We start from the raw sequence: 229,192 nt of genomic DNA, 5'->3' as shown, positions 1-229,192 counted from the left end.
AACGCCCTATCCCCAGCCCCAGGGTCGCACTGCCCCTTGGGAAGGATGAAGGGGGTGCTTCCTGAAAAACCGCTTGGCTCTCGGGGCTTAGACGTATAGACCGTGCGGCCCTTGAACCGCTCCTTGCCGGGTCCGCCATGTCAGTTTCCAATGATCTTTCTATCGGTATCGATTTCGGAACCAGCAATACGGTGGTGGCGGTTGCCGATTCGCACGGCAATGTGGAGGCGCTGACCTTTGACCATGGTGGCGAAAAGCTGAAGGTCTACGTGACGGCCCTCTGCTTCTGGGATGAGCGCCATGGCAATGGCCTGCGTACGCAGGTCGAAGGCGGACCATGGGCCATCGAGCAGTTTCTCGAAGGCCTGGATCCTCACCGTTTCATCCAGTCCTTCAAGACCTTCGCCGCGAGCGCGACATTTCAGGAGACCCGCATCTTCCGCGATCGCTATCGCTTCGAGGATCTTCTGAGCTCCTTCCTGCGCACCCTTGTGCGTCATGGCGGATCGCAGCTCAATTGGGGCGTTCCCAATGTCGTGATCGGAAGGCCGGTGCAATTTGCCGGGTACAACCCGGACGAAGATCTGGCCATGCAGCGTTATCGCGCAGCGTTCGGAGCGCTTGGTGCCGATCACGCCCGCTACGTCTATGAGCCTGTCGGTGCGGCCTTCTTCTATGCGCGCCAGCTCAACCGTGATTCCACGGTGCTGGTGGCGGATTTCGGCGGCGGCACCAGCGACTTTTCCGTCATGCGCTTTTCGCGCAAGAGCGGCGTTCTCCGCGCAGAACCGTTGGGGCATTCGGGCATCGGCATTGCGGGAGATGCCTTCGACTACCGTATCGTCGATCAGGTCGTTTCGCCCCGGCTCGGCAAGGGCGGCTCATACCGCTCCATGGGCAAGACCCTGTCGATTCCCAATCATTATTACGCCAATTTCGCGCGCTGGAACCAGCTCGCCATGATGAAGAGCAGCGGCGATCTGAAGGAGCTCCGTGAGCTTGCCAAAGTGGCGCTCGAGCCGGAGCCCTTGGAAAAGTTCATCGACATCATCGAATACGATCTGGGCTTTGCGCTCTATCGCGCGGTATCCTCTGCCAAAGTGGCGCTGTCGAGCCAGGAGGAGACGGAATTCCGGTTTAAAGGCGAGAGCGTCGACATCAAGGCGCTTATCAAGCGCGCTGATTTCGAAGACTGGATTGCGGAGGATGTGCGCCGCATCGCGGCGACAGTCGATGAGGCGCTGGTCAAATCCAGGGTGCCGTCCACAGAGATCGACAAAGTCTTCCTGACGGGCGGCACATCCTTCGTTCCCGCCATCCGAAACCTCTTTGTGGAGCGTTTCGGTGAGGAAAAGCTGACATCGGCCGATCAATTCGAGTCCATTGCCTATGGTCTGGCGCTGATCGGCCAGACCGAGGATCCCGAACGCTGGGCCGTCTAGGGCAGTAGGGTTGTTGGGAAATAAAATTATCCTTGTGATCGGGGGAGGGAGGGGCTTTATTTCGCGGTGCAGCATAAAGCCTGAACCGGGAGCCCTCCATGTCCCTTATCAACCCAGACATCACGCCGGAAAAGGACTTCCCGCTCCGTGACGACATCCGTCTATTGGGCCGGCTTCTTGGCGATACGATTAGGGAACAGGAAGGTGAGGCGGTTTTCGAGATCGTAGAGCGCATCCGCCAAACCTCGATCCGGTTTCACCGGGATGAGGACGCGGCGGCCCGCAAGGAACTTGAGACGATCCTGAACAGCCTTTCCCGTGGGCGCAGCAATCAGATCATCCGCGCTTATAGCTACTTCTCGCATCTGGCGAATATCGCGGAAGACCAGCACCATGTGCGGCGATCCCGCGCCCATGCCATGGCGGGCGCGCACGCGATGACGGCACCCGAACCCCGTGAAGGCACGCTTGCGCGGGCCTTGAAGCTCGCACACGAGGCGGGCATCAGCCAAGAGGCGCTGCAGGCCTTCTTCGCCTCCGCCCTGGTGTCTCCGGTGCTGACGGCGCATCCGACCGAAGTGCGCCGCAAGAGCACGATCGACCGCGAGATGGAAATCTCTCAAGTTCTGGCGCAGCGTGATCGTCATCAGCTGACGCCGGAAGAGGGGGCAGCCTCGGAGGAGGCCATCCGCCGCGCCATTCTCACCCTGTGGCAGACGAGCATCCTGCGCCGCAACCGCCTGAAGGTGATCGACGAGGTCGTGAACGGCCTGTCCTATTACGACTACACCTTCTTCAAGGAATTGCCCCGCGTCTATGCCTCTCTGGAGGATCAACTCGCAGCCACGGATCCGGTCTGGCAGAGCGTGGAAATTCCCTCTTTCCTGCGCATGGGAAGCTGGATCGGCGGAGACCGCGACGGCAATCCGTTCGTGACGGCGGATGCGCTCAGGCAGGCGTTGCTTCTGCAAAGCAGGCATGCGCTCGGCTTCTATCTGGAAGAGCTGCATTGCCTGGGCGGCGAGCTTTCTCTCGACGAACGCTATGTGAATGCGTCCGAGCAGGTTCATGAATTGGCGAAGGCGTCGCCCGATGCTTCTCCGCACCGGCAGAGCGAGCCTTACCGCCGCGCTATCACAGGCATGTATGCGCGCCTCGCAGCGACAGCCGCGAGCTTCGGCCACGACGATGTGGCTCGCCATGCCGTGGGCGAGGCGCCGGCCTATGCCAGCGTCGAGGAACTCCTGGGCGACCTTTCCATTCTGCATCGCTCTCTCGTCACCAACGGCTCGGCTGCTCTCGCACGTGGGCGCCTGCGCCGCCTGCGCCGTGCGGTCGATGTATTCGGCTTCCATCTCGCGAGCCTCGATCTGCGCCAGAATTCCGACGTGCATGAGCGTGTGGTGGCGGAATTGTTCGAGAAGGCTGCTCCAGGCACGGCTTACGAGACGCTTTCCGAAGAGCGGCGCGTCGAGCTTCTGCTGGAAGAACTCAGGACGCCGCGCCTTTTAACCTCACCTTACCTGGAATATTCCGAGGAGACGGCGAAGGAACTTGCCATTGTGCATGAGGCGGCCGCAGCGCATGGGCGCTACGGGCAGGCGGCAGTGCCGAATTACGTGATCTCCAAGGCAAGTGATCCTTCCGATATTCTCGAGGTTGCTCTACTCCTGAAGGAAGCAGGACTCCTGCGGCCGCGCGAAGGCGAAATGGCGGTCAACATCATCCCGCTTTTCGAGACCATCGCCGATCTGCGCAACTGCAGCCGCGTCATGGACGATCTCTTCACGCAATCCGACTACATGCGCCTCTTGCGCAGTCGTGGACAAGCGCAGGAGGTGATGCTCGGCTATTCCGACAGCAACAAGGATGGCGGCTATCTCACCTCCGGCTGGGAACTCTACAAGGCGGAGACTGAGCTCGTCGACGTGTTCAAGCACCATGGCGTTGCGCTTCGCCTTTTCCATGGTCGCGGCGGCTCCGTCGGTCGTGGCGGCGGGCCGAGCTATCAGGCCATTCTCGCGCAGCCTGAGGGGGCCGTGCAGGGCGCGATCCGCATCACCGAGCAGGGTGAGGTCATCGCAGGCAAGTATTCGAATCCGGATCTGGGGCGGCGCAATCTCGAAATCCTGGCAGCGGCCACCTTGGAAGCGTCCCTTCTGCATTCGGAACAATCCGCGCCGCGAGATGAGTATCTCAAAGCAATGGAGGAGCTCTCAGAGAGCGCCTACCAGGCCTATCGCGCCCTCGTCTACGAGACCGAAGGCTTCGAGCGTTATTTCTGGGAATCGACGGTGATCGGCGAGATCGCCAATCTCAACATCGGCAGCCGCCCGGCCTCGCGCACGAATTCGCGCCGCATTGAGGACCTGCGTGCGATCCCATGGGTGTTCGGTTGGGCTCAATGCCGCCTCATGCTACCAGGCTGGTATGGTTTCGGCTCCGCCGTCAGGGCGTTTCTGGAAAGGCGCCCGGACAACGGACTTGCGCTGTTGCAGGAAATGTATCGCGAGTGGCCGTTCTTCCAGGCTTTGTTGTCGAACATGGACATGGTGCTCGCCAAGAGCAACATCGCCATCGCATCGCGCTATTCCAAGCTGGTGGAGGATGAAGCCTTGCGCGAAGCGATCTTCCCCCGCGTGCGGCACGAGTGGGAGGATACCATCAAGATCCTGCTTTCAATCATGAAGCAGGAGACGCTGCTCGACAAAAATCCACTTCTCGCGCGCTCCATCCGCAACCGTTTCCCCTATCTCGATCCGCTGAACCATTTGCAGATCGAGCTTTTGAAGCGTCACCGTTCGGGCGATGCGGACGAGCAGGTGGTGCAGGGCATCCATCTCTCCATCAACGGCATCGCGGCGGGCCTGCGCAACAGCGGCTGACGGGCGCACCCCGGAACCCTCCCGTCAGGCTTCTGGTTGAAACGGCGGAGCGTTTCCGGCTCTTGATGAGCCGGAAACGCTTGCGGTTATAAACCAAGGAGAGAAGCATGGCTCGCGGTGACAAGTCGTCTTATACCGACAAACAAAAGCGCAAGGCCGAGCATATCGAGGAAGGTTACGAGAACCGTGGCGTTTCCGAGAAAGAAGCCGAGCGGCGCGCCTGGGCCACTGTCAACAAGCAGGATGGCGGCGGCAAGAAAGGCGGTCACAAGTAAGTGGATCCTATCTGTTGACTGAAAGCTCCAACCCATTGGTCATGCCGGGCGATCATGCTTTAACCATGACGTTGTTTCAAAAGCCCGGCATGACGAATGATCCGCCGACTGAAAATCGTTGAGAGCTTGAAGGAACGCCTGTTTTATGGCGCTGCCGCTCTTGCCGCTATCATGACTGGCAGTATATGGCGACTGGTGCCGCTTGGTTTGCCTTACTTCGCCGTCAAATATGGCGGATCTACAATCTGGGGCGCGATGGTCTATGCGATGGTTGCGTTCTGCATCCCATTCAGCCGTGTTCGCACAATTATCTTGATTGCGTTGATCCTGGCGATCCTGTCCGAATTCTTCCGCTTTTATCAAACACCTGAGCTCGATGCGTTCCGTCGAACTCTCGCGGGTCAACTGCTTCTCGGACGAATCTTCTCAGTCTGGAACATCGTCGCCTACGCAGCCGGGATTTTTCTGGCTGCTGCGGGAGACAAGGTTTTCAGACGCGCGCGGGCTCTGGCTGTGAGGCAGGCTGCGCTTTCTTCTCAATCGTGAAGGGTTGCGGCCGGTTGAGGGCTGCGATCATCACATAGGAAATGATCATCAAAAGGAACCATGCGCCGAGTTTGGTGAAGGGCACCATCGACCATCCCTTCAGCTGATGCGGATAAAGCCATGCCCCCGTGATGGTGCCGATATTCTCCGCGAACCAGATGAACAGCGACACGAGCAGGAAGCCGAGGAGCAGAGGCATCCGGCGATGAACGCGCCACACTTTGAAATAAACATTCGTGCGTCCGAACAGTAGTGCGGTGAAGCAAAACAGCACGAGACGGAAATCCGTGGTGTAATGGTGCGTGAAGAAATTGACGTAGATGCCGACCGATAGGAGAATCGCGGCCCAAACGGGCGGGTGGTGTGTGAAGCGGAAATCGAAGAGCCGCCATACGCGGGCGAGATAACTGCCCACGGCCGCATACATGAAGCCCGCAAACAGCGGCGCTCCTCCGATCCGGAACAGGCTGGCCTCAGGATAGGCCCATGAGCCGACGGAAGTCTTGAAGATCTCCATGAGAGTGCCGACCACATGGAAGAGCAGGATCACTTTTGCTTCTTCCAGGGTTTCCAGGCGCGTGACGATCAGGCCCCCCTGAATCAGGATGGCTGCGATAAACAGGAAATCGTAGCGCTCAAGGGAAGCACTTGCCGGATACCAGAGCTTGGTGGCGATCAAGAGCGCGACCATGAGGCCGCCGAACAGGCATGCCCACCCCTGCTTGATGCCAAAGCGCAGAAACTCATAGAGACCAGAAACCCACGGGCCCTTGGTCTCGACGGAGCGAGCAAGTCCTTCTTCGGCGGCGATGAACCGTGCGGTGAAAGGCCAGAGCTTGGCAGAGCTACGCTGAGAGAGGTTGAGGTCTCGAAACAACATTTCACATCTATCGCATGGAGCTAAATGCCTGCCAAGCTCCCATGCCGGATTGCCCTTGGAGAAGCCCCCTGAGGGCGTGTAAGGAAAGGGCCTTATATCCAGACAGGGAGGAAGCCTTGCTCACGAGTTCTGCCGCCGGCGTCTATGTCATCTGCCCCACGCCTTTCGAGAGTGACGGGCGGCTCGATATGGCCTCCACAGACCGGATGGTCGAGGCCTATCTCAAAGCCGGTGCAACGGGATTGACGATCCTCGGTATCATGGGCGAGGCACCTAAGCTGACAGCCGACGAGTCGCAGGCTTTCGTTCGCCAGGTCATGAAGGCGGTGGCAGGGCGCGTTCCGGTGATCGTGGGCGTCTCGGCTGCAGGCTTTGCCGCCATGTCGGCGCTCTCCGCAAAGGCGATGGATGCAGGTGCGGCAGGTGTGATGATCGCACCGCCCTCGACGCTCAAGACAGACGATCAAATCGTCACCTATTATGCCGATGCGGTCGAGGCTATCGGAACGGATGTACCTTTCGTCATCCAGGATTATCCGCTCACGACGAATGTGGTCATGACACCCAAGGTGATCATGCGCATCATCGAGCAGAATCCATCCTGCGTCATGCTTAAGCACGAGGATTGGCCAGGTCTCGACAAGATCACGACCCTGCGTCGTGCGAGCGACAAGGGCGAGGTGCGCCGCGTTTCCATTCTCTGCGGCAATGGGGGCCTGTTCCTTCCGTTCGAGATGGAGCGCGGGGCCGACGGTGCGATGACGGGCTATGCCTATCCTGAGATGCTGGTGGGTGTCGTCAATCTCATCAATCAGGGCAAGCGCAAGGAAGCGCATGATCTGTTCGATCGCCACCTGCCGCTGGTGCGCTATGAGACGCAGCCGGGCGTGGGATTGGCCGTTCGCAAATACGTGCTGAAGAAGCGCGGCATCATTGCTCATGACACGCTGCGCAAGCCCGGGCCTAAGCTGAGCCCGGAAACCATCTCGGATATCGACTGGCTGATGCAACGCATCGAGCGTTCGGAATAAAGGAGCCTGACAGGATGAAGACAGGATTGGAAGGAAAGCGTGCGCTGGTTCTCGGCGCGAGCAAGGGACTGGGCTTCGGGATCGCGCAGGGGCTCGCGGAAGAGGGCGCACGCGTCGCCATTGCAAGCCGCACCATGGAAGGCTCGAAGGCTGCCGCCGACAGGATCGGCCGCAATGTGCTGCCCTTCATCTGCGATACCGGCAAGGTGGATCAGGTCGACGCGCTCGCCAAGGATGTGACGGCGGCGTTCGGCGGGGTCGACATTCTCGTGCTCAACAGCGGCGGCCCGCCGCCCGGCAAGGCCCAAGGCGTAGCGTCCGATCAATGGCGTCAGTCCTTCGATGCCATGTTCGTCAATTTGGTGCGCATTGCGGACCAGCTTCTGCCCGGCATGATTGAGCGCAAGTTCGGCCGCATCATATCCGTGATCTCCTCGGGCGTGATCCAGCCGATTCCGAATCTCGCCATATCGAACGCGATCCGCCCCGCGCTTGTCGGCTGGGGCAAGACGCTTGCCAGCGAAGTGGCATCCTCCGGCGTGACCGTGAACGCCATCGCGCCGGGCCGCATCGCGACGGATCGGTTGAAGCAGCTCGATGCCGCCAATGCCGAGCGCACAGGACGCTCCGTCGAAGATGTGGCAGCGGCTGCGCGCGCCGGCATTCCGGCTGGCCGCTATGGCGAGATCGAGGAATTCGCCGCCGCCGCCGTGTTTCTCGCCAGCGAGAAAGCTTCGTTCATGACGGGCTCTATCCTTCGCGTCGACGGCGGGCAGATTTCTTCGGTGACCTGAAAATAAAGGAGAGAGGCAAGCCTTTGCCTCTCTCCTTTCCGAGCCTCTCGATCAGGAGAGCATTCCACTGGCGTACAGGACAATTCCCGCTGCGGATGTCGCGGTCAGTGTAGCCAGCATACCGAGCTTGAATCGGAACATCGCGACGATAGCTGCCGCTGACAGAAGAAGCGCCCAGAGATTGACGCTTCCCCAGACCGGAGCGCTCACGTTGACCGGCCCCCAGGTGACCGCATGAACCTCACGAAAGATCGTGTGGATGCTGAACCAGATCGCCAGATTGAGGATAACGCCGACAACGGCTGCCGTGATGGCAGAGAGCGCGCCGCTCAATGCCCTGTTGCCGCGCAGCACTTCGATATAAGGCGCGCCGAGAAAGATCCACAGGAAGCATGGAGCGAAGGTCACCCAGGTGGCGAGGAGGCCGCCCAACGTTCCGGCAGCAAGAGGGTGAAGCATGCCCGGATCGCGGAACGCCGCCATGAAGCCCACGAATTGCAGCACCATGATCAGTGGTCCAGGAGTGGTCTCGGCCATGCCGAGCCCATCCAGCATCTCGCCAGGCTTCAGCCAGCCGTAGGTCTCGACCGCCTGCTGCGCCACATAAGCCAGCACCGCATAAGCGCCGCCGAACGTGACCATGGCCATCTTGGAGAAGAACAGCGCGATCTGCGAGAATACGTTGCCTGCACCGAGCGTGATCACAAGCGCAAGAACAGGCGTAAGCCACAGAACCAGCCATACGCATGCGACACGCAGGCTTCGCCCGCGCCTGGGATGGGCATGCGAGGGTAGTTCGTTTCCAAGCAGGTCGCCGGATTGCTCGCTGGCCTTGGAGTCGCTGCCCGCCATGGCGAACTGAGGCATGCCAGCTCTTGCGCCAATAAAGCCAATGAAAGCTGCTGCGAAGATGATGGCTGGAAACGGAATCCCGAGAAAGAAGATCGCCACGAAAGCGGCCGCCGCAATGCCGGTCATCACCGCATTCTTCAATGCGCGCCGACCTATGCGGACCACGGCTTCCAGAACGATGGCAAGAACGGCTGCTTTCAATCCGAAGAACAGAGCCGCGACGAAGCCGATGTTGCCGTAGAGCGCATAGATCCAACTGAGCCCCATGATCGCGACGATGCCGGGCAGGATAAATAATCCGCCAGCCATGAGGCCGCCCATGGTGCGGTGCAAGAGCCACCCGATATAGGTTGCAAGCTGCTGCGCCTCAGGTCCGGGCAGGAGCATGCAATAGTTCAAAGCATGCAGAAAGCGCTCTTCGGAGATCCAGCGTTTCTCCTCGACGAGAATGCGGTGCATCACCGCAATCTGACCCGCGGGGCCGCCGAAGCTCAGGGCGGCAACACGGAGCCATACGAAGAACGCTTCTCTCAAGGAGACACCGTGATGACGCTCTCTCCGAATTGTATCGGGGCTTTCCAGCATCGTGCTCATCTCAAGGTCCTGCTTTTTGAGAAGGCCAGTTATGCGTCTCCTCCGTTGCATCTCGGCACCAACGATAGAAAGCATCATACAACAAGAGACCTGCCTCAAGTTGAGCGAGGTCGTCAGCAAACATGCGTGAAAGACCAAGCGATACGGCAAGTAAGCCTGGTGCCTCAGGAGCGAGGTCAAGGCGTGCCGTATCGGCACCTCTAACAATCGTGGCAAGTCGCTGTAGAGGTTCGGTTTTCAGGCCGAGTTCCTCGATCATCACGTCAAAGGTACAGAGCTCTCCACGGTGACTCCAGAATACGTCCTCACCTTCAATATCGAAGGGTGTTGCATTGAAGCGCTCACTAACGGCTTTGACTTCCGATGGAGAAACGAACAGGAACACGGCACTAGGATCGACAAAGCGACGGATCAACCAGGGACAGGCAATGCGATCTATCTTGGGGCGCGAGCGTGTCACCCAAAGAGTACGGCCTTGTGAATCGCGCGGCGGCAACTTTGCTTTTGGAATAAGAGGTAATCCTGCCTGCGACCAAGCGAGAATACCACCTTCAAGAGCGTCTGCGGCGGCTCCTGCATGCCGAAGCCAGGCTGCCGCGCCCTGACTGAGCTTGAGGCCCTTTTGACAAATTGTGATGACGGACCGGCCGGTGAATTCAGACGCCCAGTCTGACGCTGTTTCATACGGGCGCCGTATGGTGCCTGGCACGATGCACGGATTGGCGGCGAAGTCCTCCTCCGTGGAGACGTCAATGAGAATGGGGCACTTGGGAGTGCCAATGAGCCGGGCAAGTTTCTCAATGGAGATGGTGTTGAATGACGACATGATGCATCCGTAAGAAGCTAGAGCGGATGCGATGCTTGGGCATGTCGCCTCGTGGGGAGATCGCGATCCCCATGCGGCATATTACATATGAAGGGCTTTCCATTGTCAATTCACTCGGCAGGCACGACAAGTCCATTCTCGACAAGCGTGGCCCAGGTTTCCTCCGCCGTTTCCGCGAAGTGAACGAGCTTGCGGTCGTGCTCGCTGACCATACCATGTTCGAGCAGCGCATCGAACTTGATCACGGATTGCCAATATTCCTTGTCGAACAGGATGATCGGCAGCGGCGGGGCTTTGCCGGTCTGGCGAAGAGTCAGCATTTCGAACAACTCGTCCAGAGTGCCGAACCCGCCCGGGAAGACCACGAGCGCATTGGCGCGCATCGCCAGATGCATCTTGCGCATGGCGAAGTAGTGAAAGCGGAAGGTGAGATCGGGTGTCGAGTAGGAATTGGGTTCCTGCTCGTGCGGCAGAGTGATGTTGAAGCCGATGGACGGCGCGCCCACGTCGAAAGCTCCGCGATTGGCGGCTTCCATGATGCCCGGTCCTCCACCGGTGGCAATCACGTTGTCCCGAAGGCCGCTCGTGGCGGTCAAGGCGCCGCCGTGTTTCGAGGCAATGGCCCCGAAAGAACGCGCTTCTTCATACCAGAAGGCATGACGCCCCGGGCCGTTCTCGCGAACGCGAGCGCTTCCGAACACGACGATGGTGGACCGCACGCCCCAGAGTCGGAGTTTCTCCTCAGCCTTGGCATATTCCAGCTGAAAACGGACGCCCCGCATGGAATCGCCGAGCAGGAAGTCCTGGTCCATGGCGGCCAAGCGGTAGGAGGGGGCGGCGAGGTGGGCCGCGTTAGAGGGCTTTCCGTTGTCCATGGGCAGGGGCTCCTGTGTCATGGCCTGCAGAAAGCATATCTCGCTGCCGCGGTTAAGAGCCTAATGGTCCAGTCGGGATTTCTTGGGGACCGGATGGAGGAATACCGGAAGGCTCGCTCGGGCTGGGGGCTTCGCTAGGCGTTGCCGGTGGAACGCCCAAGGGTTCACCGGGCTCCGGAAGGCCGGCAGGGCCGGGGTCTGGGTGAACGGGCTGGGGTGCCGGGTTCGGCACGTCAGGCTGCGGCGGTGTTGGATTGGGCGTGTCGGACATGTCTGGGCTTCCTCCAGGATGAAAAGGCTCCGGTTCGGAACGGAGCACAAACGGCCTTTGTTCCGGTCATCTGTCATGCTGAATGACGTTCGCCTTTTTGCTGCTGGGCTCCAGCGCCAAGCTCGCTATATTGACGCCCAAGAAGGGCGAGAGGCCCTTTATGAGCCTAAAGGGAGTGCTTGCCCGTGAAACGCCTGTCCTCACTGAATGCTGCCGAGATCCTGCCTGCTGACGGCTATGGAGGAGCCCTCGCCGGACGCATCTGGCGCCCAAGCATCGGGCCTTGTGTGGTGGCCATCCGAGAAGAAGGCGTATTCGATATCTCCGCTGCCTACGCCACCATGAGCGAATTATCCGCAACGGAGAACCCGGCACAGGCATTGAAGGCGGCGCGTGGCGAAAGAGTTGCCGCGCTCGATGAGTTGGTGGCCAACACGCCGTCCGACAATCGCGATCCTTCCAGGCCCTGGCTTCTTGCACCCATCGATCTGCAGGTGGTCAAGGCGGCAGGCGTCACATTCGCCGTGTCCATGCTGGAGCGTGTCATCGAGGAGCGGGCACGTGGTGATGCAAGCGCTGCCGCCGCCATCCGTGCGGAAGTCCTGCGTCTCGTCGGTGACGATCTCAGCCGCTTGAAGCCGGGATCGTCGGAGGCCATGGCTTTGAAGAATGTGCTCGTCGCACAGGGGGCATGGAGCCAGTATCTTGAGGTCGGCATCGGACCAGACGCGGAGGTTTTCACCAAGGCGCCGACCTTATCGGCTGTTGGTGCTTTCATGGATGCGGGCCTTCACCCCAAATCCACCTGGAACAACCCCGAGCCGGAGGTGGTGATCATCGTAACCGCTGATGGCAGGATCGTGGGAGCGAGCCTCGGCAACGATGTGAACTTGCGCGATTTCGAAGGCCGTTCCGCGCTCCTGCTCTCAAAGGCCAAGGATAACAATGCCTCCTGCGCATTGGGCCCGTTCGTGCGCTTCTTCGACGAGAGCTTTTCGCTGGATGATGTTCGCAGCACTACCGTTACATTGACTGTGGAGGGTGAAGACGGTTTTAGCCTCGAAGGCTCCTCATCGATCACCAAGATCAGCCGCGATCCCGAAGACCTAGTTGCGCAGACGCTCGGCCCGCACCATCAGTACCCAGATGGGTTTGCCTTGTTCCTCGGTACCATGTTCGCGCCGACGAAGGATCGAGACGAAGCCGGTATGGGATTTACCCACAAGACTGGCGATATTGTCACGATCGCTGCGCCAAAACTCGGAAAGCTCGTGAACCGCATGAAACCGAGCTCGGATTGCGAGCCATGGACCTTCGGTCTTGGTGCATTCATGAAAAATCTTGCCGGGCGCGGCTTATTGAAAGCTCGCTAAGATTGATGAGGCGCACATGTGCAATGTGTGCGCCTCAACCGACATCAACTCCCATTCCATGCATTTTGGCGATCACCCGCCCAACGAATTAACCCCGTTTGAAAATCCCAGAAAGCTTCCTGGGTATTCCATTGAAGTTTGCCTTCCGAAAGCCATCATAAGTGACCACAAAGTGGTTGCCCTGAAGAGGTTTTGTTAGCGTCAAGCCGGAATGTCGTTCCATGTCGAGATATGCTTGTTCAGCATGCTCGGTATGAGTTGAAACTTCATTCTGTTGAATATTGACGTCCTGAGTTCTAAGGGCAGCAAGAATTTTCGCGCATTGTATCAGAGAGCTCAAAATGGTTGCTTACAGACGTTATCTTATTGCCTCGTCTCTTGCGCGTTTGATCAGGAAGGAAAGAGGCGGCAACCGCATCGCCGAAGGTCATTTTCCGAACCAAGCCGACCGGAGCTCCTTCGTCATTGTTGACGGAGACAAGGGCAGCCTCGTTCTTTTGCATGGAGGCCCTAATGGGCCGGTTGAGGAGAGGACCGAAGTGCCGCGCGCTCATGCGGAAGCGCTGCTCGATGTGACGCCGGGAAAGATCGATTATCTGCTGACCCACCTGACAGTCGGCACGCGCGATGTGCAGCTCGCGCGCTTCGTCACCCCAGGCCCACTCGACATGGTTTCAGTATCCTTCGAGAGTGAGGAAGAGGCCCGGGACTTTCGCCCTCTCTCCTGGTTCGGCGCCGATGTGACATCGGATTCCGGCTATCAGAACCGCGCGATTGCGCTTAACGGCCCGCCGCAGGTGCCGGAGGTTCCGCTCACGAACGCAGCGCTCAACAGTCTCCTCGACACGCTCGAGAACCGTTACAGCACCGGACGAGCCTATGCGCCGCAGCAGACGAGAGGCGGTGCCGATGCCGAACTCGTCCAAAGCGGTGCCGCGCCGGTGGCAAAAAATGAGAGAACAAAATCTGCTGCGCAGACCCGCCCGTCGTCACAGCCGACGCCGCCAGTATCGACGGATGTCGAGATTGCCGAGGACGAGAACAATGATCTCAATCTCAGCATCGAGGACAACGTGATCCGGGAACTCGCACGTTCCCTCAGACCGCAGCGGCGATAAGAGATGAGAGGCCCGGATTGAGCGATCCGGGCCTTTTTCGATCAACTCGGCAGAACGATGCAGCTTCCGCCGAAGGAGCGGATCTTGCGGCAGAGCACTTCTGCATCTTGACGGGTGTCCGCAGGTGCTCGGACCCGATAGAAGGTTCGTGTCCCGCGATAGCGCAGTCTCGTTCCGATAATCATGGGGTGCAAATCCTTCAATACGGATGCATAGGCCATGCTGGCTCGTCTGTACGAGGAGAGGGCCTGGGCCTTTGAGAAATTGCCGGACAATTGGACGCCCCAAGGCGCGAATGGAGCTTCGATCACATCGCCCCCTCCTGGATGCCGCAGGCTTGCCACGATCTGATGGCAGCTGTCCGGTTTAGCCTTTGCTTCATCTTGCTTCGGTTGATCCGCGGACTTTTTCAATTCGTCTGCCCATTCCTCGACCTCTCGCCCTGTAATCACAGCGACATAGTTCCGCGTCTCAAACGGCAAGCTCCCGCGCCCCTCCAGCCATGACGACACGCGCGCCGGGCCACCGTTATAGGCTGCTGCGGCAAGGCCCAGATTGCCGAAGCGCACGGACAGATCGGCGATCAGCTCGGCTGCTTTCGGAATGGCCTGCTCCGGGTCGAACGGGTCGGCAAGTCCGCGCTCCTGCGCGGTTCCAGGCATGAACTGCGCTACGCCCTGTGCGCCCGCCGGGCTGACCGCGCCTGGACGAAAGGAGCTTTCCTGCCAGATGAGCTTCGTGAGAAAATCGCGCGGAATATTCCGCTGTTCAGCCGCCCCTTCAATGAGACGGCACAGCGCCTGCTCAACCGTCTCGCTGGAACCGCCGGGGGCAGCCCAAGAAGTTCCGCAGACAGCCAAGAAACCGCAGAGAGGCGCTAGCCAGACGCGCATGCCACATCCTGTCAGAACTGCCTGTGCCGTGAGAAGAGTAGAAGCCTACAGATAGGCGATCATTCGTCCAGCCAAGAGGGCAGCGATCCAGGCGATCAAGGACACAAAAGCATAAGCCCTTGCTTCGGGAGGCAGCCTGCCCGCACGCAGCGCACCATTGAAGCGGGCATGAAACAGGACGACGTTGATGAGCCCAACGGCGATGAAAACCAACTTCGCATAAAAGGCCGGATTGATGCCGAGTGCCCGTGCTTCGACTGCGAGCAAAAGAATTCCTGTTGGAATTTGCAGCGCCAGCCCTGTGGCCGCAAGCGGAATGGCATAGCGGCTCACTTGCTGCGCGTTCTTTCCGTGCTCGGCCAGAACCTTCAGATCGAAGACCGCGATGCCGCCGACGACGAAGGCCGCTCCGAGCACATGAAGAAGATTGGCGGTGGTATAGAGCCACGCTGAATGGCGGCCGACATGCCCCAGCCAGGATGCTTCCAAAGCGGCGAGCATGTCGAGATACATGGCCTCAACGCAACTCGAAAGACTTGCCGCCGACGATGATGCGTTCCGCTCTCATCTCGTTCCCGACGCGGGTAGACGGGTAGCCCTCAACGGTAACCTGCGTGCCGGGCTTGAGCATGTCGGGTTCAAGCCCGCGCGCGCTCATGCGGAAAGGGGGTGCCAGAACCGCCTCCCAGCTCTTGTTGTCATACATGACGGCGATCATCACGTGAGGATTTTGCCAGTCGGACTTCTGAATAGCGCTGCTGATGGAGATCTGCTTGGAGGGGTCGTAGCTGCCCCAGCCATGGTGAGCATATGCGATGCCACCGGTCAGCAATGCGCCGGACAAAGAGAGGACGAACAGAGGATGCTTCATGGGAGGCCCCTGCGCATGATCAAGACTGTCAGGGTTTACGGGAAGCGCGGGGACGTCAAGACATGCCGTCGGGTTTTCTGCTGAAGATCAGAGACTTGTGATCAAACGCAACAGGGTTGACCCTACGAGCGGGACCAGGGATATGCTGGGCTTCAGCGAATCATAACTTTATTCAGGTGCGCCATGGTGTCGTTTCTCGGCAATCTTTGGACCCGCCTCACAGGGCAGGGAGAGCGTGGCGATAGCGGGAAAACCGCTGCGGAGGCCATCGAGTATAAGGGCTTCCGCATCCGTCCGAACCCTTATCCTTCCAAGGGGCAGTATCAGACGGCCGGCACCATCGAAAAGGATTTCGAGACTGGCGTCAAAGAGCATCATTTCGTGCGCGCTGAGACGCATGCGAGCAAGGATGATGCAGCAGCATTTGCCATCGTCAAAGGCAGGCAGATCATCGACGAGCAAGGCGAACGTATTTTCGATTGATAGAGAGGTTGTTGCGCATCGCTCTCCCTATTTCCTTTCCAATCTCCTGCATCAGGTATCCTTTCGCATGAAGCTGCGAACCAGCTGTGGCGCTGAGTGTCGGCTCGGAGTCAGGGATCGTTCGCATCGGAAAGGGAGCACCAGATGGCTAACAACTCCAAAGATTCAAAATCCGGTAAGTCGCCGGCATCCGAAGCTTCGGATCAGGTTCTGACGAACCGGCAGGGCCACCCTATCGCCAATAATCAATCGCAGCGTACGGTCGGTGCGCGCGGCCCGGCGACATTGGAGAACTATCAGTTTCTCGAAAAAATCACCCATTTCGACCGCGAGCGGATTCCCGAGCGGGTGGTTCATGCGCGCGGCTTTGCATGCTTCGGCGAGTTCGAAGCGACCGGCAAGATCGGCGACGAGCCTGCCGCCAAATATACCCGCGCCAAGCTGTTCCAAGCCGCCGGCAAGAAAACGCCGCTCGCCATCCGCTTCTCGACCGTGATCGGCGGGCGCGATTCCTCGGAAGTGGCGCGCGATCCGCGCGGATTTGCCGTGAAATTCTACACGGAAGACGGTAACTGGGATCTCGTCGGCAACAACTTGGCCGTTTTCTTCATCCGCGACGCCATCAAGTTTCCGGATGTGATTCATTCCCTCAAGCCTGACCCGGTCACGTTCCGCCAGGAGCCGAACCGCATCTTCGACTTTATGAGTCAGACGCCGGAATCGATGCATATGCTGACTCATCTGTTCAGCCCGCGCGGCATCCCGGCAAGCTACCGGCACATGGAAGGATTCGGCGTCAACACCTACAAGATGGTCAACGCTCAAGGCGATACGGTGCTGGTGAAATATCATTTTCACCCGCGGTGTGGCCTGGCTAGCCTGACAGCCGAGGAAGCCGCCAAGGTGCAGGGGCAGGATCTCGGCTCCGCGTCCAAGGACCTCTTCGAGGCCATCGAGCGGGGTGAGTACCCGCAATGGGATCTGTACGTCCAGATCATGGAGGACCACGATCATCCGGAACTCGATTGGGATCCGCTTGATGACACCAAGATCTGGCCGGAGAAGGATTTTCCGCTACGCCATATTGGCGTGATGACGCTGAACCGCAACGTTCAGGATCATTTCAACGAGAATGAGCAGATCGCCATGGGCACGGGCGTGCTGGTGGATGGTCTCGACTTCTCGGATGACAAGATGCTGGTCGGTAGAACTTTCTCCTACTCGGATACCCAGCGCTATCGCGTCGGCACCAATTATCTCCAACTGCCCGTGAACCAGGCGAAGAATGCCAAGGTTGCAACAAACCTGAACGGCGGGCAGATGTCGTACCGGCGCGATCTCGCGCCGGGGCAGAATCCGCACGTGAATTACGAGCCCTCGATGCATGACGGATTGCACGAGTCGCCTCATGAGGAGCCGAACAACCCGCCTGAAATCCGTGGACGTCTGACCCGTAGCGTCATCGAGCGCCGCAACGACTATATTCATGCGCGTGGGCGCTATTGCACCATGATGGATTGGGAGCGAGACGATCTCGTTCAGAATTTGGGTACGCTGTTGGGGCAGTGCGAGCGCGACGTTCAGGAGCGCATGGTCTGGCACTTGTTCATGGTCCACGACGACTACGGGAAACGGGTCGGCGAGATGATCGGCATCACGGCGGATGAGGTACGAAACCTGCCGCCGCTGTCCAAGCAAATTCTGACGGACGATGAGAAGCGCCGCCTGCAGAATCTCGGCAAGAATGGCGACAAGATCGACCCGACCGTCTGGGGCCAGTGGACGAGTTCCGTGAAGAACTACAAAGCCTCAGCTGAGGAGGTTCTGGGCGGAATGCGCAATGTGCCGACGACACCCGCAACCCGTCAGGCCGCGGAATAAAGCAGAATAAAAGTACAGCTTAGGATGAAGGCGAGCCGGCTCAGCCGGCTCGTTCCTTATGGGCTGTGGGCTTTCGCGCTTCTCTGGCTTCCACGGCTCTCGGCATAGGCTTTCGTGAACTCCGCGCCGAACAGCAGGATCAAGGATGAATAATAGATCCAAAGCAGGATCGTGATAACGGATGCCGCTGCGCCATAGGTTGAGGCAATGGCGCTCTTGCCGAGATAGTACCCGATCATGAATTTGCCGAGCGTGAAGAGGAGGGCGGTCACCAGAGAGCCGGTCCAGACATCGCTCCACGTAATATCTACATTCGGCAGAAGCTTGAAGATCATGGCGAACAGCAGAACGGCGATCACGAAGGCAACCAGACTATTGAGGAAACGCAGGATCACGGTCGCACCGGAAAAGCTGGGTTCGATATAGTCGCTGACGGCGGAGAGACCCGCATCGATGATCAGCGAGACGAGGAGCAGGAAGCCGATCCCTAAGACCAGGGTGAAGCCGATCAGCCGAGTTCGAAGGAAATTGATGATGCCGGAACTCTCCGGCGGCTTCGCTTTCCAGATGATGTTCAGGTTGTCCTGAAGCTCGATGACTGCGCCTGTGACAAGAAGCAGGAAAGTAACGATGCCGATTGTCGTGCCGACGATGCCCGATCCCACATTGCTGGCGCTGGCAATCATGTCTTGCAGGGTGGACGCTTCCTTTGTGCCGATCAAGCCGCCGAGTTCGGCAACAATGGCTCCCTGCGCCGCGTCCCTCCCGAAGGCGAGGCCCGCGACGGCAATGGCTGCGAGCAGCATGGGTGCCAGGGAGAAGACGGTGAAGAACGCGATCGATGCGCCAAGGCTCATGGCGCGATCATTCCACCATCCCTGAAGCGCAGCCTTGAGAAGTCTCCCAGTTTCGGAAACCATACCTGCGCCGTTTCTTGCCGCCATGTTAGGCGGATGTGCGTTGGGTGCCTTGGCTTTCATCCGAGGCCGCTATGCGGCCGCGTCCTGTTTCAGCGAGGCCATGTCGATCACGAAGCGATATTTGACATCGCTCTTGAGCATCCTCTCATAGGCTTCGTTGATCTTCTGGATCGGGATCATCTCGATCTCAGAGGTAATTCCATGCTCAGCGCAGAAATCGAGCATTTCCTGCGTCTCGGCGATGCCGCCAATCAGGGAGCCGGCAAGCTGGCGCCGCTTCATGATGAGGTTAAATACGGTCGTAGCCGGATGCGGCTCGGCCGGCGCGCCGACCAACACCATGATGCCGTCGCGAGCGAGGAGCACGAGATAGGAATCGAGGTCGTGCGGAGCAGCCACGGTATCAAGAATGAAGTTGAAGCTGTTGCGGTGGGCCGCCATGGCTTCCGGGTCCTTTGAGACCACCACCTCGTGCGCCCCAAGGGCCAGAGCATCTTCCCGCTTGTTGGGCGAGGTGGTGAACAGCACAACATGGGCGCCCATGGCGCGGGCGAGCTTGACGGCCATATGGCCAAGACCACCCAGGCCGACGACGCCGACCTTCTGGCCTGGCTGAACGCGCCACCGGCGTAAGGGGGAATAGGTCGTGATGCCCGCGCACAGCAGCGGAGCTGCGGCGGCAGGGTCAAGATTGCCGGGAATGCGCAGGACGAAGCTCTCATCGACCACGATGCTGTCGGAATAGCCGCCATAGGTGTTCGCGCCGGTACCCTGTTCCGGGCCGTTATAGGTGCCTGTGAACCCAACCTCACAATACTGCTCCAGCCCTTCCCGGCAGCTGTTGCAGGTCCGGCAGGAATCCACCATGCAACCGACACCGACGAGATCGCCGGCTTTGAATTTTTGGACGCCGCTTCCAACCTGCGTGACCCTGCCCACGATTTCGTGACCGGGAAGGCTAGGATAAAGCGTGCCGCCCCATTCGCCGCGGACGGTATGAAGATCGGAGTGGCAGACCCCACAATAGAGAATCTCGATCTGAACATCACGCTCGCGCGGTTCACGACGTTCGAAACTGAACGGAGCAAGCGGAGTGGTCGGGTCCTGGGCGGCATAGCCGAATGCTTTGGTCACGGGATTCTCCTGCAGGGATGAAGCCGGCGTCTGCCAACTTTCCGCTGGAGCAGACGATAGGTTAGACATGCCCGGCGTCAATGCGTCAGCCGCAAACGGAGAGCTTTAAATGAAGGAATAAGGCCATCCGGATAATATAACAGTATATCATCAAAATTTAGCCCTCCTCCTAGTTTTCGCTGCCTGACGAACTACCTCATCAAGAGAGGGCTACGACGTGTTGCGAAGTGGGCATGGATTTGAAGTGGCGGCAAAGCAGCACATCGGAGTTGAATGCTCGAAAGAAATTTTAACTTGTCGTGCCAGCAGCAATCCGTGAGGCTAGGTAGGAAAGACGGCTCGCGATCGACATGGATGCTCCTTCAGATCCGGGCGTCCCACCGCATCGCACAAGTCGCGCTGGGGAAGAGGGGAAGCTGCCATAGGCACGTTCTGACGCATCTTCGCACCGCATGGTCTGGGCAACCTTAGCGGTGCAGAATCGTTATCTCCGAGAGGGATCTGATTGCGGTGGCGCCATGCATCATTCCGACGACCTGTTCTCGAGTTTCCTGAAGTCCTATGAGAATCGCCGAGAGACGGAACTGACTCTTGCGGAATACCTGGAAGGGTGCCGCGATAATCCCATGATGTATGCCAGCGCTCCAGAGCGCATCCTGGCGGCAATCGGCGAGCCGGAACTTGTCGATACGTCGAAGGATGCGCGCTTCGGACGCATCTTCATGAACCGCACGATCCGCGTCTATCCGGCCTTCTCCGAATTCTACGGTATGGAAGAAACGATCGAGATGATCGTGAGCTTCTTCCGCCATGCGGCGCAGGGCTTGGAGGAGCGCAAGCAAATCCTCTACCTTCTCGGCCCGGTCGGCGGTGGCAAATCCTCTCTTGCCGAGCGTCTCAAGGCACTCATGGAAGTTCATCCCATTTATGTGCTCAAGGCGGGAGACGAGATCAGTCCCGTTTTCGAAAGCCCTTTGGGTCTGTTCGATCCGGAGCAAATGGGACCCGTATTGGAGGAAAGATACGGAATTCCGAGCCGCCGCCTGACCAACCTTCTCAGCCCCTGGGCCATCAAGCGGCTCGACGAGTTCCACGGCGATATTTCCAAGTTCCGCGTGGTGAAGATCAATCCGTCCCGGTTGCGGCAAATCGCAATCGCCAAGACGGAGCCTGGCGACGAGAACAACCAGGATATTTCTTCCCTGGTCGGCAAGGTCGATATCCGCAAGCTCGAGACCCTTTCCCAGGCCGACCCTGACGCTTACAGTTATTCTGGTGGTCTCAACCGGGCCAACCAGGGCATTCTCGAATTCGTCGAGATGTTCAAAGCGCCAATCAAGATGCTTCATCCTCTCCTGACGGCGACGCAGGAAGGAAACTATGTCGGTACGGAGAATATCGGCTCCATCCCCTTTACCGGCATTATCCTAGCGCATTCCAACGAAGCCGAGTGGCAGAGCTTCAAGGCGAATAAGAACAACGAGGCATTCATTGATCGCATTTATGTGATCAAGGTCCCCTACTGCCTGCGAGTCACGGAAGAGCAGAAGATTTACGAGAAGCTGATCCGTGGTTCGGAACTTGCAGCGGCCCCATGCGCTCCCGCCACGCTGGAGATGCTGGCGCGCTTCTCTGTTCTGTCGCGCTTGCGCCCTCACGAGAACTCGAACTTCTATTCGAAGATGCGGGTCTATGACGGCGAGAGCCTCCGCGAGGTCGACCCTCGCGCGCGCAGCCTGCAGGAGTACAAGGATGCAGCCGGCGTCGACGAGGGCATGGACGGGATCTCGACCCGCTTTGCCTTCAAGGTTCTTGCGGCCACGTTCAACCATGACACCATCGAGGTTGCGGCTGACCCCGTTCACCTCATGTATGTGCTTGAACAATCGCTCCGGCGTGAACAGTTGCAGCAGGACGTGGAAAGACGCTACCTTGAATTCATAAAGGGTGAACTCGCGCCTCGATATGCCGACTTCATCGGTCATGAAATCCAGAAAGCCTATCTCGAATCCTATCACGATTACGGCCAGAATCTCTTCGACCGCTATGTATCCTATGCGGATGCCTGGATCGAAGATCAGGACTTCAAGGATCCGGATACCGGCCAGCTGCTCAATAGGGAGCTGTTGAATCAGGAGCTCACGAAGATTGAGAAGCCGGCAGGCATCGCGAATCCGAAAGACTTCCGTAACGAAGTGGTGAAATTCTCTTTGCGAGCCCGGGCCGGCAACAACGGACGCAATCCTTCCTGGACGAGCTATGAGAAAATACGCGACGTCATCGAGCGCCGCATGTTCTCGCAGGTTGAAGAATTGCTCCCCGTTATCAGCTTTGGTTCGAAGAAGGACAGCGAGACCGAGAAAAAGCACGGCGAGTTCGTGCAGCGGATGATGGAGCGAGGTTATACCGAGCGGCAAGTGCGACGCTTGGTGGAATGGTACATGCGTGTGAAGCAGGCGGGCTGACAGAAAACGGAGGCGGAGCAGGCGTTCCTATGTACATCATCGACAGACGCCTCAACCCTGGTGGCAAGAGCCTTGCCAACCGCCAACGCTTTCTTCGTCGTGCTAAAGCGCAGATTCAGCGAGCCGTGCGACAGACGGCTGGAGAACGCGACATCACCGATCTCGAAAGAGGAGGGGAGGTCTCGATTCCAGCCGATGGTGTGCGGGAGCCAAGCTTCCGCCGCTCAGGCGAGGGCGGAGTCAACGATCACATTCTTCCGGGAAACAAGCGTTTCGTTGAGGGAGACACGGTTGATCGTCCGCCAGGCGGAGGCGGTGGAGGCTCCTCTGCCGGCAACAGCGGCGAGGGTGAGGATGATTTCCGCTTTGCTTTGAGCCGGGAGGAGTTCCTTGAGCTTTTCCTTGAGGATCTGGAACTCCCCGACCTCGCCAAGCGCCGCCTTGCAACGGTCGAGGTACAAGGGATGCGGCGAGCCGGCTATTCCGTGACCGGATCGCCCGTCAATCTCGCCTTGCTGCGCTCCATGCGAAATGCGCTGTCGCGACGGATCGCCATGAGACGACCGAAGTCCAGCGAGTTGCTGGAGCTGGAAGAGGAGATCGCGCTTCTCGAAAAGGAAGGCGAGAGCGACAAGCTCATGGAGCTGCGGGAGAGGCTGGAGAAGCTGCAGCAACGGGCTAGGCGCTTTCCTTATATCGACCCGTTCGACCTGCGATACCGCCGCTTCGAACCGATCTCGCGGCCTGTGGCTCAGGCAGTCATGTTCTGTCTCATGGATGTGTCCGGATCCATGACGGAGCACATGAAGGACCTCGCTAAGCGCTTCTACATGCTGCTCTATATTTTCCTGACCCGGCGCTACAAGCATGTGGAGATCGTCTTCATTCGTCACACCCATGAGGCAAAGGAAGTGGATGAAGAGACGTTCTTTCACTCTCCAGAGACGGGCGGCACCGTCGTCTCATCGGCCTTGCGCGAAATGGAGCGGATTGTGACGGAGCGGTATCCGCCCGAGAGCTGGAACATTTATGCCGCGCAGGCTTCCGATGGCGATAACTCGCCCAATGACGGCGCCACCAGTGCTACTTTGTTGAGAGATGTGATCCTGCCGGCCTGCCAGTACTATGCTTATCTCGAAGTCGGTAGCGATCATGATCGGATGCAGGCAGGGTTCATCAATCACAAGACGGCTCTGTGGCAAACTTACGAGGCGTTGCAGGATGAAGGCTCCAACATCGCCATGCGCAAGGTCAATCATCGCCGAGAAATCTACCCCGTCTTCCGCGAGCTGTTCAGACGCCGCGATGCTGTCGAGGCAAAGGCGCCATGAGCCGGACCAAGGAAGATACTCTCCTGTTTCATGGCGCAGATTGGGATTTTGGTGCGATCCAGCGAGTCTATGATGCGATTGAGAAGATCGCCCTCGGCGAATTGGGGCTCGATGTCTATCCCAATCAGATTGAAGTGATTACGGCTGAGCAGATGTTGGATGCCTATGCCTCTATCGGCATGCCTCTGTTCTACAAGCATTGGTCGTTCGGTAAGCACTTCGCCACTCATGAGGCGGGTTACAGGCAAGGTCTCATGGGCCTGGCTTATGAAATCGTCATTAATTCGAATCCTTGCATCTCCTACATCATGGAGGAGAACACGGCGACGATGCAGACGTTGGTGATCGCGCATGCAGCCTTTGGCCATAACCATTTCTTCAAGAACAACTATCTTTTCAAGGAATGGACGGATGCGGACGGCATCCTCGATTACTTGGAGTTTGCCAAGAGCTACATTGCTCGTTGCGAGGAGCGTCACGGGCAAAATGCGGTAGAGAAGATTCTCGATGCTGCCCACGCTCTCATGTCTCATGGCGTCCATCGCTATCCCCGCAAGAAGCGGCCGGACCTGCGCTCAGAGGAGCGTCGTGAGCGTGAACGGCAGATCCACCGGGAGCAGACCTTCAACGACCTGTGGCGCACCGTTCCTTCCAAGGGCAACGCTCCCAAGTCGGCTTTGAGTGATGATCGACGACGCGCTCTTCTGGAGTTGCCGCAGGAGAACATCCTCTATTTTCTCGAAAAATCCGCTCCGCGTCTCCAGCCTTGGCAGCGTGAGATCCTGCGTATCGTCCGCCAGATCGCCCAGTATTTTTATCCTCAGCGCCAGACAAAGGTGATGAACGAGGGGTGCGCGACCTATTGCCATTACCGCATCATGACCCGGCTTCATGAGACGCGGCAGATCAGCGACGGCGCATTTCTGGAATTCCTGCAATCCCACACCAATGTCACTCGCCAACCGGAATATGACGATCCGCATTTCGGCGGCATCAATCCTTACGCTCTCGGCTTCGGAATGATGCAGGATATCGAACGTATCTGCACGCAGCCGGCGGCAGAGGATCGTGAGTGGTTCCCGGATATCGCAGGTTGCGACGATGCCATGGGAGTTCTGCGCGATATATGGGCAAATTATCGCGATGAGAGTTTCATCTCCCAATTCTTGAGCCCGAATCTCATGCGGCAATGGCGCATGTTCCACTTGATGGACGATCCGGACCGTCCGGAACTGCTCATTGAGGCCATTCATGATGAGCGGGGTTATCGCCGCTTGCGTCGTGCACTCTCACGCCATTATGACGTGGGCTGGAGCGATCCGGACATTCAGGTGGTGGATGTGGACCTTGCCGGTGACCGGCGCCTTATCCTCCATCATCAGGTTCTCAACCGCACGCTTCTGCACAAGGATGACGCACAGCGTGTCCTGCAGATGGTCGCCAACCTTTGGGGTTATGACGTTGTGCTGAAAGAGGTAGAAGCTGCGACCGGGGCCATCTTCCACGAGCATGTCGCTCACCCTCACGAGACCCTCTTTTGATCCTCGTTGACGTAAAAAAGCCTATGACTCGTTCCATCATCACCTTCCCAGGGCTCGGCCTTGGCTTCAGGGCCGGCTCCCATTGCGGAGAATACCGATGGAACATAAGCCTGTAGAGACACTGCGTGGCGTTGCTGAGGTAGTTGAGTTCAAGCAAGGTTTCCTGTCCCGGCGTGAGCGTCTTGATCGTTGGGCGGAATTGTTGGAGCGCCAGCCGAAACGGCGATTGCGCTCGCTGGGCGAGATCGAGTTCACTCCGGAAGAGAAAAGGCCCGAGCTAAGGTCGGACGAGTCTCCCATCACTGTCGCCTTTGAAGACCCGGTTCTGCGTGCAGACGGTTTGAAAGGCGACAAGTTGGGCGACGCCATGGAATATTTCGATCTTTCCGAACGTTCAGCCCATCGGCTTCTCTGTTCCTGCATGAACGGCTGGAGCATGGAAGCGGGGGTCACAGCTCGCAAGGTGCGTCGTATTGCCAATCCTGATCATCGTCTTGTACTGTTTACTTCCGCGAGCCTTCTGGCAGCAGTCCCTGCGGTTCTCTACCTTTTGAGCTGAAATACAGGATGACATCGAGCCCTTCGAGCAGCGCAAGGGCTCGATGTCACTATCTTTGGAAGAATGTGTGTGTCGGAGACGAAGCGAAAAATCGCTCTGCCGTGGTATAGGCGAGAAGACTATCCTGACATCCGTAGCATGATGATCGACCGCCATAATCTTGCTCCGTCCTATGAGCAATGGCTTGCTGCGGCAGAAAATAACGAGAGCGTCGGGATGCAGGCAGGTCTGGAAATTGAGCGGGTCCTGATCGAGCCTTCAGCGTTTGCCCGTTGGTGCGCTGCTAATGATGTCGAGCCGGACAGCGCTGCACGCATGCGCTATGTCGCGGAGTCTCAGGCCGCAGAATAATCTGAGGCCGCTTAAAGGACTTCGCGTTGACCACGTTACAAACATCATCTTTGATGAAGGGGTGTATCAAGTCTTCGCCACGCCCACAGTATCGGCCATCTTTGCACCACGTACACCCATGGGCTGGTGAGCGCCTTCCGTGGTGTCATGGACCGTTTGGTGCTCCATCTCGGCATTGATCTCGGCGCCGAGCAGAATGATGATGCTTGAAAGCCAGATCCAAGTCATGAAGCCGATGACGGCGCCGAGAGAGCCGTAAGTTTCATTGTAGCTGCCGAAGCTCGAGACGTACCAAGAGAAGAGCATCGAGACGGCAATCCACAACACGGCCGCGACAATGCCTCCCGGAGTCACCCAGCGCCATTCGGCTTTGTCCCGGCTCGGTCCGAAACGATAGATCAAGGACAGTCCAAGTGTCACTCCGATGAGGAGAATGGGCCAGCGCATGAGCGAGACCAGCCACTCTGTGCCTTCTCCAAGGCCGACGAAGTTTAGAACGATCGGCAGAACGACAATACCCGCAAGCGCAACGAGGATGAACAGAATGGCGCAGAGGGTGAAGGTAAGAGAGGTCATATTCAGCCGAATGAAGCTGCGCTTTTCCTCCTCGTCATTGACGATGTTCAAGGCGTCGAATACGGCCTTCATACCGGCATTGGCGCTCCAGAGAGAGATGGCAAGGCCAAAGATAAAGCCAAAGCCCAATGCTCCTCCTCCCTTGGATGCGATGCGTTTAACCTGATCGCCAATAATTTCCATCGCGCCACCGGGCATAATACCAGACATGGCGTTGAGATGATCCTGAATCGAGGCAGGATCAGCAAAGAGGCCATAAATCGAAACCAGCGCGGCGATGGCAGGAAAGACCGCGAGAAGGGCATAATAGGTTACACCCGCTGCGACCGATGTGATCCGGTCCTTGCCGAACTCCTCATAAGTGCGCCAAAGAATATCCTTCCAGCCTTTGGCCGGAATCTGCGTAGGCGTTTCCGCCTCGCGTCCACGCCCTCTTTCTTGTGCCGCGGCATGAGGATCGGCATGCTCCTTCTCGGTAAATCCCGTGTCTCGTTGCGGACCAGTTTGAGGGGCCCGTCTGTTTGAGGTATGCCCTGGAACGGCAACGCGCTGGCGTTCCCCTCCGGCGACAAGGCGGATCAGCGCCCAGCCTGCCACGACTGCCGCCATTGTTGCGAGCGCTGATGGAGATCGGGGCGAACCAGATTGCTGAACTGCCGGATTGTTTGCCATCGGCGACGGAACCTCTTTTACCACGCGCCAGCCGGACAGGCTTGGCATATGCTTAAACCTCCTTATGGAGTTGCCGGTTCCCCGGCATTCTTCCTCATGGGTGAAGCTGGGCCGTAAAATTATGCTGACCGATGATCCAAGTCCCGGTTCGCTGCAACGGGGCAGAGGCGCTGCCGATGGCGTTGAATGGGAGGCCTTACATCTCTTCGAAGTGGGCGAGCATACGCTCAGCGTCCGGCTCGAGACCCGTGAAGAGACGAAATGCGCCGACCGCTTGAAAGACCGCCATGCCGCCGCCGGACATGGTACGGCAGCCGCAGGCACGGGCCTCACGCAACAGTTCCGTTTCCAGGGGAAAATAGACGATGTCGGCGACCCACAAATCAGGCCGCAGCAATTCCGGCGGCAAGGCCATGCCAGGATACTTCGCCATGCCAAGCGGCGTTGTATTCACTATGCCATCGGCACTTTCCAGGGGGGAGATGCAGTGCGCACTTGCGGATACCTGCGCAGAAGCGAACCGCTCTCTTAAGGATTCTGCGAGCTGATGGGCGCGCTCTTCATGAGTGTCGATGATCGTGACTTCGCCGACGCCTGACGCCAACAGGGCATGGGCGACTGCCGCTCCGCCACCGCCTGCGCCGAACTGGACCACACGATCCTTTCGGACGTCGGGAAGTTCGCGCCTGAAGCTCTCCGCAAATCCCCACCAATCGGTGTTGTGGCCGACGCGCTTGCCTTCCTTTAGGACGACAGTATTTACTGCTCCAAGCGCAGCAGCATCTGGCGAAAGCTCATCGAGAAGCGGGATCACGGCCTGCTTGCAGGGATGAGTGATGTTGAGGCCGGCGAAGCCGAGGTGCTGCGCCGCTGTCAGAATATCGGCAAGAGCACTCGCATCGAGATCCAGAGCTTCCAAGTCGATCAACTTGTAGACATAGCGCAATCCCTGTCGTGCACCTTCGCGCTCGTGAAGCCGCGGCGTACGCGATGCCTGGATGCCAGATCCGACCAGTCCAACCAAGACGGATGGCCAATCTGATGGATCCTGAGTTCGATCTCCGTCGACCGGTGATGACTCTATCGCCATGGGATTCAGGTGCCAGCGGGCAGAGTTGCGGTCATTGTGAGCATAGCCTTGACTGCGGTCCGATAGCCATCCGTGCCAAGGCCCGCGATGACGGCTGTTGCAATCGGAGAGACATAGGATTTGTGGTAGATCGGCTCGCGCTTGTGAATATTGGAGATGTGCAGTTCGATGATTGGTCCGGGAAACATCTTCAATGCATCCATGATCGCCATGGAGGTGAAGGTGAATGCCGCAGGGTTGATGATGATCCCGCTGCCCTCATCAATGGCTTCGTGTACCCAATCGATGATCTCGTATTCGCGGTTGGATTGCCGGAAAACGATTGTGAGGCCTGCCGCAGCCTCTCGGCACATGGCTTCGACCTCTGCCAAGGTCGTGCGCCCGTAGATCTCAGGTTCCCGAGTTCCGAGGCGATTCAGGTTCGGGCCGTTGAGGATATAGATGGGTTTGCTCATCAATATGCATCTCTGAAGATGAGGTGGTCATCCCTGATACCCGAACATCCTGGGCAGCCAGAGGACGGTTTCTGGAACGAAGGTCAGGATGGCGAGGGCAACGATCATCGCAAAGAGGAACGGCAGCGTATCGCGGACGATGTCGCGCAGCGGCTCGCCCGATATGTTTGCCATGATGAACAGGAGCAGCCCGTAAGGCGGCGTGATCAACCCAATCATGATGTTGACGACCACAACGACGCCGAAATGAACAAGGTCGATGCCGAGCGCCTGAGCCGTTGGAATGAAAACCGGCACGACAATGAGAAGGATCGCCGTTCCCTCGAGCACGCAGCCCAGAAGAAGAAGCAAGACGTTGACGAGGATCAAGAAGCCGATGGGCGACAGGTCCCAGGCTGACAGAAGCGATTTCACACCTTCCGGAATGTTCTCGACCGTAATGACGTAGTTGAACACGAGGGAGCCTGCAATCAGCATGCCAATCGAGGACGTTGTCCTGGCGCTAACGGCAAGCGACTTGTAGAAGTCGCGCCAGCTCACGCTGCGATAGAGGCCGGCTGAGATGATCAGGGCGTAGGCTGCCGCGACGGCGGCGGCTTCGGTCGGCGTCATGACGCCGCTATAGATGCCGCCGAGAAGAACGACGGGCATCATCAGCGAGGGGAAGGCCTCCCACGTGATCCGTGGGATTTTGCGCAAAGGGATTGGTTTCTCGACCGGAAAGTTTTTGCGCTTGGCGGTGATGGCCACGATGACCATCTGGCTCAATGCCATCAGCAATCCTGGAATGACGCCGCCGAGAAACAGGAAACCGATGGAGGCATCGGAAACCAGCGCATAGAGCACCATGGGAATGGAAGGTGGAATGATCGGCCCAATCACCGAGGATACTGCCGTCAGCGCCGCGGCATAGCTCGGCGGATAACGTCCGTCGCGGGTCATCATCACCTGCATCATGCGGCCGGTACCGGCGGCATCCGCGATGGCGGAGCCGGACATGCCGGCGAAGATGATGCTCTGCAGGATGTTGACATGCGCAAGTCCGCCGCGGAAACGCCCGACGAGAGCGTTGCAGAACGTCATGAGCCTGTCGGTCATGCTGCCGATGTTCATGAACTCGGCGGCGAGGATAAAGAGCGGAACGGAGAGAATGACGTAGTTCGAGTACATTCCGTTCAAGAGTTGCTCGGCGGCGGTGCCCATATCCTGTCCTGCGAGGAGAAGATAGAGGATCGATCCGGCGATCATCGAATGGCCGATGGGCAGCCCGAGGAAAGCAAGAGCGGTGATTGCGACAAGCGCGAGCGAGAAGGGGCTGGCAAGGTTCATACGCCGGAACTCGCTTTGGTGGGGTCGAACTCATCCGGCGCAACACCGCGCATCGCCTGCCAAGCGAGCCAGATGTAGCGAATGATTGTGGCGATCACGAAGAAAATGTAGATCGAGAACAGGTAATCGAACCGGATCTTCAGATAGGCGGTCTTCTCGACCTTCATGAAGCTGACGTAATCGAGAACGGCTGGGAACGAGATGGCGTAGAGCGCGATCAACACGGCGGCCGTGATGATGCACATGATCCGGCGTGCGCCCGGGCCGACCGCGCCGTAAATGATGTCGAAGCGGATCTCTTCGCGTTCGCTCAGAACGAAGGCCGCGCCCCATAACACGAGCCAAACCCAAAGGATGACGCTCACCTCATGGGTCCAGCCGATGGGCAGGCCGAAGACATAGCGAAACACGATCTGAAGAATGAAGGCCAAAAACATGGCAGCCAGCATTGCGGCGATCACGTTCTCGGCGCGACGCGCAAACCATTGGCCGATGACTCGTATAGAGGCAGGCATGGCAAGGGCTCCCTTGCAGGTGCGCCGATCCGCCCTGCATCGGTTTGACTTGAGCAAAGAAGCCGCCGGAGTGCGGTTCTCCGGCGGCTCATGGCTTGGTTACATGGCGTTGATCTTGTCCAGCATGCCCGGCTGCCAGCTCTTGGCGAGGTCGGAGGCCAGATATTTCTTCTGCGCATAGTCGCGGAAGGCTTTCTGGTCGGGAGTGTAGATCTCAAGGCCCTTGCTCTTGAAGAAAGTGGCAAGCTCGGCCTCCTTCTTCAGGTGCTCCTGCGTGCTCCACTCGATCGCCTTGTCAGCAGCAGCCTGGAAAGCGGCCTGCTTCTCGGGGGACATGGCATTCCAGACCTTGTTCGACACAGCCAGAACATCGAAGCCGACCAGATGCGACGTCAGGGCGATCTGTGACATCACCTCATAGAACTTCATGTTCTCCACGTTGGGGAGAGGGTTGTCCTGCCCGTCGATGGCGCCCGTCTGGAGGCCCGTATAGACCTCGGCATAGGCCATGGGCGTGGGGTTCGCGCCAAGCGATTGTCCGAGGAACTGCCAGGCATCGCCGCCGGGCATGCGCAGCTTGACGCCGGCGAGATCCGCAGGGGTGTTGATCTTCTTGTTCGGTTTCAGGCCGACATGCCGGGCTCCAAAATAGGTCGGCCCGAGAATGTGAATGCCCAATTGATCGGAGGCCATTTTCTTGAGCTGCTGGCCGACATCGCTGGCAAAGACCTTCTTCATGTGCTCGGCATCGCGAAAGAGATAGGCGGATGTCACGATAGACCAGGCCGGAATCTGATTGGAGATGTCCTGTGGCGCGATATTGCCCATTTCCAGGTTGCCGCGCTGCATGGCGACAAGTTCGGTGCCCTGCTTGAACAGAGTGCCGCCATAGTAAGGCTGAAGGGTAAAGCCTTGGCCTGTAACCTCTTCCCCGAAGCGCTTCATCATCTGAGCGCGGATGTCCTGCTCCGAAAACACTGCTGAGAAGCGCAGGTTCTGGGGCGACTGGGCCATGACGGGACCAGCGATGCTACAGGCCAGCACGGCCGCGCCTGCGGCCATCAATAAGCGGCGGTTGATACCAAGTGACATGTGTTCCTCTCCTGATGTCTGCGCGCATTTTTCTGCGTCTTTTCCAAATTATCTGCTCGGATAATTGCAAAATCAATGGGTTTTATTAAAATCATCTGATATTTTGAGTTTGGTCCTATCTTGCAGGGGCAGGAAGATACAAAGGGAGGCTTTGGAAGTGTTCGCAAGCGTGGCGGCATGAGCATGGAACTATTGGCGACGTCCATTGCGGATCGGGCCTATGCCCACATCCGGGCCGATATCGTGTTCGGCCGCCTTGAGCCGGGCGGCAAGCTCCGCCTTGACCGTCTGGCGAAGGAATATGGTGCGAGCGTCAGCACCGTCCGGGAAATTCTAAGCCGTCTTTCATCCGAAGGACTGGTGATTGCCGAGGAGCAAAGAGGTTTCCGCGTCACTCCAGTCTCACCCGAAGGATTGCAAGATGTGGCGGCGATGCGGCTGCTTCTTGAGAGCTACGCGTTGCCCCTCTCCTTTGCAGCCGGTGATCTGGAATGGGAGAGCCGGGTCGTCGCTGCCCATTACAAGCTTGCCGCCATGGAGCGTCGGATGCTGTCGGGCGAGACAGAAGATGTGGAACTCTGGAAACGATATGATCGGGAGTTCCATCAGACGCTGATCGAGGCCTGTGGTTCACAGACCCTTCTCGATCTCTATGTCGGCGTCTTCGATCAGTATCTCCGCTATCAGATGGTTGCAGTCGTCTTTCGCGGAGAAATTGCCGCCGAAGAGCATCGGCTCCTCTTGGATTGCGCCCTGACGCGAGATGCCGCGCGCGCCTGCGAAATTCTTGGCCGCCACGTGAACGGATGCGTGGCCTACACCTTGGGCAGTGGGGCGTTGCGATGAACGATATGCCCATCAATGCACAGCTTCAAGGCATCGGAGAAAGCGCTTATCGCAAGATCCGGGCGGACATTGTCTTCGGTCGCTTGGCGCCCGGCAGAAAGCTGAAGCTCGAGCAGTTGAAATCCGATTACGGAGCAAGCGTCAGCACGCTTCGCGAGATCCTCAATCGTCTTTCATCCGAAAGGCTTGTCGTTGCAGAGGGACAGAAAGGCTTCGAGGTTACGCCTGTCTCTATCGCGAATCTGCGGGAGATTGCAGCTCTTCGGCAATTGCTGGAATGCCGCGCCATGGAGCAGTCCTTCCGCGCCGGTGACATGGAGTGGGAAGGGCGTGTCGTTGCCGCGCATCATCGGCTGGCCCGCATGGAAGAGCGCATGGCCAAAGGAGATCGCAGCCATACCGAGGAATGGAAGCAGTATGATTGGCAGTTCCATCAGGCCCTGATCTCTGCCTGCGGGTCGAGAATGCTGATCGACACTCATGCGGCCGTCTTTGACAAATACCTTCGCTACCAGATGATCGCCTTGAGCTATCGCGGAGACATAGCCTCCGAGGAGCATAAGCTTCTTCTGGAGTGTGCGTTGCAGCGAGATTCTGCACGGGCGTGTGAGGTCCTCAGTCGGCACGTCGCAGGTGGCGTCGAGCATGCGCTCGCTACTGGAACGATCACATGAAAAAGAAAGAGCGAGCCGACAGGCCGACGCTCTCCTGAAACTTCGAGGGAACTGGATTCAAGAGCATGCGCACCGCCATCGCCACCGTTTGTTTGAGCGGAACTCTCACCGAGAAGATCGAGGCTATCGCAGCCGCTCAATTCAAGGGAGTGGAGATTTTCGAGAATGATCTTCTCTCCTTCAATGGAACACCGGCCGATGCCAGGCGCATGATCGAGGATCTCGGGCTCAAGACCATTACCTTCCAGCCGTTTCGCGATTTTGAGGGTATGCCCGAGCCCCAGCGCTCCAAGGTCTTCGCCCGTGCCGAGCGCAAATTCGACGTCATGGAGGAACTGGGTTGCGATCTCCTGATGATCTGCAGCAACGTTTCGCCGGATTCTCTCGGCGGCATCGAACGGGCTGCTGCCGACTTTTATGAACTCGGCGAGCGTGCCGCGAAGCGAGGCATGAGGGTTGCCTTCGAGGCCCTCTCATGGGGACGGCACATTCACGACTATCGGGATTCCTGGGAGGTGGTGCGCCGGGCCAACCATCCGTCCGTCGGTCTGGTGCTCGACTCTTTTCATATTCTCGCGCGAGGAACCGACCTGTCGGCAATCCGCTCCATCCCTCCCGAAAAAATCTTCCTGGTGCAGATGGCGGACGCGCCGAGGCTCGACATGGATTACCTGTCCTGGAGTCGGCACTATCGCTGCTTTCCGGGACAGGGCGATCTCCCGGTCGACGATTTCATGCTCGCCCTGCATGCGACCGGGTTTGACGGGCTCTTGTCTCTGGAAATTTTCAACGACCGCTTCAGGGCAGGTTCCGCACGCAGCGTCGCCATCGATGGGCATCGCTCTCTCATCGGCATGCTGGATGAATTGCGCCGGCGTACGGGATCACCCATTGCCGATCTGCCGGACATTCCATCCAAGGCCGTCTGCTCGGGTGTCGAATTCATCGAGTTCGCCGTCGATGAACGCAATGCCGTGGGGTTCGAAAAGACTTTGAGAGGCCTCGGCTTCCGCAAGGCCGGCAATCATCGCTCCAAAGCCGTGACACGCTGGCAGCAGGGAGACATCAACATTGTGGTGAACGCCGACAAAGAAGGCTTCGCCCATTCCTTCAATATTACGCATGGAACCTCTGTGTGTGCCTTGGCGCTTCGCACCACTGATGCATCCGCGACCGTGAACAGAGCCGTTACCCTGCTCGACCAGCCGTTTCAGCAACCGGTCGGGCCTGGTGAAATGAATATTCCGGCGGTCCGTGGGCTCGGTGGGAGCCTGCTGTATTTTGTGGATCGCATGAATGGTCTCGACCGTTTGTGGGATATCGATTTCGAGGCCCTCGAGCTGGATCAAGGACAGGAAGCAGGGCTGACCGTTGTCGATCACATCTCCCAATCCATGCATTACGAGGAAATGCTGACCTGGCTTCTGTTTTACACCTCGCTCCTGGATGTGCAGAAAACACCCGTTCAGACCGTGATCGATCCCGGCGGGGTGGTGCAGAGCCAGGCAATGGAAACCAAGGACGGCTCTCTGCGCCTGATCCTCAACGCCTCGCAAAGCCAGCGCACGCTGTCGTCACGGTTTTTGAATGAGCTGTTCGGATCAGGGGTGCAGCATATCGCCCTTGCAACCTCCGACATCTTCGCAACGGTTGCGCGGCTGAAAGAGAACGGCGTAGAGCTTCTGCCAATCCCGGAGAACTACTACGACGACCTCGAGGTCAGGACGGATCTTTCCGCTGATGATGTCGAGCGGCTGCGGTCTGGCAACATTCTCTATGACAGGGAAGGTGCGGGCGAGTTTTTTCAGGTCTATACGAGAACCATGGAAGGCGGATTTTTCTTCGAGATCGTGGAACGACGCGAGTATAAAGGTTATGGAGCCGTCAATGCGCCGATCCGCTTGGCCTCCCAGACGCGGCTCGCCTCTGTTGATGTGCCGCCGGGGCTCTGAGCGGCATATCAGAAAGCGGTTTCCGTAAAGATGAGAATGCTCCCGAGCAGGATCATGGCCAAGGCGGGCCAATGCGTCCTGATGCTGAATGATTTCGGGCTTTGCCTCGGCTCCAGGCTATCTCCCGCCCGCATCGGCCTGTCGCGTCTCGCATCGCTGAGTCGGCCTCCCCAAAGAGCGAGAGCTGCCCCATAGACCACGCCGCAAAGGATGAGCAATGCGCCGATCCAGATGAGGACAATGCTCGAACCCATGAAGGTCTCTCCGTCTTCGGGATCATCGATAACAGATGGTTCGGAATTCAACCTCCAGGCGCGAAGAACGAGAGACGCGACAGAAGGGTATGATCCGCCTCGAAAACCATGATGGCGACAAATACCAGAAGGGCGCTCATGGGGACGAGAATGGCATAGATCAGAGACAAGCGCTCCCAGGCCATATGCATGAAGACGGCGACGATGAGGCCCGCCTTCAGCATCATGAACAGGAGGATGAGGGAGTACCTGAGGCCGCCTTGAAGCTGGAAATAGTCCACCAGATAGGAGCCGGTGCTCAAGATGAACAGCCACGCCCAGACAACGAGGTAGAGTTTGATGGGATGCTGTCCCTGTTCATGGGTGGATGACTGCGTCGCTGTCTGTGCCATGACACTCACCATAGATAGAAGAAGGCAAAGATGAAGACCCACACCAGATCGACGAAGTGCCAATAAAGCCCCATGATCTCGACAGCTTCGTAGTTTCCTCTTCGACTGGTGAAGAAGCCGCGCCGCTCATGATCGAAGTCCCCGCGCCAGACTTTGCGCGCGACAATGAGCAGGAAGATGACGCCGAAGGTCACGTGAGTGCCGTGAAAGCCGGTGATCATGAAGAACGTGGAGCCGAACTGGGCTGCCCCCCAGGGATTGGCCCAAGGTCGCACGCCTTCATGTATCAGCTTGGTCCACTCGAAAGCCTGCATGCCGACGAAAGTAGCGCCGAGGAGCGCTGTCACGAGCATCAGAGCAGCGGTTTTCCGGCGGTCGCGGCGATAGGCTAAGTTCACCGCCATGGCCATCGTTCCGCTGCTGCTGATCAGAACGAAGGTCATGATGGCAATCAGGATCAGCGGCAGCGTCACGCCTCCGATAGTCAGAGCGAAGACTTCGCTGGAGTTGGGCCACGGTACCGTCGTGGACATTCTGGCGGTCATGTAGGCGATCAGGAAACTGCTGAACACGAAAGTGTCGCTGAGCAGGAAGATCCACATCATCGCCTTGCCCCACGACACATTCCTGAAGGCGGTTCTGTCGGAGGAGAAGTCGGCAGCGATGCTGCGCAACCCGGGAGCCTCAGAACGGGCTGGCTCGACATTGGAAAAAGCCTGTTCCGTCATACCCATCCTCCTCAACTCAGCAATTGCCGACATATGTCGATCACGTTTTCCGCCCAGCCCGTCAGCACGCTCAAAAGAACGAACCAGATGAAGAGCAGGAAGTGCCAATAGATGGCACAGAGATCGACGCTCAGCTGCAGTCGCTCCAATCCGGTACCTTGCCATGCTCTTGCTGTCGTTCGGCCAAGAGCTGCCAATCCGCCGAGGATATGCAGGCCATGAATTCCGGTCAGCACATAAAAGAATGCATTGGCTGAGTTCGATGCCAGGAGGTACCCCTCCGCTGTGAGTTGTCGCCATGCTAGAAGTTGCCCTGAAAGGAAGGCCAACGTTGCCACGGTCGCTGCGAGTAGGCCGAACTTCAACTCGTCTTCCTTTCCCAGACGAGCGGACTTTCGTGCCCCTTGCAACGCGAGGCTGCCCAAGATCAGCATCCCTGTGTTCAGCCATAGAATTCTGGGCAACGGCAGACTGCGCCAATCCGGCAGCTGCATGCGGATGGCATAGGCGCTGATGAAAAGGGCAAAGAGGGAGCCGACCACAGCAAGAAAGACACGAAGTCCCATTCTTGCCGTCGCCGGTGACGTGTTTTCTGCCGGTGGCCAGTTAGTCGCAACGCCCTGTTCAAGCCAGGGCTTCGACATGAGGCCTTGCTTTGAAAGCCACCAAGCACCGATGATGAGCAATGCGCTCAGGAAAATGAGAATGCTACCCATGGGCAGACCCTGATGCTGCTTGAGCATTCGGTTGATTTTGAGGAATGAAGTCTTCCGCTGCGCCTGGAACGCTGTAATCGTAGGCCCACCGATAGACCGTCGGCACGTTCTTGCCCCAGTTGCCGTGCGGTGGTGGTGTCTCGGGTGTCTGCCATTCCAGCGTGGTGGCGCGCCATGGATTGCCTCCGGCGGGTCTCCCGTGACGCAGGCTCCAGAACAGATTGAAGACGAAGGCCAGCTGCGTTGCGCCGACAATCAGCGCCACGATGGTGATAAAGGCATTCAGTGTATGAGCAGACGGCGGAACGAAGGCCATGTCCCCGATCTCGTAGTAACGGCGCGGGACGCCCATGAGGCCGAGATAATGCATGGGAAAGAAAATCGCGTAAGCCCCGAGGAACGTGATCCAAAAATGGAGTTTCCCGAGTGTGTCGTTCAGCATCCGCCCCGTCACTTTCGGATACCAGTGATAGATTGCGCCGAAGATCACGAGGATGGGTGCGACACCCATGACCATGTGGAAATGCGCAACGACGAACATCGTATCTGAGAGTGGGACGTCCACGACGACGTTGCCGAGGAAGAGGCCCGTGAGGCCTCCGTTCACGAAGGTGACGATGAACGCGAGCGCAAAAAGCATCGGGACATTAAGGTGAATGTCACCGCGCCAGAGGGTGAGAACCCAATTGTAGACCTTGATCGCCGTCGGAATGGCGATGATGAGTGTGGTCGTGGCGAAGAAGAATCCGAAATATGGATTCATGCCGCTCACATACATATGGTGCGCCCAGACCACGAAGCTGAGGGCGCCGATGGCGAGAAGCGCCCAGACCATCATGCGGTAGCCGAAGATGTTGCGCCGCGCATGGGTGCTGATGAGATCGGAGACGATGCCGAATGCGGGCAGGGCGACGATGTATACCTCCGGGTGACCAAAGAACCAGAAAAGGTGCTGGAAGAGGAGGGGGCTTCCGCCGTTCCGATCCAAGGGTTGTCCCATCTCGACGATGGCAGGCATGAAAAAGCTGGTGCCGAGAGCCCGATCGAACAGCATCATCACGGCGCCGACGAACAGCGCAGGGAAAGCCAAAAGCGCCATGAAACTTGCGGTGAAGATGCCCCATACCGTCAAGGGCATCCGCATCAACGTCATGCCGCGCGCCCGCCCCTGGAGAACCGTCACCACATAGTTCAGGCCGCCCATGGTAAAGCCGATGATGAAAACCATCAGTGAGACGAGCATCAGGATGATGCCCCAATCCTGTCCTCCCGGCGTGCCGGATGTAATCGCTTGTGGCGGATACAACGTCCAGCCGGCGCCCGTGGGGCCGCCCGGCGCAAAGAAACTCGCAACGAGGATGAGAACGGCAAGTAGATAGATCCAGAAGCTCAGCATGTTGACATAAGGAAACACCATATCGCGTGCGCCGACCATCAAAGGGATAAGGTAATTGCCGAAACCACCGAGAAAGAGAGCCGTCAGAACATACACCACCATCATCATCCCGTGCATGGTGATGAACTGGTAATAGGCATTGGCGTCTATGAACGAGAACACACCCGGGAAGCCGAGCTGCAGGCGCATCAGCCATGACAGGACGAGGGCGATCAGGCCGACGCTCAAAGCGACAAAGGAATATTGGATAGCGATGATCTTCGCATCCTGACTGAAGACATACTTCGTTACCCAGCTATGCGGATGGTAGAGCTCGACATCGTCGATGACAGGCGCATGCGCCGCTCCGATTGGGTCGAGGGGAACATCAGTCATCAGAGCCCTCTCTGGACGTTACAATTGCCCCTTCTCATACGCCGTCGGCGGTCTGCTTATTGGGCTTGGGGCATAAGACGCGCAAAACTGCGCGACATCTGCTCCTGAAGCCATGCCTGATAGTCTTTCTGCTCCTGAACGATGACTGTCCCACGCATCTGGGGATGGCCGAGTCCGCAGAGTTCCGCGCACAGAATCTCGAAGGTTCCGGTCCTGGTGGGCGTGAACCAGATGTAGGAGATCTGGCCTGGAACGAGATCCATCTTGGCCCGCATCTCCGGCACATAGAAATTATGAATGACGTCGACGGAACGCAGGAGCGCCTTCACGGGCTTGCCGATCGGCAGGCGGAGCTCGCCGCCTTCAACGATCACATCGTCCTGCCCGCTCGGGTCATCCCGGCTTATGCCCAGAGGATTCTCGGGACTAATGAGTCGAATGTCCGAAGTCCCCAGCTTGCCGTCCGGGCCAGGCAATCGGAAGCTCCATTGCCATTGCTGCCCCAGAACCTCGATGTCGGTTGCGTCTTCGGGAACGGTGATAAAAGCTCTCCAGACAAACAGGCCGGGGGTCAGCATGGCTGCGACGCCAACGCCGGTGATCACGGTCAGCCATAATTCCAGGCGCTTGCTTTCCGGCTCGTAATGCGCCCGCTGGCCCTGCCGATGGCGAAAGCGAAAGATGCAATAGGCCATGAAGAGCACGACCGCGACGAAGACCGCCCCGGTGATCCAGAACGTCATGACGAGTGTGGAGTCGATGTAGCTCCAGTTCGAGGCAATGGGCGTCCACCACCACGGGCTCCAAAGATGGAATGCCACCGAGCCTACCGCGATCAGAACCAGTATCAGCGCTACGGCCATCTTTGTTCGCCCTTGCCCAGAGAGGCTGCCGGCATGAAACAGAAGGCAATAATTTCACCTCTGAAGAATATCCCATGAAAGCGAAGAGATTCTTCAGTGGGCACGACCCAAGGTCGCGAAACGCTTAGTCCTGCAGGATGATCTTCATGGTGATGGGAATATGAAGCTCATCCATCAACTTATATCAAAACTAAACCTAACGGCTGAGTTGGTCAATGAGCCCTCCGGTCAAGCTGTCTGCTTGAGCTGCTTCAGTCCGTGCCGTGCTGACAATGACATGAGAAACAAGCCGCCGGCTCAAGAGTATAATTGACATTTGAAATATGCTAGTTTGCCTTATTCTATAAGGCGATTGCAGACGGAACGTACCGTGATTGACGTAGCAAGGTGGCTCGTCGAACAGGGGCTTGAACAATACGCCGAGGTGTTCGCTGCGAATGCCGTCGAGGGCGAAGTCCTGTTCAGTCTTACGGAGGCCGACCTCAAAGATTTGGGCATCTCGGCACTCGGGCATAGGAAGAAACTGCTGCACTCGATCGCGGCTCTTCGAGCGCAAGAGGATCGGGCAATATCACAACGGTCTGATGAGGTTCCGAATGCCTCCACGGGCGTCGCCGAACGGCGTCAGCTGACCGTGCTTTTCTGCGATCTGGTGGGATCGACCGAGTTGTCAGCTCGGCTCGACCCCGAGGATCTGCGTGAGGTCATCAGCGCGTATCAGAGTGCCTGCACGGAGGTAGCGGCCCGGTACGAAGCTTATGTTGCAAGGTTCCTTGGTGATGGCGTCCTTATCTATTTCGGTTGGCCTCAAGCCCATGAAGACGATGCCGAGCGGGCGGTCTCGACGGGCCTTGCATTAATTGATGCGATCATGCAGCTAAGCCCTCCCGGAAACACGCGATTGCAGGCTCGCATCGGCATCGCGACAGGCCCGGTGGTCATAGGGGATCTGGCCGGGCGAGAAGCTGCCGACACTGTGATTGGAGAGACGCCAAACCTTGCCGCGAGGCTTCAGTCCATCGCCGAGCCAGGTGCCGTCCTCATCAGTCCGACGACACGCCGGCTCGTGAATGGGCTGTTCGAGCTGGAGGGGCTGGGCCCGCAGAGTCTCAAAGGTTTTGCGAATGCGCTGACAGTATGGCGGGTCAAGCGCGAGATCCAGACCATAGATCGCTTCGAGGCTAAGCATCCCGTCGGCTATACGCCTCTGGTCGGGCGCGAGGAAGAACTCTCATTGCTTTTGCGTTGCTGGGATCAGGCGAAGGGCGGTGCAGGTCAAGTGATCATTTTGTCGGGGCCGCCAGGAATGGGCAAGTCTCGCCTCGTGATCGAGTTGCGCGAGCGGCTGAAAAGCGAGACCTATGTCGCGCCTCGCCTGCAAGGCTCGCCTTATCACACATCCACGCCGCTTCACCCCGTGATACAGCACTTCGAGCACGCGGCCGGACTGGAACGCGACGACCCGCCTATGGTGAAGCTCGACAAGCTTCAGGCCCTGATCGCACGTAACACAACAGAGCTCGATCTGGCCGTTCCGCTGATGGCGACCGTCCTCGGCATTCCCGCAGCTTCACGATATTCTCTTCCTGACCTGACGCCACAGCGCCAGAAGCAACTCACTCTGGAGATCGCTGTCGATCAGCTTGAAGGACTTTCCGCCGGACAGCCGGTTCTTTTCATATGCGAGGATGTGCAGTGGTTCGACCCGACAACGCTTGAACTTCTGGGGCTCGTGATCGAGCGCATTGAACATTTAAACGTGATGCTGGTCATTACCGCGCGGCCTGAATTCGTTTCTCCCTGGGACGGTCGCGGGCATGTCACGGTGCTGTCTCTCAATGGGCTTGAAAGAGGACATGGCAGCATCGTTGTCGAGCAGATCGCAGAAGGGAAGCATCTGCCGGATAAATTACTCGATGAGATCCTAGAAAGAACGGACGGTGTCCCCCTTTTTATAGAAGAGCTGACCAAAGAGGTGATCGAGTCTGGACTTCTGATCGATGCGGGATCCAGCTATACACTGGCAGGTCCTCTGCTTCCCCTTGTCATCCCGGCAACGCTGCACGACTCGCTTCTCGCGCGCCTGGATCGCCTCGGAACTGCAAAGGAAATTGCACAGATCGGGGCTGCCATAGGCCGCGACTTTTCCTATTCGATGATCGCAGCCGTATCAGACCGCCCTGAAAAAGAGCTGCTGAAAATGGTAGAGCAGCTCGTCACATCCGGTTTAGTTCAACACAGCGGATCTCAAGCCGCCGAGGTTTACAGCTTCAAGCATGCTCTGGTGCGGGATACGGCCTACGAAAGTCTTCTGAGGAGCAGGCGTCGTCAGATCCATGCAAGGATTGCGGCTGCTCTTGAGACTCAGAGGCCGGAAATCAGGGATGTACAGCCTGAGCTTCTGGCGCATCATTATGCCGGGGCCGGGCTTGCGCAACAGGCTGCTGACTATTGGCGAAAGGCGGCCGATTGGACGATCCAGCGGTTTGCCAATAGTGAGGCGATCTCCCATTGCGACAAGGCTATCATGCAGCTTCACACCTTGCCGGCAACGTCTGAGCGAATGCGAGCCGAGCTTGACGTGCAGCTCATCAAAGGAGTCGCGGTACGCGCCGCCAGAGGATACAGCGTTCCCGAGTCGGAGCATGTTTTTTTACGGGCTTGCGAGCTTTGCGAAAGTCTGGGAGACCGCGTGAATCTGATCCACGCACTTCGCGGTCTGTTCGGAGCCTATTACGTGGCCGCACGATGGTCCGATGCCGCCCAGGTGGTTGATCGCGTTCGCACCGCCACTGACGGCATGGATGATCGGGTATTGCTGTGCATTCGATGGACAATCGATGGCGCCGCGCGTCTCTTCAGGGGTGGGCCGGATGACGCCCGTACTTGTTTGCAAAAGGCTCTCGCGTTCTACAATGACAATGACCGTGAGACGCATATCCGGCTGACAGGTCATGAAATGGCTTCCCTGATCCGATTTCACCTTGCCATCGCAGAGTGGTTGAGCGGGCACCCGGAGAGCGCTATTCGCACCTCAGAGAAGGCAATTGAAATCGCTCGGGCCGCAAAGCAGCCTTTCTCTCTCGCCCAGGCACTGGGTAACGGCGCGTTGCTTCAGATGCTCGCCAGAAATCCCGATGCCGCCGAGGCGCTTGTCCGCGAGACGATCGAGATCAGCGTCCAGCATGAAATTCCCGATTATATCCTGTTCGGAAACATGTTGGCCGGTGTTCTGAGTGCCATGAAGGGAGATAGCGTGAAGGGCGAAAGACTTGCTCGTAAGAGCATGGTTGGGCTTCAGCAAGCAGGATGGCGATGCTTCATCCCGATCCTCCTGCTTTATCTCTCCGTAGTGGGAGAGCCAGAGATGGCTCTTGAGACGGTTCATGAGGCGCGCCTCATGATAGAGCAAAGCGGCGAGGCGATCTGGGAGGCGGAGGCCATGCGCGTCGAAGCTCTCAGGAAATTGTCCAATGGTGCTGATGTGGTCGAGGTGGAAGGCATCCTACATGCTGCAATTGACATTGCGCGCCAACAAGGGACCACGGCCTTCGAGCTGCGTTCGGCTGTTTCCCTTGCTCAGTTATGGGTGATGCGAGGAAAGGGAGATGAGAGCAGAAGTCTGCTCCATCCGATCTATGCGAGTTTTACCAAGGGGTTTACTATGCCAGATCTCCTGGAGGCGCGAGATCTGATCGGCGGAATTTCGTAATCCCCCTGTTCCAGCGAGGTAGTTCCGTCGCGCGGTTCCAGCTTTGGTTCAAGCAGGCCGCTGAATTTTTACGAGAGCATCTGGTTTATCTCCAAAGATGGGTTCTATCTCACGCTCAGCGCATGAGGTGCTTGGGAATGCCTCGAAATTTCCATCGCTGCCAGCCTCCATGAGGAGCGATCCAAACTAGTCACTCTCCCGCCGCCACGGTACAGTTTGCACTGGCGTTCCACGGAGAGTGCCATGGCAACAGAGCTGCGTGAATTTCTGGCGGATTTGGCAACAGACCCTAAGAGTCTCGCCAACTTCATTGCCGATGCGGATGCCGCAATGGAGCGGGCCGAGCTTTCGGATGAGGATCGCAAGCTCCTGCAGAGCGGCAACCTTGCTGCCATTCAGGCGCGACTGGCTGGTTATGACCCTGGCGCTGCGGCAACGCCGCAGATCGTTGTAGTTGCCGGGCTTGAGCAACTTCGCAAAATGTATGCCGATCACATGCGCACGATGTCCCCGCCCGGCGCTGAGGTGACGCAGTTCGGAACACACCAGCAAATGCCCGCAGGCGCCGTGGCACCTCAGTTCGGAGTATGGCAGCAGATGCCCGCGGGAGCTGTCGCGCCTCAATTTGGCGTGTGGCAGCAAATGCCTGCTGGAGCCGTGATGCCGCAGGTTGCTCCATGGCAGCAGATACCCGCAGGGGCTATCGCGCCGCAGGTTTCCCCATGGCAACAACCTCCTCCGGGGGCATTCTCACCTCAAGTTGCTCCGTGGCAGCAAGTGCCTGCAGGGGCGGTCACGCCACAGATTGCATTTTGGCAGCAGACACCTGCTGGTGCCGTCGCTCCGCAAATCGCGCTATGGCAGCAGGCTCCTCCAGGAGCAATGGTCCCGCAATTTGCCTTCGGACAGCAGGTGGCGCCAGGGGCTGTGACTTCTCAGATGGCGATGTCGCCCCAGGTGGCGCCTGGTGCGGTGACGCCACAATTCGTTTTCCCGTTAGTTATGTTTCCGTTTTGGTGGCGGTAGACCAACGCTCAGAACGGTACAAGGCTAACTATCGATCAAGCGCATGGTCTGCACAAAACAAGAGAGGCAACGTGTACGACGATCACCTTGTTGTCGTTGGAACGGGAATCCGGACAACCGGCCAACTGACCGTTGAGACGATTGCCTGCATGCAATGTGCGGATCGGCTCTTCTACATCGTTGCCGATCCAGTCGCTGAGGAGGTGATCCGCCGCCTTTGCCCCGATGGGGCCGAGACGCTTTATGACCTCTACGGTGAAGGCAAGCCGCGAATGCAGACTTACCAGGAGATGGTCGATCGTATCCTCACGAGCGTTCGCGCGGGAGAACGCACTGTCGCTGCTTTCTATGGACATCCTGGCGTCTATGCCTATTCCTCGCATGAGTCCATTCGGCGGGCTCGGGCGGAAGGGTATCGCGCTAGAATGCTGCCTGGAATCTCCGCAGAGGATTGTCTCTTCGCCGATCTCGGCATCGATCCTTCGTCAAATGGATGCCAGTCTTACGAAGCCACTGATTTCCTTCTCAACTCACGCTCTGTCGACAATTCCGCTCAACTCATTCTCTGGCAGGCAGGGCTTGTAGGTGATCTGACTTTTCGCCGTTATGCCTACGACATTTCCGCAATGCCGCTCTTGCTCGAGAAGTTGCAGCTCTTCTATCCGCGGACACATCCGGTCTATCTTTACGAGGCTCCCTCGGTGCCTGGGTGCGAACCTGTGATCCGCCCGATCATGTTGGAGCAACTTCTGACCTCAAGCATTACCGCGACAACAACGCTTTATCTGCCACCGGCACGAGCCACAATGTCTGATCCTGCCTATCTCAGCCGAGTACGCCTGCCTCAGGGGGCATGAAGCGCCCCGAGCTAATCGTCGCCACTTTCCCGTTTTTCTTGCATTCTCATTATCTGATCGAGAATAGACATGGTTTTCGGATCGCTCGACTGCGCGACATTAAAGCGAATGAAGGACGTCGCAGTCTGTGAGACGCTGAACACATTGCCTGGAGCGAGCACGACATTATCCTCCAAAGCCAGACGGGCAAGCGCCGCAGCGTCCTGGTTGTCGGGCAGACGGCACCAGAGGTAAAAACCACCACGCGGTGTGACCCAAGGCTTGATGCCAAGATTCTGCAGCCTGATAGCCGTCTCTTGTCTCGCCCGTGTAAGGCGCTGACGCAACTCGTCCATATGTTTGCGATAGCTGCCCCCCGCCAGGACATGGGCGACCAGCTCGGTTGCAACGGGGCTGGGTCCACCAAAACAGGTGGCAACCTGTAGATCGACTAGGCCTTCGATCCAATCCGCCCGAGCGGCGATGTAGCCGCAGCGGATCGAAGCAGACAGCGTCTTCGAAAAACTTCCGATCCGAATGACGCGATTGAGACCGTCGAGTACGGCAAGACGCGGTGAAGGATCCGGTTCGAAATCCGCGAAGATGTCGTCTTCGACAATGATCACGTCGCGAGCGGAAGCTGCACTCAGCAGCCTATAAGCCGTCTGCGGTGAGAGGGTAGACCCGGTAGGATTGTGGAGCGCGGAGTTGGTGATGTAGAGGCGCGGGTTCTCTGTATCCAGGATGGCTTCGAAAGCAGCAATATCAGGGCCGGAAGGGGTATACGGCACGCCAACGATTTTGACTTGATGCGCTCGAAGCAGAGCCTGAAAGTTAAAATAGCACGGGTCGTCCACCACCACCGTATCGCCGGGCTTCAACAGAAAGCGGCAGATCAGGTCGATGGCTTGCGTGCCCGAACCGGTGAGCATGATCTGGTCGGTGGAGGCCTCAAGGCCTTCTTCCGCAAACCGGCCGAGCAGTAATCGGCGCAGGCGCGGGGAGCCGCGCGTACTCCCATAATCGACAAGCGCCGCATCATCAGCGCGTGCAAGGCTCCGCATGGCGCGGCGAAGCGCGGTGTGCGGCATCCAATCCGCAGGTAACCAGCCGCAACCGGGCTTTGACGCCGTAGGGTCAGCATCGAGTGACTGCCGCGAAACCCAGAATGGATCGATGGCGCGGTCGCGGCGCGGTTCTGCTTTCGCCAGTGTCAGTGCCGGCAGGGTATTGCCTGCGACGTAGAAGCCTGAGCCGCGCCGGGCGCGGATGAGGCCCTCAGCGGCAAGGCGATCATAGGCCTCGACAACCGTCGATGGCGATACGCCCATAGTCGCGGCAAAGCTCCTGATGGAGGGAAGCCGGTCACCGGAGGCGAGTGCGCCGTTGGAGACCTTCGCGCGGATCGCTGCCATCACTTCGCCGGTTCGGGTTTGCCCTTCGTCCTTCATGGAAGCTCCACTGATTGTATTACTGCTCATATCAATACAGTTTGGTGAAATTGTACTGTATTGTCGCTGTCGCGGCCAGCGGTGACATCCTAGAGTCGCTCCTGAGAAAGAGAGGCGACATGGATCGGACGACGGATGCGTGGGGCAGCGGCCTTCTGGGCGTCATCATTTTCAGCGGGTCGCTCCCGGCGACCCGAATTGCCGTTGGCGATTTCTCTCCCCTGTTCCTGACATCTGCCCGTGCGGTGATCGCTGCGCTGCTTGGGGCAGCTTTTCTTGCCGTCCTGCGGCAGGCCAAACCTCAGCGCGGAGACCTCGGCTCGCTGCTTGTCGTCGCGCTCGGTGTCGTTGTTGGTTTTCCACTGCTGACGGCGCTCGCGCTCCAGCACATCACCGCGGCGCGTTCCATAGTTTTCATCGGCCTTCTTCCGCTCGCGACCGCCATCTTTGGCGTCTTGCGCGGCGGGGAGAGGCCGAAACCTGTCTTCTGGCTGTTCTCAGGCTTTGGTGCCGCAACGGTCGCCAGCTTTGCCCTGTTCAACAGCGACGCAGGTTCCCTCACGGGCGATCTGCTGATGGTGGCAGCAATTGTTCTGTGCGGCCTCGGCTATGCCGAGGGAGCCGCTTTGTCGCGGCGGCTTGGGGGCTGGCAGGTCATCTCATGGGCCCTGCTTCTCTCGCTTCCGATGATGGCCGTGATTGCGGTGCAGACCATGCCGCAAGTTTGGAGCGTGATCGGTGGTCCTGCCTGGATCGGGCTCGCCTATGTTTCGATCTTCAGCATGCTGATCGGGTTCGTCTTCTGGTATCGCGGCCTTGCGCTCGGAGGCATTGCGGGCGTGGGGCAGTTGCAACTGCTCCAACCTTTCTTCGGTCTTGCTCTGGCAGGGCTCCTGCTGCAGGAGCCTGTCGCGTGGACGATGATCGCAGCGACAGGGCTTGTCGTCCTTTGCGTGGCTGGTGCCAAGCGCTTCGCTTGAAGCTTTCGCGGGGCCTCGGCGCGCGGCAGGTATGCCGGGCCTCGGTGAGGTTCTGCCGCAGTGGAGGATGGCGCTCGCGACATTCCAATGTGGGCCGAACCGAGCGCTTGAGGAACGGCGACAGCTTCCTGGTTCCCTCGAACGCGATTTATGGAGCCATTGCCATCGAAGCTGGGACTCGTCTGGATGCCTTCGCGCCAATGCGCGAGGATTTTATAGGGGCATAGGCAAAAGCGCGACCCTAGCATCTAATTCGCAAAGCCTTCGAGGAACGGTGGGCAGAGTAAGCCTGCGCCTGCTGCCCACAGGCCCCTTCGTGTCGACCTAACGCGACCGTGAGGGAACGAAGCTGCGCTGAACCGATTGTGTCAACAGCGAAGCTTCGATCAGGCAGAAAACCTGACGCAACGATGGGTGCGCGACGCAGGCAATGGCGCAGCTTTTCACACCGGGCGCGACCACTCTGTTCCGGGTGGTCATTGTGCTTTCTGGCGCAACAGTGATTGCTGCGAGCGCGCTGGCCTATGTCTGGGCTCGCTTGGACAGCACCTGGAACGTTGGAAAGCCGGCGCCCCAACCTGTCCCATTCCGGCATGATCTTCATAGCGGATCCTTGAAGATCGATTGCCGCTATTGCCATTCTACCGTTGAACGCGCTGCCGATGCCGGCATGCCGTCCGCTCAGACCTGCATGACCTGCCATTCGCAAGTATGGGTAGGGGCGAGCGTTCTCGATCCCGTCCGCTCCAGCTTCACGCTCGGACAGCCGATCGAATGGACCTCTGTGCACCGCCTGCCGGACTACGCTTACTTCAATCACGCCATACACGTCACCAAAGGGGTAGCGTGCGAGACTTGCCACGGCCGTGTTGATCAGATGCCAAAGACCGTGAAGACGCAAACTCTTTCCATGGGATGGTGCCTGGACTGCCATCGCAATCCTGCTCCGAATCTTCGGCCGCAAGAAGCTGTGTTCACCATGGGTTATGAGGCGCACGGCAAGGACATGCCGGATGATATTCGCGAGTTTTACCGAGAGGCTTCCCGGCGTCTCACCAGCTGCAACACGTGCCACCGGTAGAAGCGATGGGTGAGAAAGCGCCATTCGATCTCGATGCCTTAAGAGCCCGGCTCGCAACGGAGGACGGACCGAGGCTCTGGCGAAGCCTTGAGGAACTGGCGGATCTGCCGGAGGTGCGCAGGTATGTGGAAGCCGAGTTCCCGGATGTTGTCCAAGCCTCTTCCGTCGACCGCCGGACGCTTCTGAAACTGATGAGTGCCTCGCTTGCTCTTGGAGGATTGGCTGCTTGCAGCGACAAGAATGCGAGCAAGAATGCGCCGCTATTATCACAAAGCCGGAACATGCCGGGCTACACGCCGGGTGTTCCGCTTACTGTTGCGACATCCCTTCCCTTGGACGGCCTTGGAAGAGGCGTTCTCGTAAAGGTGCAGGAAGGTCGGCCCGTCAAGATCGAAGGGAATCCGCTTCACCCGGCGAGCCTTGGAGCAGCAGACATATTCGCTCAGGCGGAGATCCTGTCACTCTACGATCCTGATAGATCCGACACTCCGTTGCAGGGAGGGCTTCCAAAAACTTGGGAGGAATTCACGGCCTTTATTCGTCCCGTGCGGAACGAACTCGTCGTGGGTGAAGGGCGAGGGCTGCATGTCCTGATGCCGCCAACCTCATCCCCAACACTTCACAGGCTTATATCGCTAGTGAGGCAGGTCTTTCCCCATTCACAATGGCATGAGTTCTCGCCGCTCGACGATGACAGCAGGCGAGGCGTCGCCATGGACGTGTTTGGCCAGGATCTAGACTTCGTGTACGACCTGACGCAGGCGGATGTCATCGTGACGCTCGGGAGCGACCTGTTCTCAGAAGAGGCAGGGCATCTACGGTATGCTGCCGACTACCAGAAGCGGCGGCGTATGAAGGACAAAGCGCTTCCCCGTCTTTTCTCGGCAGAGGCCCGACCGAGCCTTATCGGAGCGCGCGCAGACGAGCGCATAATCCTTCGACCTCGAGAGTTCGATGCGTTCGTGCAAACACTTGCATCATTTCTCGAAGTAGGAGAGACGCCGCCATCCGAAGTGCATCCCTCCGCTTCTCGGATGGCGGAAGATCTGCGCAGCGCTGGATCTCGCGGTCTTGTCGTCGCGGGACGAGGAATGTCGGCCCGTGTGCATGCTCTCGCGCTTGCGATCAATGCAAAGCTCGGCGCTTTTGGTACGACGATCCGTGCGATAGAGCCTGTGCGCCCCAGGATAGATGGCGTGCGAACGCTTCAAGATCTGGCGCAATCCATAGAGAACGATCAAGTGTCCCACCTGATCGTTCTCGGCGGTAATCCGGTATATGCGGCGCCAGCCGATATCGATCTCGCCGCGCTCATTCGGCAGGTTCCTCTGTCGCTTCATCTCGGACAGCATCGTGATGAGACGGCCTCAGCTTGCCGCTGGCATATTCCCGAAGCCCATCCCTTGGAGAGCTGGGGAGATCTGCGGGCCTTCGATGGAACGGTGGGATTAAGACAGCCTGCGACGATGCCGTTGAAGTCGACCCTGAGTGCCGAGGAATTTCTCGGCCTTGTGGCAGGGCAAAATGTTGATGGCCGTGGCCTGGTTCAAGGGACTTGGCGGGAAGCCTGGGGAGATGAATTCGAAGCACGCTGGGCGCACTCGCTTGAAGATGGTGTGATCGAGGGGTCCGCATCTCCTGCCGTCGATGTATCAATACGATTCGATTGGCGGCCCAGCCCTACCGCTCCAATTCCGCTTGGCGGAGTCGACGTGATCTTCGCGCCAGATCCGTCGATGTGGGACGGTTCATACGCCAACAATGGCTGGTTGCAGGAACTGCCGAAGCCTTTGACGAAACAGGTCTGGGGCAATGCGGCTCTGATAGCAGCCGAGACCGCAGATATATTCGGCTTGTCCTCAGGCGAAACTCTTGATCTGACCGTCGAAGGCCGTGTCGTGCGCGCTCCCGTTTGGGTTATGCCCGGGCATGCGCCTGGAGCTGTGACCCTCACACTCGGCTACGGACGTCGGCAGGCGGGACGCATCGGAAACGACATTGGCTTCAATGCCTACGCAATCCGTCCGTCGCATCAGCCTTGGATCGCCACCGGCGAGATCAGGGCCGCCAGCGAGCGAGGGCGGGTCATTTCCACGCAGCAGCATCACTCGCTTCAAGGGCGCGACATCGTGCGCGTCGTGGCGCCTGATCAGGCAGCTCTTTCGGAAGCGAAAAAGCTGCCATCTTTGCATCCGGACTGGACCTACGAAGAGCATGCCTGGGGCATGGCAATCGATCTTGACGCTTGTATCGGCTGCAATGCCTGCGTCATCGCCTGCCAAGCCGAAAACAACGTTGCCGTCGTTGGCCCTGAGGAGGTGGCGAAGGGGCGTGAAATGCATTGGCTGCGCGTAGATCGGTATTATAGCGGGGAACCTGACGCTCCAAGAACCTACTTTCAGCCCATGCCATGCATGCAGTGTGAGAAGGCGCCTTGCGAGGTGGTGTGCCCCGTGAATGCGACGGTGCATTCCTCCGAGGGTCTCAACGACATGGTTTACAATCGTTGCATCGGCACGAGAACCTGCTCGAACAATTGCCCTTACAAAGTGCGGCGCTTCAACTTCCTGGACTATCAGGGGACGGATTACACCGCTTCGCCCGACGCCATGAACCCGCAGGTCACGGTCCGGGATCGCGGTGTGATGGAGAAATGCACCTATTGCGTTCAACGCATCGGCGCGGCCCGTGCCGATGCCCGGATCGAAGATAGGCGCGTGCGCGATGGGGAGATCGTGACGGCTTGCCAACAAGCCTGTCCGACACAGGCCATCGTTTTCGGCGACATCAATGATCCCGAGAGCGCCGTGAGCAAGCTCAAAAAAGATCCACGTAATTATGCCCTTCTCGGTCATCTGAACACAAAGCCGCGAACTACGTATCTCGCCCGCGTCGAAGCGCCCGCGGAAAAAGGATAGCCGATGAGCAGCAATGCACAGTCCAGCACGAGCCGGGTTGCTGATGTCGCGCTCTTCCGCCGTTTCGGCTTGGTTTGGTGGATTGCGCTGGCCATCTCCGGCGCTCTCGTTCTTTTGCTCGTTTATGCGCTGGTTTCAGTCGCGCTCCTGGGCGTCGGCATCTGGGGCGTGAATATTCCCTTCGTCTGGGGTTTCGACCTGATCAACTATGCCTGGTGGATCGGCATTGCCAATGGTGCGAGTCTGTTCGCCGCTATTCTCGTTCTGCGTCGGCACGATCTGCGGACGGCGGTCAACCGCTTTGCCGAAGGTGTTGCGTTCTTCGCCGTTCTCTGCGCGGGCATTTTTCCAATCTTTCACCTCGGGCGTCCATGGCTGTTTTATTGGACGTTTCCATACCCCGCGACTTTCGAGGTATGGCCGCAATTCCGCAGCACATTGACGTGGGATTTCTGGGCAATCAGCACCCATGTCATCGTTACAAGCCTGCTTTGGTATGTAGGCCTCATTCCCGATCTCGCGACCTTGCGGGATCGCGCGCGGCATAAGACGGTGCAAAAGATCTACGGAATCTTCGCGCTCGGCTGGCGCGGGTCAGTGCGTCATTGGGCTTATCACCAGCGCGCCTATCGTCTTGTCGCCATCCTCGTGCTGCCCCTGATCCTCATTATGCAGAGCACAGTGGCTTTCGAGTTTGCCGTTACGCTGGTGCCCGACTGGCACGAAACACGCCAGCCGCTCCACTTCGTAGCTACGGGGCTATCGCAGGGACTATCTATTGTTCTCCTCGTCGCCGTGCTCCTACGCTGGGGGCTGCAGCTTGGACGTTACATCGATGAGGTAGACATCGATCTTCTCGGCAAATTCGTCCTCACGAGCGCCCTCGTGTCGGGTTATCTTTATCTGGATGAGATCATCTCCGCACTTCTGGCGGATAGCTTGGCACAAGAGGCGACTTTCAACCGCATGATCGGAGATTATGCCGGCCTTTACTGGACAGCTATTGCCTACGGCGTTCTCTTTCCACAACTGCTCTGGTTCAAAGCCGCGCGTCAAAGCACCGTCGCCGGTGTCTTTGTCGGATTTTCCATCGGCATCGCCATATGGTTCGACCGGTTCTCGATTATCGTCGCAGGCCTTGAGACGGATCACCTGCCGTCGATCGGGCGATCTTATAGCCCGACGCTTCCTGAGGTCGCGCTGTTCTTAGGGTCTCTCGGATTGTTCGTCGCTCTTTTGCTCCTCTTCGTGCGGTTCTTGCCCGTGGTCTCGATGTTCGAAATCCGGCATGATGAGCATCTGGAGAAGTCTGCATGACGCAGGACATCTACGGTATCATAGCTGAGTTCGAGACACCGGATGCCTTGGCGGATGCCGTCAGAAGGGCAAAGCGCGCAGGTTTCACGCAGATCGATGCATTTAGCCCATTTCCTCTCACAGACCTTGCTCGGGAGATGGGCACACGCACAACTGCCATTCCCTGGATCGCGCTTGTTGCCGGGCTGATCGGCGCAGGTCTGCAATATGGTGCGCAATATTGGATGAACGCTATTGATTACCCGCTGAATGTCGGAGGGCGGCCGCTCAATTCGTGGCCCACTTTCATTCCCTCCACGTTGATCGTTGCCATTCTCTGGGCGGGAACTGCAACCTTACTCGGCCTGCTTCTCATCCTTCGGTTGCCGCGTCTGCATCACCCGGTCTTTTCGGTGCACGACTTCAAGCGCGCTTCGGAAGACCGGTTTTTTCTCTGCATCCTAGGCAGCGACCCGCTCTTCGAGCCCGATGGGGTCCGGTGCTTTCTCGAAGCGCAGCTGCCGACGTCGGTGCGGGAGGTGCCGGCATGCGACTAGCTGTTGCTATTATCTGTTTCGTGTTGCTGGCGGCCTGCGATTCCGGCACGGAGCAGCGGGATGCCGTTGCCTCGACCCGCACCGTCCAGCGGCCATTTGTTCCCGTTCCTCCAGGTGTCATTGTGAAGGGAACCGCTGCGCAGAACGCGGCGCTCGCGCCGCCGGGTCCGCAGGTGACCCCAGCTCTTCTTGTGAAAGGCGAAGATCGCTTCCGCGCCTTCTGCTCGCCATGCCATGGCTTGAGCGGCCGAGGAGATGGAACGGTGGTCTCGCGAGGGTTTTTGCCTCCACCCTCCTATCATGAGGAGCGCGTGAGAACTCTCTCTCCCGAGCAGATCGTCACGGTGATCACTCAAGGCAAGGGGCGGATGTTCTCTTATGCAGATCGCCTCCTGCCAGAGGAGCGCTGGGCCATCGCTCATTATATCAAGAAGCTTCAAGCGGAGAGTGGCGCACCGATACGCCAGGGAGCGGTATCTCCATGAATGTCACGGAGGCTCTCTACGTCGCTTTCGTTGGGCTTGCCGGAATCTCGATGGGCAGCCTCGTTGTTCTGATGCTCGGCCACCTCATGAATGAGCATTGGTTCGCTCCGATCCGAGCGGAGGTCGAAGCGGCAGCGTTGATGATTCCTTTGGTCCTCATTCTGGGCATTCCAGTTGCTATTGGGATCGAGCAACTCTTCCCCTGGGTCAGTGAAAGGAGCGGCTTGCCGCCAGCACGAGCCCTATTCTTAAGCCCAGGCTTTTTCCTGATGAGGAGCGCGCTCTACCTGCTGGTCTGCTTCGGCATGGCATTTTGGCTGATCCGCACCCGGCATGTGCGCCGGGCAAGCGCTGTCGGGCTCGGCCTGCTGACGCCCATCATGAGTTTCGCAGCTTACGATTGGGTGCTGTCGCGCGAGCCGCATTGGTGGTCGAGCTTGTTCGGATTTGCCTTTGGTCTCGCTCAGGTCCTTGCCGCACTGGCCGGTGCCATCCTCGTGAATTTTCTGAAACCAGACCCGGCTTCGCCACGGCGGATGGCCAGTCTCGAGCGCGCGTTGCTGACACTGGCGCTTCTGACTGTCTGGACGTGGTTCGCGCAGTTCATCATCGTCTGGCTCGCCAATCTGCCGCAGGGAGCAGAATGGTACTTGAGGCGCTCCGATCCTTGGGATTTGAGGCTTCTCACCGTTTCCTCTCTGTTGATTCTGGGTGCCATCGTGGTTCTGGTTCCGTCCGGCGTCAGCCGGGCTGCGATGATTGGGGGAAGCGCTCTCGTGCTTCTGTATCATGGCATCCATACGCTCTGGATTCTGCAGCCAATGGTGACTTTCTCTTGGCTGGGTATCGGCCTCATTGTCGGCATGATCTGTCTCTGGATTGCAGGCTTCATCCTGGTGATGAAAAGGCGCCCGAGTTATGCCGAGGAGGCAGCGGCTGAGCCCTGATCGCATCGCTTAAAAAAACAGAAAGCTAGTTATCGAAACCTGGGCCTGCATTGTGCTTCGGAACGATGCGGCGCGTGCGTGAGTCCGTCTCAGAAGGCAGTATCGTTGAACCAGGAACCTCGACTGCTCTCTCGCCGGAGCCGCGAAGCGGGAGAGGAGGACCGTTCGGGTAAACCTGCACCCCATCGCTGCCCAATGAGTAGAGATAGGCAGCGATGTGTCGAGCCTCCGTCTCCGTCACGCCTTGCGATGGCATTCCGGTTTGGGGCTTCAGCGAAACCGGATCCATCAGCCAGGCAATCAGATTACGCGGCGTGTTCGGCATAAAGCCAGCGAGGAGGTGCTGCTGCGCATAGTCTTCGAGCGGCGGCCCGACTTTGCCTCGCGCGCCACGGATGCCGTCGATCGTGTGGCAGGCGCCGCAACCATAGGACTGGATGAAGGCACGTCCCTGCTCAGGCTCCCCGTCGGCAATTTGCACAATGGCAGCTTGCTCCTGCTGATCGCTGCAGGCCGCCAGCCCTATGAGGGCCGGAAGAATCAGCAAACGGGTGAGGGGGCGCTTGATCATGAAATTTTGCTTCGCGGAGCTTCGATGAAGCAACCGGCAGGCTCCATTTCCGTTCCCGAGCGTCCGGATCGCCCCACATAACCTTGAACTTACATCATGAACCGAGCGGGTAGGCGGCAATGATAAGCCAAGAACGTTTTCGTGAACCCAAAGCTGGATGTTTCAAGGGAACCAAGCTTCACGGCCAAGCTTTGTCGTTCAACGCATAAAGACCCATTGAGGGCGAATGGACCTTGAAGCGAGACGGAATAGCCTTCATGGACAGTTGCGCACCTCTGCGAAGGGCGCGACAGCCCTTTTGTGCGTGCTTCCCCTCATAGGATGCAGTGGGATGCAATCGGCCCTCGACCCGGCCGGAGGCGACGCATCTAGGATTTACTGGCTCACGATCATCATGACGGTGGGCGGCACCCTTATCTTCCTGGTGGTTACGACGCTCCTGCTCTACGCGATCTTTGCTCCGCACGACCGACGCAGATGGCTCGGCGGCCGCCAGACGATCCTTTACGGCGGACTTGTCTTTCCGATTGTGACGTTGTCCGCACTTCTGCCTTATGGGCTCGTCGTCATGCGTGACACCGATGTTCCACAAGCGGGTGCGCTCCCCATCGAGGTGGTCGGGGAGCAATATTGGTGGAGAGTCCGCTATCCGGCGGATGGCGAGCAGCCGGAGGTCTCGACAGCGAATGAAATCGTTGTTCCAATTGGCCGCTCCATCGCCGTGTCGGTCGCGAGCGCCGATGTGATTCATAGCTTCTGGATCCCGAATTTCGGAGGCAAGATCGACATGATCCCGGGTCGCATCAATCGCCTCAATTTCACAGCGGAGAGGCCTGGGGTCTATCGCGGTGTCTGTGCAGAATTCTGCGGCGACCAACATGCCCGCATGGCGTTCGATGTGATCGCACTGGAGCCTGCGGCTTTCGATGCGTGGCGGGCAGAGCAGGAAAAGCTCGCGCGGGAGCCTGAGTTTCCGTTGCTTGCACGTGGCCGGGACTTGTTCCGCGCCGGTGGATGCGGTTCCTGCCATACGGTGCGCGGGACCGGCGCCAATGGACAGTTCGGTCCAGACCTGACCCATGTGGGAAGCCGCAGAACCATCGGCGCAGGTCAATTCCCGAACAATGTCGGCACGCTGGCAGGCTGGATCGCCAACACGCAGCATATCAAGCCGGGTGCGCGGATGCCCTCTTACGGTTCCTTGAGCGGAGAGGATCTTCGCGCCCTAGCCGGGTACATGGAAAGCCTGAAATGAACGCACCCGAGAACCCGCGATCCTTCGAGCGCGGCGAGCCCGAATTTCCCAATCCGCTGCCGCGTCCGCAGGGGGAATTCGAGGCGCTGAAAAAGGCATGGAAGGCCCCGCAAGGCTTGAGCTTCATCACGGCCGTCAACAACACATATGTGGGCCTGTGGTATGTCGGCACAGCCTTCCTGTTCTTCATTCTGGCAGGTATTCTTTCGCTGATCATGCGCACGCAGCTTGCGCTGCCGGAGAGCGATTTCGTCGGACACGATCTCTACAATCAGCTCTTCACCATGCATGGCACGGTGATGATGTTTCTCTTCGCTGTTCCGGCCGTGGAGGCGGCCAGCGTTTATCTGTTGCCGAACATGCAGGCCGCGCGCGACCTGCCGTTTCCGCGCCTCTCGGCTTATGCCTTTTGGGCGTATTTCGTCGGTGGGCTCGTGTTCTTCGGAACGATCTTCTTCGGCCTCGCGCCCAATGGCGGGTGGTTCATGTATCCACCGCTCACCGGCACCAAATATTCACCCGCCGACAACGCGGATTGGTGGTTGCTCGGCATCGGTTTCATTGAGATTTCGGCCATTGCAGGGGCCATCGAAATCATAGTCGGCGTGATGAAGACCCGCGCGGTCGGCATGAGCCTCGACAAATTGCCTATTTATTCATGGGCAATGCTCGTCTTCGCAGTCATGATCGTCATCGGCTTTCCTGCGGTCATTCTCGCGACGCTGCTGCTCGAGATGGAGCGTGCTTTCGACTGGCCGTTCTTCATCGCGGAAAGGGGCGGCGATCCTCTGCTGTGGCAGCACCTGTTCTGGTTTTTCGGCCATCCGGAGGTCTACATCATCTTTCTTCCCGCCACTGGCATGGTCTCGATGATCGTGCCGACAATGGCCCAGACCCCGATCGTCGGCTACCGCCTAATCGTACTGGCCCTCCTCGCCACGGGATTCCTCTCCTTCGGCCTGTGGGTGCACCACATGTTTGCAACCGGCCTGCCGAAGATGTCCTTGAGTTTTTTCTCGGCTGCCAGCACGGCCGTTGCGGTGCCAAGCGGCATTCAGGTATTCGCCTGGATCGCCACCATCGCCTCCGGCCGCATGAAGCTGACGACGCCGTCGCTTTTCGTGATCGGGTTTCTCTTCATCTTCACGCTTGGCGGGCTTACCGGCGTGATGGTGGCGATGGCTCCCTTCGACTGGCAGGCGCATGACAGCTACTTCGTCGTCGCGCATCTGCATTACGTGCTGATCGGCGGCATGGTCTTTCCGCTGTTCGCCGCCTTTTATTATTGGGTTCCGGTGGCCAGCAAGAGGGCTCTGTCGGAGCGACTGGGGCGCTGGGTCTTCGGTCTCATGTTCCTCGGCGTGAATGTGACCTTCCTGCCAATGCACATCACCGGCCTCATTGGCATGCCGCGCCGGGTCTATACCTATCCGGTTGGAATGGGGTGGGATGCTCTCAATTTCATCTCCACCGTCGGCGCCTTTATGATAGCCGCCGGTGTCGCGATCTTTATCTTCGACTTTGCCCGCAAATTCCGTTTCGCATCTGAGGACAATGCCGGCAACGTCTGGAACGCCGGTACTCTGGAATGGCTCCCGAACGGCAATTACGCGACGCGAAGCATCCCTTCCGTCGCCAGTCGCGATCCTCTGTGGGACCAGCCGAGTTTGCCGAAGGACGTAGAGGACGGCCGCTATTACCTTCCCGGAACGGCCACCGGCGGTCGTGAGGCATTGGTGACGAGCCCGTTCGATGCGCGACCGCAATATATCCTGCAAATCCCAGGGCCAGGCTGGCAACCGGTCTTGGCTGCCGTGTTCACCGCTGCCTTCTTTCTGCTCCTGACGGTGAAGTTCGTTCTCACATCGGCTGTCTGCGGCGTGATCGCCGTGGGCTGCGTGATCTGGTGGCTCTGGGAAACGGATCCAGGTCCGGTTCGTCCGCCCGCGGATATCGGCGGCGGCATCGTGGTGCCTGTCTATGTTACGGGACCGACGAGCCATTCCTGGTGGGCAATGATCGTTCTCATGGTCGTCTCGGGAATGGTTTTCACCTGTCTGATCTTCTCCTATCTGTTTCTCTGGCTCGTGAACCCAAATGCCTGGCCACCGCAGGATGTCCGAATCCCCGATTGGATCTGGCCGGTTCTTTCGGCGCTCCTCTATGGCATCAGCGCTATCCTGATCGCAGTCGCCAGCCGGCAACTGCGTGGTGATGACCGGCGAAGCCCGCGCTCAGTCCCGGCTCTGATCGGTGCGGCGCTTCTGTTCCTGTGCGGCGCTATCTCCATCGATCTCTGGGCCCAGTGGCAAACGGAGTTGAGTCCATCGGCCCACGCCTACGGCGCGGCGGTCTACGCCATCATATCCCTGCAGATCTTCTTCGTCCTGACGACATTCATCATGGCCATCTACACCATCGCCCGCTGGCTGGCGGGACGGCTCGACAGCGTGCGCCGGACGACCTTCGATAACACCATGCTGTTCTGGTACTACACGATAGGGCAGGGCCTCGCCGCTGTCCTCGTCGTCCACGGCTTCCCGCGCCTGACGGGAGGGATCTGATGATCGGAGGGCGGACGGGGCAGGTTCTCCTGATGCTGGCCGGCCTCATCGCCTGGGCCGTTCAATTCACCGTCATTTATGGGGTGACATCGACCCTGTGCGGACGCGGATGGGCGGATGCGAGGATTTTCGGTTTTGAGGTTATCCCTGCAACAATTCTATCAGCGACGCTCGTCACATTCGCCGCGACAGCCATCACAACCATATGGTCTGCCAAGGAGCATCGGCAGAACGCGAAGCAGTCGGCTACCATGACGGATAGCTTCATGGGCCATGTCGCAATTCTCATCAACGGCTTCTCGCTCGTCGTAATCCTGTGGCATGGGATCGCTGCCTTCATTCTCCCCGCCTGCGCCTAGGCATGTGAGGCAGGATTGCGGCGCACAGATCATTGAGCCAGCAAGACACATCTGGTATCGGGCATCCGCAAGAGAAGCCGATACCCCGGCAGCTTCCTTGGGTTATCATTCCTTTTGCTTCGGCTAAGCCCCAGTTTGCTCTGGTGCTGTTCGCAGCAACCCACCTCTGGCCCGTGGCGTAAGATGCGTGAAGTGTCGATGAATAACTGGACCCGCGTTCTTCCCGGATTAGTCCTCTGCACGGCGATCTCAGGCATCGCCATGGGACTCCAGACGATGGAGGAGCATTGGACTGGGCGCCCCTGGCTAGAGGCCCTGGTCATTGCCATCCTGCTTGGGACGATTGTGCGGACGGCATGGACACCTAGCCCCCGCTGGGTGCCGGGCATCGGATTTTCCGCCAAAACCCTTCTCGAGATTGCTGTCGTGCTTTTGGGCGCTTCCATCAGCTTCCAGTCCGTGATGCAGGCAGGCCTCGGTCTGATCGTCGGCATTGCCGTCGTCGTGGCCGTCACAATCGGTGCAAGCTACGGCCTTTGTCGATTGCTGGGTCTGCCGAAACGCATGGCGATCCTTGTTGCCTGCGGCAACTCGATCTGCGGTAACTCAGCCATTGCTGCGGTCGCACCCGTGATCGGTGCGAAACCCGAGGATGTGGCGTCCTCCATCGCATTCACAGCCATTCTCGGCGTGATCGTCGTGCTCACCCTGCCGCTCCTGGTGCCGTTGCTCGATCTCTCGCTCACTCAATATGGTGTACTTGCAGGGCTTACAGTTTATGCGGTGCCGCAGGTTTTGGCGGCGACGGTGCCTTTAGGCCTCGTCAGCACGCAAATCGGCACCCTCGTCAAGCTCGTGCGTGTGCTGATGCTCGGCCCCGTCGTCATCGTGTTGTCGATTCTGGCCGGGCGTGAATCGTCTGCCTCCAAGGCGAGCTTTTCCCTGAAGAAGCTCGTGCCCTGGTTCATCGTCGGCTTCTTAGGCCTGGCAGCGCTGCGGTCCTTTGGCGTTATTCCAGAAACCATCCTGCATGCGATTCTTCCGACGGCCACCATGTTGACCGTCATCTCCATGGCGGCTCTGGGCTTGGGTGTCGATCTGAAGGTGCTCGGGCGCGTCGGCGGACGTGTGACGCTCGCAGTCACACTTTCTCTTCTCGTGCTGGTTTTCATCAGCCTGAGCCTGATCTGGCTGCTTGGATTGGCATAGGCAAGAACGCTCTGTAACGGGCGTTCCACCATAGAAGCACTACAGCCTCACCGCTCTAGGATCGGCCTGATCTCCTGAAGATTCTCGATCGTGTGCTCCAGGTGACTGCGCAGTGCCTGCGAAGCCTTCTCGTTCTTCCCGCGTTCCAACAGGTCCAGAATCTGGAGATGCTCTTCGCATTGCTGGCGATAGCGCTTGCGGTCGATCATCGAGCGGTATGACAACAAGCGGCGAACGCGGTTGATGCGTCGAACAGCTTCAAGGAAGAACGGGTTGCCGGATGCACCGATGATGGCCTCGTGGAACCGCACGCCGCGCTCGTGAAGCGCATCTGCGCTGTCCGTTTCGATGGCTCCTGCCAGAAGACGTAGTTCCGCCTCGCGGCATCGCGCGGCTGTCTCGAGATCGAGGTGGTAGGTTGGTTCCAGCAGCGCGGCGGGTTCGAGAGCTAACCGGACGCGATAGGTTTGCTCCAGACTTTCCGGTGTAGTGAGCATGGGCGAGAAGGACCAGCCATAGCCCTGGCGGCGCTCGGCCCAGCCTTCCTGGGCGATGCGGCTCAGGACGGCGTTCAATTGGGCCTTGGTGACCCCATAGGCCTCCTTGAGATAGGCTTCGGAGGCAGGATCGGGCAGGCGGTCGTGAAGATGATCCTCGGCGATTCTGAAATAGATTTCCGAGGTGTCGTCTCTCGCAACGAGGCCGAGGGCCGCCGGTGATGCATCCTTGGCTTCCGCCACGAAGTAGCCGCGGTTGCGTTCATGGGTCAGGACGCCTTTGGTGGCGAGCAATTGCAGGGCCTGGCCAACAGGGAAGCGGGAGACGCTGAAGCGTTCGGCCAGTTCCTGAGCCGTGATGTGTGCTCCGACATCTAATCTCGATCCGCGAATATGTTCCAGGATCTGCGCAGCAAGCCCTTCGGTCATTTCCCGTTTGCTGCCGGATGCACGTTCGCTGACAGGGACACTCATCGAAAACCTGACCTCTCCCTAGGAAACGCACTCGTTATCGATGCGATTCCCGTCAGGTATAGCACGCAGTTTGAATTTCGCAGGAACCGGCTGGGAGATCGCCGCCAACCTCCCAGCCGAATGCCATCAGGACTTCACGAGGCCGACCGATCGCAGCACGTCCCCGACGCGGACCTGCTCTTCCTTGAGGAAGGCGGTGAAGGGGTCGCCGGCGAGATAGAAGTCTTCCCAACCCCGCTGCTTCAGGATCTCGGCCCATTCCTTGGACTTGACCAGCTTGTCCATGATGTCGGTGATCGCCTTTTTCTGGTCAGCCGTGATGCCGGGGGGCGCCATGATGGCGCGCCAGTTCACCACTTCGACATCCATGCCTTGCTCTTTGAGGGTGGGAACATCCGCATTCGCCAGACGCTTGCCGGATGAGATCGCGAGCGCACGGAGCTTTCCGGCCTTGATCTGGCTTTCGAACTCGCCGTAACCGGAAATGCCCGCCGTCACGCGACCGCCGAGCATGGCTGCAAGCGCCTCTCCCCCACCGGAGAATGCGATGTAGTTGACCTTCGCCGGATCGGAGCCGGCGGCTTTCGCGAAGAGGGCTGCGAGGATATGGTCGGCGCCGCCTGCGGAGCCACCGGCCCAGGTGACTTTTGCCGGGTCAGCCTTCACGGCGTCGGCCAGTTCCTTCACCGATTTGATGGGTGAGTTGGCAGGAACCACGATCACGAGCGGATCGCCGGTGAGACGCGCAATGGGCGTCGCCTGATCCAGGGTGACCGGCGACTTGTTGGTGAGGATTGCGCCCACCATGGTGATGCCGTTGACCATGAGTTGGTTCGGATCACCCTTTGCCTGATTGACGAATTGCGCGAGGCCGACGGTGCCGCCGGCGCCCGTGACATTGGTCACCTGCACGCTCTTCGCGAGACCGGTTTGCGTGAGCACTTGCTGAATGGAGCGGGCCGCCGAATCCCAGCCGCCGCCAGGGCCTGCCGGGGCCATGATCTTGAGTTCCTGCTGCGCGAAAGCCGAAGAGGCGACGAGCGTCAGAGCGGCAACGGCAACGCCGCGGATTGTCTTGGTAAGGTGGCTCACGATTTCCTCCCTTTAAGGTTGCGTGAGATGGTGAACGCGAAGCGGACGTTGCCGCTTCAGCGCCTGTTGCCCGGCGAGGACTCCCGCCGTGTGCTTTCACCGTTTCCGGTGAATTCCAGTGCAAACGTCTCGCGGCTTGTGGCCTCCGCGTTGGTGACGCGTTGCAGGATGAGGGGAATGATGCCGCCGCTCATCAGGATCTCGACCTCAAGGCCCGTTTCGATGGCGGCGGTAGCGGCGAATGTCTCGGTTGCGCCCGATGCACGATGGATCGTGACGGAGACCGGACACCGTGGGCTGATTCGATGGGGATCGGCTTCGATGAAGATCTGATCGCCGGGACGCAGCTGCAGTGTGTCGGGATGGCGATCTCCGGGAAGTCGCAGGGGCAGAATGCCCATGCCGATCAGGTTCGAGCGATGGATGCGCTCGAAGCTCGAAGCCAGCACCGCACGTGCGCCGAGAAGCGCCACGCCCTTGGCGGCCCAATCTCGGGATGAGCCCATGCCATAGCGCTCGCCCGCCACGATGACGACGGAGGCGCCTTCCTGCGCGTAACGCTCTGCGGCGCGGAACAGCGGCAAGTGTTCACCCGATCCCACATGAATCGTGAAGCCCGGAGCGATCTGCGGGTCGAGCAGATTGCGCACCGACTTGTTGGTGAAGAGACCGCGAACCATCGCCTCCCAATTGCCGCGCCGGGACGCAAAGACATTCAGATCGCGGCGATTGTCGCCGCGTTCGACGAGATGTTCCGCTGTCTCGCCCGTTTGCGGAATTTGTCCGGCTGGCGAGATATGATCGGTGGTGATGTCGTCGCCGAGCACGAGCAGCGGATGCGCCGCGTAGGAACCAAGAAGCGTGCCCTTGCCGAACCCCGCGAATGGCGGACGGCGGATATAGGTCGAGTCCTCATCCCAGGGGAAGAGAGTGGTGGCGGGCGCGTCCAGCGCGCGCCATGTCTCGCTCGCCTCCGCCTTCGCGTAAGCAGTCTCGTAATCACCGGCATTTATCGCCAGTCCAAGTGCAGCATCGATCTCATCGCCGCTCGGCCAGAGATCCGCGAGCGTGATCTCTTCGCCCGAAGCTGCGCGGCCGATCGGATCGACGAGGATATTGCGATTCACATCGCCCGCGAGCGCGAAGGCAACGACGAGCGGAGGCGAGGCGAGGAAGCCTGCCTCCAGTTGCGGATGAACGCGGCCTGGAAAGTTGCGGTTGCCGGAGAGAACGGCGACGGGAACGATGCCGCGCTCATGCATCGCCTGCTCGATGACGGCGGGAAGCGGACCTGAATTGCCGATGCAGGTGGTGCAGCCATAGCCGACGATGCCGAAGCCCACCGCTTCCAGATCGTCCAGCAATCCAGCGCGGCTTAAGTAACGCTCGGCGGTCGGCGATCCCGGCGCCAGCGATGTCTTCACCCATGCAGGTGGCCTGAGACCGAAGCTGCGCGCCTTGCGGGCAACGAGGCCTGCGGCGATCAGCAATCTTGGGTCTGACGTATTGGTGCAGCTCGTAATCGCCGCGATGGCGACCGCGCCATGAGCAGGCTCTCCAGGGCTAGCCGGACGGTCCGTAAGCATAGATGCGAGCGCTTCGATTGTTGCACCTGCTGGAATGCGATCCTGCGGGCGGCGCGGTCCTGCGAGGCTGACCTCGACTTCATCGAGATTGATTTCAATCGTGTCTGTAAAACGCGGCGATGCTTCCGGGTCGAACCAGAGGCCCTGCCGCTTGGCATATTGCTCGACGAGGCGGACGTGCTCCACAGAGCGGCCCGTTTCGCGCAAGTAGCGCAAAGTCTGATCGTCGATGGGAAAGAAGCCGGAATTGGCACCGAATTCCGGGGTCATGTTGGCGATGACGGCGCGGTCGCCTGCGGAGAGCGTCGAAACTCCCTCGCCATAGAACTCAACGAAGCGATCTGCCAGATCAATGCGCCTCAGACGCTCCGTGATCGTCAAAGCAAGATCGGTCGCGAGCACGCCCTGCTTCAAGCGACCTGTCAGGCGCACGCCGATAATGTCCGGAACGCGGATCATCACGGGCATGCCGAAGAAAACGCTCTCCGCCTCAAGACCTCCGACGCCCCAGCCGAGCACGCCGATGCCGTTGATCATCGGCGTGTGGCTGTCTGTGCCAATCAACGTATCGGGCACGGCCCACGACACGCCATCGTGCTCAGCAGTTGTCACGATAGTTGCCAAGCGCTCGAGATTGAGCGTGTGCATGATGCCGGTGCCGGGCGGGTGAACGCGGACGCCATTCAGCGTGCGCGTGGCCCATTTCATGAAGCGGTAGCGCTCAGAGTTGCGCTCGAACTCGCGCTCCATGTTTCGCAAAAGCGCGTCGCGCGTGCCGAAGACGTCGACCCCCAGGGAGTGATCCGTCGAGACATCGACGGGCAGGACGGGATTGAGCAAGCTCGGATCGTGCCCCGCTTCCGCAAGCGACGCGCGCATTCCGGCAATATCGACCAGAGCCGGCCCGCAGGTGGTGTCATGCATCAGAACGCGGCCGGGCAGGAAGGGGATTTCTTCCTCGCTACTGCCCCTGTTCAACCAGTTCAGAATCGCGGCTTTGGCTCTGGGAGCATCGTCCTCCGCATTGCGTAGGACGTTTTCGAGCATGACCCGCAGGATATGCGGCAACCGCTCAAGGCTGGCTCCGGCAGCCTTAGGAAGATCGGCGATCAGATACAGCAATCCATCGATAGTGATGGCATCAACCGGCTGGGCGCACGTATCATCCGCTTCATGGGTCATAGTCCAATATTGCATAATAAATATATTAAATGCAAATATTTTGCATTTCATGTTTTATATATGACAAATGACCGCATAGTACGGCTTGCAATGGAGAGCGGGTAAGGAGCCGCACAAACCGCCTCGTGACATGTCTAAGCCGCTATAAATGTTGGGTATTATTTGATTCTCTGCATCGCTTCAGAGTCTTGGGGGGTGGATAGATTCCTGATGCCTATAGCAATGCGGGTTGCATGTGACGAACGGCCTGACAGCGAACCCTTAAGCTAAAAATGACATGTCTTGCCGACCGAAGAGCTAGTTATGAAGTTGCCGCAAATGCAGGCGAGCCCATTCGAAATCGTGGCAAAATTGCGACATCCTGTCCTGGAATTGCCTTGGGCACAGCCAGTCCTCAAGACTAAATTGGCTTGCCGACGAGGCTTATGGCTATGAATTTCAAGGTTAATCCCGCTTCTGGGATGTCGGTTGCTTTCAGCTAACTCAAGGAAGGGTGTCCTGGCAGATGGGACGACATGCCTTGACGTTACGTAATGCGCATGCTGACCATGCCCTCCAAAGCTCTGACCGCACTGAGCATAAGCCTCACGTGTCCATTGAAGGTGTCAGGAGCGGCACAAATGGGGGCAGCCATGACGGCGAGTATCTTCTGGGGCGGAGTTCCCTGTTTCTTGCTCGACAAGATCGCTGAGATCATAGCTCCGGCACCATAGTCAGATCAGGGCGGCGTCCCGGTCGGAATCTCGTGCGAGCGGCTTCGTCCATTCAAGCGGCACTGAGCTGGGTGACAATCGGAGCATTGCTCTTCCGTGCTCCCGCCATGGGAAGGCCTTCGGAAAGCTGCCGCCCTGCCGCTGAATCTGCCAATCGTCATGGTGTTCGGCAGGCACCTCCTAAAAATCCGAATATCCATCGAGCGCCCGGCAGGCGCTCCAGCCGACCCATATCCTTCATGAAGAGAAGCACGTCATGATCAACCCGATCACCCATAAATTCGGTGCGACCTACTATCTGAACAACAGTGGCACCAACACTATTGATGGGTTCACGATCACGTCTGACTCTTCCATCACCGGCTCCAGTGATAACTCCAATCCGAATGGAAACTCCATTTATATCGATGGCTACCACTCGGGGACTTACGAGGGGCAGCCGGAGGTATTCGGCACCATCACCTGGACGGCGGACGGCATTGATGTCCTCACGTTCGATCTCGACAGCTTCGTTGTCGGCCCTCTTTACGGATCATATGCGATCCAGATTACCTCGTCCTCATCTTCCGGCATCATTTCGACCGCCTGGTTCCACACCGCCACGGCCTCCGCACAAAAGGAGACGATCGACGTCGATGAGGAACTGTTCAACGACATCACATCCTTCACCGTAAAGATCTTCTCTAGGGATGGTCTCATGAGAACCGATGGCCTCGACATGTTCGAGATGACTATCGGAGACATTAAAGCCGCACCACCCCCCAACCCGATCCCTGTGGTGGATGCCAACGGCGCTGTAGCGGGGGCAGCAAATCTGGCTCACTTCACTGAGGGCAGCAATGGTCCCAGCGCCGCCGTCAGCATTACGAGCAGCACTGCAACCATAACGGATGATGACACCATCACCGGCATGACCCTTGTGCTGTCTGCCACTCCTGACGGCTCCGATGAAGCCATTCTGTACAGCCCTGCCTTGAACATGGGCCATCAGCTGTCGTCTTTCGGCCTGACGGGCAGCTATAACGAGACGACGAGAACATACACCATCTCGGGTACCGCGTCCGCAGCCGTTTATCAGGACGTGTTGCGGGCCATGCTCTACAGCAATGGCAGCGACGCACCCAGCACGGTAACGCGCACCATCACCATCTCGGTGACGGACGCGGAAGGCGCAACCGGACGGACGACCTCTGCCATCACGATCACGCCCGGGAACGATAAGCCGAGCGCCACGAACTTGACGCAGAGCAAGTCCGTGACCGAGGGAGGGGGTGCAATCAACCTCGACGGCATCGTCGTGACCGATCCGGATGGACAGGGCGAAATCATCACGGCCACCCTGACGCTGAGCAATCCTGCCGCAGGAACGCTTTCCGTTGGGACCTACGGCGCCGCAACATCGGTCTATGACGCTACAACCGGCGTGTGGTCGGTCACCGGTTCGGTTGTCAATGTGAATCAGGCTCTGGCCGCCGTTCAGTTGACGCCGTCGGCCAACAACGACCAGAACTTCACGATCACGACCCGCATCAGGGATGCCGCCAACGCAGGCCCAGCTGACGGCAGCATCTCGGTCACGGTGACGCCGGTCAATGATACTCCAGTCGTCACCGTAGCATCCAACAACATTGCACTTACGGAGGATGCGCCGATTGCCCTGACGGGTATGAGCTTCTCCGACGTCGACGCCGGTTCTGGCGCGGTCCTGGTCACTCTCATGGTGCCGGTCGGCGCGCTGTCGGCTGTCGGTGGCGCCGGCGTGGCGGTTTACGGAACTCCGGCGGAGTTGCTGCTGAGGGGCACGATTGCCGACATCAACGCCTTCATTGCCGCCGGTAAGGTCATTTATACCTCTGCTGCCAATGACACCGGCACGCGAGTGCTGACCGTTTCGATCAACGATGGCGGCAACACGGGCACGGGCGGGCAGCGGGTGGACACCAAATGGGTCAACCTGAATATCGCTTCTGTGAACGATGCTCCCGTTGTCACTGTGCCGTCCGACGCAGTCCCGATGCAGGAGAACACAGCCACGGCTTTGACGGGGATAAGCTTCTCCGACACCGATGCCGGATCAGGTAATGTAACGGTGACGTTCAGCGTGCCGGCAGGCACGCTCACGGCAGCGAGCGGTGCGGGGGTGGTCATCGGCGGCACCTCCTTGGCCCTGACCCTGACGGGCACGATTGCCAACATCAATGCCTTCATCGCGGCGAGCAATATCACCTACACCCCGGCTCTGAACGATCTTGGCACGCGGGTGCTGACCGCGTCGATCAACGACGGCGGCAATGCGGGCGCAGGCGGCAGCTTGACCGATACCAAGACCTTCTCACTGACCATCGTAGCTGCCAATGCTGCTCCCGTTGTCACTGTACCATCCGCCGGCATCCAGGTGACGGAGGATATGACGACTACTCTGGCGGGCATCAGCTTCTCGGACACCGATGCCGGATCGGGTAACGTGACGGTGACGCTCAGCGTGCCGGCTGGCATGATCGCTGCGTCCGCCGCTGCAGGCGTCACGGTTGGCGGAACCAGTATAGCTCGAACGTTGACTGGCACGATTGCCGACATCAACGCCTTCATTGCTGCTGGCAATGTCACCTACACGCCTGTTGCGAACGAAAATGGCGTGCGTGTTCTGACCGTCACGATCAACGATCTGGGCAACAATGGCATGGGAGGGCCCAAGACGGACACAAAGACTGTCAATCTGACGGTTTCAGGTGTCAATGATGCTCCCACGATTATCTCGGGCGCAGATTACGGCCTGCCAGGCATGAACGAGGATGCAGCGTCCATCGGCGTGACGGTATCTAGCATCTTAGCTGGCGCGGGCTATGGCGATGTCGATGCTGGTGCTTTATCGGGGGTTGCTGTCACGGGCGCGTCCGGCAATGGCACATGGGAGTATTCTACCGACGGACTTTCGTGGACCAGCTTCGGTGCCGTTTCAAACTCTTCCGCATTGCTGCTGACATCCGCCACACAGGTGCGTTACGTGGCGGATGGGAATAACGGCGAAACACCCGTCTTCACCTTCCGTGCTTGGGACCGGACCAGTGGAGCAGCCTCGTCCAACAACGTACTTTCCAAGGCAGATACCACGACAAACGGCGGTACGACGGCCTTCTCGTCTCAGACTGCGACAGTTTCCATCGCTGTTGCCAGCATTAATGATGCACCCGTTGCGACAGTTGTCGGAAGCATTCCGGTTGTCGAGGATACGGCGACTGCTCTGACGGGCATCAGCTTCACGGACGTTGATGCAGGCTCTGCCTCAGTGACAGTGACACTCAGCGTGCAAGCCGGAACCTTGATGGCAATGAGCAGTGGGGGCGTAGTTGTCGGCGGGACAAATACTGCGCTCACTCTGATTGGCACGATTGCGAACATCAATGCGTTCATTGCCGCCAGCCACGTCATCTACACGCCTGCTGCCGACGACACCGGGGCGCAGGTTCTGACCGTTTCGATCAACGATGGCGGCAACACGGGCGGCGGCCACGCGCTGAGTCATACCACGACGGTCAATCTGAATGTCGCCGCCGTCAACGATGTCGCTACGTTCACGGGAACGGATTGGGGTGCGGTGGCCGAGAATGGCACCCAGATGGCGACCGGCGTATTGGTAGTCGCGGACCTCGATACGGGTGAGGCCGGATTCAGAGCTCAAAGCGATGTCCGGGGCACCTACGGCACGTTCTCCTTCGATGCCGTTCACGGCATCTGGACCTATGTGCTCGACAGCGGTGCCGCTGCGACCAAGGCTTTGCGCTCCGGCGAAGTCAAGACTGAGACCTTCACGGTTAAAGCCATCGACGGCACAGTGAAGACGGTGAGCGTGCAGGTTTCCGGTTATGGCGAACTCATCGATGGGGTAGAGGTCACAACCGAGACCATTATTTATCCGGATGGCAGCTCAGGCCGCATCCTCACCATTCCAGTGGTGACCTCAGACCGCGCCAACACGGATGGCGGCGCTAGCGTCGCCGACATCCCACTTGTGACGTCCGGAGGACGCAATGTCCTTACGGCGCAGGTGCCGGTCGGGTTCGGCCTGCAGGTCTCCGGTCCGTCCGCTCCCAGGTCGACAGGCGACTCGCTCGCAGATCTCATCCGCGAGATTCAGTCCCGCACCGCGACCGACTCGGTTGATCAAGACCAGATCACGGGCGGAGGCTCCGATTTCCTTGGCGGTTTGGCTCCCGACGTTCCGATGCTTGTGCAAACGATCACGCCCAGCATTCTCTCCGGGACAAGCCCCACGCAGCCCCTGGGGATCACGGGCGATTCCAGTAGCGGTGTCGTGACGGCGCTGATCATCGATACGAGCAGCTCCGGCGGGGCGGCGCACCTCCTGCTCAATAATGTGGACTTCGCTGCCATCGTTGGCTCCGCGACAATTACGGGCGGAGCCGGCAGCCAGACGGTCTTTGCCGACAGCGCCAGCCAGCACATCGTGCTGGGCGCTGACGACGACACTATCCATGGCGGCGGCGGCAACGACTATGTCGGCTCGCTCGGCGGCAACGACCATCTCTACGGCGACGATGGCAACGACACCGTTTCCGGCGGCATCGGCAATGATCGCCTCTGGGGCGGCAACGGTCACGATCGCTTGCTCGGCGGATCAGGCAACGACAGGCTCGACGGCGGCAATGGCCATGACACTTTGGAAGGTGGAGCCGGCGCGGATCGCCTGACCGGCGGTGCGGGCAGCGATCGTGTCTATGGCGGGGCAGGCAACGACTATCTGGACGGAGGCTCCGGCACAGACTTCCTGTGGGGCGGCGCCGGGAACGATCGGCTCTATGGCGGCGCGGGCAATGACGTGCTGCGCGGGGAAGCCGGCAATGACTGGATTGTCGGTGGCCTGGGCCGCGACAAGCTGTGGGGCGGTGCCGGTTCGGATACGTTTGCTTTCCATTCCATCCAGGAAAGCCGGGTCGGCTCTCAGCGCGACGTCATCTACGACTTCCAATCCGGAATAGATCGCATCGATCTGCGCAAGATCGATGCGGACATGACCCAGAAGGGCAATCAGTCCTTCATTTGGGTTGGCGCCGAGGTTCCCTTCCTGGCTCCGCACGAAGCCACCGGCTTCCTGTCGGCGGGCTTCACCGGCCGGGCAGGGGAGTTGCAATACACGAACGGAATTCTGATGGGCGACGTCGATGGTGACGGGAAAGCCAACTTTGAGATCCGGATCGTCGGCTTCTTCGCCAGCTCCGACGTGCTGCTGTAACCGGCCTCTGGCCGGCCTTGCGTTGACGCTTGCCTGATTTTTGGAGATTTGCATGAAGATACTTCTTCTGTCCGCCTCGGCGCTGGTGGCCCTGACCAGCTTGGCCAGCGCTGCCGACCTGCCGAGCCGCGCCGCCATTGCGGTGCCGGCAACTGCTCCCGCATTCAGCTGGAGCGGGTTTTATGCGGGTGTCCATGGCGCCTGGGTTCGCGACGACAGTGAGGCCGAGCGCGCTGGCCTGTCGGGGGTTGCGTCCGCTTTGATCCCCATTCGCGCGGGTTTGAGCGATTCCAGCCTCGGGGGCGGCGCCCAGATCGGGTATCTGTGGCAGACAGGCAGTCTCGTGGTGGGCGTGGAGGCGGATCTGACCGCCATGAACCTCGCGCGCACGCGCACTTTCGAGACGACCAACGGCGCCATCACGCTGCGCACGGATCTGGGTTCGCAGATGAACCTGTTCGGGACGGTCAAGGGGAGGGCAGGCGTTGCGCTGCCGAGCCTGCTGCCGGTGTTCCAGCAGTCGTTGGTCTACGTCACGGGCGGCCTGGCCTATGCACAGATCGAGCGGCAGGGACGGATCACGGTCGCGCCGACGGGCCTTGGGCCGGAGGCGCGCCAAGAGGATTGGACGTTGGGCTTTGTGATCGGGGCCGGAACGGAGCATACCCTGACGCAGAACGTATCGCTCAAGACCGAGGCGTTGTACTACAGCATGGCCGACGAGAGCCTGACGTTGGCGCGAGAGGGCGACGAGGCGGTGTATCGCTTCAAGAACAACGGCTGGATCAGCCGCATCGGCCTCAATATCCGGTTCTGAGCGGGCAGGGCTGCGCCAACGCATTCAGCTTAGAGCGTTCCGATCGGCGGGAAGAGGGCGATCCATCCAGAATGGAACGCCGTACCATTGTCGCGCCATGGATGCACTCGAGAGTTCCATTGCCTCTCCGCCGTCATAATGCTGCATAATATGGATGTGCGAGCTGAGCGGATATCAGCCGCCGCAGAGGGCCAATAGCAATAATGGGCTTGTAATGCTGGATCGATAATGCCGATCAGGAGGTTCGCATGCGTCGTCTGCGGTCTATCCTCGTTTGTGGCGTCATTCATGGCTGGCTTCTCGCTAACGGCACGGCTCTCGCTCAAGGGGGGCTGGCGCAAGCGCCGCCCGTGACCGTCGCGAAACCTGTGGTCAAGGACATCATCGAACAAACCGATTTCATCGGCCGCTTCGAAGCCATCGATCAGGTCGACATACGTTCGCGCGTCTCAGGCTATCTCGATAAGGTGCATTTTCAGGACGGGACCAACGTCAAGGCCGGAGACCTCCTCTTCACCATCGATCAGCGCCCTTATCGAAACGCCCTCGAGCAGGCACAGGCCGCGGTGACCTCCTCCCAGGTCCGCATGGAGTTCGCGCAGAGCGATCTCGAACGGGCCGAGCAATTGCGCCGCACCGGCAACATCACCGACCAGCTCTATGACCAGAGACGGCAATCGTTCCTGACCGGAAAGGCGGAACTCGATCGGGCACAGGCGGCCCTGCGGCAGGCTCGGCTCGATCTGGAGTTCACCGAGATCAAATCTCCCCTGTCTGGAAAAATCTCCCGCAAGCTCGTCTCTGAGGGTAATCTCGTCAATGCAAACGAGACGGTGCTGACGAATGTTCTCTCGCTGGATCCTATCCACTTCTACTTCGACGTCGACGAACGTTCCTTCCTGGCCTTGTCGCGCCAAACCCAAGGAGGGACGAGGACGACGGCCCAGGGAGAATACAACGAAGTTCTGCTGACTCTGACGGACGAGCGCCTAGGACAGCGGAAAGGGCAGCTCGACTTCGTCGATAACCGGCTGGATGCCGCCAGCGGCACGATGCGCTCCCGTGCGATCTTCGAGAACAAGGACCATTTTCTGACACCTGGCCTGTTCGGCCGCGTCACAGTCGGCGCTTCGGATCCGTACAAGGGTATTCTTCTGCCGGATGAGGCGATCGGCAGCGATCAGGATCGGCGCGTGGTTTATGTTGTTGGCGACAACAATATCGTCAATCTCAAGCCTGTCCGCATCGGCCCCAGAATCGACGGCTACAGGGTCATTCGAGATGGTCTGACAGGCAATGAGACAATCGTCGTGAACGGCCTCGTGCGAGTGCGGCCTGGAGCGCCCATTACCCCGCAGATGACGACGCTCCCTCCGACACGAGAGAGAAACGGCATCTGATCTCACGCGATGGGAAAAATCCATGCGCTTCGCACATTTTTTCGTCGACCGGCCCATTTTCGCAACCGTCCTGTCGGTTCTCTTCCTTATCGTCGGCGGAATCGCCTACGCCGTTCTGCCGGTTGCGCAATATCCGGATATCACGCCGCCGACAGTCGTTGTCAGAGCCAGCTATCCAGGAGCGGATGCTCAAACGGTCGCCGCCACCGTCGCTACGCCGCTGGAGCAGCAGATCAACGGTGTCGAGGACATGCTCTACATGTCCTCCTATTCCACCGGCGACGGCTCCATGGCTTTGACGATCACCTTCAAGCTCGGGACCGATCTCGACAACGCCCAGGTGCTTGTCCAGAACCGGGTCGCCATCGCCACGCCACGCCTGCCGGAAGAAGTGCGGCGCCTTGGAGTGACCACGCTCAAGAGCTCTCCCGACCTGATGATGGTCGTGCACATGCTCTCGCCGGATAATTCCTACGACCAGCTCTACATCTCGAACTATGCCCGCAATTATGTCCGCGACATTCTCCTGCGTCTTGACGGCGTAGGCGATATCATCATCTTCGGCGAGCGACTATATTCCCTCAGGATTTGGCTCGATCCCGAAAAGCTCGCGGCTTATGGGCTTACATCCAGCGACGTGGTTCGCGCCATTCAGGAGCAGAACGTGCAGGTCTCGGGCGGGGCGCTGGGGCAGGAGCCGACACCGACGGACGCTGCGTTCCAGCTAACCGTCACAACGCAGGGACGGTTCGAGGATCCGCGCCAGTTTCGTCCGATCATCGTGCAGGCCACTCCTGACGGGCGCTTGGTGCGGCTGCAGGATGTCGCCCGCATCGAGCTCGGTGCTCAGGAGTACGTGACGAATTCCTACCTCGACGGAAAGCCTGCCGTCGCGCTCGGTATCTTTCAGCGTCCCGGCACGAACGCGCTTGCCGCCTCGGACCAGATCCTTCGGACCATGGAACAGCTGAAGGCCGGGTTCCCTCCTGGAATCGCATACCAGATCATCTACAATCCGACTGAGTTCATCGCGGCCAGCGTCGATGAAGTCTATAAAACCCTGTTCGAGGCAACAGCTCTCGTCGTTCTCGTCGTGATCGTCTTTCTGCAGAGTTGGCGCACGGCCCTCATCCCCATCGTTGCGATTCCCGTATCATTGGTCGGGACATTCGCGGCCATGGCTGCTCTTGGGTTCTCCCTGAACACTCTGACTCTGTTCGGCATGGTGCTCGCAATCGGCATCGTGGTCGACGACGCCATCGTCGTGGTCGAGAATGTGGAGCGCAACATCGCCCTCGGCCTCTCGCCAAGGGATGCGGCCCATACGACCATGGACGAGGTCGGAACCGCTCTTGTCGCCATTGCGCTGGTTCTGGTGGCTGTGTTCGTGCCGACTGCCTTCATTCCCGGAATCTCGGGTCAATTCTACCGTCAGTTCGCGTTGACCATCGCCGTCTCGACGGTGATCTCGGCTTTCAACTCCCTGACCCTGTCTCCAGCCCTTGCCGCGTGGCTTCTGAAGCCGCACAGTCATGAGCCTCCGAGGAATCCGCTTGTTCGATCCGGGAAGGCTTTGACGGGGGGATTCAACCGTGCCTTCGACGCGACCTCCCAGGGATATGCCAGGGCGGTCGGATCGGTCGTGCGTCACAAGCTGATCGTGCTTCCCATTTATGCGGGGTTGCTGGCCGGCACCGTGTGGATCGCCAATCATGTGCCGCGCGGATTCATTCCGGCACTGGATCAAGGTTATGCCATCGTGGTCGTTCAGTTGCCGGATGGCTCCGCATTGTCTCGCACCAATGCCGTCGTGGAAAGGGCATCGAGGATCATTCAGGAAACACCGGGCGTCCAGCATGCGGTGGCCTTCGCGGGGTTCTCCGGTGCGACCTTTACCAATGCAACCAATGCTGCCGCCATCTTCGCCCCGTTCAAGCCGTTTCCCGAGCGGATCGAATCCGGAGATTCAGGGACCAAGATCATTAGCGATCTCTTCTCTCGCTTGCAGCAGATTGAAGAGGCTTTCATCATCGCCATTCCTCCGCCACCCGTGCGAGGGCTCGGGAATTCGGGAGGCTTCAAGGTCCAGCTCCAGAACAGAACCGGTGATAATGTTCGCGGGATTCTCGCAGTTGCCTATCAGCTCATGGGGCAGGCTCGCCAGAACCCGAACCTTGTCGGCGTCTTCACGACGTTCTCGGCCAACTCACCTCAGGTCTATCTGGAAATCGACCGCCAGAAGGCGGGCCTTCTGAATGTGCCGATTCCCAGTATTTTCGAAACGCTGCGGATCAATCTCGGAACGGCCTACGTGAATGACTTCAACGCGTTCGGCCGTGTCTATCAAGTCCGCGCCCAGGCCGACCAACGATTCAGGATCGACCAGGAAGACATTAATCGGCTGCGCGTCCGCTCGTCCGCAGGAGCTCTCGTTCCCTTGGGCACTCTTGTCGAGATGCGTGAGGTGTCGGGCCCCGATCTGATTCAGCGCTACAACATGTTCACTTCGGTCGCGTTGCAGGGCAATGCGGCTCCGGGTGTCTCCTCGGGCGATGCGCTCAACATCATGGAGGAAATGGTTCGACAGAACCTTTCGCCCAGCATGGGGTTCGAGTGGACGGAGCTTGCCTTCCAGGAACGGCAGACCGGCAATACGGCGATATTCATCTTCGCTCTCTCGGTACTCTTCGTGTTTCTCGTGCTTGCGGCTCAGTATGAAAGCTGGTCCTTGCCACTTGCCATCATCCTCATCGTTCCAATGAGCGTCCTCTCCGCGCTGGTCGGCGTGATGCTGCGAGGGCAGGACAACAATATCCTGACGCAGATCGGCCTTGTGGTCCTCGTCGGATTGGCTGCTAAGAACGCCATCCTCATCGTGGAATTCGCGAGACAGGCGGAGTTCGAGGGAAAGACCCCGGCGGAGGCAGTTATCGAGGCATGTCGATTGAGGCTGCGACCTATCCTGATGACGGCCTTTGCCTTCATCCTTGGCGTGCTGCCGCTCGTGATCGCAACCGGGCCAGGCGCCGAGATGCGGCAGGCGCTTGGAACAGCGGTGTTCTTCGGAATGATCGGTGTGACGCTGTTCGGGCTATTCCTCACGCCTGTGTTCTATGTCACCTTGCGGCTCCTGGTGCTGCGCCTGTCCAAATTACGCGCTCAAGGTAAACCGGGCGCGACGGAGGCGAAGGCCTCTCTTGCTGAATAGGCGCGTCGGCTTTTGATCGAGCCGGAAACGGAGAATCTTCGTGGATACGGAACAGCTGGCAAATCTGACGCGATGGGTGACCGAGGCAGGGCTGAATGGCATGACGGAGGCGGACATCCTTCACGGGTTCTGCCGCAGGATGCTCGAGGCGGGTTTGCCGATCAATCGCGTGAACATGATCATCGACACTCTGCATCCCATTTATGAGGGTCGCGCCTTTCGCTGGCGAAAGGATCAAGCGGATATCGAGCCCGTCGTCGAGTATGGCCGCACGAATGAGGGCGAGGCTGCCGAAAGCTGGCGCCGCAGTACATATTATCACCTCTTCCATACGGGAGACGATCTACTCCGGCGCCGGATCGGTCCACGTCATCCAGCCGATTTCGTTATCCTGGACGAACTGCGCGAAGAAGGGCAGACCGATTACCTGGCTCTCGCGCATCGCTTTGCAGCCGAGGGCACGATCGGCGAGGTCGATTGTTTCTATTCGTCATGGACGACCGATGCGGTCTCAGGCTTTGCAGATGAGGAAATAACTATTCTGCGCGATCTCGCGGCGCCTCTCGCGCTTGCCATGAAATGCGCTTCTCTCGTGCGCATTACCGAAACCCTTGTAACGACTTATCTCGGAAGGGACGCGGGCCGCAGGGTTCTGAGCGGCAGGATCGCCCGTGGAGTCACGGATAGAATTCAGGCGGTCCTATGGTTCAGTGATCTGCGCGGTTTCACCAGCGTCACTGAAACCGCGGAGCCAGAGCAGATCATTCCTTTTCTCAATGATTATGCAGAAACAATCGTGTCGTCGATCCATGATGCGGGCGGCGACGTGCTGAAGCTGATCGGGGACGGCACCCTCGCGATCTTTACAGCGGAGAATGCGGCACAGGCCTGTCGATGCGCACTTGAGGCTGAGAGGCGGATGCGTGCCGGCATCCATTCGCTCAACAAGGAACGGGCAGCAGCCGACCTGCCTGTGACCGATGCTTATCTCGCTCTTCATATCGGCGAGGTCTTCTACGGCAATATCGGAAGCCAGGATCGATTGGACTTTACCGTCGTTGGCCCCGCGGTGAATGAAGCCAGCCGGATTGCCGCCCTGTGCCGCTCGGTCGAAAGAGATATTCTGGTCTCCTCTGCATTTTATTCGGCAGCTTCAGAGAAGGATCAGGAGAATTTCGTATCGGTTGGACGCTATGCCTTGCGAGGCGTGAAGCGTCCACAGGAGCTTTTTACTCTTGAGCCGGAATTCATGACAGAAACCCTGGGCGATCCTTCGTAACGACGACCGGCGTTTTTAGGCGGTTATGAAGAGATTCTCGCCGTGCCTTGGGCCTTAACGATACCTGCGTGGCGGTCCCAAGGACCAGATCTGAGGCAGATTATCCGGATGGAGGACTTTCGGCTGAGCTCCGTTCCCATAAGATGAAACTGTTGAGATGGACATCTCGGTATGATCGGATCGTCCGGCGGTCTGGAAATGGACAGGCTGCCTGTCGGTTTTCTGAACCGAGAGAGAGCGTCGTGACGCAATGGCAGATCTCGCTGGGGAGGCGGAGTGTGGGATTTCTTCTTTTGAGCATTCTGATCGGTATGGTCGCGGGTTCGCGTACCATGATGGCTCCGGCGGCTGTGAGTTGGGCGACAGCCCTCGGTTTCCTTGATCTCAATGGAAGCTGGCTGGCGTTTCTAGGCTATCGCTTCACTCCATGGATCCTGACTCTGTTCGCGCTGGCTGAACTCGTTGCCGATCAGCTCCCCTCCACACCCAGCCGCAAGGTGCCGGTTCAGTTCGGCGCACGGATCGTCACGGGTTCTGTGTCGGGTGCAGCCATCGGTACAGCCGGTGGTATTCCGATCGCAGGCCTTGTTGCCGGAGCGCTTGGGGCTGTCATCGGGACACTGGGAGGCGCGGCCATTCGTGCCCGACTTGCCAAGCGGTTCGGAAAGGATCGCCCTGCCGCTCTGATTGAGGATGCCATTGCGATCCTCGCATCGGCGCTCGTGATTGGCGCGATATCCTGACTGAAGCCTTCGATGGCATCAGTCTCGGACAGGCGGTTCCGCTGCCCCGTCATGTCTCTCGACAGCGCCAGTGTAATTCAAGGGATGCTTGTCAGGGCATGACGGTGGAACCAGTCACCTGCGATCTGTCTCCAAGTGCATTCTCGTTGCGGGCCGGCCGGACCGGACCACACGGGTGTGCGTGCGGCACCATTCTCACTCGCGCTGTGTCGATGTCGGATCGTCCAGGCGCTCCGCCGATGAAGCTCCAGTGGCGGAATCCCGGCGGACGGTCGGGTGTGTCGGACGCATCGCTTTACCGTGATAGAATTGGGCTGGATCAGCCTTGGGAGGGATGGTCATGCCTAAGATGAAAGTCGCCGTCTTTGTCGAGCCTGGACGCATCGTCCTCGACGAAAAGTCTATCCCAGATGTTGGGCCGCTCGACGGCTTCCTGGCGGGTCTGAGCGATCACACCATCCGGACGACACTCTGCCCGGGTGGAAAGGAGCGCATGCGGCGGCTCATGGGCGCCCTTTGAAAGCGCGACCTTTCCCGGCGCGCGGAAGTGGCTACAGTCACGGACAGGCTGGATTGAAGCGGGCACTGCGAATGGATCCAATGATGCCCGGTAACGAGAACCCCTCCCTGTCAGCCTATCGTCTGCTCCGGCTTTCCCGTCCCGTGTTGGTCATCGTACCGGCCATGGGATTGGTCCTCGGTTTTGGGTTGCATGTTGCGGGCGACGATCACTGGCCCGGGGTGATATGGGCTGCAGCGACTCTTCCGATTCTTGGCGTCCTGATCATCGAGATCATCGGCAGCCTGCGGCACGGAGATGTCGGGTTGGACATCGTTGCCGCCCTCTCCATGACCGGTGCGCTCGTGTTTGGAGAGCATCTCGCCGCGGTGGTCGTGGCTCTGATGTACGCAGGCGGGCAGTATCTCGAAAGCTTTGCCGAGCGCCGCGCCAAACGCGAGATGACTGCGCTCCTGACCCGCGTGCCGCGGATGGCCATCCGCCATCGGGGAAGTCGGCTCGAGGAGGTCACACTCGACCTCATCGCCCCACAGGACCGCTTGCTCATCCGCCAAGGCGATGTGGTTCCCGTCGACGGGCTTGTTGCCAAGGGAGTCGCCGTCCTGGATCAGTCGGCGCTGACGGGCGAGGCGGTCCCCGCCCGTAAAAGAGCGGGCGAGCCTGTCATGAGCGGCGTCACAAATGTCGGTGATGCCTTCGATCTCTTGGCGACGCACCGAGCGGTCGAGAGCACTTATGCAGGCATCGTTCGTCTGATCGAAGTTGCCCAGCGCTCCAAAGCGCCTTTGGCACGGCTCGCGGATCGTTTCGCTTTAGCATTCCTGGCGCTGACGATTGTCCTCGCCGGTGGCGCATGGCTGTGGAGCGGCGACCCAATCCGAGCGCTGGCGGTGCTCGTCATCGCAACCCCGTGCCCGCTCATCCTGGCCGTTCCCGTGGCCATTGTTGCCGGGATGTCGCGTGCCGCGAAAGCCGGTGTGCTGGTGAAGGGCGGGAGGGCCTTGGAGACGCTTTCGCATGTGAAGACGCTGGTCATCGACAAGACCGGAACGCTCACTCATGGGCAAGCCCGGATCGTCGAAATCCTCCCCATGGCCGGGTTGTCGTCCGACAGGCTGCTCCAACTTGCGGCATCCCTCGATCAAGCATCGAAGCATGTCATTGCGCGCGCGCTCGTCTCGGAGGCGCAGGACAGAGGGATAGATCTCCTGCTCCCAATCAAGGTCGAGGAGACCCCGGGCGAAGGCCTGGAAGGTTACGTCGATAATCAACGCGTCGTCGTAGGTGGAATCCGGTTCGTCTCCCGACATGTGCCGCGCATGGAAGCAGGCGCCGCTGGCCAGCATCCCGCAGGGTCCGTCATGGTCGCCATAGCAGTCGATGACGAGCCGGCCGGGCTGCTGATCTTAGCAGACCCATTGCGAACGGAAGCCGCTCATGTGATCGAAAGTCTCCGTCGGCTGGGGATTGCCCGGGTCATCCTGGCAACGGGAGACCGCCGTGAGGTGGCGCAAGCCGTGACCGTCGGCCTGCATTTCGACGCGGTGCATGCCGACCTCACGCCAGACAGGAAGATCGCCATCGTTCAGGCCGAGAAACGGCGCGGCCCCGTCATGATGATAGGCGACGGCGTCAACGACGCACCGGCCCTCGCGGCCGCTGATCTCGGTGTCGCCATGGGTGCGAGAGGTGCCGCCGCCTCGGCCGAAGCGGCCGACGTGGTCCTTCTGGTCGATCGCCTCGACAGGATCCCCGGCGCCATTCTGATGGCGCGTCGCTCCAGGCGCATTGCGCTTCAGAGTGTTTATGTCGGAATTGGCCTCTCGATACTTGGAATGATCGCCGCGGGTTTGGGATACCTGACGCCGGTGCAGGGCGCGCTCATCCAGGAAGCCATCGATGTCGCCGTGATCCTGAATGCCCTGCGGGCCTTGTGGGGATCGGAAACATCCTGATTCGCAGCTCCTGGATTCCCGCGAGCCTCTTCCATTGTCGCGAGGTCACATGGTCGATCTTCTCCTGAGGGCGCCGAAGCTCGAGCTCCGCTTTGAGGTCGATCTGACAGTCGTTGAAACAGTGCAGCCTGTCCTTCGCCTCCTGCCGGATTCTGTGCGCTAGGGACGGATGCAACCGATCGATGAGGATCAACTCTTTCGGAGAGTAGGTCTTGCCCGTGATGAGGCAGATGCCGTTGGATGACGTGGCCTGTGAGGTTATGGTCGTCTGTTCCATGGGTTTGGCATGAATCAAACCTGGCGGCTCGACGACAATGTACGAAGGTGCGATTCTTTTGCAGCCTCAGCTTCTGTGTAACCAGGAGGTCCTCGTGTCGCTTCGTCTCTCCTTTTACGGCGCCGCCCGAACCGTGACGGGTTCCTGCTTCATGCTCGAAACGGAAGCAGCCCGCGTTCTGATCGATTGCGGCATGTTTCAGGGATCGAAGGAGGAGAGGGAACTTAATTACCAGCACTTTCCGTTTCGCGCCGCAGGGGCCGATGCTCTGTGTCTTACTCATGCTCATATCGACCATTCCGGGCTCGTGCCGAAGCTCGTGAAGGCAGGCTTTGACGGCCCGATCTACGCGACGACCGGGACGGCCGATCTTGCGTCCATCATGCTCCCGGACTCCGGCTACATCCAGGAGATGGAAGTCAATCAGCTCAACCGACGCAACAGCCGTCGGGGTCTGGAGACGGTCTCTCCCATCTACACGCAAGAGGATGCCGTCGCCTCCCTCAAACAATTCCGGCGCGTTGCTTATGGCCAATGGCAGGATGTCGCTCCGGGCTTCCGCGCCAGATACTGGAATGCAGGTCATCTTTTGGGCTCGGCCTCCATTGAGATGGAGGTGAAGCATGGTGCCGATGAGAAGACGACGCGCCTTCTGTTTTCGGGCGATATCGGACCCGACCACAAGCTCCTGCAACCGGACCCGGATGGACCCCGCGATCTTGATTATGCCCTCCTTGAGGCGACCTATGGCGATACGGACCGGGCCGGTACGACCATCGAGCGCCGCCGCCGGATGCTGCGCGACGAGGTCCGCACGGCGATGCATCCGAGTGGGGCGTTGCTCATTCCATCATTTGCGGTCGAGAGGACACAGGAACTTCTCGTCGATCTCATGGAGCTGATGGAAGCAGGCGAACTGCCCGACATCCCCATCTTCATCGACTCCCCACTTGCCTCGAGGGCCAGTGCGATCTTCAGGCAGCATGCCGGAGAACTCAGAAACGGATCCGATCTCGTCCAAGCGCTCGAGTCCCGGTGGGTCCGCTTCACGGAGACGGTTGAACAGAGCAAGGCGATCGACCGCATACACAGCTTCCACATCATCATCGCGGCCAGCGGCATGTGCGAGGCGGGCCGCATCCGGCATCACCTGAAGGCATGGCTCTGGCGGGACGAGGCCACCGTTCTCTTCGTCGGCTTTCAGGCCCAGGGAACGCTTGGTCGGATCCTTCAGGATGGCGCGTCGAAGGTTCGGATCCAAGGTGAAGAGGTGAAGGTCCGTGCCCGTATGCGGACGCTCGACCTCTATTCAGGACATGCGGACGGACCGGAGTTAAAGGCCTGGCTTGCGAAGCGCCTTCCGGTCCGGCGCGGAATCTTTCTGGTCCATGGGGAGGATGCGCCGCTCAAGGCGCTGCAAGCGTCCCTTGCAGATCTTGACCGAGCACCCACCGCAATCATTCCAGAGATCGACGACATCTATGATCTGGCGGGCGATGCAGCGACCCGGGTTGAACGTCCTGAGGAGCGCGTGCGGCCCGCGAGCGCCGGACACCGCGACTGGCACAACGAGTACGCTGAACTGCTGATCGACATCAACGATGCCATTGCGGCGGCAGCTGACAGGAAAGCGAAAGGCGTCATCATCCGCCGCATCAAGAATGCCCTGAGAGATCGTGCCCGCAATTAGTGCCTGCAGCAGAGTGCTTTTCGGCCAGTTTGCTTCTCCTGTTCAATAGGAGAGAAACAGAGGCACCGGCGCGTTCTTGAGGAGGGATTGGGTCGTGCCGCCGAGTATTCTTTCGCGCAGGCGCGAATGGACATAGGCTCCCATCACGATCATGTTGGCACGTGTCAGGTGGGCGTGGTTGCGCAAGGTTTCTGCGACATCGCCATCTATGGCCGGCAAGGCCAGGGTAGTGACCGTCACGCCATGGCGACTGAGATGCGGCGCAATCTCCGCGCCGGGCACGGTGTGAGCCAGATCTTTCTCGCCCGAGACGCTGACCAGCTCGACCTGGTCGGCCGCCCGCAGGAACGGCAGGGCATCATTGAGGGCACGCGCCGCCTTGGCGCTGCCATCCCATGCTATGACGATCCTGTTTCCGACAAAAGTCTCTCGACCCTGTGGCACGACGATGAGAGGCCGGCCACTGCCCATGAGCACGGCCTCGATCAATCCCCGATCGATAGCGAGGGAAATCGGTTCCGAGTCCAGGATCGTGAAATCATGGGTGCGCGCAAGAGATGCAAAGCTCTTGATAAGTTCAGGATAGGCAAGATGCGGGGCCTGCACGGTGCATGCCAGGCCGGATGCCGCTGCGGCGCGTTGGGACGAGTCGGCTACTGAACGGGCCAGCACATCCAGCCGGTGGTTCTCGGCTGCCACGAGGCCTTCGGCAAAGGCGCTGATAAAGGCATGCGTCACAGTCAGTTTCAGCGAGGCCGCCTGGACGGTGACATGGGCGCTCGCCTGCCTGGCGAGTGAGAGCCCGTAGGTCAGGGCAGACGAATGTTCCTCCGCATCGCCTTCCTCCGTGATCCCAATCAGGATGCTGTGAATGTTTTCGAGCATGATTTCCTCCCGCTGAGTTCGGTTTCTCAATGCAACAACTTCTGTTCCTGCCTTGCCTTAGGGGACCAGGACCGCAGCTCCCTGGAGCCGACCTGATCGAAGGTCATCCAAGGCTTCGTTGGCGGCCTCCAATGGATAGTGCTTCGTCTGAGTTCTGATCTGGGCCTCAGGAACAATGGCCAGGAAATCAAAAGCATCCTGACGGGTTAGGTTGGCGACGGAGACGATCTGCCGCTCCTCCCAGAGAAGCTGATATGGAAAGCCCGGAATGTCGCTCATATGGATGCCTCCGCAGACGACACGGCCGCCCTTGCGTACGGCCCGTAAGGCGACAGGAACGAGGTCGCCCACGGGCGCGAAGATGATCGCCGCGTCGAGGCGCTTAGGCGGTGTCTCGTCCGAGCCTCCTGCCCAGACGGCTCCAAGGGAGCGGGCGAATTCCTGAGCCGCACCATCGCCCGGCCGAGTGAACGCGAAGATGAGCCGTCCCTGCCGGATGCAGACTTGCGCGATGATGTGAGCCGCAGCACCGAAGCCATAGATACCGATTCTCATGCCGGAGCCCGCAGCCACCAGCGAGCGCCAGCCGATCACTCCTGCGCAGAGCAGAGGAGCCAGTGAAACAGGATCGCCGTCATCCGGCATGCTGAAACAATAGGCCGCGTCGGCGATCACGTGCGAGGCAAAGCCGCCATCACGAGTGTAGCCGGTAAACAACGGCTCATCGCAGAGGTTCTCGCGTCCCGAAACGCAATACGGGCAGCGCCCGCATGTATGGCCGAGCCAGGGGATGCCCACGCGCTCGCCGAGCTCTCGGCCGCGGACACCTGATCCGAGTGCGTCCACCCGCCCCACGATCTCATGGCCCGGGATGACGGGAAGCCTGGGATGCGGCAGATCTCCGTCGACAACGTGGAGGTCGGTCCGGCATACGGCGCAGGCTTCCACGGCAACCCTCATCTCGCCTGCGCCAGGCATTGGCAGGGGGCGTCGCTCAAAGATCAAAGGCGTACGCACGTTATGGAGGACCATGGCCTTCATGGCACCGCCTCAGCCAAACGCGGCATCCATCCGCGCCCTTAGTGCTTCAATTTCCAGGATGTAGGGCAAACACCGCTCGCGATGGGATTGCCGGAGATCGGCGATCACTCGCTGCTTGCTGGCAATGTCCGTCTGCCGGCCTTCAATCGTCGAAACATTGCTCGCATGGACAACATCCAGATCGGCCAAGGTCGCGAGCAGTGACTGAAGTCGCGGAAGGATGTCCGGCTCGTAGATCCGATATCCGCTCCGCTCACTTGAAAAAAGCAAACGCTCATCACTGATGGTCATGGAGCCCTCCGCCATTGGTCGGCTCGTGAAAAGCTCGCTTGCCTCTCATAATACGCGAAAATGGGACGAAATGCTGTTAGAATGTGCGGCGGTCCGACAAGACAGCCGAGAACGGGTTCAGCGAGCCTGGCCAAATGATGATTGGCTCATTCATACGCCGCATTGATTCAAATCAAGATCCTCGGGCCTGTAAGGATTCAGCATCGGTCGACAAGTCTGCCCGCAATGAGGACTATGCGGAGAATATAAGCACAGTTGGAGTTGGTAAGCCTCTGATTGGGCGCGAGGGTGTGTCTGACAGAGATGCTTCTTGTTGAAGAGCGGAGATCACTGAAGGCTGTGAGAGAGAGAATCTATCTATTGTAGAGATAACGGATTGCCGATGCGATACACCACATGGCGAACCAAAGGGTGGCTTTGAGGGAAGAGAAAGTGATCGAAATCATCCGCAGGATCCCGCGTCATGCCGACCTTTTCCATCACTCGCCGTGAGGCTTCGTTGGCGACTGTCGTGTAAGCCACGACCTCAGGCACATCCAGACGCTCGAACGCATCTTGAATCGCGGCCTGTGCCCCTTCCGGCGCGTAGCCCCGGCCCCAGAATCGTTTGTCGATGCGCCATCCAATTTCGATGGCCGGTGCGAAGTGTAATTGCGGCCTCGTGGGCCAGCATCCGATGAAGCCGATAAATGCTGCTTCACCCGGAACCTCCACTGCCCATGGGCCAATGCCCGCGCTCTGCGTAAAAGCGGTCAATCTGCGAACGAGATCATCGCTTTCTTCCGGTGTCGGACATGTCGGAAAGTAGCGTGCGACTTCCGGATCGGTGTTGATCGCGCGAAACGCATCCATATCGCCATCGCGCCAGCGGCGCAGAACGAGGCGCTTGGTGCGAAGGCTGTCAGGTTGTGGCTTCATGATCGGTCCTTGCCGTTCTTCAAGATAGAAAGTGTCAAAGGGAAGCGGATTTCAGGCGGCTGTCGTTCTCTCAGTGTCGTGCTGATCAGAGAACGGATTCTCCACGAGAGGCCAGAGGGGCCGTGTTATATGCTGATACGGCAGCTTCCGCACATCGCGCACCAGCGTACCCTCAGCGTCGAGATAAAGCACCTCCTTCGCGATAGGCGCGAAAGCCGCATAAAAGTGCTGGGTCGATTTCAATAGAACGATCTTTTTCGCGAGGATATCGATCCCGAGCTGGGTGAACACATCCGGGCCATAAACTTGTGTTCGGACAGTGTTGAGCACAATGTCGATACCGCCCTCAGCCTCGACGCGCACGGCTTGTCCCACATGCGCACGCAGCCCATCCAATCCCGTCTGCCAAAGGCTGGGAATGCAAGCCTTGACGGTAACCCGCAAATCAATGGGATCTCCAGACATGGGACTGCACTTGCCTCCGAACCGGAGATCGAGCACGGATCCTGGGCCGGCTTCCATGCAGATCCTAACGGCCCCGATATCCCAGTAGCAACCAGCCGCCACATCGGTGATCCCGCGGTCGAGGATACGTTGCAGGACGAAGGTGCTGTCGCTGGGGGCGCCGCCACCTGCATTGTCCGCGGTATCGGCAAGCACATAGGGGCCCTCTGTGCCAGCCTGTGCGCGGTCGAGTGCATCGTCGATGCTGCAGTATTCCTCTCCAATACGGTTGCGCATGTTCCAGACGGCCCGACCGAGTTCCTGCGCAAGGTTGCGCGCGAGGATCGGGTCGCCATCCGTGACCGCCAGCGTCTTTGCGCCGATCCGGTCCGTGTCGCCATAAGGAAAGCCGTGAGCGAAGGAGACGGACAGCACGCCCGGCTGCCGTTCCATCTCGACCATGCGCTCGACGAGCTGTCTGACATGCGGCTGGCTCGTCCGCCAGAAACCGATCATCCGGCAATCATGAAGCGCCATGGTTGGACGGACGAGACCGCGTTTCGTGTCGCGACAGATCCGGTAAAGCTCCCTGGCCCGCTCGGCCACATCCGTATGCGGATATTCCTTGAACAGAACGATGGCGTCGGCGAACGCGAGCGGCCGCTCAGACAGATGGCAATGCAGATCGATCTCGGCGCCGATTACTGCCTCGTGACCTGCCACCTCGCGGACACGCTCCAGAATGTCGCTTTCGCAATCATCGTAGCCATCCGCCATCATCGCCCCATGGAGGAACAGCAGAACGAGGTCAACCTGCCCGGCAGCCTTTAGGTCACGCAAGATCTCGTCACGCAGCGCCTCATAGACGTTGCGGACCGTCCGCCCGCCCGGCTGTGCAAAAGCGATCAGGCTTTGGACGACTTCGTGGCCATCGGCCTCGGCGAGGGCCAGCCATGTTTTGTTCGCGATGTTGATAAAGGTCTCAGGCTCGCTTCTCACATCCCCACGAAGCAGAGCTGTCTCCTCAAAGGCTCGCAGGCCCGTGGGAAGGGGCGAGAACGAATTGGTCTCGGTTCCTAGGGTCGCAACGAAGATTTTCATATGTGCCGTCCTCGCTCCCGTATTTGCCAATCTGACATCTTTTTTCTGACTGGCAACTTTTTTCTTGTTGGAGAATAGATTTGATGTCAGCATGTCTCGGCAAGAAGGAGTTCTCAGTGTCTGAGCAGAAACCCAAACTGAGTGAAATCCTGCGCTACCTTCGCCAGCAGCGCGGCTGGACCCTGCAACAGGTGAGCGAGCGCTCCGGGGTGCCTGTCTCTACGCTGTCCAAGGTGGAAAACGACCAGCTTACCTTGAGCTACGATAAGCTGATGACCCTTGCCGATGGTCTCGATGTCGATGTTGCCGAGCTCTTCTCTCATCAGGCACGCGATGCCACGCCGTCGTTTCTTTCCGGACGCCCGACAGGGCGACGCAGCCTGACGATGCCAGGCGAAGGCCGGGCTTTCGAGAGCGACAATTACATCGACCACTATCTTTGTGCAGATCTGCGATCGAAGCTGATGACGCCTGCGCTCTCACGCATCAAGGCGCGCAGCATCGAGGAGTTCGGTCCCCTGGTTCGCCACCAGAGCGAAGAATTTGTCTACGTGATTTCGGGTGTCGTGGAAGTTCACACGGAATTCTATGAGCCCTTCCTGATGCCTCAAGGCGCGTCCGCCTATCTCGATAGCACCATGGGCCACGCATATGTTTCGGTCGGGGACGAGGATGCGTGGGTTATCGTCGTAGTCTGCAATACGCATCCCGGCGTGCCGGAAGGGCGTCCCGAAACCGCAGCATCTTCTCTTGAGGAGACATCATCGTGAATTCTTTGTCTTCGATCTCCCAACCCGCAGAGCCGCTAAGCGAAGCCGAGGAATGGGAACTGCGCTGCGATCTGGCGGCGACATTCCGTATCTTCGCGCGCAATAACTGGAATGAGCAGATTGGCAATCATCACAGCATGATGCTGCCTGGAACGAATCAGTTCCTCATCAATCCGCGCGGCATGCTTTATCGGGAGATTCGTGCGAGCGACCTGATCGTCTGCGATCTGGCGGGAAATAAGGTGCGTGGCAAGGGAGAGGTGCGGCGGATCGCTTTCAATATTCACGCGGAAGTCCACAAGCTGCATCCACAAGCGGCGTGCGTTCTGCATGTTCATCCGCCCTATCTTACTGCCTTTTCCCTGATCAAGGGCGGGCGCTTTGCCTTGGCGCATCAGAACAATCTCTTCCTGAATGGACGCACTGCGTATGACGATGGCCATCATGGCATCCATTTCGGTCCGGCCGAAGGACAGCGCATCGCCGAAGCTCTTGGAAACAAGAGCATCCTCATCATGGCCGGGCACGGCGTCACGATTGTTGGTCCCCGGATCAGCGATGCCTTCGATGAACTCTACATGGCCGAGCGGACCTGCATGTACCAGATGCTCGCCATGCAGACGGGACAACCGCTTCTGCAGCAGGCCGATGACATGCAGCTGAACTGGCCAGGGTCTTTCGGCGATTACCTCGACTCGCGGATGCATCTCGATGCATGGCGCCGCGTGCTCGACCGCGAAGAGCCCGATTATAAGAGCTGAAGACCGTAGGGGCCACTGGGGCTAATCAAAAAAAGAAACGGGCGATCCAACCCGACCGCGCAAGAGTCGGGCCTTCAACAAAGGACGAAGCAGAAAAAACATCAGAGGGACCACATGAGCATGCGATTGGATTTCGGCTTTTCTCGGCGGGCACTCGCCGCCGCCACGATAGGGTTTGGGCTTGGCATCGCAGGGCCAAGCCTGGCCGCGGATGAAGCGACCCTGAAGGCGGTGATGTTCACCGACCTTGCCATCACCGATCCCACCTTCACGGCATCGACCATCACGAGCAATTTCGGCTTCATGGTCTATGACACGCTCTTTGGTATTGACAGCAAGGGCGAGCCCAAGCCGCAGATGGTCGATCGGTATGAGAAAAGCGCCGATGGCCTCACCTGGACCTTCACCTTGCGCGACGGTCTCAAATGGCATGATGGAACTCCTGTGACTGCCGATGATGCGGTTGCCTCGATCAAGCGCTGGGCCAAGGTCGACTCGCTGGGCAAGGCTCTCATGGGTGCGGCGACCAGCTTCGAGCCGGTCGATCAGAAGACGTTCAAGCTCGTCCTCAGTAAGCCATTCCCCCTCGTTCTCGACGCCTTCGCTAAGACCTCAGCCTATACACCCTTCATCTATCAGAAAGCCTTTGCTGAAACCGCGCCTTCGCAGGCTAAGGGAAAGGTCGTCGGGTCAGGTCCTTTCATCTTTGTCGATGAGGAATGGCGGCCGGGCAACAAAGTCGTATTCCGCAAGAACCCGAATTATGTGCCGCGCTCCGACCCGCAGGATGGTCTTGCAGGCGCGAAGGTTCCGAAGGTCGACAAAGTCGAGTGGATCACGATTTCCGATCCAAACACCGCCATCGCAGCCCTTCAGAACGGAGAGATCCATTATCTCGACAATCCGCTGATGGATCTCGTTCCCATGCTCGAGAAGGAGCCCGATCTGACGGTGCTTCGAATCGATCCGCTCGGGCAAAGCGGCATGATCCGTCCCAACCACGTGCAGAAGCCTTTCAACGATCCCAAAGCTCGCCTCGGCCTCGCGAAGCTGGTCGATCAAGCGGTGCTCGGCGCGGCAGGAGGCGTTCCGCAGAACTATTTCACTGCATGCTACTCGTTCCTCGGCTGCGGCACCCCTCTTTCGACAGAACGCGGTGCTGAGGCCTTCAAGAAGCAGAACGTGGCGGAAGCCAAGGAGCTTTTTGCAAGCGCAGGGTACAAAGGCGAGAAGATAGTCGTCTTGCAGCCCACCGACGTTCCGGTTTTGAGCAATCCCACCGAGGCATTGGTTCAGGCACTTCGTTCGGCCGGACTCAATGTCGAAGCTCAAGCCATGGACTGGGGAACCTTGACGTCCCGCCGCACCAACAAGGGGCCTACTGAGGAGGGAGGTTGGAGCCTTTTCCTGACGACCGGCTTTACGAGCGGTTTCGGCTCGCCGCTGACCCATACCTATCTGCAATCTTCCTGCGAGGTGGGAACGGCAGCGGGCTGGCCCTGCGATAAGGAACTGCAGGGCCTGATCGATCAGTTCCAGTCGGCCGGCACGCGCGACGATCAGAAGCGCTTGGCCGATAAGCTGAACGAGGTTGCATATAAGGTCCTGCCTTATGTGCCCTACGGCCAGATGCCTGTTCTTGCCGCCTACCGCAATGAGCTCAAGGGCGTTCAACCGTCCGGCATCGGTGTGTTCTACGGCATCTCCATCGCCAAAGAGTAAGTCGCGCGCGACGGGGAGGGCAGAAGCTCTCCCCGTTGTCCAGAGAGTCAGGAATCTTCCATGCTTGGCTATGTCGTCACCCGTACTCTGTCGGCTGTTCCTGTCATGGCAGTCGTGGCAACGATCGTCTTTCTTCTGCTGCACCTGACGCCGGGAGATCCTGCAACGATCATTGCGGGTGAGCAGGCGACAGCCGCCGAGATCGAACGAATCCGCACGACCCTCGGTCTCGACCAGCCGCTGCTGAAGCAATTCGTAACCTGGCTTCTCAATATTCTTAGCGGGGATCTCGGCCATTCGATCTATTCAGGTAAGCCCGTTACGGAATTGATCGTGCAACGCCTCGAGCCGACCGTCTCGCTCGCTCTCCTCACATTATCGATTGCAATCGTCATCGCAGTGCCGACAGGCGTCATCGCGGCCTGGAAGGAAGGTACCTGGGTCGATTGGACATTGATGTTCCTTGCGATCCTGTTCTTCTCGATGCCGATCTTCATCACCGGCTATATTCTTATCTACAATTTCTCAGTCCAGTGGCGCCTTCTGCCCGTTCAGGGTTTTCGCAGCATTTCGGACGGCATCGGGCCCTTTCTCTCCCACATGATCTTGCCGGCGATCAGCCTCGGTATGGTCTATGCTTCTCTTCTTGCCCGCATGAGCCGATCCGCCATGCTGGAGGTATTGCATCAGGACTACATCCGTACAGCTCGCGCCAAGGGACTCGGCACGGGCAAAGTTCTGTTTCTTCATGCTTTGAAGAACGCCGCCGTGCCCATCATCACGACCATCGGCATCGGCCTCATTCTGCTCATCAGCGGTGTTGTGGTCGTCGAGAGCGTCTTTGCCATTCCCGGAATCGGGCGCCTGACCGTCGACGCAATCCTGAGACGCGACTATCCCATCATTCAGGGAGTCATTCTCTTTTTCTCATTCGTATACGTGATCATCAATCTTCTCATCGATCTCACATATCGTCTGGTCGATCCGCGGATCAAATATTGAACGTGGTGGATGCATCTTCATGAAGCTTGGGCGGAACGATTAAGATGAGCAGCACAAAAATTCTGATCTCAAGCGATCCCGCCGAAGCAGTTCCATCAGGGGCGGCATCGTCCCGAAAGAGGATTGGCCGTTGGCTGCAGCGTCATCCTCGTATCGCCTTTGGCGCGGCGCTCTTTTCCATCATCCTTGTCCTGACCGTGTTCGCGCCCGTGCTGACATCGCACGACCCGTTGCAGATGAATCCCCTGAACCGTCTGAAGCCGCCATCGAGCGAACACTTCCTCGGCACCGACGCCCTCGGCCGAGACGTATTTACCCGGACTCTCTATGGCGGGCGTGCATCGTTGATGGTCGGCTTCAGCGTAGCCATTGCCGCTACTCTCGTCGGGCTCGCAATCGGCTTGGTAAGTGGCTATTTCCGCGCCGTGGACAATGTTCTGATGCTCATCATGACCGGGTTGATGTCGATCCCGGGCATTCTCCTCGCAATCGCCATGACGACACTCTCGAAAGCGAGCCTCGCGACGGTCATTGTGGCCATCGTGATCCCGGAAGTGCCACGAACGGCGCGCCTCGTCAGATCCATCGTTCTCATGATCAGGGAGCAACCTTATGTGGATGCTGCTATCGTCACGGGAACGCCGGTTTGGCGTATCCTGATCCGTCACATTCTGCCGAACACGGCGGCTCCGCTCACCGTGCAGGCAACCTTCATTTGCGCCTCCGCCATCATCGTTGAGGCTTACTTGAGCTTTCTGGGGGCAGGCACGCCGCCGGAAATTCCAAGCTGGGGCAACCTCATCGCGGAAGCCCGTAACTACATTCGTCTGGCCTTTTGGATCCTCCTCTATCCCGGCCTCCTGCTCGGACTCACCGTGCTTTCCGTCAATCTTCTCGGTGACGGTCTGCGAGATCTTCTCGATCCGCGCCTCGCCCGCCAGATGAAGGGGCGCTCATGAACCCGTCAGTTCTCACGCCGGCCTTGCCGGAAACGGTGCTCGAAGTCAGTGACCTTCAGGTCCAGTTCGAAACCATTGACGGCATCGCTCCCGTCCTGGACGGGCTCTCCTACACGCTGAAATCGGGAGAAACCCTCGCCATCGTCGGAGAAAGCGGATGTGGCAAGACAATCGGCGCCCTCTCTCTCCTGCGCCTCGCGCCGAGCCCGCCTGCTCGGATCACCGGTGGATCGATCCGCTTGAGCGGCCGCGATATCCTGACATTGACCGAAGACGAGATGCGAGGGATTCGCGGCAATGACATCGCCATGATCTTCCAGGAGCCGATGACGGCCCTGAACCCGGTTCTGACGATTGGTCACCAGATTGTCGAGCCATTGATGTTGCATAAGCGGCTCAATCGCTCAGCTGCCTGGGAGCGTGCGGTCGAGCTGCTACGGCTGGTCGAGATTCCCGAGCCCGAGCGGCGCGCGAGTGAATATCCGCATCAGCTTTCCGGCGGCATGCGGCAGCGTGCGATGATCGCCATGGCGCTCGCATGCGGACCAAAAATTCTCGTAGCCGACGAGCCGACAACCGCTCTTGACGTGACCATCCAGGCACAGATCCTGAAGCTGATGGCGGACCTCAAGCATCGCGTCGGAACGGCTATCTTGCTGATCACACATGACTTGGCTGTCGTTGCTCAAACAGCCGACCGCGTCGTCGTCATGTATGCCGGACGTGTCGTGGAGGATGCCTCCGTCTACGAGCTTTTCGAAAATCCGCGCCATCCTTATACGCGTGGCTTGCTCGCTTCCATTCCGAAGCTTTCCATCGATGACGAGCGGCAGAAGCTGGAGGGTATTCCGGGATCGGTTCCGCCTGTAGGGGGCCGGCCGTCGGGATGCACCTTTGCGCCGAGATGCACGTTGGCACGCGACGAATGCCGTCAGTCGGTTCCTGTGCTCGAGACTGTCAGCCCAACCCATAAGGTGGCATGCTGGGCTGTGATTGATGCGACATCAAAACAGGAAAAGGAGCAGGCCATTGTCTGAAGCCTTGTCATCGCCGCCGCTCCTGCAGGTCGACGACCTGATCGTGCGCTACCCCGTCAAGAAAAGTCTGTTCAAGGCCAGGCAGCATGTGCATGCGGTCAACGGCGTGTCCTTTCATGTTCGGCGCGGTGAAACACTTGCGCTTGTTGGCGAAAGCGGCTGCGGGAAGACCACCGTCGGCCGCTCGATCATGCGGCTGGTGAGGCCCAGCTCTGGCTCGATCCGCGTCGATGGCATCGACATTGCCTCTCTTTCTCGGCGAGAGCTCAAGCCCTACCGGCGCAAAATCCAGATGGTGTTTCAGGACCCTTATGCTTCCTTGAATCCGCGCATGACAGCGGGTCAGATTATCGGCGAGCCACTCGGAAATTTCGACATAGTCCATGGAGCCGACCGGGAGAACAGGATCATTGCACTTCTCGAAAAAGTCGGGTTAAGCCGCACGCATCTTCACCGCTATCCGCATGAATTTTCTGGTGGGCAACGGCAGCGCCTCGGCATCGCTCGCGCGTTGGCCGTCGAACCGTCTCTCATCGTCGGTGATGAACCGCTCTCCGCTCTCGATGTTTCAGTGCAGGCTCAGATCGTCAACCTGCTAGATCATCTGCAGCAGGAATACGGACTGTCCTACTTGTTTATCGCTCACGATCTCGCGGTCGTGCAGCAGATCAGCCACCGCGTCGCCGTCATGTATCTCGGGCGCATCGTCGAGATCGGAGAAACGGCGGATATCTTCCGTTCCCCGATCCACCCGTATACGCAGGCGCTGCTAGCAGCCGTACCTCTGCCTGATCCGAGAAAGCGACGGATCATCGAGCCCCTGCGTGGTGAGGTTCCGAGCCCTATCGCGCCCCCCTCGGGCTGCGCTTTCCATCCAAGATGTGCTCTTGCTGAAGACCGATGCCGGCGCGAGGCTCCGCAAGTTCAGGAATTTCGCTCCGGGCATTTCGCGGCATGCCACGTCATGGCCCGCAATAACGAATATGCCGCGCGTCCCTCATCTCGGGAGCACGGATTTGCTCGTTCCGGCAAAATTGCCAATTCGTGAATGACGACAATCGAAACTTGATGAAAAGCATGCCCCATTCTCGGTATCAGAACGTGAAGGAATTTCATGGTGGAGAGGTTCCGGACCAGGTTCGCGTCAGCGAGCCTACGGTTTGGTTCAATCCCCACTTGCTCCCGGCATTACGGGCTCTCGAAGGAAACGAGCTTCAAGTCTCCGAGGTCATGGAAGCCGCCGATCGCTGGCGCCGCTTCGCTCCCTTGCTGTCTCGGCTCTTTCCGGATGTCGGCGAAGTCGAGGGGCGCATCGACTCGCCTCTGCTGCCCTTATCGTCCGAGTTGTCCATGCGCGTCACGGAGAACTTGCCGCAGACCGTGCTTGTGAAGGCAGATCATGCTCTGCCCCTGACAGGGACCATCAAGGCGCGTGGCGGCGTCTATGAGGTGCTCGTCTATGCGGAAGAGCTGGCGCTTCGGGAGAGGATCGTTGGCCCCGGAATCGGCTACAGTATTCTGGCGGACGAAGCGGCAAGATCGCTGTTCGCACAGCACACGCTCTTGGTCGGGAGCACCGGAAATCTCGGTTTCAGCGTCGGCATGATCGGCCGTGCTCTCGGCTTCAATGTCGAAGTGCATATGTCGAGCGATGCAAAGGAATGGAAGAAAGAGCGACTGCGCAGGATCGGTGTTCAAGTCGTTGAGCACGAGGCCGATTATTCGGTAGCCGTGGCCGGAGCGCGTCACTCTGCTTCGAAGCGTGGCTTCTGCCATTTCATCGACGATGAGAACTCACGCCTCCTGTTCTTCGGCTACTCGGCCGCAGCGCTCGATCTCGCCTCTCAGATCAAGAATGCAGGCATCGAGGTCTCAGAGAGGAGCCCATTCGCCGTTTTTCTCCCCTGCGGCGTGGGAGGAGCACCGGGTGGGGTGGCATTCGGGCTCAAGGCGATTTTCGGCGATGCTGTTCAATGTGTCTTCGTCGAACCTGTCGCCTCTCCCTGCATGCTCGTGCAACTCGCCTCAGGGATCGAGCGCTCGGTCAGCGTCTACGATTTCGGCCTTGACAATAAAACCGCCGCTGACGGACTTGCCGTTCCTCAGGCTTCCATGTTGGTTGCCCGCGCCATGCAGCCTCTGGTCCATGCGGTAGCGACTGTCTCCGACGACAGCTTGTTCTTCTGGGTTAAAACTTTGTTCGAAGAAGCAGGAATGAAGCTGGAGCCTTCCGCTGCTTCCGGGTTTGCGTCTGTCGCTTCCTATCTCAGAGGACTGAAAGCGCAGGGGGCTCAGCTTCCCTCGGCCTGCATCGTGTGGACGACGGGTGGCTCTTTGCTTCCAGTAAAAGAATTCGAGAAAATCCTAGCACGAGCCGGGATGTAATAATCAATCTGTGATGAAACGGTCTATGGCATCGGTATTAGAATCCAAGCTCGAATAACAGGGATCATATCTGCGCAAGCGGAGAATCCTCGAACGCGGAAGAGGGCGTGTGATTTGAAAACTCAAGCCCATATGTCTGGGGTAACTGGCCGCTGTTTATGGACTTAGTGCTGATGGTGTTGACACTTCTCGTGGTCGGCCAGCACTTCGATGATCCGGCACTCCGAGATCCTACGATGATCGCAGGCGACCATGGTCTCAAGTTCGTCGCGTAGTGCCGTGAGGCGGGCAATCTTGTCGTTGACCTCGTCGAGGTGTGCTTTGGTGATTTCGTGAACTTCGCCGCAGGCCCGACCTGGATCGCCGGTCAGGTTGAGCAACTGCCGGATCGCCTCGACTTCGAAGCCCAGTTCCCTGGCATGGCGGATGAAATTGAGCCGGCGGACATCGCTCGACCCATACCGCCGCTGTTGCCCTTCTGTCCGAGTCGGCGCGGCCAGAAGGCCGATCTGCTCATAGTAGCGGATGGTGGGTACCTTCACCCCCGTTTGCCGGGACAGTTCGCCAATCGCGAGTTCCATCGCAAAAACCTCTTGAACCTCTAGCCGCTAGAGCATGTAAGGTCTGCGCGAATCGATGTGAAGAGGTTTTGCGATGCGTAGCGCTTGCGATCTGCCCAGTGGCTCCGAGGATCAACCCACAGCCGAGCTTTCAAAGGGACAGCGCACCCGCTACCGGGTGTCCGGCATGGATTGCGCCTCGTGCGCGACCAAGATCGACAATGCCCTGCGGCGTGTGCCGGGGGTGGCGGAGGTGAACGTTTCGGTTTCGGCCGGAACGGTAACCGTCGCTCATGACGACACGGTGATCACGACCGCGCTTGCCAAGCAGATCGGTACGCTCGGTTTCAAGGTGACAGGCCAAGGACCGGCGGATGCATCGGCTTCCCAACTTGGGGCGCACCAGCATGATCATGGCGAGCACGCTCACGAAGACGAGGCGACCGCCAGCCTGCATGGCCATCTGCACGATCATGGTCCGAGCGAAGGCCCCTGGTGGAAGAGTTCGCGCGGGATTCTCACGGTTTCCTGCGGCCTGGCTTTGGTCGCAGCCTATGTCATTGGGCAGATCGCGCCCGAAACGGAGCGCTGGGCCTTCATCGCCGCCATGGGCGTGGGCCTCGTGCCGATTGCCCGACGCGCCATTGTGGCGGCGCGCTTCGGCACGCCGTTCTCCATCGAGATGCTGATGACGATTGCCGCTGTCGGCGCGGTGATCATCGGCGCGACCGAGGAGGCGGCAGCGGTCGTCTTCCTGTTCCTCGTCGGCGAGCTTCTGGAAGGTGTCGCCGCAGGCCGTGCGCGGGCCAGCATCCAGAACCTGACCAAGCTGGTGCCCAAAACCGCTTTGCTTGAGCGGGACGGCAAGACCGAGGAGGTCCAGGCCGAGAGCCTCACGGTGGGCTCCATTATCCTCGTGCGGCCCGGTGATCGCATTCCCGCCGATGGTGTTATCGTCGAGGGTGAGAGCGCTATCGACGAGGCTCCAGTGACGGGCGAGAGCACGCCCAAGCGCAAGGAACCGGAGGACACCGTCTTCGCCGGCACGATCAACGCCGACGGAGCGCTGCGCATACGCGTCACGGCGGCGGCGCAGGACAACACCATCGCGCGCATCGTGCGCCTCGTCGAGGAAGCGCAGGAGAGCAAGGCGCCGACCGAGCGCTTCATCGACCGCTTTTCGCGCTATTACACGCCTGCCGTCCTCGTCGTCGGCGCGCTGACCGCCATCGTGCCGCCGCTGCTTCTGGGCGAACTCTGGGGTGAATGGATCTACAAGGGTCTGGCGATCCTGTTGATCGGTTGCCCCTGCGCGCTCGTCATCTCGACGCCTGCCGCCATTGCCGCCGGCCTGTCGGCGGGTGCGCGGCGTGGCCTGCTGATGAAGGGCGGTGCTGTGCTGGAGAACCTCGGCAAGATTACGGTAGCGGCCCTCGACAAGACCGGGACGCTCACTGAGGGCAAGCCGAAGGTGACGGACGTGATTTCGGTTGCACGCTCCGAGCGCGAGGTGCTGTCGCTGGCAGCCGCACTCGAGACCGGATCGAGCCATCCGCTTGCCGCCGCCATCCTGGCCAAGGCTGCGGAAGCGAATGTTCCTGTCCCGCCTGCTGCGGATGCAGGCGCAGTCGGTGGCAAAGGCGTGAGAGGCCGAGTCGGTGGTGTGGCGCTCTTTCTCGGCTCGCCCAAGGCTGTTGCTGATTGGGTGGCGCTGACCGCGGAACAGACGGCGCGCATCACCGCGTTGAACGACGAAGGCAAGACGGTTTCCGTGCTGCTGGCAGGCGATCAGGTCGCCGGCTTGATCGCCATGCGCGACGAGCCGCGCGACGATGCCAAGGAAGGTCTCGACGCGCTGAAGCAGGCAGGTGTTGGCGCCGTGATGCTGACCGGCGACAACAGCCGCACGGCCGCCGCCATCGCTGCCGGGCTCGGCATTGAGCCGCATGCCGAGCTGTTGCCACAAGACAAGCAAAAGATCGTGCGCGAACTTCAGGCCAAGGGCGAGAAGGTCGCCAAGGTGGGCGACGGCATCAACGATGCGCCTGCGCTTGCCGCAGCCGATATCGGCATTGCCATGGGCGGCGGTACGGACGTGGCGCTTGAGACTGCCGATGCCGCCGTGCTGCACGGACGCGTGCTCGACATCGCCCGCATGATCCGCCTGTCGCGCGATACCATGGCCAATATCCGCCAGAACATCACCATCGCGCTCGGTCTCAAGGCCGTATTCCTGGTCACGACCATTCTCGGCATCACGGGCCTCTGGCCCGCGATCCTGGCCGATACGGGTGCCACAGTGCTGGTCACGGCCAATGCCATGCGCCTGCTCGCAGCAGGCGGGCGGACGTGATGACATTGGTGAGAAGGATCCGCCGTCTCCTTGCCGTAACGCTGCCCGTCGTGCTGCTCGATCAGGCCACCAAAGCTCTTGCCCGGTCATTCTTGGTGCCGGGCGAGGTTTATGACATCCTACCGTTCGCCAACTTAAGGCTCGGCTTCAACCGAGGCATTAGCTTCGGTCTCTTGCCGGCTGACGAGACATGGGGCGTATTCGTGTTGATCGGCGTGAGCGCAATCATCTCCATTGGCGTGGCGGTGTGGAGCCTCACGACACGGAGCCGGAGTGAGAGTGCGGCACTTGCGCTCATTCTGGCCGGCGCGCTCGGCAATCTGATTGATCGCGTCAAGGACGGTATGGTGACGGATTTCATCGACCTTCATGCGGCCGGATACCACTGGCCCGCCTTCAACGGAGCCGATATCGCCATCACGTTCGGCGCGCTTTGGCTCGTGGCCGGCAGCTTCGCCATCGGAGCGTGGCGACGCTCTGAGGCAGCATGATGCCACCCGCCATTCTTCCCGTTTTGCAGCTCGTTACTCTTGGTGTGATCTTCGCGCTGCTGACACGCCGGGTCGAGAAGCATCTCGCACATTCGCCGAACAAGTTCGGCGCAAGCGACAGTGCCCACGATTTCGTGGGACGGGTTTATCGTGTCGGCGGCGCGATCCTGTTTATCTTCCTTCTCGTGCGGATGGCATGGCCCGAGGCCGACAGAATGGTGGGTGAAATTTCAGTCTTGGTCCAACCCGCCGTCGGCTGGGGTGGGTTGATCATCATGGCAGCGGGCAGCATCGTGATCGTCGCCGCTCAAGTGCGGATGGGTCTTGCATGGCGTATCGGTCTCGACGCGGAACAGACCGGGCTCGTCACGACGGGCCTGTTCGCATGGTCGCGAAACCCGACATTCCTCGGCATGATGGCGGTCATCCTCGGTGCGTTCCTCACAGCTCCAACGGCTGTCACGGCGGCACTCCTCGCTACGGCCTGGATCGCATTCTCAGTGCAGATCCGCATGGAGGAAGAACATCTGCTGCGTATGCACGGCGCGGACTATGGTCGATATCGCAGCACGGTGCCGCGCTGGCTCATCTTCTAGCGGGAACGCATGGCGCGCCGTTCGTGCCGACGCTTACTGGTTCGCCGTCATGGTCGGCGACACCTGACCGCCGAGGGAGGCCCATGTAGCACCATCGTCGCCTTCACGCTTGATGTAAGTGTAGCCTGTCTTGTGCCAGGGCAGAATGATGTTTCTCTTGTTGTCGAGAATGAAGTCGCCGCGGTTGGTGCGCACCATCATGACCGCGTGGCCTGCGCCTTCCTCGTCGATCACGACGGTCATCCGCAAGGCGCGACGGGGAAAGCCCGCCTCGACCAGCTTCCTGCGTTTCAGGAGCTGGTAATCCTCGCAATCGCCGTAGCCGTCCTCGGCGAAATCCCAGCGATCCTCGACGCCCCAATGGTCTTTATCCGTCTTGGCTTTGACGCCGGCGTTCACCTGACGGTTGACGCGCTGGAGCGTTTGCCAGTCTTTCGCGGTCAGTTGGATGCTGGCGGGCTCGGAAGTATCGACACTGCACTCGGCTGGATTCTGCTCGCAGAAGCGAACCCAACCCATGATCGGCTTGGCGACGCCGACTTGGGCGACAGGATTCGAGAGACCGGGAAGGGCAGCGACGGTTTGGGCCTGAACGCTGGGGCTTGCAGCGAGTGCGAGAACGGCAAGGCTGAAACAGCCGACGACCTTGGAAAAAGGCCGAACGTTCAGAAGCCCGAAGAAAGGATGCCGCATTGCCCCCACCGCGATGTCGTTAAGGATTTGTTCATCAAACCTGACATGGCGGATTGGGCAATCTCAAGGCGAAAGTTAAACGAGAGTTAACAAGTCGCACCCCGGTTCGTTCCAGGATTTGCCTGCCTTGTTGCTTGCACGGAATGTCGCAGCTATCAGCGAGCGTCATTTCGATCCGCCCTGCGAGCATGCCGCGCTTTCTATCCCATCGTGAAGCAGATCATGGCGGGCTACCCGAATGAGGTACGTCTCGTCGTGAGATATTCGCCTTTCCACAAGGGATCGGACACCGCCGTTCGGATCCTTGAGACGGCACACGTGCAAGGGGACTTGAGCGTCTCCATCCCATGCTCTCTCTCTGAACAAGAGCATTGTTCACGCGCAAAACCTGGGCCGCTTATACGCACGATACTTTAGGTCCACGCGAAATGGAGCAGCACCGCTTACCTCTGCGTATCTGGCCACGAATATCGTTGAATACGTGCGCCCGGTCGGCAGTGAAATAACCAAGCTCAAGCTCGGTGACATAGTGGACATCGGCTGCGTGGGTGAGAGCTGCCAATGCTGCATCTCCTGTGAAGATGGCAAGGAGCAGCGCCGCGCACATCATTTCACAGATTTGGACGACTTCCCGATGTCAGATATTCCAAGCCCTAAACTCGGGGGCTACTCGCAGCTGATCGGTGTCAGGGACAGGCTTGTTCTAAAGGTGCAACCCGGCCGAACAACGCGTGGCGGTTGTGCCTCTGCCCTGCGAACACGCCGGCATTTCGTGCGCTCGCGGGCTTGGCGCGAAATCTGAAACTGATCGTTCGCGATGGATTAGATAATGGCGGTGGAGGTAGTCACCTGCGAACCTGTCTCCAGTCGCGTTCCCTGTTCTCAGCCAAAATACTGGGAAGTTCGTTCATTTGGCTCAGACTCTACCAAGCATTGCTTTGGAATTGCATAACAAGATTAGTATCTTGGCTTGTCAAAGCTATGCAAGATAACAGGGAAAGAGTTTAGCTAAACAGGGAAGTCAGATGGGTGGAGCAGGGTTCTGAGGTTGAGCCCCTCGCACGTTATGCAGGATGGAAGCGCCACTCTTTCCGATATCTGTCGCCTGTGAGATCCGAGTGAGAAATCTCTGGAGCCCTGCCGGAGATCAGGTCGGCGAGCAGGCGGCCGGAGCCGCAGGCCATTGTCCATCCTAATGTGCCGTGACCAGTATTCGTATAGAGGTTCCCGTAACGCGTTGAGCCCACCACTGGCGTACCGTCCGGCGTCATCGGCCTTAGGCCCGTCCAAAAACTGGCCTGCCTGACGTCGCCACCTTGCGGGAACAGGTCGGTGACGGAGTGCTCCAGCGTCGCTCTCCGCGGCGTCCTGAGGCGCTGGCTGAAGCCGGCCAGCTCTGCTGTGCCGCCGATGCGGATACGGTCGCCCAGGCGCGTGATTCCGACCTTGTAGGTCTCGTCCATCACCGTCGAGACGGGTGCCGCATCGGGGTTCACGATGGGCATCGTCAGGGAATAGCCCTTTACCGGATAGACCGGCAGATGGATCCCCAGTGGCTTGAGCAGTTGGGGAGTGTAGCTGCCCATGGCCGCCACATAGGTATCGGCCCTGAGGACCTCTCCACCGTTCACCAGCACGCCGGAGATCCGCTCGCCTTCGATGAGCAGCTTCTGGATGGTTGTTCCATAGCGGAATCGCACTCCCATCCGCTCAGCGATCACGGCCAGTCGCTGCGTGAACAGGTAGGCGTCCCCGGTCTCGTCACCGAGAAGACGCAAGCCGCCTGCCACCTTGCTCTGGACGAGATTCAGAGCCGGTTCCACGCTCACGCATCCGGCTGGATCCAGGATCTCGTAGGGAACGCCATAGGCATCGAGAACGGTCGTGTCTTCGCCGATCCCATCAAGTTGCTTTTGTGTGCGGAAGAGTTGAAGGAGTCCCTTCTCCCGGTGGTCGTAGGTGATACCCGTCTCCTGTCGCAGCTCGCGCAGGCAATCCCGGCTGTACTCGGCGAGAGCGACCATTCGGCTCTTGTTGCGCCGATAAGCATCCTCGGTGCAGTTGGCCAGCATATGAGCAAGCCATCCCCAAAGGCGCATCTCGGGACGCGGCCAGAGCACCAGCGGGCGATGCTTCATCATCAGCCATTTCATGGCCTTGATCGGAATTCCTGGTGCGGCCCATGGAGCGGAGTAGCCCGGCGAGATCTGTCCTGCGTTGGCAAAGCTCGTCTCCATGCCGGCGGCAGGTTGCCGGTCCACCACCGTGACCTCATGACCTTGCTTGGCGAGATAATAGGCCGACGTGACGCCGACGACGCCGCTGCCGAGAACGAGAATACGCATGATTTGTGCCCCTCAAGAACGGATGCATTAATGGTGGTAGCCGCGGCCTAACTAGTGAGGTCGACGAAATGCTTCCATCTCGGGAAAATCCCGAAGGAATGGGGCATTCCACCAAACGCTTCGTTGGCAACAGAATGAGAGGCTAATGATCAGCCGTTTCTGGATCCCGACAGAAGACTGGAAAAGAAGGCTTGGACGGCCGGGTGCATCTGAGAGCCTACATGCATCACGCCGGGCACGACATCGAAGCGCACGGCAATGCCGTGTGTCAGGAAGTTGCTCTCCAGCCGACGCAACCGCTCGATGCGGTTCGCACCACTGTCGTTTATGCCTTCCATCCAGCTGCTCGAATTTTCAGCGACAATGATATCCCAAGTCTCAATGTCGTCACCGCCGATCACCATCTGCACCGGCACGCGGCGCATGGCGTCGATGTTCGGTGCGTGGCCGAACATTTCCTCCATTCCACCGGTACCCACCCACCAGGGCTTATTGTCGTCCAGGAGCGTTACGCTCCCTGGTGCGCCGATTGACACGCCAGCAAGCCGTTCTGGGTGAAGGTAGAAAAAGCGGTGCGCGAATTGCCCGCCGCCGGAAAATCCGTGCAGCAGAAACTTGTCGCCGCGGATTCGATAAAGCGCGGAGATCTCTTCGACCATTGACAGCAGGATCAGATCGTAGCGGATGCCCTCGAAAAGGATGCGCTTGTAGTTGTGCATGTCGCCCGGGATCACGATCCCGCAGGGGAACAACGGGGCCAGAACGATGGTCTGATGCGTCTCGGCGAACTCGCGGAACTGGTGACGAAGCATGTCGACGTTGCGGGTGCTGCCATGCACCAAAACCGTCAACGGATAGTCGTTCGTTCCATCCTCATCATAGCTTTCAGGCACGTAACAGCCGTAACTGAAGCGCTGATCTTTCTGCGAGGCGAAAATTGCCGTCATGCCCTGCTGATAATAGGAAAGCTTCTTGCCGTGTCCCCTGCGCGCCATGTCCCGCTCCTCACGCCTGACTGATCGTCTTGGTGGTCAGATAGGCCTCCAACCCTTCGATCCCACCTTCGCGGCCGTCGCCGCTTTCCTTGATTCCACCGAAGGGCGTCTCGGCTTGCGAAATCTCAAAGCGGTTGATCCCGACCATGCCCGCTTCCAGCGCGGAGCCAAGCTTGTTGACGGTGGCAGCGTCTCGGCTGAAACCAAAAGCAGACAGTCCGACCTCCAATGCGTTCGCGCGAACGATCACCTCATCAAGATCGGTGAAGGGCGTGATTGGCGCAACCGGACCGAACGGCTCCTGGGTCATGATTGCGGCGCATTCAGGCACATGACTCAAAACGGTTGGCGGGTAGAAATACCCTGGGCCATCAACAGCCTTGCCGCCGCAAAGCAACCGCGCTCCCTTAGCCTGCGCATCCGCAACGAGCTCTGTGATCGCCGACAGCCTGCGTGCATTGGCCAGCGGTCCCATCACCGTGCCCGATTCCAATCCATGGCCTAGAGTGATCTCTTTTGCGGTTCGGGCAAACTCCGCAGCAAAAGGCTCAATAATATCGGCATGGACATAGAAGCGCGTCGGAGAAACGCAGACTTGCCCCGCGTTGCGGAATTTGCGCTTGGCGCTGAGGCGCGCGACCGCTTCGACATCGACATCGGCGCAAACGATGACCGGAGCATGCCCGCCGAGTTCCAGTGTCGCCCGCTTAGGCGCCCGCGCCGCAAGCGCCGCGACGGCGCGGCCTCCGAGAGTCGAGCCGGTAAAGGATATCTTGCGGATCACCTGCGAGGGGATCAGATGGGCTGAGACGGTCGCAGGTTCGCCCAGCACCATGTTCACCGCACCTTCGGGAACGCCCGCTTCTACACATGCCTCTATAAGTGCAAGGCAGGTCGCTGGGGTTTCCTCGGAAGGTTTGATGATGATCGAGCAGCCCGCAGCAAGAGCACCGGCAATCTTGCGTGCCGGCGTCAGCGCGGGAAAGTTCCAGGGCGTGAAGGCAGCGACGGGGCCGACGGGCTCTCGCACGACCAGCATCCGCCCGGTCGACGTGCGGTCGGGGATGATCCTGCCATAGGCACGGCGTCCCTCTTCAGCAAACCATTCGAACACTTCTGCCGAGGCATTGATCTCGCCGCGTGCCTCGGAAAGGCTTTTGCCTTGTTCAAGCACCAGCACTGCAGCCAGGCTCTCTACTCTCTCCCGCAGCAACGCCGCAGCGCGGCGCAGAATGGCGCAACGCTGATGCACTGCAACGGCGCGCCAAAGGCCGAAGCCTTTCTCGGCGGCAGCCAGCGCTCGGTCGAGATCGGCTGCCGAGGCACCCGATACCTGTCCGATCACCTTTTCGGTCGCCGGATCGATGACGTCGATCCGCGCACCGGAGCCTTTCAGCCTCTTCCCACCGATATGCAGGCTGAGTTCTGGATACGTCACGCTCATGATCAGGCTACCTTGTCCAGAGACTTACGGATTGAGTCGAAGATGCGATCGATCTCTGTCTTCTCGATCGTCAGCGGCGGCGAGAGAACGATCAGATCGGCTCCTGGACGAACGAGAACGCCTTGCTGATAGCAAAGCTCGGCGCATTCGCTGGCCCGCACCCCGGCCGCACCCGGACGGGGCGAGAATTCCACCGCAGCGACAAGACCGTAATTGCGCACGTCGATGACGTGCGGAGCGCCCTTCAACGAATGCGCAGCCTCTTCCCAGTGCTTGGCGATTTCCGCCGCGCGCTGGAACAAACCTTCTTCTTCATAGACGGCCAAGGTCGCAAGACCTGCAGCGCAGGCCAAGGGATGGGCCGAATAGGTGTAGCCATGGAACAGCTCGATTCCAGTATCAGGCCCATCCATGAAGGCATTGTAGATCTGCGGGCTGACGATCGTAGCACCCATCGGCACGGCGCCGTTGGTCAATCCTTTGGCGGTTGTGATCATGTCGGGCAACACGCCGAAGGCCTCAGCCGCGCAGGAGGCGCCCATTCTTCCGAAGCCTGAGATCACCTCGTCGAAGATCAGAAGAATACCGTGCCGGGTGCAGATTTCGCGCAGCCGCTGCAGATAGCCCTGCGGCGGCGGCAGAACGCCGGTCGAGCCCGCCACCGGCTCGACGATCACCGCAGCGATGGTAGAGGCGTCATGGATCTGCACCAACCGCTCCAGCTCATCGGCCAGATGCGCGCCCCAAGCCGGCTGCCCGCGCGAGAAGGCGTTCTGCTCAATGTTGAGAGTATGCGGCAGATGCATGGTGCCGCCCATCAGCGGGCCGAAATCACGGCGGTGACGGCTGATGCCCGAGACTGACAATCCGCCAAAGCCCATGCCGTGATAGCCGCGTGCCCGGCCAACGAGCTTGGTGCGGGTGGCCTCGCCACGCTGACGATGATAGGCGAGCGCGATCTTCAGCGCGGTATCGACGGATTCCGAACCAGAATTCGTGAAGAAAACGTGATCCAATCCTGCGGGCAGGATCTCTGTAATCCTCGCGGCCAGCTGGAAGGCTAGCGGATGGCCCATATTGAAACTCGACACGAAATCCAGCCCGTCCGCCTGAGCTTTGATCGCCTCCTGAATCCGGGGATGGCCATGTCCCGCGTTCACACACCAGAGGCCTGCCATTCCGTCCAGGATACGCGTGCCGTCGCTGGTCAGATAGTAGTTTCCCTCTGCCCCAGTGAACAGACGCGGGTTGTCCTTGAACCGGCGATTGGCAGTGAAAGGCATCCAGAAAGCATCTGGCTTGTTCGTCACGGTCGAGAGGGAAGAGGACATGGAGAGGGTTCCTGTGTATTTCTTATGATCGTATTTTTGTTGGAAAAAAAACTTTGTCAAGAAAAAGCTGCCTTTCCTCATCGGTCTGGCAACAAATATTCCTTGCTGTGGGAGGGTGCCGTTCAGGCGTCGATATTGCGCGCCAGGTGTTGGCGCATCAGTTCGGCCGCGAGCTGATTTTCGCCGCGCTCGAGTAAATCCAGTATCTGCAAGTGCTCTTGGCATGAGCGCCGCAACGTATCCCGGTCGAGATCCGCATATTCGGCATATTCGCTCAGTCGACGCAGCGCATTCTGGGCCTCGACAGCTTGGACTACGAAACGATTATGCGAGCATAGCGCCAGCACGAGATGGAACTGCGAATTGATCTCGAAGAAGCGGTGAGGGGATGCACCTCTTTCGACCTCGGACAGAAAGGCCGCATGATCCGCACGGCATTGCGAGATCTTCTCCGGTATCAACCGGAAGCCAGGTTCGATGAGCGCCATGGCTTCGACCATCATTCGAAAGCGGTAGCTTTCATAGCGCGCTTCCTGCGAGCCTAGGGAAGGCACGAAACTCCAGCCATGGCCGGGCCGTCTCTTGATGAGGCCCTCTTCGGCAATGCTGCGGAGAATACGGGTCAATGCGCTTCGCCTGACATTGTAAAGCCGCAGCAAGTCGGTTTCGATCAGGTTCTGGGGTAACTTACCGCTCGCATGATCACGCAACAATGCGTCGCGAATCTCGTCATCGCGTGCTCCAGGCAGTTTGAGGGTAGCCTCCTGTTCGAGCTGCTTCTTCAAGAAGAAGCCTTGATTGGGGCGTGAATCGACGACGCCGCGATCAGCGAGCAATTGTAACGCCACTCTAACCGGGGTTCTAGAGACGCCGAATTCCTCAGCAATGGCCGATTCCCGTAGATGATGACCAATGGGCCATTCACGTTCACACGCGAGGGCAGCAATTCGCTTGGCCAAGTCAAGCTGCAGCTTCGTCGGGCGTCGGGCGGTCTCTACCATTCGAAAATCGCTTTTGTACTCACTTGGGAAAATACACTAACCATCGTCTGGTTTTCAACGCGCTGACATGCATGCGGTCAGATTAGCCCGCTCGACCGTTTGAGGGCCCGGTCGAGCAGTTGCGATCTCTAGCTCATTGCAGCCGAAGATATCGGCGACGTCATCTGCCTTACGTTTTGGAGGCGCCTGGGTTCACAGCCTGTTGAAAGCCTGCAACCAAGCCGGAATACATTGCCGATTGCTGCTCCATGACAACCTGCACGGATGCGCCATATTCGGTTGCAAAAGCCTGCTCCGAAAGGCTCCAAGCCGGCATGAGCCAAGGCTTTCCGGCGCTCCGGCAGCTCCGCGCAATATGGGCAATATCCTTGCGATCCTCATCGGTGAACCGATACCGACCTCGCCCACTCGTCAGGGACAGGTCCGACGGGCCCACGAAAACGCCGTCCACTGACGGGAGTGAGAGAATGGCCTCGACATCCGCGAGGGCTTCCGCCGTCTCGATCATCGGGAAGCATTTTGTCGCCAGGTTGTCATCCGCGAAGTAGCTGTCCGTCGGCGCTCCATATCGCACGGTCCGCGCTCCGGCATAGCTGCGCGTGCCGAGCAGGGGATATTTCGCGGCTGCGCAAATCATACGGGCATGCTCGACCCCGGCGATGTGAGGAATGACCACGCCATTGGCCCCGAAGTCGAGAGCCTGCTGGATCGGCTCAGCGTGCGGACCCTCTACTTTGACGAGAACATCCATCCCAAGCGCTCGCGCGAAGGGGATCAGGCGATCGAGGTCCTTCAGGTCGAGAGTTCCATGCTCAACATCGAGCACGAGAGTCCCGTATCCAACCTGGGCCGCGATCTCAATGAAGACGATGTCAGGTGTCGCCAGCCAGCAGCCGAGATCCTTGCGAAGCGTTTTCGGGTTGTTTGTCATTAGGGTCGTGCCTTGTCTCGAATTGAAATTATGGCTGAAGAAGCGTCTTTGCGGCCTTGAGATGCCGCTCCATCAATGTTGCCGCCCAGTTGCGGTCACCCGCTTCGAGAGCGTCGATGATGGCCAGATGCTCGAGGCATGACTGGCGCATTCTCTCCCGATCCACTTGTGTCGAGTACTCCACGATTCTGCGCAGCTGGTTCTGACGTCCGATGGCCTCGACGAAGAACTCGTTTCCTGACATCTCCACCAGCATCAGGTGAAAGTCGGCATTGGCCTCGAACAGAACCCGTGCAGATGCCGATGCCAATCCGCCTGCGAGGAGATTATCATGGCGCTCACGCAGATCGGCCAGGCGCTCCCGGTCGATGGAGAAGGTCTCGGCAAGGATCGCCGCCGGTTCTATCGCAATCCGCAGGTCGTAAGAGGCGATGCGCGACCGCTGGTCGTCAAGCATGGGCAGGAAGCGCCAGCCATAACCTCGGCTTCGCTCGATCATCCCATCCCGTACGAGGCCCGCAAGGGCGCGTTGAAGCTCTCCGCGCGTCGTGTCGTAGCGCTTAATCAATTCTGTTTCGGAAATGGCTTGCGGCAACATTCCCAGGAAGCGGTCGCGGCAAAGGCGAAAGCCCAGATCCGCCTCTGGATCTCGCGCGGGCCCGTCGCGACCTTCCATGCCGCGTGACATGATGGCCCAGCCCCGGCGACCGTCCAGCATGACGTTGCCCGTCTCGGCCAAGTCTTGGAGGGCCGAGCGGAGCGGGGTGCGGGATACGCCGAAACGCGCTGCCAGACTGCGCTCACTATGATGAGATCCGATCGGCAACTCCGGAGTGCCGATCAGTCGCAACAATTCCTGGGAAAGCTCTTTTTGAGTCGGACGTGACATGGCTACCTTCTAGTGCGCAATCAAGCCGTCGCCAAATCAGGATCCCATCCGACGATGGTTCTGAAGAGTGACGGGTCGAGAGCGCCTTCGCTGCCGGACAACAGCACACGACTATCAGGGGTCAATCCAAGTCCCGATGCGAGTTCTGGGTGGCCTGCCGCAACGACAAGAGCCGCTAGGCCTGCCGCACCGGATTCGCCTGCGATGACTGGCGTGCGCTCCACGCCGTCTCCTGCCAGCAGTCTCATTGCCTGGGCGGCTGCCATGTCGTCGATGCGGATAGCGTCGGTAGCGCCGGCAGACAAGACCTCCCATGCCCGCGAAGACATCTCACCACAGGCAAGGCAAACCATCATCGTCGCAAGCTCCCCCTCGATCTTGACCGAGCTACCCTGCTCGACGCTCTGGAAGAAGCAGTCGGCTGCCGCAGGCTCGACGCAAACGAACCGCACGCCCGTATTTGCCCAGCGCCGCCACAAACCTTGAAGCACAGCAGCGGCGAGGCCGCCTACGCCCACCTGAACGAAGACATGTGTCGGAGGCTCGTCTCCCCACTGCGTGATGGCTTCCTCGATCATGACGCCGTAGCCGTGCATTACGAGCGACGGGATATCCTCGTAGCCCTGGCGACTGGTATCGGAGACGACGGTCCATCCGTTCTCTGCCGCGAGTCGGAAGGCTTCATCTACGCTGTCGTCATAGGTGCCAGGCACTTCCCGGATTTCCGCTCCATAAGCCGCGATCGCATCGCGCCTGTCCAGACTGACACCCGGGTGGACAAGAATGATGCACCGACAGCCTACGCGTTGCGCGCCCCAGGCTACGGAGCGACCATGATTGCCAGCTGTTGCGCTGATCACCGTGAAATTCTGGGGATCGCTCTCCGTTCCCAGATTATCTCTCTCTAGCACGCGGGAAACCGCATAGGCGCCGCCTAGAGCCTTGAAGCTGCCCAAGCCAAACCGGCTAGCCTCGTCCTTGTAGCCTATGCGTGCGATTCCCAACCTCCGGCTGATATCGGGGAGGTCGATCAAAGGCGTCTCAGCATAGCCGGTCCAGGATGTCAGCGTACGGATCGCGAAAGTCATCGCGTCTTCGGGAAAGACGCGATCGACGGCCCGCTGGATGCGATGCGGGTCCAGCGTATCGTTGACCTTACGATGAAAGCGCGTGCTGCAATGTGTCATGACAGCCTTGTTTGGAAGGGGACGCGCCGATGCTGTGCCAGCGGAATGCGACGGCGTGAAGCGGCGACGGCCTCCATGTCGAGACGCGCGGCAACGATACCTTCGCCGATTCCCAGTCGGGCCGTGACGGTTCCCCAAGGCTCCACGATCATCGAGTGGCCGTAGTTCGCCAGGGTCAAGCCATCCTCCTCATAGGGTCCTTCCTGCCCCGGTGCCAAGATGTAGCATTGGGTTTCGATGGCGCGTGCGCGCAGCAGGGGCTCCCAATGTTCCTTGCCGGTCTGCAGGGTAAACGCCGCAGGAACCGCAATGACCTGCGCGCCGGCATCGACGAGCGCGCGGAAGAGTTCCGGAAAGCGCAGATCGTAGCATATCGTGCATCCGACCGTCACGCCGTCGAGATCGTAGGTCACAATATCGGTGCCGGCCTCGTAGATCTTACCCTCGTCATAAGAAACGCCATCCGGGGTTGTGATAGCGAACATGTGGATCTTGCGATAGCGCGCTACTTCCCGACCCGATCGGTCGAACACGAGCGTGGTATTGCGCACCCGATCTCCTTCGCGCTCACTCACGGAGCCGCCATGGATAAACGTACGGTATTTTGCGGCAAGCCCCTGCATCATTGCATAGGCTTCGCCACCGGGGCACGGCTCCGCGGCAGCGACCTGCTTTTGCGCGTCGCCGCCGTAGAAGGTGAAGCATTCTGGCAGAACAACGAGGTCCGGGCGTTCCTCTTCGCAGGCACGTTCGATGAGTTGAGCAGTCTTTGCGATATTGGCGATCCGGTCCTGGCCGGCGTTCATTTGGATGAGTGCAACCTTCATGTCTTTCAAGCCTCGTTTCGTGTCACTGCAACAAGATGCCCGTCGGTTGCGGGCATGAGATCGTATGAACCGGCGCCGTCATAGAAACTTTGCCCCGGAGGTGGAGCGGCTTCTTGCGGCGAACGGCGGCGGATCGTGAAGGATCCATCCGTCTGCTGCTGAATCTCGGCCGATGCGGCGAGAAGACGGCGGGTGTAAGGATGCTGGGGATGATCGAACAGTTGATCGCGCGATCCCATCTCGACGATCCGGCCGCGATACATCACGACGACACGATCCGAAACCTGCTCGACCACGCCAAGGTCATGGGACACGAACAGGTAGGCGAACCCGTACCTGCGCTGGAGTTCGTCGAGCAGATCGAGAACCTGTGCCTGGATCGTCACGTCGAGAGCCGAGACCGGCTCGTCGAGCACGATCAACTCCGGTCTCATCACGATCGCTCGTGCAATGGCGACCCGTTGCCGCTGACCGCCTGAAAGCTCATGGGGAAAACGATTGAGAAAATTTTCGTCAAGCCCGACATCGGCGACGCTTGTCAGGACGCGCGCGAGCTTTTCCTTTGCGTCGAGCCCCTCAACATGCCTGAGGCCTTCGGCGACGAGGTCCTTCACGCGCATCCGCGGATCCAGGCTCGATCCAGGATCCTGAAATACCACCTGAAGAGAGCGACGCATCTGTCGCATCGAGACACGGTCGTTCGGGTCGACGGGTTTGCCCCTGAACCGAACCTGTCCCTCCGTCGCTGCACGCAGACCAAGGATGACGCGTCCCAGGCTCGTTTTGCCTGAGCCAGACTCACCCACCACCGAGACCGTCTCACCGGGCCGAACGTCGAATGAGACGTCGGAAACCGCGCGGACTCCGGTTGATGCCGAAAAAGGCCAACGCTTCTTACCAGCATAGAGCAGCGTGACCTTATCGATCTCCAAGACAGGTGTGCTTTGTTCCCGGATCGATCGAGGGCGCCGTTTCGGGCAGGCTGTCAGTAGGTTTCGGGTATATTCCTCGCGAGGGCGGCTGATGACGTCGGAAACATGTCCCTGCTCAACCACCTCACCCTTGCGCATGACGGAAACCGTGTTGGCATATTGCCCAACGAGTCCCAGATCGTGCGTGATCAGGAGGAGGGCCGTCCCCAGATCGCGTGTCAACTCAACCATGATGTCGAGAACGTCGCGCTGGATGACGGCATCGAGCGCCGTCGTCGGCTCATCGGCGATGAGCAGCTTCGGCTCCAGCATCAGAACCGAGGCAAGCATGATCCGCTGGCGCATGCCCCCAGAGAATTCGTGCGGGTAAGCTTCGAGCGCTGCCTCCGGATCCTTCAGGCGCACACGATGCAGCATGGCCAGGGATCGTTCCCGGATCTCTTCTTTAGAGAGGTTCAGGTGCAGACGCAGTCCCTCTGCCATCTGGTCTCCGATCCGGAGGGCGGGGTTGAGAGAAAGCATCGGTTCCTGGAATACGAAGCCGATGCCCCGGCCGCGAATCGAGCGCATCGTCGTCTCGTTCGCCGCGGTTAGATCGCTTCCTGCAAATTCAATGCGGCCGTCTGTGATCTCCATTCCCGGCGGTAGGAGTTTCACCAGCGAACGGGCCAGCATGGTCTTGCCCGATCCGGATTCTCCAACGATTGCGCGGATCTCGCCCGAATGAACCGAGACATCGACCGCGTTCACGATCGAACGGGTTTCGCCGAACCGATTCCGCAAGCTGATGGACAAGGCATCAACGCCGATAATGGGACGGGCTTTCTCGGCCGGGTCCGGTCTCGCGACTCTCAAGCTCATCGGCATCATTGTCCGTTCATCCTTGGATCGAGGTGGTCGCGGAGCGCATCACCGAAAAGGTTTGTGCCAAGAAGGGTCAGAGAGATCGCAACGCCGGGGAAGATGGCGATCCAAATTGCGGTGGAAGCGAATTGCTTCGACTCCGCCAGCATTCCTCCCCAGGTGGGATTGGGTGGCGGAACACCAAGACCAAGGAAGGCCAGCGCGCTCTCGGAAAGAAGCGCCGTCGCGAAGAGCGACGTACCCATGACGATTACCGGCGTCATGCAATTGGGCACTACATGCCGCAGAAGCGTGAAAGTATCGCTGTTGCCGAGGGCTCGAGAGGCGTCGATGAACTCACGCTCACGCAGCGAAAGCACAGTCGAGCGGACGACGCGCGTAATGCCAGGGGTATAGGCAAGGCCGAGAGCGGTTACCACGCCCCATTTTCCCGGTCCCGCCACTGCGATGATGCCGAGTGCAAGAAGGAGGCCAGGGAAGGCCATGACCGCATCGAGGACTGCCATCGTCCCCCTGTCGAAAGAACCGCCGCGGTAACCCGAAGCAGCCCCGATAGTCACGCCGAGCCCAAGGGCGCACAGCACGGACATGAAGCTGATCGTCAGGCTTTCACGCGCGCCGACAAGGAGGCGGGAGAGGATGTCACGTCCGAATTGATCCGTTCCGAACCAATGCTCGCTGCTTGGTGGCTTGAGGCGGGCGCGGATATCCATCAGGACCGGATCGTAAGGTGTTGCGATTGTCCCGATCAGTGCCGCGATAATGAAAAAGGACAAGAGAAGCGCGCCGATCTTGGCGTTGATGCGCTTACGGAAAAAACGTTGGAAGATCATAGCTTAACTCTCGGGTCGAAGGCCGGATAGAGCAGATCAACGGCGAGATTGATGACGACGTAGAGCATGACGATAAAGAGAAGCACGCCCTGCACCACGGGATAGTCACGGGCGAAGATGGCCCCGATCATCAGCCGCCCCATTCCGGGCAAGCTGAACATGGTTTCAAGAACTACGACGCCACCGAGGAGATGCCCGAGGAGAAGACCGAGCACGGTCAGAGTCGGGGCGAATGCATTCGGGAAGGCGTGTTTCCAGAGAACCGTACGCTCCCCCAATCCCTTGGCGCGTGCGTGCGTGATGTAGTCCAGGCGCAGCACATCGATCGTGCTCGCCCTGGACATGCGTGTCAGTGTCGCGAGTTCCGTGAACAGCAGCGCCGTGACCGGCATGATCAAGTAGAGCGCGCCTTCTAGCAGGTTCTCCGTCATGGAGACATAGCCTACGGTCGGTAACCAGCCCAGATTCACGCCGAACATGGTGAGCAGGATCACAGCCATCCAGAAGCTCGGAATCGAGAGGCAGAAGGTCGTGAAACCGACAATTCCGACGTCGAGACTTGAGTTCTGCTTCCAGGCCGCAATCATGCCGAGAGGAATGGCGATGATCGACGACAGGAAAGTGGCGATCAGAACGATCTGTGCCGTCACAGGAAAGCTCTCGGCGATTTCAGTGGCAACCGGGCTGCCTGTTTTGACAGAAGTTCCCAGATCGCCGCTGAGGATACTGCCGGACCACAGGAGGAACTGTTCGATCAGCGAGCGGTCAAGTCCGAGCTCGGCTCGCTTTCTGATCACCGCTTCGGGATCGTCGACATCGCCGACGAACATGAGAGCAGGATCGCCCGGAACGAGCCGCATCAGAGCGAAGACCAGAATACCCGCTAAGAGGAGCGTAGGGAGGGCAAGAGCCAGCCGACGCAGAGAATAGGACAACATCGCTTTGCCTTGATCGATCAAAATGATTTTGGGAGGCGCAGGCCGCCCTATGAACTGGTTCGCACGGTGACGGGATGCCGTCACCGTGCGATGCGAGTTCGCTTACTTCGCGACTTCGACGCCCCAGAAACGGGACTTGCCGAGAGACCAGACCTCAAAGCCCTTCACCCGTTCCGGGCGGAAGGCGTCAGCTTCGACGAAGTTGAACAGGCCCATAACAGAGCTGTCGTCGATCATGCGCTGGTGGATCTGCGCAAAAATCTGTCGCCTTTTCTCAGGATCTGCCGTTGTCGAGGATTGCGCCAGAGCTTCGAGCGCCTTCTCGTCGGCATAGTAGACATTCTTGCGCTTGTTCCGGTCGCCCATGAACACGTCATACATCAGCGTCGGATCAGGTCGCGCAGAGAAGCCCATCACCATTAGCTGCGTGCGGCCTTCATTGTAGTTCTTGAACTGGGTCGCCCAGTCGAGAACCTCAAGTTCCACATTGATCCCGACACGCTGGAGCATGCTCTGAATTGCAATCGCCGACTTGTTGTCGAACGGATACTGGGCATTGCTGGTAAGCTTGATCGTCTCGCCTTTATAGCCGGCCTCCTTCAGGAGTTGGCGAGCCTTATCGGGCGAGTAGGAAAGCCCCTGCTGAAAATCTTTTCCGAAGAAGGAGCTTTTCTCAGCGACGGCCGAGGGGTTCGGCTTGCCGAGCCCTGCCGTCGCGGCCAGGACGATTTCATCGCGATTGATGGCATGGGCGATGGCCTGGCGGATGCGCTTGTCCTTCAGCAGAGGATCCTGATCCTGCATCAGCATCACTTCCCAGCCGGGCGTAATGTTGAGGCCGACGCGGATGCCTTTCGCATTCTTCACCTCCTCGACCGCGTCCAGATCGAGATTGGTCAGCACATCGATGTCGCCTGCGAGCAAGGCCGCCTTGGCCGCCGCGGGGTCGGCAATCACGAGGAAGCGGATACGATCAACCCTGGGCTCGCGATTGCCCGCGTAGCCGTCCGCCTTTTCTTTTAGGGGGACATACCGGTCGAACTTCGCCAGTTCGATGAACTGGTTCTTGCGCCATTCCTTGATCGTGAACGGCCCCGTGCCGATGGGATTGTTCCAGGATCCGTCTGCACCGACCGTATCCTTGTGAATGATGCCGGACAGGCAGACCATATGCGCCATGCGCGACAGGAACAGCGCATTGGGCTCCTGCAACGTGAAGCGAACGCGCTTGTCATCGAGCGTCTCGATGGAAGTGATCTTGATGCCGGTGCCGCCCGTGCCGTCGAACCAGTTGCGGCAGACAAACTTGGTTTCGGGGTTGAGGAGCCGCTCCCAAGACCACTTGACGTCGGAGGCCGTTACAGGTTGCCCGTTGTGGAAGAGCGCTCCGTCCCGAAGCGTGAAAGTATAGGCTGTTCCATCCGGTGAAACCTCCCAGCTCTTGGCCAGGAGCGGGCCAACCGAAAGATCGTCCCGATAAGCGACTAATCCTTCGATGACGTGATGAAGGACGGTGTCCGTCGTGCCGTCTCGGTTCACTCCGAACTGTGTCGATCGGATATCGCTGTTGACGGAAACCCTCAGGCTCGTTTCCGCGACGGCTGGCGACGCAAGCGTTATGCCCGCCGATACGGCGAGGCAGCTCAACAATGATCTTTTCATCCTACTTCCCTCTTTTTTATTAGGATTTACGCAGCGTACAGATCTAGTTCTACGAAACTCCCGTTTTCGTATGGCTTGAGTGCAACCCAAGCCTTGCCCTTCTGTGGGGTCATAATCAGTGTGTAGACTGTCGCGGACGTAAGGCCTCCTGGGCGTGGCGCAGGATGGCGCAGCACTCCGTATGGATGGCCCCAATCGTCAGCGAATGCCGCCTTCACATCATCGACGGTGATGCGACCGCAGGCGGCATGCAGTGATCCACGGAGACGCATATCCCGGGTCAGCGAGTCGGGGCACCGAACCAGATTGGCTTCGCGCACCTTTACGAGTGCGGCGGGCGCTTTGAAATGGTTCGTGTGAACAAGGATGCCATCCTCTGGCTCGATCCAGAATGCATCGTCAGGCGTTGTCTCAAGACACAGGGCCTCGCCCGATCCGTGGCTGAGGATGAGGGCATGCGAGAATGATGTGCCACCCTGCAGAACGCGGCCGATTGCTTCTGCCAGCGTTTGGCTTTCCAGAACCTTGCGGCGAATGAACGGGCTTGGCACGCCAAGCCGGCCATAATCCTTGTCGGAGTGGAGCCCCATGGCGGTGACGGTGATGCCGGCGCCATTGAAGCCGTGACGCGCCAACTGCCCGGCCTCCACAAAGTGAAGAGCATCAGGATTGTTCTGCCCTCTCACGCGCATCGCGAGCGTGTGATCGGCGACACCAGGCATCCAATCCCAATTCTGGGCATGGATGAGCACACCATCGCGGGTGGCGGCAGGAAGAGCGACAGCCGACGAACATTCTTCCGCCGTGCCCGATTGAGCTTTGCCGCGCTCCTTCTCATGCCAAAACAGAACCTCGGTTCTAGCATTGAGAAGCATGATCGCTTCCGCAGATTGTCCGCTCCCGCGGGCAATTCCCTCGAGTTCCGTCGCTAGATCAGGGTCGTAGTTCTGGACAATGTCGATGAACCTCTTGGCGATATTCAGAGCCTCGCTCCAAATAACTCCTTTCACGGCAAAATCGCGTTGGTAATGCGCGACCGCTTTCCCGATCAGATCCTCGGCCTGGTGGCCATAGGAGAGTCCCCTTTCGATGGGAGTCCCTTGAATCGTGATGCATCTGATCTGAGTCATGCGAAGGCGCCTGCTGTCGGATGGGCGTGTTGCGCCAGTAGGGGCGCCAAGAATTCGAAGACGGCCGGCAGCACTGCGAAGCCGTTATGAGCAACCTCGGGGACAAGATCGAAACGGACGTTGAGCCCGGCACCGCGAAGGTTGGCCTCAAGTGCGCGCAGACGCGTCACCCGATCGGAGCCCGTGTCGTTGATGCCGGGGATATTGTGGGGAGAGCCGGGGCGGGACACGACTTCGGAAGGATCGAGATCCTGTTCACCGACCACCATATGGACAGCGACCTGACGCATAGCGGCAAGATCAGGGGCTTTGCCAAGGAACGCTTCCATTCCACCGATACCGACGAACCAGCCCTTTGATGGATCAAGCAGCGTTACGTTCCCAGGGGCTCCAATCGAGACGCTGAGAAGTCTGTCGGGGTGACCATAAAAGAATCTGTTCGCGAACTGACCACCGCCGGAATACCCGGCGAGGTGGAAGCGACGGCCATCGCAACCGAACCTTTCCGATGCTTCGCTAACCATCGACAGGAGGACCTGATCGTAGCGTACACCGCGTCCGCCATAGGCAGGCACATGGTCGGAATAAACGAATTTATAGCTCTCCGTGTCCTCTGGCTCGACAATGCCGCAAGGAAAGAGCGGGCAAAGAACCACGCAGCCATTGTCCTCGGCAAATTTCGCAAAACGGTCGCGGTAGGCTTCAGGAACCCGATAGGAGCCGTGCACCACCACAATCAGCGGCAGCGGGCGACTCGGACGTGCGCCTTCAGGTACGTAAAGGCAATAGGAGAACCGGGGATCCGCTTGGCAGACCCAGAAAGGAGTAGCGCCCGTTCTATATGCTCGCTTCAATATTGCTTCCATTCATAAGTTCAGGAGGCGCATCTCGGAATGCCTCGTCATTAATTGGTACATTATGCATATAAAAAACCAATTACAAGCGGAAGCGATCATTCATTATCCTTTAGTCCGCGGGCGAGGGCTCCATAAAATGATTAGGCGGGCCGTCTATCTATTCCCGGACGGTCGTCAGTTAAGTAAGAGAGCCGTTCCTGGATCATCCAGGAATGATGAAGGCCGGGTCCACGCGAGAAACGCGGCGGCTCTAGGGGGATAGGAACTATCTAAGACTACTTGAGGTTGCGCTTTCTAGAGGCGCGGTGATCTCGACCGTAGCTGGAGCAACTATGGCCCTACCGCATCGTCTCTGATGGTCTCCCAACATCGTCATAAGGTTCTCCCGCTCTCTCACGGTATGACCTTGTCGGCATCGTTGAGTTCGCCCTTGCTTAGGCGCCTGTGGCGAAGATTCCATTCGAGGGCAGTAGGGATTTTTCGATGAGTAAAAGCCCGAGCATGAAGTCGTGATTCATCTTCGCCACTTCAGTTCATTCACTAGGTCAGTATGAATGTTGGATCGGCTTCTTGAGAAGTAAATCAGGTTCGCTTCCGGCAAGCTGCAACACAAGCTGCTGTAACCTTTCAGAATGATGTTCACTGGCACTTTCTCGCTGATCGAGATCTTGCGACGGACCTAACAATCCTTAAGGGGTTTGCATCCCATGCCCGGCAGATCATGTGCCCGACGGCATTCAATGCATCTCTAGGAAGCCTGCTTGTTGAGCAGGCGCCGCGTTCGCAAGCCGCAGATATTCGAGAGATTACGGCCCTCACGTGCTCCAAAGGGCGCTATGTTGCAAATCTCGACCGACTTGCAAAAACCACCTCCTCTCTCCCGAACATGTCCACTCCATGAGTTCCTGGGAGCAGGTGCAGTTGTTGCTGCACATCATCAATAACGAAGGCCTTATCAAAGATTCGGATGACCGCTTTGTGCACCTCCATCGCATTCCACTCTTCGCTGTTTGGTCCCAACATCGTGCGACGCCTTGGCCGGAGCTGCTGACCTTCTGGGGAGCAGGCAATCTACAAGTCATCAACCGGACCAAGCATGTCGAGAAATGTGCCAAGGAAGCGGCACAACGCTCAAAGCGGCGGATCGCGGTGCTCTCCTCTCCGAGAGCGATAGAGGAAACGTCATGCTAGCGGTTGGCTCTCTTCGATCGCATCTATCGCCGACCGAACCTTGGCCAAAATTTCGCGCTCGGGTTGACCACTAGCATTGGCTACTCGATCGCGACTGATATTGCGTGCTACGCCACAACCGGACTGGTTGGTTTTCAGGCGGAGAACGGGGGCACAGTTGGAGGCAGAAGGCCGCTGATTGGTCGCAAGAGAGAACTCGTCAGAGAATGGTTGTGCTGAAATTGGCACAAAAGTTCGGACACTTAGGGGAAGGTTCCTGGAAGCAGAAAGCTTAGCGATAGAGGAAGCTTAGTTAATGGCGGAGGGAGCGGGATTCGAACCCGCGATACGGTTTCCCGTATACACACTTTCCAGGCGTGCGCCTTCAACCACTCGGCCACCCCTCCAGCAGGAATCTTCGGCTTTGCAACCTTGTTCGCGGCTTCGCGCGAACTAGATGAGATCCCCCGCATCTCTGCGGAGCGCTCCTGTAGCTCTAAAAAGGTGCAAAAGGCAAGTCCGAACTGAGGAAAGTTTGAGGAGGGTGACTTTGCGGCAGTCCCAAAACGCACTAGATACTCCCTCTCTGTTTAGAGAGGTATCTCCCTTGAAATTCCTGGCGCGTAGTTTGGGGCTTCTGCTGGTTGCGGCCGGCTTCATCGGTCTTGTGATCGATGGAACGCGCTCCATCGTCAATCATGCGGTTTCGTTCGTTTCGATCTCCGACGCTGCCGGCACCTTGGTTCAGGGTGGCCCGATGGGCTTCGAGAGACTGGTTGCCGCGCGTGTCTATCCCTGGCTGTGGGATCCCTTCGTGAGCCAGCTGCTCCTTCTCCCGGCTTCCATCACAGGCTTCATCCTCGGCGCGCTTCTGCTGTGGGCTGGCCAGAAGCCTCTTGAGCCAATCGGCTATCTCGCCGGGCGCTAGAGCATTCTTCGGTGAAGTGGAAGCAGCTCTAAAGGCTTTCACGGCAAGGTGAGAGGCTGTCCCTCCTGCCGGTGCCGTGGAATGCCTACATAAGGCAGGTCACGAGAGAGGCCTCCATGTTCAGCTTCCGCAAACCGCTCACCATTCCCACCCCCGATCAGGCTTTGCCTGGCCGCGCAACGGCGCTTCCCACGGCAGAAACCCACTTCGTCAATGGCCACCCCCTCAAGCCACCCTATCCGGACGGCATGGAGAAGGCGCTGTTTGGGCTCGGCTGCTTCTGGGGCGCCGAGCGCAAGTTCTGGCAGATGGGCGATGGCGTATGGGTGACGGCTGCGGGTTATTCCGCCGGCATCACGCCCAATCCGACCTATGAAGAGGTGTGTTCTGGGATGACGGGGCACAACGAGGTCGTGCTCGTCGTCTACGACCCCAGGAAGACGTCCTACGAGGCTCTGTTAAAGACCTTCTGGGAGAACCACGATCCCACTCAGGGCATGCGCCAGGGCAACGATGTCGGCACGCAGTACCGCTCCGGGATCTACGTGTTCAACGAGGCCCAGCGTAAAGCAGCGGAGGCTTCGAAGGCAGCTTATGCCCAGGCTCTCGCGGAGCGAGGTTTAGACCCCATCACCACTGAGATCCTGGACGCAGGCCCGTTCTATTTCGCTGAAGATTATCACCAGCAATACTTGGCGAAGAATCCGAATGGCTATTGCGGGCTTGGCGGCACGGGCGTGGCCTGCCAGATCGGCACCGGCATCGCAGCCGAGTAGGGCAGAGTGCAGGCGGCGGAAGCCGTCTGCATCACTCAGACACGAGAACGCGTCGGCATTCCTCCGGCAACTGCGCCAGGGTCAGAGGCGGGCGCGGCTTGCCGGGCTTCGGGTGCAGCATCTCCGGTGTAAACCAATGCGCGAGCTCCGCGCCGCATCCATCGCCGCCTGGAGGCGGATCCTGATCGCTGCAGGACGAGTCTCCTGCGGGGCAGGCGAGGCGGATATGGAAATGGTAGTTGTGACCCCATGTGGGACGCACCTTGCTCAACCATCCCCGGTCCTGCCCGGCATCGCGGCAGAGCGCCTTCTTGATCGCTGGATTAACAAAGATGCGTGCAACGCCTTTTTCGGATGCGGCGGCGCGAATGAGGGCCATATGCTGCGGCGTCCAAGTGCCAGGATCCACATCGAGCCAATCGCTGCGCACCATGTTGACGGCGGACATCTCCTCGCGCTCGAGCCGCGACAGGCGGCGGCCGGGCATGGGCGTCAGCCATACATCCGCATCGAGGCCGATCTGGTGCGAGGCATGACCAGTAATCATCGGCCCGCCGCGCGGCTGCGAGATGTCGCCGATGAGCAGGCCGGGCCATCCGTTGACGTCCGGCATGCGAGCGGAAAGCCGCTGCAGCAGCGCGATCAGCTGCGGGTGCCCCCAGTTGCGATTGCGTGACAGGCGCATTACCTGCCAGTTGTCTCCGTCGATGGGGATCGCCGTCGCGCCGGCCACGCAGCCGCGTGCATAGCCGCCGATGGAACGCGCGCGCAGCGAAGCCGGCGCGGTGCTGCGGCCGAAGAGCTCTTTCGCGGCAAGCTTCGGATCGCCGGGGTTCGCCAAAGGCGGCAGGGGCTTTGGGTTCAGCGATCCTTTGTCCTGCGCGATGGCAGGCCCGCAGATGGCGAGAGCCGCGATAAGGATGAGAGAGCGAATCGGCTTCATGTAGGAAGGCTAGCCTGTGTGCGCGAAGTTCGGAACGGCCCGCATGCTGTCATCTTGTCGCCTGGAGGGCCGGATGCGGACCGCATCCGGCCCTCGCAAGCATCAGTGACGCGGCTGTGGACGGCCTTCGTTCTTGCCGCGCTGGCTCATGTGGCCCGGGCCCATGACGCGCTTGTCGTGCCCGTTGCCGGTGCGGCGCATGGCGGGCTGATAGCGCGGCATCGGCCGTTTCGGGCGGCGCGGCCCACGCATGTTGGAGGCGAAGGGGGCCAGCAGCAGGCTTGCCACCGCAGCGCCGATGCCAGCTAGGACGGCAGCCGTCGCGAAGGGATGGAGCTGCGCTTCGAGCAGCAGGCTCGTCTTGCGCGGCTCGCCCGGCAGCGACGAGTACATGTCCCCATCCTCGCGGGCGCGATAGAGATTGTCGCGCATCTGCTTGCGCTCCGGATGATCGGTCGTCTGCGAGCCGTAGCCCGTCCATTCCATCGCCTTGTCCAGCATGCGCGGCGCGACCTTGCCCATGGCGCCGATCACCCATCCGCCGAAGCCGATGGTGAGTTCGCGCCGGTGATGCTCGGCGGCGAACACGATTGCCCTGGCGACCAGGTGCGGGTCGTAGGACGGCGGCGGAACGGCGGTTTCCTTGTCGAGGTAATTGCGGGCATGCTCGACGTAAGGCGTGTCGATGGAGGAGGGCTTGATCAGCGTCACCGAGACGGGTGCGCCCTGTTCCTCCAGCTCCATGCGCAGGCCGTCCGTGAAGCCCTTCACCGCATGCTTGGAGGCTGAGTATTGCGTCTGCAGGATCATGGTGCGCTCTGACAGAACGCTGCCCACATTGATGATGGTGCCGCCCCGATGGCGCAGATGCTCCGCCGCAATGAGCGAGCCGTTGACCACCCCCCAGTAATTCACCTCGAAGAGCTGACGCTGATCCTCCAGGGGGATCTTGTCGAGGCTTCCGTAGAGGGCGACCGCAGCGTCGTTCACCCATGTGTCGAAGCCGCCGAAGGTGTCGATGGCGGTCCGGGCGATCCGCTCCAGATCCTCGCGCTTGCTCACATCCGCCGCGATCGCGATGGCACGGGTGCCGCCCCTGCTGAGCTCGTCGGCGACCTTGCGCAGGGCGTCCTCGTTGCGGGCGGCCAGAACAAGGCCCTTGGCTCCGCGTGACGCGAACATATGCGCTGTCGCGAGGCCGATGCCGCTGGATGCGCCCGTGATGACGACGATCTGCTCTTCGACCGGCTTCTGGCGAACAGGCATGGCGATCTCCTTCGTTGTCTTGGGATCAAAAGAAAGGCTGAGGTCAAAAACGAGGGTCAACGTGACGGTGAACAGCCGGGTTCCTATGGCAGCGCTTGATGCCGCAGGCTGGAGGGAAGGGCCGCAAGTCCTTTGCTGGCTTCAAAAGGCGCAATGCCTTGGCCGGAACGGCTTCTGGAGCCCAGCGTTGCCTTAGACCTTGAAGGTGAAGGGAGTGAAAGAATGGAGACGAGTGTACAGAGCACCGATGTGCGTGAGACCCACAGCCTGATTGCCAGCGACAAGGTGGAAGGAACGCCGGTCCGCCGTTCGGACGGCGAGAAGATCGGAACCATTGAGCGCGTGATGATCGAGAAACGGTCCGGCAAGGTCGCTTATGCGGTCATGAGCTTCGGCGGCTTCATGGGCCTGGGCGAGGAATACTACACGCTTCCCTGGAGTGTCCTGAAGTACAATGTCGAGCTTGATGCCTATGAGCTCAACCTGTCGGAAGATCAGCTCCGTGGCGCGCCCCGCCGCACGGCCGAAGGGCATGATGCCTCATATGATCGCGAGTGGGAGGAGCATGTCCACCGCTACTACAACGCCACCCCCTATTGGGGCGACAGCGATCCTATGAGCACCGGCCGCTGATCTTAGTGCCCCTGATTTCAGGGCCATGCCCAAAAAGAAAATCGCCCGGTTTTCACCGGGCGATTTTTTATGCCCATGCGCCGGTCAGAGAGTGAACCTCTCCCGGCGCATGGGGCATGCTTGGCTTAGCGCTTGCGAGCCTTCGAGGGGCTCTTGCGAGCCGTCGAACGCTTTGCGACCTTGCCGGACTTCTTCGTAGCCGAAGTGCGGCTGGAAGCGGCAGCAGCGCGCTTCGTCGTGGTCTTCTTGGCAGCCGTCTTGCGGGCCGAAGCCTTCACTGCACCGCGGCTTGCGCTGCGAGCGGAGGTCTTGCGAGCCGTGGCCTTGCGGGCCGTCGACGTACGAGCCGTGGACTTGCGAGCTGTCGACTTACGGGCGGTCGACTTTGCTGCCGACTTGGCAGCGGTCTTGCGAGCCGTGGTCTTCTTCGCAGCGGTCTTACGAGCCGTGGTCTTCTTGGCGGCAGACTTCTTGGCCGAGGACTTCACAGCCGACTTGGCGGTGGTCTTCTTGGCAGCGGTCTTGCGAGCCGTGGTCTTCTTCGCAGCCGACTTCACAGCCTTCTTAGCCGTGGTCTTCTTGGCAGCGGTCTTCTTGGCAGTGGTCTTCTTGGCAGCGGTCTTCGTGCCGGCCTTCTTCGTGCTCTTGCGAGCCGAGGAAGTGCTGGCCTTCTTCGCGCTGGTCTTGGAGCTCTTCTTCTTGGCTCCGGTCTTCTTGGTGCGGGTCGCACCGGTGTCACCCGTGAACAGTGCTGTCAGCGGGTTCTTGGTATCTGTCGGCATAGCCGCCTCCTTCAAGGGCCTTCGCGTGCAACCGTCACGCTTGGAAGGCAACGTCGTTATACCAAGCGGGTTCCGATTAACGGAAAGTGTAGAAAGTAGAACTCGCACTTTTTCTGTGGATACTTTCAGCGGAAGAGGCGCCTGAACTTGCACTTTCAGTGCTCGATAGAAGGCGTCTGATGCGACTCGCAGAGTCTCTTCTTCGGACTCTTCAGCATCACTTCGGATCTATCTGAGTAAATTTCAGCGCTACTTGAAAGCCATTTTTCATCAATGACTTACGGGAAGGCTGATGTTGGTCGGCATTCAGTTTCGACTCTGAGGCGCGCGCTGAAAACCCCTTCTTGAAGAGAGGGTTGGATGTGGTTTTGAAGATGCCGTCGAGGCCGCTTTCGAGGGGTGAAATTTTTTTTCGCGCTCAACGCGAAAAAATGCGGCTCGGAGGTGCTCAAGATGCACATCGACATGTCGAGTGACTCAAGAATCACTTCACGTGCGCCCTGACGTAGCGACAAGAGTTAGCCGAGAGCGGAGTCTGAATCGACTCCATCTGCTCATATCCGATGGATGCGCGGCAACCTGCCTCTCGCTCGACTCTTCACGCGGTGCACGATGCGGGTTAAGCGAGGGGATCGAACATTTCCCCGTGGTCCATCTTGCCTCATCGCAATCTCCTCGCCGTCGTCGCCTGGATGAGCGGCGCGCTCCTTGCCTTCTCGGCGACCGCCGTCGCCGTGCGCGCGCTCGCGCCCACCTTCTCGGTGTTTGAAATGCTGGCGGTGCGCAATCTTGCCGGCGTTGCGATCCTGCTTGCCCTGGCGGGGATCAAGCCTGAGCTGCGACCCGGTTTGAAGCCGCGGCGTTTCACGCTGCATCTGACCCGCAACGTTCTGCATTTCGCAGGCACGGATGGCTGGGCCTTCGGCCTCACGCTGCTGCCGCTCGCCACCGTTTTCGCGCTTGAGTTCACGACGCCCGCATGGGTCGCGCTGCTTGCGATTCCGCTGCTTCAGGAGCGGATGACATGGGGGCGTTTCGTCGCCGTCGTGCTGGGTTTCGCAGGGGTTCTCATCATTCTTCGCCCCGGCCTGGAAACCTTGCAGCCAGCCAGTTTCCTAATGTTGGGCGTGGCCTTCGCCTTTGCTCTCGTCGCCATCATGACGAAGAGCCTGACCAAGACCGAGAGCACCTTCTCGATCCTCTTTTTCATGAACCTGCTGCAGCTGCCGATGAACCTCGCCGGTGTCAGCCGAGCGTTCTGGCTCGCCATCGAGCCGCAGCATGTCCTGCCGTTCATCGGCATCTGCGCTGGCGGTCTGCTCGCGCATTATTGCCTGACCAACGCCTATCGTCGCGGAGACGCCACCATGGTCGTGCCGCTCGACTTCATGCGCATCCCGCTGATCGCCATCGTCGGCTGGCAGTTCTATGGTGAGTCGCTCGATCCTTATGTCTTCATCGGCAGCGCCTGCATCGTCGTCGGCCTGCTCTACAGCCTGAACCGCGAGGCGAAAGCATCATGACCTGGTCGCCGCAGCAGGACGCCGCTCTGAAGGCCGTGGCCGATTGGCTTCGGCGCGGGGATCGTCCCGTCTTTCGTCTCTTCGGTTATGCCGGCACCGGCAAGACGACGCTTGCGCGTCACATCGCCGAAGGCGTCGACGGCGAGGTGGCTTTCGGCGCCTATACCGGCAAGGCGGCGCTCGTGTTGCGCAACAAGGGATGCTCGGATGCATCCACCATCCATTCCATGATCTACCGGTCGCGGGAGGGGGATGAGAACGGTCCGCAATTCGTCATCAACCGGCAGAGCCAGGCCGCCAAATCCGACCTCATCGTGATCGACGAATGCTCCATGGTGGACGAGGAACTCGGACGCGATCTCCTGTCCTTCGGCAAGCCGGTTCTCGTGCTCGGCGATCCCGCGCAATTACCGCCCGTGAAAGGCGGCGGCTTCTTCACGGAGGCCGAACCCGACGTGATGCTGACCGAGGTGCACCGGCAGGCCAGGGACAACCCGATCGTCCATCTCTCCCTGATGGTGCGGGAAGGCGGCAGGCTCGAAGTCGGGACCTATGGCGAGAGCCGCATCATCCGCCGCCGCGAGATCGATGCCGCCACCGTGATGGCGGCCGATCAGGTGCTCGTCGGATTGAACAAGACGCGCCGTCTCTACAACACGCGCCTGCGCGAATTGAACGGCTACCGCGACCCGATGCCGGCGGCCGGCGAGAAGCTCGTGTGCCTGCGCAACGACAAGACCAAGGGCCTGCTCAACGGCGGGACCTGGAGCATCCAGGCGCTGCGCGGCATCCGCAATGACTTCCTCCGCATGGATGTGGTGCCCGACGACGATGCGCGCCGCAGATCCGTGGAGGTCGCGGTCCACAAGACTTTCTTCTTGGGCACGGAAGAAGAAGTCGCCTTTGCCCTGCGGCGCGAATCCGACGAGTTCACTTACGGCTATGCGCTGACCGTGCACAAAGCCCAGGGCTCGCAATGGGACGACCTCGTGCTCTTCGACGAGTCTTATGCCTTCCGCGAGCACCGCAGCCGCTGGCTCTATACGGGTCTGACCCGCGCCGCCGACAAGGTCACCGTCGTCATGTGAGGGGAACCTCAGCTTAAGCTCGGCACTTATACGTCAAGCTGAACCGTACTCGACGAGGCTTGTACATGCTGAAATGGGCGCTGATCTTTCTCGTGGTGTCGTTGGTCGCGGGAGCCTTGGGCTTCACGGGCGTTGCTTCCGGCGCCAAGACGATCGCCAAGATCCTATTCGGCCTTTTCCTCCTCGCCTTCATCCTCCTCATTCTTCTGGCCTGGAGCGCAGGCCAGCTCATCTTCTGAACTCCGGCGATAGGCACTGGATAAGGCGAAGCATGCACCCGACGCATGCTTCGCCTGCTTCCGGGGCTCTGCCTCAAACGGCAAAGTTCCTTATGAGAGGCGTTCCTCTTTTTGCGTTTCGATGCGTCTAGTTGAAACTTTGTGTCTCACGAGCGCGTTGAAACCTTCGTTCGTGAGAGAAACGCCATGAAACGCCGCGCCTTCCTCAAGGCTGCCGCCCTGGGTGCAGCAGCAGGAACCATCGCCAAGCCCGCTATCGCCCAATCGAATCCCGAGATCCGCTGGCGTTTGACCTCCGCCTTCCCGAAGTCCCTCGATACGCTCTATGGCGGTGGCGAGACTTTCGCGAAGCTCGTGTCGGAGGCTACCGACGGCAAGTTTCTGATCCAGCCCTTCGCACCGGGCGAGATCGTCGGCACGCCGCAGGCGGCTGATGCGATTGCAGCGGGCACCGTCGAGATGGGCCACACCTGCTCCTACTATTATGTCGGTAAGGATCCGACCTTCGCCATCGGCACCAATCTGCCCTTCGGTATGAACTCACGTCAGACCAATGCCTGGCTCTATCACGGCGGCGGCAACGAGCTGCTCAACGAGTTCTATGCCAAGCACAACATCTACGCGCTTCCCGCCGGAAACACGGGCGCGCAGATGGGCGGCTGGTTCCGCAAAGAGATCAAGACGGTTGACGACCTGAAGGGTCTCAAGATGCGCATCGCGGGTCTCGCCGGTCAGATCGTTGCGAAGCTCGGCGTCATTCCGCAGCAGATCGCGGGCGGCGATCTCTATCCGTCCCTCGAGCGCGGCACCATCGACGCCGCCGAGTGGGTGGCGCCTTACGACGACAACAAGCTCGGTCTGAACAAGGTCGCGCCGTACTACTACTATCCGGGCTTCTGGGAAGGTGGCCCGGCGATCCATATGTTCATCAACCTGCAGAAGTGGAACGAGCTGCCGAAGCCTTATCAGGCGGCCATCCAGGCGGCAGCGGGCTATGTGAATGTGGATACGCAGGCCAAGTACGACGCCAAGAATCCGGCGGGCCTGCGCAGTCTGATCGGCAACGGTGCGCAGCTGCGTCCCTTCTCGCAGGAGATCATGGAAGCCGCCTACAAGGCCGCCAACGAGATCTATGACGACATCTCGTCCAAGAACCCTGACTTCAAGAAAATCTACGACAGCTACAAGGCGTTCCGCGGCGAGGAATATCTCTGGTTCCAGGTGGCTGAATACGCCTACGACAGCTTCATGATCCGCGCCCGCGCTCGCGGCTGATCGAACGCGAAGGATGCATTGAAAAGGGCGGCCTCGGTGCCGCCCTTTTTGCATGGTGTCATTGGCTCGCGAAGGACGATGTGTCGCCGCCGGCGAGCTTGGTGGCGTAGAACGCGATTGTGCGCGCATAGACCTGTGACTTGTTCCAGCCGCGGATGGCTTCGAAATTCGCCGTGCCCGGCTCCCAGCTTCCGCCGCGCGACCAGCCGTGGCCCTTGAGGTAGTTCGCGGTCGATGCCAGCACGTCGGCAGGGCTGTGGAGCAGATCGGCGCGTCCGTCGCCGTCGAAGTCCACGGCGTATTTCACGTAGCTCGATGGCATGAACTGGGTTTGCCCCATTTCGCCAGCCCAGGCGCCGCGCATTTCGCCGGGTGTCAGGTCGCCGTGATCGACGATGCGCAGGGCATCGAAGAGATGCGCCTCGAAGAACTCCGAGCGGCGGCAATCATAGGCGAGCGTTGCGACCGAGCGGATGACAGGCAAGTTGCCCTTCACCGCGCCGAAATCGGTCTCCAGCCCCCAGATCGCGACGAGCACCGGGGCCGGCACGCCGAAGCGCTGCTCAATACGCGAGAGAGTGGCCGCGTGACGTTTGAGCATGTTGGCGCCGCCTTTGAGGCGGGCAGGGGAGACCATGCGTCCGGCAAATTGCTCGAAGCTCTGTTTGAACACGCCCTGGCCGCGATCACGCCGGATAACGCTCTGATCGAAGGTGACACCCGCCAAACCCTGCTGCACGGCGCGTGGTGAGATGCCCTGCGCAATGGCCTCCTGCGATATGTCGCCGAGCCACTTCTCGAAACCCGCCGGATCACGGCATGTGGCTGCCGAAGCGGACCCTGCGGCAAGCAGGAGGGTTGCAATGAATGAAGCGCGCATCACGGCTTTCATGTGTTCTCTCCTGAAATCGTTGAGCTGCTGACGAGTTAGGGCCGGCACGCTGCAACTCAAGACCGCGCCGCGACGTGCAACCCGCTGAGGATTCGAGCGTTGCCATAGGAAGGCCTCATTGATCGCCTTGGGGAGTGCGATGTTCCAAGCCCTTAAAGTGCTGTCGTGCTCCACCGTGTTTGCCGCAGCTTTCTGCACCCTTTCGACGTCGCAAGCCGCCAATGTCCCGCTCGGCCAATCCAACAGTCACTTTGGTTCTTGGCAGGACGCCGTCGAAGCCCGTTTCGATCCGCAATCCGGGAATACTCGCGTGGCGGGGCGTGTCGCCTCGGGAGTGTGCTTCGCTCTGTCCCTGCCGCAGGAATGGCGTGCTCAAACAGGTGAGGCCGGCATCCATCTGAAGGCTGCTTTCTCCCAAGCCGAATTGGAGGTCGGCTTGCGATCCGCTCATGAATTGCGCGGCATGCCGCAGCCCGATCTTGCCAGCCGCGACGCAGCCCTACTGCAGCAAGATTATGAGAACCTCCTCGGACGTCCCGCGCAATCCGTATCGCTGGCCTCCGTCTCCACCGGAGCGATCCGCTGGTCGGCGACTTGGTTCGATGCCTACTTGCCGGCCAACAGCCATGGCATGACCATTGAGACGCTGATTGTGCCCATGTCGAGCGATTGGGTGCTTGAACTCTCCGTAACGCAAGTCGAGGAGCGGGAGCGTTACGAGGCGCTTCTGCAATCGATGTTGGCCGGTCTGCGGGTCCAGCGCGACTCCGATTGCTGAGCGTGAAGCTACGTGTCGCTTGCTATCTGCGCTCATGGAGCGCTATGTCCTCATGAACGGCAAGAGGGATAAAGCAGGCCATGGACGTGATCATCTATCACAATCCGCAATGCGGAACCTCGCGTAATACGCTTGGCCTCATCCGCAACGCAGGCGTTGAGCCGCATGTCATCGAATATCTAAAGACGCCGCCGACGCGTCTGCTGCTGCGCCAGCTGATCGAGCGCATGGGGATGAGCGTTCGCGACGTGATCCGCGAGAAAGGAACACCCTACCACGAACTCGAACTCGACGATCTTTCGCTGAGCGATGACGAATTGCTCGACGCGATGATCGCTCACCCAATCCTCATCAACAGACCCATCGTGGTTACGCCTCTCGGAGTGCGGCTCTGCCGCCCATCTGAGGCCGTGCTCGATATTCTGCCGCCGCAACTGGGCGAGTTTCGTAAGGAAGACGGCGAGCTTGTGGTTGATTCAAGCGGTCGGCGCGCGGCAACAGCTTAAGGGGCTTCTAGCCGTGTGCCGACAGGAACCGTCGGTTCGACCACGAAATTCTCCTTCTCCTCCGTTGGCGGGGCTGCGCGTTGGAGGCTGCGATAGGCGCCCCAGATCGCCATGAGCGCCTGCGCCAGTATGACAATGTAGAGAAGGCCCAGGCGTCCGAACTCCGTCATCGCAAAGCCGGAGATCACCGGGCCGATCACCGAGCCCGCACCTTGCAGGATCAGCAGGCCGCCAGCTGCTGCCACGAACTCTCCGGGCCGGACCATATCGTTCACATGCGCGGTAACGATGCTGTAGGTGGGAATCACGCTGCCGCCGAAGATCGCGACATAGATGAAGACCAGCCAGGCCGGCCCGTCCATCGGGACGAAGTGGATGATTACCAGCAGGATGGCGGCCGCCATGCCCGATGTACCGATGATCACATGGCGTCTGTCCATGCGGTCAGACAGCCAGCCGAGCGGCCATGTGGTCAGAAAACCGCCCAGCGTACCGCAGGCCATGAAGATCGCGATCTGCGCCGTGTTCAATCCGCGTTCCTGTGCCCAAAGAGGGCCGAGTGCAAAGAACGAACTCGTGGTGATGCCGCAGAGCACGGCCGCCACCACGCCGAACGGCGATTGGCGGTAGAGCTGCATAATGTTGATCTTGGTGTCGCTCACCGCGTGGGCGGGAGCAACGGCGCGTGAAAGGGCCGTTGGCACCAGCGAGAGGCAGATGAGAATGGCAACGAAGCAAAAGAGCTGGAAGCTGCCGGGATCGCCAGTAGGCAGAAGCATCTGTCCACTGATGCCCGCGATGAGGCCTGTCATGCCGTAAAGGCTGAGGATCTGCCCGCGTGTCTGAGCTGTGACGGAGGCGTTGAGCCAGCTTTCCACCACGATGAAGAGGCCCGCGAAACAAAAGCCCGTCAGCGCACGGGCTGCGATCCACACCTGAGGATTGACCACAAGGATGTGAAGCAGCGCGGTGCTTGCCGCCACCGCCGCAAGAGCCGCGAAGGTGCGCGTGTGCCCGACCTGCGTGATGACGCGTCCTGCCCAGAGCGAACCGATGACGATGCCTGCCCAGAACGCCGATCCGACGGCGCCGATCTGCGCGGGGGAAAACTGCTCCAGATTGCCCCGCACGCTGAGCAATGTACCCTGCAAGGTATTGCCGATCTGGATGAGGGCATAGCCGAGAAGCAGCGCGAGCAGGGTCGGCAGCACGGAGCGCATGGAGGTAGGCATAGGGTCTCCTGAAGGCGAAGTCGTTCCATGTCTTGAGAGCCCGGTCCGTTCATGACGTGCCAAGCCGCGGCATCAAGTGAATGCCGTGCCGTAAGCCACCGATGGGAGCAGAGCCCTGTGCGTAGGTTGAACTCGGAGCGGAGAGCGAGGTTCCACTATTTCAGAAGCCCCTTCGGCCCAGCGGTCAGTTGAGCGTGGCCGCACTGGCCAGGGAGGTCATTCCACGCAGGATTATGTACCCTCCCACCGCTATGACGAAGACGGCGAAGACCGTGCCGAGTGCCTGTTTGCGATTGGACAACAGACGGCCCAGAACAAGGCCACCCATGCCGCCCAGTATTCCGCCGCCGATGAAGAGCGTGGCGACGGCCCAGTCGACGAGCCCGGAGAAAGCATAGCTGGTAGCGGTGGCTGCGCCGAAAGCCGTGACTGCGACGAGGGAGCTGCCGATCGCAAAGCTGAGCGGCATTCCGGTTGAGAGCATCAACCCGGGCACGATCAGAAAACCGCCGCCGATGCCGAAGAAACCGGAGAGAAGGCCGACCGCGAATCCCGAGCCGAGAAGGGCGGGCAGCATCATGCGCGCGTTAGTTCGTGTCAGGCGAACGGATGGATCGCCCGATCCGCTTTTCCGGCGCAGCATCAGGAACCCGACGATGATCATCAGGAGGCCGAACAACGCAAGGAGTTTCTGGCCGTCGATGGCCTTGGCGACGGTTGATCCTGCCAATGCGCCGACAACGCCCGCCGACGCGAAGACCAGGGCACAGCGCCATTTGACGTTTCCAGCGCGCCAATGCGCGATCATGTTTCCGAAAGCGCTGGCCGAGACGGCGAGCGCGCCGGTTCCGATGGCCACATGCGGCGATGCGATGCCGACCGCATAGACTAGAAGCGGCACGGCGATGATCGAGCCGCCGCCGCCCACGAGGCCGAGCACGAGGCCGACCAGGGCTCCCGATCCGATGGAGGCGATATTGGCGAGCAGCATCGTCATGGCCGTTTCCCTTTATGCAAGAGCTCTGCGGTTCCAAGGCGCGAGTTGCAGCAGGCGCGCCATCGCGCAGGTTCCGCTGACGCCGGCAAAGACGAGACCCGCGCCGACGAAGCCCGAGAGCGCATAGAAACCTGGGTGGACGAAGGTTCCGAGAATGACCCCGAGCGCGACGAGCGAACCCGCCGTGATCTGCACCTGCCGCTGCATTTCGATGGGCTGGCGCTTGTCGTGCGCAACTGGCAATCCGGCTTTCTTCCAAGCCTCGATTCCGCCTTCGAGCACATAGGCGTCGCAAGTGGCTGCAGCCGCTAGCTTGCCGGCATGGGTGGCAGTACGATTGCCGGATCGGCAATGGAAGATCACGGCGTTTGCATTCATGGGGAGCGGACCGTTCAACTGCGACAGCGCCTCGTGCCGAGCGCCTGGAATGCGCTCGCGCGCATGTTCATCGGCCTCGCGCACGTCGATCAGGACGGCACCCTGAGCGATAAGCTCCTTGGCGTTTTGGGGTGAAATGTTGGGAAGGGACATGATAGTTTCTCCTTGATGGGATCAGCGCCGCTTGCCCTGCCGGCAATAGAGACGGTGAAGCTCGGCCATGAGCTGCTCGATCCGGGGATCGGCGATTCGATACCAGAGCGTCTGGCTCTCCCGCCGGAAGGCAAGGATGCCTTCGTCCCGCATCTTGGCGAGGTGCTGAGAAAGAGCTGACTGGCTCAAACCCGAAGCATCGACCAAGGCACCTGCCGTTGCTTCGCCGCACTCCACCAGCTTGCACAGGATCATCAGGCGCCGCTCGTTGCCGAGCGCACGCAGGATATTCGCGACCTCAAGGGCATTCGCCTCGAAGGCTGCGATGTCGAGCTGAGGGAGTGGCATGGCGCATCCTTTAATTTAGATATTGCTAAATTAGATATATCTAATATATTTGTCAAGAACGATTACTCGACAGGAGTTCGGATCATGACTTTCCCCCTCAAGCCCATCATCAAAGCGTTCTTCGACGAGCCCACCAACACCGTGAGCTATCTGGTGGCGGACCCGGCGACCAAGAAGGCCGCCATCGTCGATCCGGTGCTGGACTACGACCATAAGTCCGGCAAGGCGAACATGGCATCGGCGGATGCCATCCTGGAGGCCGCCCGGCAGGAGGGCTATGCCATCGAGTGGGTGCTCGAAACCCATGCCCATGCCGATCACCTTTCCTCCGCCCCCTACATCAAGCTGAAGACCGGCGCGAAGGTGGGCATCGGCGAGCATATTCGCGATGTGCAGAAGATCTTCCGCCCCGTCTTCGATGCGCAGGACGTGTCCGGCGACGGCACGGAATTCGATAGCCTATTCAAGGACGGCGAGCGCTTCACAATCGGCGAAATGGACGTGGATGTCTTCCATGTTCCGGGCCACACGCCCGCCGACGTCGCCTACAAGATCGCGGATGCGATTTTCGTCGGCGACACGCTGTTCATGCCGGATTACGGCACGGCGCGCGCGGACTTCCCCGGCGGCGATGCTCGCACGCTCTACCGCTCGATCCAGAAGCTGCTCACCCTTCCGCCCGAGACGCGGCTCTTCATGTGCCACGATTACAAAGCGCCGGGTCGCGATCATTATGCCTGGGAGACAACGGTCGCCGAGGAGCGCGGCAACGTGCACCTGAAGGACGGCGTGAGCGAGGATGACTTCGTCGCCATGCGCGAAGCGCGCGATGCCAAACTCTCCGCGCCCACGCTCCTTCTGCCCTCTATCCAGGTCAACATCCGCGCCGGACACCTGCCGCCGGCGGATGCAAATGGGGTGCGTTACCTCAAGATCCCGGTGAAGGTTGCGGCCTGACGGAGCTTGGAGGGCCCTGCTTCCCAGTAGGGCCTTGCTCCTCTTGAAGCGATGTCGATGACGTTGAATCGAAGAAAGGTTCTGCAGACCTTTATATCTCGATAGCGGCCCATCCTGAGCTTGCGACAAGCTAGGATTGTCAGGATGGAGAGACGACATGATTCAAGGAGCTATGGAAACCGATGCCTCGTTGCTGATCGAGCGACAGGTCAGGGCCGACCGGAGGGAAGTCGCGGTTCTCGACCTTGCCTTCCAGGCTGCCGTGAAGCGCAATGATGCGGAGGAGATTGATCGTATTCTTCACGCAGATTTCGTTCTCGTTCTCGGCGACGGCACGGTTGTGAGCCGCGAGGAAGTGCTTGCGGAAGCGCGTGAAGAGCACTTCGTCTATGAGCATCAGGATGAGGACGAAGGCACCCAGACCGTGAGAGTCTGGGGCGACACCGCCGTCGTGACGGCCAGGCTCTGGATCAAGGGCTCCGGCAAAAGCGGACCCTTTGAGCGGCGTCTTTGGTTCAGTGACACCTATGTGCGCACGCCTGCCGGTTGGCGTTATGCCTTCGCGCAAGCCTCGCTTCCTTTGCCTGAGGGCATTCAGAATTAACCCTCGTTCTGGCGTCGGCCTTACAGCGGCGCCAGGGCGCCAGCTTCGGCATCCTTGAAATTTGAGGTTGTAACAGCATGTCAATGCAGAACGGTCTTTGTGAAGTGAGAGCGCCTAGCTCGTGTTGACGCGGAACCCGAAAATCCCCCTCGCCAGTTCGCGAGACGTGAAGGATCGGCGCAGCCGCCTCGTCTCGGGAGGCGCTGCATTGGTGGAAGACAGTGCGCTGTCGTTTCTCAATCCCGTCGCGCTCGGGCATTCGTCGGATTATCAGGTCGTAGTGCCCTATTACGGTGCCTTCACCTGGGCGACCGGCCGCTTGTCGACGCTGATGGATGTGAACCGCGTTCTGTTCGTCAGGGCAGGCGAGGATTTCCGGGAAACTCATCCGATCGCCGGAACGGGGCATGCAAGCCTCATCGTCACGCCGAATGTTCAAGTTCTGGAGGAGATGTGCCGAGGCGCACCTGTCGGACGCCATGTTGCCTTTCAGAGCACATCGCAACCGCTCGGCATCAAAGCCCGCCTTCTGACACACAGAATTTTGAACCTTGCCGCGGATGGAGGCGGCGAGGGTTTGGAAGGAGATGAACTGGCTATCGCCGTACTGCAGGATGTGCTCGCGAACAGCATGGATCGGGCTTTGCCGCCTCCAGCCCGCATCGTCAACCAGACTAAGCAGATCCTGAATGCACGCTGCTGCGAGGCCGTGCGCCTTGATGATCTCGCCCGAGAGCTTGGCGTCAGCGGCGTTTACCTGACGCAATCCTTCACCCGGTCGGAAGGGATGCCTCTTTACCGCTACCTGATGCAGTTGAGACTAAGCCGAGCCCTGATCGAACTTCCTCACCGGGATTCGATCACCGATCTCGCGTTGGACCTAGGCTTCTCCAGCCATAGCCATTTCACGGCGGCCTTCAGAGCGAGCTTCGGGCTCACCCCTTCGGAGTTTCGCGCGTCGAGCCTTTCTCAAAGAACAGAGGTGAGCGTCCAGGCGATCAGGTATCCATCTTCAGCGCGGCGATGAAGGCTTCCTGCGGGATGTCGACCTTGCCGAACTGGCGCATGCGCTTCTTGCCTTCCTTCTGCTTGTCGAGCAGCTTGCGCTTACGCGAGGCGTCGCCGCCGTAGCACTTGGCGGTCACGTCCTTGCGGAGTGCGCGGATGGTTTCGCGGGCGATGATCTTGCCGCCGATGGCGGCCTGAACCGGAATCTGGAACATGTGCGGCGGGATCAGCTCTTTCAGCTTTTCGCACATGGCGCGGCCGCGGCCCTCGGCGCGGTCGCGGTGGACCAGCATGGAGAGCGCGTCGACAGGCTCCGCATTGACCAGCACCGACATCTTCACGAGGTCGCCCTCGCGATAATCGGAGATGTGGTAGTCGAAGGAGGCGTAGCCCTTCGAGATCGATTTCAGGCGGTCGTAGAAGTCGAACACCACCTCGTTCAGCGGCAGGTCGTAGACCACCATGGCGCGCTTGCCGACATAGTTCAGGTCGATCTGCACGCCGCGCCGCTCCTGGCAGAGCTTGAGCACGGAGCCGAGATAATCGTCGGGAGTGAGGATCGTGGCGCGGATCCACGGCTCCTCGATAGTCTCGATCTTCATCACGTCCGGCATGTCGGCCGGGTTGTGCAGCTCGATGGTCGAGCCGTCGCGCAGCTTCAGGTGATAGACCACGGACGGCGCGGTGGAGATGAGGTCGAGGTTGAACTCGCGCTCTAGGCGCTCCTGAATGATCTCGAGATGCAAGAGGCCGAGGAAGCCGCAGCGGAAGCCGAAGCCGAGCGCGGCCGACGTTTCCATCTCGTAGGAGAAGCTGGCGTCGTTGAGGCGAAGCTTGCCCATGGCCGCGCGCAGGTTCTCGAACTCGGCGGCGTCCACGGGGAAGAGACCGCAGAACACAACCGGCTGCACAGGCTTGAAGCCCGGAAGCGCCTGCGCCGTGGGCTTGCGGTCGTCGGTAATGGTGTCGCCGACGCGGGTATCGGCCACTTCCTTGATCGAGGCGGTAAAGAAGCCGACCTCGCCCGGGCCGAGGACGGACAGCTCGGTCATCTTCGGATTGAACACGCCGACGCGATCAAGCGAGTAGGACGCGTTCGTTCCCATCATCTTGATGGTCTGGCCCTTCTTCATGGTGCCGTCGATGATGCGCACCAGCACAACCACGCCGAGATAGGCGTCGTACCAGGAATCGACGAGCAGAGCCTTCAAGGGCGCATCCGGGTCGCCCTTCGGCGGCGGCAGCTTGGTGACGATGGCTTCCAGCACGCCCTCGATGTTGAGGCCGCTCTTGGCCGAGACCGGCACGGCTTCGGACGCGTCGATGCCGATCACCTCTTCGATCTGCTCCTTGATCCGGTCCGGATCGGCGGCGGGCAGGTCGATCTTGTTGAGAACGGGCACGATCTCGTGGTTGGCGTCGATGGCCTGATAGACGTTGGCAAGCGTCTGGGCTTCCACGCCCTGAGAGGCGTCCACCACCAGCAGCGAGCCCTCGCAGGCCGCGAGCGAACGCGAGACCTCGTAGGCGAAGTCCACGTGGCCGGGGGTGTCCATGAGGTTCAGGATATAGGTCTTGCCGTCCTGTGCCTTGTATTCCAGGCGCACGGTCTGCGCCTTGATGGTGATGCCGCGCTCGCGCTCGATATCCATGTTGTCGAGCACCTGCTCCGTCATCTCACGGGCGGTGAGCGCCCCCGTGGTCTGGATCAGGCGGTCGGCCAGGGTCGACTTGCCGTGGTCGATATGAGCCACGATGGAGAAGTTGCGGATGTTGTCGAACGTGCGTGCGGTCATCATAAAACTCGGGCGGGCATGAAACCCTGTTGGCCGGGCAATAGCAGCCCGGCCCCATAATGCCAAGGGAAGGCGGTGTCGCGTGGCCGTTTCCGGCCTTTTGCGGCTCTTTAGTGCCCCGAAGCCAGCTTGGCCCCCTCCTTGTTGTGGGTTCCGAGCTTGTCGACCAGGGTGGCGCTGGCCTCATTGAGGCCCACGATCTCCACCGGAATATCGTGGTGGCGGAATTTCAGCACAACCCGGTCGAGGGCGTTGATACCCGTGATATCCCAGAAATGAGAGGCATGGACGTCGATAACGATCTTCTCCAGGCCTTCCTCACGGAAGTCGAAGGCGCTGTGGAAGGCCTCGGCCGTGGCAAAGAAGATCTCGCCGTTCACACGGTAGGTGCGAGTGCCGCCCTCACGCACGGAGGTGACGCCGAAGAACTTGGCGACCTTCCGGGCAAAGAAGATACCGCTCAGGATCACGCCCACCAGCACGCCCTTGGCGAGGTCGTGCGTGAACACCACGACTGCGACGGTGGCCAGCATGACGATGCTGGAGCTTTTCGGGTGGAGGCGCATGGCCAGGATCGAGCCCCATTGAAAGGTGTTGATCGAGACCATGATCATGACCGCGACGAGGGCTGCCATGGGGATCTGACGCACCCAATCGTCCAGCACGAGGATGAGGAAGAGCAGGAAGGAGCCGGCCCAGAAGGTGGAGAGCCGTCCCCGTCCGCCGGAGGAAACGTTGATCACTGACTGGCCGATCATGGCGCAGCCCGCCATGCCGCCGAACAGGCCTGCCACGATATTGGCGAGGCCCTGGCCCGTACATTCCCGGTTCTTCGAGCTGTCCGTGTCCGTCATCTCGTCCACGATGGCGGCAGTCATGAGGGATTCGAGCAGGCCCACCATGGCGAGCGTCAGCGAATAGGGCAGGATGATCTTGATCGTCTCAAGGTTCAACGGAACGTTGGGGAACGCGAAAGCCGGCAAGTCGCTCGGCAACTGGCCCATATCGCCCACGGTGCGCAGATCGAAGCCGAAGTAGATGGAAACTGCCGTGAGCAGCACGATGGTGACCAGGGCCGATGGTACTGCCTTCGTAACCAGTGGCAGCAGATAAATGATGGCAAGCCCCACCGCGACCATGCCGTACATGAGCGGCGGCGCATTGTTGAACTCCGGCAGTTGCGCCATGAAGATCAGGATGGCGAGCGCATTCACGAAGCCTATCACCACGGAACGGGAGACAAAGCGCATGAGGTCGCCGAGGCGCAAAAAGCCTGCTGCGATTTGGAGCGCGCCGGTGAGAAGCGTGGCGGCAAGCAGATACTGCAACCCGTGATCCTTCACGAGCGAACCCATGACGAGCGCCATGGCGCCGGTCGCGGCGGAAATCATGCCGGGGCGTCCGCCCGCGATGGCAGTAATGACCGCGATGCAGAACGAGGCGTAGAGGCCGACCTGTGGGTCGACGCCGGCGATGATCGAGAACGCGATGGCCTCGGGGATGAGCGCGAGGGCGACCACCGTGCCGGCGAGAAGATCAGCACGAACGTTCGGGAACCATTCGGCCTTGAGGCGGGAAAGCTGGATCATGGGGAAATCTCGAGAGCCCTGTCAAAGGCTGCGCAGCCGCAATGGCATGCGGCGGAAATAGTGTCGAAGGCGGATTGAAGGAATTGCTGAGGTTCGCAAGCGCTATCAGCGGGAGCGCTACGGCGGCGTCATTCGCGGCCAAGTCGGGAGATCTGTACGTGTCATGCCCCCTCATAGCAGGCTTCTGCCGTGGGGCAACGAGTAAACACCTGCTCTAGCGAAGCGCGACACTGCCTGCCCGTCAGCAGGGACCGGCAAATGAGGCTGTTCTTCAAGGCTGTCGCCAAAAGCGACAAGCCCAGGCTGATGGAGCCTGGGCTTGTCACTGGAAGGTATGTTGAGAATTTAACGGGCGCACTCAACAGGAACGCGCTCGTTCGTGCCCTGCACGAGCACGGTGCGGCAGGGAACGCCATTGATGACGCGGATTTCATGCGGAGCGGCATTCGGGAAGGCGGAACCCGGTGTGCCGGAGATGGCGCCGCCAGCTGGCGGACTCACGAGAATGCTGCCGGTGGAGCCGGGGTCCATGCCGACCATGCCGGTCGGGACCGCGCATTGTACCGGAATGCGTGCGCCGCTCTCACGATCCAGAACGGTGCGGCACGGGATGCCGTTCACCGTGCGGATTTCATGCGGAGCAGCATTCGGGAAGGGAGAGTTCGGCGTGCCGCTGACCTGTGCTTGCGCGGCGCCGAAAGCGCCAAGCATCAGAAGACCGGTGCCGGCAATCATCGAAAGTGTCTTCACGGAAACCTCCTAGGTTGATGGGAATATGAGCCGCTTTCCATGGGCCGGAGGTTTAACGCCTAACGGCAGGATGGTTTCCCTTTACGAAGTAACGTGAGATTGCGAAGAAAGGTGATCGAGTGGTTGCCTGATCCGCAAAGGCTTGCGAGCGCGCTTCTTCAAGCCTGCGTCAACGGCCAAGCAAGGTTTAGTCTGCCTGTTCAAGAATGCGTGAGATCGGCTACGCCTTGTCGCCAAGCTGCTGCGCCGATTTCATCCTTGCGATGGATGGTCGTTCTCCATGCCCTAGGAGACATTTCCGTGACCCGGCGGAATTCACGATTGAAGTTCGACTTCGTCTGAAATCCGGCCTTGAACATGATCGTCGTGATGGGCTCATCCGTTTCGGTCAGAAGCCGGCAAGCTTCAGCAATCCGATGATCGTTGATGTATTGCGAGACGTTCTTGCCTGTCACACGATTGATTGCACTTGAGATGCGGCGAGCCGGGATCAAGGTCTTGCGGGCGAGACGTTCCAGGCTGAGATCCAGATCCTCGAACGGACGCTTCTCGCGCATCATCCGATCCAGCTTGGCAACGATCATCACATCTTCATCCGCGGGCTCCGCGATGGAATCATCCTCCGCAGCGGATGGCGTATCCGTGCCGGATTGGCTACCGCCCGCAATGGCGGCGGCCAGGCCGAGAACCAGGAGGGCAACCACATTGCCGATCCCCACGGCCATAGCTGCGTAGGCGCCTCCGCTCCAGGTGAGGTCCAATGCCACGATAACTTCGAGCATGGCGGAAAGCAGAAGCATCACCGCCGTCGCCCACAATGCGCTCGATGTGGAAACGGCTCCCTCGAAGGATGCACGGCTGAGCGCATCCGGCCCCTTCCGGGCCAGCCGCGCAAGGGCCAGCCCATAGCCGAGAAAGGTGGCGATGAGCACAAGGTCGATCCCTTCCGGCCATAGAGCCACGAGAAGGAGCACGCAGGCGACGGGAAGCCCATGAAGCCAGATCGCAACTTTACGGTTCAGGTCTTCGTGGACGAGCGCGCGGAAGCACAGCCAAGCCAGGGGGGCGAGCAGGGCCGCGAGTACCGATTGCAATGGCAGGATCCAGGTCCAGCCATAGCCCCATCGCAGCCCGACGATGAGCGACTGCACCGCATAGGCGCTCAGAAGAGCCAGGAACAGGCGACTGGCGCGCGTTTCCAATGGGTGTCGCAGCATCTGGCCCAGGAGGATGAGGAGCAGAAGGGCGACGACGAAGGGCAGGGGGAGAGACAGCATTAGGAGGGCCTTTTCTGAACCTCTTATGGCCTAAAACGCGATTTCGGACGACCTCGATCACGATCGAGGTCGAAAGCTAAGGCCGCAATACGCAGGTTCAGGCGATCCGCGATGGGCGGATCGATCTGAAGGCCAATCATGAAACCTGCTCTTTCTCTATTTGCCCTGGCGTTTTTCGGCGCCGTTCCAAACGCCGAGGCTACCGAGACCGTCGGCTTCCGCACGCTCTCCGTCCTGGCGCCGGAGCGCGGATCGGATCTCTCCGTTTCCGTATGGTATCCGGCAGGCGAAGGCGGCCAAATTACCCTCGTCGGAGATAACCTCCTCTTCCGAGGTGTCGCCGCGATGAGAAATGCATCTCCTACGGAAGGCCGCCTCCCGCTTGTGCTGCTTTCTCACGGATCCGGCGGCAATGCGCCGAATCTCAGTTGGCTTGCATCGCATCTGGCCGGGCAGGGTTTCGTCGTCGCGGCGCCGAACCATCCAGGCAGTACATCCGGCGATGCAGCGCAGGCTTCGACTATCAGGATCTGGAATCGCCCCGCCGATATGTCCGCCGTACTCACAGCGATAATGACTGATGCGACGTTCGGCGTCCGCATCGACCCGGACAGGATCGGCGTGGTTGGGTTTTCACTGGGCGGACATACGGCGCTTGCGCTTGCAGGGGCGCGGGCCGACGCCGAAACTTATGCGAGCTATTGCGAAGGAAATGCCGCAGGCCCCGAATGCGCCTGGTTCGTTCGGGGCGGCGTGAATTTCCGCGCGCTGGACAAGGAGCGCTTCAACCGTTCCAACCTGGACGAGCGCATCAAGAGCGTGATCGCAGTGGATCCAGCGATGGCGCAGGCCTACCGACCGGAGAGTCTGGCCGCGATTGCCGTTCCAACCCACATCATCAATCTCGGGCGCCCGGGCTGGATCATCCCTGCCGTCGAAGGATCGAAGCTCGCGCGAAGCATTCCAGGAGGTGGATATGATGCGGTCCCCGACGCTTCCCATTTTTCCTTCCTGGGCGAATGCAAGCCTGAGGGGCCGGAGCTTCTGAAGGCGGAGGGCGATGAAGATCCCTTGTGCGAGGATGGCGGAGCGCGGCCGCGCGCGGCGATTCATGCGCAATTGGCGGATAGAATTGCGGCCATCTTCTCGCGAGATCTGAAGAAACGGCCTTGAGGCGTCTCGTCAGCGTCCCTGTTCGAGGATGCGCGAAATCACCTTCGCCGTGTAATCCACCATCGGCACGATGCGGGCGTAGTTCAGCCGCGTCGGGCCGATGACGCCGAGTACGCCGACGATCTTCTGGCTGCCGTCCCTGAAGGGGGCTGCGATCATCGAGGAGCCGGAGAGCGAAAACAGTTTGTTCTCCGACCCGATGAAGATGCGAACGCCTTCGCCGCCTTCCGCGCGGCTGAGCAGGTCGATCACGTCTGTCTGTGTTTCGAGATCGGAGAAGAGCAGGCGAATGCGCTCCAGGTCGTCCGCCGCCTTCAGATCGTCGAGCAGGTTCGCCTGTCCGCGCACGATGAGCTGGCGCGAGTCCGCCGGGCCGACCGTGGTGGCGAGTCCCGCTTCCACGAGCTTGGCGGTGAGCGTGTCGAGCTCTCGCTCCATCTCGCCGCGTCGCGTCTCGATCTCCTGCTTGAGATCGCCGAGGGTCTTGCCCTGGATGCGAGCGTTGAGAAAGTTTCCGGCCTCGATCAGCGCGCCTGCGGGCAGGCCCAGGGGCAGGTCGAGAAGCCGGTTCTCCACGGAGCCGTCCTCCGAGACCAGCACCACGAGCGAGCGGGCGGGATCGAGGCGCACGAACTCGATATGCTTGAGGCGCGCATTGGATTTCGACGTCACCACCACGCCAGCGCCGCGCGAGACGCCCGACAGCAGCGCCGAGGCCTCGGCAAGCGCCGTTTCCATGGTGTGTCCGCTGGCTGCGGCCCGCATCTGCGCTTCGATCCGCGTCCGCTCGTCGGCGGTCACGTCGCCGATCTCCAACATGGCATCCACGAAGAAACGCAGGCCGATTTCCGTCGGCAGACGTCCGGCGCTGGTATGGGGCGCGAAGATCAGCCCCGCCGCCTCCAGATCCGCCATGACGTTGCGGATCGAGGCCGGGGAGAGCGTCATCGGCAGGAGCCGCGAGAGATGGCGCGAGCCCACGGGCTCGCCGGTCACGAGATAACTCTCGACGATCTGGCGGAAGATTTCGCGTGAACGGTCGTTCAGCTCCGCGATGGCGCGGGCGTCCGACAGATTCGAGAAGGAGCCGGTTGCGTGCATGGAAGGGTTCTACGCTTTCACAATTCCACCCTGCAAGTCAGCATTATGTGCGGATGAAAGGTGCTTTAGGCAAGGCTTGAGCTTGCCTAAAGGGCTTCGTGGCCTCAAACAGGCCTCCTGACAAGCCTCATGGAGATTTCGATCATGCGTCCTTCCAACCGCGCCCCCGACGAACTGCGTCCCGTGACCCTGGAGCGGAGCGTCGCGCGCTACGCGGAAGGCTCCTGCCTCGTCTCCTTCGGCAATACCAAGGTGCTGTGCACGGCCTCGCTCGAGGAAAAAGGTCCGCCGTGGCTGCGCGGCACAGGCAAGGGCTGGGTGACGGCGGAATATTCCATGCTGCCCCGCGCCACCCATGAGCGCACAAGGCGCGAGGTCAATTCCGGCAAGCCTTCGGGCCGCACCCAGGAGATCCAGCGCCTCATCGGCCGCTCGCTTCGCGCCGTCGTGAACCTGCCTGCCATCGGTGAACGGCAGATCGTGCTCGATTGCGACGTGATCCAGGCCGACGGCGGCACCCGCACCGCCTCGATCACGGGCGCATGGGTTGCCCTGCACGAGTGCTTCACCTGGATGCAGAACCGCTCGATCATTTCCATCAATCCGCTGCGCGAGCCGGTCGCCGCCATCTCCTGCGGCATCTATCAGGGCACGCCGGTCCTCGATCTTGATTACGCGGAGGATTCAGCCGCCGAGACGGATGCGAACTTCGTCATCACAGGCTCCGGCGGCATCGTGGAAGTGCAGGGCACGGCGGAAGGAAAGCCCTTCTCCGAAGAGGAATTCCTGAGCCTGCTGCGCCTCGCTAAGGCGGGTGTTGCGCAACTGGTCGATTTGCAGAAGAAGGCGGTTGCCTGATGCAGCGCCGTCCTCTCGCCGGCAAAGTCGTCATCGCCACGCATAATGCGGGCAAGCTGCGCGAAATGCAGGAACTGCTTGCGCCGTTCGGCATCGAAGCCGTGTCGGCAGGCGAACTGGGCCTGCCGGTGCCCGACGAGACGGGGCACATGTTCGCCGAAAACGCCGCCATCAAGGCGCATGCGGCAGCAAAGGCAACAGGTCTGCCTGCGCTCTCCGACGATTCCGGCCTGTGCGTTCATGCGCTCGATGGAGCGCCGGGATTGTTCACGGCGGATTGGGCCGGTCCGAACAAGGATTTTTACGCCGCCATGGAGCGCGTGCATCGCGAAATGCAGAAGCGCGAAGCGACCGACAATCGGGCGCATTTCGTTTCCGCCCTCGTCATCGCCTGGCCCGACGGGCATGAGGAGTTGTTCGAGGGGCGCGTGTTCGGAGAGGCCGTTTGGCCGCCGCGCGGCGAGAAGGGGTTCGGCTACGATCCCATGTTCCAGCCGGACGGTTTCACGCAGACCTTCGGTGAACTGTCGTCGGATGAAAAGCACGGCATCGACTGGTCGAAGCCGCAGCCGGAAGGCCTCTCGCATCGCGCACGTGCTTTCGTGAAGCTCGCGGCGGGGTGTTTGAAGAAGGCGTAGCGCTTCGCAAGCCTGACGCGTCATCACCGGCCTCGTACCGGTGACCTCGATGGATTGAGATGCATCGCCTTTCAGCGCCGAGATGGCCGGAACAAGCCCGGCCATGACGCGAGGAGCAACTTAAAAGCAGAAGCGCCCGGAAGGGCGCTTCTTTTGTTTTCAAGCTTAAGCGTTCGTCGGGCCGTTGCCGCGACGCTTGGCCATGAAGGCGTCGAACTCCTCCCGGTCCTTGGCGCGCTTCAGCTCTTCCACGAAGTTGCGGAACTCGCGGGCTTCCTCGTCGAGCTTGCGGCGCTCTTCCTCGAGGCGCTCAAGTTCGCTGCGGCGGTAATCGTCGAAGGCCGCGTTGCCGGAGCCGGCATAGCCGAAGCCGTTGGAGCGGCGCGCGCCGAAGATGTCCTCGGAGGCGCGGCCGACGGTGTCGCGGAAGAAGGCTTTCGCCTCATCGTATTTCGGATATCCACACATTTTCCACACCAGGTAGGCCAGCGCGAGCGGCCAGGCAAAGATGAAGCCCAGGATGATGACGGCGATCTCCAGACCGCGTCGGGGGGAGCGCCCGCAGCGACGGTGAGCGCCATTGTTCCAAGGTCCCGCATGAGGGCCCTGATTCCAGGCGGTTGAAGCAGAGTCAGGCATCGTTGGGTCTCGCTATGTTAATGCTAACAACATTAACATGCGGATCGATTTTGGCTCTTTCAAGGGAAGGAAGGTCGGTTTTTTTGGAAGAGGCCTGCCTTGGAGATGCCTGTTGGTCGCTGAGTACGCCCAAGCCGAGCAGGGGAGGGTTATTGGACCTTGGCTTCCGGCCTGTCCTTCAGGGCGCCATGGACGAGGGCCAAAACACCGGCGCGCAAAAGCTCGTACTTGTCCGGCAGGCCCGGACCCTTGGGAAGCTGCCCTGCGGCGTCCAGGGTGGCAATGCCGTGGGAGAGGGCCCAGACCTCCAGGGCGATGAAGCGCACGTCCACGTTCTGGAAGCCCTCGGGATAGGTCTTCATGAGCGCCTCTACCAGGTAATCGAAGGCGGTATTGGCGCGCTCAGGAGCAGCCGCAGCCTTGTCGGAAGAGCCCTTGCCCCAGGGGCCGCAATTCTCGCCTTCAGCGGTTGGCTTGGCTGAGAACATGGCGGCATAGAAGCCCGGCTCCTGCTCCGCGAAGGCGAGATAGGCCTCGCCCATGCGGGTGAAACGCTCCCGGGGCGTGCCGTCGCTCTGCAGGGCCTTGCCGAGCCGCTTGGCGAGCTCGTCGAAGCCCCGGAACGCCACTTCCGCCACCAAGGCTTCCCGGCCTCGGAAATGGCGGTAGAGGGCTGCGGGCGTCACGCCCACGAGCTTGGCGGCATCGGCCAGGGTAAAACCGCCAAGGCCACGCTCGGCAATGAAGCGCTGCGCCGCTTCTATCAGCGCCTCCTTCAGATTGCCGTGGTGATAGCCCTGCCGGTCGAACGGGCCGCGCCAATGCCGCATGATGGGTCCTTTGAACTCTGCTCTTAGCGATCTTAAGTCCCCGCCTCGGGAGAGGCTAGGGCGCAGACCTCATGAGAGGTGAACAACCCATGCAGGGAGAGGTTCAGACAAAAATGATTCGCTGCGGCAAGGGCTGACCGTGACCTTTCCCCGAAGACCTGCCATATACGCCCCATGATCGATCATCCGACGCGCGATGTGGGCTTTGGCGTTTACGTCCATTGGCCCTTTTGTGCCTCCAAATGCCCCTATTGCGACTTCAACAGCCATGTCCGCCACCAGCCGGTGGATCAGGAGCGGTTCCTTGCGGCTTTCAAACGCGAGATCGCACACACGGCGGCGCGCATTCCAGGGCGCACGGTCACCAGCATCTTCTTCGGCGGCGGCACGCCCTCGCTCATGAAGCCGGAAACGGTGGGCGCGATCCTCGACGCCATCGGCGGCGCGTGGGGCATCGACGCCAATGCCGAGGTCACGCTTGAGGCTAATCCCACCAGCGTGGAGGCCGAGCGCTTTCGCGGCTACCGTGCTGCCGGCATCAACCGCGTGTCCCTCGGCGTGCAGGCGTTGAATGATCCGGATTTGCGCCAGTTGGGCCGCATGCATTCAGTGGAGGAAGCGCTCGCCGCTGTGAAGATCGCTGCGTCCATTTTCGACCGCTATTCCTACGACCTCATCTATGCGCGTCCCGGCCACACGCCCGAGGCATGGGCCGCCGAGTTGAAACAGGCCATCGGCTATGCGGTGGAGCATCTTTCGCTCTACCAGCTCACCATCGAGCCCGGCACCTGGTTCCAGCGCCTGTATGATGCAGGCAAGATCACCGTGCCGGACGAGGAGACGGGCCGTGCGCTCTACGACATCACGCAGGAAACCTGCGAGAAGCATGGGCTGCCCGCTTACGAGATTTCGAACCATGCGCGGCCCGGCGCGGAATCGCGGCACAACTTGCTTTATTGGCGCTACGGCGAATATGCAGGCATCGGCCCTGGCGCGCATGGACGCTTGGTGACAGGCAATGCGCGGCTTGCGACATCGACGGAAAAACATCCCGAGACGTGGCTCGAGCATGTGGAGCGCGAAGGTCACGGCGTGATCGAGGAGGAGGTGCTCACCTCCGAGGCCGAGGGTGACGAGTTCCTCCTCATGGGGCTGCGCCTGAAGGAAGGCATCGATCCGCGCCGATTTGAGGCCTTCACTGGAAAGCCGTTGAACGAACGCGGCCTGCGCATCATGCGGGAAGAAGGGCTCGTTCGTATCGACGGTTCACGACTTGCGGTGACAGAAAAGGGCTTCCCGGTTCTCAACGCGGTCATCGCGGAACTGGCGGCTTAAAGGCCTGCCGTCATCCCGGGGATGCGTAGCAGAACCCGGGATCGCGTGAGGAGAATGGCGCCCTATTCTAAAAACGATCCCGGATCTTCGCTATGCTCCGTCCGGGATGACGCCTGTCAATTCCGCTTCACCTTGCTCTCGATCGCATCCCACACCGTCACCGCAAGGTCCGGCCCGCCGAGGCGCTTGATGGCGCGGATGCCTGTCGGCGCCGTCACGTTGATCTCGGTGAGGTTGCCGTCGATCACGTCGATGCCCACAAGAATGAGGCCCATGCGCTTGAGATCGGGGCCGATGGTCTCGCAGATTTCGCGCTCGCGCGGCGAGAGATCAGTCGGCTTTGCGGCGCCTCCGCGCACCATGTTGGAGCGGATGTCGTTCGGCGCCGGTACGCGGTTGATCGCGCCTGCGGCTTCACCGTCGATGAGGATGATGCGCTTGTCACCTTCCGTGATCTTCGGCAGGAAACGCTGGATCACCCAGGGCTCGCGGAACAGGTTGGCGAAGAGATCGTAGAGCGAGCCGAAATTCGGATCCTCGCGACCGACCTTGAACACGCTCGCGCCGCCATGGCCGTAGAGCGGCTTCATCACCACATCGCCATGCTCGCGGCGGAACTCCTCGATTTCCGCCTTGTCGCGTGAGATCAGTGTCGGCGGCATGAGATGCGGGAACTGCGTGACGAAGATCTTCTCCGGCGCATTGCGCACATGCATCGGATCGTTCACCACGAGGGTCTTTGGGTGGATGCGCTCTAGGAAATGCGTGGCTGTGATGTAGGCGAGATCGAAGGGCGGGTCCTGGCGCATCAGCACAACGTCGACATTCGAGAGATCGACGCGCTCCTGAGAGCCAAGCGTGAAGTGGTTGCCCTCCTCGTCACGCAATTCGGTAGGCTCGGCTGCCGCGATCACCTTGCCGTCGCGAAGCGACAGGCGGTCAGGAGTGTAGTGGAGGATCTGATGGCCTCTCCGTTGTGCCTCGAGCAACAGCGCAAAGCCCGTATCGCCTGCGATCTTGATGCTGTTGATGTGATCCATCTGGATCGCGACGGTGAGGGTCATGCTTCAGCCTCCTTGGGAAGCGGGTTTATTGGACTGTTTCTTGAGGAAGGCAACTCTTACGTAGTCGGAATGAACGAAAAAGAGGCAAGGGTGTTATCGAATAGCCTCGCTTCGGAGGTCAGCCCTTGCAGATAAGCCCAAGCTTCCACATCTGATAGGCCATGTCACGCCGCGCCCTCCTCATCATCAATACCAAGAGCCGAAGCGGCGAAGCCCAAGCGAAGGCAGCCATCGAGGCCCTCGAGTCCCATGCAATCGAGCCCGTTCAAGTGGAATGCGGGCGCCGGGAGGATCTGTCGCCTCTGATCGTGAAATATAAGCACGAGGTGGATTGCGCCGTTGTCGGTGGTGGCGATGGAACGCTGAACGCCGCAGCCTTCGGCGTGATCGAGGCCGGGTTGCCGCTCGGAATCCTGCCTTTGGGCACGGCGAACGATCTGGCCAGGACCCTGGGCGTGCCGTTCGATCTCGATGGTGCCGCGCAAATCATTGCCGATGGCCACACCCGCAAGATCGATCTGGGTGTCGTGAACGGCCAGCCTTTCTTCAACGTCGCGAGCATCGGTCTTTCGGCCGAACTGGCGCAGAAGCTGACGCGCGACATCAAGCGCCGCTTCGGGCGTCTTGGTTATGCGCTGGTGGCCATGAACGTCTTGGCGCATGCCAAGCCTTTCCGCGCGACGATCATGAGCGAAACAGAGACCGCGCGCGTGAAAACCTTGCAGATCGCGGTGGGCAACGGACGCTTCTATGGCGGCGGCAATGCGGTAGAGAAGGATGCAGCCATCGACGACCAGCATCTCGATCTCTACAGCCTGGAATTCGAGCGCGCCTGGAAACTGGCCTTCATGGCACGCTCTTTCCGATATGGTGAGCACGGCGCCTGGAGCGAGGTACGGGCGATCCGCGCGCAGGAATTCGACATCCGCACGAGGCGTCCGAGACCCGTCAACGCGGATGGCGAAATCGTGACCCAGACGCCCGCGCATTTCTCCATCAGGCCCTCCGCCGTGACGGTGTTCGCGCCTTAGCGTATGGTACGGCCCGTTGTGCTGCTTAAACGATGCGCCCTCTATAGGCTTGAGCATCGGATGTGTCTCAACGGTGCAAGTCCACTGTTGGGTCCGATGCTTAGCACCGTCCGTGGCGAACCGCGTCCTCGATGCCACCGGACCCGAGGCCAATGTCGTGAAGCGCGGCATCATCCAAAGCCGCCACTTCCCGCATGGCGCGACGGAGGCGGATCTCCCGCATGACGGCCGAGACGAGGTTCCTGAAGGCGGAAGACCGGGCCGGGGAGGTCTCATAGGTCTCGGTGCAGGTGTTTGAAAGGGCTGACATGGCGCTCTCCTTGAGTTGATGAGGAGATTATGGGATTACCCCTTGCATAAGTAAAACGAATGTTCATTATGTCGAGAATAATGGTTGATTATGGAGATGCCCCATGCCCCGCAATCTCGACGTCAGCCTTCTGAGGGCCTTCGTGGCCGTGGTGGATACGGGTGGCATGACCGCAGCCGCAGGCGTCCTCAACCTCACCCAGGCCGCTGTCAGCCAGCAGATCAAGCGGCTCGAGGAGATGCTCGGCGAGGAGCTGATCACCCGGGACAGGCGGGGGATGACCCTGACGAATGCAGGCGAGCGCCTGTTCGGGCGCGCCAAGCGCTTGCTCGCCATGAACGACGAGATCTGGACCGAGATGACGACGCCGGAATTCGAGGGTGAGATCCGCCTCGGCATTCCGAGCGACATCATTACCACTTATCTGCCAGCCTTCCTGAAGGACTTCGCCCGCAGCTATCCGCGCGTGCAGATTTCACTCAACAGTGGATCGAGTGCGGAGCTGCGCGCGAAGCTGGCTGCGGGAAAGATCGACGTCGTGATGGCCACCGAACTTGCCTGCGATGCGGATGGCGAGAACCTCGTGATGGATCGCCTCGTCTGGGTCGGCGCGCGTGGCGGCGAGGCGGGGTGGAAACGCCCGCTCCCTGTTTCCATCGGCTGTTCCGATTGCGCATTTCGCGCGCCCATTCGAGAGGCGTTGCAGAAAGCCGGCATTGAATGGCGCTCGGTGTTCGATTCCACCAATACATCGGCTCAAGTTGCGACCATTGCCGCCGACACCGCCGTGATGGCCTGGATGGCATCCACCGTGCCGCATGCGCTGGAGGTGCTGGGACCCGACACGGGCTTGCCGTTGCTCCCGCCCTTCATGGTCAATCTCTACTTGCCGAAAGGCGGCGGCAATCACATCGTGCAGGAAATGGCGCGCTTCATCCGCGATGCGGTGCGCGATCCGAGGAAGATCGCCGCTTAAGAAAGATGCGGCTCACTCGACAAAGAGACAGGCCAAGCCATTGCCCTCTGAAACGGCGCCTTCGATGAATTGTTTCAGGTCGGAGTAAAAGGCATTTAGACCTTCGGAAATCTCTTCCCGGTCATCCTCAGCAATCCAGGCTGCCGTTTGAAGCAACTGCTCGGGCGAGGTCTCAGAGAGAATACGTGAAATCTCTGCTGCTTTTTTGGCTGAGACAAAGCCCATGTAGCAATCCGACCCGTCCCATTCCGCCAGCCCTCCAGCCGGCCCGAACTCGCCATTGGCGAGATAGCGCAAGGCATCCGAACGGCCTTCGAAGATTCTTTCCAGGAATGCCTGCTCGAGATCGATAGAATCGTTGAGCGCATCGTCGGGGACGGTCTCGAACGTGGCGTTTGGGTTCTCTGCAAGCCAAGCGCTATCGACAGCGTAGAGCGTATAGTTGGCAGTCATTGAAAGGCCCTTAGGTTATTTCTAGTTCGAACGCCGATACGATGTGCTGCGGCCAGCGCTTTGGTGCGATGAACACCGCATCCGCGCGCCATGTCTTGCTCTGCGCATGCGGATAGCGCGACAGCCACGCCCGCGCGGCGCGGGAAAAGCGCTGACGTTTGGTGGCGCTGATGGCGGCAAGCGCATCGTCCATTATCCCGCGCGCCTTCACCTCGACGAAGGCGATGGTGTCGCCACGCGTCATGATGAGATCGATCTCACCGCCTGCGGCCGCATAGCGCCGCGCAAGCGGGCGGTAGCCTTTCGCGACAAGGAACAGCAGCGCGATCCACTCGGCACGATGGCCGCGCAGAAACGTCGCCTTCCTTCGCTCAACGGCAGTTCTCATGCATCCCGTTTCGCGAGTTCGAGCGCGCGGGCATAGACCTCGCGCTTCGGCAGGCCGAGATCGGCGGCAACAATCGCCGCCGCATCCTTGATGGAATTGTTTTTGAGCGCGGCTTCGAGCTTGCCGTCGAGGGCGGCGTCGGCTTCCGCCGCATGCATCTCTTTTGTCGCTTCGCCGATCAGCACCACGATCTCGCCTTTCGGCGGCCCTTCCTCGGCGAATTGCGCGGCGAGCTCGGGCAGGGTGCCGCGCCGGATCGTCTCGAACATCTTCGTCAGTTCGCGCGCCACCACGGCCTGCCGTTCGCCCAACACATCGGCGGCATCGGCGAGCATTTCAGGCAGGCGATGCGGGCCTTCGAACAGCATCAGCGTGCCGGGAATGGACGCGATCTCCGCAAGCCGCGTCCGGCGCGCCGCGCTTTTCGGCGGCAGGAAACCCTCGAAGAAGAAGCGGTCGGTCGGCAGGCCCGAGGCGACAAGCGCGGTGAGCACGGCGGAGGGGCCGGGAATGGGCGTGACCGACAAACCCTCCTCGATGGCGGCCTGCACGAGCTTGTAGCCGGGATCGGACACGAGCGGCGTGCCCGCATCCGACACGAGTGCAAGCGCCTGGCCCTCGCGGACGCGATGCACCATGCGCTCGCGCACGGCATCGTTGGAATGCTCGTGATAGGCAACGAGGGGCGTGGTAATGCCGTAATGGGCGAGCAGCGTCTTCGTCACCCGCGTATCCTCGGCGAGGATCGCGTCGGCGGCGGCCAGCACGTTCAGCGCCCGGAAGGACACGTCCTGCAGGTTGCCGATCGGGGTCGCCACTACGTAGAGCCCCGGCGTCAGGGGCTTGGCCTCGGCGGCGAGGCCGAAGGCGGTGAAGGTGGCGGTGCGCTCACCCGGCTCGCGCCGCCTGGTCCGGTTGTCGATTCTCTGTGTCATTGCCGCCTACTTTCGCACGAACGCCCCACCTGGCGGAAGCAGCCTTCCCGCGCTGTCCCGCCGATCTTGGAAACAATGTTTACCTTTTAAGGCCAAGATTGGCTCCATGGTGCTGTTTCCCATATGGGGGGTGGAGATGGCGTGGTTCTTCGGGGCGATCAAGCAGGGTTTTAAAGGCCGTGCCGCCCTGGCTGTTTTGATGGCGGGGGCGCTTGCGCTTTCCGGGTGCATGGGATCGGGCCCGACGCGGCAGGCTCGCAAGAGCAAGCCTGCGCAGAGGGCCGTTGCTTCCCAGCCCATCGACAATCCCGAGATGGCCTCCGAGGGCATGCCCGCCGGAGAAGTTTTGGGTTCTCCCCTTGCAGGACCGGTCTCTGCTCCGCTGGGTGGCGCGACCATCGGCAATGGCCACGTGAAGGTAGCGCTGCTGCTGCCGCTGTCCGGTTCGTCTCAGGGCGCGATGGTTGCGCAGAGCATGCGCAATGCCGCCGATCTCGCGCTCAGTGAATTTCAGGGCTCCGATCTCTCCATTCTCGTGAAGGATGATCGCGGAACGCCGGAAGGCGCGCAGGCTGCGGCAAGTCAGGCTCTCAGTGAGGGTGCGCAGCTCATCATCGGCCCGCTCTTCGCAGGCTCCGTTCAGGCGGCGGGGCAGGTGGCGCGCCAAGCGGGCAAACCACTCATCGGCTTTTCCTCCGACCGCGCATCTGCCACGCAGGGTGTCTATCTCCTGAGCTTCATGGTGCAGGCGGAAGTCGACCGCATCATCGCCTATGCCGCCTCTCAGAACCGCCGTTCCATCGCGGCGCTTATTCCCGACACGGCCTATGGGCGCGTGGCGGAAACGCAATTGCGCGAAGCCGCCGTGGAGAACGGCATGCGCGTCGTTGCCATCGAGCGTTATCCCGCCGGACAGCCGCAGGGCGCGGTGCAACGCCTCGCGCAAGTCATCGGCGGTCCTGCGCCCCAAGTGGATGCGCTGTTCATTCCCGACAACGGGGACGGTCTGCCCACCGTCGCTCAGGCGTTGCAAACAATTCGCTTCAATGCGCAGAGGGTGCAGCCGCTCGGCACTGGCGTGTGGGACGAGGCGCGCGTATTCGGGCTGCCCGCTCTTCAGGGTGGCTGGTTTGCGGCTCCCGACAAGCGCGGATTCATGGATTTTGCGGCCCGCTACCGCGCGCGCTTCAACAACAATCCAGTGCGTCTCGCGACGCTTTCCTACGATGCGGTGACGCTCGCTGCGGCACTCGCCCGCATGCAGGGACCGCAGGCATTCAATGACAGCGTGCTCACGAACGGCGCAGGCTTTGCCGGAGCCGACGGGGTGTTCCGCTTCAACCCGAACGGCACCAACGACCGCGCTTTGACGGTGCAGCAAATTCAGGGCGGCACGGCTGCCGTAATCGACACCGCGCCTCGGGCCCTGATGGCGCATAACTGATCGCCGGACCTTACTTGCGCGTCAGCACCGCGCTCAAGTTAGGCTTGTTGTTGAGCGTCTGGAACACCACACAATAGCGCTCTGTCAGCTTGAGAAGTTGATCGATCTTCTCCTGCGGCGCGTCCGTGTCGATCTCGAAGGAGAGGCGGATGTCCCGGAAGCCCACGGGTGCCGTCTTGTCGACGCCGAGCGTTCCGCGGAAGTCGAGATCGCCCTCAGCCTTCACGGCGCCGTGGCGCAGGTCGATCTCGAGTGCGGTGGCAACGGCCTTCAGAGTCACGCCCGCGCAGGCGACGAGGGCTTCGAGCAACATGTCGCCCGAGCACAGTTCAGCGCCCGAGCCGCCGGTGGCCGGGTGCAGGCCCGCTACCGCGAGCGCGCGGCCGGTCTCGACCTTGCAGGCGATGTGCTGGTCATCGAGCGTGCCTTGCGCCTTCAGGGTAATGACGGCGGAATTTGGATCGCTGCGATATTGATCCTTCAGCGGCGCCTGAAGGGCGCGCAGTTCGGTCGAGTCCATGATGATTGTCCTTGTGCTACCACCACAACGCAGCTGCCTGACGGTCGCGTTCGCGCTGCGGCTGCTGATGTGATGGCTTGAGGGAATGATCGAGCGCCGTCAAGACGCGGCGCACGGATGTCTCGAAGGGAAGGTCAGTCTTGTCGCGCGGACGCGAGAGCGTGAGCGGCAGTTCATCGAAGATGCGTCCCGGCTTCGGTTGCATGACGATGGCGCGGTCAGCAAGCGTCACCGCTTCCTGCACGTCGTGCGTGACGAGAACGACGGTGGGCCGCGTCTCCTCCCATAAGGAGAGCAGATGCTCGTGCAGGCTCGCGCGGGTGAAGGCGTCGAGTGCTGAGAAGGGCTCGTCGAGAAGCAGCACTTTCGGGTTAGTCACGAAGGCACGCGCAATCGCCACGCGCTGTTGCTGCCCGCCGGAAAGATCGCGCGGCCAGCGCTTGGAATGCTCCGACAAGCCGATCTTCTCGAGTGCATGTTCGACGCGCGCTTTGCGCTCACCGGCGCTGATATGATCGAGGCCGAAGGCGATGTTCTCGAAAACCGACAGCCACGGCAGAAGGCGCGGCTCCTGGAACACGATTCCGACGGAAGGATGCGGGCCGGAGAGCACTTCGTCATCGAGCTTGATAGCGCCCGTGCTCGCGCGGTCGAGGCCGGCGATGAGGCGCAGAAGTGTGGTCTTGCCGCAGCCCGATCCACCGATCAGCGAGACGATCTCGCCTTCGCGCACGAAGAGATTGATGTCGGACAGGGCGCGCGTGCCGTCGGCGTAGACCTTGGAGAGGTGTTCGAGTTCGAGCATCAGAGGCGATCCCGCACAATATCCTGCCAGCGCACGAGCGGGCGGGTGGAAAGAATGAGCAGGCTGTCTGCGAGCTTGCCGAGCAGGGCGAAGGCGATGATGGCGGCCAGGATCTGATCGGGCTTGCCCATCTGTTGACCGTCGACGAGCAGATAGCCGAGGCCCTCGGACGCGCCCATGAATTCCGCGGCCACCACGAACATGAAGCCGAGGCCGAGGCCGGAACGCAGCGCGATCACGGCTTCGGGCAGAACGGCGGGAAGCAGGATGCGTCTGGCGAGCTTGAGGCGCGAGAGGCGGAACACATGGCCGACCTCGACGAGCTTGCGGTCGACGGACAGGATCGCGCTCGCGATGCCGAGATAGACCGGGAAGAACACGCCGACTGCAATGAGCGCGACTTTCGAGGCTTCGAAAATGCCGAGCCAGAGAATGAACAGCGGCACCCACGCGATGGATGGAATGGCGCGCAGTGCCTGCAGGGTCGGATCGAGCAGGCGGCGAATGGTTTCGCTGGAGCCGGAGAGCGCGCCGAGGACGATGCCAGCGACGGCGCCGAGAATGAAGCCTGTGAGAACACGCCAGAGCGTCGTCCACACATGGGTCCACAATTCGCCAGTTTCTGCGAGCGCGGAAAGCGTTGCGATGATGCGGCTCGGAGGTGGAACGAGGCGGCCTTGCGCAAGACCGAAACGGACAGCGGCCTCCCAGAGAAGAGCGATCGCGATAGGCAATAAAAAGCCGAGAAGGATGCGCCAATCGAAGACGCGTCGCTTCTCGGCAAGGGATGGGGCCGCGAGAGCGGCGGCACCCTGTTGGGAGGACCAGGCGGAAGTTACGATTTCGCCTGACACGGCGCTCTCCCGTGGTGAAGTCATTGTGCCGATGCGGTAGCGAACTGGCGGTCGATCAGAGCGTCGACGGTCGCCTTCACGTTGGTATCGGCGGGCACCACTCCGGCCTGCTGCAGGGCGATGCCCGCGGCGAGGATCGTGTCGGCCTGCGGCTGACCGATGGTGGAGTGGGTGAGTTCGGTGCGCTCCAGCTGACGATCGATCACCGCTTCCGGCAGCTTGGTGTAGGTTGCAAGAGACTTCTTCAGCTCGGCGGGATTGGCGAGCGCGTATTTGCGGGCCGCTTCATAGGCCTTCAGCACGCGGCCCACGAGCGCCGGATTGTCCTTGGCGAAAGTCTCGGACACGTTCAGCACGCCCCAGGTGTTGGCGGCCGCGTTGCGATAGAAGAGCTGCGCTCCGCTTTCCACTTCGGCTGCCGCCATCAGCGGATCGAGACCAGCCCAGGCATCCACGTCGCCACGCTCGAGAGCGGTGCGTCCGTCGGGATGCTGGAGCAGGACGAGCTTCACGTCCTTCTCGGTGAGCTTAGCCTCCTGCAGGGCGCGCACGAGGAAGATGTGCGGATCGGTGCCGCGGGTCACGGCGACACGCTTGCCCTTCAAATCCTCGACCTTTGCGATGCCCGTGTCCTTGCGGGTGACGAGCGCCGTCCATTCAGGGCGGGAATAGACATAGATCGACTTGATCGGGTTGCCGTTGATCTTGGCGATCAGGGCCGCAGCACCCGCCGTCGAGCCGAAATCGAGCGAGCCGGCGTTGAGGAACTCAAGCGCCTTGTTGGAGCCGAGCGACTGCACCCAGCGAACGGAAATGCCGTCCTTCTCCAGTTCCTTTTCCAGAAAGCCCTTGTCCTTCAGGACGAGGCTCACCGGATTGTAGGTGGCGAAGTCGATCTTGATCTCCTTCGGCTGCGCAATGGCGCCGCCGGTGGCGAGCACGGTCAGACCGGTAATAGCGGAAGCTGCAAGGAGGAGGCGGCGGGTCAGGCTCATTTTCGTCGTTCCCATGTTTGGCGCATGGGAGCTTGGACCTGAGGTCTTTAGGCGCCCAACGCTTTAGCTGCACTTGTTTCGCGCCCGCAAGCTGCTAGCTCAAATCGGCGCGTGTTCTTCTTATGAAACGTTTCGTTTCTTATGTCAAACGATATTTCTTATAAAGAACACTCTATCCGTCTTAACGGATAAGTCCAGTCCACCCTTGGGGGGATGGAACGGGAGTGATAAGCCAGAACCCGTATCCGATAATGGTTGTTCCATGCCGCTTGAAAATCCCGATACGATCCTGAAGGCCTTAGGTGCTAAGCCGATCCGCGATGCGGGGGAGTTGCGGGCAAAGCTCGTGCCGGCTCTCAAACTCTACCTGGAGGAAGGAAGAGCCAAGGCGGAGCAGCAGCTTCTGGATACGCAGGACGGCCTCGTCTGCGCCAGATACCTCTCCACCCACATGGATGACCTCGTGCGCTTGGTGCACGACGCGGTGGTGAAACATCTCTATCCGGCTGAGAACCCCTCCTTGGGCGAGCGCATCGCCGTGGTAGCGACGGGCGGCTACGGACGCGGGACGCTCGCGCCCGGATCGGACGTCGATCTGCTTTTCCTTCTTCCCTACAAGCAGACCGCCTGGAGCGAGAGCGTCGTCGAGGCGATGCTCTATGTGCTGTGGGATCTCAAGCTGAAGGTCGGCCATGCCACCCGCTCGGTGGAGGATTGCATGCGCGAGGCTGCTGCGGACATGACGATCCGCACCTCGCTTCTCGAAGCGCGCTTCCTCTTCGGCGACCGCGCGCTCTTCGACGATCTCGTGCAGCGCTTCGACAGGGAAATCGTTGCAATCTCGCCCACTGAATTCGTGGATGCGAAGTTGAAGGAGCGCGATGCGCGGGTGGTGAAGGCGGGTGCGTCGCGCTATCTTGTCGAGCCGAATGTGAAGGACGGCAAGGGCGGGCTTCGCGATCTCAACACGCTCTTCTGGATCGGCAAATACGTTTATCAGGTGAAGAAGCCGAAGGAGCTGGTGAAGGCGGGCCTCTTTACGCCGGAGGAGTTCAAGCTCTTTCAGCGCTGCGATGAATTCCTGTGGCGCGTGCGATGCCACATGCACTTCGCGACGGGGCGCGCGGAGGAACGTCTGACTTTCGACCTGCAGCGCGTCATCGCCGAACGCATTGGCTTCGTGCCGCGCGGCGGCCTGTCGGCGGTCGAGCGCTTCATGAAGGCCTACTTTCTCATCGCTAAGGATGTGGGCGATCTCACCGCAATCGTCTGCGCGGAGCTCGAAGCGCGCCAGACGAAGAAGCGGCCGATGCTGGATCGCGTGCTCGGCCGCTTTCGCCGACGTCGCGGCGGGGCCATCGCGGGCGATGATTTCATCATCGACAACAACCGCATCAACGTGAAGAGCGAAGAGGCCTTCGCGAACGATCCCGTCAATCTCATTCGCCTTTTCTGGCTGGCAGACCGGCACAATCTCGCGATTCATCCCGATGCGACGCGCTTGTCCACGCGCTCTCTCAAACTCATCGGGCAGAACCTGCGCGTCGATGCGGAGGCGAACCGGCTCTTCCTCGACATCATCACCTCGAAGAACGCTCCTGAGGTGGTGCTGCGGCGCATGAACGAGGCGGGCGTGATCGGGCGCTTCATTCCCGATTTCGGGCGCATCGTCGCGATGATGCAGTTCAACATGTATCACCACTACACGGTGGATGAGCATCTCATCCGCTCCATCGGCGTGCTGACGGAGGTCGAGGCCGGACAGCTCGGCAACGAGCATCCGCTCGCCAACCAGATATTTCCTACGATCCAGAACCGGCGCGCTCTTTATGTCGCCGTGCTCCTGCACGACATCGCCAAGGGCCGCCCGGAAGATCATTCAACCGCAGGCGCCAGGATCGCCCGCAAGCTTGGGCCACGTTTCGGGCTCACCGATGCCGAGACGGATACGGTGGCCTGGCTCGTCGAGCACCATCTCCTCATGTCCAACACGGCGCAGAGCCGCGACCTGTCGGACCCTGCGACCATCAAGAGCTTCGCGGATGTGGTGCAGACCATGGAGCGCCTGAAGCTTCTTCTCGTGCTTACCGTCGCCGACATCAGGGCCGTTGGCCCAGGTACGTGGACCGGCTGGAAAGGTCAGCTGCTGCGCACGCTCTATTACGAAACAGAAATGCTGCTCGGCGGCGGCGCGGCCGATGTGGCGCGCTCGGATCGCGTGCGCTTCGCTCAAGATGAGCTGCGCAGGGCGCTGCCCGATTGGTCGGACAAAGAGTTCGAAGAATATGCGACCCGCCACACGCCCGCCTATTGGCTCAAGACGGACGAAGAGCGCCGCGTGAAGCAGGCGCATTTCGTGCACGATGCCGACAAGGCGGGCCGCACGGTGACGACATCCTACGAGACGGATCACTTCAGAGGCGTGACCGAATTCACCGTCCTCTCGCCCGATCATCCGCGCCTGCTCGCCATCGTCACCGGTGCCTGCGCGGCGGCGGGCGGCAACATCGTGGACGCGCAGATCTTCACGACGACGGACGGCATGGCGCTCGACACTATCGTGCTCTCACGCGCTTTCGACAGGGACGAGGATGAGCTGCGCCGCGCGGAACGTGTCGCCAAGGCCATCGAGCGGGCGCTGAAAGGCGAGGTGAAGATCGCGGATCTCGTGGAGAGCAAGAAGCCGTCGAAATCGTCCTCGAAGGCATTCCATGTGCCAACCGAGGTCAATATCGACAATTCCCTCTCGAGCCGTCAGACCGTCATCGAGATCTCCGGCCTCGACCGGCCGGGCCTGCTCTACGATCTCACCACGGCTTTGGGGAAGCTCAACCTCAACATCGCCTCTGCCCACATCGTGACTTTCGGCGAAAAGGCGGTGGACGTGTTCTATGTGACGGACCTGACGGGCACCAAGGTGACCCATGCGGGCCGCCAGGCCACGATCAGGCGGACCCTGCTCGATGTGTTCAAGACCGACGAAGCTGAACAGTCACAGCGGCGAAGCGCTTGATTTGTGAGCGTTTCGACCTGATATGTGCCCCTGACCCTTTCATTCTCCATCTCAGTGGATCGATATGAACCCGAACGATACGGAAAACCAGAACAGCAATCCCCAGGCCGAGGCCGCAAACGGCGCCGATACCCAGGCTGCCGCTGAGACTCAGGCCGATCCGGTGGCCGTTCTCGAAGCCGAGAAGGCCGATCTGAAGGACAAGCTCTTGCGTCTCATGGCCGACATGGAGAATCTCCGCCGCCGCACCGAGCGCGAGGTGGCCGACGCCCGCACCTATGCGGTCGCCAATTTCGCCCGCGACATGCTGAACGTGGCCGATAACGTGCGCCGCGCCATCGAGAGCGTGCCGGAGGAGGCTAAGGCCGCCGCCGAGGGTGCCTTCAAGGGCCTTATCGACGGCATCGACCTCACCGAGCGCGACCTCCTCAAGACTCTCGAGCGCCACGGCGTGAAGCAGCTCGATCCGCAGGGCCAGAAGTTCGATCCGAACGTGCATCAGGCCATGTTCGAGGTGCCGAACCCTGACGTGCCGAACGGAACGGTGGTGCAGGTGGTCCAGTCCGGTTTCGTCATTGGCGAGCGGGTGCTGCGCCCGGCCCTCGTCGGCGTCTCCAAGGGCGGCCCCAAGGCTCCCGCCAATGGCTCGGGCGAAGCTGCCGACAATCCGTCTTCCGCTTCCTAAGCCTCTACCTTCGAAGTGGACTTCTACCAATACATCCCCTTCGAGGCCATCGGCGTCGCCGTCTTCGCGCTCACGGGCGCACTGATGGCGGCCCGCAAGGGCATGGACCCGTTCGGCTTCGCCCTCCTCGCCACGCTCACGGGCGTGGGCGGAGGAACCGTACGGGATCTGCTCATCGGTATCCGGCCCGTTTTCTGGGTCGGAGATCCCAGAGACGTTCTCGTCTGCGTGATCGTGGCCGAACTCGTCTTCGCCCTCGGCCCCAAACGGGTGGCTGCCCTCGAAGCCGGACGGCGTGGTGGCCGCGTACTTGTCTGGGCCGATGCCTTAGGGATGGCTCTTTTCGCCGTGACCGGCACGGCAAAGGCCCTGGCTGCGGGCGTTCCCGCCCTGTCGGCCATCGCGCTCGGCACCGTCACGGCCACTTTCGGCGGCATCATCCGGGATATTTTCGCAGGGATCACCCCGCTCGTCCTGCGCCAGGAAATCTATGTCACGGCGGCAGCCTTGGGGGCGGCCGTCAGCGTGACGCTGCAGGTGATCGGCACTCCGGTTTTCCTGAGCGCAGCAGTGGGCTTTGCCGCTGCCTTTGGCCTGAGGGCGCTCGCCATTCTGCGCGGCTGGTCGCTTCCGGCCTTTCCGAGCCGCGACTAGCCCGGTTAAAAAGGCGTCTCGATGCCGTCTGCGATGGCTCGGAAGCGCGGGAGATTCTGGTCCCGCTGTTCTTCCCGCGTCAAGCCGACCATCCGGACGAAGCGGTTGCCGTCAAAGCGGATGGACTGCATCACCACGATGGGCTGACCCGACTCGGCTTCCACCGCCTTGGCCACGATCTCGTGCCAATCCTGTCCCTTCAGGCGGAAGGATTCCGAGCGCTCGATCCGAATCTCCTTGAGCACCCGGTTGGCATAGAGGGCTGCCTGCGCGAATTGCTTGCGCTGCTCGCCGGGAGGCGGCGCAGGCTGGAGGGAGGCTGCCAGGATCATCACCGGCTGCTCCATGCCCTTGATCGTATCCTTCGGCCCATCCGTGTACAGCACGGAATTGCCGGCCATCACGCGCACCGGCCTGAAACCGGCCTTCTCTCCGACCTGGAAGGGCAGGGCGGAGAGCTGCTCTTCCAGGGAGACGTCCTGGCGCACGGTCACGCTCGTCAAGGCATCGCGGATCTGAGCGTCGCTGTAGCCGTCCTGACCGCCGAATACCTGCGCCACCACGAGGCCGGTCACTTTCTCGTCCTTGATCAGAAGAAGCCATTTGCGCCCGGCCTCGGGCTTCGTCATCGCGCCACTCACGAGAATGCCGGATCTGGAGCCGAGCTTCACATTCTCACGGGATTTCACCTCCAGCCCCTGCTTCTTGAGCACATCCTTGGTGAGACCGGAGGAGAGCTGGTTATAGGCCTCGGCCGGCATCTCCGCGAAGGTAATCACTGCGGCGCGTTCCTCATTCTCGAAGCCGCTGAAGCGCTTGGACAGGCTCATCTCCTGCGGCGGCACCAAGCCGATGCGCGAGGCAGGCGGAAAGACGGGCTCGGCGGCAAGAGCGGCCTGGATGGACAGGATGAAGCCGAAGGCAGCAGCGGACAGAGCTTTCATGGATGGCTCCTCGATGAATTCTTTAAAGGCTAAAGCGGCTTCTCTACCTTGCGCAAGGTGAGATTGAGGCGCCCGGCATGCGACAGCAGGTCCGAGCTATGGGGGATCAGCCGGTCGATTCCGTGATAAATCAGGCGGGCCGGGCCGCCGAACACGATGGCGTCGCCGGATTTCAGCCGGATGGAGCGGGTCGGGTCCTTCCGCTCCAGCCCGCCATAGCGGAACAAGGCGGTATCGCCCAAGGACAGGGAAACGACCGGCGCCTCGAATTCCTCCTCGTCCTTGTCCTGGTGCAGGCCCATGCGGGCCTCAAGATCGTAGTAGTTGACCAGGCAGGCATCGGGCGGATGCGGATAGCCGCTCAATTCATTCCAGGCTTGCAGCGCTTGGCTCGGAATCGCCGGCCAAGGCTCGCCCGTCTCGGGATGGGTCGGCTGATAGCGATAGCCGTCGAGGTCGGACACCCAGCCGAGCCGCCCGCAATTCGTCATGCGCACCGAGAAGGGTTTTCCCGTGCGCGGCATGCGTGGGGTGAAGAGAGGCGCGGTCCGCGTGATCTCGCGCAGGGACTGCAGAAGCTGTTCCTGGGCCTGACGGTCCAGATAATCCGGATAATAGGTGAGGCCGGGTGCGAGAGTGATGGCGGACATAGCCCTATCTGACACCTGCTGTCGTCGAATGTCATCATCGGCCCGCCGATGATTTCTCTTCTGGAGCGCTCTGTCCTCATCCTGAGGAGGCGCGCAGCGCCGTCTCGAAGGAGGTTCCAGTGTTCTCCGGACACTCCTTCGAGACGCAGACTACGTCTGCTCCTCAGGATGAGGACAGAGAGTGGTCCAAAAGAAAATGGCCGGGACGAGCCCGGCCATGATGCGCACCTCGAAGAGAGAAGGTCTTATCCCTCCAGCACCTTCTTACTGGCGACGGTGGTATCGTCGTTGAGGTGATAGACCAGCGGGATGCCGGTCGCGAGCTCGAGGCCCGGGATCGTCTCGGAGGTCAGGCCGTCGAGCACCATCACAAGGGCGCGCAGCGAATTGCCGTGGGCTGCCACCAGCACGCGCTCGCCGCGCATCACGCGGGGCAGAATCTCGCGGATGTAATAGGGCAGCACGCGGGCCACCGTGTCCTTCAGGCTCTCGCCGCCGGGAGGGGGCACGTCGTAGGAGCGGCGCCACACATGCACTTGGTCCTCGCCCCAGCGGGCGCGGGCGTCATCCTTGTTGAGGCCGGAGAGATCGCCGTAATCGCGCTCGTTGAGAGCTTGATCCGCGATGGTCTTGAGATTGGGCTGGCCGATCTCTTCCAGGATCAGCTTGCAGGTGCGCTGAGCGCGCGAGAGGTCCGAGGTGTAGGCCACGTCGAACTGCACGCCCATCTCTTTCAGGCGGCGGCCGGCGGCGCGCGCCTCCTCGATGCCGAGATCGGTGAGCCCTGGGTCCTTCCAGCCGGTGAACAGGTTTTTCAGGTTCCATTCGCTCTGACCGTGGCGGGCAAGCACAAGAAGGCGATCCATGTCTTTAGCGTCTCCGTAGTCGTAAAGGTTGTTTAGAGGTCGTTGAGGCCGAGCACGTCGGCCATGGTGTAATAGCCAGGCTTCTTGTCGAAGCCCCAGAGCGCGGCTCTCACCGCGCCGCGTGCGAAGATGCCGCGATCCTCGGCGCGATGCCCGAGTTCGAGGCGCTCGCCCTGGCCGGCGAAGATCACCGAATGCTCGCCGACGACAGAGCCGCCGCGCAGGGTCGCGAAACCGATATCGCCGGGAACGCGTGCGCCGGTATGCCCATCGCGGCTGCGCACGGAGCGGTCTTTCAGGGAAATCTTGCGGCCTTCCGCCGCCGCCTCGCCGAGCAGCAAGGCGGTGCCGGAGGGCGCGTCCACCTTCATGCGGTGGTGCATTTCGAGAACCTCGATGTCGAAGTCCTCGCCCAGCGTTGCAGCTACCTTGCGTACGAGGCCCGCGAGCAGGTTCACGCCGAGCGACATGTTGCCGGACTGCACGATGCGGGCATGGCGCGCCGCCGCTTCGAGCTTGGTGAAATCCTCTTCCGCCAAGCCGGTGGTGCCGATCACGTGCACGATGCGGGCCTGGGCGGCGAGAGCTGCGAAGGCGACTGTTCCGGCAGGAGAGGTGAAGTCGAGAACGCCGTCGGCCTTGGCGAAGATCGGCAGGGGATCGTCCGTCACGCTCACGCCGAGCGGGGGAAGGCCCGCGAGAGAGCCCGCATCCTGCCCGAGCGCGGTCGAACCTTCGCGCTCGATGGCGCCCACGAGGCGGCAGCCGCCACTTTCCGCTACGGCCTTGATGAGCATGCGCCCCATGCGTCCGGCCGCCCCGACCATGACAAGTCGCATTTCGCTCATGCTCGATCTCCTGTTTGCCTGCTCAAGGCATATAGCGGCCTTGTGCCCTGCTGAGAAGCGAAGGGTTTTAACCCGGCTGCGGGCCCTCATAGCCCTCGATGATGATGATGTCGGCCACCGCATGGCCGTCGCGCTGGGCTTTGGCCGCCTGGTATTCAGGCGAATCCCAGCAGGCCTGGGCTGCTTCGTAGGAGGGGAACTCGATCACCACGTTGCGGGCGCGCGCTTCGCCTTCCGCCACGCGATAGCTGCCGCCGCGCACTAGGAACTTCGCGCCGAACTTGGCGAACGGCACCGCATTGGCCTTCACGTAGTTCTGGTAGGCATCCGGGTTCGAGACATCGACCCGGCCGATCCAATATGCCTTCGCCATTATTCCGCTCCTTCCACGAGAACGAATTCTGCCACGCAGGCGCCGTCGCGCTTGGCCTTGGCCGCCTGATATTCGGGCGAGTTGTAATAGGTGCGCGCCTGCTCGACCGAGTCGAACTCGATCACCACGTTGCGGGCGCGGGCCTCACCCTCCAGCGCCTCATAAGCACCGCCGCGCACTAATGGCCGTCCGCCGTACTGCTTGATCGCAGCCGTCGCGCCCTTGGCGTATTCGGCATAGGCCTCCGGATTGGTGACGGTAACGCGGGCGATGACGTAGCCTTTGGGCATGGAGGGCTCCTCTTTGATGGGGGGTGCAGCGAACGCCAGTGAAGCCGCGCCGTCAAGGGCCGGCGACACTCATGGGCAGATCATGGTTTGAGCAGGGCGGGAAGCTCGGCGAGCAAGGCATCGCGTGCGCGAAAGCTCGCTATGGAGTTTTCCTTGCGCTCATCGCGGATCAGGCGGGCGAACAGAACCTTGCGCTCGCCTTTCTGCGCCCATCCCACGAACCAGCCGAATTGCCGCGTGCGGTCGAAGGCGCCGTTCGGCAACGGCTGAAATCCGGTGCCGGTCTTGCCGTAGACCGTCCAGCCGTCGGGCAGGAGGAAGAGCGGCATGATCGCAACCGTCATGTCGAAGGCCTTCGTCGAGACCGGCAGCTCGCGGTTGAGGAACCTGCGCAGGAAGTCGATCTGCTCGACGGGGGAAATCTGCAGCGACGAGGCGCTCAGCCATGCGCGGGAGAGGCCGTTGTTCCTGCCCTTGTCGCCGCTGGCGTCGCGATTGCCGTAGTCGAATGCGTCGACATAGCCCGCGAAGCGCTTCGGTCCCAGTTCACCGGTCAGGACGATGGAGTACCAAAGAACGGAATCCTTCAGCCACGAACGCGGCGTCGTGGTTTTCTTCCACGCCTCGTTCCAGCTCTTGTATTCGGGCTTGTAGCGCCAAGCCGGTTCATCTTCGCCTTTGAGGATGCCCGCATCGAAACCCATGACGCTCAAGGGTATCTTGAAGGTGGAGGCAGGGCTGTTGCGGCGATCGCAATCGCCCTCTTGCTTCAGGACGCGGCCCGTGTCGAATTCCATGACGAGCGTGCAGGTATCGGCAAAAGCCTGACCGCTGACGAAGAGAAGGGCGCACAGCAGCGCCAATCGCATGATGCGCATCGGGATGCTCCGGAGGGAAGAGATCAGGCCGCAGCGATTTCGCTGACGATGGCCTCCGCAACGGCGCGCGGGTCGGCAGCTTTCACGATGGGGCGGCCGACGACCAGGTGATTGGCACCGAGGCGAATGCCTTCAGCAGGTGTGACGACGCGCTTCTGATCGCCCGCATCCGTGCCCGCGGGGCGAATGCCGGGCGTCACGATGAGGCGGTTGCGCCCGACGATGCCGCGCACGCGTTGCGCTTCCGTGGCGGCGCAGACGATGCCGTCGATGCCGATGTCGCGGGCCTGCTCTGCGCGCTTGGCGACGAGGTCCGCCGCAGCGATGGGCGCATAGCCTGCATCGATGAGATCGCTGTCGTCATAGGAGGTGAGCACGGTGACGGCGAGGATCTTGAGGTCCGATCCTGCTTTGCCCGCAACGGCGGCGCGCATGGTCTGCGGATAGGCGTGCACGGTGAGGAAGGTCATGCCCATGCGCGCAATCGAGCGCACGCCTTCTTCCACCGTGTTGCCGATGTCGTGGAGCTTGAGATCGAGAAAGACCTTTTTGCCCTGGCCGATCAGCTCGCGCGCGAATTCGAGGCCGCCTGCGTAACCCAGCTGATAGCCAATCTTGTAGAAGGTGCCCGCATCGCCGATGCGCGATACGATGGAGCGCGCTTCCTCGACGCTTGGAACGTCGAGACCGATGATGAGCCTGTCACGGATGTCTCCCCCTGAAGCGGGATTCGGGATGAGAGACAAACCGTTGCTCATGGATGATCGGCCTTGTTGTAAACCCAGACGCGGGCAGGGGGGAGGTTGCGCCAGATGCGGTTGGACGCTCTGGTTCTGTAATCTTCCGAGCGTGACGGAATTGGCGGCACGACGGCATAGGTGAACTGGATGAAGGGCGCGTTCGGCTGCATCAGCGTCTGAGCCGCCTCCAGCAGGTCCAGGCGCTGGTCCATGGGCTTGGTGAAGAGCGGCAGGCTCGACACGGTGGCGGCCGCGGGCTCCTTCAGGATGCCGGACAGGGTTTCATGCAGGTCGTAGGCATCGCCCTGAATGATCGTCGCCTTCGGAAAACGGCGCTTCAGCAGCTGGCAGAATTCGGGGTTGAACTCGACGAGGATCAGCCGCTCCTGCTCCACCCCGCGCCGGATCAGCGCGTCGGTCACCGGGCCGGTGCCGGGGCCCAGCTCGATGACGGGTCCCGGGATGCGGGGATCGACGTAGGACGCCATGGTCCGCGCCAGGGCCTTGCCGGAAGGGGTGATCGCGCCGATGGCCAAGGGACGTTCCAGCCAGGAACGGAGAAACCGCGCCTCGTCCTGAAAGCGATCTTTCTTGATAGGGATTTTCCGGGTCGTAGGCCGTTGGAACGACTGAAGCACTGGGAAGACCCCTCAAGCGGGCGGATTACAAAGGCTGTTTAAAGCTCAAAGGAAACGACCGTCAAGCTAAGTTGATCCGCTGAAACCATCGAGAAACTCCCGGAAACGCGAGAAAAAGCCCGAGCTTTCCGGGTGATTTTCCTTCGAGCATTCCTTGTCGAACTCTTCCAGCAGCTCGCGCTGGCGCTTGGTGAGCTTCTGTGGGGTTTCCACAACAACCTGGATGTAGAGGTCGCCCACGTCGCGGGAGCGCAGCACCGGCATGCCCTTGCCCTTCAGGCGGAATTGCTTGCCGGTCTGAGTGCCTTCGGGAACCTTCACGAGCGCCTCGGAGCCGCTGAGTGTCGGCACATTGAACTCGCCGCCGATGGCCGCCGTCACCAGGGAGATCGGCACGCGGCAGAACAGGTCTGCGCCGTCGCGCTGGAAGAACGGATGGGGTTTCAGCGAGAGGAAGATGTAGAGATCGCCCGCAGGCCCGCCGCGCAGGCCTGCTTCGCCTTCGCCGGCCAAGCGGATGCGCGTGCCATCCTCTACGCCCGCCGGAATGTTGACTGAGAGCGTGCGCTCGCGCGTCACGCGGCCCGCGCCGCCGCAGGAGCCGCAGGGGTCGTCGATTACCTCGCCGCGCCCATGGCAGTTCGGGCAGGTGCGCTCGATGGAGAAGAAGCCCTGTGTCGCCCGCACGCGGCCTGCGCCCGCGCAGGTGGGGCAGGTCTTGGGCTTGGAGCCCGGCTTCGCGCCGGAGCCCGAGCAGGCTTCGCAGGTGATGGAGGTGGGAATCTTCAGCTCGGCGGTCTTGCCGTGGAAGGCCTCGTCGAGGGTGATCTCGAGATTGTAGCGCATGTCCGCGCCGCGCTCGCGACCGGTCGTGTTCCGGCCACGGCCTCGTCCGCCCGCATCGCCGAAGAAATTCTCGAAGATGTCCGACATGAAGTCGGAGAAATCGCCGTTGAAGCCGCCCCCGCCCGCGCCGCCGCCATTGGCGAAGGCCGCATGGCCGTAGCGGTCATAGGCCGCGCGCTTCTGGCCATCGGAGAGGGTCTGATAGGCCTCGTTGAGTTCCTTGAACTTGACTTCCGCCTCGTGGTCGCCCGGGTTGCGGTCCGGATGATATTGCATCGCGAGCTTGCGGAAAGCGGACTTCATCTCCGCCTCAGACGCGGTCTTCGCGACGCCGAGAACCTCGTAGTAATCGCGCTTGGACATTTCAGGCGCCCCTCGGAGCGACAACTCGCTCCGTCATGCTGCCGACCAGACCCTGGCGCTTGAATGCATCATGTTGATTGGTCGGTTGATCGGTCATTGTTGTTTCAAACCATTTCACGAAAACGGCACCCGGCCATGAAACCGGGTGCCGAACTCGTCAGAACGCACGCATCGTTTTTAGGCGCGCTTCTTCTTGTCTTCGTCGTCGACTTCCTGGAAGTCGGCGTCGATGACGTCGTCCTTCTTAGGCTCTTCGCCTTCACCCTGCTCGCCGCCTTCGCCTGCATTGGCTTGAGCTGCGTACATGGCTTCGCCGAGTTTCATAGAAGCCTGCATCAGGTCCGTGGTGCGGGCCTTGATGACTTCCGGATCCTCGCCGGCAAGCGCCTGCTTGAGCGCGTCGATGGCAGTCGTGATGCCCTGCTTGTCGGACTCGGAGACCTTGTCGCCGTACTCGGTGAGCGACTTCTCCGTGGCGTGAACAAGGCTCTCGCCTTGGTTCTTCGCCTCGACGAGTTCGCGGCGCTTCTTGTCTTCCTCGGCGTGAGCCTCGGCGTCCTTCACCATCTTCTCGATGTCGGCATCCGACAGACCGCCGGAAGCCTGGATGCGGATCTGGTGCTCCTTAGCCGTGGCTTTGTCCTTCGCCGTGACGTTCACGATGCCGTTCGCGTCGATGTCGAAAGTCACCTCGATCTGCGGCACGCCGCGCGGAGCCGGCGGAATGCCCATGAGGTCGAACTGGCCGAGCAGCTTGTTGTCCGCCGCCATTTCGCGCTCGCCCTGGAAGACGCGGATGGTCACCGCGTTCTGGTTGTCTTCCGCGGTCGAGAAGACCTGGCTCTTCTTCGTCGGGATCGTGGTGTTGCGCTCGATCAGGCGGGTGAACACGCCGCCGAGCGTCTCGATGCCGAGGGAGAGCGGGGTCACGTCGAGAAGCAGAACGTCCTTCACGTCACCCTGGAGCACGCCCGCCTGGATCGCGGCACCGATGGCCACCACCTCATCCGGGTTCACGCCCTTGTGGGGCTCCTTACCGAAGAACTGCTTCACCACTTCCTGGATCTTCGGCATGCGGGTCATGCCGCCGACCAAGACAACCTCGTCGATGTCGCCGGGGTTGATGCCGGCGTCCTTGAGGGCCTTGCGGCAGGGCTCGATGGTCTTCTGCACGAGGTCGTCCACGAGCTGCTCGAACTTGGCGCGCGAGAGCTTGAGGGCGAGGTGCTTCGGACCGGAGGCATCTGCCGTGATGTAGGGCAGGTTGATTTCGGTCTGCGAGGCCGAGGACAGCTCGATCTTCGCCTTCTCGGCAGCTTCCTTCAGGCGCTGAAGGGCGAGCTTGTCCTTGGTCAGGTCGATGCCCTGCTCCTTCTTGAACTCGGCCGCGAGGTATTCGACGAGACGCATGTCGAAGTCTTCACCGCCGAGGAAGGTGTCGCCGTTGGTGGACTTCACCTCGAACACGCCGTCGCCGATCTCGAGCACGGACACGTCGAAGGTGCCGCCGCCGAGGTCATAGACCGCGATCATGCCGGTCTGCTTCTTGTCCAGGCCATAGGCCAGGGCGGCCGCAGTCGGCTCGTTGATGATGCGCAGGACCTCAAGGCCGGCGATCTTGCCCGCGTCCTTGGTGGCCTGACGCTGGGCGTCGTTGAAGTAGGCGGGAACCGTGATGACAGCCTGCGTCACCGGCTGGCCGAGATGGGCCTCCGCGGTTTCCTTCATCTTCTGAAGCGTGAATGCGGAGATCTGCGACGGCGAATAGGTCTTGCCGTCGGCCTCGACCCAGGCGTCGTTATTTCCGCCCTTCACGATGTGATACGGAACGAGACCCATGTCCTTCTTGGTCATGGGGTCTTCGAAGGTGCGCCCGATCAGGCGCTTGATGGCGAAGAACGTGCGCGACGGATTCGTGACCGCCTGGCGCTTGGCCGGCTGGCCGACGAGGCGCTCGCCTTCGTCCGTGAAGGCCACGATGGACGGAGTCGTCCGGGTGCCTTCCGAGTTTTCGATAACTTTGGGCGTCGTGCCTTCCATGACAGCGACGCAGGAATTGGTAGTGCCGAGGTCGATACCGATGACCTTACCCATGGCGGGATCCCTCACTTTCAAGCAGACCGCCGAGCCCCGAAGCGGCCCGGCCCATGGCTTACATGTTGATTGACTAAAACAGGCCCGCATCGAACCGAGGCGACCCTGATGGCGCTGATATAAGAAGGGGTTTCAAACGCTGCAAGACGATCCTGAAGGCTAGTTGGCTTCAGGACACGAGAGTTTATCCCTGTTGCACGGCTGCAATAGGGGTAAGATACTGGAATGCCTTATTTTTTGAGCCTAAGCCTCGCTGTTGCTCAAACCTCTTCCCGCTTCCCAGCCCAAGATCGCCTGCTTGCGGGTGAGGCCCCAATGGTAGCCGGTGAGCGCGCCGGAGCGGCCGAGCACCCGGTGGCAAGGGACCACGAAGGAAACCGGGTTCTTGCCCACAGCCGCGCCCACGGCCCGGCAGGCGGCGGGCTTCCCGATATGGCGGGCGATGTCGGAATAGGTGGTGGCCTTGTCGCGGGGAATGCGCAGCAGGGTCTGCCATACCCGCACCTCGAAATCGGTGCCGATGAGCACGACTCGCAGGGGCTGCTCCGCCTGCCATTGCGACGGGTTGAAGATGCGCCGGGCGAGTGGGGCCGTGGCGGCGGCATCCTCCACGTAATGGGCTTTCGGCCAGCGGCGGGTCATGTCGGCAAGGGTTGCCTGCCGGTCGCCGTCATCCACGAAGCCGAGGCCCGCGAGACCCCGTTCCGTCGCGACGAGGATCGCCTCGCCGAAGGGGGAAGGGTGGAAACCGTAGCGCATGGTGAGGCCCGCTCCGCCGACTTTGTAATCGCCCGGCGTCATGGCCTCGTGGGTCACGAAGAGATCGTGCAGCCGGGCCGGACCCGAGAGACCGAGTTCGTAGGTGACGTCGAGCACGCTGGCGGAATCGGTCAGCAGCGCCTTGGCATTGTCGAGAGTGATCGCCTGCAGGAAGGCTTTTGGGCTCAGCCCCGACCAGCGCCGGAAGAGATGGTGCACATGGGTGGTGGACAATCCCACATGGTCGGCAATGGCCTCCAGCGAGGGCTGCTCGCGCCAGCGCTCCGAGATGAACGCAATGATCCGGCGCACCCGCTCATAATCCGCATGGGGCTCATCCGGCAGCGTGATTTCGCTGGGTTCGATGGTGATGTCGCGCAAGGTATCGAGCATGGCGTTTTCCTCTTGTGGGCACTCTAGGCGGTCTCAGGAGGAGGCGACACCCGATTTCTGTGATGTTGATCCTTGGATCTTACTGCGCGTCGAACCGAATTCGTAAGGTTCTCCAGTCCCGGTAGAGGGAAGCAAATTCCTTGGGGACCTTGAACGGAGCACATTTGTCGATAGCGCGCAGGGCCGCCCGAGCCATCAGAGAATCGGGCAGGCCGTGGATGACCTCAGGTTGGCGAGTCAAAGCTCCGTTCGGCTCCAGGCGCAGCTCGACGACAACGGATTCGGCGCCGCGCTCTTTCTCCGGAAGGATGTAACAGGATCTGACTTGCTGCTGGAATATCTCGATCAGAACTCTCCGCTGATCCTGCGCCTCGGCGGCAGGGCTCGATAGACTGAATACCACTGAGGCAAGCAGCAATGTTGAGAGGCGGCTCATGAGATGCCCTTTCACTCAAGGTCGATTGTCAGGCATCGTATGAAACATTGTTCTATTCGACAACGGCTTCATGCCCGTCATCTGAGCGATATTCGTCACCGAGACGGCGGCGAGACACTTGGATGGGCAATCCATTTCCACCCGGCTCAATAGCCGCGCTTCACATCCGACAATGCTCGGCTGAACGCTTCGGCGAAGGTCTCTCGCTCCTCCGGCGAGAGATCGCGGGCGATCACCACGCGTTCGTTGCGGGAGGCGAGCGCGAGTTTCTGCAGGCCGTATTCCTCGTCGACTTCCCGGTCCAGACGGGTCCAGAGCGGGTTGAACTGCCATTCGCGCATATCGCCCCGCTCGCTCACTTTGCGAAAGAGCAGGCGGATCGGCGTCAATTCCAGAAGCTCGAAGGCCTGGGCCTGCCGGTAGCTGATGCGGAATGCGATGTAGAGGCCGAGGAAATCGAGGCCGAAGAAACCGGCGACGGGCCAGAATCCCATGATGACGAAGGGGAGGCTCGCGACGATGGAGGTGAGGCAGACCAGCGCCATCACGATCCTGAAGCCCTGCGGGCTCAGCGACCGGTGCGGACGGATGACGGCCGAGAACACCGGCTTCTCGAACCGGTCGGCCCCATCGTCAAATGTCGCCTTGCTGCCTGCCATGGTCCAGATATAACGCAAGCATGTCCGATCTGAAGTCTGCCTCCCGCCGCAAATCGTCACCGAAATCAAAGGCTGCCATTCCGGCGAAGGCCGTGAAGGCTGCGGTTCGCCTGCGCGTGCCCAAACCCGTCGACAAGGCGACGATGATCGAGATTTTCCGCCGTCTCCACGAGGCGAATCCGGAACCCAAGGGCGAATTGGATTACACCAATCCTTACACGCTGCTCGTGGCGGTAGCATTGTCGGCGCAGTCGACGGACGTGGGCGTCAACAAGGCGACGAAGGACCTCTTTCGCATCGCCGACACGCCGCAGAAAATGCTGAAGCTCGGAGAGGATGGACTGAAGGAACACATCAGGACGCTGAACTTCTTCAACACGAAGGCGAAGAACGTGATCGCCGCAGCCAAGCGCCTCGTGGATGAGTTCGGCGGCAAGGTGCCCAATTCCGTCGAGATCCTGGAAACATTACCCGGCGTCGGGCGCAAGACCGCGAGCGTCGTGGTGAACATCGCCTTCGGCGATCCGCGCATCGCGGTCGATACGCATATCTTCCGTGTCGCAAACCGCTTGCCGCTCGTGAACACGAAGACGCCGCTGGAAACGCAAGCGCCGCTGGAGAAGCTGATCCCGAAGGAATATCTGCTCCACGCGCATCACTGGCTGATCCTGCACGGACGCTACATCTGCAAGGCGCGCAGGCCAGAATGCTGGCGCTGCCCTGTCAACGATCTCTGCCGTTATCCGGACAAAACGATCCCTTAGGGCTTCAAGCAACGCGGTGCTTTTCGCACGCATGCGATGCCAGGCGTCGAGCAGGCTAATCCTTGCGGGGTACGGGCGCAGACGATGCAGCCGTCCGTCCATTCCGAGCAGGCCGGCTCACCCGCAGTTTCTCCCTGAGAGCGCGCAGGCGTCGATGCGCCCGCGACAACGGCGAAGGCCACGATCATGAGAGCGATGATCGCGGCCAGCGCAACGGCGAAGAACTCGGTGCGCCCCAGCATGATTCACCCGAAAGCGATGAGGGCCGCAAGGCCCAGAGCACCGACGATGATCCGCCAATAGGCAAACGGTGTAAAGCCGTGACGGGAGACGTAGTCGAGCAGCTTCTTCACCACCACGACGGCGGCGATGAAAGCGGCGATGAAGCCGACGACGATGGTGATGGCGTCGTTCGCCGACAGGAACTTGTAGTTCTTCAGGAGATCGTAAGTGAAGGCGCCCGCCATGGTCGGCATGGCGAGGAAGAAAGAGAACTCCGCCGCCGCGCGCTTCGAGGCGCCCATCAGCATGGCGCCGACAATGGTCGCGCCCGAGCGGGAGACGCCGGGAACCATGGCGAGGCACTGGAGCAGGCCGATCTTCAGATACATGGGCAGGGGAAAACGCGTTGCGTCGTCCTGTGTCGCCGTCAGGGGCATCCGGTCGACCATGAGCAGCACGAAGCCGCCCGCGATCAGGGTCATGCAGACGATCCACGGGTTGAACAGCACGTCCTTGATGAAGCCGTGCAGCACGGCGCCGATGAGGGCCGCCGGCAGGAAGGCGATCACCACGCCGATCACGAAGCGCCGCGCATCCGGATCGTAGGGAAGGGCTTTCGCGATGGTCCAGAGCTTGTTGAAATAGACCGAGAGGATCGCGAGGATCGCGCCGAGCTGGACCAGCACCTCGAAGGTCTTGCCCGTGGATTCAAAGCCTAGGAAATGTCCCACGAGAAGCAGATGTCCGGTGGAGGAGACCGGCAGGAATTCGGTCAGTCCCTCGATGAGGCCCAGGAAGAGCGCCTCGATGATATTGTCCATCGTTGAAAATCCTTAGATAGGCGCCAGATGCAGGGGCGTCCCCGGACGTGTCAAGAAAGCATTGCAACTGCGAAGCAGTGTTCATGCGTTTAGCGCATCGTGTGGAAAAGTGGACCCGGTTTTCCGCCCTAAACGATGCGCTACTTCATAAACTGAGCATCGAATAGATCCCAAAAGTGCCTTCCACTTTTGGGTCCGATGCTCTGAAGCATGAGATTCACCAAAATTCCTTACCGCCCGTTAACAAAGCGCGGCCTTATTCTCGCCGCCTGTTTCGCGTCTCACATAGTCCATGGCCACCCTGCATTCTTATCCCTTCTGCCCGCATTCGCGGTTCGCACGTCTTATTCTGGCGGAGACTGGCCTTGAGCCGGATGTCGCCGAGGAGAAGCCGTGGGATCGGCGCATGCCGTTCCTGGAACTGAACCCGGCGGGTAACCTACCGCTCCTGGTCGACGATAATGGCTTGGCCGTTGCGGGGGCGCGGGGAATTGCGGATTATCTGGACGATGTTCGTGGGGAGGAATTGAGGGACCGCAGGCTTCTGCCTCAGGAACTGACCCAGCGGGTCGAGGTGCGCCGCCTGCTCGACTGGTTCCTGGGCAAATTCCACGAGGAGGTCACGGACTACCTCGCCACGGAAAAGATCTACAAGCGGTTCATGCCATCCGATCTCGGCGGCGGGCCGCCGGACATGAGTGCGATTCGCGCTGCGCGCACCAATGTGCGATACCACCTGAAATATATCGGTTTTCTGATTTCCAAGCGGAATTGGCTGGCCGGCGACCAGATGACCTATGCGGATCTGGCGGCGGCTGCCCATCTCTCGGTGGTGGATTATCTCGGCGACGTGCCATGGGACGAGGACGAAACAGCGAAGCTTTGGTACGCCCGGGTGAAATCCCGGCCGTCGTTTCGCGCGCTCCTGGCGGACCGGGTGCCGGGCATGGCCCCGGCGGACCATTACGACAATCTGGACTTTTGAGCGGAGAGGCTCTCAAGCGTGCCTTCGTTGAGCGCGCCAAGGAGATCGGATTCGACACAATCCGCATCGCGTCACCGGATTCCATTCCGCTTGCACCGGAGCGCCTGAAGGCATGGCTCGAAGCAGGCCATCACGCCTCCATGTATTGGATGGTTGACACAGCTGAGCGCCGCGCCGATCCGCGCACGCTCTGGCCCGAGGTGCGCAGCATCATCCTGCTCGGCGTGAATTACGGTCCCACGAGCGATCCGCTCGCGACACTCTCGCAGAAAGATCGCGGCTCCATCTCCATCTATGCCCGCAATCGCGACTATCACGACGTGATCAAGGGCAAGCTGAAGGAGATTGCAGGTTTCCTGGCGGCCAAGGCTTCTTCCGACGTAAAGGTGTTTGTCGATACCGCGCCCGTCATGGAGAAGCCGCTGGCTGAGGCGGCGGGCCTCGGATTCCAGGGCAAGCACACGGTCATCGTGTCGCGTGAGTTCGGCAACTGGCTGTTTCTCGGCGCCATCTTCACGACGGCGGAGCTGCCCGTCGACGAGTCTGAGCAAAACCATTGCGGCTCGTGCCGCCGCTGTCTCGATGTCTGCCCGACCAATGCCTTTCCCGCGCCGTTTCAGCTCGATGCGCGGCGCTGCATTTCGTATCTCACGATCGAGCACAAAGGGCATATTCCGGAAGACTTGCGCACCGGCATCGGCAACCGCATCTTCGGCTGCGACGATTGCCTGGCCGTCTGCCCCTGGAACAAGTTCGCGCAGGCGAGCCGCGAGGTGAAGCTCATGCAGCGCGAGGATCTTGCGGCCTTGCCGCTGGCGGAGCTGGCGCGGCTCGACGATCCGACGTTTCGCACGCGCTTTTCCGGCACGCCGATCAAGCGCACAGGGCGCGACCGGTTCATCCGCAACGTACTCATCGCCATCGGCAATTCTGGCGATGATGCCCTGGCGGATGAAGCCGTGCGCCTTCTCGATGATGAATCACCGCTCGTTCGTGCCATGGCGGTTTGGGCCGTCGGCCGGCTGCTGCCGCGCGAGGCTGTCGCCCCTCTCGGCGGCGCACGTTTTGATCACGAAAGCGATGAAGGCGTGAGGAAGGAGTGGAATCGCGTGCTCTCGACGAGAGAGGGAGTGGCCGCGTGAAGCTCTTCGTGTTCGGCCTCGGCTATTCCGCCCATGCCTTCATCCGCTCGAACTCATGGACGCATGTGGCCGGTACAGTGCGTGAGCATGACAAGGCGCAGCGCCTCAAGCAGGATGGTATTTCCGCTCATGCGTTGTCACAGGATGACACGGATTTGACCGATGATCTTCGCCGTGCGGACGCCATCCTCGTCTCTGTTCCGCCGGATGCCGAGGGTGATCCTATTCTGAAACGATTCTCGAATAAGATCGCATCATCCAAGGCTTCATGGATCGGCTATCTTTCCACCACTGGAGTCTATGGCGACCACGCCGGCATGTGGGTTGATGAGGCAACGCCCGCGACGCCGCAGAGCCGGTCATCGGTGCAGCGCTATGCGGCTGAGCAGGTATGGCTCGATCTCGGGCGACAGACAGGGAAGGCCGTGCAGATTTTCCGCCTGACGGGTATCTACGGCCCAGGCCGGAATGCCCTCGCCAATCTCGCGCAAGGCACCGCGCGGCGCATCGTGAAGCCGGGCCAGGTCTTCAACCGCATCCATGTGGAGGATATCGCGGCGACGCTCGCCGCATCCCTGCGAAAGCCGCGTGCGGGCGCGATCTATAATGTGACGGATGACGAGCCTGCCCCGCCGCAGGATGTGGTGACTTTCGCGTCATGGCTCGCTTCCGTCGAGCCGCCGCCGGAAATCGCTTTCGAGGCTGCGGAGATGAGTCCGGTCGCGCGCAGCTTCTATGCGGAAAACAAGCGCGTATCGAATCGTCTGATCAAGGAAGAGCTTGGCGTGCGCCTGGCTTATCCGACCTATCGCGAAGGCTTGCAGGCGCTCTACGTAGCGGGTGAGTTCGCTCAGGCCGCGTGACGGTTCGCGGCCGGACCGAAGTGATCGATGTAGCGCGGGTTGATTGCTGACACGGGCAGGATGACGAGCACATCCGTCGTTCCGAATTGCTTATCGATCACCGCGCCTGTGCCGAAGGTTGCGCCAAGACGCAGATAGCCTTTGATCAGCGGCGGCAGGGCATGCAGCGCGGCTTTGGGATCGACCTCATCTTTCGGCAGAACGTCCATGCGGGTGAAGCGGTCGGGCAGGGCGCGCGCCTGCCACTCGGCGGGAGCGGCGGCGTAATGATGCAGGAAGCTCAGGGGCAGGGCGTTATCCTGCGGGTTCGTGCCTTCAAGGCTTGCGCAGCCGAGCATCACGTCGATCTTGTAGTGAAGCACATAGGTCCAGATGCCGTGCCAGAGCAATTCGACGGTGCGCTTGTTCCGATAAGGTTCGAGCACGCAGGAACGGCCGAGTTCCAGAAAGCGCAGATTGGAATGCGCGTTCAAGAGGGAAGCGATGTCGTATTCGCCTCTCGTATAGAAACCTTGGTGACGCTCCGCCACATCCTGGCGCAGCAGGCGATATGTGCCCACCACCTTCGGCTTGCTGCGAAGGCGGCCGCTCTTCGCCGCATGATCGAGCACGAGGAGATGATCGCAGATCCGGTCGTACTCATCCACGTCGCGCCGCGAGAGGACGGAAGCCCCCTGAGGCACGGCGGACATTTCCTCGTAGAAAACCTTGAAGCGCAGCTTCTGTGCGCGCCTGATCTCTTGCGTCGTCGTCGCAAGGCGCACTTCCAGGGGACCGATACGGCCGAGCACAGGATCGAGCGTGCCGTAATTGCGCACGGTCCGCCCCACTATCTTGCCGAATCCCTTCAAGGCAGGCAGCAGCGCAGGTTTCACGGACGAGGTTGTTCCGTTCAGCGAGGAAGAAGTCATCGAACTCTCTCGGACCGGATCGTTGGAGAATGTGCCGGTCTTACGCTCTGACATAGCCGTTATTTCAAACTGTTTTGTGACAAAATATATCGCAACTGACGTAGGATTCGACAAGGAGAGCCGGCTCACGTTTTTGGGCGGGTTTCACGCTGCCGAGCGGCGGTCCGTATGGGCTCGATAGGACAACGCTTCGGCCACATGAATGCGCCGCACGCGCTCTTCTCCATCGAGATCGGCCAGCGTTCGGCCAACTTTCAGCACACGATGGAAGCCGCGCGCGGATAGGCGCATGGCATTGGCGGCATCGCGGATGAGCGACAATCCGTCCGAATCGGGCTGAGCCACTTCTTCCAGAAGTGCGGGCGGGCAGGCGGCATTCGTCGTGATGCCGCGTTCCGCAAGCAAGGCATAGCGCTTTTCCTGCAGATTGCGCGCAGCCGCCACGCGGGCGGCCACCTGAGCCGAGCCTTCTTCCGGAGGCGGCAGGATGAGGTCGGCGGCCGTCACGGCGGGCACTTCGATGGCGAGATCGATGCGGTCGAGGAGAGGACCGGAAAGACGTGCCTGATATTGCGCGATGCAGCGCTCGTTCGGTTGGCGGCGGCAGACATAGCCGGGTTCGGTGCCCTGTCCGCAACGGCAGGGGTTCATGGCCGCGATGAGCTGGAAGCGCGACGGATAGGTCACCCGGTGATTCGCGCGGGCGATCAGGATCTCTCCCGTTTCCAGGGGCTGGCGAAGCGAATCGAGCACCTGCGGCTGGAATTCCGGCAACTCGTCGAGGAAAAGGACGCCGTGATGAGCGAGCGAGGCTTCGCCAGGACGCGCATTGAGGCCGCCGCCCACGAGAGCCGCCATGGAAGCCGAGTGGTGCGGAGCCCTGAAGGGCCGCCTGTTCGAGAGCGCGCCATTCGCAAGAAGGCCCGCTACCGACTGGATCATGGAAACTTCCAGGAGCTCGCGGGGCGAGAGCGGCGGCAGGATCGAGGGCAGGCGCTGGGCCAGCATGGATTTGCCGGCACCGGGAGGGCCGCTCATGATGAGGTTGTGCCCGCCCGCGGCTGCGATCTCGAGTGTCCGCTTGGCGCTTTCCTGCCCCTTGATGTCCCGAAGGTCAGGCAGGGCGTTGGAGGAGGGCATGATGGCCGGCTCCGGCCTGCTCATCACCTGCGTGCCCTTGAAGTGGTTGGCGAGCTGAATCAGGGAGCGGGGGGCGAGGATGTCGAGTTCGCTGCTGGCCCAGGCCGCCTCTGAGCCGCAGGCCTCGGGGCAGATCAGCCCGTGCTGCCGCTCCACGGCCGCCATGGCGGCGGGCAGAACACCGGCGACCGAGGTAATCGAGCCGTCGAGCGCCAGCTCACCCAGCACCGTGAAGCCGTTGAGGGCATCGCCCGGAATGGCATCGATGGCGGCCATGACGCCGAGCGCGATGGGAAGGTCGTAATGGCTGCCTTCCTTCGGCAGATCGGCAGGCGCCAGGTTGACGGTGATGCGCTTGGCCGGAAGGGCGAGGCCCGAGGCGATCAGGGCAGAACGCACCCGCTCGCGGGATTCCGCCACGGCCTTGTCGGGCAGGCCGACGATGGTGAAGGCGACGGTGCCAGAGGAGATCTGCACCTGTACATCGACGGCGCGCGCTTCGATTCCCTCGAAGGCAACAGTGGAAACGCGCATGACCATGAGGTTCGAACTCCGCAAGAAGGCGGAATTTTAGCGCGGCCTTATGAAACGCGATAGTGTTTCGCAAAAGGGAAATAAGCCTGTGCAAACCTTTGAAAAAGCAGGGAACCCTCTCGGCTTCATGACGTTGAGTCACACTATGCCGGCAAAATGGGCCCGAAGCCTATCTAAGGGGATGATCCTTCCGTGACGAGACAAGCAATCATGGCAAGCAGGGAAGCCGGATTGAGGATGCTTCGCGCACACGCAGGCGCCGATGCCTTGAAAGCTCCGACATGAACAGGATTCTCATGCCACTCCGGTCCTCTTCCCGGTCATTCCTTCCGGCGGGAAGAGGGGTGCCGCAACGGCATGTTTCGCAGGCCGGGTCCATTCACGGCCACTTTGACGATATTCACAATCAACAGCTGAAGGGACGGTTGACTTGGCTCCTGATAAAGCCAGGTAAATCGGCTGGATCCCTCATGCCGCAGGATGCCGAGGAGGCACGGGTTGAGTAAAGTGACGCCTTTGCGCATCCTCATCGTCGAGGATGAGTTCCTGATCGCCCTGGAGCTTGAAAGCCTGCTTCAGGATGCCGGGCACGATGTAGTGGGAATCGCCGCGTCCTCCGAGGAGGCCCTCTCTCTCAGCAATCAGCTCTCGCCGGATCTCGCCTTCGTCGATATTCATCTGGCCGACGGCCTGACCGGCATCGATGTGGCCCGTCACCTGTCCGACCAGCATCATGTGACAGTCCTGTTCATGACAGCCAATGCCAAGCGCATCCCGGAGGATTTTGCGGGCGCGCGCGGCGTGATCGCCAAGCCCTATACCGAGCGCGGCGTGAAGGAGGCCTTGGCTTACATCACGGCTGAACAGAAGCAGGAAGGCGACAGGAACGAGAGGATGACTTTCGTCCCTTTCGATGAAGAAAGCCGTGAAGACAGCAAATCTCGACTGTCCTGACAGTCCCGTTTATCGCTGAGCCTTCAGGCGATAGAGCGCATCCAGCGCTTCCCGGGGCGTCATCTGGTCGGGATCGAGGGCGTCGAGCGTCTCACGCAGCTCATCCTTCTGCGCAACCGGCTTGGGCTGCTCCGTGCGAGCGGGCGCGGCGAAAAGCGGAAGATCGTCGACGAGCGCACGCTTGGGATGGTCCCGGTCCGACTTCTCCAACTCGCTCAGGATCGTCTTTGCACGCTCGACCACGGCGGAGGGCAGGCCCGCGAGACGCGCTACCTGCAAGCCATAGGAGCGGTCGGCCGCGCCGGGCACCACCTCATGCAGGAACACCACGTCGCCGTGCCATTCCGTCACCTTGAGGGTCGCGTTGGAGATTCGCGGCAGGCGTTCCGAGAGCGCCGTCAGCTCGTGGAAATGCGTGGCGAACAACGCACGGCAGCGATTGGCCTCGTGCAGATGCTCGATGGCGGCCCAGGCGATGGACAGGCCATCGAAGGTGGAGGTGCCGCGTCCGATCTCGTCGAGAATGACCAGGGAATGCGCGGTGGCCTGATTGAGGATCGCGGCGGTTTCTACCATCTCCACCATGAAGGTCGAACGGCCGCGCGCGAGATCATCAGCAGCGCCCACGCGGGAGAACAGGCGGTCGACGATTCCGATCCGCGCTTCTTTCGCGGGCACGAAAGAGCCCATCTGCGCGAGCACGACGATAAGCGCGTTCTGGCGCAGATAGGTCGACTTACCGCCCATGTTCGGGCCGGTGATCAGCAGGATGTGGCCTGCATCCTTCCCCGACAGATCGGCATCGTTGGCGATGAAGGCGGTGCCTTCGCGCTTGAGTGCCGCCTCGACGACAGGATGGCGCCCGCCCTTGATGCTGAAGGCAAGACCCGTGTCGACAAGAGGTCGCGTCCAATCGAGGCGAACAGTCAGATCGGCAAGCGCCGCCGTCACGTCGATCACGGCAATGGCTTCGGCGGCTGAGGCAACTTCGCTCGACAGGTCGAGCAGTTCCTGCGTCATCGCTTCGAACAGGCCGAGTTCGATCTTCAGCGCGCGGTCCGATGCCGATGCGATCTTCGCTTCCAGCTCGCCCAGTTCCTGCGTGGAAAAGCGCATGGCGCCCGCCATGGTCTGGCGGTGGATGAAGGTATCCTTGAACGGCTCCTTGAGCAGATCCTCGCCCACATTCTGCGGCACTTCGACGAAGTAGCCGATCATGTGGTTGTGCTTCACCCGCAGCGTTCTGCAGCCGGTATCGTTGGCGTAGCGCGTTTGGAGAGCCGCGATGAAACGGCGGGAATCTTGCTGCAATTCGCGCAGCTCGTCGAGATTGGCATCGTAAGCGGCGCGGATGAAGCCGCCGTCGCGCTTCAGTAGCGGAAGCTCGTCGGCAAGCGCTGCCGCGAGCTTGTCGGCCACATCCGTGCGCAGAGACTGAAGCTGCTGCGCATTGCTGAGGAGTTCCTTCGGCAGATTGGGGGCGATGGCGAGTTCGAGCCCCAGCTCGCGCGCCGCGAACAATCCGTCGCGCACGCAAGCCAGGTCGCGCGGCCCGCCGCGTCCGAGGCTGAGGCGCGAGAGCGCGCGCGCCAAATCCGGCGAGCGCTTGAGGATGCGCCGCAGGCGCTCGCGCAAGTCCGCATTGTCGACCAGGAATTCCACGGCATTCTGCCGCTCGTGAATCATGGCGGGATCGGTGAGGGGGCCTGCCAGCCGTTCCGCAAGGCAGCGCGCGCCGCCCGGCGTCACGGTGCAGTCGATGGTGGCAAGTAGGCTTCCAGCGCGTTCGCCGGACAACGTGCGCGTCAGCTCGAGATTGGCGCGGGTCGCCGCATCGATGGCAAGGGCCGCACCCGCATTCTCGCTGGAGGGCGGGTTGAGAACGGGGCGGCTGTCGATCTGCGTCTTCTCGATATAGAAGAGCACGCTGCCCGCTGCCGTGATCTCGGCGGGACCGAAGGAGCCGAAGGAGTCGAGCGTCGCGACACCAAAATATTCCTTCAAGCGCCGTTCGGCGGAAGCGGGATCGAGACCCTCACGGGACAGAGGCGTGATGGAGGCGCGCGTCTCGCGCCAGAAGCCTACGAGTTCCGGATCATCGTGGATGACGTCCGGCACGAGAATCTCGCGCGGCTCGAAGCGGGCGATCTCTGCGGGCAAGCCCAAGGCATCCGTTTCGCTCACCACGAAATGGCCGGTGGAGATGTCGACGGCGGCAAGGCCGTAGCACCATTGCGTGTCGGAGACGCGGCGGCGGGCAATGGCGAGAAGGAAATTGGCGCGGCCCGGTTCCAGCAGGCGCTCTTCCGTGATCGTGCCGGGGGTGACAAGGCGCACCACATCGCGCCGTACCACGGATTTGGAACCACGCTTCTTGGCCTCCGCCGGATCTTCCGTCTGCTCGCAGACGGCGACCCGGTGGCCCAAGCCGATGAGGCGCTGGAGATAATCGTCCGCCCGGTCCACGGGCACGCCGCACATGGGGATGTCCTGCCCCTGGTGCTTGCCGCGCTTGGTCAGCACGATGCCGAGCGACCGGCTCGCGATTTCCGCATCCTCGAAGAACAGCTCGTAGAAGTCGCCCATCCGGTAGAACAGCAAGCTGTCCGGATTGGCGGCTTTGATTTCCACATACTGCGCCATCATGGGCGTGACGCGGGTATCCTGCGCCGGCTTTTCGCCGGCAGGGGAGGTCTGTTCGGGGTTCTCGGAGGCTTGGTACAGGGCTTGGGACGACATCCGCCTTATGTAGCAAAGCCTGCTTCCCCTTTCACCCGTATCATGGCCGCTGAACGAGGGGTGTGCACAAGTCTTGAGGCGGATTGCCCCAGGCCTTAAGGTCGCATCCCCTTCGAAAGCACGCCTCCAGGCCAAAAAGACAGATCCATGACCGACGAAACGCCATCGACCCGCCGCAAGCGCCCCACCTTCACCGACCAGGAAGCGTTGCAGTTCCATGCTCAGGGCAGGCCCGGCAAGCTCGAGGTGGTGCCCACCAAGCCCATGGCGACCCAGAGGGACCTGTCGCTCGCTTATTCACCGGGCGTGGCGGTGCCGGTTCTGGCGATTGCGGAAAACCCCTCTCTCGCCTTCGACTACACGACCCGCGCCAACATGGTGGCGGTGATCTCGAACGGTACGGCGATTCTGGGTCTCGGCAATCTCGGCGCTCTGGCGTCCAAGCCGGTGATGGAAGGCAAGTCGGTCCTTTTCAAGCGCTTCGCGGATGTGGATTCCATCGACCTCGAGGTCGATACGGAGGATGCGGACACCTTCATCAATTGCGTGCGCTATCTCGGCCCTTCCTTCGGCGGTATCAATCTGGAAGACATCAAGGCCCCCGAATGCTTCATCATCGAGGAGCGCCTGCGGGAACTCATGGATATTCCCGTCTTCCATGACGACCAGCACGGCACGGCGATCATCGCGGCGGCAGGCCTCATCAATGCGCTGCACCTCACCGACCGCGACATGGCGAAGACCAAGCTCGTGGTGAACGGCGCGGGTGCTGCCGGCATCGCCTGCACGGAGCTTTTGAAGGCCATGGGCTTTGCGCCCAACAACGTGATCCTCTGCGACACGAAGGGCGTGATCTACAAGGGCCGCACTGAGGGCATGAACCAGTGGAAGTCGGCGCACGCGGCGGACACCAACGCGCGCACGCTGGCCGATGCCCTGAAGGGCGCGGATGCGGTGTTCGGCCTCTCGGCCAAGGGTGCGTTCTCGGATGAGATGATCCGTTCCATGGCGGAAAACCCGATCATCTTCGCCATGGCCAATCCCGATCCCGAAATTACGCCGGAGGAAGTGGCGCGTATTCGCGACGACGTGATCATCGCCACAGGCCGCTCGGATTATCCGAACCAGGTCAACAACGTTCTCGGCTTCCCTTACATCTTCCGTGGCGCGCTCGACGTGCAGGCAACCACGATCAATATGGAGATGAAGGTCGCGGCAGCTCAGGCGCTCGCGGAACTCGCCCGCGAGGACGTGCCGGACGAGGTGGCCGCCGCATACCAAGGCGCGCGCCCGCGCTTCGGCCGTGACTACATCATTCCCGTGCCGTTCGATCCGCGCCTGATCCACACCATTCCGATGGCAGTGGCGAAGGCCGCGATGGAGACGGGCGTTGCGCGCCGTCCCATCGTCGACATGAAGGCCTACAAGGCCCATCTCTCCGCCCGCCGCGATCCCGTGGCCGGCACGCTCAACCGCATCTTCGAGCGCGTGCGCAAAATGCCCAAGCGCGTGGTGTTCGCGGAGGGCGAGGAGGAGCGGGTCATTCGCGCCGCCCTGTCCTTCGTCAATCAGGGCCTGGGCCGCGCTATTTTGGTTGGACGCGAAGAGCGGATCTTCGAGACCGCGACGCAGGCCGGCATCGATCTCGAAGGCCGCGAAGGCATCGAGATCCACAACGCGCGCCTGTCGTCCCGCAACAGCACCTATGCGCAGTTCCTTTACGAGCGCCTGCAGCGCAAGGGCTATCTCTTCCGTGACTGCCAGCGTCTGATCAACCAGGACCGCAACCACTTCGCGGCCTCCATGGTGGCCCTCGGCGATGCGGATGCCATGGTGACAGGCGCGACGCGCAACTATTCGACGGCGCTCGCCGACGTGCGGCACGTGATCGACGCCAAGCCCGGCCATCGCGTCATCGGCGTCTCGCTGTGTTTGGCGCGTGGACATACGGTTCTGGTGGCGGACACCGCCATTCACGAAATGCCGAATGCGCAGGAGCTTGCCGAGATCGCCATCGAGTCCGCAGGGGTCGCTCGCCGTCTCGGTTACGAACCGCGCGTGGCGCTGCTGTCGTTCTCCACCTTCGGACATCCGCGCGCGGAACGCGCCGAAAAGATTCAGGAAGCCGTGCAGATCCTCGATGGGATGCGCGTCGATTTTGAATACGACGGCGAGATGGCGGCGGATGTGGCGCTCAACCGCGATCTGATGGCGCAATACCCGTTCAGCCGTCTGACAGGGCCTGCGAACGTGCTCGTCATGCCCGCCTTCCACTCAGCCTCAATCTCCACGAAGATGCTGCAGGAGCTCGGCGGCGCAATGGTGATGGGGCCGCTGGTGGTGGGCCTCGACAAGCCGGTGCAGATCGTTTCCCTTGGCGCGACCGACAACGACATCGTCAACATGGCGGCGCTCGCCGCCTACAATATCGGTGGATAACCAGTATTGGTCGCAGACAGCATGAGGTGGGAGGGGCCTTCTCACCCACCTCATGGCGAGAGAGCCCCGGGCCTTTCAGCCTTTGCGTACGGATGACTGAGCGCAAGGCGATTGGGATTAGTTTCAGGTTTGGTTCATCAAGGACGTTATTGGATGGCGCGTCTCCCGAGGATGGCCATGTTTGTTTCACGCGCGGCCAAGCGTTCCTGAAGAGATAGAGCTGTTTCTGAAGAGATAAAACTAAAGACAAGAAGAGGGGCAAATCTTGAGCATTCGGCAACCGACCACCGTCGTGTTCGACATCGGCAACGTTCTGCTGCGCTGGGATCCGCGCAATCTCTACCGCCGCATCTTCCCGGATGAGACGGAGATGGAATGGTTCTTGGGCAATGTCTGCACCAATTCCTGGAACCTGGAGCAGGACCGGGGCCGCGATTGGGACGAGGCTGTGGCGCTTCTCGTGAAGGATCATCCCGCGCATGAAAGCGCCATCCGCGCGTATCACGAGCGCTGGCCCGAAACCGTGGCTGGCGTTTTCGAGCAGAACGTCGCTCTTCTCCAGAAGCTGCGTGAAGCGAATGTGCCGAACTACTGCATCACGAATTTTTCCGGCCCCAAACTCGTGCTGGCGAAAGAGGTCTATCCGTTCCTTGACGGCTTCGACGGCATCATCGTCTCTGGCGACGAGCAGTTGCTGAAGCCCGATGCTCCCATCTATCGTCTCCTCCTTGAGCGCTATGGGCTCGAGGCGGAGGATTGCGTGTTCATCGACGATTCCCGGGCCAATGTCGAAGGCGCGCGTCATGTGGGCATGCACGCGATCCATTATCCCGACGAGCAGGTCGATCTTGCCGCCGAGCTGCGGCACTACGGCTTCCCGGTCTAATGGGCTCATTCCGTCATCCCCAGTGGTCCGAAGGGGCCGGGGATGACACAGGCGGTTTAGTGAAAGGCTTGCTCTTCGATCAGGCTTGAGCCATCAGGCTTCATGCGCGTTTTCGACACCTCCCTCCCCATTGACGCGGTCCTCGCCGATCTGACGGCGAGCCTGCAGGCGCACGCCAATGCGGTGCTCGTCGCTCCGCCCGGTGCGGGCAAGACCACGCGCGTGCCGCTGGTGCTGCTCGACGAGCCCTGGGTGCAGGGCGGGAAGATCATCGTGTTGGAGCCCCGCCGTCTGGCGGCCCGAGCCGCTGCCGAGCGCATGGCGCAGACGCTGGGCGAGCAAGTGGGCGAGACAGTGGGCCTTCGCGTGCGCCTCGGCTCCAAGATCAGCCGCAGGACGCGGATCGAAGTGGTGACCGAAGGCGTGTTCGCCCGCATGATCCTCGACGATCCGAGCCTCGACGGCATCGCCGCCGTGCTCTTCGACGAATTTCATGAACGTTCCCTCGATGCCGATCTCGGGCTTGCCCTCGCGCTCGATGCACAGGGCGGCCTGCGGGAGGATCTGCGCCTGCTCGTCATGTCGGCCACGCTCGACGGGGCGCGCGTCGCGAAGCTGTTGGGCGATGCGCCGGTCATCGAATCCGAAGGCCGAGCTTATCCCGTGGAGACGCGTTATCTCGGCCGCGATCCCAACCGGCGCATCGAGGAGCAAGCGGTGGACGCTGTCACGCGCGCCTTGCGCGCGGAGAGCGGCTCGGTTCTCGTGTTCCTACCGGGGCAGGGTGAGATCCGCCGCGTTGAGACGATCTTGCGCGAGCGCATCACCGATTCTGCCGTCGACATCGCGCCGCTTTACGGTGCGCTCGATCGCGGCGAACAGGATCTGGCGGTGAGCCCCGCAAAGCCAGGGCGCCGCAAGGTGGTTCTGGCGACATCCATTGCCGAAACATCGCTCACTATTGAAGGCGTGCGTGTGGTGATCGATTCAGGTCTCGCGCGTGTGCCGGTCTATGAGCCTAATATCGGCCTCACGCGACTTGAGACCGTGCGTGTTTCCCGCGCCGCCGCCGACCAGCGCCGGGGTCGCGCGGGACGAACGGAGCCCGGTGTCTGCTATCGCCTGTGGGAAGAGGCGGCGACAGGCGCGCTTGAACCCTTCGTGCGTCCTGAAATTCTCGCAGCCGATCTCGCGCCACTGCTTCTCGATTGCGCCGCATGGGGCGTAACCGATCCTACGACGCTCGCTTTCCTCGATCCGCCGCCAGCACCTGCGGTGAAGGAGGCGCGAGCGCTTCTTCAGCAGCTTGAAGCGCTCGATGATGAAGGGCGCATCGCTGAAGTCGGGCGGCGTCTGCGTGATCTGCCATTGCCGCCGCGTCTCGCGCGGATGATTCTAATGGCGGGTGAGAGCGGACAGGCGCGCGATGCCGCCGATCTCGCCGCCGTTCTCGTGGAACGCGGGCTTGGCGGCGACATGGTGGATTTGACCGAGCGTGTCGAACGCTTCCGCCGTGATCGCTCGCGGCGCGCGGAAGACATGCGGCGCATGGCGGAGGGTTGGGCGAAGGCTCAAGGACATTCCGCGAAAGTCGAGCCGTGCTCATTCGGCGCTATGCTCACGCTCGCCTATCCCGACCGTCTCGCGAAAGCTCGCGGCAAGCCCGGTGAATATCTCATGGCCAATGGCCGAGGCGCATCGCTCGAAGCGCATGAGCGCTTGGCAAAGGAGCCTTATCTTGCCATCGCGGAAATTGCAGGCGGAGCTGCCTCCGCGCGTATTCTCGCGGCAGCACCCATTGCGCTTGAGGAAATCGAGATCGCTTTTGCGGACCACATCGACCAGAAAGATGAGGTCGCGTTCGACCGTCAGGCCAAGGCCCTGCGCGCGCGCGGCGTGCGCCGTCTCGGCGCGCTTGTCTTCAACGAGCGCCCGCTGAAGGTGCCCGCGACCGAGGAAGCGGCGAGTGCGCTCGCCGAGGGACTCGTGTCGCTGGGGCTCGATGCGCTTCCGTGGTCGAAGGCGCTGGCGCAGTGGCGCGAGCGCGTGATGTTTCTGCGCAAGGCCGAAGGCGATGAATGGCCCGATCTGTCGGACGAAGCTCTGGCGGAAACGGCAGCGGAATGGCTTGCGCCGCATCTCGTGGGCAAGTCGAGCCTTAACGATATTGGCGCCGACACCTTAAGCGAGGCTGTGCGCAGTCTTCTGCCGTGGAACTTGCAACGCCGTCTCGATGCGGAGGCGCCGACGCATATCGAGGTGCCGACAGGCTCGCAGATTCCCATCGATTATAGTGCGGAGGAAGGGCCGGTTCTGGCCGTGCGCGTGCAGGAACTCTTCGGTCTCGACAAGCATCCCGCCATCGCGGCGGGGCGCGTGCCGCTCATTCTGCATCTGCTCTCGCCCGCGCAGCGGCCCATCCAGATCACACGCGATCTGCCGGGCTTCTGGCGTGGGTCATGGGCAGCGGTGCGTGCCGACATGCGCGGGCAATATCCGAAGCATCCCTGGCCGGACGATCCCCTCACAGCACCGCCGACACGGCGCGCGAAGCCGCGCGGGACCTAATCCCGAAACGTCTTGATCAGTCGTTCCGCCGTTGCGCGGTTCAGGGCCATCGGGATGTTGTAGACCAGCGACAGGCGCATCAGAGCCTTCACGTCCACATCATGCGGATGCGGCGAGAGAGGATCGACGAAAAAGAACAGTGCGTCGATCTTACCTTCCGCGATCATCGCGCCGATCTGCTGGTCGCCGCCGAGCGGGCCGCTCTTCAGGCGCGTGACGGAGAGCGCCGGGCAGCGCTCCATGATGCGCCCGCCGGTGGTGCCCGTGGCAAACAGCGTGCAAGGGCGAATGTCGTTTTCGAACATGGCGACGAACTCGGCCATGTCGTTCTTCTTGGCGTCGTGGGCCACGAGCGCCAAAGTCAGTTGCTTCATGGGAATGCGGCTCAGTTGTTCCAGCGGTCGCGCCACTGCATCTCGCCGGCCAGGCAATTGGTGGGAGGCGTGTTCTGGATGCGTTTGATGAGGGGAGGCTGTTCGGGCATGAGGTTGGCGATCTCAAGCAGGATCTTCGTCTTGATGGCCTCGATGAATTGGTCCCGCTCACGGACGGGAACCGTGAAGGCTCCCTGACCGCCGATCACGCAATCCTTGTAATAGACGTCGAGCTCTGGGATGTCGAGATAACCGGGCTTGCGTAGCATGATCGGCAGGCCGTTGATGGTGATGCCCTTGGCCGTCGCCTCGTCGCGGGCCTGCACGATGCCTCTGCCCTGGTTGTTGGGCCCGTCGCCCGATACGTCGATCACCTGCCGAGTGCTCTGCATGTTGCTGGATTCGAGCAGCTTTACGCTGAAATCGATGGCGCTGGAGATGGAGGTGCGCTGCGCGCGGCGCAGCGGCGTCGAGGCGATCTTGTCCGCGAAGGCCATCAGGCTCTCAGGGTTGTCGAGAATCGTCCAGGGGACGATGACTTTCTGGTCCGGCGATCCCGCCCATTCCATGTAGGTGACCGCGATCTTGCCGAGCATTCCGCCCCGGATGGCATCATGGACCTGTTGAGAGCGGAAGGCCTGGGCGAAGCCCTCCCGCTGAAGGGCCTGCTCGTCCGTGTCCATGGAGAAGGAAATGTCGACGGCGATGACCAGGGCAAGGTCGACCTCCGTGTCGCCCTGCGCCCATGCGGGTGGAGCAAAGCCGGCCCACAGCAAAGCTAGTCCTGCCGCAAGAAGAGTCACCGCTGAGCGAACCATCGTATTCTCCTTGGGAAGGGAGATAGGCCGGTTCGCTCAGTGTGCCAGCTTCTAAGGCTGACGCAAGGTCACGTTATGATGAGGCAGTCTTTGCTTTGACGAGATCGAGCGCTGCCTGGAAGGCCGCGTCGGCGTCGAGATGGGTGGTGTCGAGGGTCACCGCGTCGGCCGCCGGCTTCAGGGGAGCCGAGGCACGGTTCATGTCACGTTCGTCGCGGCGGCGGATATCCTCAAGAATTGTGGAATACTCCGTCTGCTCGCCCCGCTTCTGGAGTTCCAGGTGGCGGCGGCGGGCTCGCTCCTCGGGAGCGGCCGTGATGAACAATTTCACATCGGCGTGAGTGCAGACCACGGTGCCGATATCGCGTCCGTCGAGCACCGCTCCAGGGGGCTGATCGGCGAACTGCCGCTGGAAGGCGAGGAGCGCATCGCGAACGGGCTGGTAGCCCGAAATCACGGAGGCTGCTTCCCCCATCTGGGCTCCCCGCAGGCGCGGGTCGTCGAGATGGGTCACGTCGAGATTGAGCGCCACCTCATGGGCGGCGTCGCGATCGTTCAGGTCGAGGTCCCGATCGAGCATCACGCGGGCGACCGCCCGGTAGAGCAGGCCGGTGTCGAGATGCGCGAAGCCGAAATGCTCCGAGAGGCGCTTGCCCAGGGTTCCCTTGCCCGACGCGGCGGGGCCATCGATGGCGATGATCATGGGCGGCTCAGTCCTGAATCGTGGCGCCGAGTTCGCGCATGAGCGGGATGAACGAGGGGAAACTCGTCACGATCATGGCGCCGTCGTCCACAATCATCGGCTCCTGGCTGGCAAAGCCCATCACGAGGAAGGACATGGCGATGCGGTGGTCGAGATGGGTCTTCACCGGCTTGCCGCCGCCGCGCACAGACTTGGAGCCATGGACGATGAGGTCGTCGCCCTCGATCTCATGCTCGACGCCAGCCTCGGCGAGGCCCGCCGCCACGGCGGCGAGCCGGTCCGATTCCTTCACGCGCAGCTCATGGAGGCCCTGCATGCGGGTGGTGCCCTCGGCGAAGGAGGCTGCAACCGCCAGGATCGGGTATTCGTCGATCATGGCAGGCGCCCGGCCATGGGGAACCGTGACGCCGGTGAGCTTGCTGTGGCGCACGCGCAGGTCAGCCACGGTCTCGCCGCCCTCGTCGCGCTCGTTCAGGCGCTCGATGGAGGCGCCCATTTCCAGAAGGGTGGTGATGAGGCCCGTGCGGAGCGGATTCATCATCACGCCCTCGATCACGATGTCGGAGCCGGGGGTGATGAGAGCCGCCACCAGAGGGAAGGCGGCGGAGGAGGGGTCGGTCGGCACCACGATATCCGTGCCGCGAAGCTCGGGCTGGCCCTGGAGGGTGATGGCGCGCCCATCCTCGCCGTGGGGGGCGACATCGACCGTGGCGCCGAAATGGCGCAGCATCCGCTCCGTGTGGTCGCGGGTTGCCTCGCGTTCGATCACGGTGGTCTTGCCGGGGGAGTTGAGGCCCGCGAGCAGGATCGCCGACTTGATCTGGGCGGAAGCGGCTGGGGTCTCGTAGGTGATCGGCAGCGTTTCCTTGGGGCCGCGCAGGGTCAGGGGCACGCGCCCGCCCTCGGCCTCGCTTACCACCGTGACGCCCATCTGCACGAGCGGGTCGAGAATGCGGCGCATGGGCCGCTTGCGGAGCGAAGCGTCGCCGTCGAAGGTCGAGGTGATCGGGTGGCTGCCTGCCACGCCCATCATGAGGCGCGATCCCGTGCCCGCATTGCCGAAGTCGAGAACGTCCTTGGGCTCCACGAGCCCGCCGATGCCCATGCCCTTGATCCGCCAGCGGCCCGGGGCCTCCCGGGTGATGGTGGCGCCGAGCGCCCGGCAGGCTTCCGCCGTGCGCAGCACGTCGTCGCCTTCGAGCAGGCCCTCGACCCGGGTCTCGCCGATGGAGAGAAGCCCGAAAATCATCGAACGGTGGGAAATGGACTTGTCGCCGGGAACGCGGATACGCCCCTTCAGGGCGTTCCCAGACCTGCTGGAGACGGGGGTGGCAGGGCCATGCGCGTGGGACATTCTCTTAATTCCTTGAGCCTTCTCTTTGGGCGGGCTCTAACACGAGCGTCTCGCTCCGTCACGCGCTAGGTGGCAGGGGTGGACGCTTCTTCGCAATTTCCTATTTGACAAGGCCTCCCCTCATGACTAGGGGAGCGTTCCCAACCATTCATTTCTTGAAGGCATCACCCGTGGCCAAACCGGAACTCGGCTTGAAGCGCCAGTGCATGAGCTGCGGCGCGAAATTCTACGATCTCAACAGGGACCCGGCGGTCTGCCCGAAATGCGGCACCGTCTTCCAGGCTGTGGCCCTGAGCCGCGCCGCTGCGCCCGCGGTCGCCCGCGCCGCCGTCAAAAATGACGACGAGGACACCGAGCTGGACGCCGCCGGCCCGGAGATGGTCTCCCTCGACGAGGTCGAGGCTGGCGAGAACGAGAAGGACATCTCGGTCGATGACGACATCGACGTGGGCGATGACGACAGCGACGACACCTTCCTCGAGGACGAGGAAGAGGGCGACGACGACGTCTCCGACCTGATCGATAGCGATCTGGAAGACGACGAAGAGGCTTGAACCTCGGACCAGACCCGACTATAGAGACGCCGCGGCGCCCCAAACGCCGCGGATTTCAAGGGGCCATAGCTCAGCTGGGAGAGCGCTTGCATGGCATGCAAGAGGTCGGCGGTTCGATCCCGCCTGGCTCCACCAAATCCTCTCAAAAACAGCCGCCTTCGGGCGGCTTTTTTGTTGCCTTGTTTCAGATTGTGCGCCGCATCATTCCTTTGTCTCATGGAAAGAGCGGCTATCTTCATTTTTAGTCGCTGCGCCTTAACCTCTAAGGCAAGGATGTCCACTCCACGAAAGCGGGAACAATGACGCGCGCCCAGACGAACGGCCTCCAGGTTGCATCGGTCCTCCATGACTTCATCGAGCGGGAGGCCCTCAACGGCACGGGCGTATCGACCGATGCCTTCTGGAAAGGTCTGGCGGGGCTGGTACGGGACTTTGCTTCGCGCGACCGTGAGCTTCTGGCCGTCCGCGACAAGATTCAGGCGCAGATCGACGATTACCACCGCGCCCGGGCCGGGCGTCCGCTGGATCAGGCCGATTACGAGCATTTTCTGAGGCATATCGGCTATGTGCTGCCGGAGCCCGAGGATTTTTCCGTCAACACGCAGAACGTGGACGACGAAATCGCCCGCATCGCAGGTCCCCAGCTCGTCGTGCCGGTCTCCAACGCCCGGTACGCGCTGAACGCCGCCAATGCCCGTTGGGGCAGCCTCTATGATGCTCTCTACGGCACGGATGCGATCTCCGAGGAGAACGGCGCCAATCGCACCGGCGGCTACAACAAGGTGCGCGGCGCCAAGGTGGTGGCCCGTGCCCGCGAGCTGCTCGACCAGGCGGCGCCTCTCGCCAAGGGCAGCCACAGGGATGCGGCAGGTTATGCCGTTCGCGGTGGCGCGCTCGTCGTGAAGCTGCAGGACGGCGGCGAGACGGGCTTGAGGGATGCCGCGCAACTCGCAGGTTTCCAGGGCGATGCGGAAAATCCCTCCGCGATCCTGCTGCGTCACAACAACCTGCATATCGAGATCAAGATTGATCGTTCGAGCTCCATCGGTGCCGACGATCCGGCGGGCGTGGCCGATCTCGTGATCGAATCGGCGGTATCCACCATCATGGACCTGGAGGACTCGGTCGCTGCGGTGGATGCCGACGACAAGGTCGAGGTTTACCGCACCTGGCTCGGCCTGATGAAGGGCGACCTTGTCGAGAGTTTCGAGAAGGGCGGACGCACCATCGAGCGCAAGCTCAATCCCGATCGTGTCTATACCGCACCGAATGGCGGTGAAGTTCGCCTCCATGGCCGCAGCCTCATGCTGGTGCGCAACGTGGGACACCACATGTTCACGGATGCGGTGCTGGACGAGGCCGGCAAGGAGATTCCCGAGACCATTCTCGATGCGGCTGTCACGTCGCTGATCGCGATCCACGATCTGAAGAGCAAGGGCACACTTCGCAACAGCCGCGCGGGTTCCGTTTACATCGTGAAGCCCAAGATGCATGGGCCGGACGAAGTGGCCTTCGCCAGTGATCTTTTTGCCGCCGTAGAGGACATGCTTGGGCTTCAGCGCAATACGCTCAAGATGGGTATCATGGACGAGGAGCGCCGCACGACGGTCAACCTCAAGGCCTGCATCAAGGCGGCTGCCGAGCGCATCGTTTTCATCAACACCGGCTTCCTCGACCGCACGGGCGACGAGATTCATACGTCGATGGAAGCAGGCCCGATGATCCGCAAGAACGACATGAAGTCGATGGCGTGGATCAAGGCTTATGAGGACAACAACGTCGATGTGGGCTTAGTCTGCGGCTTGCCGGGCCATGCGCAGATCGGCAAGGGCATGTGGGCCGCGCCCGACAAGATGGCGGACATGATGGCGCAGAAGATCGGCCATCCGCAGGCAGGCGCCAACACCGCCTGGGTGCCGTCGCCGACGGCTGCGACGCTCCATGCGCTGCACTATCATCAGGTGAGCGTGCCTGCGCGTCAGGCTGAGTTGAAATCGCGCCCGCGCGCGAAGCTCTCGGACATCCTCACCATTCCGGTGTCGCAATCCAACTGGGCGCCGGATGCGGTGCAGCAGGAACTCGACAACAATTGTCAGAGCATCCTCGGCTATGTGGTGCGCTGGATCGATCAGGGCGTCGGGTGCTCGAAGGTGCCGGACATTCACGATGTCGGCTTGATGGAAGATCGCGCGACGCTGCGCATTTCCAGTCAGCATCTCGCCAACTGGCTACGCCACGGCATCGCCACTCAGGAGCAGGTCATGCAGACCCTGCGCCGCATGGCGGAAGTGGTGGACCGGCAGAATGCGGGCGATCCGCTCTACAAGCCTATGGCTCCCGACTTCAACGGCCCCGCCTTCCAGGCAGCCTGCGACCTCATCTTCAAAGGTGTCGAGCAGCCCAACGGCTATACCGAATACGTGTTGCACGAGCGCCGCCGCGAGGCGAAGGCATTGGGCGCGCCGGACCGCTCGGATGAGAGCGGTGTGAAGACGAAGTAAGAAACGGGGCGCTGAATTCAGCGCCCCGAATTTTTCTAGGCTGAATGATCGGAGGCTTTCGGCGACAGCGCATCCACCATGCCGCCGATCAGGTTCGTGCTCAGAAGATGCTCCGTCGTGAGATCGAAGCGCAGCGGCACGAGCGCGGATGGAAGTGTGGCGATCCAATCCTTTATCTGACGCGCCGCCGTCACCGCTTCCTCGCGCGAGACGGCGCGAAATCGCACCGCTGATCCGGGTCGCATCTGCGCGAAGCGTGCGAGGTCGGCGCTGATGATCGTCGCGATCTTCGGATAGCCGCCCGCCGTCTGCCGATCGCGCATGAGAACGATGGGAAGGCCGCTGCCGGGCACTTGGATGTGGCCGTCGACAATGCCGTCCGAGACAATGTTGAAGCCCTTCGCGTGTTCGAGCTGAGAACCATTGAGCTGAAAGCCCATGCGGTCGGCCTGCGGACTGATGGTGAACTCGCTGTTCAGGAATGTGCTGATGGCACCTTCGGTAAAGTAATCGTCCTGCGGGCCCATGATCACGCGGATCGGGCCGCTTTCCTCGAGAGGATCGAGCGGCAGATGCATCGGTGCGGCTTGTTGCGCATCCGGCTTGCAGGGCAGGCGGTCGCCCGCCTTCAGCGGCGCGCCGTTCAAGCCGCCGAGGCGTGAGCGCGGATGGAAGGACAGGCTGCCCAATTGCGGCTCGATCTGGAACCCGCCTGCGACAGCGAGATAGGCGAAGGTGCCTTCGCGCGCATGGCCGACCTTCAGCACATCGCCTTCCTGCAGCACCAGGGTCGTGTTGGGCTCAACCTGCGCATCGTTGATGCTGGCCGTGCAGCCCGCACCGACCAGAGCCACATGCAACTCACTACCGTCGCAAGTGAATGTGCCGCCGAGATTCATGAATTCGATGGCGGCTGTGTCCGGTGCATTGCCGACGAGCGCATTCGCCATGGCAAGGCAGCGGCGATCCATCGCGCCGGAAGGCGAAACGCCGAAGCCCTGATAACCGATGCGGCCCCAATCCTGCAGGCTCGTCATCGGACCGCAGCTCTGCACAACAAGTCTCGTCATGGGTTCACCCGCTGCGCGACAGGCTCGCCCGCGAGCGCTGCTTGTTCGAGGTCATTCCAGCGCGCGGCGTCGATGGGCTCGAACACGATCTCGTCTCCGGCGGCGAACAGAAAGGCGGGATCGCGCTCCGGCGAATAGCTTAAGACTGGCGTGCGTCCCAGAAGATGCCACCCGCTCGGCATCTCCATCGGCACGATGCCGGCCTGCTCGCCGCCGATCATGATCGAGCCGCTGGGAACCTTGAGACGCGGCTGCGTGCGCCGCGATGTGGCGATGCGCTGATCGAGCCCGCCGAGATAGGCAAAGCCCGGCAGGAAGCCGATCATGTAAATTCTGTAGACGGCGCTCGCATGGATCTCGATGAGCTGCGAGGGTGTCAGGTTGTGGTGCTGCGCCACATCCTCCAGATCGATTCCGTATTCTCCGCCATAGACTACGGGCACGCGCCAGCGTGTGCCGGTCGCATCCTGCGGCTGGAGATCACGCGCGGCTTCTTCGAGGCGGCGGATCAATGCGTCGTAATCCAGCACGGTCGGGTCGAATTGCAGGGTAAGGGAACGGTAGGTTGGAACCGTCTCGATAAGGCCCGCAGGCGGGTCATCCCGCAGCAGGGCATCGAGCGCCAGCACCTTGCCGTTCAGATCGGGGCTGATCGTGCTCCCGAACTCGACGGTCAATGCGCTGTCTCCGCAGGGAAGGAAGCGTGGTGTCTGCACCATTCACCCATTCAGTCGTTGCCCCCGTTCTGTCTCACATTGGCAAGGGGGCGACAATGGCAAGAGTTGACCTTAGGCCATGCATCGAGAGCAGGTGAGGGTGGCCGCTGGCGGCAGACCCGACATTCTCCTTTTTGATAGGCTCAACTCCGCTTCCCCCTTCGTGCTATGTCAAAGCCCATCTTGAGGGCCCCTGGGGCCCATAGCGGCCCATGCGGAGTAGATCATGACTTTGAAATCCAAGAATGCCGTCATCACCGGCTCCACCAGCGGTATTGGCCTCGCCATCGCCCGGGCGCTCGCCAAGGAAGGCGCAAACGTGGTCATCAATGGCCTGGGTGACGCGGCCGAGATCGAGAAGACCCGCGCGGCCATTGAGAGCGATTTCGGCGTGAAGGCGGTTTATTCGCCGGCGAACATGCTCAAGGCCGATGAGATCGCCGACATGATCCATCAGGCCGAGAAGACCTTGGGCAGCGTCGATATTCTCGTCAACAATGCAGGCATCCAGTTCGTCTCGCCGGTCGAGGAATTTCCGGTCGAGAAATGGGATCAGATCATCGCGATCAATCTCACCTCCGCCTTCCACGCCATCCGCGCTTCCGTGCCCGGCATGAAGGCCCGCAAATGGGGCCGCATCATCAACACCGCCTCTGCCCATTCCCTCGTGGCATCGCCCTTCAAGTCGGCCTATGTGGCCGCCAAGCACGGCATCGCGGGTCTCACCAAGACCGTGGCGTTGGAGGTGGCGACCCATGGCGTCACGGTGAACTGCATCAGCCCCGGCTATGTCTGGACGCCGCTTGTCGAGAACCAGATCCCCGACACCATGAAGGCGCGCGGCCTCACCAAGGAGCAGGTCATCAATGACGTGCTGCTGGAGGCGCAGCCCACCAAGCAATTCGTGACCGTCGATCAGGTGGCGGCGCTCGCCGTGTTCCTCTGCTCTGACGCGGCCAGCCAGATGACCGGCACGAACCTGTCGATGGATGGCGGCTGGACGTCGAAGTAAGCCGATCAACATCATCCCGGACGAAGCGCAGCGCCGATCCGGGATGAGGCTTACTGGTTCGCGAAAGAATCCGTCGCCTCGATGAGATGGTGCAGGATACCGGGTTCTGTCACCGCATGGCCTGCATCCGGCACCATGATGAATTGCGCCTCGGGCCAGGCTTTGTGCAGGTCCCAGGCGGTTTTCGGCGGCGTGGCGACGTCGTAACGTCCTTGGATGATCACGCCGGGAATGCCCTTCAGCTTATAGGCATCGCGGATCAGCTGCCCCTCTTCGAACCATCCGTCATGGACGAAGTAATGGTTCTCGATGCGCGCGAATGCGATCGCATAATGGGGATCGCCGAACTGGTCGCTGAATCCCTGATTATGGAGAAGCGTGATCGTCTCACCTTCCCAGAGGCTCCAGGCTTGTGCGGCCTGTGCCTGAATAGCGGGATCGGGATGCGTCAGGCGCTTGCGGTAGGCAGCCATCATGTCGCCGCGTTCCTCCGGTGGGATCGGAGCAAGGTAGCGTTCCCACTTGTCCGGGAAGAGCCAGGATGCGCCCTCCTGATAATACCAGAGCAGTTCCGCGCGGCGCAGGGTGAAGATACCCCGCACGATCAACTCGGTCACGCGCTCCGGGTGTTTTTCCGCGTAGGCGAGAGCAAGGGTCGAGCCCCAAGAGCCGCCGAACACCATCCACTTGTCCACACCGATCATTGCGCGCAAGCGCTCCATATCGGCCACGAGGTGCCAGGTGGTGTTGTTATCCAGGCTGGCGTAGGGCGTGGAGCGCCCGCAGCCGCGCTGATCGAAGAGCAGGATCTTGTACTTCTTCGGATCGAAAAGCCGTCTCTGCGCTGGCGTGCAGCCGCCGCCGGGACCGCCATGAAGGAATACCACGGGCTTGCCGTTGGGATTGCCGCACAGCTCCCAATAGACCCTGTGCCCATCGCCGACATCGAGCATGCCATGATCGTAGGGTTCGATTTCGGGATAGAAGGTGCGCATGGCGGAAAGTCTCCAGAAGGCAGAGCTTATCCATAACCATGGGGCATGGCCCTGTCATCTCGGAAGGGCTTTGTGAGCCGGCTCTACACCCCTCTAGCGTGTCGTTGCACTGTCATATAACTTTGCAACTGGGGAACAGGGTAATAGCCCGTCCACATGGAGGATGAAAATGTTGACCAAACGCGCTGGCATGAAGCTGGCTACGGCTTTCGCCGCTCTGATGATCGCCGGTTCGGCCCAGGCCGCCGAGAAGCTGCGGCTCCTGACCTGGTCGGGTTACGCACCGGCAGACGTGATCGAGCAATTCAAGAAGGAAACCGGCATCGATGTGGAGGTCACGACCTCCAACAACGAGGAGATGATCTCCAAGCTGCGTGCCACCCAAGGCGCGGGCTTCGACATCGTTCAGCCGAGCCAGGACCGCATCGCCGGCCCGCAGACGGAATTCGGCATCTACAAGCCCCTCGATCTCTCCAAGCTCAAGTCAGATCTCTTCATCGGCTCCATGCTGGAAGCGACCAAGAAGAACACCACCGTCGACGGCAAGGTCTACGGCGTTCCCCACATCTGGGGCACGGACGGTCTCGTCGTGAACACGAAGACTGCCCCCAAGGTCGCCGATTACAACGATCTCTGCGATCCGTCGCTCGCCGGCAAGACCAGCTTCCGCGCCAAGCGCCCCGCGCTGATCGCGTTCGCTTTCGCCAACGGCATGGACCCCTTCGCCGCTTACGGTGACGCGAAGGCTTATGCCGCGCTGATGGACAAGGTCGGCGCCAAGCTCGCCGAGTGCAAGAAGAACGTGAAGTTCTTCTGGGAAGGCTCGGACCAGCTGCTTAACGCCGTGCGTTCCGGTGAAATCGCCGCCGCGATGGCGTGGGATACGGGCGGCTGGAAGCTCAATGCGGAAAACGCCGACGTGAAGTTCATCGCACCGAAGTCGGGCGCGCTGGGCTGGGTCGACACCTTCGCCATCCCCGCCAAGGGCCGCAATGACGACGCCGCCTACAAGTGGATCAATTTCAACATGCGTCCTGAGATCGCCGCGAAGGTGGCCGCTGCCGCCGGCAATTTCACGGCTTCCAACGGCGCCGACAAGCTCATGCAGGGCAAGCTGAAGGATCAGTTCGCTGAGAGCTTCCCGAAAGCCGCCATCGACAACATCAAGTGGTATCCGGCCGTGCCGGCTGGCCTCGAAGAGATCGAGGGCAAGGTTCTCGACCGCCTGAAGGCCGGCTCGTAACTCTCCACTTCGATTCAATATCATCCCCCGGCTTGCCCGGGGGATGACCTTTTCTGGCGCACGTCCATGGCACATTCTTCCGATCTCGATCTCGTCAACGTCATCAAGCGTTTCGGCTCTCATGCGGCCGTCAACGATGTGAGCTTCAGCGTCGCTCCCGGCGAGTTCTTTTCCATCCTCGGCCCCTCCGGCTGCGGCAAGACCACGCTCATGCGCATGATCGCGGGTTTCGAGCATCCGACATCCGGCGACATCCGCATTCGCGGTCAATCGATGATCGGGGTTCCCGCCAACAAGCGCCCCGTGAACATGGTTTTCCAAAGCCTCGCGCTCTTCCCGATGATGAGCGTGGGCGAGAACGTCGCCTATGGACTCACCTGCCGTGGCGTCTCGCGTGCGGAGGCTGAGGAGCGCGCCAACCGCATGCTGGAGCGCGTGGGGCTCAAAGGCTTCGGCGAACGCCGCGTGACGGCGCTCTCCGGCGGTCAGCGCCAGCGCGTCGCGATCGCGCGCTGTCTCGTGCTCGAGCCGACGCTCGTGCTTCTCGATGAACCGCTCGGCGCGCTCGATCTCAAGCTGCGCGAGCACATGAAGATCGAGCTGAAGCAGCTGCAGGGCACGTTCAACACGACCTTCGCCTATATCACGCATGACCAGTCGGAAGCGCTGGTGATGTCCGACCGGATCGCGGTGATGAACCAGGGCAAATTCGAGCAGGTGGGAAGCCCCCGCGAGCTCTATCACAATCCCGCAACGCCGTTCGTTGCGAGCTTCGTCGGCGAGACGAACAAGTGGCAGGGCGAAGCGGCTTCTGCTTCCAATGGCGCGGTTTCCGTGCGTCTGCCCTCCGGCACGGTGGTGCAGGGGCAGGGCAGGGTCGCGGACAAAGCCTCGCTTGCTTTTGTGCGCCCCGAGGCCGTTGCATTGGCGCAGGATTCTTCCGCCCTGAGCAGCTTGCCCAACCGCTTCGAGGGCCGCGTCTCGGCGGTTCTGTTCGATGGTGCCAATTCAAGCCTGCTGATCGACGCTTCCGGGTTCGATCAGCCTGTCCGCGCGGTGCTGCCCCAGGCCGGTCCGCTTGCCGGCATCCAGGTTGGCGCACCGATCCATGTGGGCTGGACGGCGGATGCCATGAAGGTGTTTGCCGCATGAGCAAGAAACCGGCCCAGAGCCTCACGCTCTTTCTGCTCCTGGCTCCGGCCGTTTTGTGGCTGGGCCTTCTCATCGTGTTGCCGCATGTGGAGATCCTCGTTCTCTCCTTCAGCGAGCGAGTGGCGCCGCGCGTCTATGCCTTCGGCTTCGGCAACTACCTCGAATTCTTCACCGAGCCGCTTTATTGGCGCACCTTCGCGCGCACGGCGATCATGTCGATCATCGTAACCGCGCTCACCCTCGTGCTCGCCTTTCCCATCGCGCTCTACATCGCCCGCGTGGCGCAAGGCCGCCTGAAGGCGATGCTGCTGCTGCTCTGCCTCTTGCCGTTCTGGGTGTCTGAGCTCGTGCGCACGCTCGGCTGGATGATCCTGCTGCGCGAGACCGGCATCATCTCCTATGCGCTCCGCGCCATCGGCCTCGCAGATCAGCCGGTGGAATTACTCTACAATGACGGAGCGGTGATTCTCGGCCTCGTCTATGGCGGTCTGCTCTTCATGATCGTTCCGCTCGCCAACGCACTGGAGAGCCTGGAGCCTTCGGTCGTCGAGGCCGGATACGATCTTGGCGGCAGCCGCTGGACGGTTCTGCGCCGCATCGTCATTCCCCATGCGATGCCCGGCATCGTCGCAGGCTCGATCATCGTGTTCATGCTCACCGTCGGTAACTTCGCGACGCCGGTGTTGCTCGGCGGTAAGAACGGCCTCTGGTTCACGGAGCAGATCTACGCGCAGTTCATCACGCGCTTCAACTGGCCGCAGGGGGCTGCCTTCGGCATGCTCCTTCTCCTGCTGTCCTCCGCCATCGTCTGGGCAGGGCTTCGCCTCACCGGCCAGAGCCTCGGCACCACCTTGAAGCAGGCATGATGCCATGAACCGTCCGTCTCTCTCTTGGAAGCTCTACATCGCGGCGTTCTACATCTTCCTGTTCGCGCCGCTCCTCGTCGTGGCGATCTTCGCTTTCAACGCAAGCCCGTTTCCGTCGCCGCCGTGGCGCGGCTTCACGCTGGAATGGTTCATCGGCGCGGGCACGGCTGGGGCCAAACCCGGCGTGCTGGTAGACGCGATCTGGCTCGACACCATCGCCAACAGCTTCAAGGTGGCGATCCCGGTGGCGCTGCTCGCCGTGCTCATCGGCACGGTGAATGCGTGGGTGCTGGAGCGTGCCGAGTTTCCCGGCAAGACGTTCCTGTCGATGATGATGCTTTGGCCCCTCGTCATTCCCGGCGTGGTGCTCGGCATCTCGGTCCTCGCCTTCTTCTCTCGCGTGGCGAACGGCTTGGAAGAGTGGCTTCAGACCGATCTCGATTTTCTGCGCCCCGGCCTGCCGCTCGTGGTGCTGGGCCAGCTCTCGTTCATTCTCACGATCTCCACGCTCATCATTGCCGCGCGCCTGCGCAAGTTCGACCGGTCGCTGGAAGAAGCAGCCTTCGATCTCGGTGCCAGCCGCATCCGCGTGCTGCGCACGGTCACGCTGCCGTTCCTGAGCCCCGCGCTCATCGGCGCGGGTCTCGTGGCGCTGCTGATGTCGTTCGAGAATTTCAACACGACCTTGATGCTCGTAGGCTCCGATTCGCCGCTGCCGATCACCATGTACGGTCAGATGCGCGAAGGCGCGTCACCGGCCATCAATGCGGTGAGCCTGCTGCTGATGCTGGGTGTGGGCGGGATCGCGAGTGTCTTCGCGCTGACGTCGAAGGCGGAGCGATAACGAGCGCGGAAAATCTGAGTGAGAGTTTAGCGCTCGTCGGCCTTATAGGCCACGCACGTATCCGTAAACGTGTAAGTCATCGTGACGGTTTGAAGCGACTGTACATATGTCAAAACGATATGCCCTTTACGCCCTGTCGAGGGCATATGCGTTTTGAACTCGACACTGCTCTCGGTCCATTTGACGTCCGAGATCAGAAACTCTTCACCGTCAATGAAGTCGCAGCCTTTTACGCTCAACCCGCTAGGGGCTGCGGAGACGATGTATTCTGAGCGCCCATCATCCTCTTCAGAGCGCCAGCGGCCAACCAGAGGGTGGTGGCTCAGGAGCGAGGTTACATTGCTCATACACCACCTAAATCCTCACCGCCCCCAGGTGCGCTCCAGAACGTCGATCCAGTTCTCGTAGCACAGCTTGCGCAGGGTCGCTTCGTCATAGCCGTGCTTGCGCATGGCATCTACGAGGCGGGGCAGGCCGCGCGCGTCGCCGATCTCGGCGGGGATGGTGGCGCCGTCGAAATCGGAGCCGAAGCCTACGCCGTCCACGCCTACATGCTCGATGAGGTGATCCATGTGGCGGAGCATATCCTCCAATGACGTGTCGTCACTGCGCATGCCGTCGGGGCGGATGAAGGAGGTGGCGAAGTTCACGCCCACCATGCCGCGGCTCTCGCGAATGGCGGCGAGCTGCTTGTCCGTCAGGTTCCGCGAATGCGGGCACACCTCATAGGCGTTCGAATGGGTCGCGACGAGGGGCGAATCCGTAAGCTTGGCGACGTCCCAGAAGCCCTTCTCGTTCAGGTGCGAGAGATCGATCATGATCTTGAGACGGTTGCACGCCTTCACCAGCTCAAACCCGAGTTCCGTGAGGCCGGGGCCCGTATCCGGCGTCGAGGGATAGCGGAAGGGCACGCCGTGTCCGAAGATGTTGGGGCGGCTCCAGACCGGGCCGATGGAGCGTAGGCCGCTCTCATAGAGAACGTCCAGCATGTGAAAATCGGGGTCGATGCCCTCAGCGCCTTCGATGTGGAGGATCGCGGCGAGCTTGCCGTTGTCCAGGCAGTGACGGATGTCGGAGGCCGAGCGGCAGATCTTCACCTCACCGTTCGAGGCGCGCTCGATGCGGATGAGGAGCGAGGACATGTGCACCGTCACCCTCTGGCTCGGAGCAATATCCAGCACGGGCGGCAGCGGCACGTCGTACTCCGCGCGGGCCATGAGGGAATCGACGTCGACGCCCATTTCTTCCGAGGGCACGTAGACGGCGAAGAAACCGCCGAACATGCCGCCCTGCTTCATGCGCGGCCAATCGAGGTGGCCGATATTGTCGCCTTCGAGAAAGGCCTTTTCCGGTTGGATCTTGCCGCGCATGAGGCGCAGGAGAACGTCATTGTGACCGTCGAAAACAGGCATTGGAGAAGAGTGCGACATGATTGTTCAGCCAATTCGATAGAGCAGGAATGTTAGCGGCAGCCTTAAGCCGCCGCTGGAGAAGAATTGCGGGTAAAGCCCTGGCTCGCTTGAATCAGGGATTGAGTATACTCGTTCATCGCCCGTCCGGAGCGCAGGGCCTCCGACGGCGTTTCCTCCACCGCCTCGCCATGACGCATGACGAGCAGGCGCTCGCAGAGATGCGCCACCACGGCAAGATCGTGGCTCACCAGAATATAGGTCAGCCCCATCTCGCGGCGCAGATCGTCCAGCAGGTTCAGGATTTCCGCCTGCACGGAAGCGTCGAGCGCCGAGGTCGGCTCATCGAGCAGCAACACTTTCGGACGCAGGATCAGTGCGCGGGCAATGGCGATGCGCTGGCGCTGGCCGCCCGAAAGCTGGTGCGGATAGCGGAAGCGGAAGGAGGGGCCGAGGCCCACTTCCTTCAGCGCCTGAAGGATGCGCGATTCCGCATCCTTCACGCCATGGATCGCGAGCGGCTCGGAGAGCGTGCGGTCCACTGTGTGGCGCGGATGCAGCGAGGCGTAGGGATCCTGGAAGACCATCTGCGCCGTGCGGTAGAAGTCTTTGCTACGCGGCGTGGTGACTTCCTTGCCGTCCAGGAACACATGCCCCCCGCTGATCGGCGCGAGGCCGCAGATGGCGCGTAGCACCGTCGACTTGCCCGAGCCGGATTCGCCGACGAGGCCGTAAGCCTCACCCTGCTTCACGGTGAAGCTCACATTCTTGACGGCGTCGACCCTGAGACGGCCCATGCCGTAGACGACACTGAGATTCTGAATATCGATCATGATCTAAAGCGCCCAGGAAGGATCGCGGTTCAGGGTGGGAAGTGGGCGCACGTCGTCTTTCAGCGTCGGCAGGCACCGCATGAGACCCTGCGTGTAGGGATGCTTCGCCTCGCGCAGGTTCCTCGCCTCCAGCTCCTCCACCACGCGGCCCGCATACATCACGAGCACGCGGTCGCAGAAGGAGGAGACGAGCTTCAGGTCGTGCGAGATGAAAATGAGGCTCATGCCGCGCTCAGAGACGAGCTCGTCGAGAATGCGCAGCACTTCCATCGACACCGTCACGTCGAGGGCCGAGGTCGGCTCGTCGGCGATGAGCATGTCGGGATCGGTCACAAGCATCATGGCGATCATCGCACGCTGGCCCATGCCGCCCGAAACCTCGTGCGGATAGAGCGAGAACACGCGCTGCGGATCGCGCATCTTCACGGCTTCGAGCATGGCGAGGGCCTTGTCGCGCGCTTCCGCGCGGCTGGCCTTCTTGTGCGCCTGATAGGCCTCGATGATCTGCTCGCCGATGGTCATGACCGGATTCAGCGAGTACTTCGGGTCCTGCATCACCATGCTGATGCGTCCGCCGCGCAATTGGCGCAGCGTGCGCTTGGAGGCGGTCTGCAGGTCGATGCCGTCGAAGGCCAAGTGCTTGGCCGTCACCTCGCCGGGAGGCGGCGTGAGGCCGAGGATGGCGCGGCCCGTCTGCGACTTGCCCGAACCGGATTCGCCGACGATGCCGAGCCGCTCGCGGCCGAGCTGGAAGGACACGCCGCGCACCGCCTCGACGGTGCCCGTGCGCAGGTGAAAGCGGACGCGGAGGTCTTCGACTTCGAGAAGCGGCTTGGTCATTTGGCTGCCTTCGGATCGAGAACGTCACGCAGGCCGTCACCCAGCAGGTTGAAGCCAAGGCTCACCACGAAGATGGCGATGCCGGGCATGGCGGCGACCCACCATTGATCGATGAGGTAGTTGCGCCCCGTCGCCACCATGGCGCCCCATTCGGGCGACGGCGGCTGCGCGCCGAGGCCGAGGAAGCCGAGGCCTGCTGCGGTGAGGATAATGCCCGCCATGTCGAGCGTCACGCGTACGATGACGGAGGAGAGGCAGAGCGGCACCACATGGCCGAAGATGATGCGCGGCGTCGAGGCGCCCTGCAGCTTCACGGCTGCGATGAAATCGCTGTTGCGGATCATCAGCGTTTCGGCGCGGGCGATGCGTGCATAGGGAGGCCACGAGGTAATCGCGATGGCGATGACGGCATTCTCGATGCCCGGGCCCAAAGCCGCCACGAAGGCGAGAGCGAGCACGAGGCGCGGAAAGGCGAGGAAGATGTCAGTGATGCGCATGAGCACCGTATCCACCCAGCCGCCGAGATAGCCGGAGATGGTGCCGACCAGAAGCCCGATGGGGGTCGCGATGATCGACACCAGCACGACCACGAAGAGCGTGATGCGCGAGCCGTAGACGATGCGTGAGAAGATGTCCCGCGCCTGATCGTCCGTGCCGAGCCAATAGGTCTCGCTCGGCGGCAGAAGACGCTGCGTGCGCAGATCGCCGCCTGCGATGGGCGAATAGGGCGCGATGAAATCGGCAAAGATCGCTACGAGAATGAGCGCCAGAACGATTCCGAGGCCGAGAACGGCGAGCGGATTTTTGGTGAAGGAGCGCCAGCCGAGATAGACGCGGCCAAGCCGCGCCTGCCAGCGGGAGCCGGGTTCGGGCGAGAGAAGCCACGCCCGAAGGCCGGTATGTTGGGAGAGTGCGGGGGAGCCAGCCATCAGCGGGTCCTCGGATCGAGCAGACGATAGAGCAGGTCGGACACGAGGTTGAGCAGCACGAAGACCGTGCCGATCACCAGCGTTCCACCCAGCACCGCATTCATGTCCGCGTTCTGCAGGGAATTAGTGATGTACTGGCCGAGGCCCGGCCATGCGAACACGGTCTCGGTCAGCACGGAGCCTTCGAGAAGGTTCGCATAGGACAGGGCGATCACGGTCACCAGAGGCACGGCGGCATTGCGCAGCGCATGCTTCCAGATCACGCGCATTTCCGACAGGCCTTTCACGCGCGCCGCGATCACGTATTCCTGCGCCAGCTCGTTGAGCATGAAGGAGCGGGTCATGCGGCTGATATAGGCGAGAGAGAAATAGCCAAGCAGGCACGCGGGCAGGATGATGTGCGAGGCCGCATCCCAGAACGCATCCCACTGGCCCTGCATGGCCGTGTCGAGCAGCACGATATTCGTGACCGGCGTGTAGAGATACGCGTAGGCCACATCGATGCGCCCGGGCCCCGGAACCCAGCCGAGCTTGGCGTAGAACAGCAGCAGGCTCATGAGGCCGAGCCAGAAGATCGGAATGGAATAGCCGGCAAGGCCGATGAAACGAACGACCTGATCGAGCAGGCTGCCGCGCTTCACCGCGGCGAGAACGCCGAGCGGGATGCCGATGAGCGTGCCGATGAGCGTGCCCAGGGTCGCCAGCTCGAAGGTTGCCGGGAAGGCGTTCCTGATGTCCGTCATCACCGGGTTGGTGGTGAGAACCGAATTGCCGAAATCGCCGACGACGGCTTTCTTCAGGTAGAGCCAGAATTGCTGAATGAGCGGCAGGTCGAGGCCGAGCTCCTGACGCACGCGGGCATAAACCTGCGGCGGAGCCCTGTCGCCGACAATGGCGAGCACCGGATCGATGGGAACCACGCGGCCGATGAAGAAGGTGACGGCAACAAGCCCAAGCAGGGTCGTCGCCAGCACGAGGATGAATTGAGCGGTCTTTGTAAGGTAGAAGCGGAGGGCTTCGTGCCCTCCGCTTCCGTTCGCGATCGATGATGCCATTGCAGGGTTAGTTCTTCTTTGCCTGCGAGATGTCGTTGTCGCTGAAGGACGGACCGAGGACGAAGTTGCCCACGTTCTTGCGCACGGCCGCGACTTCCGTCTGCTGCAGGAAGATCACGAACGGGCCGTCGTCGAGAACCGACTTCTGCAGCTCCTTGTACATCTGCGCGCGCTTCTCGCCGTCACGCTCCATCACGGCAGCGCGGGTCTTGGCGGTCAGCGGGCCCGGATCCCAGGCATTGCGCCATGCGAGCGGCTTTGCCTTAGCGCCGTCCGAGTTGTCGTCGTTGGCAGCGAAAGTGTCCGCGTTGGAGTTCGGGTCCTGATAATCCGAGCCCCAGTTGCCGATATAGATATCGTGCTGGCGGGCGCGGTACTTGGTCAGGGCCTGCTTGGAGTCCATCGGCAGGATTTCGAGCTTCACGCCGGCCTGCGCGAAGGTGCTCTGCATGGCCTGTGCGACGCCCATGATTTCAGGCGTGGAGCGGGTGTCCATGGTCACCGAGAAGCCGTCCTTCAGGCCGGCCTTGGCAAGCAGTTCCTTCGCCTTGGCGACATCGAGCTTGTAGGGGTTGTTGGTCTCGGCGCCGAGGAAGCCCTTGGGCAGGAAGTTCTGGTGAACGTCGCCCTTGTACTTCATGATCGTGTCGGCGATCGCCTGATAATCCACGAGGTACTTCAGAGCCTGACGGACTTCGGGCTTGCCCAGGTTCGGGTTCTTCTGGTTCAGGCCGAGATAGTAGACCGTGCCCTTCGGAGCGCTCTGAACCTGGATGTCCGCATTCTTCGAGACGGCGGTGATCTCTTCCGGATTCAGGTTGCGGGCCACGTCGATATCGCCCTTCTCGAGCAGAAGACGCTGGTTCGCGGTTTCCTTGATGTGGCGATAGATCACGCGGGCGAGAGGGGTCTTCTTCTCGTAGTTCGGGTTGCGCTCGAGAACGAGAACCTCGTTCGCCTTCCAGTCGCGCATGATGTACGGGCCCGAACCGGCATACTTGGTCTTCAGCCAGTTATAACCGTAATCGCCGTCCTTCTCGTTCTGCGAGACCAGCTTCTTGTCGACGATGGAGGCGACCGAGTTGCCGAGAGCGTAGAGAACGAGCGTCGGGGCATAGGCCTTGTCGACTTCGAACGTCAGTTCGAGCGGGCCGGTCTGCTTGATCTTGTCCTTGGCGTTGTTCTTGTCGAGGCCGAACTGGCCCAGGATGAAGGCGGGCGACTTGTCGAGAATGACGGCGCGCTGCAGCGAGTAGACCACGTCCTCGGCGGTGATCGGGTTGCCGGAGGCGAACTTGCGGTTCGGCTTCAGCTTGAAGGTATAGGTCTTGCCGTCCGGCGAAACCGTCCAGGACTCGGCGGCCTGACCGTAGATCTTCGAAACGTCCTTGATGTCGTAGGCTACCAGGCGCTCATAGGTGTTGCCGTTGATCTCGGACGCGCTCATCTCGAAAATTTCGGCGGGATCGAGGGAGATGATGTCGTCCATCTGCCAGGCCTGGACGAGCGTGTCCGGCGGCGTTGCGGCCTGAACGGCGGAAAAAGAGGTCGCCATCGTGGCAACCATGGCTGCCGATAGGAGAAGTTTCGGTAGTGTCTTCATAGGCCAGTTCCCTTGTGGCGCTGGATGCGCCTTGTTTAAGCCAACCGTATGAATGCAAATCACACTGGCTCTGTCGAGTCTAGCAACTGGTTTTAAACTGGCAAACATTCGACAATGTGATTAATGCAGGTGCAACCCTGCTGCGCTTTGCCTTGGGAATGGACCTGTGGCAAAGGCTTGCTGACCTTTCAATCCGGGTGAAACACAGTGTCCGAAGAAGCCAAGAAGTCCGGTGCCAACACCATGTGGGGCGGGCGGTTCTCGTCCTCGCCGAGCGCGCTCATGGAAGCGATCAATGCCTCCATCGACTTCGACAAGCGCCTCTATGCCCAGGACATCCAGGGCTCCATCGCCCACAGCGCGATGCTCGCCAAGCAGGGCATCATCGCGGAGAGCGACCGGGATGCGATCCATCAGGGCTTGCAGCGTGTCCTAGGGGAAATCGAGACAGGAAACTTCACCTATTCCAAGGCCCTCGAAGACATTCACATGAATGTGGAGAGCAGGCTCCGTGAGATCGTTGGCGATCCCGCGGCGCGCCTCCACACAGCCCGAAGCCGCAATGATCAGGTTGCCGTCGACATCCGTCTCTGGATGCGCGATGCCCATGACCGCACCGACGAACAGCTGACCAATCTCATCAAGGCGCTGCTCGCGAAGGCGGAAAAGAACGTGGCGACCGTGATGCCCGGCTTCACGCATCTTCAGAGCGCGCAGCCGGTGACCTTCGGGCACCATCTGATGGCGTATGTGGAAATGTTCGGCCGCGACCGCAGCCGCATCCGCGATTCCCGCAAGCGCCTCAACGAATGCCCGCTCGGCGCGGGAGCGCTTGCCGGCACGTCCTTCCCCATCGACCGGCATATGACCGCGAAGGCCCTGGGCTTCGACGGCCCAACGCGCAACTCGCTCGATTCTGTGTCGGATCGCGACAGCCTGCTGGAGTTCATGTCGGCGGCCTCAATCTGCGCCGTGCACCTGTCTCGGCTCGCGGAAGAAATCATCATCTGGATGTCTGCGCCCTTCGGCTTCGTGAAGCTCCCCGACCGTTGGACCACCGGCTCCAGCATGATGCCGCAGAAGCGCAACCCTGACGCGGCGGAGCTGGTGCGTGGCAAGTCGGGCCGCATCTTCGGCTCGCTCATGGCCGTGCTCGCCATGATGAAGGGCCTGCCGCTCACCTATTCCAAGGATATGCAGGAGGACAAGGAGCAGGTCTTCGACGCCGCCGACAGCATCGAGATCGTGCTCGCCGCCATGACCGGCATGATCGAGGATCTGGAGCCCGTGCCGGAGCGCATGGCGGCAGTGGCCGGAGCCGGCTTCTCGACAGCCACCGATCTCGCGGATTGGCTCGTGCGCGACCTCGGCATTCCCTTCCGCGATGCCCACCATGTGACGGGCCGCATCGTCTCCGAGGCGGAGAAGCGCGGCTGCACTCTTGAAGAATTGCCGCTGGAGGTCATGCAGGGCGTCGAGCCCAAGATCCACAAGGGTATCTTCGACGTGCTGGGCGTTGAGAATTCCGTCCGTTCCCGCACGAGCTTCGGCGGCACCTCGCCGGTTCGTGTGGCGGAGCAGGTCGCCTGGTGGCGCGGTCAGGCCTGAGAACCGGCCCGTTTACTCTGATCGGCATCCCTGCCGGAGCGGCCCGGCAGGGGGCTTGATCCGCTCAGGAACCATATCCATATTGCGGGAAGCGGCTTTGTAACAAGGCTGCGTGGGTGCCTCATGAGAGGGCCCACATTCAACCGAAGTGCCTCTAACCTTGGGCTTCGAACATGTCGCGTCAGTCGCCCTTTGGGCATCCGTTTCTGTTAGGCTTCGACGAGATCGAGCAGGCGCTCGACCGGGTCGCGAAAGCAGGAGGAGACGGTTATCCGCCCTACAATATCGAGCGCTTGCCCCGTACCGAGCACGCTCCCGAGCGTCTACGCATCACGCTTGCTGTCGCTGGATTTACCCAGGATCAGCTTGAGGTGACCCTGGAAGAGAACCAACTCGTCATCCGGGGGCGTCAGTCCGACGACAAGACCAGGCACTTCCTTCATCGCGGCATTGCCGCCCGTCAGTTCCAGCGCGCTTTCCTCCTCGTCGACGGCATGGAGGTTCAGGGCGCCGACCTGTCCAATGGCCTGTTGTCGATCGACCTGATCCGGCCCGAGCCGGAGCGGATCATCCGCAAGATCAACATCATCGCCACGGACAAGGTTTGACGGCAGCATTCGCGTCAAGGAGATGGCCATGAACCATAATACCAACACTCATGCCGGCGGGCCTCTGGATGTAGCCGAGCTGGCGACCCTCGGCCTCGGCGAGATGGCCTATGTGAAACCGCTGCGTTCCGACGATGTCGCGCGGCTCTTTCCGCAGGCTCCCAAGCTGCAGCCCGGAATGAACCTCTACGCCCTTCTTTCCGCCAGCGGCGAGCCCATCATGCTGACCGACAGCCATGAAACGGCTGTCGCCAATGCCTGGGCGCATGACCTGACGACGGTGAGCCTGCATTAAGGCTCTTCTTTGCAATTCGTCGAGCGCTCCGCCTCGCCGCAGCGCTCGACTGCCCGTGCCTGGTTCCTGATACAGCGCGCTCTCACACAGAGAGTGATCAGTTGGTCTCCCGGAGAGACCAAGTGCAAGCGTTTGGTCCTGCTTCGCTGCAACGTCTTCTTAAAATCCACTTGTTGAAAAGCAGCCAACTTGTTGCTGCTTGCCTCGACATGCGGTGACGAGCCGCCATCGCTCAAAAACTGGCGCTGCAAGAATGTGTGCCGCGCTGCATCGTCAACGCCATACGACAGCTTGATCTGCGAGTTGCTGCCTGCGGATGCCAGCGTATCTTACCTACGGGCAAGGCGCGACCGGAGATTGAAAGAACGCAGTCAATGCCTCTTCAGGTGAAGGATGTGTGGAATGTGCTCGCGCACAAGACAGGCACTCCTCTCGTTCTGGAGAGTACCAATATCATTGTAACCTCCTAACGATGCGACCTTCTGGCTAGGGAGCATCAAAATGGCAGAGAACTACATTTACGAGGCAGATCCGCTTAAACCGCACAAGGATGCAACGTCGCTTTACACGCTGCGTAGCGGAGACACGCTGACCTTCAATTACAAATATGCCGGCGACGAGATCCATTTTTTCAATTCCTACTTTGGGCCTTTTGTGACCCTCGGCAGCAACAATGTCGTGACCGTCAATGTCTTCCTGCGTGGCCTGGCGGGCGTCGATGCCGGCATCATGTCAAACCCGCGCACGATCACTAAAAACAATCACATCATCGTCAATGCGAGCGTGGAAGGCGATAATGGCATCGTTCTGAAGGGATCCGGCAACACGGTCACCAACAGGGGCGACATCCTCGGCAAGAACGGCAACGGCCTGTCCATCGACGGCAACAGCTTTACCGTCACCAACGAGCGCCTGATCTCCGGCATAGACGGCATCGGGCTGGACCTATCCGGTGACAATGGCTCGGTCGTCAGCCAGGGCGATCTTGGGTTAAGAGGGCTCATTCACGGCGACGAGGTCGCCATGAAGCTGACGGGCTCAAACAACAAGGCCGATTTTGGAGAGAGAGGCCGCCTGATCACGGATTGGGACAGCCGCGACGGATCGGCCGACACGGATGGCGTCGGCGACGGCCTTCTGCTCAACGGCAGCAACAACGAGGTGCATCTCCACAAGGTGATCGCCGGCAACAAGGGCGTGTCGGTCTCTGGCGACGGCAACTATCTGTCGCTGAACGGCGCGATCATCGCCAAGCGTGGCATCGAGCTCAAGGGCAATCAGAATTCGTTCATTTCCACCGGCAACATCGAGTCTCGCGACACGGCGATCCTGATCCACGGCAACGAGTTCAATGTTCACAACACCGGCGACATCGTCAGCAGGGGAATTGCTGTCGATATTGTAGGCGATTACGGTCATTTCGAGCAATTCCTCGGCAAGATCAGCGGCACAAGGACGCTTGTGAGCCTTAACGGCAGCAACAACCGGGTCCACTCGCATGAGTCGGAATCGACCGGCGGCACGGCTTTCATTGTCGATGGGCTCAACAACTATCTGTCCCTGTGGAAGATCGATGCGGCCGATCGCGCCGTCTCCATGGCGGGCGTGGGCAATCATCTCGAGTTCCTGGGCGAGATCAATGCCGCCACCGAAGCGGCTTTTATTGTGGGCAGCTCCAACAGGATTACGGTTGGCACATCCAGCAATGTCTCGAGTGGGATCGCTTTGAACGTCACGGGCGATTCGAACTCCGTGGCGAACAGCGGAACGATCTCGGCGGTTGACAAGGCTGTCTGGATGAAGGGGCAGTCAAACCGTGTCATCAACAACTGGGGTATCGAAGGCAATACCGGCATTCTGGCCGAGGGCGATCTGGCCGTCATCAAGAACAACGGAACGATCGAAGGCAATACCGGCATTCTGGCCGATGGCGATGGGACGCTGATCGAGAATTACGGATCGATCACCGGCCATACGGGCGTGCGCTTCATGGGCGACGATGTCGTATTCAAAAGCATCGGTAGTTCTCGGATCACAGCCTCGTCCGATGCAATCTTGGTCGCTGGCAACAGGGCCAACATCCAGAACGGCGCCGATGTTACTCGCGGAGCCGTCAGGATCCATGGCGACCAGGCAAATTTCTTCGGCACCGGCAAGATCATCGGTTCCGATGTGGCGCTCGAGGTCATCGGCAGTAACGCGACCCTTTCGAATATCGGCGACATGTCGGGCGCGAGCAATGCCGTCCGCATTGTCGGCTACGACAATTCCTTCACGTCGATGTACGGCAACATCCAGAGCGGTGCTGGCTCGGCGATTGTCGTTAGGGGTAACAGCAACGAGGTGCTGCTCTCGCCGTTCACCCAGGTCTTCGGAGGCAATGCCGACGCGCCTGCCATCGTGATGGAGGGTGACGACAACTTCTTGCGGAGCACCCATATCACATCCGACGGCACGGCCATTCTGCTGAAGGGCACGTTTGCTGAATTGGAGCATGCCGGTCTGATCGACAGCAGGATCGGCATCGCGCTTGAAGGCAGCGCTGCCGTGATCGGCAGCGTGACCAACTCGTACATTCGCGCGGACGAAACCGCGATCCAGGCCACGGGTCATCAGAACAAGCTCAATCTCAAAGGCGGTATCTTCAGCGAGGCAGGCGACGCCATCGTCGTCACGGGCAATATCAATGAAGTCGTGATCGGCTCGCTCGGAACCGTCTCGGCCGGGGTTGCGGATGGCACCTCGGACGAAGAACCGGGCTTCGATGACGAAGCTGCCGGCCCGGTCTCGGCCATCGTGATGGAAGGCGTGGAAAGCAGGCTTCGGAACGAGGGCGCGATTGCCGCTTCGGGCATCGGCGTGTGGATCAAGGGCGACGAGGCGCGGGTCGAGAACCTGGGATCGATCAAAGGCCATGTCGGCCTTCTTCTGGAAGGCAGCGATGCCGTCGTGACGAGCGCGGAGGGATCGTCCCTTCATGGTGACAAGACGGCGCTCGGCATCCTAGGCCACCGCAATATTCTGAACCTCGACGGCAAGATCTCGTCGGCCAACAGCGATGTCATCGTCATTGCCGGCGACGGGAACGATCTAGTGATCGGCGCGCATGGTGAAATCTCGTCCGGAGATACCATCGAGATCCCCGAAGAGCCTGTTCCCACTATCGAGGGCCCAATCACTACCGCAGGGAGGGGCGTCGTAGCAGATGGCCTCGGAAACCGCGTGCGCAACGATGGCAACATCGCCGTCAAAGCCACGGGCGTCTGGATGAAGGGGTATGAGGGAGTGTTCGAGAACACGGGCAAGATCCGCGGCCAAATCGGCTTGTACTTCGAGGGCGATGGAGGCCGCCTGGCGAATGGAGAAAGAGGAAGCATCTCCGGCTTGGAAACAGCTGTCCGGATCAACGGAAGCCATAATGGCGTCAATCTTCGGGGGACGCTCTCGAGCGATACGGGCGATGCGCTCATCATCGAGAAGAATTACAATATCGTCGAAGTCGGATCTGTAACGTCGAAGAGCGATAGCGCCATCGCCGTGGATGGCATCTTCAACGAGATTTCTCTTTTTGGGAGTGCCGAAAGCCTAAAATCGACAGCCATCGATATGTGGGGCGACAATAATGAGATCACGATCAAGGAGGGAGCTTCTGCGGTCGGAGCCAAGAGCGCCATTGAGATCGCTGGCAACGCGGTGATCGTGAGCAATGAGGGCTACCTCGGTCTCTCGTCTTCGACGAAGGATCTCGCTGTCATCCTGTTCAAGAGTCACGCCAAAGAGATCTTCATCACGAACACCGGGCTGATCGATGCCGGCGATAACCAGTATGCGATCTATCAGCCTAACACTGCCAAGCCGCCAGTGCCTGAAGATGAAGGGCTACCGTCTGAAGGGTTTGTCGCGAACCGCGGCGTGATCAAAGGAGCGATCAAGTTCGGCTCCGGCGACGAGACATTTACCAACGAAGGTCGGATCATTTCGACGCGAACGTCGGGAAGCGATATCAAGTATGATGTGGATCTTGGGGATGGGAACGATATTTATCGGGAGACCGAGACTGCCATGACTTCGGGGATCAAGGTCTTCGGCGGAGATGGCAGAGACAGGTTTTTTGGAGGCGATTCCGACAATATCTTCTTCGGCGGCGAAGGATCCGATATCCTTATGGGCGGCAGGGGTAATGACACTCTCTGCGGCGGCATGTACATGAATACCCTCGACGGTGGCGAAGGGGCAGATGTCTATGTCTTCGAGATCGATCCATCCGACGATAATGTGCTATCCTATGACATGGTCGAGTTCATCCAGAACGAAGACATGTTTCACCTGTCCGGTTCGGCCTTCAAGTTCTTGAAGGCCGATAGCTCGGGACATGTTCTTGAGAGCCAGATTTGCAATAGCCCTGGGTCGGTGACAGCCGATCACAGGCTGATCTATAACCGCGCAACGGGAGAACTTGCTTATGATCCGGACGGTTCTGGCAGGGAATTCGGAGCCACGATTTTCGCAAAAATCACGACCGACACTCTACCACTCTCACTCATGTCGAGCGATTTTCTGCTGATATAAAGGCTTCAGGTTGTTGCCTTATGAATAGCTTGGGTGGCGTTTATCAGCATGCCATCCAGGCGATCAGCACCGGCTAAACAGGCTTCAGCCTGACAATCACCGCTGCTCTTGAGGCCAGGCGAACAGTTCCAGTTCGCCTGGCTTTTTTCTTTCGCTGCTTCAGGTAAAATTCAGGCAATGGCTGCAATCGCCCCGATCAGCCGCTCCAGATCCTCGTCCCGTGAAAGACGATGATCGCCGTCCTTGATGAGGGTGAGCGACACGCTGTCTCCCGGCAGGTGCTCCACCAGTTCGAGCGCGTGGTTCCACGGCACGTCCGGGTCTTCCATGCCCTGAAGGATGTGGACCGGGCAGCCGGTCTGGATCGGCTTTCCGAGGAGGAGATGCCGGCGTCCATCCTCGATAAGCTTCTTGGTGATCGGGTAGGGATCCTCCGAATAGGCGGACGGGCGGTAATAGACCCCGGTCTCTTCCACCGTCCGCCGGAGGTCTTCCGGAAAGCGCGCCCACATCAGCCTTTCCGTCATGTCGGTGGCTGGTGCGATGAGCACGATGCCGACTGGGGCGAGGGCAGGATGCTTGTCCATCAGGTGCCGCGCGGCGAGAAGCGAGATCCAGCCGCCCATGGAGGAGCCGACCAGAATGGGCCGCTCCTTCAGGAAGTGCTCCATGACGGCAAGGGCCTCTTCCAGCCAGCGAGAGATGGTGCCCTGTTCGAAATCGCCACCCGATTCGCCGTGTCCGCTGTAGTCGAAGCGGAGGAAGGCGCGGCCGTGAGCCTCGGCCCAGGAATCGATGGCGGTGGCCTTGGTGGCTCGCATGTCGGATTTGAATCCGCCGATCCACACCACAGGCGGGCCCTTGCCCTCCCGGTGGATCACGGCGATCCGGCGCTCGTCCGCTCCTGAGCCGAGTGTGACGCTTTGCTGCATGGTTAACCTGTCCTCAACTGCTTTGAAGCAAGGGTTTAAGCGATTCTGTCATCTTCCTTTTGAGAAGGCTCTTACATCGGTGAGTTTTTCAGCGCGACCCGGCGGAGGAGCATCTTTCCCGTCATCCCATTCTCATCCGCTCGCAGGCCGGACCATCCTGCAGATCATTCCGGAGCTTGAGGCCGGAGGGGCGGAGCGTACCGCGGTCGACATCGCCGAGGGGCTGGTGAACGCGGGTGCGCGGGCTCTGGTCGCCACCGAGGGCGGGCGGCTCGTGGGCGAGCTCCAGGCCAAAGGCGGCATCTGGATTCCCTTTCCGGCGGCCACGAAGAACCCGGTTTCCATGTTTCTCAACGTGCGCAGGCTCGCCAGGATCTGCCACAAGGAGAGGGTGTCCTTGATCCATGCCCGCTCCCGGGCTCCGGCCTGGGTGGCCATGGGCGCGGCCCGCAGCCTCAACATTCCCTTCGTGACCACCTATCACGGCAGCTATTCCGGCCGCTCCTCGGTGAAGGTTCTCTACAACTCGGTCATGGCTCGGGGCGACGTGGTCATCGCCAACTCGCAATACACCGCCAATCTGATCCGCTCTCATTATCCCCAATCCGCAGACCGGATCGGAGTGATCTACCGGGGCACGGATTTCCTCAAATTCGCGCCCGCCGCCGTGGCGCCCGAGCGAATCGAGGCTCTGCGCAAGGCCTGGGGCGTGGCGCCCCACGAGCGCGTGGTGCTGCTTGCCGCTCGCCTGACGGGCTGGAAGGGCCAGAAAGTGCTGATCGAGGCCGCGGCCAAGCTCCGGGATGCCGGCATGGCCGACGTCGCCTATATCCTGGCAGGCGATCCGCAGGGCCGGGATTCCTATGTGAAGGAGCTCGACAGCCTGATCGAGGCCAAGGGCCTGAAAGGCGTCGTGCGCCGGGTCGGCCATTGCATCGACATGCCTGCCGCCTTCCTGGCAGCGGCAGTCGTCACGGTGCCCTCGACGGAGCCGGAGGCCTTCGGCCGCTCGGCGGTGGAGGCCCAGGCCATGGGAACACCGGTGGTGGTGTCCGATCTCGGTGCCGTGCCCGAGACGGTTCTGGCCCCGCCGACCGTGCCGCAACAGGAGCGGACGGGCTGGCGCGTGCCCGCGGGCGATGCCGAGGCCCTGGCCGAAGCTGTAGGAGCCGCCCTGAGCCTCGGCGCCAGTGCCAGAATCGCCTTGAGCACCCGGGCGAGAGCCCACGTGGAGCGCCAGTTCTCGCTCGACCGCATGATTTCGAGCACGCTCAATGTGTATTCTGCCCTTCTGGATAGCTGGTCAGCCCACAGAACGAGTTGACTTCGCGCCATTTTGCGCGAAATGTCGAATTATTCTCGGCAAGGTTGAGCATGCTGCAGAGGCTTCTGGAAAGTCTCCCGCCTCGACTGAGCCCTTAAACAGGAGATACGAGCCATTCGCCGACCAATGAGACCTATGCCGGTGCCGCAAAAGGACGGACCGCGCGCAAACCGAGACATTCGCGGCGTCCGCGAAGTTCAGCTGATCGATGATACCGGACAGAACAAGGGCGTAATGCCCTTCTTCGATGCCATGCGCCTCGCCGAGGACGCTGGCCTCGACCTGGTGGAAATCTCGCCGAACGCGACCCCTCCGGTCTGCAAGATCCTCGATTACGGCAAATTCCGCTTCCTGGAACAGAAGAAGGCCGCTGAGGCGCGCAAGAAGCAGAAGACCGTCGAGGTCAAGGAAATCAAGCTGCGCCCGGGCATCGACGATCACGATTACGACGTGAAGATGAAGGCCATGAAGAGCTTCTTCGAGGAAGGCAACAAGGTGAAGATCACCCTGCGCTTCCGTGGCCGCGAAATGGCGCACCAATCCCTCGGCCTGAAGGTTCTCGACCGGGTCAAGGCCGATGTTGGCGATATCGCCAAGGTCGAGATGGAGCCGAACTTCGAGGGCCGCCAGGTCGTCATGGTGCTGGCCCCTCGCTAAGGGACTCTGCCACCAAGTGAAATTCATGGCCGCCGGCATCCCGGCGGCCATTGCTTTTTAAGGCGGCTTCTGCCATAAGCCGCCCTTCATCGAACCGCCCGGCTGTTAGGGCTGCCGTGGCGGTTTGTGTTGCTCACAGTAGCAATATGGGCTGAAAGGGCGGGTTTCCCGCTCTCGAGGCCTGACCAAAGGAGAGCAAAATGCCCAAGCTGAAGACGAAATCGGGCGCTAAGAAGCGCTTCAAGATCACTGGCACCGGCAAGGTCGTTTACGCCCAGGCCGGCAAGCGCCACGGGATGATCAAGCGGACCAAGAAGCAGATCCGCAACCTGCGCGGCACCACGACCATGTTCGAGGGCGACGCCTACAACGTGAAGAAGTACTTCCTGCCCAACGGCTAAGGCGGTCTTCCCCACCATCCCGGATTTTGAAGGAGTTTTCCCATGGCACGCGTCAAACGGGGCGTTACCGCCCACGCCAAGCACAAGAAGGTTTTTAAGGCAGCCAAAGGCTTCTACGGCCGCCGCAAGAACACCATCCGCATCGCCAAGCAGGCGGTCGAGAAGAGCATGCAGTATGCGACGCGCGATCGTCGCAACAAGAAGCGCACCTTCCGCGCTCTTTGGATCCAGCGTCTCAACGCTGCCGTCCGCCTGCATGACATGACCTATTCCCGATTTATCGACGGTCTCGGCAAGGCTGGGATCGAGGTCGATCGCAAGGTCCTGTCCGAAATGGCCATCCACGAGCCGGCGGCTTTCGCTGCTTACGTGGAAGCTGCCAAGGCTGCCCTGCCTCAGCAGGCCGCCTAAGTCGGATAGACTAGCTTTCGGTGCGGCTGGCTCGTTCAGCCGCACCGCCTTTACCCGCCTTTTCCGAGACCATCCGCGCTGACGGCTGAAACGCTGTCGGTTGCGACCACGCGGCTCGGCTATCTTCACGGTTCCCGCGCTGCGCCCCTGAAAGCGCTTAGCATCTGGCTAGGGACCGATGACCGATCTCAATCAACTCGAAACTGACCTGCTTTCTCAGGTCGAAGCCGCCGGCGACGAAGCGGCTCTCGAAGCTGTGCGCCTGTCCGCGCTCGGCAAGAAGGGCTCCGTCTCCGAACTCTTGAAGACCCTCGGCGCGATGACGCCGGAGGAGCGCAAGGAACGCGGGCCCCTCATCAACGGCCTGCGCGACAAGGTTCAGAGCGCCCTCACGGTGAAGAAGGAAACGCTCGCCGAGGCCGCTCTCGGAGCGCGCCTTGCCGCCGAGCGCATCGACGTGACGCTGCTCCCGCAGGAAGCGCCGGAAGCGCGCGGGCGCATCCACCCCATCAGCCAGGTGATCGAGGAACTGACGGCGATTTTCGCCGATATGGGCTTCTCCGTGGCCGAGGGTCCGGATATCGAGACGGATTATCTCAACTTCACGGCTCTGAACTTCCCCGTCGGACATCCGGCGCGCGAGATGCACGACACGTTCTTCCTCGCCCCCGACGAGAAGGGCGAGCGCAAGGTGCTGCGCACGCACACCTCGCCGGTGCAGATCCGCACGATGAAGTCGCAAAAGCCGCCGATCCGCGTGATCATTCCGGGCCGTACCTATCGCCACGACTCGGACCAGACGCACACGCCGATGTTCCACCAGGTGGAAGGCCTCGTCATCGACAAGCAGGCCAACATCGCGCACATGAAGTGGATTCTCGAAGAGTTCTGCAAGGCGTTCTTCGAAGTCGATCAGGTGAAGATGCGCTTCCGCCCGTCGTTCTTCCCCTTCACCGAACCGTCGGCTGAAGTGGACATTCAGTGCTCGCGTAAGGGCGGCGAAATCCGCTTCGGCGAAGGCACCGACTGGCTCGAAATTCTCGGCTGCGGAATGGTGCATCCGAACGTGCTGCGCAATTGCGGACTCGATCCCGACGAGTACCAGGGCTTCGCCTGGGGCATGGGCATCGACCGCATCGCCATGCTGAAATACGGCATGCCGGATCTGCGTCCGTTCTTCGAGGCCGATGTACGCTGGCTGAACCATTACGGCTTCCGCCCGCTCGACATTCCGTCCCTCGTCAGCGGCCTGACTTCGTAAAGGAGAGCACCAATGAAATTCACTCTCTCCTGGCTCAAGGATCATCTTGAGACCAATGCATCTCTCGATGAGATCGTTGAAACGCTCACGCGCATCGGCCTCGAGGTCGAAGGCGTCGAGGACAAGGCGAAGACGCTTGGCGCTTACATCAACGCCTATGTGATCTCCGCCGAGCAGCATCCGAACGCGGATCGCCTGCGCGTGTGCATGGTCGATACCGGCAGTGGCTCGCCGATCCAGGTCGTCTGTGGCGCACCTAATGCACGCACCGGCATGAAGAGCGTGTTCGCGCCTCCCGGCACCTACGTGCCCGGCAAGAACATCACGCTCGGTGTCGGCACCATTCGCGGCGTGGAGAGCGCGGGCATGCTGTGCTCGGCGGCTGAGCTTGAAATCTCCGACGATCACGACGGCATCATTGAGCTTCCCGCTGATGCGCCTATTGGCGTTGCCTACGCTGCTTATGCAGGCCTCGACGATCCGGTGATCGAGATCAACCTCACGCCGAACCGTCCCGATTGCACGTCGATCTTCGGCATCGCGCGCGATCTCGCCGCAGCCGGTCTCGGCACGCTCAAAGGTGGCGACGTTCCTGCCATTCAAGGCAAGGGCGCGTGCCCGGTTTCCGTGACGCTCGATTTCTCGGGCGATGACGCGAAGCTCTGCCCGACCTTCGCGCTGCGTCTCGTGCGCGGCGTGAAGAACGGCCCCTCGCCGGAATGGATGCAGCGCCGTCTGCTCTCCATCGGTCTTCGCCCGATCAACGCGCTCGTCGACATCACCAACTACATCACCTTCGACCGTGGTCGTCCGCTGCACGTGTTCGACGCCAAGAAGGTGAAGGGCAATCTCACCGTCCGCCGCGCGAAGGATGGCGAGGAAGTGCTGGCGCTCGATGGCCGCACCTACAAGCTCGATGCGGGAACGGTGGTGATCGCCGATGAGAACGGCGTCGAGTCGATTGCCGGCATTATGGGCGGCGAGCATTCCGGTTCGGACGAAGGCACGACGGATGTGCTGATCGAATCCGCTTTGTGGGATCCGCTCAACATCGCGCAGACGGGCCGCAAGCACGGCATCATTACCGATGCGCGCTATCGCTTCGAGCGCGGCATCGATCCGGCCTTCACGGTGCCGGGCCTGGATCTCGCGACGAAGATGGTGATCGATTTCTGCGGCGGTGAGCCGAGCGAGGCTGTCGTGGCGGGCAAGGTGCCGGATACGACGCGTGTGATCGAGTTCCCGTATTCGGAAGTGCCGCGCCTGTCGGGCCTCGATGTGAAACCTGCTGAATCCGAAGAGATTCTGAAGAAGCTCGGCTTCAAGGTTCAGGGCTCGGGCGAGCGCGTGAACGTCGTGCCGCCGTCCTGGCGTCCCGACATCGAAGGCAAGGCCGATCTCGTGGAAGAGGTCATCCGCATCGCCGGTGTCGACCGCATCGAGCCGCAGCCGCTGCCGCGTCTCGAAGCGACGGTCGCAAAACCGATCCTCACGCTGATCCAGAAGCGCACGCGCGTCGCGCGCCGCTCTCTCGCCATGCGCGGTTTGGTGGAAGCCGTCACCTGGTCCTTCATTTCGAAAGACGAAGCGGAGCTGTTCGGTGGCGGCGATGCGCGTCTTGCGCTCGCCAACCCGATTGCGGCGGAACTCTCCGACATGCGCCCATCGCTTCTGCCGGGTCTGTTGAAGGCAGCCCAGCGCAACGCGGATCGGGGTTTCGGTGATGTTGCGCTCTTCGAAGTCGGCCAGACCTTCGCGTCCGACGAGCCGGAAGGCCAGTCGATCAAGGCCGCCTCCGTGCGTCGCGGTACGGCGCGCGCCGAGGGCGTCGGCCGCCACTGGAATGGCGGAGCGGAAAGCGTCGATGCGTTCGACGCCAAGGCCGACGTTCTGGCGCTGCTGGCTGCTCTTGGTATTCCCGCAGGCGGTCTTCAGATCGTCGCGGGCGGTCCGGCCTGGTTCCATCCTGGCCGTTCGGGCACGCTGCAATTCGGCCCGAAGAATATCGTCGGCGCGTTCGGTGAGGTTCACCCGAAGATCCTGAAGGCGCTCGACCTGAAGGGGCCGCTCGTTGCCTTCGAACTCAATCTCGATGCGCTTCCGCCGCCCAAGGCGAAGCCCACCAAGATGAAGCCGAAGCTCTCGCTGCCCGATTTCCAGCCGCTCACCCGCGACTTCGCCTTCGTGGTCGGCCGCGATGTGGCGGCGGGCGACATCGTGAAGGCGGCCCAAGGAGCGGAGCGCGCGCTGATCGTGGGCGTCGATGTGTTCGACGTCTACGAGGGCACTGGCATCGACCCGGACAAGAAGTCCGTGGCCATCGCCGTCACGCTCCAGCCGACGGAAAAGACGCTCACCGACGTGGAGATCGAGGCCGTGACGGCCAAGATCATCGCGGAAGTGTCGAAGAAGACCGGCGCGGTGCTGCGCGGATAAAGGTTATGTCTCGGGCGCGGCTTAGGCTGTGCCCGAGGCCTTTCTGCCGTTGAGTGGGTTCCCCTCGTCCCACCCATATCGAACCGTGTCGAATCGCATCCCCCGTGCATCGACCATGAGGAGCCTCCCTACGAGGCTCTCGCCGAAGCCCACGATTTCCCGCATGACCTCCATCGCCATCAGGCTGCCCATCACGCCGGCCAAGGCCCCCAGAATTCCGGCCTCGGCGCAGGTGGGGACGGCTCCCGGCGGGGGTGGGGAGC

207 protein-coding genes and 2 tRNA genes are annotated in these 229,192 nt (G+C 60.6%); 101 read left to right on the top strand and 108 right to left on the bottom strand.

Features of this window, described 5'->3' with window-relative positions:
- Positions 1-137: 137 nt before the first annotated feature.
- The 4 genes from MHY87_RS11265 (at position 138) to MHY87_RS11250 (ending at position 5,148) form a co-directional block, all read left to right on the top strand.
- Positions 138-1,442: an Hsp70 family protein gene (locus MHY87_RS11265; protein ID WP_239351799.1), complete on the top strand. Its 1,305-nt coding sequence runs from the start codon at positions 138-140 to the stop codon at positions 1,440-1,442.
- 98 nt (positions 1,443-1,540) lie between these two features.
- Positions 1,541-4,327, top strand: a complete 2,787-nt coding sequence (gene ppc / locus MHY87_RS11260; RefSeq protein WP_239351798.1) for a phosphoenolpyruvate carboxylase — start codon at positions 1,541-1,543, stop codon at positions 4,325-4,327.
- Between the two features lie 107 nt (positions 4,328-4,434).
- Positions 4,435-4,602, top strand: a complete 168-nt coding sequence (locus tag MHY87_RS11255) for a hypothetical protein (RefSeq protein ID WP_239352291.1) — start codon at positions 4,435-4,437, stop codon at positions 4,600-4,602.
- 96 nt (positions 4,603-4,698) lie between these two features.
- Positions 4,699-5,148 carry a DUF2809 domain-containing protein gene (locus MHY87_RS11250; RefSeq protein WP_239351797.1) on the top strand — a complete coding sequence of 150 codons (450 nt, stop codon included), beginning with the start codon at positions 4,699-4,701 and terminating at the stop codon, positions 5,146-5,148.
- Here MHY87_RS11250 and MHY87_RS11245 read toward each other — a convergent pair.
- The gene (locus tag MHY87_RS11245; RefSeq protein WP_239351796.1) at positions 5,093-6,028 is read right to left on the bottom strand and encodes a DUF817 domain-containing protein; all 936 of its coding nucleotides are present in this window, start codon (positions 6,026-6,028) and stop codon (positions 5,093-5,095) included. The two genes, MHY87_RS11250 and MHY87_RS11245, sit on opposite strands and share 56 nt — an antisense overlap.
- A 116-nt stretch (positions 6,029-6,144) precedes the next feature.
- On the opposite strand from MHY87_RS11245, the gene MHY87_RS11240 reads away from it, so the two are divergent.
- Together MHY87_RS11240 and MHY87_RS11235 are read left to right on the top strand one after the other, a co-directional pair.
- On the top strand, positions 6,145-7,059 hold the full coding sequence (locus MHY87_RS11240) for a dihydrodipicolinate synthase family protein (protein ID WP_239351795.1): 915 nt from the start codon (positions 6,145-6,147) through the stop codon (positions 7,057-7,059).
- Between the two features lie 14 nt (positions 7,060-7,073).
- Positions 7,074-7,853 carry an SDR family oxidoreductase gene (locus tag MHY87_RS11235; RefSeq protein ID WP_239351794.1) on the top strand — a complete coding sequence of 260 codons (780 nt, stop codon included), beginning with the start codon at positions 7,074-7,076 and terminating at the stop codon, positions 7,851-7,853.
- A gap of 51 nt (positions 7,854-7,904) precedes the next feature.
- Here the strand turns inward: MHY87_RS11235 and chrA are convergent, their stop codons facing one another.
- From chrA to MHY87_RS11220, 3 genes are all read right to left on the bottom strand, one after another.
- Positions 7,905-9,299: a chromate efflux transporter gene (gene chrA, locus MHY87_RS11230; RefSeq protein ID WP_239351793.1), complete on the bottom strand. Its 1,395-nt coding sequence runs from the start codon at positions 9,297-9,299 to the stop codon at positions 7,905-7,907.
- Between the two features lies 1 nt (position 9,300).
- Entirely contained in the window at positions 9,301-10,125 is an 825-nt protein-coding gene (locus MHY87_RS11225; protein ID WP_239351792.1) for a sulfurtransferase/chromate resistance protein, read from the bottom strand.
- Positions 10,126-10,235: 110 nt separating this feature from the next.
- Positions 10,236-11,000 (bottom strand): TIGR00730 family Rossman fold protein, encoded by a 765-nt coding sequence (locus MHY87_RS11220; RefSeq protein ID WP_239351790.1) that lies wholly within the window; start codon positions 10,998-11,000, stop codon positions 10,236-10,238.
- Between the two features lie 465 nt (positions 11,001-11,465).
- Here MHY87_RS11220 and MHY87_RS11215 point away from each other — a divergent pair, with 465 nt between their 5' ends.
- On the top strand, positions 11,466-12,644 hold the full coding sequence (locus MHY87_RS11215; protein WP_239352263.1) for a fumarylacetoacetate hydrolase family protein: 1,179 nt from the start codon (positions 11,466-11,468) through the stop codon (positions 12,642-12,644).
- Positions 12,645-13,183: 539 nt separating this feature from the next.
- Positions 13,184-13,762, top strand: coding sequence for a hypothetical protein (locus MHY87_RS11210; protein ID WP_239351788.1), 579 nt, complete (start codon positions 13,184-13,186; stop codon positions 13,760-13,762).
- A 41-nt stretch (positions 13,763-13,803) separates the two neighbouring features.
- Here MHY87_RS11210 and MHY87_RS11205 read toward each other — a convergent pair whose 3' ends face one another.
- Genes MHY87_RS11205 through MHY87_RS11195 form a run of 3 tightly spaced genes read right to left on the bottom strand, consistent with a single transcriptional unit; the run spans position 13,804 to position 15,526 of the window.
- Positions 13,804-14,655 carry a lytic transglycosylase domain-containing protein gene (locus MHY87_RS11205; RefSeq protein WP_239351786.1) on the bottom strand — a complete coding sequence of 284 codons (852 nt, stop codon included), beginning with the start codon at positions 14,653-14,655 and terminating at the stop codon, positions 13,804-13,806.
- A gap of 45 nt (positions 14,656-14,700) precedes the next feature.
- A complete protein-coding gene (locus MHY87_RS11200) occupies positions 14,701-15,168 on the bottom strand; it encodes a DUF6644 family protein (RefSeq protein WP_239351784.1) in 468 nt (155 codons plus the stop codon).
- A gap of 4 nt (positions 15,169-15,172) precedes the next feature.
- Positions 15,173-15,526 (bottom strand): DUF6152 family protein, encoded by a 354-nt coding sequence (locus tag MHY87_RS11195; protein WP_239351782.1) that lies wholly within the window; start codon positions 15,524-15,526, stop codon positions 15,173-15,175.
- 183 nt (positions 15,527-15,709) lie between these two features.
- Here MHY87_RS11195 and MHY87_RS11190 point away from each other — a divergent pair, with 183 nt between their 5' ends.
- Together MHY87_RS11190 and MHY87_RS11185 are read left to right on the top strand one after the other, a co-directional pair.
- Positions 15,710-16,009 carry an HlyU family transcriptional regulator gene (locus tag MHY87_RS11190; RefSeq protein WP_239351780.1) on the top strand — a complete coding sequence of 100 codons (300 nt, stop codon included), beginning with the start codon at positions 15,710-15,712 and terminating at the stop codon, positions 16,007-16,009.
- Between the two features lie 144 nt (positions 16,010-16,153).
- Positions 16,154-17,890 (top strand): catalase, encoded by a 1,737-nt coding sequence (locus tag MHY87_RS11185; RefSeq protein WP_304611120.1) that lies wholly within the window; start codon positions 16,154-16,156, stop codon positions 17,888-17,890.
- 56 nt (positions 17,891-17,946) lie between these two features.
- Here MHY87_RS11185 and MHY87_RS11180 read toward each other — a convergent pair whose 3' ends face one another.
- A complete protein-coding gene (locus MHY87_RS11180) occupies positions 17,947-18,810 on the bottom strand; it encodes a YihY/virulence factor BrkB family protein (RefSeq protein ID WP_239351779.1) in 864 nt (287 codons plus the stop codon).
- A gap of 69 nt (positions 18,811-18,879) precedes the next feature.
- Positions 18,880-19,944: an NAD(P)-dependent alcohol dehydrogenase gene (locus MHY87_RS11175; RefSeq protein WP_239351778.1), complete on the bottom strand. Its 1,065-nt coding sequence runs from the start codon at positions 19,942-19,944 to the stop codon at positions 18,880-18,882.
- Positions 19,945-20,462: 518 nt separating this feature from the next.
- On the opposite strand from MHY87_RS11175, the gene MHY87_RS11170 reads away from it, so the two are divergent.
- The 5 genes from MHY87_RS11170 to MHY87_RS11150 all read left to right on the top strand — a co-directional run bounded on the left by MHY87_RS11170 (position 20,463) and on the right by MHY87_RS11150 (position 26,191).
- Positions 20,463-22,409, top strand: coding sequence for a PrkA family serine protein kinase (locus MHY87_RS11170; protein WP_239351777.1), 1,947 nt, complete (start codon positions 20,463-20,465; stop codon positions 22,407-22,409).
- Positions 22,410-22,438: 29 nt separating this feature from the next.
- On the top strand, positions 22,439-23,740 hold the full coding sequence (locus MHY87_RS11165) for a YeaH/YhbH family protein (protein WP_239351776.1): 1,302 nt from the start codon (positions 22,439-22,441) through the stop codon (positions 23,738-23,740).
- Positions 23,737-25,281, top strand: coding sequence for a SpoVR family protein (locus MHY87_RS11160; RefSeq protein WP_239351775.1), 1,545 nt, complete (start codon positions 23,737-23,739; stop codon positions 25,279-25,281). The genes MHY87_RS11165 and MHY87_RS11160 overlap by 4 nt, the downstream gene beginning before the upstream one ends.
- Before the next feature lie 97 nt (positions 25,282-25,378).
- Positions 25,379-25,840 (top strand): hypothetical protein, encoded by a 462-nt coding sequence (locus MHY87_RS11155; protein ID WP_239351774.1) that lies wholly within the window; start codon positions 25,379-25,381, stop codon positions 25,838-25,840.
- A 138-nt stretch (positions 25,841-25,978) separates the two neighbouring features.
- Complete coding sequence (locus MHY87_RS11150; protein ID WP_239351773.1) at positions 25,979-26,191, top strand: hypothetical protein; 213 nt, start codon at positions 25,979-25,981, stop codon at positions 26,189-26,191.
- A 66-nt stretch (positions 26,192-26,257) separates the two neighbouring features.
- On the opposite strand, the gene MHY87_RS11145 is transcribed toward MHY87_RS11150, so the two are convergent.
- The 6 genes from MHY87_RS11145 to dctP form a co-directional block, all read right to left on the bottom strand.
- On the bottom strand, positions 26,258-27,439 hold the full coding sequence (locus tag MHY87_RS11145; protein WP_239352262.1) for a YihY/virulence factor BrkB family protein: 1,182 nt from the start codon (positions 27,437-27,439) through the stop codon (positions 26,258-26,260).
- 196 nt (positions 27,440-27,635) lie between these two features.
- Positions 27,636-28,529 carry a shikimate dehydrogenase gene (locus MHY87_RS11140; RefSeq protein ID WP_239351772.1) on the bottom strand — a complete coding sequence of 298 codons (894 nt, stop codon included), beginning with the start codon at positions 28,527-28,529 and terminating at the stop codon, positions 27,636-27,638.
- A 5-nt stretch (positions 28,530-28,534) separates the two neighbouring features.
- A complete protein-coding gene (locus MHY87_RS11135) occupies positions 28,535-28,984 on the bottom strand; it encodes a type II 3-dehydroquinate dehydratase (RefSeq protein ID WP_239351770.1) in 450 nt (149 codons plus the stop codon).
- Positions 28,985-29,011: 27 nt separating this feature from the next.
- Positions 29,012-30,313 carry a TRAP transporter large permease gene (locus MHY87_RS11130; RefSeq protein WP_239351768.1) on the bottom strand — a complete coding sequence of 434 codons (1,302 nt, stop codon included), beginning with the start codon at positions 30,311-30,313 and terminating at the stop codon, positions 29,012-29,014.
- Entirely contained in the window at positions 30,310-30,828 is a 519-nt protein-coding gene (locus tag MHY87_RS11125) for a TRAP transporter small permease (protein ID WP_239351766.1), read from the bottom strand. Before MHY87_RS11125 ends, MHY87_RS11130 begins: the two co-directional genes overlap by 4 nt.
- A 99-nt stretch (positions 30,829-30,927) precedes the next feature.
- On the bottom strand, positions 30,928-31,920 hold the full coding sequence (gene dctP / locus MHY87_RS11120; RefSeq protein WP_239351764.1) for a TRAP transporter substrate-binding protein DctP: 993 nt from the start codon (positions 31,918-31,920) through the stop codon (positions 30,928-30,930).
- 177 nt (positions 31,921-32,097) lie between these two features.
- Here dctP and MHY87_RS11115 point away from each other — a divergent pair, with 177 nt between their 5' ends.
- The 3 genes from MHY87_RS11115 to MHY87_RS11105 all read left to right on the top strand — a co-directional run bounded on the left by MHY87_RS11115 (position 32,098) and on the right by MHY87_RS11105 (position 35,392).
- Positions 32,098-32,766 carry a GntR family transcriptional regulator gene (locus MHY87_RS11115; protein ID WP_239351762.1) on the top strand — a complete coding sequence of 223 codons (669 nt, stop codon included), beginning with the start codon at positions 32,098-32,100 and terminating at the stop codon, positions 32,764-32,766.
- Positions 32,767-32,771: 5 nt separating this feature from the next.
- Complete coding sequence (locus MHY87_RS11110; RefSeq protein WP_370644915.1) at positions 32,772-33,440, top strand: GntR family transcriptional regulator; 669 nt, start codon at positions 32,772-32,774, stop codon at positions 33,438-33,440.
- Positions 33,441-33,505: 65 nt separating this feature from the next.
- Positions 33,506-35,392 carry a bifunctional sugar phosphate isomerase/epimerase/4-hydroxyphenylpyruvate dioxygenase family protein gene (locus tag MHY87_RS11105; protein WP_239351759.1) on the top strand — a complete coding sequence of 629 codons (1,887 nt, stop codon included), beginning with the start codon at positions 33,506-33,508 and terminating at the stop codon, positions 35,390-35,392.
- An 8-nt stretch (positions 35,393-35,400) separates the two neighbouring features.
- On the opposite strand, the gene MHY87_RS11100 is transcribed toward MHY87_RS11105, so the two are convergent.
- The 6 genes from MHY87_RS11100 to MHY87_RS11075 are packed head-to-tail and all read right to left on the bottom strand — an operon-like array spanning position 35,401 to position 40,116.
- Positions 35,401-35,646 carry a hypothetical protein gene (locus tag MHY87_RS11100; protein ID WP_239351758.1) on the bottom strand — a complete coding sequence of 82 codons (246 nt, stop codon included), beginning with the start codon at positions 35,644-35,646 and terminating at the stop codon, positions 35,401-35,403.
- A 47-nt stretch (positions 35,647-35,693) separates the two neighbouring features.
- Positions 35,694-36,038 (bottom strand): cytochrome C oxidase subunit IV family protein, encoded by a 345-nt coding sequence (locus MHY87_RS11095; RefSeq protein WP_239351757.1) that lies wholly within the window; start codon positions 36,036-36,038, stop codon positions 35,694-35,696.
- A gap of 5 nt (positions 36,039-36,043) precedes the next feature.
- Positions 36,044-36,766, bottom strand: coding sequence for a heme-copper oxidase subunit III family protein (locus MHY87_RS11090; protein ID WP_239351756.1), 723 nt, complete (start codon positions 36,764-36,766; stop codon positions 36,044-36,046).
- A gap of 11 nt (positions 36,767-36,777) precedes the next feature.
- The gene (locus MHY87_RS11085; RefSeq protein WP_239351755.1) at positions 36,778-37,482 is read right to left on the bottom strand and encodes a cytochrome c oxidase subunit 3; all 705 of its coding nucleotides are present in this window, start codon (positions 37,480-37,482) and stop codon (positions 36,778-36,780) included.
- Positions 37,475-39,253, bottom strand: a complete 1,779-nt coding sequence (gene ctaD / locus MHY87_RS11080; protein WP_239351754.1) for a cytochrome c oxidase subunit I — start codon at positions 39,251-39,253, stop codon at positions 37,475-37,477. Before ctaD ends, MHY87_RS11085 begins: the two co-directional genes overlap by 8 nt.
- Positions 39,254-39,309: 56 nt before the next feature.
- Positions 39,310-40,116, bottom strand: a complete 807-nt coding sequence (locus tag MHY87_RS11075; protein WP_239351753.1) for a cytochrome c oxidase subunit II — start codon at positions 40,114-40,116, stop codon at positions 39,310-39,312.
- Positions 40,117-40,486: 370 nt separating this feature from the next.
- Between MHY87_RS11075 and MHY87_RS11070 the strand changes: the two genes are divergently transcribed.
- The 3 genes from MHY87_RS11070 to MHY87_RS11060 all read left to right on the top strand — a co-directional run bounded on the left by MHY87_RS11070 (position 40,487) and on the right by MHY87_RS11060 (position 45,711).
- Entirely contained in the window at positions 40,487-43,828 is a 3,342-nt protein-coding gene (locus tag MHY87_RS11070; RefSeq protein ID WP_239351752.1) for an adenylate/guanylate cyclase domain-containing protein, read from the top strand.
- Positions 43,829-44,071: 243 nt separating this feature from the next.
- On the top strand, positions 44,072-44,854 hold the full coding sequence (locus tag MHY87_RS11065; protein ID WP_239351750.1) for a hypothetical protein: 783 nt from the start codon (positions 44,072-44,074) through the stop codon (positions 44,852-44,854).
- Between the two features lie 71 nt (positions 44,855-44,925).
- Positions 44,926-45,711, top strand: a complete 786-nt coding sequence (locus MHY87_RS11060; RefSeq protein ID WP_239351748.1) for an SAM-dependent methyltransferase — start codon at positions 44,926-44,928, stop codon at positions 45,709-45,711.
- An 11-nt stretch (positions 45,712-45,722) separates the two neighbouring features.
- On the opposite strand, the gene MHY87_RS11055 is transcribed toward MHY87_RS11060, so the two are convergent.
- Entirely contained in the window at positions 45,723-47,141 is a 1,419-nt protein-coding gene (locus MHY87_RS11055) for a PLP-dependent aminotransferase family protein (protein WP_239351746.1), read from the bottom strand.
- A 119-nt stretch (positions 47,142-47,260) separates the two neighbouring features.
- Between MHY87_RS11055 and MHY87_RS11050 the strand changes: the two genes are divergently transcribed.
- The 7 genes from MHY87_RS11050 to MHY87_RS11020 all read left to right on the top strand — a co-directional run bounded on the left by MHY87_RS11050 (position 47,261) and on the right by MHY87_RS11020 (position 55,405).
- Complete coding sequence (locus tag MHY87_RS11050; RefSeq protein ID WP_239351744.1) at positions 47,261-48,121, top strand: DMT family transporter; 861 nt, start codon at positions 47,261-47,263, stop codon at positions 48,119-48,121.
- 430 nt (positions 48,122-48,551) lie between these two features.
- Entirely contained in the window at positions 48,552-49,202 is a 651-nt protein-coding gene (locus tag MHY87_RS11045; RefSeq protein WP_239351742.1) for a cytochrome c3 family protein, read from the top strand.
- A 5-nt stretch (positions 49,203-49,207) separates the two neighbouring features.
- Positions 49,208-52,120: a TAT-variant-translocated molybdopterin oxidoreductase gene (locus tag MHY87_RS11040; protein WP_239351741.1), complete on the top strand. Its 2,913-nt coding sequence runs from the start codon at positions 49,208-49,210 to the stop codon at positions 52,118-52,120.
- Between the two features lie 3 nt (positions 52,121-52,123).
- Complete coding sequence (gene nrfD, locus MHY87_RS11035; protein ID WP_239351740.1) at positions 52,124-53,437, top strand: NrfD/PsrC family molybdoenzyme membrane anchor subunit; 1,314 nt, start codon at positions 52,124-52,126, stop codon at positions 53,435-53,437.
- A complete protein-coding gene (locus MHY87_RS11030) occupies positions 53,434-53,973 on the top strand; it encodes a DUF3341 domain-containing protein (protein WP_239351739.1) in 540 nt (179 codons plus the stop codon). Before nrfD ends, MHY87_RS11030 begins: the two co-directional genes overlap by 4 nt.
- Positions 53,964-54,458, top strand: a complete 495-nt coding sequence (locus MHY87_RS11025; protein WP_239351738.1) for a cytochrome c — start codon at positions 53,964-53,966, stop codon at positions 54,456-54,458. The genes MHY87_RS11030 and MHY87_RS11025 overlap by 10 nt, the downstream gene beginning before the upstream one ends.
- Positions 54,455-55,405 carry a hypothetical protein gene (locus tag MHY87_RS11020; protein ID WP_239351737.1) on the top strand — a complete coding sequence of 317 codons (951 nt, stop codon included), beginning with the start codon at positions 54,455-54,457 and terminating at the stop codon, positions 55,403-55,405. Before MHY87_RS11025 ends, MHY87_RS11020 begins: the two co-directional genes overlap by 4 nt.
- 25 nt (positions 55,406-55,430) lie before the next feature.
- Here MHY87_RS11020 and MHY87_RS11015 read toward each other — a convergent pair whose 3' ends face one another.
- Positions 55,431-55,976 carry a cytochrome c family protein gene (locus MHY87_RS11015; protein ID WP_239351736.1) on the bottom strand — a complete coding sequence of 182 codons (546 nt, stop codon included), beginning with the start codon at positions 55,974-55,976 and terminating at the stop codon, positions 55,431-55,433.
- Between the two features lie 331 nt (positions 55,977-56,307).
- Here MHY87_RS11015 and coxB point away from each other — a divergent pair, with 331 nt between their 5' ends.
- From coxB to MHY87_RS10995, 4 genes are all read left to right on the top strand, one after another.
- A complete protein-coding gene (gene coxB, locus MHY87_RS11010; RefSeq protein ID WP_239351735.1) occupies positions 56,308-57,231 on the top strand; it encodes a cytochrome c oxidase subunit II in 924 nt (307 codons plus the stop codon).
- On the top strand, positions 57,228-59,795 hold the full coding sequence (locus MHY87_RS11005; RefSeq protein ID WP_239351734.1) for a cbb3-type cytochrome c oxidase subunit I: 2,568 nt from the start codon (positions 57,228-57,230) through the stop codon (positions 59,793-59,795). The genes coxB and MHY87_RS11005 overlap by 4 nt, the downstream gene beginning before the upstream one ends.
- Positions 59,795-60,154 carry a hypothetical protein gene (locus MHY87_RS11000; protein ID WP_239351732.1) on the top strand — a complete coding sequence of 120 codons (360 nt, stop codon included), beginning with the start codon at positions 59,795-59,797 and terminating at the stop codon, positions 60,152-60,154. Before MHY87_RS11005 ends, MHY87_RS11000 begins: the two co-directional genes overlap by 1 nt.
- Before the next feature lie 183 nt (positions 60,155-60,337).
- Positions 60,338-61,363 (top strand): YeiH family protein, encoded by a 1,026-nt coding sequence (locus MHY87_RS10995; RefSeq protein ID WP_239351730.1) that lies wholly within the window; start codon positions 60,338-60,340, stop codon positions 61,361-61,363.
- A gap of 47 nt (positions 61,364-61,410) precedes the next feature.
- Here the strand turns inward: MHY87_RS10995 and MHY87_RS10990 are convergent, their stop codons facing one another.
- From MHY87_RS10990 to acnA, 3 genes are all read right to left on the bottom strand, one after another.
- Positions 61,411-62,334: a GntR family transcriptional regulator gene (locus MHY87_RS10990; RefSeq protein ID WP_239351729.1), complete on the bottom strand. Its 924-nt coding sequence runs from the start codon at positions 62,332-62,334 to the stop codon at positions 61,411-61,413.
- 126 nt (positions 62,335-62,460) lie between these two features.
- On the bottom strand, positions 62,461-63,426 hold the full coding sequence (locus MHY87_RS10985; protein ID WP_239351728.1) for a tripartite tricarboxylate transporter substrate binding protein: 966 nt from the start codon (positions 63,424-63,426) through the stop codon (positions 62,461-62,463).
- 56 nt (positions 63,427-63,482) lie between these two features.
- Entirely contained in the window at positions 63,483-66,194 is a 2,712-nt protein-coding gene (acnA, locus tag MHY87_RS10980; RefSeq protein ID WP_239351727.1) for an aconitate hydratase AcnA, read from the bottom strand.
- A gap of 969 nt (positions 66,195-67,163) precedes the next feature.
- Between acnA and MHY87_RS10975 the strand changes: the two genes are divergently transcribed.
- From MHY87_RS10975 to MHY87_RS10935, 9 genes are all read left to right on the top strand, one after another.
- Complete coding sequence (locus MHY87_RS10975; protein WP_239351726.1) at positions 67,164-72,158, top strand: VCBS domain-containing protein; 4,995 nt, start codon at positions 67,164-67,166, stop codon at positions 72,156-72,158.
- Between the two features lie 52 nt (positions 72,159-72,210).
- Positions 72,211-72,975 carry an outer membrane protein gene (locus tag MHY87_RS10970; RefSeq protein ID WP_239351725.1) on the top strand — a complete coding sequence of 255 codons (765 nt, stop codon included), beginning with the start codon at positions 72,211-72,213 and terminating at the stop codon, positions 72,973-72,975.
- A 248-nt stretch (positions 72,976-73,223) separates the two neighbouring features.
- Positions 73,224-74,375 carry an efflux RND transporter periplasmic adaptor subunit gene (locus MHY87_RS10965; protein ID WP_239351724.1) on the top strand — a complete coding sequence of 384 codons (1,152 nt, stop codon included), beginning with the start codon at positions 73,224-73,226 and terminating at the stop codon, positions 74,373-74,375.
- A gap of 22 nt (positions 74,376-74,397) precedes the next feature.
- Entirely contained in the window at positions 74,398-77,583 is a 3,186-nt protein-coding gene (locus tag MHY87_RS10960; protein ID WP_239351722.1) for an efflux RND transporter permease subunit, read from the top strand.
- A gap of 40 nt (positions 77,584-77,623) precedes the next feature.
- On the top strand, positions 77,624-78,862 hold the full coding sequence (locus tag MHY87_RS10955; RefSeq protein ID WP_239351720.1) for an adenylate/guanylate cyclase domain-containing protein: 1,239 nt from the start codon (positions 77,624-77,626) through the stop codon (positions 78,860-78,862).
- A gap of 311 nt (positions 78,863-79,173) precedes the next feature.
- Positions 79,174-79,605 carry a DUF4126 domain-containing protein gene (locus MHY87_RS10950; protein ID WP_239352261.1) on the top strand — a complete coding sequence of 144 codons (432 nt, stop codon included), beginning with the start codon at positions 79,174-79,176 and terminating at the stop codon, positions 79,603-79,605.
- A gap of 340 nt (positions 79,606-79,945) precedes the next feature.
- A complete protein-coding gene (locus tag MHY87_RS10945) occupies positions 79,946-80,125 on the top strand; it encodes a hypothetical protein (protein WP_239351718.1) in 180 nt (59 codons plus the stop codon).
- Positions 80,126-80,205: 80 nt separating this feature from the next.
- Positions 80,206-82,080, top strand: coding sequence for a heavy metal translocating P-type ATPase (locus tag MHY87_RS10940; RefSeq protein ID WP_239351717.1), 1,875 nt, complete (start codon positions 80,206-80,208; stop codon positions 82,078-82,080).
- A gap of 371 nt (positions 82,081-82,451) precedes the next feature.
- Positions 82,452-84,047, top strand: coding sequence for an MBL fold metallo-hydrolase RNA specificity domain-containing protein (locus tag MHY87_RS10935; protein WP_370644892.1), 1,596 nt, complete (start codon positions 82,452-82,454; stop codon positions 84,045-84,047).
- Positions 84,048-84,089: 42 nt separating this feature from the next.
- On the opposite strand, the gene MHY87_RS10930 is transcribed toward MHY87_RS10935, so the two are convergent.
- From MHY87_RS10930 to MHY87_RS10910, 5 genes are all read right to left on the bottom strand, one after another.
- Positions 84,090-84,932 (bottom strand): universal stress protein, encoded by an 843-nt coding sequence (locus tag MHY87_RS10930; RefSeq protein ID WP_239351716.1) that lies wholly within the window; start codon positions 84,930-84,932, stop codon positions 84,090-84,092.
- 57 nt (positions 84,933-84,989) lie between these two features.
- A complete protein-coding gene (locus tag MHY87_RS10925; protein ID WP_239351715.1) occupies positions 84,990-85,973 on the bottom strand; it encodes a zinc-dependent alcohol dehydrogenase family protein in 984 nt (327 codons plus the stop codon).
- Positions 85,974-85,982: 9 nt separating this feature from the next.
- Positions 85,983-86,264: a hypothetical protein gene (locus MHY87_RS10920; protein WP_239351714.1), complete on the bottom strand. Its 282-nt coding sequence runs from the start codon at positions 86,262-86,264 to the stop codon at positions 85,983-85,985.
- A gap of 357 nt (positions 86,265-86,621) precedes the next feature.
- Positions 86,622-87,182 carry a GNAT family N-acetyltransferase gene (locus MHY87_RS10915; protein WP_255726529.1) on the bottom strand — a complete coding sequence of 187 codons (561 nt, stop codon included), beginning with the start codon at positions 87,180-87,182 and terminating at the stop codon, positions 86,622-86,624.
- Positions 87,183-87,233: 51 nt separating this feature from the next.
- Positions 87,234-88,727 carry a M81 family metallopeptidase gene (locus tag MHY87_RS10910; protein ID WP_239351712.1) on the bottom strand — a complete coding sequence of 498 codons (1,494 nt, stop codon included), beginning with the start codon at positions 88,725-88,727 and terminating at the stop codon, positions 87,234-87,236.
- 116 nt (positions 88,728-88,843) lie between these two features.
- Between MHY87_RS10910 and MHY87_RS10905 the strand changes: the two genes are divergently transcribed.
- From MHY87_RS10905 to MHY87_RS10870, 8 genes are all read left to right on the top strand, one after another.
- Positions 88,844-89,497, top strand: coding sequence for an XRE family transcriptional regulator (locus MHY87_RS10905; protein WP_239351711.1), 654 nt, complete (start codon positions 88,844-88,846; stop codon positions 89,495-89,497).
- Positions 89,494-90,258, top strand: coding sequence for a class II aldolase/adducin family protein (locus MHY87_RS10900; protein WP_239351710.1), 765 nt, complete (start codon positions 89,494-89,496; stop codon positions 90,256-90,258). Before MHY87_RS10905 ends, MHY87_RS10900 begins: the two co-directional genes overlap by 4 nt.
- 114 nt (positions 90,259-90,372) lie before the next feature.
- Entirely contained in the window at positions 90,373-91,980 is a 1,608-nt protein-coding gene (locus tag MHY87_RS10895) for an ABC transporter substrate-binding protein (protein ID WP_239351708.1), read from the top strand.
- Positions 91,981-92,040: 60 nt separating this feature from the next.
- Complete coding sequence (locus tag MHY87_RS10890; RefSeq protein ID WP_239351706.1) at positions 92,041-92,982, top strand: ABC transporter permease; 942 nt, start codon at positions 92,041-92,043, stop codon at positions 92,980-92,982.
- Between the two features lie 44 nt (positions 92,983-93,026).
- Positions 93,027-93,941, top strand: coding sequence for an ABC transporter permease (locus MHY87_RS10885; protein ID WP_239351704.1), 915 nt, complete (start codon positions 93,027-93,029; stop codon positions 93,939-93,941).
- On the top strand, positions 93,938-94,978 hold the full coding sequence (locus tag MHY87_RS10880; protein WP_239351702.1) for an ABC transporter ATP-binding protein: 1,041 nt from the start codon (positions 93,938-93,940) through the stop codon (positions 94,976-94,978). The genes MHY87_RS10885 and MHY87_RS10880 overlap by 4 nt, the downstream gene beginning before the upstream one ends.
- Positions 94,938-96,026: an ABC transporter ATP-binding protein gene (locus MHY87_RS10875; protein WP_370644891.1), complete on the top strand. Its 1,089-nt coding sequence runs from the start codon at positions 94,938-94,940 to the stop codon at positions 96,024-96,026. Before MHY87_RS10880 ends, MHY87_RS10875 begins: the two co-directional genes overlap by 41 nt.
- Before the next feature lie 29 nt (positions 96,027-96,055).
- Complete coding sequence (locus MHY87_RS10870) at positions 96,056-97,363, top strand: D-serine ammonia-lyase (RefSeq protein ID WP_239351698.1); 1,308 nt, start codon at positions 96,056-96,058, stop codon at positions 97,361-97,363.
- Positions 97,364-97,527: 164 nt separating this feature from the next.
- On the opposite strand, the gene MHY87_RS10865 is transcribed toward MHY87_RS10870, so the two are convergent.
- Positions 97,528-97,944, bottom strand: a complete 417-nt coding sequence (locus MHY87_RS10865; protein ID WP_239351696.1) for a helix-turn-helix domain-containing protein — start codon at positions 97,942-97,944, stop codon at positions 97,528-97,530.
- A 73-nt stretch (positions 97,945-98,017) separates the two neighbouring features.
- Between MHY87_RS10865 and MHY87_RS10860 the strand changes: the two genes are divergently transcribed.
- From MHY87_RS10860 to MHY87_RS10850, 3 genes are read left to right on the top strand one after another with little or no spacing between them, the layout of a single operon-like run.
- Positions 98,018-100,276, top strand: a complete 2,259-nt coding sequence (locus MHY87_RS10860) for a heavy metal translocating P-type ATPase (protein ID WP_239351694.1) — start codon at positions 98,018-98,020, stop codon at positions 100,274-100,276.
- On the top strand, positions 100,276-100,767 hold the full coding sequence (gene lspA / locus MHY87_RS10855) for a signal peptidase II (RefSeq protein WP_239352259.1): 492 nt from the start codon (positions 100,276-100,278) through the stop codon (positions 100,765-100,767). The genes MHY87_RS10860 and lspA overlap by 1 nt, the downstream gene beginning before the upstream one ends.
- The gene (locus MHY87_RS10850) at positions 100,764-101,363 is read left to right on the top strand and encodes an isoprenylcysteine carboxylmethyltransferase family protein (RefSeq protein WP_239351692.1); all 600 of its coding nucleotides are present in this window, start codon (positions 100,764-100,766) and stop codon (positions 101,361-101,363) included. The genes lspA and MHY87_RS10850 overlap by 4 nt, the downstream gene beginning before the upstream one ends.
- Before the next feature lie 33 nt (positions 101,364-101,396).
- Here MHY87_RS10850 and MHY87_RS10845 read toward each other — a convergent pair whose 3' ends face one another.
- The 16 genes from MHY87_RS10845 to MHY87_RS10770 all read right to left on the bottom strand — a co-directional run bounded on the left by MHY87_RS10845 (position 101,397) and on the right by MHY87_RS10770 (position 120,231).
- A complete protein-coding gene (locus tag MHY87_RS10845; RefSeq protein ID WP_239351690.1) occupies positions 101,397-102,056 on the bottom strand; it encodes a transglutaminase-like cysteine peptidase in 660 nt (219 codons plus the stop codon).
- 1,064 nt (positions 102,057-103,120) lie between these two features.
- Positions 103,121-104,401 (bottom strand): D-amino acid dehydrogenase, encoded by a 1,281-nt coding sequence (locus MHY87_RS10840; RefSeq protein ID WP_239351689.1) that lies wholly within the window; start codon positions 104,399-104,401, stop codon positions 103,121-103,123.
- A 149-nt stretch (positions 104,402-104,550) separates the two neighbouring features.
- Complete coding sequence (locus MHY87_RS10835; RefSeq protein ID WP_239351688.1) at positions 104,551-105,396, bottom strand: alpha/beta hydrolase; 846 nt, start codon at positions 105,394-105,396, stop codon at positions 104,551-104,553.
- 10 nt (positions 105,397-105,406) lie between these two features.
- Positions 105,407-106,840, bottom strand: coding sequence for an NAD-dependent succinate-semialdehyde dehydrogenase (locus MHY87_RS10830; RefSeq protein WP_239351687.1), 1,434 nt, complete (start codon positions 106,838-106,840; stop codon positions 105,407-105,409).
- A 2-nt stretch (positions 106,841-106,842) separates the two neighbouring features.
- Complete coding sequence (locus tag MHY87_RS10825; protein WP_239351686.1) at positions 106,843-108,171, bottom strand: aspartate aminotransferase family protein; 1,329 nt, start codon at positions 108,169-108,171, stop codon at positions 106,843-106,845.
- Between the two features lie 122 nt (positions 108,172-108,293).
- Positions 108,294-109,172, bottom strand: a complete 879-nt coding sequence (locus MHY87_RS10820; RefSeq protein WP_239351685.1) for a GntR family transcriptional regulator — start codon at positions 109,170-109,172, stop codon at positions 108,294-108,296.
- Positions 109,173-109,341: 169 nt separating this feature from the next.
- Positions 109,342-110,103: an HpcH/HpaI aldolase/citrate lyase family protein gene (locus tag MHY87_RS10815; protein ID WP_239351684.1), complete on the bottom strand. Its 762-nt coding sequence runs from the start codon at positions 110,101-110,103 to the stop codon at positions 109,342-109,344.
- Positions 110,104-110,131: 28 nt separating this feature from the next.
- Entirely contained in the window at positions 110,132-110,992 is an 861-nt protein-coding gene (locus MHY87_RS10810) for a GntR family transcriptional regulator (RefSeq protein ID WP_239351683.1), read from the bottom strand.
- A gap of 20 nt (positions 110,993-111,012) precedes the next feature.
- On the bottom strand, positions 111,013-112,179 hold the full coding sequence (locus MHY87_RS10805) for a diaminopropionate ammonia-lyase (RefSeq protein ID WP_239351682.1): 1,167 nt from the start codon (positions 112,177-112,179) through the stop codon (positions 111,013-111,015).
- Positions 112,176-113,006, bottom strand: a complete 831-nt coding sequence (locus tag MHY87_RS10800) for a carbon-nitrogen hydrolase family protein (RefSeq protein WP_239351680.1) — start codon at positions 113,004-113,006, stop codon at positions 112,176-112,178. The genes MHY87_RS10805 and MHY87_RS10800 overlap by 4 nt, the downstream gene beginning before the upstream one ends.
- Before the next feature lie 5 nt (positions 113,007-113,011).
- A complete protein-coding gene (locus MHY87_RS10795; RefSeq protein ID WP_239351678.1) occupies positions 113,012-114,808 on the bottom strand; it encodes an ABC transporter ATP-binding protein in 1,797 nt (598 codons plus the stop codon).
- Positions 114,805-115,635 (bottom strand): ABC transporter permease, encoded by an 831-nt coding sequence (locus MHY87_RS10790; RefSeq protein WP_239351677.1) that lies wholly within the window; start codon positions 115,633-115,635, stop codon positions 114,805-114,807. Before MHY87_RS10790 ends, MHY87_RS10795 begins: the two co-directional genes overlap by 4 nt.
- A complete protein-coding gene (locus MHY87_RS10785; RefSeq protein WP_239351676.1) occupies positions 115,632-116,573 on the bottom strand; it encodes an ABC transporter permease in 942 nt (313 codons plus the stop codon). The genes MHY87_RS10790 and MHY87_RS10785 overlap by 4 nt, the downstream gene beginning before the upstream one ends.
- Positions 116,574-116,675: 102 nt before the next feature.
- Positions 116,676-118,235, bottom strand: a complete 1,560-nt coding sequence (locus MHY87_RS10780; RefSeq protein ID WP_239351675.1) for an ABC transporter substrate-binding protein — start codon at positions 118,233-118,235, stop codon at positions 116,676-116,678.
- Between the two features lie 26 nt (positions 118,236-118,261).
- Positions 118,262-119,365: a C45 family peptidase gene (locus tag MHY87_RS10775; protein ID WP_239351674.1), complete on the bottom strand. Its 1,104-nt coding sequence runs from the start codon at positions 119,363-119,365 to the stop codon at positions 118,262-118,264.
- The gene (locus MHY87_RS10770; RefSeq protein ID WP_239351673.1) at positions 119,362-120,231 is read right to left on the bottom strand and encodes a PHB depolymerase family esterase; all 870 of its coding nucleotides are present in this window, start codon (positions 120,229-120,231) and stop codon (positions 119,362-119,364) included. The genes MHY87_RS10775 and MHY87_RS10770 overlap by 4 nt, the downstream gene beginning before the upstream one ends.
- An 888-nt stretch (positions 120,232-121,119) precedes the next feature.
- Here MHY87_RS10770 and MHY87_RS10765 point away from each other — a divergent pair.
- Positions 121,120-121,413, top strand: a complete 294-nt coding sequence (locus tag MHY87_RS10765) for a hypothetical protein (protein ID WP_370644890.1) — start codon at positions 121,120-121,122, stop codon at positions 121,411-121,413.
- Between the two features lie 296 nt (positions 121,414-121,709).
- Here MHY87_RS10765 and MHY87_RS10760 read toward each other — a convergent pair.
- Positions 121,710-121,799: transfer RNA gene (locus tag MHY87_RS10760), tRNA-Ser, on the bottom strand.
- Between the two features lie 200 nt (positions 121,800-121,999).
- Here MHY87_RS10760 and MHY87_RS10755 point away from each other — a divergent pair.
- A complete protein-coding gene (locus tag MHY87_RS10755; RefSeq protein ID WP_239351672.1) occupies positions 122,000-122,320 on the top strand; it encodes a PetM family of cytochrome b6f complex subunit 7 in 321 nt (106 codons plus the stop codon).
- A 116-nt stretch (positions 122,321-122,436) separates the two neighbouring features.
- Complete coding sequence (msrA, locus tag MHY87_RS10750; RefSeq protein WP_239351671.1) at positions 122,437-123,096, top strand: peptide-methionine (S)-S-oxide reductase MsrA; 660 nt, start codon at positions 122,437-122,439, stop codon at positions 123,094-123,096.
- 31 nt (positions 123,097-123,127) lie between these two features.
- Here msrA and mepA read toward each other — a convergent pair whose 3' ends face one another.
- Both mepA and MHY87_RS10740 read right to left on the bottom strand, forming a co-directional pair.
- Positions 123,128-124,039 carry a penicillin-insensitive murein endopeptidase gene (gene mepA / locus MHY87_RS10745; RefSeq protein WP_239351670.1) on the bottom strand — a complete coding sequence of 304 codons (912 nt, stop codon included), beginning with the start codon at positions 124,037-124,039 and terminating at the stop codon, positions 123,128-123,130.
- A 102-nt stretch (positions 124,040-124,141) separates the two neighbouring features.
- Positions 124,142-125,305: an SDR family oxidoreductase gene (locus MHY87_RS10740; protein WP_239351669.1), complete on the bottom strand. Its 1,164-nt coding sequence runs from the start codon at positions 125,303-125,305 to the stop codon at positions 124,142-124,144.
- A gap of 222 nt (positions 125,306-125,527) precedes the next feature.
- On the opposite strand from MHY87_RS10740, the gene MHY87_RS10735 reads away from it, so the two are divergent.
- Positions 125,528-125,938: a PRC-barrel domain-containing protein gene (locus tag MHY87_RS10735; protein ID WP_239351668.1), complete on the top strand. Its 411-nt coding sequence runs from the start codon at positions 125,528-125,530 to the stop codon at positions 125,936-125,938.
- A gap of 125 nt (positions 125,939-126,063) precedes the next feature.
- Here MHY87_RS10735 and MHY87_RS10730 read toward each other — a convergent pair whose 3' ends face one another.
- Complete coding sequence (locus tag MHY87_RS10730; RefSeq protein WP_239351667.1) at positions 126,064-126,720, bottom strand: hypothetical protein; 657 nt, start codon at positions 126,718-126,720, stop codon at positions 126,064-126,066.
- 656 nt (positions 126,721-127,376) lie between these two features.
- Here MHY87_RS10730 and MHY87_RS10725 point away from each other — a divergent pair.
- The 4 genes from MHY87_RS10725 to MHY87_RS10710 all read left to right on the top strand — a co-directional run bounded on the left by MHY87_RS10725 (position 127,377) and on the right by MHY87_RS10710 (position 130,845).
- Positions 127,377-128,243 carry a DMT family transporter gene (locus MHY87_RS10725; RefSeq protein ID WP_239351666.1) on the top strand — a complete coding sequence of 289 codons (867 nt, stop codon included), beginning with the start codon at positions 127,377-127,379 and terminating at the stop codon, positions 128,241-128,243.
- A complete protein-coding gene (locus MHY87_RS10720; protein WP_239351665.1) occupies positions 128,240-129,331 on the top strand; it encodes an ATP-dependent RecD-like DNA helicase in 1,092 nt (363 codons plus the stop codon). Before MHY87_RS10725 ends, MHY87_RS10720 begins: the two co-directional genes overlap by 4 nt.
- Positions 129,332-129,396: 65 nt before the next feature.
- Positions 129,397-129,570: a DUF1328 domain-containing protein gene (locus MHY87_RS10715; protein ID WP_239351664.1), complete on the top strand. Its 174-nt coding sequence runs from the start codon at positions 129,397-129,399 to the stop codon at positions 129,568-129,570.
- Between the two features lie 186 nt (positions 129,571-129,756).
- Complete coding sequence (locus MHY87_RS10710; protein ID WP_239351663.1) at positions 129,757-130,845, top strand: TRAP transporter substrate-binding protein; 1,089 nt, start codon at positions 129,757-129,759, stop codon at positions 130,843-130,845.
- Positions 130,846-130,903: 58 nt separating this feature from the next.
- On the opposite strand, the gene MHY87_RS10705 is transcribed toward MHY87_RS10710, so the two are convergent.
- A complete protein-coding gene (locus tag MHY87_RS10705) occupies positions 130,904-131,737 on the bottom strand; it encodes a lytic transglycosylase domain-containing protein (protein WP_239351661.1) in 834 nt (277 codons plus the stop codon).
- A gap of 139 nt (positions 131,738-131,876) precedes the next feature.
- Here MHY87_RS10705 and MHY87_RS10700 point away from each other — a divergent pair, with 139 nt between their 5' ends.
- Both MHY87_RS10700 and arsC read left to right on the top strand, forming a co-directional pair.
- A complete protein-coding gene (locus MHY87_RS10700; RefSeq protein ID WP_239351659.1) occupies positions 131,877-132,515 on the top strand; it encodes a hypothetical protein in 639 nt (212 codons plus the stop codon).
- Positions 132,516-132,595: 80 nt separating this feature from the next.
- Positions 132,596-133,021 carry an arsenate reductase (glutaredoxin) gene (gene arsC, locus MHY87_RS10695; protein WP_239351658.1) on the top strand — a complete coding sequence of 142 codons (426 nt, stop codon included), beginning with the start codon at positions 132,596-132,598 and terminating at the stop codon, positions 133,019-133,021.
- Here the strand turns inward: arsC and MHY87_RS10690 are convergent.
- The 4 genes from MHY87_RS10690 to MHY87_RS10675 all read right to left on the bottom strand — a co-directional run bounded on the left by MHY87_RS10690 (position 133,018) and on the right by MHY87_RS10675 (position 136,129).
- Positions 133,018-134,253, bottom strand: a complete 1,236-nt coding sequence (locus tag MHY87_RS10690) for an MFS transporter (protein WP_239351657.1) — start codon at positions 134,251-134,253, stop codon at positions 133,018-133,020. The genes arsC and MHY87_RS10690 overlap by 4 nt on opposite strands.
- 184 nt (positions 134,254-134,437) lie before the next feature.
- Positions 134,438-135,250 (bottom strand): sulfite exporter TauE/SafE family protein, encoded by an 813-nt coding sequence (locus MHY87_RS10685; protein WP_239351656.1) that lies wholly within the window; start codon positions 135,248-135,250, stop codon positions 134,438-134,440.
- Between the two features lie 12 nt (positions 135,251-135,262).
- On the bottom strand, positions 135,263-135,781 hold the full coding sequence (locus MHY87_RS10680) for a rhodanese family protein (RefSeq protein ID WP_239351655.1): 519 nt from the start codon (positions 135,779-135,781) through the stop codon (positions 135,263-135,265).
- 21 nt (positions 135,782-135,802) lie between these two features.
- Positions 135,803-136,129: a helix-turn-helix transcriptional regulator gene (locus MHY87_RS10675; protein WP_239351654.1), complete on the bottom strand. Its 327-nt coding sequence runs from the start codon at positions 136,127-136,129 to the stop codon at positions 135,803-135,805.
- A gap of 84 nt (positions 136,130-136,213) precedes the next feature.
- On the opposite strand from MHY87_RS10675, the gene MHY87_RS10670 reads away from it, so the two are divergent.
- From MHY87_RS10670 to MHY87_RS10660, 3 genes are all read left to right on the top strand, one after another.
- Positions 136,214-137,086: an MBL fold metallo-hydrolase gene (locus tag MHY87_RS10670; RefSeq protein ID WP_239351653.1), complete on the top strand. Its 873-nt coding sequence runs from the start codon at positions 136,214-136,216 to the stop codon at positions 137,084-137,086.
- A 157-nt stretch (positions 137,087-137,243) separates the two neighbouring features.
- Complete coding sequence (locus tag MHY87_RS10665; RefSeq protein ID WP_239351652.1) at positions 137,244-137,690, top strand: nuclear transport factor 2 family protein; 447 nt, start codon at positions 137,244-137,246, stop codon at positions 137,688-137,690.
- 121 nt (positions 137,691-137,811) lie between these two features.
- The gene (locus tag MHY87_RS10660) at positions 137,812-138,717 is read left to right on the top strand and encodes an AraC family transcriptional regulator (protein ID WP_239351650.1); all 906 of its coding nucleotides are present in this window, start codon (positions 137,812-137,814) and stop codon (positions 138,715-138,717) included.
- Here MHY87_RS10660 and lepA read toward each other — a convergent pair.
- The 4 genes from lepA to MHY87_RS10640 all read right to left on the bottom strand — a co-directional run bounded on the left by lepA (position 138,689) and on the right by MHY87_RS10640 (position 144,110).
- Positions 138,689-140,494 carry a translation elongation factor 4 gene (gene lepA / locus MHY87_RS10655; RefSeq protein WP_239351648.1) on the bottom strand — a complete coding sequence of 602 codons (1,806 nt, stop codon included), beginning with the start codon at positions 140,492-140,494 and terminating at the stop codon, positions 138,689-138,691. The genes MHY87_RS10660 and lepA overlap by 29 nt on opposite strands.
- Positions 140,495-140,604: 110 nt before the next feature.
- Positions 140,605-142,083: a SulP family inorganic anion transporter gene (locus tag MHY87_RS10650; protein ID WP_239351646.1), complete on the bottom strand. Its 1,479-nt coding sequence runs from the start codon at positions 142,081-142,083 to the stop codon at positions 140,605-140,607.
- Positions 142,084-142,428: 345 nt separating this feature from the next.
- Positions 142,429-142,833 carry a hypothetical protein gene (locus tag MHY87_RS10645; RefSeq protein ID WP_239351644.1) on the bottom strand — a complete coding sequence of 135 codons (405 nt, stop codon included), beginning with the start codon at positions 142,831-142,833 and terminating at the stop codon, positions 142,429-142,431.
- A 200-nt stretch (positions 142,834-143,033) separates the two neighbouring features.
- Positions 143,034-144,110: an AraC family transcriptional regulator gene (locus tag MHY87_RS10640; protein WP_239351642.1), complete on the bottom strand. Its 1,077-nt coding sequence runs from the start codon at positions 144,108-144,110 to the stop codon at positions 143,034-143,036.
- Positions 144,111-144,248: 138 nt separating this feature from the next.
- On the opposite strand from MHY87_RS10640, the gene MHY87_RS10635 reads away from it, so the two are divergent.
- On the top strand, positions 144,249-145,283 hold the full coding sequence (locus MHY87_RS10635; protein WP_239351640.1) for an alpha/beta fold hydrolase: 1,035 nt from the start codon (positions 144,249-144,251) through the stop codon (positions 145,281-145,283).
- 9 nt (positions 145,284-145,292) lie between these two features.
- Here MHY87_RS10635 and hrcA read toward each other — a convergent pair whose 3' ends face one another.
- On the bottom strand, positions 145,293-146,384 hold the full coding sequence (gene hrcA, locus MHY87_RS10630; protein ID WP_239351638.1) for a heat-inducible transcriptional repressor HrcA: 1,092 nt from the start codon (positions 146,382-146,384) through the stop codon (positions 145,293-145,295).
- A 144-nt stretch (positions 146,385-146,528) separates the two neighbouring features.
- Here hrcA and rph point away from each other — a divergent pair, with 144 nt between their 5' ends.
- Complete coding sequence (rph, locus tag MHY87_RS10625; RefSeq protein ID WP_239351636.1) at positions 146,529-147,242, top strand: ribonuclease PH; 714 nt, start codon at positions 146,529-146,531, stop codon at positions 147,240-147,242.
- The gene (locus tag MHY87_RS10620) at positions 147,242-147,880 is read left to right on the top strand and encodes a non-canonical purine NTP pyrophosphatase (protein WP_239351634.1); all 639 of its coding nucleotides are present in this window, start codon (positions 147,242-147,244) and stop codon (positions 147,878-147,880) included. Before rph ends, MHY87_RS10620 begins: the two co-directional genes overlap by 1 nt.
- Before the next feature lie 165 nt (positions 147,881-148,045).
- Here MHY87_RS10620 and MHY87_RS10615 read toward each other — a convergent pair whose 3' ends face one another.
- Together MHY87_RS10615 and MHY87_RS10610 are read right to left on the bottom strand one after the other, a co-directional pair.
- Positions 148,046-148,519, bottom strand: a complete 474-nt coding sequence (locus tag MHY87_RS10615) for a DUF2852 domain-containing protein (RefSeq protein ID WP_239351632.1) — start codon at positions 148,517-148,519, stop codon at positions 148,046-148,048.
- Positions 148,520-148,668: 149 nt separating this feature from the next.
- Positions 148,669-149,349 carry a TetR/AcrR family transcriptional regulator gene (locus MHY87_RS10610; protein WP_239351631.1) on the bottom strand — a complete coding sequence of 227 codons (681 nt, stop codon included), beginning with the start codon at positions 149,347-149,349 and terminating at the stop codon, positions 148,669-148,671.
- Between the two features lie 174 nt (positions 149,350-149,523).
- On the opposite strand from MHY87_RS10610, the gene hemW reads away from it, so the two are divergent.
- Positions 149,524-150,684, top strand: a complete 1,161-nt coding sequence (gene hemW, locus MHY87_RS10605; RefSeq protein WP_239351630.1) for a radical SAM family heme chaperone HemW — start codon at positions 149,524-149,526, stop codon at positions 150,682-150,684.
- Positions 150,685-150,800: 116 nt separating this feature from the next.
- On the opposite strand, the gene gshB is transcribed toward hemW, so the two are convergent.
- Positions 150,801-151,748, bottom strand: coding sequence for a glutathione synthase (gene gshB / locus MHY87_RS10600; RefSeq protein ID WP_239351629.1), 948 nt, complete (start codon positions 151,746-151,748; stop codon positions 150,801-150,803).
- 161 nt (positions 151,749-151,909) lie between these two features.
- Between gshB and MHY87_RS10595 the strand changes: the two genes are divergently transcribed.
- A complete protein-coding gene (locus MHY87_RS10595; RefSeq protein WP_239351628.1) occupies positions 151,910-152,779 on the top strand; it encodes a lipid kinase in 870 nt (289 codons plus the stop codon).
- Between the two features lie 100 nt (positions 152,780-152,879).
- On the opposite strand, the gene MHY87_RS10590 is transcribed toward MHY87_RS10595, so the two are convergent.
- A complete protein-coding gene (locus MHY87_RS10590) occupies positions 152,880-153,089 on the bottom strand; it encodes a DUF1127 domain-containing protein (RefSeq protein ID WP_239351627.1) in 210 nt (69 codons plus the stop codon).
- 103 nt (positions 153,090-153,192) lie between these two features.
- On the opposite strand from MHY87_RS10590, the gene MHY87_RS10585 reads away from it, so the two are divergent.
- The gene (locus tag MHY87_RS10585; RefSeq protein ID WP_239351626.1) at positions 153,193-154,065 is read left to right on the top strand and encodes a LysR family transcriptional regulator; all 873 of its coding nucleotides are present in this window, start codon (positions 153,193-153,195) and stop codon (positions 154,063-154,065) included.
- Positions 154,066-154,077: 12 nt separating this feature from the next.
- On the opposite strand, the gene MHY87_RS10580 is transcribed toward MHY87_RS10585, so the two are convergent.
- From MHY87_RS10580 to rsmI, 3 genes are read right to left on the bottom strand one after another with little or no spacing between them, the layout of a single operon-like run.
- Positions 154,078-154,518, bottom strand: a complete 441-nt coding sequence (locus MHY87_RS10580; RefSeq protein WP_239351625.1) for a hypothetical protein — start codon at positions 154,516-154,518, stop codon at positions 154,078-154,080.
- 10 nt (positions 154,519-154,528) lie between these two features.
- The gene (locus MHY87_RS10575; protein ID WP_239351623.1) at positions 154,529-154,906 is read right to left on the bottom strand and encodes a YraN family protein; all 378 of its coding nucleotides are present in this window, start codon (positions 154,904-154,906) and stop codon (positions 154,529-154,531) included.
- Positions 154,903-155,841, bottom strand: coding sequence for a 16S rRNA (cytidine(1402)-2'-O)-methyltransferase (gene rsmI / locus MHY87_RS10570; protein WP_239351621.1), 939 nt, complete (start codon positions 155,839-155,841; stop codon positions 154,903-154,905). Before rsmI ends, MHY87_RS10575 begins: the two co-directional genes overlap by 4 nt.
- A gap of 106 nt (positions 155,842-155,947) precedes the next feature.
- Between rsmI and MHY87_RS10565 the strand changes: the two genes are divergently transcribed.
- On the top strand, positions 155,948-157,285 hold the full coding sequence (locus tag MHY87_RS10565) for a penicillin-binding protein activator (protein ID WP_239351619.1): 1,338 nt from the start codon (positions 155,948-155,950) through the stop codon (positions 157,283-157,285).
- 10 nt (positions 157,286-157,295) lie between these two features.
- On the opposite strand, the gene MHY87_RS10560 is transcribed toward MHY87_RS10565, so the two are convergent.
- The 4 genes from MHY87_RS10560 to MHY87_RS10545 are packed head-to-tail and all read right to left on the bottom strand — an operon-like array spanning position 157,296 to position 160,459.
- Positions 157,296-157,805 (bottom strand): OsmC family protein, encoded by a 510-nt coding sequence (locus MHY87_RS10560; protein WP_239351617.1) that lies wholly within the window; start codon positions 157,803-157,805, stop codon positions 157,296-157,298.
- A 16-nt stretch (positions 157,806-157,821) separates the two neighbouring features.
- Positions 157,822-158,610, bottom strand: a complete 789-nt coding sequence (locus tag MHY87_RS10555) for an ABC transporter ATP-binding protein (RefSeq protein WP_239351616.1) — start codon at positions 158,608-158,610, stop codon at positions 157,822-157,824.
- On the bottom strand, positions 158,610-159,464 hold the full coding sequence (locus tag MHY87_RS10550) for an ABC transporter permease (RefSeq protein ID WP_239351615.1): 855 nt from the start codon (positions 159,462-159,464) through the stop codon (positions 158,610-158,612). The genes MHY87_RS10555 and MHY87_RS10550 overlap by 1 nt, the downstream gene beginning before the upstream one ends.
- A gap of 20 nt (positions 159,465-159,484) precedes the next feature.
- Complete coding sequence (locus MHY87_RS10545) at positions 159,485-160,459, bottom strand: aliphatic sulfonate ABC transporter substrate-binding protein (RefSeq protein WP_239351613.1); 975 nt, start codon at positions 160,457-160,459, stop codon at positions 159,485-159,487.
- 262 nt (positions 160,460-160,721) lie between these two features.
- Here MHY87_RS10545 and MHY87_RS10540 point away from each other — a divergent pair, with 262 nt between their 5' ends.
- From MHY87_RS10540 to MHY87_RS10530, 3 genes are all read left to right on the top strand, one after another.
- Positions 160,722-163,472 (top strand): [protein-PII] uridylyltransferase, encoded by a 2,751-nt coding sequence (locus tag MHY87_RS10540; RefSeq protein WP_239351611.1) that lies wholly within the window; start codon positions 160,722-160,724, stop codon positions 163,470-163,472.
- Between the two features lie 64 nt (positions 163,473-163,536).
- Positions 163,537-164,157 carry a nucleotide exchange factor GrpE gene (grpE, locus tag MHY87_RS10535; protein ID WP_239351609.1) on the top strand — a complete coding sequence of 207 codons (621 nt, stop codon included), beginning with the start codon at positions 163,537-163,539 and terminating at the stop codon, positions 164,155-164,157.
- Between the two features lie 15 nt (positions 164,158-164,172).
- Positions 164,173-164,811, top strand: a complete 639-nt coding sequence (locus MHY87_RS10530) for a trimeric intracellular cation channel family protein (RefSeq protein WP_239351607.1) — start codon at positions 164,173-164,175, stop codon at positions 164,809-164,811.
- Between the two features lie 5 nt (positions 164,812-164,816).
- On the opposite strand, the gene MHY87_RS10525 is transcribed toward MHY87_RS10530, so the two are convergent.
- The 14 genes from MHY87_RS10525 to MHY87_RS10460 form a co-directional block, all read right to left on the bottom strand.
- A complete protein-coding gene (locus tag MHY87_RS10525; RefSeq protein WP_239351605.1) occupies positions 164,817-165,755 on the bottom strand; it encodes a hypothetical protein in 939 nt (312 codons plus the stop codon).
- 29 nt (positions 165,756-165,784) lie between these two features.
- A complete protein-coding gene (locus MHY87_RS10520; protein WP_239351603.1) occupies positions 165,785-166,405 on the bottom strand; it encodes an alpha-ketoglutarate-dependent dioxygenase AlkB in 621 nt (206 codons plus the stop codon).
- Between the two features lie 245 nt (positions 166,406-166,650).
- Positions 166,651-167,271 carry a 2,3-bisphosphoglycerate-dependent phosphoglycerate mutase gene (locus tag MHY87_RS10515; protein WP_239351602.1) on the bottom strand — a complete coding sequence of 207 codons (621 nt, stop codon included), beginning with the start codon at positions 167,269-167,271 and terminating at the stop codon, positions 166,651-166,653.
- A gap of 32 nt (positions 167,272-167,303) precedes the next feature.
- Positions 167,304-168,110: a 4-hydroxy-tetrahydrodipicolinate reductase gene (dapB, locus tag MHY87_RS10510; RefSeq protein WP_239352258.1), complete on the bottom strand. Its 807-nt coding sequence runs from the start codon at positions 168,108-168,110 to the stop codon at positions 167,304-167,306.
- Between the two features lie 76 nt (positions 168,111-168,186).
- Positions 168,187-168,492: a DUF1330 domain-containing protein gene (locus MHY87_RS10505; protein WP_239351601.1), complete on the bottom strand. Its 306-nt coding sequence runs from the start codon at positions 168,490-168,492 to the stop codon at positions 168,187-168,189.
- Positions 168,492-168,782 (bottom strand): DUF1330 domain-containing protein, encoded by a 291-nt coding sequence (locus MHY87_RS10500; protein WP_239351600.1) that lies wholly within the window; start codon positions 168,780-168,782, stop codon positions 168,492-168,494. Before MHY87_RS10500 ends, MHY87_RS10505 begins: the two co-directional genes overlap by 1 nt.
- Positions 168,783-168,862: 80 nt before the next feature.
- Entirely contained in the window at positions 168,863-169,651 is a 789-nt protein-coding gene (gene blaOXA, locus MHY87_RS10495; RefSeq protein WP_370644914.1) for a class D beta-lactamase, read from the bottom strand.
- A 32-nt stretch (positions 169,652-169,683) separates the two neighbouring features.
- Positions 169,684-170,418: an orotidine-5'-phosphate decarboxylase gene (gene pyrF / locus MHY87_RS10490; RefSeq protein ID WP_239351598.1), complete on the bottom strand. Its 735-nt coding sequence runs from the start codon at positions 170,416-170,418 to the stop codon at positions 169,684-169,686.
- Entirely contained in the window at positions 170,415-171,038 is a 624-nt protein-coding gene (locus tag MHY87_RS10485; RefSeq protein WP_239351597.1) for a phospholipid methyltransferase, read from the bottom strand. The genes pyrF and MHY87_RS10485 overlap by 4 nt, the downstream gene beginning before the upstream one ends.
- Positions 171,039-171,104: 66 nt before the next feature.
- On the bottom strand, positions 171,105-172,247 hold the full coding sequence (dnaJ, locus tag MHY87_RS10480; protein ID WP_239351596.1) for a molecular chaperone DnaJ: 1,143 nt from the start codon (positions 172,245-172,247) through the stop codon (positions 171,105-171,107).
- Between the two features lie 177 nt (positions 172,248-172,424).
- Positions 172,425-174,341 (bottom strand): molecular chaperone DnaK, encoded by a 1,917-nt coding sequence (gene dnaK / locus MHY87_RS10475; protein WP_239351595.1) that lies wholly within the window; start codon positions 174,339-174,341, stop codon positions 172,425-172,427.
- Positions 174,342-174,584: 243 nt separating this feature from the next.
- Positions 174,585-175,493 (bottom strand): bifunctional helix-turn-helix domain-containing protein/methylated-DNA--[protein]-cysteine S-methyltransferase, encoded by a 909-nt coding sequence (locus tag MHY87_RS10470; RefSeq protein ID WP_239351593.1) that lies wholly within the window; start codon positions 175,491-175,493, stop codon positions 174,585-174,587.
- Positions 175,494-175,572: 79 nt separating this feature from the next.
- On the bottom strand, positions 175,573-175,929 hold the full coding sequence (locus MHY87_RS10465; protein ID WP_239351591.1) for a cell envelope integrity protein TolA: 357 nt from the start codon (positions 175,927-175,929) through the stop codon (positions 175,573-175,575).
- A 146-nt stretch (positions 175,930-176,075) separates the two neighbouring features.
- Positions 176,076-176,588 (bottom strand): DUF2244 domain-containing protein, encoded by a 513-nt coding sequence (locus tag MHY87_RS10460; RefSeq protein ID WP_239352257.1) that lies wholly within the window; start codon positions 176,586-176,588, stop codon positions 176,076-176,078.
- Between the two features lie 20 nt (positions 176,589-176,608).
- On the opposite strand from MHY87_RS10460, the gene nth reads away from it, so the two are divergent.
- Entirely contained in the window at positions 176,609-177,352 is a 744-nt protein-coding gene (gene nth / locus MHY87_RS10455; RefSeq protein ID WP_239351590.1) for an endonuclease III, read from the top strand.
- Here the strand turns inward: nth and MHY87_RS10450 are convergent.
- Both MHY87_RS10450 and MHY87_RS10445 read right to left on the bottom strand, forming a co-directional pair.
- Positions 177,349-177,594, bottom strand: a complete 246-nt coding sequence (locus tag MHY87_RS10450; protein WP_239351589.1) for a hypothetical protein — start codon at positions 177,592-177,594, stop codon at positions 177,349-177,351. The genes nth and MHY87_RS10450 overlap by 4 nt on opposite strands.
- A gap of 3 nt (positions 177,595-177,597) precedes the next feature.
- Positions 177,598-178,395, bottom strand: coding sequence for an undecaprenyl-diphosphate phosphatase (locus MHY87_RS10445; RefSeq protein ID WP_239351588.1), 798 nt, complete (start codon positions 178,393-178,395; stop codon positions 177,598-177,600).
- Positions 178,396-178,687: 292 nt separating this feature from the next.
- Between MHY87_RS10445 and MHY87_RS10440 the strand changes: the two genes are divergently transcribed.
- From MHY87_RS10440 to MHY87_RS10430, 3 genes are read left to right on the top strand one after another with little or no spacing between them, the layout of a single operon-like run.
- Complete coding sequence (locus tag MHY87_RS10440) at positions 178,688-179,380, top strand: glutathione S-transferase family protein (protein ID WP_239351587.1); 693 nt, start codon at positions 178,688-178,690, stop codon at positions 179,378-179,380.
- Positions 179,377-180,522 carry a tRNA epoxyqueuosine(34) reductase QueG gene (gene queG, locus MHY87_RS10435; protein WP_239351586.1) on the top strand — a complete coding sequence of 382 codons (1,146 nt, stop codon included), beginning with the start codon at positions 179,377-179,379 and terminating at the stop codon, positions 180,520-180,522. The genes MHY87_RS10440 and queG overlap by 4 nt, the downstream gene beginning before the upstream one ends.
- The gene (locus tag MHY87_RS10430; protein WP_370644913.1) at positions 180,519-181,385 is read left to right on the top strand and encodes an SDR family oxidoreductase; all 867 of its coding nucleotides are present in this window, start codon (positions 180,519-180,521) and stop codon (positions 181,383-181,385) included. Before queG ends, MHY87_RS10430 begins: the two co-directional genes overlap by 4 nt.
- On the opposite strand, the gene MHY87_RS10425 is transcribed toward MHY87_RS10430, so the two are convergent.
- Positions 181,373-182,296 (bottom strand): GNAT family N-acetyltransferase, encoded by a 924-nt coding sequence (locus tag MHY87_RS10425; protein ID WP_239351584.1) that lies wholly within the window; start codon positions 182,294-182,296, stop codon positions 181,373-181,375. The genes MHY87_RS10430 and MHY87_RS10425 overlap by 13 nt on opposite strands.
- A gap of 144 nt (positions 182,297-182,440) precedes the next feature.
- The gene (locus MHY87_RS10420; RefSeq protein ID WP_239351582.1) at positions 182,441-183,976 is read right to left on the bottom strand and encodes a YifB family Mg chelatase-like AAA ATPase; all 1,536 of its coding nucleotides are present in this window, start codon (positions 183,974-183,976) and stop codon (positions 182,441-182,443) included.
- Positions 183,977-184,450: 474 nt separating this feature from the next.
- On the opposite strand from MHY87_RS10420, the gene MHY87_RS10415 reads away from it, so the two are divergent.
- Positions 184,451-184,924 carry a response regulator gene (locus MHY87_RS10415; protein WP_370644889.1) on the top strand — a complete coding sequence of 158 codons (474 nt, stop codon included), beginning with the start codon at positions 184,451-184,453 and terminating at the stop codon, positions 184,922-184,924.
- Between the two features lie 9 nt (positions 184,925-184,933).
- Here the strand turns inward: MHY87_RS10415 and mutS are convergent, their stop codons facing one another.
- Positions 184,934-187,663, bottom strand: a complete 2,730-nt coding sequence (gene mutS, locus MHY87_RS10410; protein ID WP_239351579.1) for a DNA mismatch repair protein MutS — start codon at positions 187,661-187,663, stop codon at positions 184,934-184,936.
- A gap of 147 nt (positions 187,664-187,810) precedes the next feature.
- Here mutS and MHY87_RS10405 point away from each other — a divergent pair, with 147 nt between their 5' ends.
- The 3 genes from MHY87_RS10405 (at position 187,811) to hrpB (ending at position 193,556) form a co-directional block, all read left to right on the top strand.
- Entirely contained in the window at positions 187,811-190,102 is a 2,292-nt protein-coding gene (locus MHY87_RS10405; protein WP_239351578.1) for an NADP-dependent malic enzyme, read from the top strand.
- Between the two features lie 265 nt (positions 190,103-190,367).
- A complete protein-coding gene (locus tag MHY87_RS10400) occupies positions 190,368-190,988 on the top strand; it encodes an HAD family phosphatase (RefSeq protein WP_255726523.1) in 621 nt (206 codons plus the stop codon).
- Positions 190,989-191,090: 102 nt separating this feature from the next.
- Complete coding sequence (gene hrpB, locus MHY87_RS10395; RefSeq protein WP_239351577.1) at positions 191,091-193,556, top strand: ATP-dependent helicase HrpB; 2,466 nt, start codon at positions 191,091-191,093, stop codon at positions 193,554-193,556.
- Here hrpB and MHY87_RS10390 read toward each other — a convergent pair.
- The 4 genes from MHY87_RS10390 to aroA all read right to left on the bottom strand — a co-directional run bounded on the left by MHY87_RS10390 (position 193,553) and on the right by aroA (position 196,805).
- A complete protein-coding gene (locus tag MHY87_RS10390) occupies positions 193,553-193,930 on the bottom strand; it encodes a methylglyoxal synthase (RefSeq protein ID WP_239351576.1) in 378 nt (125 codons plus the stop codon). The genes hrpB and MHY87_RS10390 overlap by 4 nt on opposite strands.
- An 11-nt stretch (positions 193,931-193,941) precedes the next feature.
- A complete protein-coding gene (locus MHY87_RS10385; RefSeq protein ID WP_239351575.1) occupies positions 193,942-194,748 on the bottom strand; it encodes a DUF1194 domain-containing protein in 807 nt (268 codons plus the stop codon).
- Between the two features lie 73 nt (positions 194,749-194,821).
- Positions 194,822-195,451, bottom strand: coding sequence for a (d)CMP kinase (gene cmk, locus MHY87_RS10380; protein WP_239351574.1), 630 nt, complete (start codon positions 195,449-195,451; stop codon positions 194,822-194,824).
- A gap of 7 nt (positions 195,452-195,458) precedes the next feature.
- On the bottom strand, positions 195,459-196,805 hold the full coding sequence (aroA, locus tag MHY87_RS10375; RefSeq protein ID WP_239351573.1) for a 3-phosphoshikimate 1-carboxyvinyltransferase: 1,347 nt from the start codon (positions 196,803-196,805) through the stop codon (positions 195,459-195,461).
- 170 nt (positions 196,806-196,975) lie between these two features.
- Here aroA and MHY87_RS10370 point away from each other — a divergent pair, with 170 nt between their 5' ends.
- From MHY87_RS10370 to MHY87_RS10360, 3 genes are all read left to right on the top strand, one after another.
- On the top strand, positions 196,976-197,359 hold the full coding sequence (locus tag MHY87_RS10370) for a TIGR02300 family protein (protein ID WP_239351572.1): 384 nt from the start codon (positions 196,976-196,978) through the stop codon (positions 197,357-197,359).
- Positions 197,360-197,418: 59 nt separating this feature from the next.
- Positions 197,419-197,494: transfer RNA gene (locus MHY87_RS10365), tRNA-Ala, on the top strand.
- Positions 197,495-197,658: 164 nt separating this feature from the next.
- Positions 197,659-199,860, top strand: coding sequence for a malate synthase G (locus tag MHY87_RS10360; protein ID WP_239351570.1), 2,202 nt, complete (start codon positions 197,659-197,661; stop codon positions 199,858-199,860).
- 35 nt (positions 199,861-199,895) lie between these two features.
- On the opposite strand, the gene MHY87_RS10355 is transcribed toward MHY87_RS10360, so the two are convergent.
- The gene (locus MHY87_RS10355; protein WP_239351569.1) at positions 199,896-200,930 is read right to left on the bottom strand and encodes a biotin-dependent carboxyltransferase family protein; all 1,035 of its coding nucleotides are present in this window, start codon (positions 200,928-200,930) and stop codon (positions 199,896-199,898) included.
- Positions 200,927-201,649 carry a 5-oxoprolinase subunit PxpB gene (gene pxpB, locus MHY87_RS10350; protein WP_239351568.1) on the bottom strand — a complete coding sequence of 241 codons (723 nt, stop codon included), beginning with the start codon at positions 201,647-201,649 and terminating at the stop codon, positions 200,927-200,929. The genes MHY87_RS10355 and pxpB overlap by 4 nt, the downstream gene beginning before the upstream one ends.
- A 223-nt stretch (positions 201,650-201,872) precedes the next feature.
- On the opposite strand from pxpB, the gene MHY87_RS10345 reads away from it, so the two are divergent.
- Positions 201,873-202,658, top strand: a complete 786-nt coding sequence (locus MHY87_RS10345) for a 3-hydroxybutyrate dehydrogenase (protein ID WP_239351567.1) — start codon at positions 201,873-201,875, stop codon at positions 202,656-202,658.
- A gap of 50 nt (positions 202,659-202,708) precedes the next feature.
- Here the strand turns inward: MHY87_RS10345 and pip are convergent, their stop codons facing one another.
- Positions 202,709-203,653: a prolyl aminopeptidase gene (gene pip, locus MHY87_RS10340; RefSeq protein WP_239351566.1), complete on the bottom strand. Its 945-nt coding sequence runs from the start codon at positions 203,651-203,653 to the stop codon at positions 202,709-202,711.
- Between the two features lie 169 nt (positions 203,654-203,822).
- On the opposite strand from pip, the gene MHY87_RS10335 reads away from it, so the two are divergent.
- The 4 genes from MHY87_RS10335 to MHY87_RS10320 all read left to right on the top strand — a co-directional run bounded on the left by MHY87_RS10335 (position 203,823) and on the right by MHY87_RS10320 (position 207,758).
- Complete coding sequence (locus MHY87_RS10335; RefSeq protein ID WP_239351565.1) at positions 203,823-204,896, top strand: extracellular solute-binding protein; 1,074 nt, start codon at positions 203,823-203,825, stop codon at positions 204,894-204,896.
- Positions 204,897-204,962: 66 nt separating this feature from the next.
- Positions 204,963-206,048: an ABC transporter ATP-binding protein gene (locus MHY87_RS10330; RefSeq protein WP_239351564.1), complete on the top strand. Its 1,086-nt coding sequence runs from the start codon at positions 204,963-204,965 to the stop codon at positions 206,046-206,048.
- Positions 206,045-206,914 (top strand): ABC transporter permease, encoded by an 870-nt coding sequence (locus MHY87_RS10325; protein ID WP_239351563.1) that lies wholly within the window; start codon positions 206,045-206,047, stop codon positions 206,912-206,914. Before MHY87_RS10330 ends, MHY87_RS10325 begins: the two co-directional genes overlap by 4 nt.
- A gap of 4 nt (positions 206,915-206,918) precedes the next feature.
- Positions 206,919-207,758: an ABC transporter permease gene (locus tag MHY87_RS10320; RefSeq protein ID WP_239351562.1), complete on the top strand. Its 840-nt coding sequence runs from the start codon at positions 206,919-206,921 to the stop codon at positions 207,756-207,758.
- A 26-nt stretch (positions 207,759-207,784) separates the two neighbouring features.
- On the opposite strand, the gene MHY87_RS10315 is transcribed toward MHY87_RS10320, so the two are convergent.
- Genes MHY87_RS10315 through MHY87_RS10285 form a run of 7 tightly spaced genes read right to left on the bottom strand, consistent with a single transcriptional unit; the run spans position 207,785 to position 214,427 of the window.
- Positions 207,785-208,105 (bottom strand): hypothetical protein, encoded by a 321-nt coding sequence (locus tag MHY87_RS10315; RefSeq protein WP_239351560.1) that lies wholly within the window; start codon positions 208,103-208,105, stop codon positions 207,785-207,787.
- A 15-nt stretch (positions 208,106-208,120) separates the two neighbouring features.
- The gene (locus MHY87_RS10310; RefSeq protein ID WP_239351558.1) at positions 208,121-209,188 is read right to left on the bottom strand and encodes a dipeptidase; all 1,068 of its coding nucleotides are present in this window, start codon (positions 209,186-209,188) and stop codon (positions 208,121-208,123) included.
- 44 nt (positions 209,189-209,232) lie between these two features.
- Positions 209,233-210,000 (bottom strand): ABC transporter ATP-binding protein, encoded by a 768-nt coding sequence (locus MHY87_RS10305; RefSeq protein ID WP_239351556.1) that lies wholly within the window; start codon positions 209,998-210,000, stop codon positions 209,233-209,235.
- Between the two features lie 3 nt (positions 210,001-210,003).
- Positions 210,004-210,840, bottom strand: a complete 837-nt coding sequence (locus MHY87_RS10300; protein ID WP_239351554.1) for an ABC transporter ATP-binding protein — start codon at positions 210,838-210,840, stop codon at positions 210,004-210,006.
- Positions 210,837-211,769, bottom strand: a complete 933-nt coding sequence (gene nikC / locus MHY87_RS10295; protein ID WP_239351552.1) for a nickel transporter permease — start codon at positions 211,767-211,769, stop codon at positions 210,837-210,839. Before nikC ends, MHY87_RS10300 begins: the two co-directional genes overlap by 4 nt.
- Complete coding sequence (locus MHY87_RS10290; protein WP_239351550.1) at positions 211,769-212,824, bottom strand: ABC transporter permease; 1,056 nt, start codon at positions 212,822-212,824, stop codon at positions 211,769-211,771. Before MHY87_RS10290 ends, nikC begins: the two co-directional genes overlap by 1 nt.
- Before the next feature lie 7 nt (positions 212,825-212,831).
- Positions 212,832-214,427 (bottom strand): ABC transporter substrate-binding protein, encoded by a 1,596-nt coding sequence (locus tag MHY87_RS10285; RefSeq protein WP_370644888.1) that lies wholly within the window; start codon positions 214,425-214,427, stop codon positions 212,832-212,834.
- Positions 214,428-214,634: 207 nt separating this feature from the next.
- Here MHY87_RS10285 and argH point away from each other — a divergent pair, with 207 nt between their 5' ends.
- The 4 genes from argH (at position 214,635) to MHY87_RS10265 (ending at position 221,507) form a co-directional block, all read left to right on the top strand.
- Positions 214,635-216,035: an argininosuccinate lyase gene (argH, locus tag MHY87_RS10280; protein ID WP_370644887.1), complete on the top strand. Its 1,401-nt coding sequence runs from the start codon at positions 214,635-214,637 to the stop codon at positions 216,033-216,035.
- A 173-nt stretch (positions 216,036-216,208) separates the two neighbouring features.
- On the top strand, positions 216,209-216,643 hold the full coding sequence (locus MHY87_RS10275) for an Hsp20 family protein (RefSeq protein WP_239351546.1): 435 nt from the start codon (positions 216,209-216,211) through the stop codon (positions 216,641-216,643).
- 28 nt (positions 216,644-216,671) lie between these two features.
- Positions 216,672-216,938 carry a DUF1150 domain-containing protein gene (locus MHY87_RS10270; protein ID WP_239351544.1) on the top strand — a complete coding sequence of 89 codons (267 nt, stop codon included), beginning with the start codon at positions 216,672-216,674 and terminating at the stop codon, positions 216,936-216,938.
- A 501-nt stretch (positions 216,939-217,439) separates the two neighbouring features.
- Positions 217,440-221,507, top strand: a complete 4,068-nt coding sequence (locus tag MHY87_RS10265; protein WP_239351542.1) for a hypothetical protein — start codon at positions 217,440-217,442, stop codon at positions 221,505-221,507.
- A gap of 170 nt (positions 221,508-221,677) precedes the next feature.
- On the opposite strand, the gene MHY87_RS10260 is transcribed toward MHY87_RS10265, so the two are convergent.
- On the bottom strand, positions 221,678-222,439 hold the full coding sequence (locus MHY87_RS10260; protein ID WP_239351540.1) for a carboxylesterase: 762 nt from the start codon (positions 222,437-222,439) through the stop codon (positions 221,678-221,680).
- Between the two features lie 79 nt (positions 222,440-222,518).
- Between MHY87_RS10260 and MHY87_RS10255 the strand changes: the two genes are divergently transcribed.
- The 6 genes from MHY87_RS10255 to pheT all read left to right on the top strand — a co-directional run bounded on the left by MHY87_RS10255 (position 222,519) and on the right by pheT (position 228,929).
- The gene (locus tag MHY87_RS10255) at positions 222,519-223,763 is read left to right on the top strand and encodes a glycosyltransferase family 4 protein (RefSeq protein ID WP_239351538.1); all 1,245 of its coding nucleotides are present in this window, start codon (positions 222,519-222,521) and stop codon (positions 223,761-223,763) included.
- Positions 223,764-223,898: 135 nt separating this feature from the next.
- Entirely contained in the window at positions 223,899-224,420 is a 522-nt protein-coding gene (gene infC / locus MHY87_RS10250) for a translation initiation factor IF-3 (RefSeq protein ID WP_239351536.1), read from the top strand.
- A gap of 200 nt (positions 224,421-224,620) precedes the next feature.
- Positions 224,621-224,821 (top strand): 50S ribosomal protein L35, encoded by a 201-nt coding sequence (gene rpmI, locus MHY87_RS10245; RefSeq protein WP_109598789.1) that lies wholly within the window; start codon positions 224,621-224,623, stop codon positions 224,819-224,821.
- Between the two features lie 42 nt (positions 224,822-224,863).
- Entirely contained in the window at positions 224,864-225,232 is a 369-nt protein-coding gene (gene rplT / locus MHY87_RS10240; protein ID WP_239351534.1) for a 50S ribosomal protein L20, read from the top strand.
- A 178-nt stretch (positions 225,233-225,410) separates the two neighbouring features.
- A complete protein-coding gene (gene pheS / locus MHY87_RS10235; protein ID WP_239351532.1) occupies positions 225,411-226,493 on the top strand; it encodes a phenylalanine--tRNA ligase subunit alpha in 1,083 nt (360 codons plus the stop codon).
- Positions 226,494-226,505: 12 nt separating this feature from the next.
- Entirely contained in the window at positions 226,506-228,929 is a 2,424-nt protein-coding gene (gene pheT, locus MHY87_RS10230) for a phenylalanine--tRNA ligase subunit beta (protein WP_239351530.1), read from the top strand.
- Positions 228,930-228,950: 21 nt separating this feature from the next.
- Here pheT and MHY87_RS10225 read toward each other — a convergent pair.
- Positions 228,951-229,192 (bottom strand): ThiF family adenylyltransferase (locus tag MHY87_RS10225; RefSeq protein WP_370644886.1); only part of this gene is annotated, 242 nt, incomplete at its 5' end.

The organism is Microvirga sp. ACRRW (genome assembly GCF_022346925.1).
In the GTDB taxonomy this organism is placed as follows: Bacteria; Pseudomonadota; Alphaproteobacteria; order Rhizobiales; family Beijerinckiaceae; genus Microvirga.
The sequence above is the reverse complement of the archived record's forward strand: the minus strand, read 5'-3'. Positions and strand labels throughout refer to the sequence as shown.

Excerpts from the sequence above, each read along its gene's own strand:
- MHY87_RS11265 (WP_239351799.1), top strand. The coding sequence starts at position 138 with ATGTCAGTTTCCAATGATCTTTCTATCGGTATCGATTTCGGAACCAGC.
- ppc (WP_239351798.1), top strand. The coding sequence starts at position 1,541 with ATGTCCCTTATCAACCCAGACATCACGCCGGAAAAGGACTTCCCGCTC.
- MHY87_RS11255 (WP_239352291.1), top strand. The coding sequence starts at position 4,435 with ATGGCTCGCGGTGACAAGTCGTCTTATACCGACAAACAAAAGCGCAAG.
- MHY87_RS11250 (WP_239351797.1), top strand. The coding sequence starts at position 4,699 with ATGATCCGCCGACTGAAAATCGTTGAGAGCTTGAAGGAACGCCTGTTT.
- MHY87_RS11245 (WP_239351796.1), bottom strand. The coding sequence starts at position 6,028 with ATGTTGTTTCGAGACCTCAACCTCTCTCAGCGTAGCTCTGCCAAGCTC.
- MHY87_RS11235 (WP_239351794.1), top strand. The coding sequence starts at position 7,074 with ATGAAGACAGGATTGGAAGGAAAGCGTGCGCTGGTTCTCGGCGCGAGC.
- chrA (WP_239351793.1), bottom strand. The coding sequence starts at position 9,299 with ATGAGCACGATGCTGGAAAGCCCCGATACAATTCGGAGAGAGCGTCAT.
- MHY87_RS11225 (WP_239351792.1), bottom strand. The coding sequence starts at position 10,125 with ATGTCGTCATTCAACACCATCTCCATTGAGAAACTTGCCCGGCTCATT.
- MHY87_RS11220 (WP_239351790.1), bottom strand. The coding sequence starts at position 11,000 with ATGGACAACGGAAAGCCCTCTAACGCGGCCCACCTCGCCGCCCCCTCC.
- MHY87_RS11205 (WP_239351786.1), bottom strand. The coding sequence starts at position 14,655 with ATGCGCGTCTGGCTAGCGCCTCTCTGCGGTTTCTTGGCTGTCTGCGGA.
- MHY87_RS11200 (WP_239351784.1), bottom strand. The coding sequence starts at position 15,168 with ATGTATCTCGACATGCTCGCCGCTTTGGAAGCATCCTGGCTGGGGCAT.
- MHY87_RS11195 (WP_239351782.1), bottom strand. The coding sequence starts at position 15,526 with ATGAAGCATCCTCTGTTCGTCCTCTCTTTGTCCGGCGCATTGCTGACC.
- MHY87_RS11190 (WP_239351780.1), top strand. The coding sequence starts at position 15,710 with ATGGTGTCGTTTCTCGGCAATCTTTGGACCCGCCTCACAGGGCAGGGA.
- MHY87_RS11185 (WP_304611120.1), top strand. The coding sequence starts at position 16,154 with ATGGCTAACAACTCCAAAGATTCAAAATCCGGTAAGTCGCCGGCATCC.
- MHY87_RS11180 (WP_239351779.1), bottom strand. The coding sequence starts at position 18,810 with ATGGTTTCCGAAACTGGGAGACTTCTCAAGGCTGCGCTTCAGGGATGG.
- MHY87_RS11170 (WP_239351777.1), top strand. The coding sequence starts at position 20,463 with ATGCATCATTCCGACGACCTGTTCTCGAGTTTCCTGAAGTCCTATGAG.
- MHY87_RS11165 (WP_239351776.1), top strand. The coding sequence starts at position 22,439 with ATGTACATCATCGACAGACGCCTCAACCCTGGTGGCAAGAGCCTTGCC.
- MHY87_RS11160 (WP_239351775.1), top strand. The coding sequence starts at position 23,737 with ATGAGCCGGACCAAGGAAGATACTCTCCTGTTTCATGGCGCAGATTGG.
- MHY87_RS11155 (WP_239351774.1), top strand. The coding sequence starts at position 25,379 with ATGGAACATAAGCCTGTAGAGACACTGCGTGGCGTTGCTGAGGTAGTT.
- MHY87_RS11150 (WP_239351773.1), top strand. The coding sequence starts at position 25,979 with ATGATGATCGACCGCCATAATCTTGCTCCGTCCTATGAGCAATGGCTT.
- MHY87_RS11145 (WP_239352262.1), bottom strand. The coding sequence starts at position 27,439 with ATGGCAAACAATCCGGCAGTTCAGCAATCTGGTTCGCCCCGATCTCCA.
- MHY87_RS11140 (WP_239351772.1), bottom strand. The coding sequence starts at position 28,529 with ATGGCGATAGAGTCATCACCGGTCGACGGAGATCGAACTCAGGATCCA.
- MHY87_RS11135 (WP_239351770.1), bottom strand. The coding sequence starts at position 28,984 with ATGAGCAAACCCATCTATATCCTCAACGGCCCGAACCTGAATCGCCTC.
- MHY87_RS11130 (WP_239351768.1), bottom strand. The coding sequence starts at position 30,313 with ATGAACCTTGCCAGCCCCTTCTCGCTCGCGCTTGTCGCAATCACCGCT.
- MHY87_RS11125 (WP_239351766.1), bottom strand. The coding sequence starts at position 30,828 with ATGCCTGCCTCTATACGAGTCATCGGCCAATGGTTTGCGCGTCGCGCC.
- dctP (WP_239351764.1), bottom strand. The coding sequence starts at position 31,920 with ATGTCACTTGGTATCAACCGCCGCTTATTGATGGCCGCAGGCGCGGCC.
- MHY87_RS11115 (WP_239351762.1), top strand. The coding sequence starts at position 32,098 with ATGAGCATGGAACTATTGGCGACGTCCATTGCGGATCGGGCCTATGCC.
- MHY87_RS11110 (WP_370644915.1), top strand. The coding sequence starts at position 32,772 with ATGCCCATCAATGCACAGCTTCAAGGCATCGGAGAAAGCGCTTATCGC.
- MHY87_RS11105 (WP_239351759.1), top strand. The coding sequence starts at position 33,506 with ATGCGCACCGCCATCGCCACCGTTTGTTTGAGCGGAACTCTCACCGAG.
- MHY87_RS11100 (WP_239351758.1), bottom strand. The coding sequence starts at position 35,646 with ATGGGTTCGAGCATTGTCCTCATCTGGATCGGCGCATTGCTCATCCTT.
- MHY87_RS11095 (WP_239351757.1), bottom strand. The coding sequence starts at position 36,038 with ATGGCACAGACAGCGACGCAGTCATCCACCCATGAACAGGGACAGCAT.
- MHY87_RS11090 (WP_239351756.1), bottom strand. The coding sequence starts at position 36,766 with ATGACGGAACAGGCTTTTTCCAATGTCGAGCCAGCCCGTTCTGAGGCT.
- MHY87_RS11085 (WP_239351755.1), bottom strand. The coding sequence starts at position 37,482 with ATGGGTAGCATTCTCATTTTCCTGAGCGCATTGCTCATCATCGGTGCT.
- ctaD (WP_239351754.1), bottom strand. The coding sequence starts at position 39,253 with ATGACTGATGTTCCCCTCGACCCAATCGGAGCGGCGCATGCGCCTGTC.
- MHY87_RS11075 (WP_239351753.1), bottom strand. The coding sequence starts at position 40,116 with ATGGCCGTAGCGCTGATACTGGTTCTGATCGCGGTAGGCTCGGTGGCA.
- MHY87_RS11065 (WP_239351750.1), top strand. The coding sequence starts at position 44,072 with ATGGCAACAGAGCTGCGTGAATTTCTGGCGGATTTGGCAACAGACCCT.
- MHY87_RS11055 (WP_239351746.1), bottom strand. The coding sequence starts at position 47,141 with ATGAAGGACGAAGGGCAAACCCGAACCGGCGAAGTGATGGCAGCGATC.
- MHY87_RS11050 (WP_239351744.1), top strand. The coding sequence starts at position 47,261 with ATGGATCGGACGACGGATGCGTGGGGCAGCGGCCTTCTGGGCGTCATC.
- MHY87_RS11045 (WP_239351742.1), top strand. The coding sequence starts at position 48,552 with ATGGCGCAGCTTTTCACACCGGGCGCGACCACTCTGTTCCGGGTGGTC.
- MHY87_RS11040 (WP_239351741.1), top strand. The coding sequence starts at position 49,208 with ATGGGTGAGAAAGCGCCATTCGATCTCGATGCCTTAAGAGCCCGGCTC.
- nrfD (WP_239351740.1), top strand. The coding sequence starts at position 52,124 with ATGAGCAGCAATGCACAGTCCAGCACGAGCCGGGTTGCTGATGTCGCG.
- MHY87_RS11030 (WP_239351739.1), top strand. The coding sequence starts at position 53,434 with ATGACGCAGGACATCTACGGTATCATAGCTGAGTTCGAGACACCGGAT.
- MHY87_RS11025 (WP_239351738.1), top strand. The coding sequence starts at position 53,964 with ATGCGACTAGCTGTTGCTATTATCTGTTTCGTGTTGCTGGCGGCCTGC.
- MHY87_RS11020 (WP_239351737.1), top strand. The coding sequence starts at position 54,455 with ATGAATGTCACGGAGGCTCTCTACGTCGCTTTCGTTGGGCTTGCCGGA.
- MHY87_RS11015 (WP_239351736.1), bottom strand. The coding sequence starts at position 55,976 with ATGATCAAGCGCCCCCTCACCCGTTTGCTGATTCTTCCGGCCCTCATA.
- coxB (WP_239351735.1), top strand. The coding sequence starts at position 56,308 with ATGCAATCGGCCCTCGACCCGGCCGGAGGCGACGCATCTAGGATTTAC.
- MHY87_RS11005 (WP_239351734.1), top strand. The coding sequence starts at position 57,228 with ATGAACGCACCCGAGAACCCGCGATCCTTCGAGCGCGGCGAGCCCGAA.
- MHY87_RS11000 (WP_239351732.1), top strand. The coding sequence starts at position 59,795 with ATGATCGGAGGGCGGACGGGGCAGGTTCTCCTGATGCTGGCCGGCCTC.
- MHY87_RS10995 (WP_239351730.1), top strand. The coding sequence starts at position 60,338 with ATGCGTGAAGTGTCGATGAATAACTGGACCCGCGTTCTTCCCGGATTA.
- MHY87_RS10990 (WP_239351729.1), bottom strand. The coding sequence starts at position 62,334 with ATGAGTGTCCCTGTCAGCGAACGTGCATCCGGCAGCAAACGGGAAATG.
- acnA (WP_239351727.1), bottom strand. The coding sequence starts at position 66,194 with ATGACCCATGAAGCGGATGATACGTGCGCCCAGCCGGTTGATGCCATC.
- MHY87_RS10975 (WP_239351726.1), top strand. The coding sequence starts at position 67,164 with ATGATCAACCCGATCACCCATAAATTCGGTGCGACCTACTATCTGAAC.
- MHY87_RS10970 (WP_239351725.1), top strand. The coding sequence starts at position 72,211 with ATGAAGATACTTCTTCTGTCCGCCTCGGCGCTGGTGGCCCTGACCAGC.
- MHY87_RS10965 (WP_239351724.1), top strand. The coding sequence starts at position 73,224 with ATGCGTCGTCTGCGGTCTATCCTCGTTTGTGGCGTCATTCATGGCTGG.
- MHY87_RS10960 (WP_239351722.1), top strand. The coding sequence starts at position 74,398 with ATGCGCTTCGCACATTTTTTCGTCGACCGGCCCATTTTCGCAACCGTC.
- MHY87_RS10950 (WP_239352261.1), top strand. The coding sequence starts at position 79,174 with ATGGTCGCGGGTTCGCGTACCATGATGGCTCCGGCGGCTGTGAGTTGG.
- MHY87_RS10945 (WP_239351718.1), top strand. The coding sequence starts at position 79,946 with ATGCCTAAGATGAAAGTCGCCGTCTTTGTCGAGCCTGGACGCATCGTC.
- MHY87_RS10940 (WP_239351717.1), top strand. The coding sequence starts at position 80,206 with ATGATGCCCGGTAACGAGAACCCCTCCCTGTCAGCCTATCGTCTGCTC.
- MHY87_RS10930 (WP_239351716.1), bottom strand. The coding sequence starts at position 84,932 with ATGCTCGAAAACATTCACAGCATCCTGATTGGGATCACGGAGGAAGGC.
- MHY87_RS10925 (WP_239351715.1), bottom strand. The coding sequence starts at position 85,973 with ATGAAGGCCATGGTCCTCCATAACGTGCGTACGCCTTTGATCTTTGAG.
- MHY87_RS10920 (WP_239351714.1), bottom strand. The coding sequence starts at position 86,264 with ATGACCATCAGTGATGAGCGTTTGCTTTTTTCAAGTGAGCGGAGCGGA.
- MHY87_RS10915 (WP_255726529.1), bottom strand. The coding sequence starts at position 87,182 with ATGAAGCCACAACCTGACAGCCTTCGCACCAAGCGCCTCGTTCTGCGC.
- MHY87_RS10910 (WP_239351712.1), bottom strand. The coding sequence starts at position 88,727 with ATGAAAATCTTCGTTGCGACCCTAGGAACCGAGACCAATTCGTTCTCG.
- MHY87_RS10895 (WP_239351708.1), top strand. The coding sequence starts at position 90,373 with ATGAGCATGCGATTGGATTTCGGCTTTTCTCGGCGGGCACTCGCCGCC.
- MHY87_RS10890 (WP_239351706.1), top strand. The coding sequence starts at position 92,041 with ATGCTTGGCTATGTCGTCACCCGTACTCTGTCGGCTGTTCCTGTCATG.
- MHY87_RS10885 (WP_239351704.1), top strand. The coding sequence starts at position 93,027 with ATGAGCAGCACAAAAATTCTGATCTCAAGCGATCCCGCCGAAGCAGTT.
- MHY87_RS10880 (WP_239351702.1), top strand. The coding sequence starts at position 93,938 with ATGAACCCGTCAGTTCTCACGCCGGCCTTGCCGGAAACGGTGCTCGAA.
- MHY87_RS10875 (WP_370644891.1), top strand. The coding sequence starts at position 94,938 with ATGCGACATCAAAACAGGAAAAGGAGCAGGCCATTGTCTGAAGCCTTG.
- MHY87_RS10870 (WP_239351698.1), top strand. The coding sequence starts at position 96,056 with ATGCCCCATTCTCGGTATCAGAACGTGAAGGAATTTCATGGTGGAGAG.
- MHY87_RS10865 (WP_239351696.1), bottom strand. The coding sequence starts at position 97,944 with ATGGAACTCGCGATTGGCGAACTGTCCCGGCAAACGGGGGTGAAGGTA.
- MHY87_RS10860 (WP_239351694.1), top strand. The coding sequence starts at position 98,018 with ATGCGTAGCGCTTGCGATCTGCCCAGTGGCTCCGAGGATCAACCCACA.
- lspA (WP_239352259.1), top strand. The coding sequence starts at position 100,276 with ATGACATTGGTGAGAAGGATCCGCCGTCTCCTTGCCGTAACGCTGCCC.
- MHY87_RS10850 (WP_239351692.1), top strand. The coding sequence starts at position 100,764 with ATGATGCCACCCGCCATTCTTCCCGTTTTGCAGCTCGTTACTCTTGGT.
- MHY87_RS10845 (WP_239351690.1), bottom strand. The coding sequence starts at position 102,056 with ATGCGGCATCCTTTCTTCGGGCTTCTGAACGTTCGGCCTTTTTCCAAG.
- MHY87_RS10840 (WP_239351689.1), bottom strand. The coding sequence starts at position 104,401 with ATGCGTATTCTCGTTCTCGGCAGCGGCGTCGTCGGCGTCACGTCGGCC.
- MHY87_RS10835 (WP_239351688.1), bottom strand. The coding sequence starts at position 105,396 with ATGGCGCGCAGGGGACACGGCAAGAAGCTTTCCTATTATCAGCAGGGC.
- MHY87_RS10830 (WP_239351687.1), bottom strand. The coding sequence starts at position 106,840 with ATGAGCGTGACGTATCCAGAACTCAGCCTGCATATCGGTGGGAAGAGG.
- MHY87_RS10825 (WP_239351686.1), bottom strand. The coding sequence starts at position 108,171 with ATGTCCTCTTCCCTCTCGACCGTGACGAACAAGCCAGATGCTTTCTGG.
- MHY87_RS10820 (WP_239351685.1), bottom strand. The coding sequence starts at position 109,172 with ATGGTAGAGACCGCCCGACGCCCGACGAAGCTGCAGCTTGACTTGGCC.
- MHY87_RS10815 (WP_239351684.1), bottom strand. The coding sequence starts at position 110,103 with ATGACAAACAACCCGAAAACGCTTCGCAAGGATCTCGGCTGCTGGCTG.
- MHY87_RS10810 (WP_239351683.1), bottom strand. The coding sequence starts at position 110,992 with ATGTCACGTCCGACTCAAAAAGAGCTTTCCCAGGAATTGTTGCGACTG.
- MHY87_RS10805 (WP_239351682.1), bottom strand. The coding sequence starts at position 112,179 with ATGACACATTGCAGCACGCGCTTTCATCGTAAGGTCAACGATACGCTG.
- MHY87_RS10800 (WP_239351680.1), bottom strand. The coding sequence starts at position 113,006 with ATGAAGGTTGCACTCATCCAAATGAACGCCGGCCAGGACCGGATCGCC.
- MHY87_RS10795 (WP_239351678.1), bottom strand. The coding sequence starts at position 114,808 with ATGATGCCGATGAGCTTGAGAGTCGCGAGACCGGACCCGGCCGAGAAA.
- MHY87_RS10790 (WP_239351677.1), bottom strand. The coding sequence starts at position 115,635 with ATGATCTTCCAACGTTTTTTCCGTAAGCGCATCAACGCCAAGATCGGC.
- MHY87_RS10785 (WP_239351676.1), bottom strand. The coding sequence starts at position 116,573 with ATGTTGTCCTATTCTCTGCGTCGGCTGGCTCTTGCCCTCCCTACGCTC.
- MHY87_RS10780 (WP_239351675.1), bottom strand. The coding sequence starts at position 118,235 with ATGAAAAGATCATTGTTGAGCTGCCTCGCCGTATCGGCGGGCATAACG.
- MHY87_RS10775 (WP_239351674.1), bottom strand. The coding sequence starts at position 119,365 with ATGACTCAGATCAGATGCATCACGATTCAAGGGACTCCCATCGAAAGG.
- MHY87_RS10770 (WP_239351673.1), bottom strand. The coding sequence starts at position 120,231 with ATGGAAGCAATATTGAAGCGAGCATATAGAACGGGCGCTACTCCTTTC.
- MHY87_RS10765 (WP_370644890.1), top strand. The coding sequence starts at position 121,120 with ATGAGTTCCTGGGAGCAGGTGCAGTTGTTGCTGCACATCATCAATAAC.
- msrA (WP_239351671.1), top strand. The coding sequence starts at position 122,437 with ATGTTCAGCTTCCGCAAACCGCTCACCATTCCCACCCCCGATCAGGCT.
- mepA (WP_239351670.1), bottom strand. The coding sequence starts at position 124,039 with ATGAAGCCGATTCGCTCTCTCATCCTTATCGCGGCTCTCGCCATCTGC.
- MHY87_RS10740 (WP_239351669.1), bottom strand. The coding sequence starts at position 125,305 with ATGCCTGTTCGCCAGAAGCCGGTCGAAGAGCAGATCGTCGTCATCACG.
- MHY87_RS10735 (WP_239351668.1), top strand. The coding sequence starts at position 125,528 with ATGGAGACGAGTGTACAGAGCACCGATGTGCGTGAGACCCACAGCCTG.
- MHY87_RS10730 (WP_239351667.1), bottom strand. The coding sequence starts at position 126,720 with ATGCCGACAGATACCAAGAACCCGCTGACAGCACTGTTCACGGGTGAC.
- MHY87_RS10720 (WP_239351665.1), top strand. The coding sequence starts at position 128,240 with ATGACCTGGTCGCCGCAGCAGGACGCCGCTCTGAAGGCCGTGGCCGAT.
- MHY87_RS10715 (WP_239351664.1), top strand. The coding sequence starts at position 129,397 with ATGCTGAAATGGGCGCTGATCTTTCTCGTGGTGTCGTTGGTCGCGGGA.
- MHY87_RS10710 (WP_239351663.1), top strand. The coding sequence starts at position 129,757 with ATGAAACGCCGCGCCTTCCTCAAGGCTGCCGCCCTGGGTGCAGCAGCA.
- MHY87_RS10705 (WP_239351661.1), bottom strand. The coding sequence starts at position 131,737 with ATGAAAGCCGTGATGCGCGCTTCATTCATTGCAACCCTCCTGCTTGCC.
- MHY87_RS10700 (WP_239351659.1), top strand. The coding sequence starts at position 131,877 with ATGTTCCAAGCCCTTAAAGTGCTGTCGTGCTCCACCGTGTTTGCCGCA.
- arsC (WP_239351658.1), top strand. The coding sequence starts at position 132,596 with ATGGACGTGATCATCTATCACAATCCGCAATGCGGAACCTCGCGTAAT.
- MHY87_RS10690 (WP_239351657.1), bottom strand. The coding sequence starts at position 134,253 with ATGCCTACCTCCATGCGCTCCGTGCTGCCGACCCTGCTCGCGCTGCTT.
- MHY87_RS10685 (WP_239351656.1), bottom strand. The coding sequence starts at position 135,250 with ATGACGATGCTGCTCGCCAATATCGCCTCCATCGGATCGGGAGCCCTG.
- MHY87_RS10680 (WP_239351655.1), bottom strand. The coding sequence starts at position 135,781 with ATGTCCCTTCCCAACATTTCACCCCAAAACGCCAAGGAGCTTATCGCT.
- MHY87_RS10675 (WP_239351654.1), bottom strand. The coding sequence starts at position 136,129 with ATGCCACTCCCTCAGCTCGACATCGCAGCCTTCGAGGCGAATGCCCTT.
- MHY87_RS10670 (WP_239351653.1), top strand. The coding sequence starts at position 136,214 with ATGACTTTCCCCCTCAAGCCCATCATCAAAGCGTTCTTCGACGAGCCC.
- MHY87_RS10665 (WP_239351652.1), top strand. The coding sequence starts at position 137,244 with ATGATTCAAGGAGCTATGGAAACCGATGCCTCGTTGCTGATCGAGCGA.
- lepA (WP_239351648.1), bottom strand. The coding sequence starts at position 140,494 with ATGACCGCACGCACGTTCGACAACATCCGCAACTTCTCCATCGTGGCT.
- MHY87_RS10650 (WP_239351646.1), bottom strand. The coding sequence starts at position 142,083 with ATGATCCAGCTTTCCCGCCTCAAGGCCGAATGGTTCCCGAACGTTCGT.
- MHY87_RS10640 (WP_239351642.1), bottom strand. The coding sequence starts at position 144,110 with ATGCTGTCTCTCCCCCTGCCCTTCGTCGTCGCCCTTCTGCTCCTCATC.
- MHY87_RS10635 (WP_239351640.1), top strand. The coding sequence starts at position 144,249 with ATGAAACCTGCTCTTTCTCTATTTGCCCTGGCGTTTTTCGGCGCCGTT.
- hrcA (WP_239351638.1), bottom strand. The coding sequence starts at position 146,384 with ATGCACGCAACCGGCTCCTTCTCGAATCTGTCGGACGCCCGCGCCATC.
- rph (WP_239351636.1), top strand. The coding sequence starts at position 146,529 with ATGCGTCCTTCCAACCGCGCCCCCGACGAACTGCGTCCCGTGACCCTG.
- MHY87_RS10620 (WP_239351634.1), top strand. The coding sequence starts at position 147,242 with ATGCAGCGCCGTCCTCTCGCCGGCAAAGTCGTCATCGCCACGCATAAT.
- MHY87_RS10615 (WP_239351632.1), bottom strand. The coding sequence starts at position 148,519 with ATGCCTGACTCTGCTTCAACCGCCTGGAATCAGGGCCCTCATGCGGGA.
- MHY87_RS10610 (WP_239351631.1), bottom strand. The coding sequence starts at position 149,349 with ATGCGGCATTGGCGCGGCCCGTTCGACCGGCAGGGCTATCACCACGGC.
- hemW (WP_239351630.1), top strand. The coding sequence starts at position 149,524 with ATGATCGATCATCCGACGCGCGATGTGGGCTTTGGCGTTTACGTCCAT.
- gshB (WP_239351629.1), bottom strand. The coding sequence starts at position 151,748 with ATGACCCTCACCGTCGCGATCCAGATGGATCACATCAACAGCATCAAG.
- MHY87_RS10595 (WP_239351628.1), top strand. The coding sequence starts at position 151,910 with ATGTCACGCCGCGCCCTCCTCATCATCAATACCAAGAGCCGAAGCGGC.
- MHY87_RS10590 (WP_239351627.1), bottom strand. The coding sequence starts at position 153,089 with ATGTCAGCCCTTTCAAACACCTGCACCGAGACCTATGAGACCTCCCCG.
- MHY87_RS10585 (WP_239351626.1), top strand. The coding sequence starts at position 153,193 with ATGCCCCGCAATCTCGACGTCAGCCTTCTGAGGGCCTTCGTGGCCGTG.
- MHY87_RS10580 (WP_239351625.1), bottom strand. The coding sequence starts at position 154,518 with ATGACTGCCAACTATACGCTCTACGCTGTCGATAGCGCTTGGCTTGCA.
- MHY87_RS10575 (WP_239351623.1), bottom strand. The coding sequence starts at position 154,906 with ATGAGAACTGCCGTTGAGCGAAGGAAGGCGACGTTTCTGCGCGGCCAT.
- rsmI (WP_239351621.1), bottom strand. The coding sequence starts at position 155,841 with ATGACACAGAGAATCGACAACCGGACCAGGCGGCGCGAGCCGGGTGAG.
- MHY87_RS10565 (WP_239351619.1), top strand. The coding sequence starts at position 155,948 with ATGGTGCTGTTTCCCATATGGGGGGTGGAGATGGCGTGGTTCTTCGGG.
- MHY87_RS10560 (WP_239351617.1), bottom strand. The coding sequence starts at position 157,805 with ATGGACTCGACCGAACTGCGCGCCCTTCAGGCGCCGCTGAAGGATCAA.
- MHY87_RS10555 (WP_239351616.1), bottom strand. The coding sequence starts at position 158,610 with ATGCTCGAACTCGAACACCTCTCCAAGGTCTACGCCGACGGCACGCGC.
- MHY87_RS10545 (WP_239351613.1), bottom strand. The coding sequence starts at position 160,459 with ATGAGCCTGACCCGCCGCCTCCTCCTTGCAGCTTCCGCTATTACCGGT.
- MHY87_RS10540 (WP_239351611.1), top strand. The coding sequence starts at position 160,722 with ATGCCGCTTGAAAATCCCGATACGATCCTGAAGGCCTTAGGTGCTAAG.
- grpE (WP_239351609.1), top strand. The coding sequence starts at position 163,537 with ATGAACCCGAACGATACGGAAAACCAGAACAGCAATCCCCAGGCCGAG.
- MHY87_RS10525 (WP_239351605.1), bottom strand. The coding sequence starts at position 165,755 with ATGAAAGCTCTGTCCGCTGCTGCCTTCGGCTTCATCCTGTCCATCCAG.
- MHY87_RS10520 (WP_239351603.1), bottom strand. The coding sequence starts at position 166,405 with ATGTCCGCCATCACTCTCGCACCCGGCCTCACCTATTATCCGGATTAT.
- MHY87_RS10515 (WP_239351602.1), bottom strand. The coding sequence starts at position 167,271 with ATGGATCGCCTTCTTGTGCTTGCCCGCCACGGTCAGAGCGAATGGAAC.
- dapB (WP_239352258.1), bottom strand. The coding sequence starts at position 168,110 with ATGCGACTTGTCATGGTCGGGGCGGCCGGACGCATGGGGCGCATGCTC.
- MHY87_RS10505 (WP_239351601.1), bottom strand. The coding sequence starts at position 168,492 with ATGGCGAAGGCATATTGGATCGGCCGGGTCGATGTCTCGAACCCGGAT.
- MHY87_RS10500 (WP_239351600.1), bottom strand. The coding sequence starts at position 168,782 with ATGCCCAAAGGCTACGTCATCGCCCGCGTTACCGTCACCAATCCGGAG.
- blaOXA (WP_370644914.1), bottom strand. The coding sequence starts at position 169,651 with ATGCGATTGGCGCTGCTGTGCGCCCTTCTCTTCGTCAGCGGTCAGGCT.
- pyrF (WP_239351598.1), bottom strand. The coding sequence starts at position 170,418 with ATGAGCAACGGTTTGTCTCTCATCCCGAATCCCGCTTCAGGGGGAGAC.
- dnaJ (WP_239351596.1), bottom strand. The coding sequence starts at position 172,247 with ATGTCCAAGCGCGATTACTACGAGGTTCTCGGCGTCGCGAAGACCGCG.
- dnaK (WP_239351595.1), bottom strand. The coding sequence starts at position 174,341 with ATGGGTAAGGTCATCGGTATCGACCTCGGCACTACCAATTCCTGCGTC.
- MHY87_RS10470 (WP_239351593.1), bottom strand. The coding sequence starts at position 175,493 with ATGCTCGATACCTTGCGCGACATCACCATCGAACCCAGCGAAATCACG.
- MHY87_RS10465 (WP_239351591.1), bottom strand. The coding sequence starts at position 175,929 with ATGAGCCGCCTCTCAACATTGCTGCTTGCCTCAGTGGTATTCAGTCTA.
- MHY87_RS10460 (WP_239352257.1), bottom strand. The coding sequence starts at position 176,588 with ATGGCAGGCAGCAAGGCGACATTTGACGATGGGGCCGACCGGTTCGAG.
- nth (WP_239351590.1), top strand. The coding sequence starts at position 176,609 with ATGTCCGATCTGAAGTCTGCCTCCCGCCGCAAATCGTCACCGAAATCA.
- MHY87_RS10450 (WP_239351589.1), bottom strand. The coding sequence starts at position 177,594 with ATGCTGGGGCGCACCGAGTTCTTCGCCGTTGCGCTGGCCGCGATCATC.
- MHY87_RS10445 (WP_239351588.1), bottom strand. The coding sequence starts at position 178,395 with ATGGACAATATCATCGAGGCGCTCTTCCTGGGCCTCATCGAGGGACTG.
- MHY87_RS10440 (WP_239351587.1), top strand. The coding sequence starts at position 178,688 with ATGGCCACCCTGCATTCTTATCCCTTCTGCCCGCATTCGCGGTTCGCA.
- MHY87_RS10425 (WP_239351584.1), bottom strand. The coding sequence starts at position 182,296 with ATGACTTCTTCCTCGCTGAACGGAACAACCTCGTCCGTGAAACCTGCG.
- MHY87_RS10420 (WP_239351582.1), bottom strand. The coding sequence starts at position 183,976 with ATGGTCATGCGCGTTTCCACTGTTGCCTTCGAGGGAATCGAAGCGCGC.
- MHY87_RS10415 (WP_370644889.1), top strand. The coding sequence starts at position 184,451 with ATGCCGAGGAGGCACGGGTTGAGTAAAGTGACGCCTTTGCGCATCCTC.
- mutS (WP_239351579.1), bottom strand. The coding sequence starts at position 187,663 with ATGTCGTCCCAAGCCCTGTACCAAGCCTCCGAGAACCCCGAACAGACC.
- MHY87_RS10405 (WP_239351578.1), top strand. The coding sequence starts at position 187,811 with ATGACCGACGAAACGCCATCGACCCGCCGCAAGCGCCCCACCTTCACC.
- hrpB (WP_239351577.1), top strand. The coding sequence starts at position 191,091 with ATGCGCGTTTTCGACACCTCCCTCCCCATTGACGCGGTCCTCGCCGAT.
- MHY87_RS10390 (WP_239351576.1), bottom strand. The coding sequence starts at position 193,930 with ATGAAGCAACTGACTTTGGCGCTCGTGGCCCACGACGCCAAGAAGAAC.
- MHY87_RS10385 (WP_239351575.1), bottom strand. The coding sequence starts at position 194,748 with ATGGTTCGCTCAGCGGTGACTCTTCTTGCGGCAGGACTAGCTTTGCTG.
- cmk (WP_239351574.1), bottom strand. The coding sequence starts at position 195,451 with ATGATCATCGCCATCGATGGCCCCGCCGCGTCGGGCAAGGGAACCCTG.
- aroA (WP_239351573.1), bottom strand. The coding sequence starts at position 196,805 with ATGTCCCACGCGCATGGCCCTGCCACCCCCGTCTCCAGCAGGTCTGGG.
- MHY87_RS10360 (WP_239351570.1), top strand. The coding sequence starts at position 197,659 with ATGACGCGCGCCCAGACGAACGGCCTCCAGGTTGCATCGGTCCTCCAT.
- MHY87_RS10355 (WP_239351569.1), bottom strand. The coding sequence starts at position 200,930 with ATGACGAGACTTGTTGTGCAGAGCTGCGGTCCGATGACGAGCCTGCAG.
- pxpB (WP_239351568.1), bottom strand. The coding sequence starts at position 201,649 with ATGGTGCAGACACCACGCTTCCTTCCCTGCGGAGACAGCGCATTGACC.
- MHY87_RS10345 (WP_239351567.1), top strand. The coding sequence starts at position 201,873 with ATGACTTTGAAATCCAAGAATGCCGTCATCACCGGCTCCACCAGCGGT.
- pip (WP_239351566.1), bottom strand. The coding sequence starts at position 203,653 with ATGCGCACCTTCTATCCCGAAATCGAACCCTACGATCATGGCATGCTC.
- MHY87_RS10335 (WP_239351565.1), top strand. The coding sequence starts at position 203,823 with ATGTTGACCAAACGCGCTGGCATGAAGCTGGCTACGGCTTTCGCCGCT.
- MHY87_RS10330 (WP_239351564.1), top strand. The coding sequence starts at position 204,963 with ATGGCACATTCTTCCGATCTCGATCTCGTCAACGTCATCAAGCGTTTC.
- MHY87_RS10325 (WP_239351563.1), top strand. The coding sequence starts at position 206,045 with ATGAGCAAGAAACCGGCCCAGAGCCTCACGCTCTTTCTGCTCCTGGCT.
- MHY87_RS10320 (WP_239351562.1), top strand. The coding sequence starts at position 206,919 with ATGAACCGTCCGTCTCTCTCTTGGAAGCTCTACATCGCGGCGTTCTAC.
- MHY87_RS10315 (WP_239351560.1), bottom strand. The coding sequence starts at position 208,105 with ATGAGCAATGTAACCTCGCTCCTGAGCCACCACCCTCTGGTTGGCCGC.
- MHY87_RS10310 (WP_239351558.1), bottom strand. The coding sequence starts at position 209,188 with ATGTCGCACTCTTCTCCAATGCCTGTTTTCGACGGTCACAATGACGTT.
- MHY87_RS10305 (WP_239351556.1), bottom strand. The coding sequence starts at position 210,000 with ATGATCGATATTCAGAATCTCAGTGTCGTCTACGGCATGGGCCGTCTC.
- MHY87_RS10300 (WP_239351554.1), bottom strand. The coding sequence starts at position 210,840 with ATGACCAAGCCGCTTCTCGAAGTCGAAGACCTCCGCGTCCGCTTTCAC.
- nikC (WP_239351552.1), bottom strand. The coding sequence starts at position 211,769 with ATGGCTGGCTCCCCCGCACTCTCCCAACATACCGGCCTTCGGGCGTGG.
- MHY87_RS10290 (WP_239351550.1), bottom strand. The coding sequence starts at position 212,824 with ATGGCATCATCGATCGCGAACGGAAGCGGAGGGCACGAAGCCCTCCGC.
- MHY87_RS10285 (WP_370644888.1), bottom strand. The coding sequence starts at position 214,427 with ATGAAGACACTACCGAAACTTCTCCTATCGGCAGCCATGGTTGCCACG.
- MHY87_RS10275 (WP_239351546.1), top strand. The coding sequence starts at position 216,209 with ATGTCGCGTCAGTCGCCCTTTGGGCATCCGTTTCTGTTAGGCTTCGAC.
- MHY87_RS10270 (WP_239351544.1), top strand. The coding sequence starts at position 216,672 with ATGAACCATAATACCAACACTCATGCCGGCGGGCCTCTGGATGTAGCC.
- MHY87_RS10265 (WP_239351542.1), top strand. The coding sequence starts at position 217,440 with ATGGCAGAGAACTACATTTACGAGGCAGATCCGCTTAAACCGCACAAG.
- MHY87_RS10260 (WP_239351540.1), bottom strand. The coding sequence starts at position 222,439 with ATGCAGCAAAGCGTCACACTCGGCTCAGGAGCGGACGAGCGCCGGATC.
- infC (WP_239351536.1), top strand. The coding sequence starts at position 223,899 with ATGCCGGTGCCGCAAAAGGACGGACCGCGCGCAAACCGAGACATTCGC.
- rpmI (WP_109598789.1), top strand. The coding sequence starts at position 224,621 with ATGCCCAAGCTGAAGACGAAATCGGGCGCTAAGAAGCGCTTCAAGATC.
- rplT (WP_239351534.1), top strand. The coding sequence starts at position 224,864 with ATGGCACGCGTCAAACGGGGCGTTACCGCCCACGCCAAGCACAAGAAG.
- pheS (WP_239351532.1), top strand. The coding sequence starts at position 225,411 with ATGACCGATCTCAATCAACTCGAAACTGACCTGCTTTCTCAGGTCGAA.
- pheT (WP_239351530.1), top strand. The coding sequence starts at position 226,506 with ATGAAATTCACTCTCTCCTGGCTCAAGGATCATCTTGAGACCAATGCA.